201 protein-coding genes and 2 tRNA genes (1 of these 203 cut by a window edge) are annotated in these 227,898 nt (G+C 70.8%); 95 read left to right on the forward strand and 108 right to left on the reverse strand.

Annotated features, from left to right (window positions below; genetic code table 11):
• Window positions 1-456, forward strand: partial view of a thioredoxin family protein gene (locus tag HNR30_RS40155; protein WP_181615421.1) — the 3' portion only. The gene continues 108 nt to the left of window position 1, outside the view; the window shows 456 of its 564 coding nt (coding positions 109-564); its start codon lies off the left edge, out of view; it ends in the stop codon at window positions 454-456.
• Here HNR30_RS40155 and HNR30_RS40160 read toward each other — a convergent pair.
• Window positions 409-750 carry a hypothetical protein gene (locus HNR30_RS40160; protein WP_312894990.1) on the reverse strand — a complete coding sequence of 114 codons (342 nt, stop codon included), beginning with the start codon at window positions 748-750 and terminating at the stop codon, window positions 409-411. The two genes, HNR30_RS40155 and HNR30_RS40160, sit on opposite strands and share 48 nt — an antisense overlap.
• Window positions 751-849: 99 nt before the next feature.
• Between HNR30_RS40160 and HNR30_RS40165 the strand changes: the two genes are divergently transcribed.
• Complete coding sequence (locus HNR30_RS40165) at window positions 850-1,344, forward strand: beta-class carbonic anhydrase (RefSeq protein ID WP_181615422.1); 495 nt, start codon at window positions 850-852, stop codon at window positions 1,342-1,344.
• Here the strand turns inward: HNR30_RS40165 and HNR30_RS40170 are convergent, their stop codons facing one another.
• On the reverse strand, window positions 1,345-2,682 hold the full coding sequence (locus tag HNR30_RS40170; protein WP_181615423.1) for a sensor histidine kinase: 1,338 nt from the start codon (window positions 2,680-2,682) through the stop codon (window positions 1,345-1,347).
• Between the two features lie 96 nt (window positions 2,683-2,778).
• Between HNR30_RS40170 and HNR30_RS40175 the strand changes: the two genes are divergently transcribed.
• From HNR30_RS40175 to HNR30_RS40190, 4 genes are all read left to right on the forward strand, one after another.
• The gene (locus HNR30_RS40175) at window positions 2,779-3,891 is read left to right on the forward strand and encodes a sensor histidine kinase (protein WP_181615424.1); all 1,113 of its coding nucleotides are present in this window, start codon (window positions 2,779-2,781) and stop codon (window positions 3,889-3,891) included.
• Window positions 3,888-4,535 carry a response regulator gene (locus tag HNR30_RS40180; protein ID WP_181615425.1) on the forward strand — a complete coding sequence of 216 codons (648 nt, stop codon included), beginning with the start codon at window positions 3,888-3,890 and terminating at the stop codon, window positions 4,533-4,535. The genes HNR30_RS40175 and HNR30_RS40180 overlap by 4 nt, the downstream gene beginning before the upstream one ends.
• A 75-nt stretch (window positions 4,536-4,610) precedes the next feature.
• A complete protein-coding gene (locus HNR30_RS40185) occupies window positions 4,611-5,300 on the forward strand; it encodes an ATP-binding cassette domain-containing protein (protein ID WP_181615426.1) in 690 nt (229 codons plus the stop codon).
• Window positions 5,301-5,307: 7 nt separating this feature from the next.
• Window positions 5,308-6,099 carry a glycerophosphodiester phosphodiesterase gene (locus tag HNR30_RS40190; RefSeq protein ID WP_220134552.1) on the forward strand — a complete coding sequence of 264 codons (792 nt, stop codon included), beginning with the start codon at window positions 5,308-5,310 and terminating at the stop codon, window positions 6,097-6,099.
• A 7-nt stretch (window positions 6,100-6,106) separates the two neighbouring features.
• Here HNR30_RS40190 and HNR30_RS40195 read toward each other — a convergent pair whose 3' ends face one another.
• Genes HNR30_RS40195 through HNR30_RS40215 form a run of 5 tightly spaced genes read right to left on the reverse strand, consistent with a single transcriptional unit; the run spans window position 6,107 to window position 10,470 of the window.
• Window positions 6,107-6,952 carry a diacylglycerol/lipid kinase family protein gene (locus HNR30_RS40195; RefSeq protein WP_181615427.1) on the reverse strand — a complete coding sequence of 282 codons (846 nt, stop codon included), beginning with the start codon at window positions 6,950-6,952 and terminating at the stop codon, window positions 6,107-6,109.
• A gap of 29 nt (window positions 6,953-6,981) precedes the next feature.
• A complete protein-coding gene (locus tag HNR30_RS40200) occupies window positions 6,982-7,626 on the reverse strand; it encodes a response regulator transcription factor (protein ID WP_181615428.1) in 645 nt (214 codons plus the stop codon).
• Window positions 7,617-8,792, reverse strand: a complete 1,176-nt coding sequence (locus HNR30_RS40205; RefSeq protein WP_312894992.1) for a sensor histidine kinase — start codon at window positions 8,790-8,792, stop codon at window positions 7,617-7,619. Before HNR30_RS40205 ends, HNR30_RS40200 begins: the two co-directional genes overlap by 10 nt.
• 11 nt (window positions 8,793-8,803) lie before the next feature.
• On the reverse strand, window positions 8,804-9,568 hold the full coding sequence (locus HNR30_RS40210; protein WP_181615429.1) for an ABC transporter permease: 765 nt from the start codon (window positions 9,566-9,568) through the stop codon (window positions 8,804-8,806).
• Window positions 9,565-10,470 (reverse strand): ATP-binding cassette domain-containing protein, encoded by a 906-nt coding sequence (locus tag HNR30_RS40215; protein WP_181615430.1) that lies wholly within the window; start codon window positions 10,468-10,470, stop codon window positions 9,565-9,567. Before HNR30_RS40215 ends, HNR30_RS40210 begins: the two co-directional genes overlap by 4 nt.
• A gap of 145 nt (window positions 10,471-10,615) precedes the next feature.
• On the opposite strand from HNR30_RS40215, the gene HNR30_RS40220 reads away from it, so the two are divergent.
• Complete coding sequence (locus tag HNR30_RS40220; protein WP_181615431.1) at window positions 10,616-11,416, forward strand: alpha/beta fold hydrolase; 801 nt, start codon at window positions 10,616-10,618, stop codon at window positions 11,414-11,416.
• 9 nt (window positions 11,417-11,425) lie between these two features.
• A complete protein-coding gene (locus HNR30_RS40225; RefSeq protein ID WP_312894993.1) occupies window positions 11,426-12,289 on the forward strand; it encodes an AraC family transcriptional regulator in 864 nt (287 codons plus the stop codon).
• Window positions 12,290-12,682: 393 nt separating this feature from the next.
• On the opposite strand, the gene HNR30_RS40230 is transcribed toward HNR30_RS40225, so the two are convergent.
• Window positions 12,683-14,737, reverse strand: a complete 2,055-nt coding sequence (locus HNR30_RS40230; protein WP_181615647.1) for a DNA gyrase/topoisomerase IV subunit B — start codon at window positions 14,735-14,737, stop codon at window positions 12,683-12,685.
• Between the two features lie 247 nt (window positions 14,738-14,984).
• Between HNR30_RS40230 and HNR30_RS48690 the strand changes: the two genes are divergently transcribed.
• On the forward strand, window positions 14,985-15,215 hold the full coding sequence (locus tag HNR30_RS48690; protein WP_312894994.1) for a DUF7455 domain-containing protein: 231 nt from the start codon (window positions 14,985-14,987) through the stop codon (window positions 15,213-15,215).
• Between the two features lie 203 nt (window positions 15,216-15,418).
• Here HNR30_RS48690 and HNR30_RS40235 read toward each other — a convergent pair whose 3' ends face one another.
• Window positions 15,419-16,159 carry a GNAT family N-acetyltransferase gene (locus tag HNR30_RS40235; protein ID WP_181615432.1) on the reverse strand — a complete coding sequence of 247 codons (741 nt, stop codon included), beginning with the start codon at window positions 16,157-16,159 and terminating at the stop codon, window positions 15,419-15,421.
• A 26-nt stretch (window positions 16,160-16,185) separates the two neighbouring features.
• Between HNR30_RS40235 and HNR30_RS40240 the strand changes: the two genes are divergently transcribed.
• Window positions 16,186-16,902 carry a YaaA family protein gene (locus HNR30_RS40240; RefSeq protein ID WP_181615433.1) on the forward strand — a complete coding sequence of 239 codons (717 nt, stop codon included), beginning with the start codon at window positions 16,186-16,188 and terminating at the stop codon, window positions 16,900-16,902.
• A 350-nt stretch (window positions 16,903-17,252) separates the two neighbouring features.
• Here HNR30_RS40240 and HNR30_RS40245 read toward each other — a convergent pair whose 3' ends face one another.
• The 3 genes from HNR30_RS40245 to HNR30_RS40255 all read right to left on the reverse strand — a co-directional run bounded on the left by HNR30_RS40245 (window position 17,253) and on the right by HNR30_RS40255 (window position 21,949).
• Window positions 17,253-18,887 carry an RNA polymerase sigma factor gene (locus HNR30_RS40245; protein WP_181615434.1) on the reverse strand — a complete coding sequence of 545 codons (1,635 nt, stop codon included), beginning with the start codon at window positions 18,885-18,887 and terminating at the stop codon, window positions 17,253-17,255.
• A 234-nt stretch (window positions 18,888-19,121) separates the two neighbouring features.
• Window positions 19,122-21,215, reverse strand: a complete 2,094-nt coding sequence (locus HNR30_RS40250; RefSeq protein ID WP_181615435.1) for a SpoIIE family protein phosphatase — start codon at window positions 21,213-21,215, stop codon at window positions 19,122-19,124.
• A 170-nt stretch (window positions 21,216-21,385) separates the two neighbouring features.
• Window positions 21,386-21,949, reverse strand: a complete 564-nt coding sequence (locus tag HNR30_RS40255; RefSeq protein ID WP_181615436.1) for an HhH-GPD-type base excision DNA repair protein — start codon at window positions 21,947-21,949, stop codon at window positions 21,386-21,388.
• Window positions 21,950-22,104: 155 nt separating this feature from the next.
• Here HNR30_RS40255 and HNR30_RS40260 point away from each other — a divergent pair, with 155 nt between their 5' ends.
• From HNR30_RS40260 to HNR30_RS40285, 6 genes are all read left to right on the forward strand, one after another.
• Window positions 22,105-22,329, forward strand: a complete 225-nt coding sequence (locus HNR30_RS40260; protein ID WP_181615437.1) for a hypothetical protein — start codon at window positions 22,105-22,107, stop codon at window positions 22,327-22,329.
• Window positions 22,330-22,416: 87 nt separating this feature from the next.
• A complete protein-coding gene (locus HNR30_RS40265) occupies window positions 22,417-23,871 on the forward strand; it encodes a hypothetical protein (RefSeq protein ID WP_181615648.1) in 1,455 nt (484 codons plus the stop codon).
• Window positions 23,861-24,616 (forward strand): thioesterase family protein, encoded by a 756-nt coding sequence (locus HNR30_RS40270; protein WP_181615438.1) that lies wholly within the window; start codon window positions 23,861-23,863, stop codon window positions 24,614-24,616. Before HNR30_RS40265 ends, HNR30_RS40270 begins: the two co-directional genes overlap by 11 nt.
• A 25-nt stretch (window positions 24,617-24,641) precedes the next feature.
• The gene (locus tag HNR30_RS40275) at window positions 24,642-25,397 is read left to right on the forward strand and encodes a LamB/YcsF family protein (RefSeq protein WP_220134598.1); all 756 of its coding nucleotides are present in this window, start codon (window positions 24,642-24,644) and stop codon (window positions 25,395-25,397) included.
• Window positions 25,394-26,035 carry a 5-oxoprolinase subunit B family protein gene (locus HNR30_RS40280; protein WP_181615440.1) on the forward strand — a complete coding sequence of 214 codons (642 nt, stop codon included), beginning with the start codon at window positions 25,394-25,396 and terminating at the stop codon, window positions 26,033-26,035. Before HNR30_RS40275 ends, HNR30_RS40280 begins: the two co-directional genes overlap by 4 nt.
• A complete protein-coding gene (locus HNR30_RS40285) occupies window positions 26,032-26,856 on the forward strand; it encodes a 5-oxoprolinase subunit C family protein (protein WP_181615441.1) in 825 nt (274 codons plus the stop codon). The genes HNR30_RS40280 and HNR30_RS40285 overlap by 4 nt, the downstream gene beginning before the upstream one ends.
• Here the strand turns inward: HNR30_RS40285 and HNR30_RS40290 are convergent.
• From HNR30_RS40290 to HNR30_RS40300, 3 genes are read right to left on the reverse strand one after another with little or no spacing between them, the layout of a single operon-like run.
• The gene (locus HNR30_RS40290; protein WP_181615442.1) at window positions 26,846-27,661 is read right to left on the reverse strand and encodes a carbohydrate ABC transporter permease; all 816 of its coding nucleotides are present in this window, start codon (window positions 27,659-27,661) and stop codon (window positions 26,846-26,848) included. The two genes, HNR30_RS40285 and HNR30_RS40290, sit on opposite strands and share 11 nt — an antisense overlap.
• The gene (locus HNR30_RS40295; RefSeq protein ID WP_312894997.1) at window positions 27,661-28,500 is read right to left on the reverse strand and encodes a carbohydrate ABC transporter permease; all 840 of its coding nucleotides are present in this window, start codon (window positions 28,498-28,500) and stop codon (window positions 27,661-27,663) included. The genes HNR30_RS40290 and HNR30_RS40295 overlap by 1 nt, the downstream gene beginning before the upstream one ends.
• 29 nt (window positions 28,501-28,529) lie before the next feature.
• Window positions 28,530-29,807, reverse strand: coding sequence for an ABC transporter substrate-binding protein (locus HNR30_RS40300; RefSeq protein WP_181615444.1), 1,278 nt, complete (start codon window positions 29,805-29,807; stop codon window positions 28,530-28,532).
• 78 nt (window positions 29,808-29,885) lie between these two features.
• On the opposite strand from HNR30_RS40300, the gene HNR30_RS40305 reads away from it, so the two are divergent.
• From HNR30_RS40305 to HNR30_RS40325, 5 genes are all read left to right on the forward strand, one after another.
• A complete protein-coding gene (locus tag HNR30_RS40305) occupies window positions 29,886-30,920 on the forward strand; it encodes a LacI family DNA-binding transcriptional regulator (protein ID WP_181615445.1) in 1,035 nt (344 codons plus the stop codon).
• 137 nt (window positions 30,921-31,057) lie between these two features.
• Window positions 31,058-32,257 carry a glycoside hydrolase 5 family protein gene (locus tag HNR30_RS40310; protein ID WP_312894998.1) on the forward strand — a complete coding sequence of 400 codons (1,200 nt, stop codon included), beginning with the start codon at window positions 31,058-31,060 and terminating at the stop codon, window positions 32,255-32,257.
• A complete protein-coding gene (locus tag HNR30_RS40315; protein ID WP_181615446.1) occupies window positions 32,254-34,566 on the forward strand; it encodes an endo-beta-N-acetylglucosaminidase in 2,313 nt (770 codons plus the stop codon). Before HNR30_RS40310 ends, HNR30_RS40315 begins: the two co-directional genes overlap by 4 nt.
• 9 nt (window positions 34,567-34,575) lie before the next feature.
• Window positions 34,576-35,112: a PadR family transcriptional regulator gene (locus tag HNR30_RS40320; RefSeq protein ID WP_181615447.1), complete on the forward strand. Its 537-nt coding sequence runs from the start codon at window positions 34,576-34,578 to the stop codon at window positions 35,110-35,112.
• A gap of 13 nt (window positions 35,113-35,125) precedes the next feature.
• Window positions 35,126-35,854 (forward strand): DUF8817 family protein, encoded by a 729-nt coding sequence (locus tag HNR30_RS40325; protein WP_181615448.1) that lies wholly within the window; start codon window positions 35,126-35,128, stop codon window positions 35,852-35,854.
• 6 nt (window positions 35,855-35,860) lie between these two features.
• Here the strand turns inward: HNR30_RS40325 and HNR30_RS40330 are convergent, their stop codons facing one another.
• From HNR30_RS40330 to HNR30_RS47065, 9 genes are all read right to left on the reverse strand, one after another.
• Complete coding sequence (locus HNR30_RS40330; protein WP_181615449.1) at window positions 35,861-36,718, reverse strand: PhzF family protein; 858 nt, start codon at window positions 36,716-36,718, stop codon at window positions 35,861-35,863.
• A 37-nt stretch (window positions 36,719-36,755) separates the two neighbouring features.
• The gene (locus HNR30_RS40335) at window positions 36,756-37,796 is read right to left on the reverse strand and encodes a winged helix DNA-binding domain-containing protein (RefSeq protein WP_181615450.1); all 1,041 of its coding nucleotides are present in this window, start codon (window positions 37,794-37,796) and stop codon (window positions 36,756-36,758) included.
• 57 nt (window positions 37,797-37,853) lie between these two features.
• A complete protein-coding gene (locus HNR30_RS40340; RefSeq protein WP_312894999.1) occupies window positions 37,854-39,563 on the reverse strand; it encodes an ABC transporter family substrate-binding protein in 1,710 nt (569 codons plus the stop codon).
• On the reverse strand, window positions 39,560-41,620 hold the full coding sequence (locus HNR30_RS40345) for a dipeptide ABC transporter ATP-binding protein (RefSeq protein WP_181615451.1): 2,061 nt from the start codon (window positions 41,618-41,620) through the stop codon (window positions 39,560-39,562). The genes HNR30_RS40340 and HNR30_RS40345 overlap by 4 nt, the downstream gene beginning before the upstream one ends.
• A complete protein-coding gene (locus tag HNR30_RS40350; RefSeq protein ID WP_181615452.1) occupies window positions 41,617-42,516 on the reverse strand; it encodes an ABC transporter permease in 900 nt (299 codons plus the stop codon). The genes HNR30_RS40345 and HNR30_RS40350 overlap by 4 nt, the downstream gene beginning before the upstream one ends.
• Window positions 42,513-43,496 (reverse strand): ABC transporter permease, encoded by a 984-nt coding sequence (locus HNR30_RS40355; protein WP_181615453.1) that lies wholly within the window; start codon window positions 43,494-43,496, stop codon window positions 42,513-42,515. Before HNR30_RS40355 ends, HNR30_RS40350 begins: the two co-directional genes overlap by 4 nt.
• A 76-nt stretch (window positions 43,497-43,572) precedes the next feature.
• Window positions 43,573-45,894: an AAA family ATPase gene (locus tag HNR30_RS40360; protein ID WP_181615454.1), complete on the reverse strand. Its 2,322-nt coding sequence runs from the start codon at window positions 45,892-45,894 to the stop codon at window positions 43,573-43,575.
• A 50-nt stretch (window positions 45,895-45,944) separates the two neighbouring features.
• Window positions 45,945-46,829 (reverse strand): haloalkane dehalogenase, encoded by an 885-nt coding sequence (locus HNR30_RS40365; RefSeq protein ID WP_181615455.1) that lies wholly within the window; start codon window positions 46,827-46,829, stop codon window positions 45,945-45,947.
• 11 nt (window positions 46,830-46,840) lie between these two features.
• Window positions 46,841-49,372: a tetratricopeptide repeat protein gene (locus HNR30_RS47065; RefSeq protein ID WP_220134557.1), complete on the reverse strand. Its 2,532-nt coding sequence runs from the start codon at window positions 49,370-49,372 to the stop codon at window positions 46,841-46,843.
• Window positions 49,373-49,567: 195 nt separating this feature from the next.
• Here HNR30_RS47065 and HNR30_RS40375 point away from each other — a divergent pair, with 195 nt between their 5' ends.
• The 3 genes from HNR30_RS40375 (at window position 49,568) to HNR30_RS40385 (ending at window position 53,203) form a co-directional block, all read left to right on the forward strand.
• Entirely contained in the window at window positions 49,568-51,091 is a 1,524-nt protein-coding gene (locus HNR30_RS40375; protein ID WP_312895000.1) for an MFS transporter, read from the forward strand.
• Window positions 51,092-51,113: 22 nt separating this feature from the next.
• A complete protein-coding gene (locus HNR30_RS40380) occupies window positions 51,114-51,833 on the forward strand; it encodes a DoxX family protein (protein ID WP_181615457.1) in 720 nt (239 codons plus the stop codon).
• 140 nt (window positions 51,834-51,973) lie between these two features.
• Window positions 51,974-53,203: a glycosyltransferase gene (locus HNR30_RS40385; RefSeq protein WP_181615458.1), complete on the forward strand. Its 1,230-nt coding sequence runs from the start codon at window positions 51,974-51,976 to the stop codon at window positions 53,201-53,203.
• Here HNR30_RS40385 and HNR30_RS40390 read toward each other — a convergent pair.
• The 5 genes from HNR30_RS40390 to HNR30_RS40410 all read right to left on the reverse strand — a co-directional run bounded on the left by HNR30_RS40390 (window position 53,193) and on the right by HNR30_RS40410 (window position 57,425).
• On the reverse strand, window positions 53,193-54,119 hold the full coding sequence (locus HNR30_RS40390; RefSeq protein ID WP_220134559.1) for a DMT family transporter: 927 nt from the start codon (window positions 54,117-54,119) through the stop codon (window positions 53,193-53,195). The two genes, HNR30_RS40385 and HNR30_RS40390, sit on opposite strands and share 11 nt — an antisense overlap.
• Before the next feature lie 65 nt (window positions 54,120-54,184).
• Window positions 54,185-55,597, reverse strand: a complete 1,413-nt coding sequence (gene sthA, locus HNR30_RS40395) for a Si-specific NAD(P)(+) transhydrogenase (protein ID WP_181615459.1) — start codon at window positions 55,595-55,597, stop codon at window positions 54,185-54,187.
• 12 nt (window positions 55,598-55,609) lie between these two features.
• A complete protein-coding gene (locus HNR30_RS40400) occupies window positions 55,610-55,861 on the reverse strand; it encodes a metallothionein (RefSeq protein WP_181615460.1) in 252 nt (83 codons plus the stop codon).
• Window positions 55,861-56,976, reverse strand: coding sequence for an MFS transporter (locus HNR30_RS40405; RefSeq protein ID WP_181615461.1), 1,116 nt, complete (start codon window positions 56,974-56,976; stop codon window positions 55,861-55,863). Before HNR30_RS40405 ends, HNR30_RS40400 begins: the two co-directional genes overlap by 1 nt.
• A gap of 8 nt (window positions 56,977-56,984) precedes the next feature.
• The gene (locus HNR30_RS40410) at window positions 56,985-57,425 is read right to left on the reverse strand and encodes a hypothetical protein (protein ID WP_181615462.1); all 441 of its coding nucleotides are present in this window, start codon (window positions 57,423-57,425) and stop codon (window positions 56,985-56,987) included.
• 332 nt (window positions 57,426-57,757) lie between these two features.
• Here HNR30_RS40410 and HNR30_RS40415 point away from each other — a divergent pair, with 332 nt between their 5' ends.
• On the forward strand, window positions 57,758-57,928 hold the full coding sequence (locus HNR30_RS40415; RefSeq protein WP_181615463.1) for a hypothetical protein: 171 nt from the start codon (window positions 57,758-57,760) through the stop codon (window positions 57,926-57,928).
• Window positions 57,929-57,966: 38 nt separating this feature from the next.
• Here HNR30_RS40415 and HNR30_RS40420 read toward each other — a convergent pair whose 3' ends face one another.
• From HNR30_RS40420 to HNR30_RS40430, 3 genes are read right to left on the reverse strand one after another with little or no spacing between them, the layout of a single operon-like run.
• Window positions 57,967-58,590, reverse strand: coding sequence for a pyridoxamine 5'-phosphate oxidase family protein (locus HNR30_RS40420; RefSeq protein WP_181615464.1), 624 nt, complete (start codon window positions 58,588-58,590; stop codon window positions 57,967-57,969).
• 52 nt (window positions 58,591-58,642) lie between these two features.
• A complete protein-coding gene (locus HNR30_RS40425) occupies window positions 58,643-59,737 on the reverse strand; it encodes a PrsW family intramembrane metalloprotease (protein WP_181615465.1) in 1,095 nt (364 codons plus the stop codon).
• An 18-nt stretch (window positions 59,738-59,755) separates the two neighbouring features.
• Entirely contained in the window at window positions 59,756-60,940 is a 1,185-nt protein-coding gene (locus HNR30_RS40430) for an amidohydrolase (RefSeq protein WP_181615466.1), read from the reverse strand.
• A gap of 35 nt (window positions 60,941-60,975) precedes the next feature.
• Between HNR30_RS40430 and HNR30_RS40435 the strand changes: the two genes are divergently transcribed.
• Together HNR30_RS40435 and HNR30_RS40440 are read left to right on the forward strand one after the other, a co-directional pair.
• Complete coding sequence (locus HNR30_RS40435; RefSeq protein WP_181615467.1) at window positions 60,976-61,374, forward strand: ester cyclase; 399 nt, start codon at window positions 60,976-60,978, stop codon at window positions 61,372-61,374.
• Window positions 61,375-61,409: 35 nt separating this feature from the next.
• Entirely contained in the window at window positions 61,410-62,228 is an 819-nt protein-coding gene (locus tag HNR30_RS40440; RefSeq protein WP_181615468.1) for an alpha/beta fold hydrolase, read from the forward strand.
• Here HNR30_RS40440 and HNR30_RS48700 read toward each other — a convergent pair.
• On the reverse strand, window positions 62,212-64,725 hold the full coding sequence (locus HNR30_RS48700; RefSeq protein WP_181615469.1) for a GNAT family N-acetyltransferase: 2,514 nt from the start codon (window positions 64,723-64,725) through the stop codon (window positions 62,212-62,214). The genes HNR30_RS40440 and HNR30_RS48700 overlap by 17 nt on opposite strands.
• Before the next feature lie 93 nt (window positions 64,726-64,818).
• On the opposite strand from HNR30_RS48700, the gene HNR30_RS40450 reads away from it, so the two are divergent.
• The 5 genes from HNR30_RS40450 to HNR30_RS40470 all read left to right on the forward strand — a co-directional run bounded on the left by HNR30_RS40450 (window position 64,819) and on the right by HNR30_RS40470 (window position 70,954).
• Entirely contained in the window at window positions 64,819-66,261 is a 1,443-nt protein-coding gene (locus HNR30_RS40450; RefSeq protein ID WP_181615470.1) for a pyridoxal phosphate-dependent decarboxylase family protein, read from the forward strand.
• On the forward strand, window positions 66,248-67,495 hold the full coding sequence (locus tag HNR30_RS40455) for a lysine N(6)-hydroxylase/L-ornithine N(5)-oxygenase family protein (RefSeq protein ID WP_181615471.1): 1,248 nt from the start codon (window positions 66,248-66,250) through the stop codon (window positions 67,493-67,495). Before HNR30_RS40450 ends, HNR30_RS40455 begins: the two co-directional genes overlap by 14 nt.
• On the forward strand, window positions 67,492-68,046 hold the full coding sequence (locus tag HNR30_RS40460; RefSeq protein WP_181615472.1) for a GNAT family N-acetyltransferase: 555 nt from the start codon (window positions 67,492-67,494) through the stop codon (window positions 68,044-68,046). Before HNR30_RS40455 ends, HNR30_RS40460 begins: the two co-directional genes overlap by 4 nt.
• Window positions 68,039-69,763, forward strand: a complete 1,725-nt coding sequence (locus HNR30_RS40465) for an IucA/IucC family protein (protein ID WP_181615473.1) — start codon at window positions 68,039-68,041, stop codon at window positions 69,761-69,763. The genes HNR30_RS40460 and HNR30_RS40465 overlap by 8 nt, the downstream gene beginning before the upstream one ends.
• Before the next feature lie 423 nt (window positions 69,764-70,186).
• Entirely contained in the window at window positions 70,187-70,954 is a 768-nt protein-coding gene (locus HNR30_RS40470) for a class I SAM-dependent methyltransferase (protein ID WP_181615474.1), read from the forward strand.
• A gap of 688 nt (window positions 70,955-71,642) precedes the next feature.
• Here the strand turns inward: HNR30_RS40470 and HNR30_RS40475 are convergent.
• The 3 genes from HNR30_RS40475 to HNR30_RS40485 form a co-directional block, all read right to left on the reverse strand.
• The gene (locus HNR30_RS40475) at window positions 71,643-74,507 is read right to left on the reverse strand and encodes a vitamin B12-dependent ribonucleotide reductase (RefSeq protein ID WP_181615475.1); all 2,865 of its coding nucleotides are present in this window, start codon (window positions 74,505-74,507) and stop codon (window positions 71,643-71,645) included.
• Complete coding sequence (gene nrdR, locus HNR30_RS40480; RefSeq protein ID WP_181615476.1) at window positions 74,504-74,986, reverse strand: transcriptional regulator NrdR; 483 nt, start codon at window positions 74,984-74,986, stop codon at window positions 74,504-74,506. The genes HNR30_RS40475 and nrdR overlap by 4 nt, the downstream gene beginning before the upstream one ends.
• Window positions 74,987-75,281: 295 nt before the next feature.
• Window positions 75,282-76,082 carry a LysM peptidoglycan-binding domain-containing protein gene (locus HNR30_RS40485; protein WP_181615477.1) on the reverse strand — a complete coding sequence of 267 codons (801 nt, stop codon included), beginning with the start codon at window positions 76,080-76,082 and terminating at the stop codon, window positions 75,282-75,284.
• Between the two features lie 221 nt (window positions 76,083-76,303).
• Here HNR30_RS40485 and lexA point away from each other — a divergent pair, with 221 nt between their 5' ends.
• The gene (lexA, locus tag HNR30_RS40490; RefSeq protein WP_220134560.1) at window positions 76,304-77,011 is read left to right on the forward strand and encodes a transcriptional repressor LexA; all 708 of its coding nucleotides are present in this window, start codon (window positions 76,304-76,306) and stop codon (window positions 77,009-77,011) included.
• Window positions 77,012-77,076: 65 nt separating this feature from the next.
• Here the strand turns inward: lexA and HNR30_RS40495 are convergent, their stop codons facing one another.
• Both HNR30_RS40495 and HNR30_RS40500 read right to left on the reverse strand, forming a co-directional pair.
• Complete coding sequence (locus HNR30_RS40495) at window positions 77,077-78,129, reverse strand: MalY/PatB family protein (RefSeq protein WP_312895001.1); 1,053 nt, start codon at window positions 78,127-78,129, stop codon at window positions 77,077-77,079.
• Window positions 78,130-78,173: 44 nt separating this feature from the next.
• The gene (locus tag HNR30_RS40500; protein WP_181615478.1) at window positions 78,174-78,719 is read right to left on the reverse strand and encodes a TetR/AcrR family transcriptional regulator; all 546 of its coding nucleotides are present in this window, start codon (window positions 78,717-78,719) and stop codon (window positions 78,174-78,176) included.
• A gap of 79 nt (window positions 78,720-78,798) precedes the next feature.
• Here HNR30_RS40500 and HNR30_RS40505 point away from each other — a divergent pair, with 79 nt between their 5' ends.
• The 3 genes from HNR30_RS40505 (at window position 78,799) to HNR30_RS40515 (ending at window position 80,079) form a co-directional block, all read left to right on the forward strand.
• Complete coding sequence (locus tag HNR30_RS40505) at window positions 78,799-79,191, forward strand: nuclear transport factor 2 family protein (protein ID WP_181615479.1); 393 nt, start codon at window positions 78,799-78,801, stop codon at window positions 79,189-79,191.
• Window positions 79,192-79,221: 30 nt separating this feature from the next.
• Window positions 79,222-79,692 carry an SRPBCC domain-containing protein gene (locus HNR30_RS40510; protein ID WP_181615480.1) on the forward strand — a complete coding sequence of 157 codons (471 nt, stop codon included), beginning with the start codon at window positions 79,222-79,224 and terminating at the stop codon, window positions 79,690-79,692.
• Window positions 79,693-79,791: 99 nt separating this feature from the next.
• Complete coding sequence (locus tag HNR30_RS40515; protein WP_181615481.1) at window positions 79,792-80,079, forward strand: excalibur calcium-binding domain-containing protein; 288 nt, start codon at window positions 79,792-79,794, stop codon at window positions 80,077-80,079.
• Window positions 80,080-80,379: 300 nt separating this feature from the next.
• Here the strand turns inward: HNR30_RS40515 and HNR30_RS40520 are convergent, their stop codons facing one another.
• From HNR30_RS40520 to leuS, 3 genes are all read right to left on the reverse strand, one after another.
• Entirely contained in the window at window positions 80,380-83,559 is a 3,180-nt protein-coding gene (locus tag HNR30_RS40520) for a S41 family peptidase (protein WP_181615482.1), read from the reverse strand.
• A gap of 163 nt (window positions 83,560-83,722) precedes the next feature.
• Entirely contained in the window at window positions 83,723-86,821 is a 3,099-nt protein-coding gene (locus tag HNR30_RS40525) for a S41 family peptidase (RefSeq protein WP_181615483.1), read from the reverse strand.
• Between the two features lie 128 nt (window positions 86,822-86,949).
• Entirely contained in the window at window positions 86,950-89,397 is a 2,448-nt protein-coding gene (gene leuS / locus HNR30_RS40530) for a leucine--tRNA ligase (RefSeq protein WP_181615484.1), read from the reverse strand.
• Between the two features lie 535 nt (window positions 89,398-89,932).
• On the opposite strand from leuS, the gene HNR30_RS49720 reads away from it, so the two are divergent.
• Window positions 89,933-91,918: a hypothetical protein gene (locus tag HNR30_RS49720; RefSeq protein ID WP_181615485.1), complete on the forward strand. Its 1,986-nt coding sequence runs from the start codon at window positions 89,933-89,935 to the stop codon at window positions 91,916-91,918.
• A gap of 10 nt (window positions 91,919-91,928) precedes the next feature.
• On the opposite strand, the gene HNR30_RS40540 is transcribed toward HNR30_RS49720, so the two are convergent.
• Window positions 91,929-93,152, reverse strand: a complete 1,224-nt coding sequence (locus HNR30_RS40540; protein ID WP_181615486.1) for a cytochrome P450 — start codon at window positions 93,150-93,152, stop codon at window positions 91,929-91,931.
• 201 nt (window positions 93,153-93,353) lie between these two features.
• On the opposite strand from HNR30_RS40540, the gene HNR30_RS40545 reads away from it, so the two are divergent.
• Window positions 93,354-94,319 carry a methyltransferase domain-containing protein gene (locus HNR30_RS40545; RefSeq protein WP_312895002.1) on the forward strand — a complete coding sequence of 322 codons (966 nt, stop codon included), beginning with the start codon at window positions 93,354-93,356 and terminating at the stop codon, window positions 94,317-94,319.
• Here HNR30_RS40545 and HNR30_RS40550 read toward each other — a convergent pair.
• Window positions 94,265-95,095 (reverse strand): alpha/beta fold hydrolase, encoded by an 831-nt coding sequence (locus HNR30_RS40550; RefSeq protein WP_181615487.1) that lies wholly within the window; start codon window positions 95,093-95,095, stop codon window positions 94,265-94,267. The genes HNR30_RS40545 and HNR30_RS40550 overlap by 55 nt on opposite strands.
• A gap of 82 nt (window positions 95,096-95,177) precedes the next feature.
• On the opposite strand from HNR30_RS40550, the gene HNR30_RS40555 reads away from it, so the two are divergent.
• Window positions 95,178-96,419: an MFS transporter gene (locus tag HNR30_RS40555; RefSeq protein WP_181615488.1), complete on the forward strand. Its 1,242-nt coding sequence runs from the start codon at window positions 95,178-95,180 to the stop codon at window positions 96,417-96,419.
• On the opposite strand, the gene HNR30_RS40560 is transcribed toward HNR30_RS40555, so the two are convergent.
• From HNR30_RS40560 to HNR30_RS40570, 3 genes are read right to left on the reverse strand one after another with little or no spacing between them, the layout of a single operon-like run.
• Window positions 96,391-96,915: a hypothetical protein gene (locus HNR30_RS40560; protein ID WP_181615489.1), complete on the reverse strand. Its 525-nt coding sequence runs from the start codon at window positions 96,913-96,915 to the stop codon at window positions 96,391-96,393. The two genes, HNR30_RS40555 and HNR30_RS40560, sit on opposite strands and share 29 nt — an antisense overlap.
• On the reverse strand, window positions 96,912-98,138 hold the full coding sequence (locus HNR30_RS40565) for a cytochrome P450 (RefSeq protein ID WP_181615490.1): 1,227 nt from the start codon (window positions 98,136-98,138) through the stop codon (window positions 96,912-96,914). Before HNR30_RS40565 ends, HNR30_RS40560 begins: the two co-directional genes overlap by 4 nt.
• Window positions 98,138-99,679 (reverse strand): GMC family oxidoreductase, encoded by a 1,542-nt coding sequence (locus tag HNR30_RS40570; RefSeq protein WP_181615491.1) that lies wholly within the window; start codon window positions 99,677-99,679, stop codon window positions 98,138-98,140. Before HNR30_RS40570 ends, HNR30_RS40565 begins: the two co-directional genes overlap by 1 nt.
• 149 nt (window positions 99,680-99,828) lie before the next feature.
• On the opposite strand from HNR30_RS40570, the gene HNR30_RS40575 reads away from it, so the two are divergent.
• The 3 genes from HNR30_RS40575 to HNR30_RS40585 all read left to right on the forward strand — a co-directional run bounded on the left by HNR30_RS40575 (window position 99,829) and on the right by HNR30_RS40585 (window position 102,900).
• The gene (locus HNR30_RS40575; protein WP_181615492.1) at window positions 99,829-101,364 is read left to right on the forward strand and encodes a long-chain-fatty-acid--CoA ligase; all 1,536 of its coding nucleotides are present in this window, start codon (window positions 99,829-99,831) and stop codon (window positions 101,362-101,364) included.
• A 130-nt stretch (window positions 101,365-101,494) separates the two neighbouring features.
• Window positions 101,495-101,962 (forward strand): RNA polymerase sigma factor, encoded by a 468-nt coding sequence (locus HNR30_RS40580; RefSeq protein WP_181615493.1) that lies wholly within the window; start codon window positions 101,495-101,497, stop codon window positions 101,960-101,962.
• On the forward strand, window positions 101,959-102,900 hold the full coding sequence (locus HNR30_RS40585; RefSeq protein ID WP_181615494.1) for a YbgA family protein: 942 nt from the start codon (window positions 101,959-101,961) through the stop codon (window positions 102,898-102,900). The genes HNR30_RS40580 and HNR30_RS40585 overlap by 4 nt, the downstream gene beginning before the upstream one ends.
• A gap of 22 nt (window positions 102,901-102,922) precedes the next feature.
• Here the strand turns inward: HNR30_RS40585 and HNR30_RS49725 are convergent, their stop codons facing one another.
• Window positions 102,923-103,048, reverse strand: coding sequence for a hypothetical protein (locus HNR30_RS49725; protein WP_281389948.1), 126 nt, complete (start codon window positions 103,046-103,048; stop codon window positions 102,923-102,925).
• Window positions 103,049-103,215: 167 nt separating this feature from the next.
• Between HNR30_RS49725 and HNR30_RS40590 the strand changes: the two genes are divergently transcribed.
• Window positions 103,216-104,895 (forward strand): hypothetical protein, encoded by a 1,680-nt coding sequence (locus tag HNR30_RS40590; protein ID WP_181615495.1) that lies wholly within the window; start codon window positions 103,216-103,218, stop codon window positions 104,893-104,895.
• Here HNR30_RS40590 and HNR30_RS40595 read toward each other — a convergent pair.
• Window positions 104,858-105,775, reverse strand: coding sequence for a MerR family transcriptional regulator (locus tag HNR30_RS40595; protein WP_312895003.1), 918 nt, complete (start codon window positions 105,773-105,775; stop codon window positions 104,858-104,860). The two genes, HNR30_RS40590 and HNR30_RS40595, sit on opposite strands and share 38 nt — an antisense overlap.
• A 62-nt stretch (window positions 105,776-105,837) precedes the next feature.
• Complete coding sequence (locus tag HNR30_RS40600; RefSeq protein ID WP_181615497.1) at window positions 105,838-106,455, reverse strand: NAD(P)-dependent oxidoreductase; 618 nt, start codon at window positions 106,453-106,455, stop codon at window positions 105,838-105,840.
• A 51-nt stretch (window positions 106,456-106,506) separates the two neighbouring features.
• Between HNR30_RS40600 and HNR30_RS50490 the strand changes: the two genes are divergently transcribed.
• Window positions 106,507-107,106, forward strand: a complete 600-nt coding sequence (locus HNR30_RS50490) for a TetR/AcrR family transcriptional regulator (RefSeq protein WP_181615498.1) — start codon at window positions 106,507-106,509, stop codon at window positions 107,104-107,106.
• A 2-nt stretch (window positions 107,107-107,108) separates the two neighbouring features.
• On the opposite strand, the gene HNR30_RS40610 is transcribed toward HNR30_RS50490, so the two are convergent.
• Window positions 107,109-107,984 (reverse strand): RNA polymerase sigma-70 factor, encoded by an 876-nt coding sequence (locus tag HNR30_RS40610; protein WP_246380131.1) that lies wholly within the window; start codon window positions 107,982-107,984, stop codon window positions 107,109-107,111.
• A 117-nt stretch (window positions 107,985-108,101) separates the two neighbouring features.
• On the opposite strand from HNR30_RS40610, the gene HNR30_RS40615 reads away from it, so the two are divergent.
• Complete coding sequence (locus HNR30_RS40615) at window positions 108,102-108,563, forward strand: carboxymuconolactone decarboxylase family protein (RefSeq protein WP_181615500.1); 462 nt, start codon at window positions 108,102-108,104, stop codon at window positions 108,561-108,563.
• 12 nt (window positions 108,564-108,575) lie between these two features.
• Window positions 108,576-109,340 (forward strand): SDR family oxidoreductase, encoded by a 765-nt coding sequence (locus HNR30_RS40620; RefSeq protein WP_181615501.1) that lies wholly within the window; start codon window positions 108,576-108,578, stop codon window positions 109,338-109,340.
• Here the strand turns inward: HNR30_RS40620 and HNR30_RS40625 are convergent.
• On the reverse strand, window positions 109,326-110,936 hold the full coding sequence (locus HNR30_RS40625; protein ID WP_181615502.1) for a DUF885 domain-containing protein: 1,611 nt from the start codon (window positions 110,934-110,936) through the stop codon (window positions 109,326-109,328). The genes HNR30_RS40620 and HNR30_RS40625 overlap by 15 nt on opposite strands.
• A gap of 133 nt (window positions 110,937-111,069) precedes the next feature.
• On the opposite strand from HNR30_RS40625, the gene HNR30_RS40630 reads away from it, so the two are divergent.
• Window positions 111,070-112,491 (forward strand): MFS transporter, encoded by a 1,422-nt coding sequence (locus HNR30_RS40630; RefSeq protein ID WP_181615503.1) that lies wholly within the window; start codon window positions 111,070-111,072, stop codon window positions 112,489-112,491.
• 15 nt (window positions 112,492-112,506) lie between these two features.
• Here HNR30_RS40630 and HNR30_RS40635 read toward each other — a convergent pair whose 3' ends face one another.
• From HNR30_RS40635 to HNR30_RS40645, 3 genes are all read right to left on the reverse strand, one after another.
• Window positions 112,507-113,262 (reverse strand): class I SAM-dependent methyltransferase, encoded by a 756-nt coding sequence (locus HNR30_RS40635; protein ID WP_181615504.1) that lies wholly within the window; start codon window positions 113,260-113,262, stop codon window positions 112,507-112,509.
• The gene (locus HNR30_RS40640) at window positions 113,259-114,212 is read right to left on the reverse strand and encodes a serine hydrolase domain-containing protein (protein WP_181615505.1); all 954 of its coding nucleotides are present in this window, start codon (window positions 114,210-114,212) and stop codon (window positions 113,259-113,261) included. The genes HNR30_RS40635 and HNR30_RS40640 overlap by 4 nt, the downstream gene beginning before the upstream one ends.
• Window positions 114,213-114,327: 115 nt before the next feature.
• Window positions 114,328-114,708, reverse strand: coding sequence for a nuclear transport factor 2 family protein (locus HNR30_RS40645; protein WP_181615506.1), 381 nt, complete (start codon window positions 114,706-114,708; stop codon window positions 114,328-114,330).
• Between HNR30_RS40645 and HNR30_RS40650 the strand changes: the two genes are divergently transcribed.
• The 3 genes from HNR30_RS40650 to HNR30_RS40660 all read left to right on the forward strand — a co-directional run bounded on the left by HNR30_RS40650 (window position 114,701) and on the right by HNR30_RS40660 (window position 116,134).
• A complete protein-coding gene (locus tag HNR30_RS40650; RefSeq protein ID WP_181615507.1) occupies window positions 114,701-115,342 on the forward strand; it encodes a TetR/AcrR family transcriptional regulator in 642 nt (213 codons plus the stop codon). The genes HNR30_RS40645 and HNR30_RS40650 overlap by 8 nt on opposite strands.
• Window positions 115,343-115,409: 67 nt before the next feature.
• Complete coding sequence (locus tag HNR30_RS40655) at window positions 115,410-115,712, forward strand: type II toxin-antitoxin system Phd/YefM family antitoxin (RefSeq protein WP_220134563.1); 303 nt, start codon at window positions 115,410-115,412, stop codon at window positions 115,710-115,712.
• Window positions 115,709-116,134: a type II toxin-antitoxin system VapC family toxin gene (locus HNR30_RS40660; protein WP_181615508.1), complete on the forward strand. Its 426-nt coding sequence runs from the start codon at window positions 115,709-115,711 to the stop codon at window positions 116,132-116,134. The genes HNR30_RS40655 and HNR30_RS40660 overlap by 4 nt, the downstream gene beginning before the upstream one ends.
• 201 nt (window positions 116,135-116,335) lie before the next feature.
• Here HNR30_RS40660 and HNR30_RS40665 read toward each other — a convergent pair whose 3' ends face one another.
• From HNR30_RS40665 to HNR30_RS40680, 4 genes are all read right to left on the reverse strand, one after another.
• Window positions 116,336-117,595, reverse strand: a complete 1,260-nt coding sequence (locus tag HNR30_RS40665) for a class I SAM-dependent methyltransferase (protein ID WP_181615509.1) — start codon at window positions 117,593-117,595, stop codon at window positions 116,336-116,338.
• A 4-nt stretch (window positions 117,596-117,599) separates the two neighbouring features.
• A complete protein-coding gene (locus HNR30_RS40670; RefSeq protein ID WP_181615510.1) occupies window positions 117,600-118,970 on the reverse strand; it encodes an FAD-binding oxidoreductase in 1,371 nt (456 codons plus the stop codon).
• Between the two features lie 94 nt (window positions 118,971-119,064).
• Window positions 119,065-120,003 carry an NAD(P)-dependent oxidoreductase gene (locus tag HNR30_RS40675; RefSeq protein ID WP_181615511.1) on the reverse strand — a complete coding sequence of 313 codons (939 nt, stop codon included), beginning with the start codon at window positions 120,001-120,003 and terminating at the stop codon, window positions 119,065-119,067.
• A 42-nt stretch (window positions 120,004-120,045) separates the two neighbouring features.
• Complete coding sequence (locus HNR30_RS40680; protein WP_181615512.1) at window positions 120,046-120,372, reverse strand: cupin domain-containing protein; 327 nt, start codon at window positions 120,370-120,372, stop codon at window positions 120,046-120,048.
• Window positions 120,373-120,435: 63 nt separating this feature from the next.
• On the opposite strand from HNR30_RS40680, the gene HNR30_RS40685 reads away from it, so the two are divergent.
• Window positions 120,436-121,443 carry a nitronate monooxygenase gene (locus HNR30_RS40685; RefSeq protein ID WP_312895004.1) on the forward strand — a complete coding sequence of 336 codons (1,008 nt, stop codon included), beginning with the start codon at window positions 120,436-120,438 and terminating at the stop codon, window positions 121,441-121,443.
• Here HNR30_RS40685 and HNR30_RS49735 read toward each other — a convergent pair.
• Window positions 121,440-122,915: a serine/threonine-protein kinase gene (locus HNR30_RS49735; RefSeq protein WP_281389949.1), complete on the reverse strand. Its 1,476-nt coding sequence runs from the start codon at window positions 122,913-122,915 to the stop codon at window positions 121,440-121,442. The genes HNR30_RS40685 and HNR30_RS49735 overlap by 4 nt on opposite strands.
• A 163-nt stretch (window positions 122,916-123,078) precedes the next feature.
• Between HNR30_RS49735 and HNR30_RS40695 the strand changes: the two genes are divergently transcribed.
• From HNR30_RS40695 to HNR30_RS40715, 5 genes are read left to right on the forward strand one after another with little or no spacing between them, the layout of a single operon-like run.
• Window positions 123,079-124,200: a CaiB/BaiF CoA transferase family protein gene (locus tag HNR30_RS40695; protein WP_220134564.1), complete on the forward strand. Its 1,122-nt coding sequence runs from the start codon at window positions 123,079-123,081 to the stop codon at window positions 124,198-124,200.
• Between the two features lies 1 nt (window position 124,201).
• A complete protein-coding gene (locus tag HNR30_RS40700) occupies window positions 124,202-124,843 on the forward strand; it encodes a nitroreductase family protein (RefSeq protein WP_181615514.1) in 642 nt (213 codons plus the stop codon).
• Window positions 124,840-125,631, forward strand: a complete 792-nt coding sequence (locus HNR30_RS40705) for an SDR family oxidoreductase (RefSeq protein ID WP_181615515.1) — start codon at window positions 124,840-124,842, stop codon at window positions 125,629-125,631. The genes HNR30_RS40700 and HNR30_RS40705 overlap by 4 nt, the downstream gene beginning before the upstream one ends.
• 56 nt (window positions 125,632-125,687) lie before the next feature.
• Window positions 125,688-126,860, forward strand: a complete 1,173-nt coding sequence (locus HNR30_RS40710) for a cytochrome P450 (protein ID WP_181615516.1) — start codon at window positions 125,688-125,690, stop codon at window positions 126,858-126,860.
• Window positions 126,857-128,332, forward strand: a complete 1,476-nt coding sequence (locus HNR30_RS40715; protein ID WP_181615517.1) for an AMP-binding protein — start codon at window positions 126,857-126,859, stop codon at window positions 128,330-128,332. The genes HNR30_RS40710 and HNR30_RS40715 overlap by 4 nt, the downstream gene beginning before the upstream one ends.
• A 10-nt stretch (window positions 128,333-128,342) precedes the next feature.
• Here the strand turns inward: HNR30_RS40715 and HNR30_RS40720 are convergent, their stop codons facing one another.
• Window positions 128,343-129,530 (reverse strand): FAD-dependent monooxygenase, encoded by a 1,188-nt coding sequence (locus tag HNR30_RS40720; RefSeq protein ID WP_181615518.1) that lies wholly within the window; start codon window positions 129,528-129,530, stop codon window positions 128,343-128,345.
• Between the two features lie 66 nt (window positions 129,531-129,596).
• On the opposite strand from HNR30_RS40720, the gene HNR30_RS40725 reads away from it, so the two are divergent.
• The 4 genes from HNR30_RS40725 (at window position 129,597) to HNR30_RS40740 (ending at window position 132,537) form a co-directional block, all read left to right on the forward strand.
• Complete coding sequence (locus HNR30_RS40725; RefSeq protein ID WP_181615519.1) at window positions 129,597-130,127, forward strand: TetR/AcrR family transcriptional regulator; 531 nt, start codon at window positions 129,597-129,599, stop codon at window positions 130,125-130,127.
• A gap of 32 nt (window positions 130,128-130,159) precedes the next feature.
• On the forward strand, window positions 130,160-131,017 hold the full coding sequence (locus HNR30_RS40730) for a DinB family protein (RefSeq protein WP_181615520.1): 858 nt from the start codon (window positions 130,160-130,162) through the stop codon (window positions 131,015-131,017).
• A gap of 31 nt (window positions 131,018-131,048) precedes the next feature.
• On the forward strand, window positions 131,049-131,888 hold the full coding sequence (locus HNR30_RS50495; RefSeq protein ID WP_220134565.1) for a helix-turn-helix domain-containing protein: 840 nt from the start codon (window positions 131,049-131,051) through the stop codon (window positions 131,886-131,888).
• A gap of 67 nt (window positions 131,889-131,955) precedes the next feature.
• Entirely contained in the window at window positions 131,956-132,537 is a 582-nt protein-coding gene (locus HNR30_RS40740; RefSeq protein ID WP_181615521.1) for a dihydrofolate reductase family protein, read from the forward strand.
• A gap of 67 nt (window positions 132,538-132,604) precedes the next feature.
• Here HNR30_RS40740 and HNR30_RS40745 read toward each other — a convergent pair whose 3' ends face one another.
• Complete coding sequence (locus HNR30_RS40745; RefSeq protein ID WP_181615522.1) at window positions 132,605-133,036, reverse strand: MarR family winged helix-turn-helix transcriptional regulator; 432 nt, start codon at window positions 133,034-133,036, stop codon at window positions 132,605-132,607.
• A gap of 86 nt (window positions 133,037-133,122) precedes the next feature.
• Here HNR30_RS40745 and HNR30_RS40750 point away from each other — a divergent pair, with 86 nt between their 5' ends.
• The 3 genes from HNR30_RS40750 (at window position 133,123) to HNR30_RS40760 (ending at window position 134,511) form a co-directional block, all read left to right on the forward strand.
• A complete protein-coding gene (locus HNR30_RS40750; protein WP_181615523.1) occupies window positions 133,123-133,455 on the forward strand; it encodes a DMT family transporter in 333 nt (110 codons plus the stop codon).
• An 11-nt stretch (window positions 133,456-133,466) separates the two neighbouring features.
• Window positions 133,467-133,787 (forward strand): DMT family transporter, encoded by a 321-nt coding sequence (locus HNR30_RS40755; protein ID WP_181615524.1) that lies wholly within the window; start codon window positions 133,467-133,469, stop codon window positions 133,785-133,787.
• 82 nt (window positions 133,788-133,869) lie between these two features.
• Window positions 133,870-134,511: a DNA alkylation repair protein gene (locus HNR30_RS40760; protein ID WP_220134610.1), complete on the forward strand. Its 642-nt coding sequence runs from the start codon at window positions 133,870-133,872 to the stop codon at window positions 134,509-134,511.
• Window positions 134,512-134,651: 140 nt separating this feature from the next.
• Here HNR30_RS40760 and HNR30_RS40765 read toward each other — a convergent pair whose 3' ends face one another.
• Entirely contained in the window at window positions 134,652-135,068 is a 417-nt protein-coding gene (locus HNR30_RS40765) for a MerR family transcriptional regulator (protein ID WP_181615526.1), read from the reverse strand.
• A gap of 57 nt (window positions 135,069-135,125) precedes the next feature.
• On the opposite strand from HNR30_RS40765, the gene HNR30_RS40770 reads away from it, so the two are divergent.
• A complete protein-coding gene (locus HNR30_RS40770) occupies window positions 135,126-136,082 on the forward strand; it encodes an SDR family NAD(P)-dependent oxidoreductase (RefSeq protein ID WP_181615527.1) in 957 nt (318 codons plus the stop codon).
• A gap of 163 nt (window positions 136,083-136,245) precedes the next feature.
• On the opposite strand, the gene HNR30_RS40775 is transcribed toward HNR30_RS40770, so the two are convergent.
• Window positions 136,246-137,397, reverse strand: coding sequence for a sensor histidine kinase (locus tag HNR30_RS40775; protein WP_181615528.1), 1,152 nt, complete (start codon window positions 137,395-137,397; stop codon window positions 136,246-136,248).
• A complete protein-coding gene (locus HNR30_RS40780) occupies window positions 137,394-138,044 on the reverse strand; it encodes a response regulator transcription factor (protein ID WP_181615529.1) in 651 nt (216 codons plus the stop codon). Before HNR30_RS40780 ends, HNR30_RS40775 begins: the two co-directional genes overlap by 4 nt.
• 79 nt (window positions 138,045-138,123) lie before the next feature.
• On the opposite strand from HNR30_RS40780, the gene HNR30_RS40785 reads away from it, so the two are divergent.
• Window positions 138,124-139,506, forward strand: a complete 1,383-nt coding sequence (locus tag HNR30_RS40785) for a glycosyltransferase family protein (RefSeq protein ID WP_181615530.1) — start codon at window positions 138,124-138,126, stop codon at window positions 139,504-139,506.
• Here HNR30_RS40785 and HNR30_RS40790 read toward each other — a convergent pair.
• From HNR30_RS40790 to HNR30_RS40805, 4 genes are all read right to left on the reverse strand, one after another.
• Window positions 139,398-140,906, reverse strand: a complete 1,509-nt coding sequence (locus tag HNR30_RS40790) for a heparinase II/III domain-containing protein (RefSeq protein ID WP_181615531.1) — start codon at window positions 140,904-140,906, stop codon at window positions 139,398-139,400. The genes HNR30_RS40785 and HNR30_RS40790 overlap by 109 nt on opposite strands.
• Window positions 140,903-141,742, reverse strand: a complete 840-nt coding sequence (locus tag HNR30_RS40795; RefSeq protein ID WP_181615532.1) for a CU044_5270 family protein — start codon at window positions 141,740-141,742, stop codon at window positions 140,903-140,905. Before HNR30_RS40795 ends, HNR30_RS40790 begins: the two co-directional genes overlap by 4 nt.
• Entirely contained in the window at window positions 141,735-142,286 is a 552-nt protein-coding gene (locus HNR30_RS40800) for an RNA polymerase sigma factor (RefSeq protein WP_181615533.1), read from the reverse strand. The genes HNR30_RS40795 and HNR30_RS40800 overlap by 8 nt, the downstream gene beginning before the upstream one ends.
• A 71-nt stretch (window positions 142,287-142,357) precedes the next feature.
• Window positions 142,358-142,810: a GyrI-like domain-containing protein gene (locus HNR30_RS40805; protein WP_181615534.1), complete on the reverse strand. Its 453-nt coding sequence runs from the start codon at window positions 142,808-142,810 to the stop codon at window positions 142,358-142,360.
• Window positions 142,811-142,882: 72 nt separating this feature from the next.
• On the opposite strand from HNR30_RS40805, the gene HNR30_RS40810 reads away from it, so the two are divergent.
• The gene (locus HNR30_RS40810; protein ID WP_181615535.1) at window positions 142,883-144,322 is read left to right on the forward strand and encodes a GuaB1 family IMP dehydrogenase-related protein; all 1,440 of its coding nucleotides are present in this window, start codon (window positions 142,883-142,885) and stop codon (window positions 144,320-144,322) included.
• A gap of 34 nt (window positions 144,323-144,356) precedes the next feature.
• Window positions 144,357-144,731 carry an FKBP-type peptidyl-prolyl cis-trans isomerase gene (locus tag HNR30_RS40815; RefSeq protein ID WP_181615536.1) on the forward strand — a complete coding sequence of 125 codons (375 nt, stop codon included), beginning with the start codon at window positions 144,357-144,359 and terminating at the stop codon, window positions 144,729-144,731.
• Window positions 144,732-144,795: 64 nt separating this feature from the next.
• Here the strand turns inward: HNR30_RS40815 and HNR30_RS40820 are convergent, their stop codons facing one another.
• Both HNR30_RS40820 and HNR30_RS40825 read right to left on the reverse strand, forming a co-directional pair.
• Window positions 144,796-146,229, reverse strand: a complete 1,434-nt coding sequence (locus HNR30_RS40820) for an MFS transporter (protein ID WP_181615537.1) — start codon at window positions 146,227-146,229, stop codon at window positions 144,796-144,798.
• Window positions 146,230-146,241: 12 nt separating this feature from the next.
• A complete protein-coding gene (locus HNR30_RS40825) occupies window positions 146,242-146,451 on the reverse strand; it encodes an NADPH-dependent FMN reductase family protein (RefSeq protein ID WP_181615538.1) in 210 nt (69 codons plus the stop codon).
• A gap of 65 nt (window positions 146,452-146,516) precedes the next feature.
• On the opposite strand from HNR30_RS40825, the gene HNR30_RS40830 reads away from it, so the two are divergent.
• Both HNR30_RS40830 and HNR30_RS40835 read left to right on the forward strand, forming a co-directional pair.
• Complete coding sequence (locus HNR30_RS40830) at window positions 146,517-149,486, forward strand: ATP-binding protein (RefSeq protein ID WP_181615539.1); 2,970 nt, start codon at window positions 146,517-146,519, stop codon at window positions 149,484-149,486.
• A 47-nt stretch (window positions 149,487-149,533) separates the two neighbouring features.
• Window positions 149,534-151,060: an ATP-dependent DNA ligase gene (locus HNR30_RS40835; protein WP_181615540.1), complete on the forward strand. Its 1,527-nt coding sequence runs from the start codon at window positions 149,534-149,536 to the stop codon at window positions 151,058-151,060.
• A 55-nt stretch (window positions 151,061-151,115) separates the two neighbouring features.
• Here the strand turns inward: HNR30_RS40835 and HNR30_RS40840 are convergent, their stop codons facing one another.
• The 3 genes from HNR30_RS40840 to HNR30_RS50500 form a co-directional block, all read right to left on the reverse strand.
• On the reverse strand, window positions 151,116-152,363 hold the full coding sequence (locus tag HNR30_RS40840; protein WP_181615541.1) for a hypothetical protein: 1,248 nt from the start codon (window positions 152,361-152,363) through the stop codon (window positions 151,116-151,118).
• A 287-nt stretch (window positions 152,364-152,650) separates the two neighbouring features.
• A complete protein-coding gene (locus tag HNR30_RS40845) occupies window positions 152,651-153,607 on the reverse strand; it encodes a DUF2332 domain-containing protein (RefSeq protein WP_181615542.1) in 957 nt (318 codons plus the stop codon).
• Window positions 153,608-153,864: 257 nt separating this feature from the next.
• Window positions 153,865-154,335, reverse strand: coding sequence for a hypothetical protein (locus tag HNR30_RS50500; protein WP_181615676.1), 471 nt, complete (start codon window positions 154,333-154,335; stop codon window positions 153,865-153,867).
• On the opposite strand from HNR30_RS50500, the gene HNR30_RS50505 reads away from it, so the two are divergent.
• Window positions 154,322-154,609: a septal ring lytic transglycosylase RlpA family protein gene (locus tag HNR30_RS50505; RefSeq protein WP_181615658.1), complete on the forward strand. Its 288-nt coding sequence runs from the start codon at window positions 154,322-154,324 to the stop codon at window positions 154,607-154,609. The two genes, HNR30_RS50500 and HNR30_RS50505, sit on opposite strands and share 14 nt — an antisense overlap.
• A gap of 519 nt (window positions 154,610-155,128) precedes the next feature.
• Here HNR30_RS50505 and HNR30_RS40860 read toward each other — a convergent pair.
• The 3 genes from HNR30_RS40860 to HNR30_RS40870 all read right to left on the reverse strand — a co-directional run bounded on the left by HNR30_RS40860 (window position 155,129) and on the right by HNR30_RS40870 (window position 156,582).
• Window positions 155,129-155,617 carry an SRPBCC family protein gene (locus HNR30_RS40860; RefSeq protein WP_246380134.1) on the reverse strand — a complete coding sequence of 163 codons (489 nt, stop codon included), beginning with the start codon at window positions 155,615-155,617 and terminating at the stop codon, window positions 155,129-155,131.
• A gap of 111 nt (window positions 155,618-155,728) precedes the next feature.
• On the reverse strand, window positions 155,729-156,133 hold the full coding sequence (locus HNR30_RS40865) for an ArsR/SmtB family transcription factor (protein WP_181615544.1): 405 nt from the start codon (window positions 156,131-156,133) through the stop codon (window positions 155,729-155,731).
• Window positions 156,130-156,582 (reverse strand): SRPBCC family protein, encoded by a 453-nt coding sequence (locus tag HNR30_RS40870; RefSeq protein ID WP_181615545.1) that lies wholly within the window; start codon window positions 156,580-156,582, stop codon window positions 156,130-156,132. Before HNR30_RS40870 ends, HNR30_RS40865 begins: the two co-directional genes overlap by 4 nt.
• A gap of 161 nt (window positions 156,583-156,743) precedes the next feature.
• Here HNR30_RS40870 and HNR30_RS50510 point away from each other — a divergent pair, with 161 nt between their 5' ends.
• Entirely contained in the window at window positions 156,744-157,736 is a 993-nt protein-coding gene (locus HNR30_RS50510) for a nitroreductase/quinone reductase family protein (protein WP_181615546.1), read from the forward strand.
• A gap of 255 nt (window positions 157,737-157,991) precedes the next feature.
• Here the strand turns inward: HNR30_RS50510 and HNR30_RS40880 are convergent, their stop codons facing one another.
• The gene (locus HNR30_RS40880) at window positions 157,992-158,546 is read right to left on the reverse strand and encodes a DUF1707 and DUF4870 domain-containing protein (RefSeq protein WP_312895006.1); all 555 of its coding nucleotides are present in this window, start codon (window positions 158,544-158,546) and stop codon (window positions 157,992-157,994) included.
• 173 nt (window positions 158,547-158,719) lie between these two features.
• On the opposite strand from HNR30_RS40880, the gene HNR30_RS40885 reads away from it, so the two are divergent.
• Window positions 158,720-159,058, forward strand: a complete 339-nt coding sequence (locus HNR30_RS40885) for a hypothetical protein (RefSeq protein WP_181615548.1) — start codon at window positions 158,720-158,722, stop codon at window positions 159,056-159,058.
• A gap of 144 nt (window positions 159,059-159,202) precedes the next feature.
• Here the strand turns inward: HNR30_RS40885 and HNR30_RS40890 are convergent, their stop codons facing one another.
• The 7 genes from HNR30_RS40890 to HNR30_RS40920 all read right to left on the reverse strand — a co-directional run bounded on the left by HNR30_RS40890 (window position 159,203) and on the right by HNR30_RS40920 (window position 167,720).
• Entirely contained in the window at window positions 159,203-160,270 is a 1,068-nt protein-coding gene (locus tag HNR30_RS40890; RefSeq protein WP_181615549.1) for a DUF4192 domain-containing protein, read from the reverse strand.
• Window positions 160,271-160,416: 146 nt separating this feature from the next.
• Entirely contained in the window at window positions 160,417-161,139 is a 723-nt protein-coding gene (locus HNR30_RS40895; protein ID WP_181615550.1) for an EI24 domain-containing protein, read from the reverse strand.
• A gap of 10 nt (window positions 161,140-161,149) precedes the next feature.
• Window positions 161,150-161,731 (reverse strand): Maf family protein, encoded by a 582-nt coding sequence (locus HNR30_RS40900; RefSeq protein WP_181615551.1) that lies wholly within the window; start codon window positions 161,729-161,731, stop codon window positions 161,150-161,152.
• Window positions 161,732-161,934: 203 nt separating this feature from the next.
• Window positions 161,935-162,591 carry a DUF937 domain-containing protein gene (locus HNR30_RS40905; protein ID WP_220134567.1) on the reverse strand — a complete coding sequence of 219 codons (657 nt, stop codon included), beginning with the start codon at window positions 162,589-162,591 and terminating at the stop codon, window positions 161,935-161,937.
• 454 nt (window positions 162,592-163,045) lie between these two features.
• The gene (locus HNR30_RS40910) at window positions 163,046-164,605 is read right to left on the reverse strand and encodes a pectate lyase family protein (RefSeq protein ID WP_181615552.1); all 1,560 of its coding nucleotides are present in this window, start codon (window positions 164,603-164,605) and stop codon (window positions 163,046-163,048) included.
• Between the two features lie 334 nt (window positions 164,606-164,939).
• Complete coding sequence (ftsH, locus tag HNR30_RS40915) at window positions 164,940-166,859, reverse strand: ATP-dependent zinc metalloprotease FtsH (protein WP_181615553.1); 1,920 nt, start codon at window positions 166,857-166,859, stop codon at window positions 164,940-164,942.
• Between the two features lie 24 nt (window positions 166,860-166,883).
• Window positions 166,884-167,720, reverse strand: coding sequence for a hypothetical protein (locus HNR30_RS40920; RefSeq protein ID WP_220134628.1), 837 nt, complete (start codon window positions 167,718-167,720; stop codon window positions 166,884-166,886).
• Window positions 167,721-167,810: 90 nt separating this feature from the next.
• Between HNR30_RS40920 and HNR30_RS40925 the strand changes: the two genes are divergently transcribed.
• Window positions 167,811-168,770, forward strand: coding sequence for a DUF3616 domain-containing protein (locus HNR30_RS40925; protein WP_312895007.1), 960 nt, complete (start codon window positions 167,811-167,813; stop codon window positions 168,768-168,770).
• On the opposite strand, the gene HNR30_RS40930 is transcribed toward HNR30_RS40925, so the two are convergent.
• Together HNR30_RS40930 and HNR30_RS40935 are read right to left on the reverse strand one after the other, a co-directional pair.
• Entirely contained in the window at window positions 168,760-169,386 is a 627-nt protein-coding gene (locus HNR30_RS40930; protein WP_181615660.1) for a peptidyl-tRNA hydrolase, read from the reverse strand. The two genes, HNR30_RS40925 and HNR30_RS40930, sit on opposite strands and share 11 nt — an antisense overlap.
• Entirely contained in the window at window positions 169,328-170,620 is a 1,293-nt protein-coding gene (locus tag HNR30_RS40935) for an MFS transporter (protein WP_181615555.1), read from the reverse strand. The genes HNR30_RS40930 and HNR30_RS40935 overlap by 59 nt, the downstream gene beginning before the upstream one ends.
• Before the next feature lie 71 nt (window positions 170,621-170,691).
• Here HNR30_RS40935 and HNR30_RS40940 point away from each other — a divergent pair, with 71 nt between their 5' ends.
• Both HNR30_RS40940 and HNR30_RS40945 read left to right on the forward strand, forming a co-directional pair.
• Entirely contained in the window at window positions 170,692-171,645 is a 954-nt protein-coding gene (locus tag HNR30_RS40940) for a GlxA family transcriptional regulator (RefSeq protein WP_246380135.1), read from the forward strand.
• Between the two features lie 81 nt (window positions 171,646-171,726).
• Complete coding sequence (locus HNR30_RS40945) at window positions 171,727-174,282, forward strand: glycosyl hydrolase family 18 protein (RefSeq protein WP_181615557.1); 2,556 nt, start codon at window positions 171,727-171,729, stop codon at window positions 174,280-174,282.
• Window positions 174,283-174,323: 41 nt separating this feature from the next.
• Here HNR30_RS40945 and HNR30_RS40950 read toward each other — a convergent pair.
• Window positions 174,324-174,396: transfer RNA gene (locus tag HNR30_RS40950), tRNA-Ala, on the reverse strand.
• An 86-nt stretch (window positions 174,397-174,482) separates the two neighbouring features.
• Between HNR30_RS40950 and HNR30_RS40955 the strand changes: the two genes are divergently transcribed.
• Window positions 174,483-175,166 (forward strand): tRNA-dependent cyclodipeptide synthase, encoded by a 684-nt coding sequence (locus HNR30_RS40955; protein ID WP_181615558.1) that lies wholly within the window; start codon window positions 174,483-174,485, stop codon window positions 175,164-175,166.
• Window positions 175,163-175,684 (forward strand): EF-hand domain-containing protein, encoded by a 522-nt coding sequence (locus HNR30_RS40960; protein WP_220134568.1) that lies wholly within the window; start codon window positions 175,163-175,165, stop codon window positions 175,682-175,684. Before HNR30_RS40955 ends, HNR30_RS40960 begins: the two co-directional genes overlap by 4 nt.
• Here the strand turns inward: HNR30_RS40960 and HNR30_RS40965 are convergent.
• Window positions 175,681-177,180: a vWA domain-containing protein gene (locus HNR30_RS40965; protein WP_181615560.1), complete on the reverse strand. Its 1,500-nt coding sequence runs from the start codon at window positions 177,178-177,180 to the stop codon at window positions 175,681-175,683. The genes HNR30_RS40960 and HNR30_RS40965 overlap by 4 nt on opposite strands.
• Before the next feature lie 107 nt (window positions 177,181-177,287).
• On the opposite strand from HNR30_RS40965, the gene HNR30_RS40970 reads away from it, so the two are divergent.
• Window positions 177,288-179,033, forward strand: coding sequence for an asparagine synthase-related protein (locus HNR30_RS40970; RefSeq protein ID WP_181615561.1), 1,746 nt, complete (start codon window positions 177,288-177,290; stop codon window positions 179,031-179,033).
• A gap of 22 nt (window positions 179,034-179,055) precedes the next feature.
• Here HNR30_RS40970 and HNR30_RS40975 read toward each other — a convergent pair whose 3' ends face one another.
• Window positions 179,056-180,330, reverse strand: coding sequence for an FAD-binding oxidoreductase (locus HNR30_RS40975; RefSeq protein ID WP_181615562.1), 1,275 nt, complete (start codon window positions 180,328-180,330; stop codon window positions 179,056-179,058).
• A 74-nt stretch (window positions 180,331-180,404) separates the two neighbouring features.
• Here HNR30_RS40975 and ftrA point away from each other — a divergent pair, with 74 nt between their 5' ends.
• Window positions 180,405-181,355 carry a transcriptional regulator FtrA gene (gene ftrA / locus HNR30_RS40980; RefSeq protein WP_425569859.1) on the forward strand — a complete coding sequence of 317 codons (951 nt, stop codon included), beginning with the start codon at window positions 180,405-180,407 and terminating at the stop codon, window positions 181,353-181,355.
• Here the strand turns inward: ftrA and HNR30_RS40985 are convergent.
• Entirely contained in the window at window positions 181,352-182,881 is a 1,530-nt protein-coding gene (locus HNR30_RS40985) for an acyl-CoA carboxylase subunit beta (protein ID WP_220134569.1), read from the reverse strand. The two genes, ftrA and HNR30_RS40985, sit on opposite strands and share 4 nt — an antisense overlap.
• A gap of 10 nt (window positions 182,882-182,891) precedes the next feature.
• Window positions 182,892-184,364, reverse strand: coding sequence for an FAD-binding oxidoreductase (locus HNR30_RS40990; protein ID WP_181615564.1), 1,473 nt, complete (start codon window positions 184,362-184,364; stop codon window positions 182,892-182,894).
• Window positions 184,365-184,376: 12 nt separating this feature from the next.
• Here HNR30_RS40990 and HNR30_RS40995 point away from each other — a divergent pair, with 12 nt between their 5' ends.
• Window positions 184,377-185,117, forward strand: a complete 741-nt coding sequence (locus HNR30_RS40995) for an alpha/beta hydrolase (protein ID WP_181615565.1) — start codon at window positions 184,377-184,379, stop codon at window positions 185,115-185,117.
• Window positions 185,118-185,121: 4 nt separating this feature from the next.
• On the opposite strand, the gene HNR30_RS41000 is transcribed toward HNR30_RS40995, so the two are convergent.
• The 3 genes from HNR30_RS41000 to HNR30_RS41010 are packed head-to-tail and all read right to left on the reverse strand — an operon-like array spanning window position 185,122 to window position 187,221.
• Window positions 185,122-185,976 carry an alpha/beta fold hydrolase gene (locus tag HNR30_RS41000; protein WP_181615566.1) on the reverse strand — a complete coding sequence of 285 codons (855 nt, stop codon included), beginning with the start codon at window positions 185,974-185,976 and terminating at the stop codon, window positions 185,122-185,124.
• A gap of 54 nt (window positions 185,977-186,030) precedes the next feature.
• On the reverse strand, window positions 186,031-186,417 hold the full coding sequence (locus HNR30_RS41005) for a DUF3224 domain-containing protein (RefSeq protein ID WP_246380187.1): 387 nt from the start codon (window positions 186,415-186,417) through the stop codon (window positions 186,031-186,033).
• 36 nt (window positions 186,418-186,453) lie between these two features.
• Window positions 186,454-187,221, reverse strand: a complete 768-nt coding sequence (locus tag HNR30_RS41010; RefSeq protein ID WP_181615568.1) for an LLM class flavin-dependent oxidoreductase — start codon at window positions 187,219-187,221, stop codon at window positions 186,454-186,456.
• Between the two features lie 119 nt (window positions 187,222-187,340).
• Between HNR30_RS41010 and HNR30_RS41015 the strand changes: the two genes are divergently transcribed.
• The gene (locus HNR30_RS41015; protein ID WP_181615569.1) at window positions 187,341-187,715 is read left to right on the forward strand and encodes a pyridoxamine 5'-phosphate oxidase family protein; all 375 of its coding nucleotides are present in this window, start codon (window positions 187,341-187,343) and stop codon (window positions 187,713-187,715) included.
• Window positions 187,716-187,773: 58 nt separating this feature from the next.
• Here the strand turns inward: HNR30_RS41015 and HNR30_RS41020 are convergent, their stop codons facing one another.
• From HNR30_RS41020 to HNR30_RS41030, 3 genes are read right to left on the reverse strand one after another with little or no spacing between them, the layout of a single operon-like run.
• Window positions 187,774-188,142, reverse strand: a complete 369-nt coding sequence (locus HNR30_RS41020) for a hypothetical protein (protein ID WP_181615570.1) — start codon at window positions 188,140-188,142, stop codon at window positions 187,774-187,776.
• Window positions 188,139-189,533, reverse strand: a complete 1,395-nt coding sequence (locus tag HNR30_RS41025) for a DUF8832 domain-containing protein (RefSeq protein ID WP_181615571.1) — start codon at window positions 189,531-189,533, stop codon at window positions 188,139-188,141. The genes HNR30_RS41020 and HNR30_RS41025 overlap by 4 nt, the downstream gene beginning before the upstream one ends.
• Window positions 189,530-190,513, reverse strand: a complete 984-nt coding sequence (locus HNR30_RS41030; RefSeq protein ID WP_312895008.1) for a hypothetical protein — start codon at window positions 190,511-190,513, stop codon at window positions 189,530-189,532. The genes HNR30_RS41025 and HNR30_RS41030 overlap by 4 nt, the downstream gene beginning before the upstream one ends.
• Window positions 190,514-190,742: 229 nt before the next feature.
• On the opposite strand from HNR30_RS41030, the gene HNR30_RS41035 reads away from it, so the two are divergent.
• Both HNR30_RS41035 and HNR30_RS41040 read left to right on the forward strand, forming a co-directional pair.
• Entirely contained in the window at window positions 190,743-192,098 is a 1,356-nt protein-coding gene (locus HNR30_RS41035) for a GH39 family glycosyl hydrolase (RefSeq protein ID WP_181615572.1), read from the forward strand.
• A 58-nt stretch (window positions 192,099-192,156) separates the two neighbouring features.
• The gene (locus HNR30_RS41040; protein ID WP_181615573.1) at window positions 192,157-193,581 is read left to right on the forward strand and encodes a hypothetical protein; all 1,425 of its coding nucleotides are present in this window, start codon (window positions 192,157-192,159) and stop codon (window positions 193,579-193,581) included.
• A gap of 132 nt (window positions 193,582-193,713) precedes the next feature.
• Here HNR30_RS41040 and HNR30_RS41045 read toward each other — a convergent pair whose 3' ends face one another.
• Entirely contained in the window at window positions 193,714-196,425 is a 2,712-nt protein-coding gene (locus HNR30_RS41045) for a hypothetical protein (protein WP_181615574.1), read from the reverse strand.
• Between HNR30_RS41045 and HNR30_RS41050 the strand changes: the two genes are divergently transcribed.
• The 3 genes from HNR30_RS41050 to HNR30_RS41060 all read left to right on the forward strand — a co-directional run bounded on the left by HNR30_RS41050 (window position 196,415) and on the right by HNR30_RS41060 (window position 210,986).
• A complete protein-coding gene (locus HNR30_RS41050; RefSeq protein WP_181615575.1) occupies window positions 196,415-196,690 on the forward strand; it encodes a hypothetical protein in 276 nt (91 codons plus the stop codon). The genes HNR30_RS41045 and HNR30_RS41050 overlap by 11 nt on opposite strands.
• Window positions 196,691-196,835: 145 nt before the next feature.
• The gene (locus HNR30_RS41055; RefSeq protein ID WP_181615576.1) at window positions 196,836-209,900 is read left to right on the forward strand and encodes a hemopexin repeat-containing protein; all 13,065 of its coding nucleotides are present in this window, start codon (window positions 196,836-196,838) and stop codon (window positions 209,898-209,900) included.
• Window positions 209,901-210,110: 210 nt separating this feature from the next.
• Window positions 210,111-210,986 carry a class I SAM-dependent methyltransferase gene (locus tag HNR30_RS41060; RefSeq protein WP_220134571.1) on the forward strand — a complete coding sequence of 292 codons (876 nt, stop codon included), beginning with the start codon at window positions 210,111-210,113 and terminating at the stop codon, window positions 210,984-210,986.
• 257 nt (window positions 210,987-211,243) lie between these two features.
• Here the strand turns inward: HNR30_RS41060 and HNR30_RS41065 are convergent.
• Window positions 211,244-211,316, reverse strand: a tRNA-Ala gene (locus HNR30_RS41065).
• Window positions 211,317-211,390: 74 nt separating this feature from the next.
• Between HNR30_RS41065 and sigJ the strand changes: the two genes are divergently transcribed.
• Window positions 211,391-212,242 carry an RNA polymerase sigma factor SigJ gene (gene sigJ / locus HNR30_RS41070; RefSeq protein WP_181615665.1) on the forward strand — a complete coding sequence of 284 codons (852 nt, stop codon included), beginning with the start codon at window positions 211,391-211,393 and terminating at the stop codon, window positions 212,240-212,242.
• Here sigJ and HNR30_RS41075 read toward each other — a convergent pair.
• From HNR30_RS41075 to HNR30_RS41095, 5 genes are all read right to left on the reverse strand, one after another.
• Window positions 212,235-213,059 (reverse strand): alanyl-tRNA editing protein, encoded by an 825-nt coding sequence (locus HNR30_RS41075; RefSeq protein WP_181615577.1) that lies wholly within the window; start codon window positions 213,057-213,059, stop codon window positions 212,235-212,237. The genes sigJ and HNR30_RS41075 overlap by 8 nt on opposite strands.
• Window positions 213,056-214,276, reverse strand: a complete 1,221-nt coding sequence (locus HNR30_RS41080; protein WP_181615578.1) for a CynX/NimT family MFS transporter — start codon at window positions 214,274-214,276, stop codon at window positions 213,056-213,058. Before HNR30_RS41080 ends, HNR30_RS41075 begins: the two co-directional genes overlap by 4 nt.
• 125 nt (window positions 214,277-214,401) lie before the next feature.
• Complete coding sequence (locus tag HNR30_RS41085; RefSeq protein ID WP_181615579.1) at window positions 214,402-215,010, reverse strand: SRPBCC family protein; 609 nt, start codon at window positions 215,008-215,010, stop codon at window positions 214,402-214,404.
• A gap of 29 nt (window positions 215,011-215,039) precedes the next feature.
• Window positions 215,040-215,441, reverse strand: a complete 402-nt coding sequence (locus tag HNR30_RS41090) for a hypothetical protein (protein WP_312895017.1) — start codon at window positions 215,439-215,441, stop codon at window positions 215,040-215,042.
• Window positions 215,441-215,803: a hypothetical protein gene (locus HNR30_RS41095; RefSeq protein WP_181615580.1), complete on the reverse strand. Its 363-nt coding sequence runs from the start codon at window positions 215,801-215,803 to the stop codon at window positions 215,441-215,443. The genes HNR30_RS41090 and HNR30_RS41095 overlap by 1 nt, the downstream gene beginning before the upstream one ends.
• Window positions 215,804-215,867: 64 nt before the next feature.
• On the opposite strand from HNR30_RS41095, the gene HNR30_RS41100 reads away from it, so the two are divergent.
• The 4 genes from HNR30_RS41100 to HNR30_RS41115 all read left to right on the forward strand — a co-directional run bounded on the left by HNR30_RS41100 (window position 215,868) and on the right by HNR30_RS41115 (window position 218,785).
• Entirely contained in the window at window positions 215,868-216,362 is a 495-nt protein-coding gene (locus HNR30_RS41100) for a 2-thiouracil desulfurase family protein (protein ID WP_181615581.1), read from the forward strand.
• 77 nt (window positions 216,363-216,439) lie between these two features.
• Complete coding sequence (locus HNR30_RS41105; protein ID WP_181615582.1) at window positions 216,440-216,979, forward strand: NADPH-dependent FMN reductase; 540 nt, start codon at window positions 216,440-216,442, stop codon at window positions 216,977-216,979.
• The gene (locus HNR30_RS41110; RefSeq protein ID WP_181615583.1) at window positions 216,976-217,920 is read left to right on the forward strand and encodes an ATP-binding cassette domain-containing protein; all 945 of its coding nucleotides are present in this window, start codon (window positions 216,976-216,978) and stop codon (window positions 217,918-217,920) included. Before HNR30_RS41105 ends, HNR30_RS41110 begins: the two co-directional genes overlap by 4 nt.
• A gap of 22 nt (window positions 217,921-217,942) precedes the next feature.
• Window positions 217,943-218,785: an ABC transporter permease gene (locus tag HNR30_RS41115; protein ID WP_181615584.1), complete on the forward strand. Its 843-nt coding sequence runs from the start codon at window positions 217,943-217,945 to the stop codon at window positions 218,783-218,785.
• 3 nt (window positions 218,786-218,788) lie between these two features.
• Here the strand turns inward: HNR30_RS41115 and HNR30_RS41120 are convergent, their stop codons facing one another.
• On the reverse strand, window positions 218,789-221,914 hold the full coding sequence (locus HNR30_RS41120; RefSeq protein ID WP_181615585.1) for an ATP-binding protein: 3,126 nt from the start codon (window positions 221,912-221,914) through the stop codon (window positions 218,789-218,791).
• Window positions 221,915-222,083: 169 nt separating this feature from the next.
• Here HNR30_RS41120 and HNR30_RS41125 point away from each other — a divergent pair, with 169 nt between their 5' ends.
• From HNR30_RS41125 to HNR30_RS41135, 3 genes are read left to right on the forward strand one after another with little or no spacing between them, the layout of a single operon-like run.
• Complete coding sequence (locus HNR30_RS41125; RefSeq protein WP_181615586.1) at window positions 222,084-223,481, forward strand: Dyp-type peroxidase; 1,398 nt, start codon at window positions 222,084-222,086, stop codon at window positions 223,479-223,481.
• Between the two features lie 20 nt (window positions 223,482-223,501).
• Window positions 223,502-223,939, forward strand: a complete 438-nt coding sequence (locus HNR30_RS41130) for a hypothetical protein (protein ID WP_181615587.1) — start codon at window positions 223,502-223,504, stop codon at window positions 223,937-223,939.
• Between the two features lie 30 nt (window positions 223,940-223,969).
• Window positions 223,970-224,212, forward strand: a complete 243-nt coding sequence (locus HNR30_RS41135; protein ID WP_181615588.1) for a hypothetical protein — start codon at window positions 223,970-223,972, stop codon at window positions 224,210-224,212.
• On the opposite strand, the gene HNR30_RS41140 is transcribed toward HNR30_RS41135, so the two are convergent.
• A complete protein-coding gene (locus tag HNR30_RS41140) occupies window positions 224,209-224,661 on the reverse strand; it encodes a hypothetical protein (protein WP_181615589.1) in 453 nt (150 codons plus the stop codon). The genes HNR30_RS41135 and HNR30_RS41140 overlap by 4 nt on opposite strands.
• 44 nt (window positions 224,662-224,705) lie before the next feature.
• Here HNR30_RS41140 and HNR30_RS41145 point away from each other — a divergent pair, with 44 nt between their 5' ends.
• The gene (locus tag HNR30_RS41145) at window positions 224,706-225,680 is read left to right on the forward strand and encodes a helix-turn-helix transcriptional regulator (protein WP_181615590.1); all 975 of its coding nucleotides are present in this window, start codon (window positions 224,706-224,708) and stop codon (window positions 225,678-225,680) included.
• Window positions 225,681-225,704: 24 nt separating this feature from the next.
• Here HNR30_RS41145 and HNR30_RS41150 read toward each other — a convergent pair whose 3' ends face one another.
• Window positions 225,705-226,637: a GNAT family N-acetyltransferase gene (locus HNR30_RS41150; RefSeq protein ID WP_220134572.1), complete on the reverse strand. Its 933-nt coding sequence runs from the start codon at window positions 226,635-226,637 to the stop codon at window positions 225,705-225,707.
• A complete protein-coding gene (locus HNR30_RS41155; protein ID WP_181615591.1) occupies window positions 226,634-227,668 on the reverse strand; it encodes a LacI family DNA-binding transcriptional regulator in 1,035 nt (344 codons plus the stop codon). Before HNR30_RS41155 ends, HNR30_RS41150 begins: the two co-directional genes overlap by 4 nt.
• Window positions 227,669-227,898: the final 230 nt, after the last annotated feature.

Consider the following 227,898-nt stretch of genomic DNA (forward strand, 5'->3'; position numbering starts at 1 on the left):
GCCACTTTGATCATCTTCCTGTCGAACCACTGCCCCTACGTCAAGCGCATCGAGAACGGCCTGGGACAGCTGGCGGCCGACTACGGCTCGCGTGTCTCGGTGGTCGCCATCTGCAGCAACGACCACGTCCGCTACCCGGACGACGACGCCACACACCTGGCGGAGCAGGCCAGGCGTGCCGGATTCGGCTTCCCGTACCTCCTGGACGACACCCAGGAGGTGGCCAAGGCCTACCGGGCGGCGTGCACGCCCGACTTCTTCCTCTACGACGCCGACCTCAGGCTCGCCTATCGCGGCGAGTTCGACGACGCGCGGCCGTCCAACGACGTGCCGGTGACCGGAGCGTCCCTGCGCGCGGCGATCGACGCGCTGCTGGAGGGCCGTCCGGTCGGGGGGCCGCAGAACCCGTCACTCGGTTGCGGCATCAAGTGGAAGCCGGGCAACGAGCCCGCCTGACAACGCCAGGACCAGCTCCGAAGGCTCGGCGCCCTGCCATTCGGCGACCAGCCGTCTGCCCCGCTCGTCCGGTTCGAAGGGATCGCGGCCCAGCGGCCCGAACCTGCCGGCGTCCTCCAGCTGCTGGACGAGCGGGTCGTCCTCGGGCAGCCTCTCGGCGTAGCAGGCCGCGTCCAGCAGGGCCAGCGCGCGGCGCGCGTTGCGGCCCTCGTCGTTCGGCTCGACCCGGTCGAGGCTGCGCCGTGCCTGTCCGCGCAGGTAGTCGGCCAGCAGTTGGGTCCTACTGATACTCACGGCAACATATCTTCACGCAAAGTGACGTGCGATGGCGGCTGGATGGAAAAGATGGAACCCGGAAACCAGCAGGAAACCGGCGTGATGGATGATTTAGCCATGACCGCTTTCGACGACCTGCTGGCCGCCAACGCGGACTACGCGCGCGACTTCCTCGACTCGGGCCTTCCTGGGAAGGCCGCACGGGGCCTGGCCGTGGTCACCTGCATGGACTCCCGCATCGACCCGCTCGGCCTCCTCGGGCTCAAGCCCGGCGACGCCAAGATCCTGCGCAACGCCGGCGCCAGGGTCACCGACGACGTGCTGCGTACGCTCGTCCTGGCCGTCTACCTGCTCGGCGTCGAGCGGGTGCTGGTGATGCCGCACACCGACTGCGGCATGGCCAAGGTCTCCGACTCCGACGTGTACGAGCTGACCCAGAGCCATGGGGTCGACACGCGGAGCCTGGAGTTCCACACCGTGCCCGACCAGCACGCCGCCCTCCTGCACGACCTCACCCGCATCCGCACCAGCCCCTTCCTGCCGAAGGACATGCCGGTCGGCGGCGCGATCTACGACGTGCGCACCGGGAAGCTGCTTCCGGTGGACGTCTGATCACTCGGGCCAGGCCGGGAGCCGCAGCACGAAGCAGGCTCCCGGCCCTTGCTCCGCGACCTCCAGGGTGCCGCCGTGAGCGTGGGCGATGCGGCGGGCGATCGGCAGGCCGAGTCCGGTGCCGTTCCTGTCGCGGCCGCGGGAGGCCGCCAGCCTGACGAAACGCTGGAAGATCCGCTCCCGGTCCTCGGGCGCGATCCCGGCGCCGTCGTCGGAGACGGACAGGACGGCCTGGCCCTGCTCCCGCCCCGCCCTGACGGTGATCACGCTCCGGGCGTGGCGCTCGGCGTTGTCGAGGAGGTTGCTCAGCAGCCGGGCCAGATGCACCTCGTCCCCGTCGACCGTCACCTCGGCCAAGGCGCGGCGCACCTCCACGCGCCGCGTCCTGGCCGCCAGCTCTCGCCGGACCAGGGATGACAGCTCGACGGGTTCGCGGGCTCCGCCGTCCTCCGCCTCGAGCCTGGCCAGGTGCAGCAGGTCGGCGACGATCGCGTGCAGGCGCGTGAGTCCGGCCCGCATGGCCTCGCCCGAGGTCACCCAGTCGACGTCCTCCGGATGGTCCAGGGCGTCCTCGAGTTCGAGTTGCATGGCGGCGATCGGGGCGCGCAGGTCGTGGGAGACGTCGGCGGTGAACCGGCGTTGCCGCTCGACCGCCTCCTCCAGCCGGTCGAGGGTCGCGTTGACCGTCGTGGCCAGCCGCCCGACCTCGTCGCGGCCCGCCTCGGGCACCCGGCGGGACAGATCGGTCACGGTGATCTCGGCCAGGTCGCGGCGGATCGCCTCGACCCCGCGCAGCCGCCGTCCCAGCCACCACCAGACGGTCGAGCCGCTGATCGCGGCGACCAGGGCCGTCCAGAGGGCCAGCGCCGCGACGAGCGCGCCGCTGATGTACGGCGGAGGCACGGGCGAGAAGGTGTAGAGGCTCACCGTCCTCCCCGCGAACGGGATCCGCTGCGCGTCGACCTCCAGGGCAGAGGCGGGATAGAACGCCGAGGGAGCCAGCTCGAAGGTACGGGTGTCGGCCGTGGGCCGCCGGCCGCGGCCGGGAACACCCGAGAAGGCGGCCTTGCCGCGCAGTTCGGGACTGGCGGCGAGCACCTTCCCCGAGTCGTCGACGATCTGGGCGAACGACCGGTAGGCGCGCAGCCGCAGGTCGAGCGTGCGTCCGTGGCTGATCCTCTCGAGCACGGACGTCGAGGCGCGCACGCCGTCACGTACGGCCTCGGCCACCATCTCGTGACGCGCGCCCTGGACGAAGACCGCGCACAGGACCAGGCAGGCGACGGCCATGACCGCCGCCGCCAGGACGGCCGCCTGAGCTCTGATACTTCGTTTCACAGCCGCAGGATGCCCGAGCGAGAAGCCAATTCCAGTCATCCGAATATCTACTTACTGCTACGACTAAAGTCGGATCCCGCTGGAAAAATGATCACTATGGCGACGCGGATACGGTGGTTGCCACGGCCGCTCGATGTGCTGCTGTCTGCCGGATGCGTCATGTTCAGCCTGGTCGAGACCCTCAATCCGAGCGCTGACGCTCTCGTCGGCGGCGGCTGGGGCCTTGTCCTCGTCTCGGCGGCGGCCGTGGTGCTGCTCTTCCGGCGGCGCTGGCCGCTCACCGTCGCCGTGATCTCCAGCGCCGTCTACGCGGTCGCCTACGGACCCCCGATCCTCATCCTCGGCCTGTTCTCCGCCGGGCGCTACACCGGCTCCGTGTCCAGGGTGTCGGCGATCGCGGCGTTCGCGATCGTCCTCGACCTGGCGGTGTGGAGCACCTACCCGTCGATCGTGCCGCTCTCCGCGGAACTGCTGTACACGGTCACCTTCGTGGTGGCCGCCGCGGCCGGGGGGATCGTCTCCTGGCGGTACGTGGCCGCCACCCACGAGCGGGAGGAGGCGCTGCGGGCCGAGCGGGAACGCATGGTCGCCCTCGCCAGAGGAGAGGAGCGCGAGCGCATGGCCGAGGAGGTGCGCGACGTGGTCGCCCACAAGGTGAGCCTCATGGTCGTGGACGCCGGAGCGCTCGAGGTGTCGGCCGCCAGGGGCACCGGGTGGGTCACCCAGATGGCCGGCCGGATCAGGCACACCGGCCAGGACGCGCTGACGGAGCTGCGTCAGTTCGCGGGCACGCTCGGCACGGGACCCGCGCCGCTCTCACCCCAGCTGGGCATCGGTGACATCGAGGCGACGGTGGAGCGGCTGCGCGGGTCAGGGCTGAGCGTCGGCCTCCGCACGGCCGGCGAGGCGCGGACGGTGCCGCCCATGGTCGAGCGCGCCGCCTACCGCGTCGTCGCGGAGGGGTGCTCGAACATCCTGATCCATCAGCCTCACACCCACGTCGAGGTCGTCCTCTCCTACGAGCCGGACCACCTCGTCGTCGCGGTCGTCCACACCAATCCCCGGCCACGGCCCCGGCGGGACGGGGCCTGGCTGGCCGCACTCGCCGAACGGGTGTCTCTCGTCGGCGGCACCTTCCGGACCGTCCGGCGGCCTGACCGCGGTCTCGGCATCGAGGCGACCTTTCCGTACAGGAGGACTCCGTCATGATCCGCTTGCTGCTCGTGGACGACGAGGCGCTGGTCCGTCACGGGCTGCGCACCATCCTGGAGTCCGATCCCGACATCGTGGTCGTGGACGAGGCGACCGACGGGGTGGAGGCCGTCGAGCTGGCCTACCGCCACCGGCCAGACATCGTGCTCACCGACATCCGCATGCCCAGGGCGGACGGCCTGGCCACCACCCGCGAACTGACCCGGCTGCCGAATCCGCCGAAGGTGATCGTGCTGACCACCTTCGGCCTCGACGAATACATCTACGGCGCGCTGAAAGCGGGAGCGGTCGGTTTCCTGCTGAAGGACACGCCGCCCGCCGACCTCATCCAGGGGGTCAAGACCGTCGCCGAGGGCAATGCGATGCTCTCGCCGTGCGTGACGATGCGCGTCATCAACGAATTCGCCGACCAGCCGGCCACCGAGGTGCCGGAGGACATCCTCCGGCGTTTCGACACCCTCACGGAACGGGAGCGCGAGGTGCTGCGGCTCGTCACACGAGGGCTGGCCAACTCCGACATCGCCCAGGAGCTCTTCATGAGCGAGGCGACCGTGAAGACGCACGTCAGCCACGTGCTGAACAAACTCGGCGTGGGCAATCGGGTGCAGGCCGCGATCTGGTCGTACCGCCTCGGCGTGTGACTACGACTTTCGATGGAGGCCGCAATACCCGGTCGGCCGAGCCGTACGGCCGCAGGCGGGTGATTGTCTTGTCCCATGCTCTTCAGAAAGCCCCGCCCATCGACGGGAATCACGGTGACGTACGGCTCGGTCGTCGCGCTCAACGACGTCACCGCCGATGTCCGCGACGGCGAGCTGACCGCGGTCATCGGCAACGGATCGGCGGGCAAGAGCACCTTCCTGCGATGCCTGGCCGGACTCGAGTCCCCTGGCAGCCGGCCCGGCAGGAACACGATCCTGGTGGCGGGGACGCGGCAGCTTGCTCCCGAGCGCACCGTCGCGGAGTGTCTGCCCGGCACGGACGATCCCGCGTGGCGGGAGCGGATCCTGGCGATCGCGGGCCTGGGCGGCAAACTGGACAGGACCGCGGGATCGCTCGGCGAGTTCGACCGGCGGTCCCTGGCGATCGCCCGGGCGCTGTGCACACGCCCCGGCCTGCTGGCCGTGGACCTGCCAGGATCAGCGGCGCTCTTCGCCATGCTGGCGCGCTACGTGCGGGAGCTGGGCTGCACCATCGTCTTCGCCGCCCGCGAGGCGGCCGCGGCGCGGCCCGCCGACCGCGCGATCCTCCTGGATCTGGGCGACCAGGTGGGCGATCTCGCCCGGCCCACCCGCCGCGCGGTCGCCCGGCGCCTGGACCGCGCCTCCCGCACCCCGAGCATCTCCTGGATGAAGGGGGGACATGCCGGGCGGCAGCCCCGAAAACTACTGCCTGTACATATATGATCACTTAGTGCTCGCAGCCCTATTGATCACGCTCGACCTGCTCGTCGTCGCGCACCGCGGCGCGTCCGCCGTGGCTCCCGAGAACACGATGGCCGCCTTCCGGGCGGCGGGTACGGCAGGCGCCGACATGTACGAGCTGGACGTGCGCCAGACCAAGGACGGCCAGCTCGTCGTGGTGCACGACTCCACCCTGGCCCGCACCACCGACGTCGAGCGGCTCTATCCCGACCGCGCACCGTGGCGGGTGAGCGACTTCACGCTCGCGGAGATCAAGCAGCTCGACGCGGGCAGCTGGTTCGGCGCCGGATTCACCGGCCAGCGGGTGCCCACCGTCCGCGAGGCGATCGCGGCCTCCTCCGACGGCCCCGGGCTGGTGCTGGAGGTCAAGAACCCCACCAAGGCCATGGACGCGCCCTTGACCCAGCTGCTGGACGAGCTGCCCTCCGACACCATCGTGCTCAGCTACGACTGGGCGTTCCTGCGGCGGCTGCAGACCCATGCCCAGCGCGCGACCCTCGGTCCGGTGAGCCTGGCCCGACTGCCCTCCGTGGCCGCCTTCGCCGACCTGGTCGTGGTGCGGCACAACTCGATCAGCGTGCCGTTCGTCAGGCGGGCTCACAAGCTCGGGATCAAGGTGATCAGTACGACGGTCGACCGGCCCGCGGTCATGCGCCGCATGCTCGCCTCAGGGGTGGACGGCATGCTCACCAACCGGCCGAGGGTCGCGCGCAACGTGGCGGACATGAAGCCCGAGTTCGACGAGCTGCGCAACGTCATCGGCGACATGCTCGGCCGCTGACCGGCGCTCACGGGCTCAGCAGCCTCCACGCCCCCGGCAGCACCGTCCAGGTGCGGCGGTTGATCTTCCCTTCGAGCTCGCCGTCCGCGTTGACCGGCACCGGCTGGCCGGCGATCGACACCTTCCTGCCGCGCGTCACCTTCACCTCCCCCAGCCGGGTGTGCTCGCCCCTGCGCAGCCGTACGCCGAACGCCAGCCGCTGCAGCGGGCCGACCGCGAACGACACGACCACATCCACCAGCCCGTCGCCCGGTTCGGCGCGCGGGGCAAGCGGCGTGCCGCCGCCGATGGTCCTGCCGTTGCCCAGTCCCACCATCAGCACCCTGCGCGTCCCGTCGGCGACGCACTCGCCGTCGACCGTCACCCGCAGCCGCCACCCGCGCGCCCGCACCCCGGCCACCACCGCGCCCACCCGGTAGGCCAGCCTGGCCAGCACCGGTTTGAGCGCCTGAGCGCGCTGCGACGCCTCCGCTCCCACGCCCACGTGCACGGCGTTGACGACGACGCCGTCGTGGTCGTCGACCAGCAGGTCCATCGGGCGTTCACGTCCTTCGAGCACGGCCTTGACGGCGTTGTCCGGCGTGATGCCCGCGGTGCGCGCCAGGTCGTTGCCGGTGCCCATGGGGATCAGCCCGATCGCACGCGCACCCAGCTCGCCCCGCTCGTGCAGGGTCCGCACCACGTGGTGGAGGCTGCCGTCGCCGCCCATGACGACGGGGATGTGATCGGGGAAACCGCCGACCTCCTCGGCGACCACCACCTCGGCATGCGCGCGCAGCTCCCGCAGGACTTCCTCCCGCGCCTCCTCGTCCACCCCTCCGGCGGCCCGATTGCAGATGACCAGCAGCTTCATGCTCTCTGTGCTGCCCGCACGGGAGGGTTTCAGCCGTCGAGGTAGCGCAAGATCGCCAGCACCCGGCGGCTGTAGCCGGGCTCGCGCGGCAGGTCGAGCTTGTCGGTGATGGCGTTGACGTGCTTCTCCACCGTGCTCAGCGAGATGTGCAGGCGCTCGGCGACGGCCGCGTTGACGAACCCCTGGGCCAGCAGGTCGAGCACCTGGCTCTCACGAGGGCTCAGCGTGGCCAGCGGATCGGTGTTGGTGGTCCTGGCCAGGAGCTGGCGCACCACCTCGGGGTCGACCACGGTGCCGCCCGAGCGCACCCGCTCCAGCGCGCGCAGGAACTCCGCCACCTCCGAGACGCGGTCCTTCAGCAGGTAGCCGACGCCGCCGGGACGGCCTCCGAGCAGGGTGGCGGCATAGGTCTTCTCCACGTACTGCGACAGCAGCAGCACGCCCACCCCGGGATGCCTCTCCCGGATCTCCAGCGCCGCCCGCACACCCTCGTCGCGGTGGGAGGGCGGCATGCGGACGTCGACCACCGCCACGTCGGGCCGCTGCCGCCCGACCTCGGCCAGCAGCGCGGGCGCGTCGCCAACGGCCGCCACGACCTCGTGACCCGCGTCGTGCAGCAGCCTGACCAGGCCCTCGCGGAGCAGGACGGAGTCGTCGGCGAGGATCAGGCGCACGGCAACCTCGCGGTGACCTCGGTCGGACCGCCCTCCGGGCTGCGCACCGCGAACGTGCCGTCGAGGGCCAGCACCCTCCTGGCCAGCCCGGCCAGACCGCCGCCCGCCGGGTCGGCCCCGCCGCGGCCGTTGTCGGAGACGCTCACGCTCACGGTCGCTCCCTCCTGTTCCAGGAGTACCAGGATGTCATCGGCGCCGGAGTGCTTGACCGCGTTGGTGATCGTCTCGCGCACGACGAAGTAGATCGCGGTCTCGACTTCCGAGGGCAGCCTGCCCGTGAGGCCGTGGTGGATCGTCACCGGGACCTGGGAACGTTCGGCGGCGCCCGCGAGCGCCGCTTCGAGGCCGAGCTCGTCGAGGGCGGTCGGATAGACGCGCCAGGCGACGCTGCGCAGCTCGTCCAGGAGACGCCGGGACTCGCCGTAGGCCTCCTCGACCAGCTCTGCCGTACGGCGGAGCGTGCGATCATCGTCGGCGACGAGTTCGTGCCTGGCACGTCCCAGCAACATCGCCAGCGCCACGCCGCGCTGCTGCACCCCGTCGTGCAGGTCCCGCTCGATACGGCGGCGCTCGTCGTCGACCGCCCGCACGATGCCCGCCCGGGTACTGGTCAGCTCGGCGATCCTGCGCCGCATCAGCTCCACCTCGCCGGGCCCGAGGAAACGCCCGGCCAGCCAGCGCTCGGCCGCCCCCACCGCCGTCGCCTCGAGGACGACGAGCGCGATCAGCAGCCCCGCCGCGGTCAGCCCCACCGCCGCGCCGCTGGTGACCACGCGGACGCCCGGCAGCATCACCCGGACGGGCTCCGACGCTCCCCTGACGAGGTCCCACACCGCTCCGGCCAGCAGCAGCCCGGTGAGGAACACCGCCGCCGCGAAGCCGTACCCCGCGACCACGCCCAGCAGCCCGCGCACGGCCAGGTAGCCGTAGCCGCCGCGCCCCTGCCCCGCCTCGTAGTCGAACCACCGGCGCAGCCTCCAGCGCTCGGCGGCCAGCAGCCGGGCCAGCCACCGGCCGGCCAGCCGCTCCACGGCGCCGCCGCGTCCACGACAGCGCGAAAGCAGCGTCGCCGGCCAGGCCACGCAGACGAACGCGAGCTCGGCAAGGCCGAGGAGCAGGCCCGTGACGACCCCACCCACCCGGCGCATGGCGATATTTCCTGACACGGGCGAGCAGTCTAGGCGTCGCGCCGGCGGAGCACGGCCAGCCCGGCGACCAGCGCCACCGCCGCCCACCCCACCAGCCACGCCAGCCCCTCACCCGCCGAGTACGGGATCGGCCCGCCGGTCAGGTTGTCGGCGCTGCCCATGAACGCCAGCCCGGCGAACATCGGCATCCGCAGCGAGATCTCCAGCGCCAGCGGCACCCCGGTCATGACCAGCAGCAGCGGCAGGCCCATGAGCAGCATGAACACCACGGTCAGCGTGCCCGCCGCCCCACGCAGCGCCGCACCCGTCCCGACGGTCATCACGCCCACGAGGGCGAAGAACACCCCGGCGGTGACCAGGTCGTGCACCAGCGCACCCGGCTCCAGCCGTACCAGCCCGCCGAACACCTCGGCGGACAACACGACATAGACGACCGCCGTGGCCACGGCGCCGCTCACCACCCCCGCCACGAACAGCACCGGCGCCACCACCAGCGCCTTGGCCGCCAGCACCCGCCCCCGGATCGGCGTCGCCTGCAGCGTGGAGCGGATCGAACCCGAGGAGTACTCCGAGGTGATCACCAGCATGGCCAGCGCGACCAGCGAGAACTGCACGAACGAGGTCGCCGACACCACCGGGCCGCTGGCGTCCAGCACCTGGCGCTGCTCGGTGACCGCCGAGCCGCCCAGCGTCAGGGCCGTGAGCACCATCAACACCATCGTGGCCGCCAGGCACCACCAGGTGGAGCGCACCGACCACACCTTCACCCACTCCGACGCCACCGTGTTCGTCATCCCCGCACCCCGTACTCCACGCTCGACTCGGTCAGCTCCCGGTAGGCCTGCTCCAGCGACGCCTCCCTGGTGCGCAGCTCGTGCAGCCGCACACCCGCCTCGTGCGCCAGATCGCCCACCCGCTCGACGGCCATGCCGGTCACCTGCAGCTCGCTCTCGCCCGTCCTGGTGACCTCGCCTCCCGCCGCCGCCAGCCGTACGGCCAGCTCACCGGCGTACGGCGTGCGCACCACGACGGCGGTCAGCGAACTGCGCGCGATGACCTCGGGCAGCGGCGCGTCCATGATCAACCGCCCCTTGCCGATCACCACCAGGTGGTCGGCGGTGAGCTGCATCTCGCTCATCAGGTGGCTGGAGACGAAGACGGTCCGCCCCTCGTCCGCGAGCGAGCGCATCAGCTGCCGCACCCAGCGCACCCCGTCGGGGTCGAGCCCGTTGACGGGTTCGTCGAACATCAGCACCTCGGGATCGCCCAGCAGCGCCGCCGCGATGCCCAGCCGCTGGCTCATGCCCAGCGACAGCGCGCCGGCCCGCTTGCCCGCCGCCGGCTCCATGCCGACCATCTCCAGCACCTGCGCGACCCGCCCCACCGCGATGCCGTTGCTGCGCGCCAGCGCGCGCAGGTGCGCCCGCCCGCTGCGTCCCGGATGCATGGCCCGCGCGTCGAGCAACGCGCCGACCGTGCGCAGCGGCTCCTTCAACCGGTGGTACGGCACGCCGCCGACCAGCGCGACGCCGCTCGTGGGCCGGTCGAGGCCGAGGATGAGCCGCATCGTCGTGGACTTGCCCGCCCCGTTCGGCCCGAGGAAGCCGGTCACCGCGCCCGGCTTGATCTCCAGCGTCAGGTCGTCGACGGCGGCATGGTCGCCGTACTTCTTGGTGAGAGCTTTGAGACTGATCACGTACGGCAACGCTAGGAGGCTGCCGGAGCGTCCACCATGGGGTGATGCCGCCGACTCCGATGGCGGAAAACCGTAATCGGCGCACGCCCGCCGGGGCGACATTCGTCCAAGACGGCGCACCTCCCACGCGCGCATGATCGTTCGTATGAGGGAGTACGACGTACGGCAAGCGCATGACCTGCACGTGACCCACGACGGTCCGGGGCACGGGCCGCCCCTGCTGCTCATCCACGGCTCCGGCGCCTCGGGCGCCTTCTGGCAGCCGATGATCCCGGCCCTGGCCGCCCGGCACCACGTCATCCGCGTCGACCTGCCCGGCTGCGGCCACTCCCCTCCCGCCCGTTCGTACGACGTGCCCCATCAGGCGGCCCGCGTGGCGGCGGTGCTCGACGACCTCGGCCTGAGCGGCGTCGCCATCGTCGGGCACTCCAGCGGCGGCTACGTGGCCACCTCACTCGCCGAGCAACGCCAGGACCTGGTGAGCTCGCTCACGCTCATCAGCACAGGGCCCAGCCCCGACGCCCTGCTCCCCCAGCCGCTGCTGCTCAGGCTCCTCCTGACACCGCCGTTCGGGCGGCTCGTCTGGTCGCGGCGCTCCGACACGATGATCCGCGGCGGCATCAAGGTGACCGCCGCGCGGCCGGTCGACCTTCCCGACGACCTCGTCGCCGACGTGCGCGGCATCACCTACCGGGCCTTCCGCGAGGTGCTGGACGGCAACACCGCCTACATCACCGAACGTGACGTCCCCGGGCGGCTGGCCGCCCTCGGCATCCCCACGCTCGTGATCTTCGGCGCCGCCGACCCGCGATGGGAGCCCTCCTCGGCCAGGCAGTACGAGGCGGTGCCCGGAGCCCGCATCGACCTGCTGCCCGGCGTCGGCCACCTGCCGATGATGGAGGAGCCCGGCCTGACCGGCCGACTGCTCCTCGACTTCGTGACATAGAGTAGTCATGTGCTGGAAACCGGCTCGCCGCCCGACTGGGCGCTGGTGGACATCGCCGTCCCCCGCCCCTCGATCAGGCTGCCGGGAATCGCCATGGCGGGCTTCCGCCACCGCGCCACCACCCACATCGACCTGGCCATGGTCGCCCACCCGTCCGTCACGGTGCTCATCGACCTGAGCGAGGGCGAGGGCACCGTGTACGACACGCGGGAACGCCACGAACGCGGCAGCGTCGTCGTCGGCCTCATGCCCGGCGACCTGCGGGCCGGCGGGCAGGGGGCGGGCGAGTGCTTGCAGATCCGCCTGGAGCCGGTCGCCGCCGCGGCGGTGCTCGGAGGCGCGTCGGCCGAGCTCAGCGGCGGACTCGCGCCGCTGGAGCAGCTGTGGGGGCAGGAGGCGCGCCTTGCGGAGGAGCGGCTGCGGGCGGCCTCGTCGTGGGACGAACGCTTCGCCATCGCCGCGGCGCTCCTGGCACGTCGGCTGGCCGCGCGCGACGCCGTCGACCCGGCAGTCGCGCACGTCTGGCGGCGGCTGGCGGGCAGCCGGGGCCGCGCCCGGGTCGAAGGGCTGGCGGACGAGGTCGGGTGGAGCCGCAAGCGCCTGTGGGCGCGCTTCCGCGCGCAGCTCGGGATCGGGCCCAAGCGGGCGGCGCGGCTCGTGCGGTTCGATCACGCCGCCCACCTGCTCGCCTCGGGCCGCCCGGCGGCCGAGGTGGCCGCTCGGAGCGGGTACGCGGACCAGTCGCACCTCAGCCGCGAGGCGCGGGTGTTCGCGGGGCTGACGCCCGCGGGAGTGGCGGTGGCGCCTTGGCTGGCGATCGACGAGGTCGCATGGCCGCGCCTCGGGGGTGCGGCTGGCTCACTGGGCGGGTGAACGCGCCCTACCGCGACGCGCGAGGACGCGGCGTCCTGGACACGACGCGCCGGGACACGACGCGCCGGGACTCAACGCCCTGGACCCAACACCCCGGGCACCACCACCGGCACAACGCCCCGGAACCCGACGCCAGGGTCAGACACCCGGCCACGCAGCACCCGGCCACGCAGCACCCGGCCATCCGGCACGCCGCCGCGCGACACCCCGCCATGTGGCGGCCCGCCACGCGAGACCCGCCACGCGAGACCCGCCACGCGGCGCCCTGCGGCCCGCCCATGGCGGGTGATCGCCCGACACGCCCTGGGCGCGGCGACGGCGGGAGGCGCCAAACCTCCGCCATGCGACGGCCAGGCAGGTCCGGCCAGGTCAGGCCACGTCAGGCAGGTCCGGTCAGGCGTCGATGTGGTCGCGGTCGACCTCGGCCGCGCTGCTCACGATGAACTCACGCCGAGGCGCGACGTCACTCCCCATGAGCAGGTTGAAGATCCGCTCAGCCGACTCCGCGTCCTCGATGCGCACGCGGCGCAGGATGCGGTGCCGCGGATCCATCGTGGTCTCGGCCAGCTGGTCGGCGTCCATCTCGCCCAGGCCCTTGTAGCGCTGGACCGGGTCCTTCCAGCGCTTGCCGCGCCGCTCCAGGTCGCGCAGGACCTTGTGCAGCTCGGCGTCGGAGTAGCAGTAGACGTACTTGTCCTGTCCCCTGCCCGGGTTGGTGAGCTCGATGCGGTGCAGCGGCGGGACGGCGGCGAAGACGCGGCCGGCCTCGACGAGGGGGCGCATGTAGCGGTGGAAGAGGGTGAGCAGCAAGCAGCGGATGTGGGCGCCGTCGACGTCGGCGTCGGCCATCAGGATGATCTTGCCGTAGCGGGCGGCCTCGAGGTCGAACGAGCGGCCGGAGCCGGCGCCGACGACCTGGATGATCGCGGCGCACTCGGTGTTCTTGAGCATGTCGGCGACGGACGCCTTCTGCACGTTGAGGATCTTGCCGCGGATGGGCAGCAGCGCCTGGAACTCCGAGTCGCGCGCCAGCTTGGCGGTGCCGAGGGCGGAGTCTCCCTCGACGATGAACAGCTCGCTGCGGTCGACGTCGTCGCTGCGGCAGTCGACCAGCTTGGCCGGCAGGGCGGAGTTTTCGAGAGCGCTCTTGCGGCGCTGGTTGTCGCGGTGTTCGCGGGCGGCGATGCGGGCCTTGGCGGCGGCGACGATCTTTTCGAGCACGCCGCGCAGCGGCTGCTTGAAGCCGCGCGGCGGGTTGGCGTAGAGCGCCTTGAGCTCGCGCGAGAGCACGTGGGAGACGATGCGGGTGGCCGCGGAGGTGCCGAGCACTTCCTTGGTCTGTCCCTCGAACTGGGGCTCCGGCACGCGGACCGTGACGACGGCGGTGAGGCCCTCGAGGATGTCTTCCTTGGTGACCGGGTCGTCGCCGTTCTTGAGCAGGCGGGTCTCGCGCAGCTGCTCGTTGATCGTCTTGACCAGGCCGCGCTCGAAACCGGTGATGTGGGTGCCGCCCTTGGGGGTGGCGATCACGTTGACGAAGGACCGGACCGTGGTGTCGTAGCCCTTGCCCCAGCGCAGCGCCACGTCGACGGTGAGCTCGCGCTCGACCTCGGTCGGGGTCATGTGGCCCTGGTCGTCGAGGACCGGGACGGTCTCGTGGAAGTGGCCGAGGCCCTGCAGGCGCAGCACGTCGCAGACGGCCTCGTCGCGGGCCAGGAAGTCGGTGAACTCCGAGATGCCGCCGTCGAAACGGAACTCCTCGACCGTCTCGCCCTGGACGAGGACGAGGGTCAGGCCCGGAACCAGGAAGGCGGTCTGGCGCAGCCGTACGTGGATCTCGTCGACCGAGACCTCGGCGTCGGGCAGGAAGATCTGCCGGTCGGCCCAGAAGCGCACGCGCGTGCCGGTGACGCCGCGCTTGGCCCTGCCGCCGTCGTGCAGGCCGGACTTCTTCTTGAACTTGGCCGAGGGCCCTTCGCCGTCGAAGACGCCGGGCACGCCGCGGCGAAAGCTGATGAGGTGGACCTTGCCACCGCGGTCGACCTCGACGTCGAGCCGGGACGACAGGGCGTTGACGACCGAGGCGCCCACGCCGTGGAGACCGCCGGAGGCGGTGTAGGAGCCGGTGCCGAACTTTCCGCCCGCGTGGAGCTTGGTGTAGACGAGCTCGACGCCCGCCAGGCCGCTCTTGGGCTCGACGTCGACCGGGATGCCGCGGCCGTTGTCGCGGACCTCGATCGATCCGTCGTCGTGCAGCTCCACTTCGATGCGCGTGCAGTAGCCCGCCAGCGCTTCGTCGACGCCGTTGTCGACGATCTCCCACAGACAGTGCATGAGGCCACGGCTGTCGGTGGACCCGATGTACATGCCCGGGCGCTTGCGCACCGCCTCGAGCCCTTCGAGCACCGACAGGTGACGAGCTGTGTAACCCGCCTCCACCACCGTCACATCGGCCCCTTCCAACACGGCATCGAACACCTGTGCGTAGCCTACCGTTCTTCCCGCCCGGGCGGATACAAGCTTGCCACGGCGACACGTTTGACATGACAGAGCGCTTGATCATCATTACTTTTGGCCACATTCCGCTCTCGGCGTAGTGGAGGTGCGGTTGGGAACGTACGCATCCGGTTAGATGTTGTCCCAAGTGACTGACGCCAGATCCTCGCTCCGGCGAGGGTGACCCGAAAGGCGATACGTGACTGGAGCACTCGCCCCCGTTAAGCCGCTGACGGCACTCGACCGTTGTGACCGTTGTGGCGCCCAGGCCTACATCCGCGCGACTCTGCCCATAGGCGGGGAGCTTCTGTTCTGCGCCCACCATGGTCGTCAGCACATAGCAGCCCTCCGCGACAAGGGAGCGGAGATCCTCGACGAATCCGCCAAACTCAGCAAGACCTCGGCCACCGCGGCCGAGGGCGAGCGCTGATCGTATAACTCCACATCGCGCCGCAGGCGAGTGACGTCGCCGGCGGCGAGCAACAACCATATGGACACGGCGGTCCCGACCTTCGGGGCCGCCGTGTTCGCACATGACCATGCCTCCGGCCCCCACCGCGGCCCTTTTCGTCGTCGTGCGGCGCCCTACGCGCGATCGACCGCCGGTGGGTGATGTCCGCGCCCGATGGCGCCCTACGCCGGATGTGTCGGCGGGCGAGTGTGCCCCGTAACGGCCCCGTCCGCGCGCACCCGGTAGTGGTATCCGCCCTGCGCCACGAACCCCTCCCCCCGGTACAACGCCTGGGCGGCCGTGTTCCGCTCCACCACCACCAGGTACGCCCTCGGCACCCCCGCGTGCGCCCGAAGCCCCCTGAGCACCGCCCGCGCCAGCCCTCTCCGCCTGGCCCGAGGCAGCGTGGCCATGCCGTACAGGCCCAGTACGTCGCCTCCCTGCACCACCCCGCGCCCCACCGCGAGAGCCACGCCGTCCTCCTCGTAGGCGGCGTAGAGGCTGGGCACGCCGCGAAGGATCTCCGCCACGACGGGCAGTTGCGACGGGTATCGCCCGTCCACCGCCCACCAGCTCTCCATCCACCCGTCCCACGGCTGGTCGGAGATCTTCAAGCTGTACGGCGAAGCCTCCGGCTCCCCCGTCGCCCACATCCCCATCGTCGGCTCCACCAGCGCGTATCCGCGAGCCGCCAGGAAGTCGTCCACCGCCCCGCCCCCGAGCGAGAAGACGCAGGGCAGCCCTCTGGACGCGTAGAAGGCCTCAGCGGCCAGCACAGCACCTTCCAGGTCGTCCGGCATCCCGCGGACGAGCACCGAGTTGGCGCGCTTGGTGACCCCCTGCGATGCCCGGAACGTCCACGGGCCGTGGTCAAGCCTCTCCAATGCGGGCCACGCTTCGTCCACAAGCAGGCTCAGATCCATCCGCGCACCCTACTAAGCTCTGCGACGTGCTCATTCTGCTGCCCCCATCCGAAGGAAAGGCCCAGGCCGGGAACGGTCCCGCGCGTGGCGAGTTGTCGTTCTCCAAGCTGGAGCGCCACCGCAGGCGGGTGATCAGCGCCCTGGTCAAGGCCTCCAAGCGCCGCGACGCGCTGGAGGTGCTGGGGTTGAGCCAGGGGCAGAAGGACGAGTTGGCGAAGAACGTGGTTCTCAAGGAGGCGGCCACGCTGCCCGCCTCCGAGCTGTACACGGGGGTGCTCTACGACAACCTCGGGCTGGGCACGCTGAGCCCCGGGGCGGCACAGCGGGCGGAGGAGCAGGTGCTGATCTTCTCCGGGCTGTGGGGAGTCGTGCGGGTCACCGACCGGATTCCGCCCTATCGGCTGTCCATGGGCGTCAATCTGCCGCCGCTGGGCGGGCTGGCGTCGTTCTGGCGGCCGGCGATCACCGCGGAGCTCGACAGGCTTCCTGGCCTGGTGGTCGACATGCGGTCGAGCACCTATGCGGGGGCGTGGAAGCACCAGGGTGTGGCCGTGCGGGTGTTCAGCGACGGCAAGGTCGTCAGCCACATGGCCAAGGCCACCCGGGGTGAGATCGCCCGCGCGCTGCTCGAGTCGGGCGAGGATCCTGCCACGCCGGAGGCGCTGGTGAAGCTCCTCGGCGAGCTCGGCTATGCCGTACGGCTGGACGCGAGCTCGAAGAAGGTGGACGTGGAAACGGGCTGAGCCCGGCCATCCAAAGACCGGCTGGGCCCCGGCCCAGCCGAATGACCGCCTGAGCCCCGCGCCCTCAAAGACCGCCTGAGCCCCAGCCGACCAAGGACCGCTGAGCGGCGGCCCCCGACCACCCGTCGAGCCCGGACGCCCGAAGTCGCCCGACCCAGGCCACCCAAGCCGGGTCGAGCCCGGCTCACGAAGCCCAGCCCACAAGGCCCAGCTCACAAAGCCCGGCCCACAGCCCGGCCCACAAAGCCCGGCCCACAAAGCCCAGCCGAGCCCGTCTCCGTCAACCCCCGTAAACAGCAAACCGCTGGAGCCCCCCAAGGGGCCCCAGCGGCAGCACGCGCTTCCTGGTCCTAGTCCAGGTAGTCCCGCAGGACCTGGGACCGGGACGGGTGACGAAGCTTGGACATCGTCTTCGACTCGATCTGCCGGATCCGCTCACGGGTGACCCCGTAGACCTTTCCGATCTCGTCGAGCGTCTTGGGCTGTCCGTCGGTGAGCCCGAACCGCATCGACACGACGCCCGCCTCGCGCTCCGACAACGTGTCGAGAACGGAGTGCAACTGCTCCTGCAACAGCGTGAAGGAGACGGCGTCGGCCGGGACGATGGCCTCGGAGTCTTCGATGAGGTCGCCGAACTCCGAGTCGCCTTCCTCACCCAGCGGGGTGTGGAGGGAGATGGGCTCGCGGCCGTACTTCTGGACCTCGACGACCTTCTCGGGCGTCATGTCGAGCTCGCGGGCAAGTTCTTCAGGCGTGGGCTCGCGGCCGAGGTCCTGCAGCATCTGCCGCTGGACGCGGGCCAGCTTGTTGATCACTTCGACCATGTGGACCGGGATGCGGATGGTCCGCGCCTGGTCGGCCATGGCCCGGGTGATCGCCTGGCGGATCCACCACGTGGCGTAGGTGGAGAACTTGTAGCCCTTGGTGTAGTCGAACTTCTCGACGGCGCGGATCAGACCGAGGTTGCCCTCCTGGATCAGGTCCAGGAACAGCATGCCGCGGCCGGTGTAGCGCTTGGCCAGCGAGACCACGAGGCGGAGGTTGGCCTCCAGCAGGTGGTTCTTGGCCCGGCGGCCGTCTTCGGCGATCCACTCGAGCTCGGCACGCACGTCGACCGGCAGATTGTCGGCCTCGCCGCTGCCCAGCTGCTCCTCGGCGAACAGGCCCGCCTCGATGCGCTTGGCCAGCTCGACCTCCTGCTCGGCGTTGAGCAGGGGGACCTTGCCGATCTGCTTGAGGTAGTCCTTCACCGGGTCGGCGGTGGCGCCGGCGGCGGCCACCTGGGCGACCGGGGCGTCATCGTCGTCGTCGGAGAGGATGAGGACCTCGTCGTCGGACTTCTCGTCGGCGGCGACAGGGGCCTCGACCTTGGGCTCGGCCTCTTCCTCCGTCTCCTCCTCGACCTCCTCCTCGACGACGACCTCGTCCTCGACCTCCAGGTCTTCGAGGTCTTCGAGGTCGACCTCGCCCTCGAGGTCGAGATCCTCGTCGTCTTCGTCGGAGTCCTTGCCGGCGGCCTTGGGAGCGGGGGCCGCGTTCTTGTCGGCGGGGACCGTCACGGCCTCCGCCTTGGGCGCCGCAGCCTTCTTGGCAGGCACGGCCTTCTTCGGCTTCTTGGCAGGCTCCGCCACTTCGTCAGCCCTGGCCTCCTCAGGCACGACCGCTGTCACGGTCTCGGGCTGCTGCTCCTTGGCGGCCGCTGCGATCTTGGTCTTGACGGGGGCGGCGGTGCGGCGCTTTGCTGGTCCACGAGACTTCTTCGGCGGCGCCGAGTCAGCGGCGGTCAACCGGACGATGACGCCTTCCTTGCTGAGGGTCCGCAGGACCCCGGCGGCTTGCGACATCGGGATGTCGGCCTCCTCGAAGGCCTTTCTGACATCCTCAGACTCGAGATAACCCTGCGAGCGCCCACGCTCGAGCAGTCGCTGAATGACGGGCTCGTTCAGCTCATTTGGCTTCGAGCGAGTCGAACTTGCAGGCGACACGAACACCTCTCGAACGAACGCGTGGCGACAATGGACCCAAGTGCCCGCTGGGGGGCTTGCCTCTCTACAGAGAACGCCGTGCGGAGTGCGACGGACCAACCAGCATTCTGGCACGGCTCAGCACTCCATACGGCCACCTCCCGGCGGTTGACCTCCACCCTAGGCCGACCGGAACAGTAGTGCGTACGGAAGCGGGTCACTGATACCCGAAAGCAACCGTTATGACTGTTTCATTCAGTCACTCTTCGTCGCAGGAGGGACGTGAATTGCTAGCGCGGTCACATCGTCGTCCTGCTCGTAACCGGACAACATTCGGTCAACCAGAAAATCCAGCAGCATGTGCGGAGATGTCACGACTTCCGGGGGCGCTTCGCTGACAACCGCGCATAGCTCCGCGAGTCCCGCATCCAGCCCACGCTTGCGGTTTTCGACCAGTCCGTCGGAGTAGAGCACCGCCGTGTGACCCGGAGGCACAACGAACCTGAACTGCCGGCGCGAGGTCGCCCACCCGAGCGGTGTGCCCGGCTCGCCCTCGCACAGCACCGCGGTGCCCTGGGGCGAGACCAGGACGGGCGGCGGGTGACCGGCCAGCGCCAGGGTGCCCTCGCCGGTGCCCGGCTCGACCACCATGTACGCCAAAGTCGTGACCTGCTCCTCTTCCTCGGTCGCCTCGAAGACCCGGTCGAGACCGGTCAGCACCGAGGCGGGCGGAGGGTTGGTCAGCGCCAGCGCCCGCATGGCGTTGCGGATGCGGCCCATGCCGGCCGCCGCCTTGACGCCCTTGCCCATGACGTCGCCCACGACCGCCGCGACCCGCCCGTCCTGCAGGACGAACGCGTCGTACCAGTCGCCGCCGACCTGGACGTGGCGCGAACCGCTCCTGAACCGCTGGGCCAGCAGCAGCCCCTTGACGACCGGCAGCCGGTCGGGCAGGAGCGAGCGCTGCAGCGTCTCGGCGGTCTTGTGCTCGCGCTCGAAGAGCGTGGCCCGCTCCACGGCCAGCGCGCACTGCCCGGCCAGGGCCTCCAGGAAGACGCCGTCCTCCTGGGAGATCTTCTGCGGGCGCGTGAAGGAGAACCGCAGGGCTCCCAGCGCCCGGCCCGCGGCCAGCAGCGGCAGGCCCACCCAGGCCCGCTCGTCGCTGTGGGCGAGGTAGTTGGTCAGGACCTCCTCGTCGCCGCCGGCCTCCAGGAGCTGCGCCTTCAGGGACTCCGGCGACTCGGCGAAGACCGGGCGGCGGCTGTTGACCGCCATGGTCATCACGCTGGAGTGCGACAGCGGGATCTCCTCGCCCGGCGCGCCCGGCGACTCGGGGATGCCCTCCTCGTTGACGAGCTTCAGCGAGGCACGCTCCAGGTCGAGCAGCGCCACCGCCGAGCGGTCGGCCGCGAGAGCCGTACGCCCGACGTCGATGATGACCTGGACCACCTGCTCGACCGTCAGCGCCTCGGCGAGCTGGGCCGTGGCGCCCTGCAGGCGTGCCGTACGCAGCGCGGCGGCGCCGAGCTGGTCGGTCAGCCGGCCGCGCATCTCCTCGGCTTCCTTCTGCGGCGTGACGTCGGAGTTGGCGCCGACCCACTCGACCACCCGGCCGTGCCGGATGATCGGCACCGCGCGAACCTCGAAGTAGCGGTAGCCGCTGGCCCGGGTGCGGACCCGGTAGTTCCACTCGAACATGGTCCGGCCGCGCAGCGCCTCACGCCACGCCTCGTCCGTCTGCCGTCGTTCATCTGGATGAACAGCGTCAAGCCAGCCGTGTGCCAGATATTCTTCCAAGCCCTGCCCGGTGATCGCCCGCCACTGCGGGGCGTCCTCGATCACCGCTCCGGTGGGCGAGGTGATCCACACGAGCTGCGACTGAGCCTCGACCAGCGAGCGGTAACGCTCCTCGCTGCGACGCAGCTCCTCCTCGGTCTGGCGGCTCTCGGTGACGTCGGCGCCCACCAGCGCGACCGCCTCGAGCTCGCCCTCGGCGGAGTGCACCGGCGAGAACGACAGCGACCAGTGGCGGGTGTCGCCGTCGGCCGAGCGCACGCGCACGCGCCCCTCGGTCACCGGCGCGTCGGTCTCGATCACGGCCTGGACGGCATGCGTGATGAGCTGGCTGAGGTCGGCGGCCATCAGCTCGGTCGGCCGCTTGCCCAGCAGCCGTTCGGCGGGCACGCCGACGACGTCGGTGAACACGTCGTTCACGCGACACACCTTGCCGTCGGCGTCGAAGAAGGCGAAGGCGAACTCCGCCTCCGACAACAGGCCCTTGAACAGGGCGGAGTCTGAGATGTCCACACCCGACTCCCGGGGACGTGGGACGGAGGTCTCGGCGCTCATGGTCGGCACCTCCGTCGCGTGCCAGGGTCTCCCACGCGGCACATCTCCAAAACCTTGTATCGGTGTAGCGCAGCTCCGGGCGACCGGATTCTGCAGTACATCATCGGTGATAGGCCGCCGCGGACGGAAGCCCCGGCCGAAATCCCGTCAACAGAAGCTGTCAAATCTGCCTACTTCGCGGCTTTCTTGGCAGCTTGCTTGGTCTCCCTGACCCTGACGAGGCTGTCGCCGTCGACCACGTCGGCCACCGAACGGAACGATCCCTGCTCACCGTACGGCCCCGCCGCCTCGCGCCAGCCCTCGGGCTGGACCCCCAGTTGCTTGCCGAGCAGGGCCACGAAGATCTGGGCCTTCTGCTTGCCGTAGCCGGGGAGCGCGAGCAGCCGCTTCAGCAGCTCCTTGCCGTCGCCCACACCCTCCCAGACCGCCTCGGCCCGGCCGTCGTGGTGCTCGACCAGGTAGGCGGCGAGCTCCTGGACGCGCCCCGCCATCGACTTGGGATAGCGGTGCACCGCGGGCTTGTCGGCCATCAGCGCGGCGAACTTCTCCGGGTCGTAGGAGGCGATCTCCTCAGCGGTCAGATCGTGTCCGAGCCTCTGCGAGATGACGTACGGCCCGGCGAAGGCCTGCTCCATGGCGATCTGCTGATCGAGGAGCATGCCGACGAGAAGGGCGAGCGGGCTGCGGCCGAGCAGGTCGTCGGCCTCGGCCCGCTGGGCGAGCTGGATTCGCATGAGGTCAGCTTCCCACGAAAGGCCTGCCGTAGGGCGCCGGTGCAGCGAAGACAGACGTCACAGAGGCTTGACACTCGCCGGATAACCGATGGAATGAGAGCGCAAGTCACCCTCGCGGCGGTTTACTACTAGGTCTGCAGAGGAATCTGACACCTATGCTCGCTCTGGCCACGCGCTTCCTCAGGGAGCCGGTCAGTCTCAGGCTGGCCGAGGAGTTCCTGACCGTACCCGTCGACACCATCGACCGTTGTGTTGCCGACGTGTGCGCCTGTGCGGACCACCTCGGCATCGAGGCGACCGCCGACATCATCGAACGCATCGCACGGGAGCATTTGCTGGCGATTGTGAACTCCGCTCCACCTCCGCGGGCGGGCCGATAGCATCGTCACGGCACGGTTCCGCCTAAATTGCGAGAGAGTGAGGGCGTGCGCCGAAACCGAACCAACCCTGACGAAGTCTTCAAGGAGATGCTGCAGGCGGCGCGCGAACTGCTGGCCGTACGCAGCCCGCTCGACGCCGAGCTCATGGTCTCCGACATGGTCGGCGCCTGGTGGGGCCGCCGGGTCAAGGGCGGAGACGTCGAGCAGGTGCTCGGCGAGGGTCTCGTCGACTACGCGGCCAAGGCGGGCACGCCTGCCTCGCTGACGCTGCTCATCTGCCTGGCCTACCTCGGCACCGCGCGCCAGGGCGCCAAGGCCGAGGGCGCGGCCCTGGCCATGATGGAGTCGGGCGTGGCCCGGCCCGGCTGGGCCGACCGGGTCGGCGCGGTCAAGCCGACCGGCTGCTACGTCTCGCGCGACGCCTACGGCGACCAGGACACGGTGCTGTGCACCTTCGCCTACTCCGGCCAGGACCGCCACGCCCTTGTGCTGGTGGTCGACTACAACATGCGCGGCATGGCCCGCGACGCCTGGGTCTCCTCCGAGGTCGAGAAGCTCCTGGAGCAGGCACGCGCCGAGGCCGAGGCCAACGCGATGCTCACCTTCCACGAGATCGAGCCCCAGCAGGCCAGGGCGCTGCTCGACTCGGCGATGAGGTCCACCCGCGAGTCCAAGCCGCGCCCGCCCGTCAGCGACAGCTACAGCGCCTACCACGCCTTCGCCCGCTCCCGCCTGAAGGCGCTGCCGCCGGGGCGCAAGCGCCCGGCCCCGCTGCACAGCGAGGCGCCCTACAGCCGCGAGCGGCGCGCCATGCTGGCGGCCGAGTTCCTCGCCTCCGACGAGGCCGAGCACCTGTCCGACCGCTCGGCCGCCTCACGCTGCGCCGACCACATCATCGACTACGGCATCAGCCAGGACTTCGGCCGCCCGCTGCGGGTGAGCCCCGCCAAGTGCGAGACGTTCCTGCTCACCTGGCTGCCGGCCAAGGTGATGCTCTCGCCCGAGGAGCAGGAGGCCATGCCGCACGTGCTGTCGGCCTGGTCGCGCTTCGCCGCGCGCAAGAGCGCCCTGCCCGACCGCGGGCTCAAGGCCACCCTCGACGCGATCTGGGAGGCCATGGCGACCTTCCCCGAGGCCTACCGCGATCCGGCCGCGCTGGGGCTCGACCGTGCCCTGCTGGAGCGCCTGCTGCCCGACGGCGACCTGTCGGCGCTGGCCCGCCGCCTGTTCGCCTTCCCGCCCCTGCCGGGCGCCGACGATCTCAACCCGGCCGATCCCGCCGACCGCCGGCGGCTGCTGGCCGTCGATCATGGTGGCGAGCTCGACGAGCAGCATCTGGCCTGGCACGAAGAGATCGCCACCCGGTTGTGGGAGGGCGATCCGCCGGAGATGTGGGAGGCCGCCCAGCGCCTGCTCGACCTCGGCCACGACCGCGAGGAGGTGCTGCACGTGCTGATCGAGATCGTCGAACGCATCGGCGGCGACCCCGAGGAGCTGGCCACCGCTCTCGACGACATCGCGGAGATCCCCGATGAGTTCTGAGGCGTTCTACACGCCCCTCGCCCCCGGACGCTACCTTGCCACCGAGCACGCCCAGGGTCCGTGGGATCCGTCGATGCAGCATCTGGGACCGGTCACCGCGCTGATCGTGCACGAGCTCGGCGACTCCGAGCTGGAGCTCTCCCGGCTCGTCGTGGAGATCTTCGCCCCCGTGCCGGTCGCCGAGCTGGAGGTGGCGACCTCCGTCGTGCGCGACGGCAAGCGGGTGCAGTGCCTGGAGGCCACCGTCTCGTCGGGCGGCCGGCCGTACGTCCGGGCCACCGCCTGGCGCATCAGGACCGAGCAGACCCCGGCCACGCCGGTCGGCGGCCCGCCGCCCATGCCCGAGACCTCCGCGTCGTCGTGGCTGACGACCTCGTTCGGGTACGGCAGGGCGATGGACTGGCGTTTCGTCAGCGGCTCCGCCGTCGAGCCAGGACCCGCCACGGCGTGGGGCAGGGCGCGCATCCCGCTCGTGAAGGGCTTCGAGCCGACCCCGCTGGAGCGCCTGGCCCTGTTCGCCGACAGCGGCAACGGCATCAGCTTCGCCCTCGACTTCGACAGCTACCTGTTCGCCAACATCGATCTGACGATCTCGCTGTTCCGCATGCCGGTGGGCGAGTGGATCTGCATGGACTCCGCCACCGTCATCGGGCCCACGGGCCGCGGCCTGACCCGCACGACGCTCTCCGACTCGCTGGGTGAGGTCGGTACGGCGACGCAGACCCTCTTCGTGGGTCCAAGATAGTCCCATGGCGAGCGACACCTCCGGCTTGATCATCGATCTCAACGCCGACCTCGGCGAGGGTTTCGGCATCTGGCGGCTCGGCGACGACCTGGCCCTGCTCGACGTCGTCACCAGCGCCAACGTGGCGTGCGGCTTCCACGCGGGCGACCCGGTCACGATCCGTCGCACCTGCGCTGCCGCCATCGACCGCGGGGTGACCATCGGCGCCCAGGTGTCCTACCGCGATCTGGCCCACTTCGGCAGGCGCGAGATGGAGGTCGAGCCGGAGGAGCTGTGCGCCGAGGTGCTCTACCAGCTGGCGGCCGTCGACGGCATCGCCCGCGCCATGGGCGGGCGCGTGTCCTACGTCAAGCCGCACGGCGCGCTCTACAACCGCATCGTGCGCGACCCGGTGCAGGCCGCCGCCGTCGTCGACGCGGTCGCCGACTACGACCCGTCGCTGCCGGTGCTGACGCTGCCCGGCTCGGCCGTGCACGCGGTGGCCGCGGCCGAGGGCGTGCCGACCGTGTGCGAGGCGTTCGCCGACCGCGCCTACACGCCGTCGGGCACGCTCGTGCCGCGTCGCGAGGCGGGCTCGGTGATCCACGCCGTCGACGAGGTCGCCGCGCGGGCCGTGCGCATGGCCGTCGCGCGGACGGTGACCTCGGCCGACGGCAGCGACGTGCCGGTGGCGGCGCGCTCGATCTGCGTGCACGGCGACACGCCCGACGCCGTACGGCTGGCCAAGGCCGTACGAGACTCGCTGCTCGACGCCGGTGTGGTCCTGCAGGCTTTCGCATGACCGTTCCCGCTGGAGCGATCCGGTTCGCGGGAGAGCACGGGCTCCTGGTCGAGACCGGATCGCTCGCCCAGTCGCACCGGATCGACGCGCTGCTGCGCTCCGAGCGGCCGCCGGGGGTGGTGGAGATCGTCCCGGGCCCGGAGACGGTGCTCGTGGTCGCGCCGGGCGCCGACATGCCGCGGCTGCGCGGCCATCTCGGCGCCCTGCTCGCCGCGACCACGGCCCCGATCACGGGCGAGCACGACGTCTCGCCGCCCGCCGAGCCGATCGTCATCCCTGTCATCTACGACGGCGAGGACCTGGAGTCGGTGGCCGAGGCGGCGGGCCTGACCCCCGACGAGGTCGTCACCCGCCACACCTCCAGCGACCTGGTCGTGGGCTGGCTCGGCTTCGCGCCCGGTTTCGCCTACCTGACCGGTCTCGACCCCGCGCTGCACCTGCCCCGGCTCACCACGCCGCGCACCAGCGTCCCCGCGGGTTCGGTGGCCGTCGCGGGGCCCTACTCCGCGGTGTACCCCAGCGCCTCCCCCGGCGGATGGCGCCTGCTGGGCCGCACCGGCGAACGGATCTGGGACGTGCGCGCCGATCCCCCCTCGCGCTTCCGGCCCGGCATGCGGGTGAGGTTCGAGCGAGCATGATCGAGATCCTGAGTCCCGGGCCGTACGCCACGGTCCAGGACCTGGGCCGGCCGGGGTTCGCCCACCTGGGCGTGCCGGGTTCCGGCGCCGCCGACGTGCCGAGCCTGCGCCTGGCCAACCGCCTGGTCGGCAACGCCGAGGGCGCGGCCGCGCTGGAGCTGACCTTCGGCGGGGCCCGGCTGCGTTTCACCAGGGGCGCGTGGGTGGCGGTCACGGGGGCCGGTTGCCCGGTCGGCCCGATCGGCGGGATGAACGCCCCGTTCTGGGTGCCGGAGGGCACCGAGGTGCGGTTCGGCACCCCCCGCGAGGGCCTGCGGACCTATGTGGCGGTCCGCGGGGGCGTGGCCGTGGAGCCGACGCTGGGCAGCCGCTCCACCGACTCCCTGTCGGGTCTGGGGCCCGCTCCGCTGTCGGCGGGGACCGTGCTGCCCGTCGGGGTGGCCGCAGGCGAGATCACCGTCGACGTGGCCCCCGTGGCGGCGCTCGGCCGGCGGGTGCTGCGGGTGCTGCCCGGCCCGCGCGACGACTGGTTCGCCAGGCCAGGGGATCTGTTCGCCGAGCCGTACGAGGTGACGCAGGACAGCAACCGGGTCGGCGTCCGCATGCGGGGACGCGAGCTGAAGCGGGTGCGCGAGGGCGAGCTGCCCAGCGAGGGCATGGTGGCGGGAGCGATCCAGGTGCCGCCGAGCGGACAGCCGATCGTCTTCCTCGCCGACCACCCGCCGACGGGCGGCTATCCCGTGGTCGGCGTGGTGCGCCACGCGGACCTGCCCCTGCTCGCCCAGCTCAGGCCGGGCGAGCAGGTGCGTTTCAGCCCTTGATCGCGCCCTCCTCGACGCCGCGGAAGAAGAAACGTTGCAACGTCGCGAACACGATCACGATCGGGATGAAGGCGATCATCGTCCCCGCCGCGATGAGCCTGGGGTTGGCGCTGAAGGTGCCGTTGAGGTAGTTCAGCCCGACCGTGAGCGTGAGGTTCTCGGGGTCGGTCAGCACGATCAGCGGCCACAGGAAGTCGTCCCAGGCGCCGATGAAGGCGAAGATGGTGATCACGCTGAGCATGCCGCGCACGTTGGGCAGCCCGATGCGGGTGAACCTCTGCCAGGCGTTGGCGCCGTCGACGATGGCGGCCTCGTCCATCTCGCGCGGGATGGCCGCGAAGGCGGTGCGCATGAGCAGCACGTTGAGCATGCCGATCGCGCCGGGCAGGGCCACGCCGAGCAGGGTGTCGGCAAGGCCGAGGCTCTGGATGGTGACCAGCTTGGAGATGATCGTGACCTCCTCCGGCAGCACCAGCGTGGCCACGAAGGCGCCGAACACCAGCCGGCCGCCGCGGAAGCGCAGCCGGGCCAGGGCGTATCCGGCCAGGGTGGCGCCGACGGCGTTGCCGACGATGACGATCGCCGCCACCACGAGCGAGTTGGCGGCGTACTTCAGGACCGGCAGGGTCCGCATCACCTGGACGTAGTTGTCCAGCGTCGGCTCCGACGGCAGCAGCCGCGGGGTGGCGGTGTAGATGTCCTCGTTGATCCCTTTCAGCGAGGTCGACAGCTGCAGCAGGAACGGCCCGATCGTGATGGCCAGGACGAACAGCAGCAGCCCGTAGCGCAGCAGCTTCTCCCGCATCACGAGTTCCTTCCGAGCCTGGTGAGCAGCAGCATCGGCCCGATGGTGATGACCAGCAGGATGAGGCTGAGCGCGGAGGCGTAGCCGAGGTGCCCGGTGAAGCCGCGGCTGTAGAGCTGGATGAGCATGACGACCGACATGTCGCGCCCTCCGGGGCCGCCGGTGCCGTTGGACAGCACGTAGAGCTCGGAGAAGACGCGCAGGGCGCTGACCGAGATCAGGACCGAGACCAGCAGCATCGTGCCGCGCACGCCGGGCACGGTGATGTGGAAGAAGCGGCGCACCGGCCCGGCCCCGTCGACCGCCGCCGCCTCGTGCAGCTCCCGCCGCACGTTCCCGAGCGCCGACAGATAGATGATCATGTAGTAACCCAGGCCCTTCCACACCGTGAGGCTGATCGCGCTGAACAGCAGCAGCCAGCGGTCGGTCAGGAAGGGCAGCGGCTCCTGGATCACCTCCAGCTGCCGCATCAGCCCGTTGATCATGCCGTGCTCGCTCAGCAGCCAGCCCCAGATGATCGCCACGACGACCGCGGAGGCGATCACGGGCGTGTAGAACGCGGTGCGGAAGAAGGTGATGCCCGGCAGCCTCTTCTCCACCAGGACGGCGAGCAGCAGCGGCAGGAAGGTGAGCAGCGGCACGCAGACCAGCATGTAGACGACGCTGTTGATCAGCGCGTCGAGCAGCTGGTCGTCGTCGAGGGCGCGCTCGAAGTTCTGCAGCCCGGTGAAGTGCCCTCCGCCCAGCGGCTTGGCGTTGGTGAACGACAGGATCACCGTGTTGATCGCCGGCCACGCGGAGAAGACCACCAGCCAGACCGCCGCGGGCGCGACGAGCACCCACGGCGTGAACCATCGCTGGTGGACCACTACTGGTTCAGCAGGTCGTTGCATTTCGCCACGGCGTCGTCGAGGGCTTGCCGCGAGGTCGCCTCACCGCTGATCGCCAGGGCGAACTGCTGGTTGACGATTTTGTCCATGGCGCCGTTGAACTGCACCGGCTGGAGCATCTTGGCGCTCTCCAGCGACTTGAACGCGATGACCTTGGCCTCGGAGGCGTTGGTGCCGTCGCTCTTGCTGAAGAAGGGGTCGCTCGCGGAGGCCTTGGTGCTGGGGAAGATCGCCACGAGGTGCGCGAAGGCCGCCTGGTTCTCGGCGTTGGTCACCCAGCGGGCCAGCGCCACGGCGGCCGGGGTGTTGGCACTCTTGGCGGACACCGACAGGCCCTGGACGTAGAGCGGCGGGGTGCCCATGGCCTGCGAGGGCACCACCTTGGGCGCCAGCGACGGGTTGTCGGTCTGCAGGCTGGTGATGTGGTTGCCGCCGCCGGTGGTCCAGGCGACCTTGCCCTCGGAGAACAGCTTGGCGTTGCCCTGGAAGGTGTCGGTCAGGATGTCCTTGGGCAGCAGGCCGTCCTTGTAGGCGGCGGCGTACTTGTCGAGCAGCGCGGCGGCCTCGGGGGTGTTGAAGGTGAAGGACCCGCCGTCGTCGGAGACGAGCTTCACGCCCGCGTTGGCCAGGTCCATGAGGCCGGGCTTGCGGCTCATCAGGTAGACCTTGCCGCCCGACTTGTCCTTGATCACCTTGGCCTGCTCGATGAGCTCGTCCAGGGTGGTGGGAGGCTTCTTGGGGTCGAGTCCGTGCTTGGTGAGCAGCTCCGCGTTCCAGTAGTTCACGTCGGTGTTGAGGTACCACGGGTAGCCGAAGGTGCCCTCGGTGCCGGGGAACCGGTAGGCGTCCAGGCCGCCGGTCACGTACTCCTCGGCGGCCTTCTGGTCGGCCTTGGCGATGTCGAGCAGGAGCCCCTGCTTGGCCAGAGGGAGCGCGAAGTCCGGAGGCAGGTTGGTCACGTCGGGCAGGGTGCCGCTCGCGGCCTGGCTGAGCACCTTCTCGGAGTAGCCGTCGCCCGGCTGGTCGAGCCACTCGACCTCGACGCCGGGATACTTCTTCTCGAAGCCGTCGATGACACCTTCGACGTAGGCGGTGAACTTCGGCTTCAGTGCCCAGGTTTGCAGCGATACCTTCCCGGTGATGGAGCCGGAGATGCTCGGTGAGGCCGCCTGCTGCGGTGGCGTCTCTGTGCCGCTGAGACCGCAACCGGTGAGTGCCGCAGCGGTTAATGCAAGCGTTACCCAGTGCTTACGCATGTTCTCTCCTGGACTTGCTAAACCGTTCTAGTTGTCGGGACTATCTACCTAGCAATCTTCTGGTGTCAAGGGGGAAGAGTGGCGCGACCGACCATCGCCGACATCGCCCGGCGGGCCGGGGTCTCGAAGGGGGCGGTCTCCTTCGCGCTCAACGGGAGACCGGGCGTGAGCGAGGCGACCAGGCAACTGATCCTGCAGGTGGCCGAGGAGATGAACTGGCGGCCGCACAGTGCCGCGCGTGCTCTGGTGGGTGCCAAGGCCGAGGCCGTCGGCCTGGTCATCGCCCGGCCCGCGCGCACGATCGGGGTGGAGCCGTTCTTCGCCCAGTTACTGTCAGGGCTGCAGGCCGAGCTGTCGTCACGGGCCGTCGCCCTGCACCTGCTGGTGGTGGAGGACACGGCGGCCGAGATCGAGATCTACCGGCGCTGGGCCTCCGAGCACCGGGTCGACGGCTTCATCCTGGTCGACCTGCAGGTCCGCGACCCGCGCGTCGAGGTCGTGGAGGAGATCGGGCTGCCCGCCGTCGTGCTCGGAGGTCCCGGCAAGCACGGCTCCCTGGCCAGCGTGTGGGCCGACGACCGCGAGGCCATGCTCTCCATCGTCGACTACCTGGCCGCGCTCGGGCACACTCGCATCGCCCACGTGGCCGGCCTGCCGTCCTTCCGCCACACCCAGCGCCGCATCCGCGCGCTGCGCGACTCGGCCAAGCGGCTGCGCCTGGCCGAGGTGATCTCGGTGCCGACCGACTTCAGCGACGCCGAGGGGGCGGCCGCCACCCGCGCGCTCCTGTCGCGTGCCGTACGGCCCAGCGCGATCGTCTACGACAGCGACGTGATGGCGGTCGCCGGGCTCGGCGTGGCCACCGAGATGGGCGTGGCGGTGCCGCGCGAGCTGTCGATCGTGGCCTTCGACGACTCCGTGCTCGCCCGCATCGTGCACCCGCCGCTGACGGCCCTGTCACGCGACACCTTCGCGCTGGGCCGCCAGGTCGCGGCCACCCTGCTGGCGGCGATCGCCGAGCCGGGGGTGCCGCGCGACGTCAAGACGCAGACACCGCGGCTGACCGTGAGGGAGAGTACGGCACCCTTGGCAGAGGGCACTAAATCGGTTTAGGCTCCGCTCGAGATCAACCGGAAGGCCGGGGATCTCGGCCCCCGGCGCCACCACCGCGGGCCCCGCCCGGCCGTCCGGCGTTCCCCCCGGAGGGGCACGAGTCCGCCCTCCGGTCCCGAGCCGGAGGCCTGCCCCCTGTGAATCCCGTTCGTTTCGGCGCCAACTACGTCCCTTCGTCCGGCTGGTTCCACAGCTGGCTCGACTTCTCCGCCGACGCCGCCCGCCGCGACCTCGCCGACCTGGCCGGGCTGGGCCTCGACCACGTGCGGGTCTTCCCGATCTGGCCGTGGATCCAGCCCAACCGCACCCTGATCCGCCGGCGCGGCATCGACGACCTGCTGACCCTCATCGACGTGGCCGCCGAGTTCGACCTGTCCGTCTCGGTGGACCTGCTCCAGGGCCACCTGTCCAGCTTCGACTTCCTGCCCTCCTGGATCCTGACCCACCACGGCCGCAGCCTGTTCGCCGACCCGGGGGTACGGCAGGGCATCGCGGCCTACGCGGCGGCCCTGTCCGCGGCGGTCGCCGAGAAGCCCAACGTCTTCGCCATCACGCTGGGCAACGAGGTCAACAACCTCTGGCCGGCCAACGCCACCACCCCCGAGATCTCCCGGCAGTGGGCGGCCGAGCTCATCGGGACCGTGCGGGAGCACGCCCCGCGCCTGCTGGCCCTGCACTCGCTCTACGACGCCACCTGGTACGACCCCGGCCACCCCTTCCACCCCGCCGACAACACCGACCTGGGCGACCTGACGACCGTGCACTCCTGGGTGTTCAACGGCGTCTCGGCCGTCGACGGCCCGCTCGGGCCCGCGACCGTCACCCATGCCGACTACCTGGTCGAGCTGGCCGCCGCCACCTCCACCGACCCGGCACGCCAGGTCTGGCTGCAGGAGGTGGGCGCGCCCCGGCCCGACATCGGCGCCGACGAGGCCGCGCCCTTCACCAGGGCCCTGCTCGAATCCGTGGGCGCCAATCCCGCGCTCTGGGGCGTGACCTGGTGGTGCTCGCACGACCTGGACCGCTCGCTGGCCGACTTCCCCGACCGGGAGTACGACCTGGGGTTGTTCACCGTCGAGCACGAGGCCAAGCCCGCGGCCAAGGAACTGGCCGCCTACCTCGCCTCCGCCCGCCGTACGGCCGCGCCGGAACCCCGGCCCGCGCTGGTCTGCGACGTCGACCTGCGCACCCAGCCTGAGCGGCGCGGCGAGGTCGCTCCCGGCAGCGACTTCCACAGCGAATGGGTGCGGCTGCGCCAGGCCGGACCTGTGGCGATCGTCGCGGCGGCACGGGCCGCCGACCTCGACCACCTACGAGCCCGAGGAGTCAAATTATGAGAGTGTCAGCCGCGTTATGCCTGATGGCGGCCATGCTGGTGGTCGCCTCCCCCGCCCGCGCCGACACCGGCGCGCAGCCGTACGCCTCCTCCTGGCACCCGGCCACGATCCTGGGCTGGACCGCCTCCGCCGATCCCGACGCGCGCTTCAACCGCTCGCGCGTGCCGCTGCAGCCGCGCCGCAGCGATCCGGCGCTGAAGGCGAACGCCAACGCCCGCGCCGGTGAGGGCCGGATCGCCTCGCTGGTCTCCTTCGCCCCCACCTCGAACAACCCCTCGCAGGGCTCTCTCGACTCCAGCTACTACGCCTTCGGCCACTGGCAGTACATCGACAGCCTGGTCTTCTGGGGCGGCTCGGCGAGCGAGGGGCTGATCCTGGCGCCGAACGCGCCCGTGATCGACGCCGCTCACCGCAACGGCGTCAAGGTCTACGGCACCGTCTTCTTCCCGCCGACCGCGTACGGCGGGCAGTACCAGTGGGTGCGCGACTTCCTGGTCAAGCAGGGCTCGGCCTACCCGGTGGCCGACAAGCTGGCCGAGGTCGCCAAGCACTACGGGTTCGAGGGCTGGTTCATCAACCAGGAGACCGCGGGAGGCAGCGCCGCCGACGCCACCGAGATGCGCAGCCTCATCACCTACCTGCGCGGCAAGGGCGTCGAGGTGATGTGGTACGACGCGATGACCGAGTCGGGGCCGGTGTCGTGGCAGGACCAGCTCAACTCCGCCAACGACGCCTTCTTCGCCGCCTCGAACTCGATGTTCGTCGACTTCGGCTGGACGGCCTCCGGCCTGTCGAGCTCGCGCACCAACGCCCGCGCGCTGGGCCGCAGCGAGTTCGACCTCTACAGCGGCATCGACACCGAGGCCGGCGGCTACAACACCGGGGTGTCGTGGAGCGCGATCTTCCCCGACGGCGCGCCGCACGTCACGTCGCTGGGCCTGTACCGGCCCGAGTGGACGTGGAAGTCCTCCAGCGGCCGCGCCGACTCCTACACGCGCGAGTCGAGGTACTGGGTCGGGGCCAACGGCGACCCGTCGAACACCGCGACCGGTTCGGCCTGGAAGGGCCTGGCGCACTACATCGCCGAGTCGACGCCGATCACCTCCAAGCCGTTCGTGACCTCGTTCAACGCCGGGCACGGCGACTTCCACAACAGCGCGGGCACCCGCACCAGGACGGGCGGCTGGAACAACCTGTCGCTCCAGGACGTGCCGCCCACCTATCGCTGGATCGCCACCGGCGTGACCCCGTCGATCGACTTCGGCGACGCCTACGAGGGCGGCTCGTCGTTGCGGCTGACCGGCTCGGCGGGATCGGTCAGGCTCTACCAGACGCATCTGCCGGTCACCGCGGACACCAAGCTGTCGGCCGTGATCAAGGGCTCCGGGTCGCTCCAGGCCAGGCTCTCCTTCACCGACGGATCCTCGGCCACGATCACCCTGGGCGCGCCGTCGGGCGGCGGCTGGGAGCGCAGGACGATCGACCTGGCCCCGCACGCGGGCAAGACGGTCGCCCAGCTCGGCCTGCAGACGACCGGCACCGTCGACCTGCGGGTCGGCCAGCTCGCCCTCTACGACGGGACGGTCGACGTGCCGGCCGCGCCCACCGCGCTGACCGTGCTCGGCTCCACCGACGTCTCGGCTACGAGCAAGTCGCTGCGCATGGGCTGGAGCGCGGGCGGCGCCGCCCGCCACCACGAGCTCTACCGGCGCAACCCCGACGGCACCCGGACCTTCCTGGGCGCCACCCCGAACGACGCCTTCTTCGTGCCCCGGCTGGACCGCGTCGGCACGGAGACCTCCACGGTGATCGAGGTCGAGGCGGTCTCGGCCGAGTTCGGCCGTTCCAGCGCCGCCACGGCCACGGTGACCTGGGCGGGCGGGCCCTCCGAGAACAATCTCGCGCTCAACCGCCCCGCCACCGCATCCGGCCAGTGCAACACCGGCGAGGGCCCGGCCAAGGCGGTCAACGGCAGCGTGAACGGCGGCAACACCGACAAGTGGTGCACGCTGACCTCGGCCAAGTGGATGGAGGTGGACCTCGGCTCGGCCCGGCCGATCACCCGCTTCGTGGTCAAGCACGCCCAGGCGGGTGGGGAGTCGCCGGCGTGGAACACACGCGACTTCACCATCCAGGTCCGGTCGGCCACGAGCGACGCCTGGAGCACGGCGGTGACGGTCACCGGCAACAGCGCCGCGACCACCACCCATCCGGTGTCCGCCACGGCCCGCTACGTGCGGCTGGCCATCACCTCGCCGGGTTCCGACAGCGCGGCCCGGATCTACGAGCTGGAGGCCTGGGGCCAGTAGGGTTGGCCCGTGTCGGCCATCCGCCTGCTGGTTCTCGGCTCCGTGCGCAACCACCGGCGCGCCCACGGCTACCAGGTCCGCAGCGACCTGGAGAGCTGGGGCGCGCACGAGTGGTCCACCGCCAAACCGGGTTCGATCTATCACGCGCTCAAGCAGCTGGCCAAGCAGGGCATGCTGCACGCCCACGAGGTCGCCCCGAGCGACGCGGGCGGTCCGCCACGCGTGGAGTACGAACTGACCCCGGCCGGCGAGGCCGAGTTCCTGGAGCTGCTGCGCGACGCGCTGTCGCGGCACGACCAGAAGATCGACCTGCTCACGGCCGGGGTCGGCTTCATCGACGCCCTGCCTCGCGCCGAGGTGATCGAGCTGCTGCGCCTGCGGCTGCACGCCCTGGAGGGCTGGCGGGCCGAGGTCGACAAGCACTGGACCGGGCAGCAGGACTGGGGGGCGATCGGCGAGGTGATGCGGTTGTGGGTGCACTTCTCCGACAGCGGGGCCGAATGGACGCGCGGCCTGATCGAGAGACTCCAAGCTAGTCAAGTTTGACTAGTATGGCCGCATGGCCCACGAACGCATGATCCCGATGCTCCCCTGCCGCGACATCGACGAGATCGCCGAGTTCTACCAGGCGCTGGGATTCACCCGCACCTACCGCCAGACCCGGCCCAACCCCTACGTCTCCCTCCGCCGGGAGGACATCGAGCTGCACTTCTTCGGCATGCCGGCCGAGTTCGACCCGGCCGAGTCCTACGGCACCTGCGGGGTCTTCGTGCCGAGCACGTTCGAGCTGCACGCCGCGTTCGCCGCGGGCATGCGCGAGAAGTACGGCAAGCTGCTGATCTCCGGCATCCCCCGGATGACCCGGCCACGCAAGCGCAAGAACGTCAGCTACCAGCCGGGTTTCACCCTGATCGACCCCGGCGGCAACTACGTGCGGTTCTTCCCGCTGAAGGAACTGCCCGAGGGCGAGGCGGCCAAGAGCAAGCTCGCCGTGGCGATGGACAACGCGGTGGTCATGGGCGACTCCCACGGCGATCCGGCGCAGGCGGCCAAGATCCTCGACGGCGCTCTGCGGCGCGCGGAACCGGACACCCCGGCCGCCGACCTGGTGGAGGCGCTGGCCTACCGGGCGGAGCTGGCGGTGACCCAGCAGGACCACGAGAGGGCGCGCGAGCTGCTCGAACAGCTCAGGCAGGTGACGCTCGACGACACCGAGCGGGTCCGGCTGGCCGACGCGCTCACGAACGTCGCCGACCTGGAGTCGATCCTGGGTCAGGCACGATCCTGAGCGGCGCTACAGCTCCACCTCGCCGCTGACGCAGGTGACGACATCGCCGCCGACCCAGATCGTGCCGTCGGTGTCGGCGGTGATCGTCACCCGCCCGTCACGGCCCAAAGCGGTGCCCTGCCGTACGGTGTAGGGCGCGCGGGCCCGGCCCTTGCCCAGCAGCCACTGGGCGACCGAGGCGTTGAGGCTCCCGGTCACCGGGTCCTCGCGCAGCTCCCTGCCCACCGGGAAGAACGCCCGCACCTCGAAGTCGGCCTGCCCGCCCTCGCCGTGGCGGCCCACCACGCCGAGGTCGAGGTGGGGCGCGACGAGGCCGACCTTCTGGTCGACGAAACGCGGCTCCAGGGCGAGCACCTGCTCGGCGTCTCCCAGCTCGACGGCCACCCACCCGGGGCCGTTGTCGGCCCAGGTCATGTCGACGACCTGGCCGGGCTCGACGCCCAGGGCGCGCACGATCTCGGCGGCCAGCTCGGGCTCCACCGGGCCGGAGCGCACCAGCGGCGGGGCGGCGAAGGCGAGCGAGTGCCCGAAACGCCGCACCTGGACCAGCCCGGCGCCGCACTCCTGGACGACCACGTCGGCGTGCTTGGGCATGCCGCCCGCCAGCAGCCAGGCGTGGCAGCTGCCCAGCGTGGGGTGGCCGGCGAACGGCAGCTCACCGGCGGGGGTGAAGATGCGCACCAAATAGTCGGCCTCCGCGTGGCGCGGCGGCAGCAGGAACGTGGTCTCCGACAGGTTCGTCCAGCGGGCGAAGCGCGCCATCTCGTCGTCGCTCAGGCCGGTGCCGTCGAGCACGACGGCCAGGGCGTTGCCGAAGTAGGGCCGGTCGGTGAAGACATCGACTTGCTGGAAGGGGCGCCTCATGCGAGGAGTCTGCCAGAACTGTGTCGCTCTATCCGAATCATCTGATCCGCTTCAGGGCCGCCTCGACTCCCGGCACGTCCTCGAACAGCTCCAGCGAGCCGTCGGGCTCCCACACCCCGGCGACCCTGCCCTGGTAGATCACGACGGGCGAGATCCAGCCGGCGGCCCTGCTGACCTTGGCCTTGACCTCGGCGGGGATGAGCGCCGTGAGGTCGCGGGGCGCGCCGAGGATGTACTGGTCGAAGCCCGGCAGCAGGTGCACGTCGGCCGACGGCCGGGTGGCGGCGAGGTCGTCGAGGGTGGAGGTCAGCGCCAGCAGGCTCTGCCCTTCGACATCGACCTCGGTGAGCTCCGGCCGCAGCGCGGCGAACCAGCCCTTGAGCACGGCCTTGCGTGAGACGCCGCCGAAGAGCCACTTGTCGAAGATCTCGGGCGAGGCCGGGCCGTGGGCGCCGAGGAAGGCGCGGGCCACGCGCACGCCCGCCTCCTCGTAGGAGGGCAGCGCCCAGTCTTTCAGCCAGGTGTGCGGCGAGGTGAAGGTGACCTTGCCGTCGCGCGGCGGCCCGTAGCAGAGCTCGCCCAGCCGGGCCAGCGGCTTGAGCAACGCTCCCCAGCCGGAGGTCAGCGCCTCACGAAGGTGCTGGTCGCCGGTCACCTCGACCACGGCGTCGACGAGTTCGTCGCGGGTGAGCACGCTGTCGCGCAACGCCTGCGGCACCGCCTCGATGATCGCCTCGATCTCCTTGGCGGTCACGCCGTGACCGCGCTGCCAGGCGCCCTTCTCCCACGAGCGCAGGGTCGCCAGGGCCGCGCAGTAGTCGGCCAGTTCGTCGGCGGCCACCAGGTGGAGGGTGCCGCGCATGACCCAGGTCTTGACCAGGGTGCGCCGCTCCCACAGCAGGGGGTCGACATCGGGGTCGGCACCGCGCACGGCGATGGCGAGCCTGGCGGAGGACGCCACCTGGGTCTGCACGCCGCACAACCGGCGGACGACGGCCAGGGCGTCGGGCGCGTCGGCGCCGGCAACGAACTGACGGCGCAACCGCCACGACAGGACTTGGGGCCAGGTGAGCTGCATAGCCCATCAATAGCAGAGCGCCCCGACAGCTCCGCCGGGGCGCCCCACATCAGCCGATCAGCCGGTGAAGCCGATGTCCTGGTACTTCAGGTCGTAGAAGCCGCGTGCCCCGATGTTGGCCAGGGTCTCCTTGACCGCGATGTTCTGCGGGCGCTGGTAGAGGGTGATCACGTTGACCGCCTCCCAGATCAGCTTGTCGGCGTTGTTGGTCGCCGTGCGGGCGGCCGCCACGTCGAGCTCGGCGGTCGCCTTCTTCATGGCCGCGTCGATCTCCGGCGAGCCGATGCGGCCCAGGTTGGCGTTCCACTGCTTGGTGCCGCCGGAGTCGGTCGTGGCGTTGGCGTAGATGCCGTAGCCGGAGGAGACCGGGTACGGCGTGCCGATGTAGGAGAACGCCGTCATGTCGTAGTTGCCGGGAATGATGTACTTCGTGAAGAAGTCGTCGCTGGGCACCGCCTGCAGGGTGACCTTCACCCCGATCTGGCCGAGCATGTTCTGCAGCAGCTCGCCCTCCGACTTGGTCAGCTGCAGGCCCGACGGCATGACGAAGCGCAGGTTGAGTTCCTTGCCGTCCTTCATCCTGGTCTGGCCGTTGAGCTTCCACCCCGCGGTGTCCAGGGCCTGGCCCGCCTTGGCGGCGTCGTAGACGCCCAGCGGCCCGGCGTTGTCCTGGTAGCCCTCCTGGGTGTTCATGAAGAAGTGGTTGTTCAGCAGGGTGATCGGCCAGTCCAGGCCCTGCAGGTCGGACTGGGCGATGGCCTGGCGGTTGATGCCCATCGCGACCGCCTGGCGCACGTTCGGGTCGGAGAGCATGGGCGACTCCCCGTTGATGGTGATGTGGCGGAAGTCGGGGCCGGCCGCCTGCCGTACCAGCGCGCCCTGCGTGCCCTTGGCCCGCGCGTAGTCGGGCGCGGACGGGCCGACGTCGAAGGTGTCGATCTCGCCGTTGGTGAAGGCCCCGACCAGCGAGTCGCTCTCCATCGTCGGGAAGATGATGGTGTCGAGCTTGGCCTTGTCGCCCCACCAGGTGTCGTCACGGGTGATCGTGATCGTCTTGGCGGTCTTGTCGAACGAGCCGAACTTGAACGGTCCGGCGGTGACCGGGATCTTGCTCAGCCACTCGTTGTTGAAGGAGTCCGGCGAGGCGTTGGTCGCCTTCGGGTACAGCGGCGAGAACAACGACTGCCAGTCACCGAAGTTCTGCTTGAAGGTGAGGACGACCTCGAACTGGTCCTTGCCCTGCGCCACGCTCTCGATGTCCTGGTAGCCGGTGGTGCTGGCGACCTTGAAGTCGGCGTTGCTCGCGTTCAGCGCCTTCCACTGGGCCTGGTAGTCCTCCCAGGTGATGGGGTCGCCGTTGGACCACTTGGCCTTCGGGTTCAGGGTGAGCGTGACGACCTGCTTGGGGTCGCTCGCGGTCACCTTCCCGTCGGTCAGGTAGTCGGTGTTGGGCGAGATCGCGGCCTTCTCGTCGGAACGGAAGGGCTGCGGCATCAGGCCGTCGATGACCTTCTTGACCATGGCCAGGTTGCCGTCGACGTGGTTCATGTTCCACTGGGTCGGGAACTCGTTGAGTCCCCAGCGCAGGGTGCCGCCGTCCTTGACCTGGTCGCGGGCGACGGGGTTGATGTCGAAGGCCTTGGTCGCCTCGGCGGATCCGCCGCCGCCCGCGTTCCCCCCGCCGCTGCCTCCACTGCCGCCGCTACCGCCGCCGCAGCCCGCCAGGGCCAGCGACCCGGCCACGGCGAGGACCAGGAGCTTTCTCACAATTCCTCAGCTTTCTCGGCGTAGTGGCATGCCACGCCATGATCGGTGTCGAGCTGCCGGACGCCCGGTTCGTCCTCGACGCACCGCGAGCGCTCGGATTCGGAAAGGGTCTTGAACAGGGGGCAGCGGGTGCGGAAACGGCATCCCGACGGCGGGTTGGCCGGGCTGGGCAGGTCGCCCTCCAGCAGCACCCGCGACCTGGAACGTTCCTTCACGGGGTCGGGCAGCGGGATCGCCGACAGCAGCGCCCTGGTGTACGGGTGCAGCGGCCGGTCGTAGACCTGGTCCACCTGGCCGATCTCGGCGACCCTGCCCAGGTACATGACCGCGACCCGGTCGGCCAGGTGCCGCACCACCGCCAGGTCGTGCGCCACGAACAGGTACGACAGCGACAGCCTGCGCTTGAGCTCGTCGAGCAGGTTGATCACACCCGCCTGGATCGACACGTCGAGGGCCGAGACCGGCTCGTCCAGCAGCACCAGCCTGGGCTCCAGCGTGAGCGCCCGGGCGATGCCGATGCGCTGGCGCTGACCGCCGGAGAAGTCCTGCGGGTAGCGCGCGGCGTAGCTGGTGTCGAGGCCGACCAGGTCGAGCAGCTGGTTGATGCGCGGCCGCACGTCCTTGACCCCGTGCGTGCGCAGCGGCTCGGCCAGGATGTCGTAGACCGTCATGCGCGGATCGAGCGAGGCCAGCGGGTCCTGGAAGACCACCTGCATGTCACGCCGCACGGCGAAGCGGTCCCTGGACGACAGCTTGGCCACCTCGCGGCCCAGCACGTTGACCGAGCCGCCCATGGGCTGCGAGAGCTGAAGGATCTCCATCAGCGCGGTCGTCTTGCCGCAGCCCGACTCGCCCACCAGCCCGAGCGTCTCGCCCTCGCGGATGGTGAAGCTGATGCCGTCGACGGCGAAGACCGTGCCCACCCTCCGCTTGAACACCGCGCCCTTCATCAGCGGGTAGTGCTTCTTGAGGTCGTCGACGGCCAGCACCGGCTGCCGCGTGCGCGGCTCGCCGGGGGCCTGCTCGTCCTCGGCCTGCTTGGCGTGCTTGCCCTGCGAGATCGCGTAGACCTGGGCGGGGGTCAGCTGCTTGGCGGCGATCTCGGAGGCGCGGATGCAGGCGGCCCGGTGGTCGTCGCCGTCGACCGCCTCCAGCGGCGGCTCGACCTCATGGCAGGCGTCGATCACCATCGGGCAGCGCGGCGCGAACGGGCAGCCGGGCGGCAGGTTCGCCGGCGAGGGCGGATTGCCCTCGATCGGCACCAGCGGCTGCTTGTCCCCCATGTCGAGCCTGGGGATGGAGCCCAGCAGGCCCATGGTGTACGGCATGCGCATGCGGTAGTAGATGTCGTCGGTCGACCCCACCTCGACCGGCCGCCCCGCGTACATGACCAGCACCCGGTCGGCCATGCCCGCGACCACGCCCAGGTCGTGGGTGATCATCACGATCGCCGCGCCGGTCTCCTTCTGCGCCTTCTTCAGCACGTCGAGGACCTGCGCCTGGATGGTCACGTCCAGGGCGGTCGTGGGCTCGTCGCAGATGATGACGTCGGGGTCGTTGGCGATCGCCATCGCGATCACCGCGCGCTGGCGCATGCCGCCGGAGAACTCGTGCGGGAACTGCCTGGCCCGCGCGCCCGGATTGGGGATCCCCACCAGGTCGAGCAGCTCGACCGCCCGGACGTCCGCGGACTCCTTGGAGACCTTCTGGTGCAGCCTGACGGCCTCGGCGATCTGGTCGCCGACCCGGTAGACGGGGGTGAGCGCCGACAGCGGGTCCTGGAAGACCATGGAGATGGTCTTGCCGCGGAAGTCGGTGAGGACCTTCTCCTTGGCGCCGAGGATCTCGGTGCCGTGCAGCCTGACGGAGCCCTCGACCGTGGCGTACTGCGGCAGCAGGCCCATGGCCGCCAGGGAGGTGACCGACTTGCCCGAGCCGGACTCCCCCACGATGCCCAGCACCTCGCCCGGCCGTACCTCGTAGGAGACGCCGCGGACCGCGTGCACGTCGCCGAAGCGCACGTTCAGGTCGGTGACCTGCAGAACCGGGTCCGTCATGCACGTCTCCGTGAGGTGGGATCGAAGGCGTCGCGCAGCGAGTCGCCGATGAGGTTGACCGCGAGCACGAGCACCACGAGCACCGCGGCGCCGAACCAGAACGTCCAGGGGGCGTAGGTGGCGGTCTTGGCGCCGTCGGCGATGAGGCTGCCCAGCGAGACGTCGGGCGGCTGGATGCCGAAGCCGAAGTAGGACAGCGTGGTCTCCGACAGGATGGCGGCGCCCACGTTGAGCGTGGCGTCCACGATCAGCAGCGACGACATGTTCGGGATGATGTGCCGGAAGATGATCTTCGAGCTGGACACGCCCATGAACTCGGCCGCGCGGATGAACTCGCGCTCCTTCAGCGAGACGGTCATGCCGCGGATGATCCGCGAGGTGATCATCCACATGAACAGCGCCAGCATGACCACGAACAGCACCCAGGCGCCGTCGGCGAACAGCGGCGACATGATCGCCAGGATCAGGAAGCTCGGCAGCACCAGCAGCAGGCTGACGATCCACATGAGGATCCGGTCGGTCCAGCCCAGGAAGTAGCCGGCGAAGGCGCCGACGACCGCCGCGATGGCCGTGCTGATCACGCCGACGAGCAGGCCGACGATGAGCGACTTCTGCATGCCGCGCAGGGTGATGGCGTAGACGTCGGCGCCGGTCTGGGTGGTGCCCCACCAGTGGGTGCCCGACGGCGGCTGCAGGAAGGCGTTGAAGTCCTTGTCGGTGTAGGACCAGTGGCCCAGCAGCGGGCCGAAGAAGGCCAGCACGAACATCAGGGCCAGCAGCACGAAGCCGATCTGGCCCTGGCGCATGCGGAAGAAGCGCTGAGCCACCACGCGCAGCCGGGAGGGCGCCTTGGGCGACTCGGCCAGTTCGGCCATCTCCTCCTCTGCGATGCTCATGAGACCCTCACTCTCGGGTCCAGGGCCGCGGTCAGCAGATCCGACAGCAGCGAGGCGAACAGCACCGACAGAGCGGTCAGGAAGGCGATGGCGGCGACGGTGTTGACGTCGTTGGTGTTGATGGAGTTGATCAGCTGCTCGCCCAGGCCGTGCCAGCCGAAGATCTTCTCCGTGATCGTCGCGCCGACCAGCAGGGAACCGAAGGTGAAGGCGAAATAGGTGGCCGCGGGGATCAGCGCCGTGCGCAGGGCGTGCTTGGTCAGCGCCGCACGCCTGGTCATGCCCTTGGCGACGGCGGTGCGGATGAAGTCGGCTCCGAGCACGTCGAGCATCATGTTGCGCTGGTAACGGCTGAAGACCGCGATCAGCGGCAGCGCCAGCGACAACGTCGGCAGGATCAGGTGCTGGATCCGGTCGAGCAGGGAGGCGAAGAAGCCGCCCTCGAACCCCGCGGAGTACTCACCGCTGACGTAGACGATCTGGGTGCCGACCACCCCGTTGAACCACACGCCCAGCAGGATCAGCACGTTGGCCAGCACGAACACCGGGATCGACAGGATGAAGAACGACCCCATCGTCGACAGGCGGTCGAACCAGCCGTACTGCTTGACCGCCGCGTAGGCTCCGACGGCGACGCCCAGGAAGCTGCCGAAGAACAGCCCGATGATGATGAGGCGGAAGGTGACGCCGGCCCGGCGCTTGAGGTCCTCGTTGACCGACTCGCCCTGCCAGGTCTTGCCGAAGTCGCCGTGGATCACGCCGCTCGCCCAGGTGACGTAGCGCTCCATCAGCGGCGTCTTGTTGTTCAGGTTGAGCTCGTCGAGCCGGGCGTCGATCACCGCGGGCGGCAGCGGGGGGTTACGGCCCTGGTAGTTGGCGCGCGGATCGAGTGCGCTGGCGGCCAGCATGTACGCCAGACTCGTCGCGACGACAGTCAGCACGAGATAGTTGACCAGCCGACGAATCAGGAACCCCGCCATCACACCTCCGCTCAGTAGTCATAGTGCTACACCATGTAACCACTGGGCTATGACGGAGGTTCAAGGAGGGGTCTGCTTAACGTCCTGATAGTTCGTCGACGGCGGCCCGCACGTCCTGGCTGGTGATAGTGGTCAGCTGCGCCGCGCTCGCGGTGCCGCCGATCGCGGCCAGCCGTACGTCTCGCCTCATCGCGGCGCGCTCGAACAGGGAGCGGGCGAAGCGGCCGTTGCCCAGGCCGTCGATCAGGCCCTCGGCGCAGATCATGCGGAAGACCTCGTCGAGGTCGGCGCGGGCCTCGTCGTCGAAGACGTCGCCCGACTGCTCGGCCAGCCTGACGGCGATGCGCGACAACTCGGCCGGCGCGTAGGACGGGAAGCGCACCCGCTGGTTGAAGCGGCTGGCCAGGCCGGGATTGGTCGACAGGAACGCGTCGGTCTCGCGCTCGTAGCCGGCCAGCACGATCACCAGCCGGTCGCGGTCGTCCTCGGCCCGCTTGAGCAGGGTCTGCACGGCTTCCGCCCCGAACGCGTCACCGCCCGCGTAGCCGGGGTTGACCAGGCTGTAGGCCTCGTCGATGAACAGCACGCCGCCCAGCGCCCGGTCGACGAGCTCGTTGGTCTTGATCGCGGTCGCGCCCAGGTGCTGGCCGACCAGGTCGGCGCGCTGCGCCTCGACCACGTCTGGCCTGGCCAGCAGGCCGAGCGCGGCGAAGATGCGGCCCAGGATGCGGGCGACGGTGGTCTTGCCGGTGCCCGGCGGGCCGACGAACACGAAGTGGCGCATCTGCGTCGGCGCGGGCAGGCCGCGCTCCTGGCGCATGCGGGCCACCTTCAGCTGGGCGGCGATGGCGTGCACCTGGCGCTTGACGGGTTCGAGTCCCGCCATCGAGTCGAGGTCGGCCAGCGCCTCCTCCAGGCTCGGCGTCGCCTGGTAGCCGCGGAAGCGGGCGGTCAGCTCGTTGAAGGCCTTGGTCACGTCGGCGACCGTGGTGGTCACCAGGTCCTCGGTGCTGGGAGTGCCGCCCGCGCCCACCACCCGCACGTCGCGGGCCTGCGCCGCCGCCTCGACCAGGCTGCGGGCGAAGCGCGCGTTGCCGAGCTCGTCGGTCAGCCCGCGGCGCTGCACGTCCTCGAAGAGGCCGAGCAGCGCGGGCCTGGCCTCGGGGGTCAGCCGGTCGCCCCTGCGCCCCTGGAGGAGCTCGGTGATCTCCAGCAGTTCGTGCGGCGCGTAGGAGGGGAACCTCACCCGGGTCGCGAACCGGCTCGACAACCCCGGGTTGGAGCCCAGGAAGCCGGTCATCTCCTGTTCGTACCCGGCCAGGATGATGATGAGCCGCTCGCGGTCGTCCTCGGCACGCTTGAGCAGGGTCTGCACCGCCTCGGAGCCGAACCGGTCGGGCTGGCCGTCGGCGGAGTTGATGAGGGAGTATGCCTCGTCGATGAACAGCACGCCGCCCAGCGCCCGGTCGACGAGCTCGTTGGTCTTGATCGCGGTGGCGCCCAGGAACTCCCCCACCAGGTCGGCGCGCTGCGCCTCGACCACGTAGGGGGTCTCCAGCAGGCCGAAGGCGTAGAAGATCTTGGCGACGGTGCGGGCGACGCTGGTCTTGCCGGTGCCGGGCGGCCCGACGAAGACGAAGTGCCGCATCGGCCGCTCGGCTGTGTATCCGGCCTCGGCCCGCAGCCGGGAGGCCTCGATGGAGGCGGCGATCGAGCGCACCTGCTCCTTGACAGGAGCCAGCCCGATCATCGCGTCGAGCTCGCCGAGGGCTTCCGCCACCGAGATGGGCGACGGCGCGGCGTTGCGGTCGGCGGGGACCTCGGGACGCCCGTCCCTGGCCCGCACGCGCACCTGGTCCTCAGCGGTCATCTCCGCCTTGACCCGCCGGGCCACGACGAAGCGGTAGATCAGGACCGCGATCGCCACGCCGTAGCTGAGCGAGATCGCGGCCATGCCCATGACCGGCATCAGCGCGGCCGCGGCCACCCCGGCGGGCACCAGCGCCATCAGCGTGGTCAGCCACGGGGGCACCCAGCCGATCAGGTGGGCGCCGACGGCCACCAGCACGCCGAGCAGGCTCAGCAGCATCAGCGGCCCCGGCGCCTGGGAGATCAGGACCACCGCGAAACCCCACGGCACCAGCACCAGGACCGTGGCGGCCGCGCGCGGGAAGTTCAGAGTGAGGGCCAGGAAGCCCAGGACGATCGCCGCGGTGACGAACGTGCCCCACAACTCCCAGCCCAGCGCCGCGCCCAGGCCGACCGTGCCCACGAGCACCACGCCGAACAGCACCCTGCGCAGTGCCGGAGGAAGCCTGAAGTAACGCGCTCGCACCTGTTCGAACAGTTCCCGCGCCGTCGCCCGCCCGGCTGCCCGAGTCCTGTCGGAGTCCCGCATCCACGCCTCCCCGGTCCGCCCCCGGTTATACCGTAAGGCGTGCCGGCAACCTAGGAGCGAGCGACGAACGCGGCGACGTGGCGGCCCAGATCGGCGCCGGCGTCCTCCTGGAGGAAATGACCGGCTCCCGCGATGACCGGGTGCTCGACCCCCTGCGCGCCGCGCATCGTGCGCTTCAGGATCGGCGCCATGCCGCCGGTGATGGGATCGCTGTCGGAGAAGGCCACCAGGAAGGGCCGGTCGAGCTCGGTGAGGACCTGCCAGGCCGCGCGGTTGGCGGGCGCGGCGGGGTCGTCGGGCGTGGTGGGCACCAGGCCGGGCATCGCCTTCGGGCCGGCCTTGAAGCTCTCGTCGGGGAACGGCGCGTCGTAGGCGCGCAACACGTCATCGGAGAGCCGGGTCTTGCAGCCCGCCTGGACAAATCTCGCGATATCCAGATTTTTCGCGTTCTGTATGGCACCGCGGAACTGATGCCACGTCTCCGGCATCGGGATGTCTCCGGTCGGCAGGCCGGTGTTGGCCGCCACGATCCTGGCCACCCGCTCCGGATGCTCGGCCGCCACGCGCAGCCCGATCAGCCCGCCCCAGTCCTGCCCCAGCACCGTCATCCCGTCGAGGCCCAGGTGGTCGAGCAGCAGGCTCCTGGTCCACTCCACATGTCCGGCGTAGGTGTGGTCGGCCGGGTCGGCGGGCTTGTCGGAGCGGCCGAACCCGATCAGGTCGGGCACGATCACCCGCAGCCCCTTCAGCTCCGCGATCACGTGCCGGTAGAGGAAGGACCAGCTCGGCTCGCCGTGCAGCAGCACCACCGGCTCCCCTGCGCCCTCGTCGAGGTAGGCCATCCGCAGCCCGTCGCCCACCTCGGCGTAGCGCGGCTCGTAGGCGAAGTCGGGCAGGCCGGAGAATCGCTCGTCCGGAGTGCGGAGGATGCGCATAGAACAAGATTCTAGCGACGCTGGTGCCTCCCGGGGAACTCACTCACCAGCACCTGCTTGGGCGTCACCCGCAGCATGTCGCCCTCGGGAACGGCCACACCCCGCACCTCCACCCAGTAGCGCCTGCGCAGCGTGTCGGCCGCGAACACCGCCACCCTCGGATCCCTCCCGACCGCCTCCCACACCTCCTGGCCGGCGATCAGCCGCAGCTCGCCCAGGGCGCTGATCGAACCGGTGACACCCACCACCCGTGGGCCCTGCGGCTCGCCGTACGCCAGGACCACGCCCCTGGCGTACGCGAACGCCTGCCGTACCTGCGGGCCGAGGGACACCGACGCGCGGGCCTCGCCGTCGAGCCGGTCCTCGCACATCAGCAACGACGGCCGCCACGGGCCGGGCGCGCCACGCCACCACGCCCGCGCCGCGCGGACCACGAAGACCAGCACCACCGCCGCCTTCGCGCCCAGCCCGACACGCCACCCCCACACCCAGGCCGTCAGCCCGCCCGCCGCGCACCCCGCGCCCGCCACCACCAGCAGGCCGTACGCCACCGTCAGCCACCGGTCGCCCTGCGCGCCGTCGCCCTTCCTGACCGTCCTGATCAAGACGTACGGCACAGCGAGCGCCACCACGGCCCCCCGCGGATCCACCGTCACCGCTCCCGCCGTCAGCGCCAGCTGGGCCGACCAGGCCCTTCCCACCAGGATCCAGCGGGTCACCACGGCGTTGCGCCGCGCCATCCGCTCCTGCGGCACCAGGGCGAACTGCTCCAGCGCCCGGCCCGCACGGCCACGCCACGTCTCGGCCAGCAGCCGCAACAACGCCAGCGCGGGCCAGCCCAGCACCACGATTCCCGCCAGCCCCGCCCACAGCGGATCCAGCACCGGGTCCAGGCCCGTCACCGGCAGGACCAGCCAGGCCGCGAACGCCACCACCGACAACACCGCCGAGGCCACCGACGTGCCCAGCCACGGATCCCGCGCCACCATCGCCGGGACGTACGGCCAGACGGCCACCCTCCTGGCCTGCCTGATCGTCACCGGCACCAGCGCCACCAGCACCGCGACCCCGGCCAGCCTGGCCGGCCCGCCACGATCGAACCCCAGCGCCGCCACGGCCACCGCCAGCGTCGTCACCGCCAGGAGCAGCCTGACCTGGCGGCTCCACCCCTCCAGCGCGCGCCGGCTCCGGCCCGTCAGGCGCGGATCGACCGGCCACGCCGGGTCGTGGTGCGCTCTGGAGCGCTCCCATCGCAGGAGCGCCAGGCCCAGGTTGATGCGCGCCTGCACGTGGCCGGCGGTGGGCGGCCGCCCGTCCGGAGCCCCTCGCCGGCTCCGGACACCTCGCCAACCGCCCCACCCGGCACCCCCTGGGGGCCCGGGCGGCCCTTTGGAGCCCCGCCCGGCGCCTCTTGGGGAGTCGGGTGGCCCCTTGGAGCCCCGCCCGGCGCCCCTTGGGGAGTCGGGTGGCCCCTTGGAGGGGGCCGGGGGCACCCCTGAGGCCCCCGGCCCTCCCCTCGGGCCACCTGGCGGCACGCCCACCGGCCCCGCGGGCGCACCACCAGGCTGTCTCGGGGTGCCGGGCGTTTCGGACCGTTCCGACGCGCCGTGAGGCGACCGCCTCCCTGGCCCCCGCACTCGCGGCTCACCACGCGGATGCGGCGGGCGCTGTCCGGGCGGGCGCGGGTCAGGCGGGCGCGGGTCCAGGGGCTCGTAGTCGCCCGGTGCCGGGCGCTGCGCCGGGACACCGGGCCACTGGACGCCCGGTGGATCGTCACTCGGCCAGGCGCGCCGCCCCTGCCCGCCGGCCGCGCCCCCTCGGCCACCCGCCGAACCACCGGACCCCGCCCCTCGGCCTTCGCCACGCGCAGGGCCCCGGCCGCCGGGGGCGCCGCGCCGATCGCGGGTGCCGGTGTCGGGTGGGCCGGTGACTCCGGGCGCGCCCTGAGAGCCGGGCGAGTCTGCTGAGCCAGCCGACCTCGGGGAGCCAGGCGAGCCCGACGACCCCGGCAAGCCCGGGGAGCCCGGGGGGCCGGGCAGGCCGGATCGTCCCAAGGGGCCCGGAAAGCCGCGTGGCCCCGCCCCTCCCCCGTCCCCGGACGCCGCGGCGAGTGCCGCCAGGTAGCCCTCCACCGCCTCCCGGTGTTCCCCACGCACCAGCGCCAGGTCCGCCAGCAGCACCAGTGGGTCCGGTTCCTCCGGGGCGAAGCGGGCGGCCAGGACGGCGTGGGACAGCGCCTCCTCCCAGTGCCCTGGTTCGTGCCGCAGCGCGGAGGCCAGGCGCAGGCGGGCGGGCCAGGAGCCGGGCGCCAGCCGTACGGCTTCGCGGGCGGGGGCGATGGCGTCGGTGCCGCGCCCGAGCCGGGTGAGGGCGAGGCTGACGAGCCGCTGCCCCCATTCGTTGAGCGGGTCCAGGTCGACGGCGGCGGTGGCGGCACGGAGCGCGGCCTCGGGGCGGCCGGTGTTCAGGCTGATGACGGCCAGGTCGCACCAGGCACGCGGGTTGTCGGGCTCGTCGTCCTCCTCGGTCCCGTCAGCGCCCATGAATTCATGATCGCCCCGGGAGGAAACGATGCATAGATCCCGACATATGCCTGTATCTCTCTAGAGAGGTGGATCGCTCGATCCGGCTGTGCCGAGGGGTGGCTATCGCCTAAGCTGCCACGCAAGCCGGGGCCGCCAGGCCCACGACGCCTGGGCCGTCAGGCCGGGCATGACCGCCGAGCAGGAGGAGTGGCCGTGACCCTTGTGGCCGCACCGACGACCCGGCGTCCCCCGGTGGCGCACAGGAGCAGGTGGGCGGTGCTCGTCCTGCTCTGCACGAGCCTGTTGCTGATCACCGTCGACGCGACGGTGCTCCACATCGCCGTCCCCGCGCTGACCGCGGCGCTGCAGCCGTCGGCGGTCCAGCTGCTCTGGATCATCGACGTCTACTCCCTGGTCGTGGCGCCGCTACTGATCATGTTCGGCGCCCTGGGCGACCGCTATGGCAGGAAGCCGCTGGTCCTGGCCGGTCTGGCGGTGTTCGGCGTCGCGTCGGCCGCCGCCGCGGCCGCTCCGAACGCCGCCATGCTGATCCTGGCCAGAGCGCTGCTCGGCGTGGGCGGGGCGATGATCATGCCCGCCACGCTCTCGATCATCCGTCAGGTCTTCACCGACCGGCGCGAGCGCGCGATCGCCCTGGGCGTCTGGAGCGCGGTCGCCGCGGCGGGCGCGGCCGTCGGACCGCTGATCGGCGGCCTGCTGGTGGGCATCTGGTGGGGTGCGGTCTTCCTCATCAACGTGCCGATCCTGCTGGTGCTGCTCCCCGCCGCCGCGCGCCTGCTGCCCGACAGCACCAGGCGGCGCGCGCGGGGCTGGGACTCCCTGAGCGCCGTGCTGTCGGTCGCGGGCATCCTGGCCGTGGCGTTCGGGCTGAAGGAGGCCGGCTCCGGCCACCTGCTGCCGCTCTCCTTCTCCCTGTTCATCGCGGCGCTGGGCGTGGCGCTGCTGGTGTGGTTCGTGCGCCGCCAGCAGACCAGGCCGGAGCCTCTGCTCGACCTGAGCCTGTTCCGCAGCCGGTCCTTCGCCACCGGCGTGGCGGGCGTGCTGCTGGGCGTCTTCGCGCTGGTGGGGCTGCAGCTGATGCTGGCCCAGTACCTCCAGCTCGTTCTCGGCGACAGCCCCTCCCAGGCCGCGGTCCGCATGCTGCCGCTGGTGCTGGCGGCGATCTCGGGCGGCCTCATCGCCGCCCACCTGCTGCCCAGGCTGGGCATGCGCGCCACCATGAGCGGCGGGCTCGGCCTGGTGGCGCTCTCGCTGACCCCGACACTCGGCTGGGGCGTCGAGGGCCACCCGGTGATGCTGGCGTTGTGCTTCATCGGCATCGGCTTCGGCGTGCAGGTCGCCTTGCTGGCCGCCTCCGACACGATCATGTCCTCGGTTCCCGAGCCGAAGGCCGGTGGCGCGGCCGCCATCGAGGAGACCGCCTACGAGCTCGGCGCCGGCATGGGGGTGGCGGTGCTCGGCACGATCACCACGATCTCCTACGCCCCGGCGCTGCACCCCGTCCCCGGCGTGAAGCCCACCGACATGGATCAGGCCAGGCAGTCTCTGGCCAGCGCCAAGGCCGTGGCCGACCAGGTCGGCGGCACGCCGGGCCACGCGTTGATGGAGGCCGCCCGATGGGCGTTCGTCAACGCCCTGCACACCACCGTGGTGGTGAGCGTCGTCCTGTTGGGCGCCACAGCCGTGGCCGTCGCCATGCTGCTCAGGCGTGATTGAACCAGTCATATAAGGGCAAAAGATGACCGTGAAGCAGGCCCTCCACGACATCGCCTCGCTCGTCGCCCGATTAGGGGTCGGCGGGATCTTCTTCGCGAACGGCTGGCTGAAGCTGGAAGAAGGTCTGCGCGCCACCGGGCGGCGTTTCGCCGAACAGGGCGCGCCAGCACCCGACATCTGGGCGACCGTCACGATGATGACGGAGCTGATCGGCGGTGCGTTACTGATCGCAGGACTGGTCGTCTCGGTGACCGGTCTGGTGCTCTTCGTCGAAGCCCTGGCGGTCTTCCTGATCGCCCGTCCGCTCAACCCCGTCGACCTCAACGAGATCATCCTGCTCGGGGTCGCCGCGCTGCTGCTGGCGGTCGTGGGCGCCGGGCGGATCTCGGTCGACCACATGGTGGTGATCCGGCGCAGGGAATCGGCGGCCGAGGCGGAGTTCGCGGCCGACCGCGACGCCGACGCCGTCATCGACTCGCTGCGCGAGCCCGACGATCCGCGCCGGGCCTCCCCGAAGGAGCAGCCTCCTGAGGAGTCGCCGCCGACCGTGGAGTCCCCGCGTCCGCCCAGGCAGCGGCGCACCGGTGAGAGCCGCAAGCCCGACGAGTTCCGCGCGGAGGATCCAGGGCTGGAGGACACCGCCCCGCACCCTCTGCCCGCCGACAAGCCCGCTCCGGGCGACACCCTGGTGGCCGGGCGCAAGAAGCCGTCGACCAGGACGAGGACCAAGACGGACGAGTGAGCGAGGGCAACAAAAAAGGCGGGGAGAAACTCCCTGCCACTTTCAAGCTATAGCGCACCCCGGGGCTTGCGGCAAGCCCCCCGTCGTGTCGCAGGATGGACGGCCGAGGCCACAACCTGCGACAACGGGAGGTTCGCACGGTGCGTGTACTGCTGTCGACATTCGGATCACGCGGGGACGTCGAGCCGCTGGCGGCGCTCGCGGTGCGGTTGAAAGAGGCCGGCGCGCGGGTGCGGATCTTCGCCCCGCCGGACGAGGAGATCGAGCGGCTGCTGGCGGGCGCGGGCGTGCCGCGGACGCCTTTCGGCCCCTCGGTCCGCTCGCTGGTGACCGGGGCCAGGCCGCCGTCGCCCGACACCGCCTACCGGCTCGCACGCGACCTGGTCGCCGAGCGCTTCGCCATGCTCGGCGAGGCGGCCGAGGGCTGCGACGCGGTGGTGGCGACCGGCCTGATGCCGATCGGCGCCCGGTCGGTCGCCGAGAAGCTCGGCGTGCCGTACGTGTGCGCGGCCTTCACGCCCATCGGCCTGCCGTCGCCGCACCATCCGCCGGGCCGCAGGCCGGGCCCTCCGCCGCCGCCCGAGGTGACCGGCACCAAGGAGTTGTGGGAGTTCGACGCGGCACGGGTCGCCGAGATGTACGGCGAGGCGCACAACGAGCAGCGGGCGGCGATCGGGCTGCCGCCGATCGACGACCACCGCGACCACGCTCTCACCGGCAGGCCGTGGCTCGCCGCCGATCCCACCCTGTGCCCGTGGCAGGAGCAGCCCGGCCACGACGTCGTGCAGACCGGCACGTGGATCCTGCGCGACGAGCGTCCCCTCCCGGCCCGGCTGGAGGCCTTCCTGGAGGCGGGGGCGCCACCGGTGTACGTCGGCTTCGGCAGCATGGCCGTGCGCGACGCGGCCGGCGTCGCCCGGGTGGCCGCCGCCGCGGTGCGCGCGCACGGCCGCCGGGTGATCCTCGCCAGCGGCTGGGCCGGGCTGGCGCTCGCCCCTGGCCTGGACCCGGACGAGGAGGGCGACTGCCTGGCCGTGGGCGAGGTCAGCCATCAGGCGCTGTTCCCCAGGGTGGCGGCCGTCGTGCACCACGGCGGCGCGGGCACCACGGCCGCGGCCGCCCTGGCGGGGGCGCCCCAGGTGGTGGTCCCCCAGGTGGCCGACCAGCCGTACTGGGCGGCCCGGGTGGCCGCGCTGGGCATCGGCGCCGCCCATGACGGGCCCGTCCCGACCGTCGAGTCGCTGTCGGCCGCGCTCGGGGTGGCGCTGACGCGGGAGACCGCGGTCCGGGCCAAGGCCGTGGCAGGAGGCTTCCTCACCGACGGCGCGCGGGCGGCGGCGGCGATGTTGCTGGAGGAGATCAGTCGGTGACGGCGGCCAGGTGGCGCCGGGAGCGCGGGCGGATGAGCCCCTGGGTGACGGCGATGGCCCCCAGCACGATCAACGCGCCGACCGGCTGGTTCCACGACAGGCTCTCCCCCAGGAAGACCACCCCGGAGACGGTGGCGAAGACCGGCAGCAGGTAGGTGACGGTGGAGGTCGTGGTCACTCCCGCGCGGGCCTGGACCCAGTAGAGCAGCAGGTAGGCCAGCCCCGTGCCCAGGCCGCCGAGGGCGAGCAGGCTCCACCACACGGGAGCGGGGACGCTGAGGTCGACCAGCGGCACGCCCGCGACAAGCGTGATCACGGCCAGCTGCACGGTGCCGCTGACCAGCTGGCCGGTGGCGAGCACCATGGGCGGTTCCGACCGGCGGCCGGTCAGGAAGCGTCCCATGTAGGCGCCGCCGACGCCGTAGCTGGCCGCGGCGCCGAAGCAGGCGAGGCTGCCTGCCAGCTGCCCGCCCTGGAGCGGCTGCCAGACGCCGAGCACGACCATGACGCCGGCGAAGCCCAGGCCGAGTCCGGTCATCCGGGCGGCGGTGGCCTTCTCGGAGCCGAGCAGCAGGGTGAAGGCGAGTGTGCAGAGCGGGGTCGTGGCATTCCAGATGGCGGCGACCACGGACGACACGTACTGCTCGCCGTACCCGAACAGGGTGAACGGCACGGTCGTGGCCACGACGGAGACGACCTGGAAGTGGCCCCAGAGGCGGGGGTCGCGGGGCAGCGCGAGCCGTCGGGCGAACAGGACGACGAGCAGCACGCTCGCACCGATCAGCATGCGGCCGAAGGAGACCTGGAGGGGGTGGAGGGAGCCGACGGCGATCTTGATGAAGAAGAAGCTGTTGCCCCAGATGGCCGCCAGCACGAGGAACGCCGGCAACCAACGCCCGACATGTGAGATTTGCACGGGTCAGGAGCGTAGCGATCCATGGCTCCTCACTCGTAGGGAGTTCTCCCTATTTCGCCAGACGGTCAGCTCTGGTCCGCCGTGAGACGGGCGATGACCCGCATCTTGTTCATCGCGTCCAGCGCCGCGACCTTGTACGACTCGGCCAGCGTCGGATAGTTGAACACCGCGTTGACCAGGTAGTCGACGGTGCCGCCGCACCCCATCACGGTCTGGCCGATGTGGACGAGCTCGGTGGCGCCGGTGCCGAAGACGTGGACGCCGAGCAGGCGCCGGTCCTCCGAGGAGACCAGGAGCTTGAGCATGCCGTACGAGTCGCCGATGATCTGGCCCCGGGCCAGCTCGCGGTAGCGGGAGATGCCGACCTCGAAGGGGATCTTGTCGCGGGTGAGGTCGTCCTCCGACTTCCCGACGAAGCTGATCTCCGGGATCGTGTAGATCCCGATCGGCGGCAGGTCGCCCAGGCCCTCGACGGGTTCGCCGCAGGCGTGCTGGGCGGCCAGCCTGCCCTGTTCCATGGAGGTGGCGGCCAGCGCGGGGAAGCCGATGACGTCGCCGACGGCGTAGATGTGGGGCACGGCGGTGGCGTAGTTGGCGTCGACCGTGATGCGCCCCCGGGTGTCGGCCTCCAGGCCCGCGGCCTCCAGGCACAGCTCAGCCGTCTTGCCCTGGCGTCCGGCGGAGTACATCACGCAGTCGGCGGGGATCTTCTTGCCGCTCTCCAGGATCGTCAGCGCCACGCTCCCCCGCCGTTCGACGGCGGCCACATTCTCGCCGAAGCGGAAGGTGACGGCCAGGTCGCGCAGGTGGTACTTCAGCGCCTCGACGATCTCCAGGTCGCAGAACTCCAGCATGCGCTCGCGCCGCTCGACGACGGTGACCTTGGTGCCGAGGGCGGCGAACATGGAGGCGTACTCGATGCCGATGACGCCCGCGCCGACGACCACGAGCGTCTCGGGCACACGATCGAGGTGGAGGATGGCGTCGGAGTCGATGATGGTCCTGTCGTCGAAGTCGACGCTGCCCGGCCGGGCGGGCGAGGTGCCGGTCGCGATGATGATCTTCTCGGCGGTGACCTTGCGTTCCTCGTCCTCCTCGGAGGTGATGCCGATGGTGTGGGCGTCGAGGAAACGTCCGGTGCCCTGCAGCACGGTGACGCGGTTGCGGCCGAGCTGGCTGCGGATCACCTGGATCTCGCGGCCGATCACGTGTTGGGTGCGCATGCCCAGGTCGGCGACGGTGATCTCTTCCTTGACCCGGTAGCTGGCGCCGTACAGCTCGCGCTGGTTGAGGCCGGTCAGGTAGAGCACGGCCTCGCGCAGCGTCTTGGAGGGGATCGTGCCGGTGTTGATGCACACGCCGCCGAGCATGTGCCGTTTCTCGACGATGGCGACCCGCCTGCCGAGCTTGGCCGCGGCGATGGCCGCTTTCTGCCCGCCGGGGCCAGAACCGAGGACTAGGACGTCGAAGTCGGTCACATCGTCAGTGTGCTATGCCGATGCCTGGGCGGGAACCCTGTCGACGATCGCGTTCGAGCCCGCCTCGCGCGCGCAGTGGGCGCAGCAGTACCAGGTGCGGTCCACCTCGACCCCGTGCCCGATGACCTTGGCTCCGCAGTGTTCGCAGATCGGCGCCATGGCCTGGATCGCGCACTGGAAGGAGTCGAAGGTGTGCACCACGCCCTGGGCGTGCACCTCGAAGCTCATGTCGTAGTCGTTTCCGCAGGTCTCGCAGGCAGCCATCATGTCCTCCCTTTCGACACCGGCATACCCTCGCGAAACCAGCGAATGCCCAGGGGCAGGGCAAACAATCCCAGCAGGGCCATGGCGTACGGCAGGCCGACGGCGGTGGTGAGACCGGCGACCAGCAGCGGGCTGACGACGAATCCCGCGTAGGAGACGGTCGAGACGGCCGAAACCATGGTTCCGCGATGGTCGCCCTCGGCGGCCTTGCTGAGCAGCGCGGGAACCACCGGCCCGAGCGCCAGCCCGGTCAGGGCGAAGCCGGCGATGGACAGCCACGGCACCGGCGCGAGCGCCGCCAGCACGATGCCGCCGCCCCCGCCCACGAAGGACAGCAGGTACAGGGGGCGCAGGCCGAGCCGGGGCATGGCCTGCACCGCGAGCCGCCCGGCGGTCAGGCAGAGCATGTACGCGGCGGGCGCCGTGCTCGACAGCAGGACGGGCGCGTGGCGGTGGTCCTCGAGCAGGACGACCGACCACTGCTCGACGGAGTTCTCGATGATGAGCGCGCATCCGGCGATGCCTCCGAGCAGGAGGGCGGCCTGCCAGGCCCGGCCGTCGCCCGTCCGCTCCACGGCGGGCACCGGGCCGTCGCGCATCGGCAGCCGGGCGAGGGTGAGCGCCGACAGCAGGACGATGGCCGCGATCACGACGAGGGTCTGCTGGAGGCCGAGGCCCAGCTCGCGGGCGAACCCGGTGGCGGGCGCCGCGGCGATCACCGCCACCGGGAAGGCGGCGTGCACCGGCTGGAACAGGCGCCGGCCGCTCTCCCGCTCGGCACGGCCGATGGTGAGGTTGAGCGCCACGTCGAGCGCGCCGCTGGTGACGCCGATGACCACGAGGACCACGCCCAGCCCGAAGGGGGTCTCGACCGTGCCGATGGCCAGGATGCCCAGGGCGAAGCCCACGGTCGAGATCGCCAGCGCCGTGCGTTCCCTGCCTCTGGCCAGCCGCCCGGTGAGCGCCATCGCGGGGATCGCGCCGAGCGGCACGGCGGTCAGGGCGAGGCCGAGCCCGGCGGTCGTGGTGCCGAGATCCGCCTTCACGAGCGGAAGCAGGGCTGACCACGACCCCCAGAAGACTCCCCAGGCGGCGCAGACCAGGATTAACGGCATGGGGTCGATCATGCCTTACGGGACTGGGCCTGCCCCCGCTTGGTCCAGCCGCCGTCCGGCTTGATGTAGCCCTTGGCGAACCACTTCTTGAACTGCCGCGAGGCGATCAGCGAGTCGTCGGCGTACTCGATCTTGTTCGGGTCGTAGAGCCCCAGCCTCCGGTAGGCGAGCAGCTGGCCGTGGGCGGTGAGCTCGGTCCGCGCCGCCGGCGTGTGGCCGTTGACGAGCCCCAGCCACGCGACGCCCTTGCGGGTCAGCCCGCCGGAGGCGTCGATGATGCCGTAGCGGCAGAAGAACCGGTTCTGCTTGCGCGCGACCGCCGGATCGGAGGGGTACTCGATCCTGTTGTGGTCGAGACGGCAGCCGGATGCCGATGCCGGGGTGGCGAGCACCGTCCCGGCCGTGAGCAGCGTACTTGTGATCGCCGTGAGGGCGAGAGCCTTTCGCATGGGGTCACCGTCGCACCCGCGTCCGGCGATGAGCCCGCAGCCACTCCACGGCTGTGTAACAAAAGACGGTAATCGTAGAAATACGTTGAGCGAGCATCGCAGCCCTGATTAAGTAGCCACCATTCGCCAGCTACACGGCAAGGGGGGGCAAGACCCATGAGGCGCATCAGGATCGTCAAGACGCCCGTCAAACAGCGACCGACCCGCGATACTGCCCTTGACCTGCGCTCGCCGTCAGGTCGACGCCTGCCGTACTAGGGTTAACGCTGACCTTACGGCAACTGGGGTAGATAGACTCTTAGTAACAAAAGCATCACGTCGGGGGGCTGGGCATGGAGAGGCTTGTGGTGGTGCCACCACGTGTCGCGCGACACAAGGTTCGCGACATCCAGGCGGAAGAGCGCACCGCGACCTCCCAGCCCGATCCCAAGGTCGTCGATCTGAGCGCCTACAGCGGGCGCAACGTGATCCCCTTCCCCGACGGGCCGACGCCCGCCGCCTGAGGTCGTCCCTCGGTACGGCAGGCGTACGGCACGCGCGATCATGCCTGGTAGAGCTTCTTGTTGTAGACCTCGGCCGAGTAGTAGTGCTCGAGCGCCTCCAGCGATTCGCCGGTCGGCTGCAGCTCGTTGGTCAGCTTGGCGTGCGTGGGCAGGGTGTCGCCCCACGTCTCCGGCTTCCAGATCGACGAGCGGATCATGGCCTTGCCACAGTGCAGGAAGATCTGCTCGATCTCCACCACCAGCGCCAGATGCGGACGGTGGCCCTTGACGATCAGCTCGTCGAAGAAGAAGGCGTCGCGCACGAGGCGGGCGCGCCCGTTGATGCGCAGCGTCTCGTTGCGCCCGGGGATCATGTAGATGAGCCCGACGTGCGGGTTGGAGAGCACGTTGAGCCAGCCGTCGGCGCGCCTGTTGCCGGGACGGTCGGGGATGGCGATCGTCGTGTCGTCGATCACGTAGGTGAAGCCCGCCGGGTCGCCCTTGGGCGAGACGTCGCAGTTGCCGTCGGCGTCGGACGTGGCGATGAGGCAGAACGGCGCGTTGGCCAGCCACTCGCGGTCACGCGGGTGCAGCTTGACGCGCTCCTTGGCGGCGGCGCGGGGCATGACCTCGCCCAAGAGGTCTCGGAGTTCTTCTGCGGATTCAATCTCCACCCAGGTCATGAAAAATCCTCTTCTGTAGGGGTAGCCCCCATTGTCGAGGAAAGCGGGGCGCTCACCAGCACCGGGTGGCGGCCATCACCGCCAGCAACGCGTCACGCTCGGCCGTGAACACCGTGACGGGCATGCCTTCCCGTTCGGCACGCTCGTGCAGCATGACCAGTTCCGTGGCGGCCTGCTGGTAGTCGGCCATCGCCCTGCCGTACCCCTTGCTCTTGGCCCAGGCGCGCGCCCGGCGGCGGGCGGGCAGCGAGCCGAGCATGGCCTGGTCCTGCGGTGAGACCAGCCCGGTGCCCTGGTAGCCGGGCAGGTAGCGGCCCATGCGCGCGACCAGGGCCCGGCGCTCGCGCACGGTCACCGTGACCAGCCCCACGATGGCCAGCAGGAGCACGCCGTAGACGGCGGCCAGGCCGGGCAGGGAGCCGAGCGTGGCCATGGCGTTCCACGCGCCGTGCAGCAGGATCGCGCCCAGGTAGCCGAGCGGGATCGCCGCCCGCCGCATCGGCGTGCGCCGGGTCGCGGCGTAGGCGACCCCGATGCCGATCATCGAGGTGTAGACCGGATGACCCAGCGGGGCGATGATCCCGCGCACGATGAACAGGCCGACGGCGCCTTCCGCCCCGTTCTCCGTGTAGGCGTTCAGGTAGTAGCCGACGTTCTCCACCGCCGCGAAGCCGAGCCCGGACATCGACGCGTAGATGATGCCGTCGGTCAGCCCGTGCACCTCGCGGCGGCGGCGCAGCATGAGCGGGAGCAGCACCAGGCCCTTGAGCGCCTCCTCGATGACCGGGGCCATCACGATCGCGCTCAGCCCGTCGAGCGCGACCTCGGGGCCCGCCACGTTCTGGATCAGGCCCTCGCTCACGCCGTGCACGAGCAGGGTCAGCACCACCGCCACGCCGCCGCCCCACGCGAAGGCGTAGATCAGGTTGAGCCTTGGTTCCGGCTCCAGCCGGTCGAGGGCGAGCACCGCCGCCAGCAGCACCGGCAGCGGTGCGACGCCGAGCAGGAGCGACAGGCCGAAACCCACCGTGCCGCCGGACAGCAGCAGGCCCGCCAGGACCAGCGCCATGCACAGGCTCGACAGCACCAGCGCGACGATCAGCCCGATGGCCGGGCGGGGAGGCAGGACCGGCGGGCGGTGGATCAACGGCGTGCCTTTCTGCGGCTAACGGGCCTCGCTGTAGAAGGGGTCGGCGACGACGCCGCCATGCTCACCGTAGGTGTAGACCTCGCGCCCGTTCACGAAAACCCGCAACGCGCGGCTGAAGACGTCGAGCGGATCGCCCGACCAGATGACCACGTCGCCGTCGAGGCCCGGCGTGAGCGAGCCCACCCGGTCGTCGAGCCCCATGATCCTGGCCGGGTTGACGGTGATCGAGCGCAGGGCCTCGTCGCGGTCGAGTCCTTCCTTGACCGCGAGCGTGGCCTGGTGGACGAGGAAGTTGATCGGCACCACCGGGTGGTCGGTGGTGATCGCGATGCGCACGCCCGCGCGCGCCAGGATGCCGGGGTTGCGCAGCGAGCGCTGGCGCAGCTCGACCTTGGAGCGCGTGGTGAACAGCGGGCCGATGATGACCGGGATGTCGCGCTCGGCCAGGATGTCGGCCAGCAGGTGGCCCTCGGTGCCGTGGTTGAGGATGAGCTTGTAGCCGAACTCGTCGGCCAGCCGGATCGCGGTGGCGATGTCGTCGGCGCGGTGGGCGTGCTGGCACCAGGGCAGCTCGCCGTCGAGCACCTTGACCAGGATCTCCATCGTGCCGTCCCGCTCCTTGCGGTCGGTGTTGGCCTTGTAGTCCTGGGCCTTGCGCAGCGCGTCGCGGATCACCGTGGCCACGCCCAGGCGGGTGCTCGGCAGCTTCTTCTGGTCGCCGTAGACCCGCTTGGGGTTCTCCCCCAGCGCGCTCTTGACGCTGACCGGCTGGCGGACCAGCATCTCGTCGACGGTGCGGCCCCAGCACTTGACCGCGACCGTCTGGCCGCCGATCGGGTTGCCGGAGCCCGGTTTGATCACGGCGGAGGTCACGCCGCCGGACAGGGCGTCGGCGAAGCCGATCTCCGCGGGGTTGATGCCGTCGAGGGCTCGCAGCCGGGCCCCGACCGGGTCGGTCATCTCGTTGGTGTCCTGACCGGCCCAGCCCTCGGCCTCCTCCCAGACACCCAGGTGGCCGTGGGCCTCGACGAAGCCGGGCAGCACCCACTGTCCGGACGCGTCGACGGTCTCCACGCCGTCGGGGACGGTCACGTCCGCGCCGACGGCGACGATCTTGCCTTCCTGGATGAGGACGGTCCCGTTCTCGATGGGTTCGCCATCGACGGGCACGACATAACCGCCAGTAATCGCCATATTCATAGTGCGAACCTATCGTCACGGGGCAGGGGGATCCCATGGACATCGACGACCTCTACCGTCGCTGGCTGCTGGAACTGTGGGCCGGCGACTTCGCCCTGGCCAAGGAACTGGTCACCGCCGACTTCGTCGGCCACTGGCCGGGCATGGACGTGCACGGCCCCGACGGACTGGCCGAGGCGCTCCGGCAGGGCCACGCGCCCTTCTCCGGCGTCGTGGTCACGCTGGACGTCGGGCCGATCGTCGACCGCGACCTGGTCGCCGCCCGGTGGACCTTCAGCGGCTCCTACCGGGGCGGCCTGCCCGGCACGAGCGCGCCGGCCGGAACCGCGGTCTCCTTCAGCGGCCATGATCTGCTCAGGGTCTCGGGCGACCGTTTCGCGGAGTACTGGGTGGTCTCCGACACCGAAGGCATGTCGCGACAGCTCGGACTTTAAGCGGATGTCAGGCGTGGCGATGTAGAACAGTCCCCATGCCGCGAGTCGATCTGAAGGCCGGTGCCGTCGACTATCTCGACACCGGTGGCGACGGCCCCGTGCTGGTGCTGCTGCACGGCCTGGTCACCGACGCCTCCCTCTGGCGGCACGTGGTCGCCGGCCTGCGGGCCGACTACCGGTGCGTCGTGCCCACGCTGCCGCTCGGCTCCCACCGCCAGGCCATGCGGCACGGCGCCGACCTGACCCTCGGCGGCCAGGCCCGCCTGGTGGCCGAGTTCATGGACACCCTGGGCCTGCGCGGGGCCACCGTGGCGCAGAACGGCGCCGCCGTCGCCGTGGCGCTGGCGACCCTGCGGCCCGATCTGGTCTCCCGCCTGGTGCTCATCGCGTGCGAGGCGTTCGGCCATCACCCGTACGGCAGGGCGCTGGCGAGGATCCCCGGCGGGCTGAACCTCGCCTTCCGGCTGCTGCGGGTGCGGCCGTTACGACGGCTCCCGCCGTTCGGGCTGATGTCGATGCGGGTGCCACACGGGGTCTCCGACGGCTGGCTCCGCCCGCTGTGGCACGACCGGGAGGTACGGCGGGACCTGCGGGCCTACCTCCTGGCGGCGACGAACCGGCAGCTGGCCGAGGCCACCGGACGGCTGCGGTCGTTCACCGGGCCCGCCCTGGTGGTGTGGGCGACCGAGGACCGGCTCATCCCGGCCGGGCACGGCGAGCGGCTGACCGCCCTGCTGCCCGACGCGCGGCTGGTGGAGATCGGCGACAGCTACACGCTCATCCCCGAGGACCAGCCCAGGATCCTGTGCTCGGCGCTGCGGCGCTTCCTGGAGCCGTTCAGGGACGAGGCATGAACAGCAGCCGCGCCCGCTTCCATCCCAGGTCGATCTCCTGGGCGGGCTCGAAGCCCATGCGCACCAGCCGGTCGATCGCCTTCTGGTTGCGCGCGTCGGGTTCGGCGACCAGCCGCGCGCGTCCCGGCTGCGCCCACACGTAGTCGAGGAAGGCCGACAGCAGCACGCCGGTGTATCCGGGCTCGGGCGCGCCGGAGGGCGGGCCGATCATCAGGTGGATGCCGAAGTCGCCGGGCCGTACGTCGTAGCACTCGCCGACCGGGTCGTGCAGGGGCTCGTAGGTCTGGAAGAGCGCCACCGGCCTGCCGTCGCGTTCCACGAGGTAGGCGTGGTGGGTGGGCAGGCCGTCGAGGTGCTCGTAGATCTCCAGCACGTCGTCGCGGGCGTGCTCCAGCATGCCCCAGAACCTGGCGCGCTCCTGGGTGACCCATGCGTGCAGGACGTCGAGGTCGGCGGCGGGATCGACGGGGCGGATCCGGACGGCGCCGAAGCCGTCGACCAGCCGCTCGTACACGCGGGCGGGCTCCAGGACGGGGATGAGGTCGCCGCTCACCCAGAGCGGCAGCTGGTCGCGGTGATGCCGGTCGCCGCCCAGGCCCGAGGCGCCCAGGGGGACGATCCAGCGGCTGTCCTCGCGCCTGGCCAGGTCCCAGACGTAGCGGGCCGAGGGCCCGCGCGAGCACACGTCGGTCAGGCCGGGGACGCTGGTGGTGGCCAGCACGCAGTCGTGGTCGCCCGAGAGGCCCGGCCACGGGTCGCCGCCGGGCAGGGTCTGCCAGGGGGCCAGGCGGTGCAGGTGTCCCCACGCGTGGTCGGGGAGCGGCTCGCCCAGGGCCTCGCGCAGGAGGCCGGGCAGGTCGGCGATGAGGTCGCTGCCGAGGAGCGCGGTGAGGCCGTGGGCGACCCGCACCACCGGGTCCAGCCAGGGCAGGAAGACCTCGGGGTAGGGCATGGGCTCGCGCAAGGGGGCCAGGGCGGGGTGCGCGGCGATCCTCCGGACCACGGCGGAGCGCACGGCGGCGAAGGCCGCCGCGTCGGTGCTGCCCGCGTCCATGCGCCGGTCCCAGGCGAGCAGGCGGTCACGCAGGGCGGCCCGCTCCTCGTCGAGGTCTTCGAGGGCGGCCAGCCGGTCGAGCAGGGGGGCCGCGGCGGCCAGATGGGTGTCCATGTGGATCGCCGCCATCTCCTGCGGCTTCCAGTCGTCGCGATCGCCGAGCAACTCGCGGATGCGGTCGGCGCGGTACGGCGGGGCGAACTCGGCGCCGAGCGGGGCGGCCAGGCCCTTCTCGTTGGCCATCACGGTGATGCCGGTGACCTCGGCGCGCGGAGAGTCGTGCCAGCCCCGCCAGACGTGCTGCTCGTCCCATGCCGGGACGGGCCGCAGGAGGTTGTCGTCGTGGCGGAGCGGGACGGCGCCGGCGACGCGGTGGAGCGTGGCCCCGGTGTCGTCGGCGGCCAGGACGACGTTGACGGGCTCGGCCCAGAGGTCGAAGGCGCGGTCGACGTCGGCGACGGTGGCGGCGCGCAGCAGCCGGGGCAGGGCCGCGAAGCCGAGGTCGTGGCGCACCCGGGCGGGGTAGCGCAGGCTCATCGGCTCCTGGCCCCCGATGACGATCGGTCCCCGGTCGGTCTCGACGATCTTCACCCGCGCCGGCGCCGCGCCCGCCACCTCGACCGTCTCGGTGTGGACGGACGCCGGGCGCCAGCCGTCCGGCCCGAGCGCCTCGATCGTGCCCTGCCGCTCACGCAGCCGCTCCCGATACAAGTCCTGGTAGTCGGCCATCGCATTGGTGATCGCCCAGGCGACCGAGCCCGCGTGCCCGAAGTGGGCGATGCCCGGCACCCCGGGCACCGCCAGACCGACGACGTCGACGCCCGGACACGACAGCCGTATCTGCTGGTAGATGCCCGGGTTCTCGATGTGGCGATGCGGATCGCCCGCGACGATCGCCGCTCCGCTCGCCGTGAGGCGGCCGGGGATCAGCCACCCGTTGCTTCCTGATGAGCCGGGAGCGTCGGCGGCGAAGAGCGGCGCCGCGCCCGGCCCGAGCCGCCGCTCGACCTCGCCGCGCCACAGCTTGCCGGGCAGCCCGGTGAAGAGCAGGTGGTGCGACAACCACACCGCCAGCGGGGTCCACGCCTCCCATCGCCCCGGCGTGATCCCCACCCGCGCGAACTCGGGGGCCTCCTGGGCTTCGAGCCCGGCGTTCACCCCGTCGGCGTAGGCGCCGGTCCACCGCGCGGTGTCCTCGTCGAGCGCCTCGAAGCACCTGCGCGCCGTGTCGGCGATGCGCGCCTGGCGCGCGAAGCGGTCCCACGGCAGGTGATCGGGTCCGAGGAAGGCGGCGCTGGTGCCCTGGGAGCGATGGCGTTCGACCTCCAGCTGCCAGGCACGGTCCCTTGCGGTCACCCAGCCCTGGGCACGCGCCAGCTCGTCGAAGCCGGCCGCCCGGACACTGGGAATGCCCCATTCGTCGCGGAAGATCTCGTCGGTCATCACAGGCAGGGGCTTTCCCGATTCTGTCGTGGGCGACTTGTCCGAATGTAACGGAATCTAAATTGTGAGTCACTCCCACGGCAAAGGGTTCACATGACCTCCCTCTGGCAGGCCAGATCTCACCTGTTCAACGACCGTACGGCCGGCGACTACCACCGCCGCCTGGCCGAGGGTCTGCGACGGGTGAGAGACCGGATCTCCCGGGTGGATCGGCCGTTCACCGGGATAACGCCCACCCAGCTGGCGGCCAGGATCGGCAGGGTCGACCTGGACCGCCCGCTGGGCGGGGCCGCCGCCGCGCTCGACGAGCTGGAGGAGCTCTACCTGCGCGACGCCGTCTACTTCCACCACCCCCGCTACCTGGCCCACCTCAACTGCCCGGTGGCCATCCCCGCGCTCCTCGGCGAGCTGCTGCTGAGCTCGATCAACTCCTCGCTCGACACGTGGGACCAGAGCGCCGGAGCCACCTTCATCGAGCGCCGCCTCATCGCCTGGACCGCGGCCAGGATCGGCTTCGGCCGCGGCGCCGACGGGGTGTTCACCAGCGGCGGCACGCAGTCGAACCTGCAGGCCCTGCTGCTGGCCAGGGAGGAGGCCGCGCACGTCTCCGAGCCGCGTGTCCTGACCGGCGCCGCCGGGCACTTCAGCGTGCAGAAGGCCGCCAAGCTTCTGGGACTCGGACCCGAGTCGGTCGTCGTCGTGGAGACCGGCGGCGACCGGCGCATGCGCACCGACGCGCTCGCCGCCGAACTCGAACGGTACGGCGGCGCGGTCATCGCCGTCGTCGCCACCGCGGGAACCACCGACTTCGGCACCATCGACCCTTTGCCGGAGATCGCCGACCAGTGCGCCCTGTCGGGGGTGCGCCTGCACGTCGACGCCGCCTACGGCTGCGGCCTGCTGGTCTCGCCGACCCGCCGCCACCTCCTCGACGGCATCGAGCGGGCCGACTCGGTCACGGTCGACTACCACAAGTCCTTCTTCCAGCCGGTCAGCTGCAGCGCCCTCATCACCCGCAAGGGCGGCGACCTGCGGCACTCGGCCTTCCACGCCGACTACCTCAACCCCGCCAGGGTCGCCGCGCACCTGCCCGACCAGGTCAACAAGTCGATCCAGACCACCCGCCGCTTCGACGCGCTCAAGCTCTGGCTCACCTTGCGGATCATGGGCGCCGACGCGGTCGGCCTGCTCTTCGACGAGGTGGTCGAGCGCGCGTCGCAGACGTGGGAGCTGCTGGCGGACGACCCCCGGTTCGAGGTGGCCGCCAGGTCGGCTCTGTCGACGGTGGTCTTCCGCTTCCTGCCCGACGAGCCCGAGCTGGCCGACCAGGCCAACCGCTACGCCAGGAAGGCCCTGTCCGCCTCGGGGGCCGCGGTGATCGCCGGGACGCGGGTCGACGGGCGCGAGTTCCTGAAGTTCACCCTGCTCAACCCGGAGACCACGATCGAGGACGTCGCCGACGTCCTGGACCTCATCGCGGAGCACGCCGCCCGCTACGCGGCCCTGATCCTCGAGGAACCGCATGTCCCCGCATGACCTGGTCGGCATCGGGCTCGGGCCGTACAACCTGGGCCTGGCCTGCCTGGCCGAACCGCTGCTCGACGCGGTCTTCCTGGAGAGCCGCCCCGGCTTCGACTGGCATCCGGGCATGATGCTGGAGTCGGCGACGCTGCAGACGCCGTTCATGGCCGACCTCGTCACGCTGGCCGACCCGACCTCGCCCTACTCCTTCCTGAACTACCTCAAGCAGGCGGGCAGGCTCTACCCGTTCTACATCAGGGAGTCGTTCTTCCCGCTGCGCACGGAGTACAACGAGTACTGCCGCTGGGCCGCCGGGCGGCTGGGCAGCGTGCGCTTCGGGCACGAGGTGACCTCGGTCGGCCACGAGGACGGGCTCTACGTGGTCAGGGGCGAGGGGTTCACGCACCGGGGACGCCACCTGGCCGTGGGCGCCGGCGCCCCGCCGTACCTGCCGCCAGCGTGCGTGGACGCGGGCGGCGACCTCGTGCACACCGCCTCCTACCTGCCGGCCAGGGCAGCGCTGCGTTCCAAGCCGAGCATCACGATCGTGGGCAGCGGCCAGAGCGCGGCGGAGGTCTACCTCGACCTGCTGTCGGAGATCGACGTGCACGGCTACCGGCTCACGTGGGTGACACGGTCGCCGCGGTTCTTCCCGCTGGAGTACACCAAGCTCACGCTGGAGATGACCTCGCCGGAGTACGTCGACTACTTCCACGCGCTGCCCGAGGAGACCCGCTACCGGCTGGAGCGCGAGCAGAAGGGGTTGTTCAAGGGCATCAGCTCCGAGCTGGTGAACACGATCTTCGAGACGCTGTACACGAAGAGCGTCAAGGCAGCGGTGCCGACGCGGCTGCTGACCAACACCGAGCTCGTCGGCGTCACCTTCCTCGACGGGACGTACACGCTGGACCTGCGGCACGCGGAGCAGGGGCGCGACTTCTCGCTGTCCACCGAGGGGCTGATCCTGGCCACCGGCTACGAACACCGCGTCCCCGCCTTTCTCGGCCCGATCCGCGACCGGCTGCGGTTCGACTCCCACGGGCGCCTCGACGTGGCGCGCAACTACAGCGTCGACGTCACGGGGCGCGAGGTGTTCCTGCAGAACGGCGGCACGCACACGCACAGCATCACCTCTCCCGACCTCGGCATGGGCGCCTACCGCAACTCGTGCATCCTGCGGGAGATCCTCGGCCGCGAGCCCTACCCGATCGAGAAGACCATCGCGTTCCAGGAGTTCGGGGTGTCATGACCGTGTTCACGCGCGGCACGCCGATCGGGGAGTTCGCGGTGCGGCCGCTGGATCCGGCGGCCGACGCCGTCCTGGTGCACTCGTGGGTGATCCACCCCAAGGCCGCGTTCTGGATGATGGGGGACGCCGACGTGGCACGGGTCCACCAGGTCTACGCGGGCATCGCCGCCCATCCCCACCATGACGCGTTCCTCGGGACCCGCGACGCGGTGCCGTGCTTCCTGGTCGAACGTTACGACCCGCGCCACGTGGAACTCGCCGGACTGTACGGCCACGCGGACGGCGACGTGGGGATGCACTTCCTGTGCGCGCCCGCGCCGAGGCCGGTCCACGGGTTCACGCTGGAGGTGATCACCACGGTGATGGCGTGGTTGTTCGCCGATCCGGCGATCCGCCGTGTGGTCGTCGAGCCCGACATCCGCAACCACGCCGTCCACGCGCTCAACGCGGCCGTCGGGTTCGAGGTGGCGGGGCCCGTCGACAAGCCCGAGAAACGGGCGCTGCTCAGCTTCTGCACCCGCGAGCGCTTCAAGGGAGCCGTCCATGCGTGAGCTCGTCGCCCACCTGTCCCCCGGCCTCTGGAGCGCCGCCAACCGGCTGCTGGTGCGCAAGGCGATCGCCGAGTTCGCCCACGAACGCCTGCTGACACCCGAGCCGCTCACGGACGGCTGGTACGGCCTGGCCGGCTACCGGTTCCGCGCCCGCCTGCTCAGCCTCGACCACTGGGAGATCGACCTCGAGAGCCTGACCTGCCCGGCCGGAACGCCCGACATCCTCGACTTCGTCCTGGAGTTCCGCGACGAACTCGGCCTCACCGACGAGGTGCTCCCCGTCTACCTGGAAGAACTCTCCTCCACCCTGTCCAGCCTGGCCTACAAGCTCGCCAAGCCGTACATCAGCGCCCGCGACCTGGCCCAGGCCGACTTCCAGACCATCGAGACCGCCATGACCGAAGGCCACCCCGGCTTCGTGGCCAACAGCGGCCGCCTCGGCTACGGCCTGCACGACCACCACGCCTTCGCCCCCGAGGCCGCCCAGCCGGTACGGCTCGTGTGGCTGGCCGGCCACCGCTCGTGCACGACCTTCACCCACGGCGCCGGCCTCGACTACGCGCAGCTGATCCGCTCCGAGGGCCTGGAGCCGTACGTCGCCACCCTCACCGAGCTCGGGCTGACGCCCGGCGACTACCTGCTCATCCCCGTCCATCCGTGGCAGTGGTGGAACAAGCTGTCGATCACCTTCGCCGGAGAGATCGCCCGCGGGCGGCTGGTGTTCCTGGGCGAGAGCGACGACGTCTACCTGGCCCAGCAGTCCGTCCGCACGTTCTTCAACATCGCCTCCCCCGCCAGGCACTACGTCAAGACCGCGATCTCTGTGCTCAACATGGGCTTCACGCGCGGGCTGTCCGCGGCCTACATGGAGGCCACCCCGGCGATCAACGACTGGCTGGCCGAGCTGATCGAGAGCGACCGGGTGCTGAAGGGCACGGGGCTGACGATCCTGCGGGAACGGGCGGCCGTCGGATACCGGCACCGGCAGTTCGAGGCCGCCACCGACAGGACCTCGCCGTATCGCAAGATGCTCGCCGCCCTGTGGAGGGAAAGCCCCGTGCCCTCCCTGGCACCCGGGCAACGGCTGGCCACCATGGCCTCCCTGCTGCACGTCGACCGCGACGGCCGGTCACTGGCGGCCGAGCTCATCACCCTGTCCGGGCTGCGGCCCTGCGCGTGGGTGCGCCGCTACCTGGAGGCCTACCTGGTGCCGCTGCTCCACGCCTTCTACGCGCACGAGCTGGCGTTCATGCCGCACGGCGAGAACGTCATCCTGGTGCTGGACGGGCATGCCGTGGAGCGGGTGATCTTCAAGGACATCGCCGAGGAGATCGTGGTGATGGGCCCTGCCGTGGAACTGCCCCCCGCGGTGGAGCGCATCCGGGCACGGATTCCGGAGGAGACGCAGCTGCTGTGCGTGTTCACCGACGTGTTCGACGGGTTCCTGCGGTACCTGAGCGCGCTGCTGGACGGGGCGGGGGTGCTGGCGGAGGGTGAGTTCTGGGGGGTGGTCGCCGCGTGCGTCGCCGGGTACCAGCGGGCGGTGCCGGAGCTGGGGGAGAGGTTCGCGCGGCATGACGTGTTCGTGGAGGAGTTCGCGCTGTCGTGCCTCAATCGGCTGCAGTTGCGGAACAACCGGCAGATGGTCGACCTGAGCGATCCGGCGGCGGCGTTGCAGGTGGCGGGGACGCTGCGCAACCCGATCGCCGGACGGTAGGTCCTCCTCCGTGGAGGTCGTGTCGCGGTCCTCCGCTCCAACATCTCGTCTGGCTCTCCGCGTTTCCGCGCCCCCGGCTCTTCGCGTGTCCGCTTTCGCCTCCGCCGGGCCTCTAGCGTCTCTGCTTCCGCCGGGTCCCTCGCGTCTCCGCTTTCGCCGGGTCCCTCGCGTTGCACCTCCCCCGGCTCCTCGCGTTGCACCTCCCCCGGCTCCTCGCGTTGCACCTCCCCCGGCTCCTCGCGACTCCCGGGGGTTCTCCATCCCTCCGCCTCCCCCCTCGTTCGTCTCCCCCGACTCCCGCTCCCTGCGCCCTCCCCGGTCCGTCCGATGGAGCCTTCGCGCCCCCTCCTCCCCCAAGCCCGACATAAGCCCATACGGCACACTTCCCCCATCATGCGACCAACGAGTGGCTAGGCTGCGACGATGGAACACGTATCCGACGCGCCCAAGGTTCCCGTCAAGGCGGCCGGACCCGACTGGATCACCCCGGCCACCGAGCCGCTCGACCCGTCGATCCCCGTGAACGACTACGACGGCTTCGCCGAGGAGTACTCGGCCGAGAACGAGACCAGCCTCCTCAACGCGTACATCGAGCGCCCCGCGATGGTCGCCCTCGCCGGAGACGTGAACGGCCACCGAATCCTGGACGCCGGCTGCGGCTCAGGCGCCCTGGCCGCCGAACTACGTGAACGCGGCGCCACCGTCACCGGCATCGACGCCAGCGCCGGCATGCTCGCCGTCGCCAGGCGCCGACTCGGCGACGACGTCGAACTGAAGGTGGCCGACCTACGCGACCCGCTGCCGTTCCCCGACGGGGCATTCGACGACGTGATGGCCTCGCTGGTGCTGCACTACCTGGAGGACTGGGGTCCGACCCTGGCCGAGCTGCGGCGGATCCTCAAGCCCGGCGGCCGGCTGATCGCGTCGGTCAACCACCCGTTCGTGGAATGGATCAGCGCGGACCCCCGGCCGGTCTACCGGGAGACGACGAGCTACACGGACTTGTGGACGTTCGGCGGGAAGTCGTTTCCGCTGACGTTCTGGAGGCGGCCGCTGCACGCGATGACGGACGCGTTCAGCGAGGCGGGCTTCCGAATCACCGTGATCAGCGAGCCGAAGACGGCACCCGGGGCACCTGAGCCGTTCTCGGGACTCAGCTTCATGTGTCTCGTGGGCGAGGCTGCGGGGTAGCTCAGCCGCTGACCCCTCGGGGGCTCGCCGCAGTGCACGGCGGGCCCTCGACCACCCGGCCATGCGCAGTCGCTGAGGCCGCCCAAGCGACCACCCGCCGCCGCTGAGGCCGCCCGAGCGACCACCTGCCGCCCGAGCCATTGAAGGGTCGCCCAAGCCGCCTCACTCGTCGCCCGCCGAGTCACCAGAGGCGCTGCGTCACCCGAGGCGCTGCGTCACCACCCGAGGCGCGAGGTCGACCGACTCGCTGAGTCGCGAAAGCGGCCCGGGCCGCCGAGTCACCCCATCCGCAGAGGCATCCGACCAGCAGAGGTCTGCCCGAGTCCAGCTGAAGGTCATCCACGGCTGCCGAGTCACCCGAAGCCTCCGAGATCGCCCCAAGCGGCCACCCAAGCCGCCACTCGACGCCGCCGTCTCAAGCCGCCGTCTCAGGCCGCCCGACCCTGCCAACCGACTCGCCCACAGCCCTGACTCCACCAGGCCCTCAACGGATCCCCGCCTCCGTAGAGGTCACACCCCCATCGCCAACGGCTCTTACCCCTGCCCAGCCCCGCGCGGGTTGCAGATGGCCGAAGGCTATCTGCCCCGGGGGTGTGGGGGTGGGCCGAAGGACCACCCCCACTGGACACAGCCCAAGCCCGACAGCGCCGAAGGCGCCGCCGAGCGAGGACCATGCCGTTGAAGGGGGCTAGCTGCAGCCCGAGGTGGAGCCGCAGCCCTCGCACACGTAGCAGCTGCCCGCGGGCCGCATCTTGGTGCCGCAGGTCATGCAGAGCGGCGCGTCGGCGACGAAACGGGCGTGGCTCTCCAGCGTCAGCTCCTTGGCCGCCGAAGCAGGAGCCGCCGCGGTGGCGCCTCCGGTGGCGCCGGTGGGGGTCTCGCCGGTGGCCTCGGTGATGGCCTTCGGCTTGACCTCGATGGGTGCCGACTGGGCGAGCGCCTGTGTGTCGACCGCCGGGGCGGGGTCTTCGCCGCGCTGCTGGGCGGCGCGCTCGGCGGCGGAGAAGATGCCGAGTGCGGCGCGCTCGTCGAACGGCAGGTGGTCGAGCGCCAGGCGACGGAAGATGTAGTCCATCACCGAGGCGGCCATGCGGACGTCGGGGTCGTCGGTCATGCCGGCGGGCTCGAAGCGCATGTTGACGTACTTGCTCACGTAGGTCTCGAGCGGCACGCCGTACTGCAGGCCGATCGAGATGGCGACGGAGAAGGCGTCCATGATGCCCGCGAGGGTGGAACCCTGCTTGGACATCTTGAGGAAGACCTCGCCGAGGCCGTCGTCGGGGTAGGACGAGGCGGTCATGTAGCCCTTGGCGCCGCCCACGGTGAAGCGGGTGGTGGTGCTGGGGCGGGAGTTGGGTAGGCGGCGGCGCGTCGGGCGGTTGATCTCGACGACCTTGATCTCGGGCTCCGCGACCGTCTCGGTGGCGGCGGTGGCGGGGGCGGCCTCGGTCTTCTTGCCGCCGGCCGACAGCGGCTGGCCGACCTTGCAGTTGTCGCGGTAGACGGCCAGGGCCTTCAGGCCGAGGCGCCAGCCCTCCATGTAGACCTGCTCGATGTCCTCGATGGTGGCGGACTCGGGCAGGTTGACGGTCTTGGAGATGGCGCCCGACAGGAAGGGCTGGGCGGCGGCCATCATGCGGACGTGTCCCATGGGGGCGATGGAGCGCTCGCCCATCGCGCAGTCGAACACCTCGTAGTGCTCCGGCCGCAGGCCGGGGGCGTCGACGACGTGGCCGTGCTCGGCGATGTACTCGACGATGGCCTCGATCTGCTCCTGCTGGTAGCCGAGCTGCTTGAGGGCGCGTGGGATGGTCTGGTTGACGATCTGCATCGAGCCGCCGCCGACGAGCTTCTTGAACTTGACCAGGGCCAGGTCGGGCTCGATGCCGGTGGTGTCGCAGTCCATCATCAGGCCGATGGTGCCGGTGGGGGCGAGCAGCGAGGCCTGGGCGTTGCGGTAGCCGTTCTTCTCGCCGGCCTTGAGGCACTCGGACCACTGCTTGGACGCCTCGGCGTGGATCTTGCCGTCCATGGTGCCGATGGTGCGGAGGTTCTCGTTGGCGGCGGCGTGCTTGCGCATGACGCGCTTGTGGGCGTCGGCGTTGCGGGCGTAGCCGTCGTAGGCGCCCACGACGCCGGCGATCTCGGCGCTGCGGCGGTAGGACACGCCGGTCATGAGCGAGGTGATCGCACCGGCGACGGCGCGGCCGCCGTCGGAGTCGTAGGCGTGGCCGGTGGCCATGAGCAGCGCGCCGAGGTTGGCGTAGCCGATGCCGAGCTGGCGGTAGGCGCGCGTGGTCTCGCCGATCTTCTCGGTCGGGAAGTCGGCGAAGGTGATCGAGATGTCCATCGAGGTGATGATCAGCTCGGTGAGCTTGACGAAGTTGGCGACGTCGAAGCTGTTGTCGTCCTTGAGGAACTTCAGCAGGTTGATCGAGGCCAGGTTGCAGGAGGAGTTGTCGAGGTGGACGTACTCGCTGCAGGGGTTGGAGGCGGTGATGCGGCCGGACTCGGGTGTGGTGTGCCAGTCGTTGATCGTGTCGTCGTACTGCACGCCCGGGTCGGCGCACTCCCAGGCCGCCTTGGCCATCTTGGTGAACAGGTCCTTGGCGTCGATGGTCTCGATGACCTCGCCGGTCAGGCGGGCGCGCAGGCCGAACTTCTCGCCCTTCTCCACCGAGCGCATGAACTCGTCGGAGACGCGGACGGAGTTGTTGGCGTTCTGGTACTGGACGGAGACGATGTCCTTGCCGCCCAGGTCCATGTCGAAGCCGGCGTCGCGCAGCGCGCGGACCTTGTCCTCCTCGCGCGCCTTGGTCTCGATGAACTCCTCGATGTCGGGGTGGTCGACGTCGAGCACGACCATCTTGGCGGCGCGGCGGGTGGCGCCACCGGACTTGATGGTGCCGGCGGACGCGTCGGCGCCGCGCATGAAGGAGACCGGGCCGCTGGCCGTGCCGCCGCTGGAGAGCAGTTCCTTGGAGGAGCGGATGCGCGACAGGTTGACGCCGGAGCCGGAGCCGCCCTTGAAGATCACACCCTCTTCCTTGTACCAGTCGAGGATCGACTCCATGGTGTCGTCGACGGCAAGGATGAAGCAGGCGCTGACCTGCTGCGGCGACTTCGTGCCTACGTTGAACCACACGGGGGAGTTGAACGCGAACACCTGGTGGACCAGGGCGTGCTTCAGTTCGTGGTCGAAGATCTCGGCGTCTTCTTCGGTGGCGAAGTAGCCGTTCTCGACACCGGTCTTGGTGTACATGCCCACGACGCGGTCGACCAGCTGCTTGAGCGACCATTCGCGCTGCGGGGTGCCCACCGCGCCGCGGAAGTATTTGGTCGTCACGATGTTCGCGGCATTGACGGACCAGAAGTCGGGGAACTCCACACCCCGCTGCTCGAAGTTGATCGAGCCGTCGCGCCAGTTCGTCATGACGACGTCGCGGCGCTCCCAGGTGATCTCGTCGTACGGGTGCACGCCGGGCTTGGTGAAGATGCGCTTCATCTTCAGGCCCTTGCCGGCCTTCTTGCGTGCAGGCACCGTCTCCGTCATTGCAAGTCCCCCTTCACGACCCCTTGGGCCGAATCCTTCTCCGCCTTCAACTGTTCGATCTCGGCCTCGAAGTCCGCCAGGCTCTCGAAACCGCGGTAAACCGATGCGAACCGTAGGTACGCCACCTCGTCCAGCTCCCTCAACGGGCCGAGGATCGCCAGCCCCACCTCGTTGGAGGGGATCTCGGCGACGCCCTTGGCCCTGATGGCCTCCTCGACCTGCTGCCCGAGCTGGGCCAGCGAATCCTCGCCGACCGGCCTTCCCTGGCAGGCCCGCCGTACGCCCGCGACGACCTTGTCTCGCGAGAACGGCTCGGTCACGCCACTTCGTTTGCTCACCATCAGCAGGACCGTCTCCTGTGTAGTGAAACGTCGCCCGCACTCAGGACATGTCCTGCGCCGCCTGATCGCTCCGCCGTCGTCGGTGGAGCGGCTGTCGATGACCCTGGTGTCAGGATGGCGACAGAACGGACAGTGCACGCCTCGCCTCCTAGGCACGGGGTCGCGAATCCTTTGCACACAGCCATGCCGTGGTCACGGAAACACAAGTTGTGGTGAACTACATCGGTGTAACTACTAGATGTTGTGGTCCAACCGTAGAACTGCGGGACGGTGATCGCAACTTGCCCGGCCCCTAAGGGCCGAAGTCGCTGATCAGCACGGCGTGTCGCCTCCGGACGGGCGCGCCGCCCTCCTGGAGGACGGAAAACGGCCCACGCGGCGGTCACGGCCGCGGGACCGTCGAAGCGTGATCAGGTACGGCAGAAGCCGGACATCACCGTACGTGAGGCAGATACAGCCGCATTCCCGGCCGGATCAGCGAACTGTCGAGGCCGTTGAGCGACATGATCCGCCCGGCCACCGCATCGGGGTCGGACCCAGGGCCCGCCACGGTGCCGGCGATGGCCCACAGCGTATCGCCCCCCTTGACCTCGACCCAGGCCAGCCCGCCGGTGTCGGGCACCGACGAGCCCTCGGCCGCGAAACCCGCCGCCCTGGTGCCGAGCCAGAACCCGGCGAGCGCGAAGAAGGCGAGCACGAGGACGACTACGACCCTGCCGCGCCTGGTCAGGCGGATCTGGGTCGCCGAGCCCCCGGCCAGGCGGACCCGGCCCGCCCGCGCGCTCGCGGCGACGGGCACCGGCGACAGCCGCCTGGGCCGCGCCCCCTTGCCACGCCTGGGCGCCGACCCCGCGGCCGCCGGGCTCCTCCCCCGCGCTCCTCCACGGCGCGCACCCGGCGTCCCCCCGCCGGAGAGCACGCTCTCCCCCACCTTCACCACGAGCCCACCATCCCCCGAACCCCGGCGGCGCCCCCCGCCTGCCGTCCTGCCTGCCGTACCGTCCGCCGCACCGCCGGACCCCTTCACGACCGACCCGATGCGCACCCCCTCGGCGCCGCCCCCGCTCCCCTCGCGAGGCGGCGGCACCAGTCGTAGCGCCGGGCCTCCGGGACGGCGCCTGGCCGTACGCGGGACCCGCGTGTTCGAATGCCGCTCCTCCCGGGTGGCATCCGCGATCAGAGTGAGGCCGGACGCCTCATCGCCGGTGATGTCCGTCATTGTGGTCGTCCGCATGTCTGGCCTCCCGCCCCTTCACGGCCTGAAAGGCCGAACAAAGATCGGCGAATCGAACACGATGTCGATCGAACTCCCGTACGATGGTCTACCACAGGCGGCCGACATTTTCGAGGAACACTCGAACAATTGTTTGAGGTTGATCTTCGATGGCGATATCGTCGCTGTGTGCGACATCAAAACCACGGACCGGAAGGTCCGCCGGTGAGGAGGAAGAGGGCATGAGCGAGCACGATGATGCCGGCGGGGCCAGCGACCTCGCCCTGCGCAGGCGTGACTCCCTGGGCCTCACGCCCAGGCAACGCAAGATCCTTGAAGTGATCCGCGACTCGGTCCAGCAGCGCGGCTACCCGCCCTCCATGCGCGAGATCGGCGAGGCCGTCCAGCTGACCAGCACCTCCAGCGTGTCGCACCAGCTCACCGCGTTGCAGCGCAAGGGCTACCTGCGGCGCGACCCGCACCGGCCGCGTGCGCTCGAGGTGCGCCTTCCGGGCGAGCCCGTCCTGTGGGTCGACCCCGACGCCGAGCACGACGAGCCCGCGGTGAGCCGCCCGACGGCGGCCTACGTGCCGCTCGTGGGCCGGATCGCCGCCGGTGGCCCGATCCTGGCCGAGGAGAGCGTCGAAGACGTCTTCGCGCTGCCCAAGCAGCTCGTCGGCGAGGGCACGCTCTTCCTGCTCCAGGTCGCGGGTGACTCGATGATCGACGCGGCGATCGCCGACGGCGACTGGGTCGTGGTGCGCCAGCAGCCCGTGGCGGAGAGCGGCGACATCGTGGCGGCGATGATCGACGGCGAGGCCACGGTCAAGACCTTCAAGCGCAAGGACGGGCACGTGTGGCTCGTCCCGCACAACCCCAACTACGACCCCATCCCCGGCGACGAGGCCAGCGTCCTGGGCAAGGTCGTGGCGGTGCTCAGGCGCCTCTAGTCGCACCCGTGGCCGGTCGTCCGCGCGCGGGCGACCGGCTTCGGCATTCCCTCGTACGGCAAGCGCTACGTCAGCCGCCGCAGCATCTCCTCCAGCACCGGCAGCGACGTGGCGAAGTTCAGCCTGGCGTGGTTCTCCCCGCCGGGGCCGAAGTGCTCCCCTCCGCTCAGCAGCACTCCCGCCTCCCGTTCGAGCCGCTCGGCGTTGCCCGGGCGCCCGAAGTCCAGCCACGCCAGATACGTCCCCTCCGGCACCCGGTAGCCGATCGTGGCGGGCAGCCGCTCGGCGACCACGTGCCTGTTGCGGTCCAGGAGCCGCATCACCTCCTCCAGCCACGGGTCGCCGTGCCTCCAGGCGGCCAGGGTCGCCTCCACCCCGAAGACGTTGGCGTCGCCGTACAGGAAGCCTGGCATCGCCCACACCGCCTTCCGGGTCGCCTCGTGCCCGAAATGGGCGACGGCGCACCGCACTCCGCCCAGGTTGAAGGCCTTGGAGGCCGAGGTGAGGGTGATCGTGCGTTCCGGCAGGAGCGTGGCGAAGGGGATGTGCCGGTGCGGCGCGTAGGTCAGGTCGGCGTGGATCTCGTCGGAGATCACGATCAGGTCGTGCCGCTCGGCCGCTTCGGCCAGCTCGGTGAGCTCGGCGTGCGTGAAGACACGCCCGGTCGGGTTGTGCGGGTTGAGCAGCAGCACCACCGTGCAGGTGGAAAGGTCGGGCAGCTCGAACCTCCAGCTCGAGCCGTACGGCACGGCGGGCACGGGCAGGATCTCCCGCTGCATGCCCGTCACTGTCGCGACGAAGGCGTTGTAGGCGGGGGTGTGCAGCGCCACCCGGTCGCCGGGCTCGGTGACGTGGTGGAGGACCACCTGCAGCGCCTGGTTGAGGTCGGTGAAGGCACGCGCGTGCCCGGGTGAGGGCTGCCAGCCGTATCTGCTGTGCATGCGCTCGGCGAAGGCTTCCAGCAGCACTTCAGGGGCGACGTGCGACTCCCAGCTCGGGTAGCCGAGGTCGGTGGCGGCACGGCGTTCCAGCGCCTCGCGGATGGGCGGCGCGACGGGGAAGTCCATGTCGGCGACCCATGCGGGGATGACGCCCGGTCCAGCTTTGGACCATTTCACACCATCTCGAACTGCTTTTAGATCTTCTGCCCGAAAGGTGTCATTCACCGGTTCAGTCTAGGACTGCCCGCCTTCAGGCCGTCGAGGATGAGATCCACAGCTCTGGGCGCATGCTTGGCGGCGTGTCCCGCCGCGATCATCAGGGCGGTCAGCTCCTGCACCCCCACATCGGGCCGGACCGTCCCCGCGGCCTGGGCGCGAGCCAGCAGCGTGGCGAGGAGCTCTGGCAGCTCGGCGCGGCCTTCCGCGACCGCCTCGTCCACGGAGATGCCCGCCGCGGCCAGGGCGCCCGCGTGGGCGTGCTTGGCGGAGGAGAGCTTCGCCGATCGCCGCAGCAGCGTGAAGAGCGCCTCACGGGGATCCGGCAGGTCGAGCAGCGCCCTCCCCTCGTCGACGAACGCGGCCATGCTGGCCTTGAAAACCTCGCTGACCAGGGCTTCCTTGGTGGGGAAGTGCCGGAACACCGTGCCGATGCCGACTCCCGCCGCCTTGGCGATCTCCTCGGTGGAGACGCCGACACCGGACTGCGCGATCAGCCGCTGGGCTGCCGCGAGCACTTTGGCCCGGTTCTGGGCGGCGTCGCTGCGCATGGCTTCTCCCTTGACAAACGGAGCCGTCACTCCGGATTATCGGAGTGTCCACTCCGTTTCTTGCTTGAGGAGTCTACCCGTGAATGCTCGCTCCGTCCTGATCACCTATCTCGTCGCCGGCGCCGCCTTCGACCGCGACGCCCAGATCGCCCTGCTGCACGACGACGCCGTCCTGCGCCTGCCGTACGCACCGCAAGGCGTTCCCACCGCGTTCGAAGGGAAGGCGGCCGTCGCCGACTTCCTGTACCGGCTCCAGGAACTGGTCACCGCCTCCGGCATCGTCTTCGACCGGGACCAGGCGCGACTCGTCATCCACGAGACCGGCGACCCGGAAGTGGTGATCGCCGAGATCGCGGCGCCCGGGCTGGAGAACCTGCAGATCTTCCGGGTGCGGGACGGGCTGGTCATGGAGATCAAGGAGTACTTCCAGCCCACGTCGGGCGCCTTCGTCGCCAGGGCTCTGGCCGCATAGTTGTCGGTGGCGTCGGCTACCTTCGGCGGCATGTACTCCACACGGGTCTCACAGCTGGTGAACGCCCCACGGGCCGCCGTCTTCCGCGCCCTGATCGACGCCGACGCCATCGCCGCCTGGCGGGTGCCCGAGGGGATGAGGGGGACGGTGCACCGGTTCGAGCCCAGGGAGGGGGGCACGTTCCGCGTGTCGCTCACCTACGAGGTGGAGGGTGCCGCCGGGAAGTCGGGGGCGCACACCGACACCTACCACGGGCATTTCGCCGAGCTCGTCCCCGATGAGCGGGTGGTGGAGGTGCTCGAGTTCGAGACCGACGATCCGGGGATGCGGGGGAAGATGACGATGACGACGCTGCTCAGCGACTCGGGGGGCGCGACGGAGGTGGTCATCGTGCACGAGGGCATCCCGGACGCGGTGCCGGCGGCGGACAATGAGCTGGGGACCCGCATGGCACTGGCCAACCTGGCGGCACTGGTGGAGGGGCGGGCCGAGGAGGGGTGACGGGTGCGGCGACCGGCCGCGGCCAGGTCAATCTTCAGGGGTCAACTCTTTGCCCTTTGCGCCGGTAACGGAGCCGATGGCTGATGCCTAGCGTTGTCTATGGACACCATTTATCTGTTTTCGATCTCGTTGACCGCCTCCGCCGCTATTGCGGGACTTCCGCCGACCAGCGTTGCCACCCAGATCGACCCCGACTGTCGCGACTTCGGCACGCAACAGGAAGCGCAACGCGTGCTCGAAATTGACCCCAGCGACCCCTTTGACCTCGATCGGGACGACGATGGAATCGCCTGCGAATGCAACGAGAACGACGGCACGGGGCCGTGGACGTGGTGTCAGCAGAACGACGGCATCCCGGTGCTGATTCGCCCGCCATTCCGGTCCTGAGCACTTTCGTTCTCAGGACCCGGCCAGACTGCGGCTCTGGTTGCGTTGGAGAAGTCCCTCGCACGGGCCGTCCGCACTCTCGCCTGCGCGCCCATCTGCCGCCACTCGCCCAACGCCATCGCGTCAAGGCCCCTACGCCACCCCGCCCCGCACGGGTTGCAGATGGCCGGAGGCTATCTGCCCCGGGGGTGTGGGGGTGGGCCGGAGGACCACCCCCACACTGGGCACAGCCCGAGCACGACAGCGCCGAAGGCGCCCCCGCGAGGCCCGAGCGGTGAGGGGCGACTGCGGTCGAGAGGGTTACGGCACCGGCGGAAGGTCGGGTGCCGCCACGGCGGGCTTCTCCTGCAGCGCCGCCAGGGCCAGCTCCACCGCCTTCTCCAGCTGCGGGTCGCGCCCCGCGGCCCGATCCTGCGGCGTCATGATCACCTCGATGTCGGGATCGACACCGTAGTTCTCCACCCCCCAGTCGTGCCCCTCGAGCCAGAACGAGTACCGCGGCTGCGTGACGACGGTCCCGTCGACGAGCGCGTACCGCGAGTCGATGCCGATCACCCCGCCCCACGTGCGGGTCCCGATGAGCGGCCCGAGTTTGCGCGCCTTGATGCCCGCGCTGACGATGTCGCCGTCGGAGCCGGCGAACTCGTCGGCGATGGCGACGATGGGCCCGCGGGGCGAGTCGTCCGGGTAGGCCCTGGGCGCGTAGCCGCGGGCGTGCACCCAGCCGGTGACCCGGCGCGACAGCTTCTCCAGCACCAGCTCGGAGGTGTGTCCGCCGCCGTTCTCGCGCAGGTCGACGATGAGCCCTTCCTGGGCCATCTCGGTGTGCAGGTCGCGGTGGAACTGCGCCCAGCCGGGTGAGGCCATGTCGGGCACGTGCAGGTAGCCGAGGCGTCCGCCTGAAAGCTCGTGGACGGCGGCGCGGCGGCCGTCGACCCAGGCGTGGTAGCGCAGCGGCGTCTCGTCCTCGATGGGGGTGACGACGACGCGGCGCACGTCGCCGCCGGAGGCGGGGCGCACGGACAGTTCGACGGGCCGCCCCGCCGTTCCCGGAAGGGAGGCCAGGGGGCCGCGCACGACGTCGACCGGGCGGCCGTTGACGGCGACGATCTCGTCGCCCTCGCGTACGGCGACGCCGGGTTCGAGGAGCGGCGAGCGGGCGTCGTGGTCGGACGATTCGCCGGGCAGGATGCGCGTGATGCGCCAGGCGTCGCCGTCGCGTTCGAGGTCGGCGCCGAGCAGGCCCTGGCGGCGCCTGGGGTCGGCTCCCGAGCCGTTGGGCCGGGCGTAGGCGTGGGAGGTGCCGAGCTCGCCCTGGACCTCCCAGAGCAGGTCGATGAGCTCGCTGTAGGTGCCGATGCGCTCGACGAGGGGCGCGTAGCGGTCGAGCTTGCCCTGCCAGTCGACGCCGTTCATGTCGGCGCGCCAGAAGTGGTCGCGCATGAGGCGGCCGGCCTCGTGGTAGGACTGCCGCCATTCGGCGACGGGGTCGATGGTCACCCCTGCGCGGTCGAGGTCGATGGTGACGGCCTCGTCGCCGTCGCCGGCGGGGCGGGTCTGCAGGCTGCCGTTCTTGCCTCGGTAGACGATGCGGCTGCCGTCGCCGCTGACCTCGAAGGCGTACACCTCCTTGGCCGGTTCGCTCTTGGTGCGCTTGACCAGGTCGTAGCGCTCCAGGACCGGTTCTGGGCGGTCGGTGCCGTCGCCGAGCATGCCGGGCAGCGGGTGGCGCAGCCACAGGAGGGCGTCCTTGGCGGCTCGCAGGTTGCTGTAGGTGCCGGCGGGCACGGGGACCGGGACGATGCGGGCGGCGATGCCGTCGGCGTCGACCTCGGTGGCGGGAGGAGCATCCGACTTCTCGGATTCGCCGGACTTGTCGGAGGGGGCGGAGTCCTCGCCGTTGAAGCCGCGTCCTGCCAGCGAGGGCGAGAACGGTGAGGGCGTGGTGGCCTTCAGCGGCACCAGGAAGGGCTTGGTGCTCTGCGGGAACGACAGGTCGAAGACGTGCGAGTCGTAGACGGGGTCGAAGACCCGCTCCGACAGGAAGACCAGGTGCTTGCCGTCCAGCGTGAACGACGGGCTGGTGTCGGCGAAGCGGCGCGGGGTGACCTCGATGGTCGAGCTGCCGTCGACGCGGCCGAGCTTGATCTGGCGCAGGAAGTACCCGAAGTGCGGGTAGGTCCAGGTCAGCCAGGCGGAGTCGGGCGAGAAGGCGGGCTCGCGGATGTCGCCGTCGGTGGCTCTGTCGATCTCGCGGAGGTCGCCGGTCTCCAGGTCGGCCACGAGCAGGCGGCCGTCGTGCGTGGTGAGCGCGACGCGCTTGCCGTCGGGCGCGACCCGCAGGTCGAGTACGCGGCCGAGCTCGCCGGCGGCCAGGGTGCGGATCTCGCCGCCCGGGGTGCCGATCTCCAGGGCGTCCTCGCCGGTGGCGTCGGAGATCCACACGGCCTTGCCCTCGGCGTCGAGCGGGCGCGGGAGCCGTACGCGGACCCCGTGCTCGGCCCGCAGCACGCCGGCGGGTCCGTCGCGGTGGGTGACCCAGTGGGCGGTGCCGCGGATCTCCACGACGCTCGCGCGGCCGCTCTTGTCGGGCGCGAAGTCGGCGACGCGCGAGGGGGCGGGGCGCTGGGCGCGGGCCGGGCGCGGGCCGCTGAGCCTGATGTCGAGCTTGTACGGCTCGGCGTCGAGGCCGGTGGCCAGCCACAGGTCCCCGCCGTGGCTGTAGATCACCCGCTGCCCGTCGGTGGAGGCGTGGCGCGCGTAGAAGTCGTCGTGCGTGGTGTGCTGCCGCAGGTCGGAGCCGTCGGGCAGGGAGGAGTAGAGGTTGCCGGTGCCGTCGGTGTCGGACAGGAAGGCCAGGCGCCCGCCGACCCACATGACGGCCCAGTGCTGGGCGAGGTTGTCGGCGAACAGCCGGGTGAACTCGCCGTCGCCGGTGTCGTCGACCCAGATCTTGGTGGCGGTGCCGCCGCGGTACCTCTTCCACATGGAGGGTTCGCGCCACACGGCCGAGACGGTGGCGACCTTCGGGCCGCCGCCGGAACCCGTGCCGGAGCGGTCGACCTCCGCCTCGCTGACCCAGCCGTACGGCAGGCGGCTGGAGGGCCCGGCGTCGAGCGGCACGGCGTGTGCCCAGAGCCTGCTGCGGTTGGCCTCGCCGCCGGAGGTCACCGCGATGATGCGGCCGTCGGGGTGCCACCCGCGTACGGCGGTCAGTCCGTTGCCCCAGAACGACAGGCGCTCTCCCGTGCCGCCGTCGAGTTCCGCAGTGAAGACCTCGGGGGCGCCTTCGCGGGTGCTGGTCCAAGCGATCTTGGTGCCGTCCGGGGAGAATCGAGGGTTGTTCACCGCGACCCTGTCCGCGGTGAATCGCCAGGCCCGGCCGCCGTCCAGCGGGGCCACCCAGACGTCGTCGTCGGCCACGAAAGTGACCAGATCTCCGTGCAGATGCGGATATCTCAGGTAAGCGCCATTTGTCACACTCGCACCCTAGTGCGACAAAGGCCGCTCTGGGCTGGGGATTTTCGGCCGCCGGGCACGGATCGGCCGGTGACGACGCACGTCGGGACCGGGCTGCGCTGCGAGCGAACACCGGCCCCGCCCGTCCCACGACGAGCGGGGCCGTACGCGCCGCGAGGAGCGGTCAGGACGAGCGTGGCGCGGGCAGCTCGGGCGGGACGGCCGCGGGCCGTTCGGCCAGGGCCGCGAGAGCCAGCTCCACCGCCTTCTCCAGTTGCGGGTCACGCCCGGCCACCCGGTCCTGCGGGGTGATCACCACCTCCACGTCCGGCTCCACGCCGTAGTTCTCCACCTCCCACCCGTGGTCCTTCAGCCACAGGCCGTAGCGCGGCTGGGTGACCATGAGGCCGTCGACCAGCGCGTACCTCATGTCGATGCCGACGACCCCGCCCCACGTCCTGGTGCCGACGAGCGGCCCGATGGCGCGGTTCTTGATCCCGGCGCTGACGATGTCGCCGTCGGAGGCGGCGTACTCGTCGGTCACCGCCACGACGGGCCCGCGCGGCGAGTGCTCCGGCTCGCGGATCGCCGTATACCCGCGCGAGTGCGCCCATCCGGTGATGGGCCGCGCGATCTTCTCCAGCACGAGGGTCGACAGGTGCCCGCCCCGGTTCTCCCGCACGTCGACGATCAGGCCCTCCAGCCGCATCTCCACGTGGATGTCGCGATGGAAGTTCGCCCACCCGTTGGCCATCATGTCGGGGACGTGCAGGTAGCCCAGCCGCCCGCCGGACAGCTCCCTGACCAGGGCGCGCCGGTTCCTGACCCAGTCGTGGTAGCGCAGCGGCCGGTCGTCGCCGAGCGGCGTCACCACCACCCTGCGGGCCTCGCCCCCTGCCGCCGGGCGCACGGTGAGCTCGACCGCCCGCCCCGCCGTACCGGACAGTGACGCGGCGGGCCCGCGCACGGGGTCGACCGTGCGGCCGTTGACCGCGACGATCTCGTCTCCTTCGCGCACGGCGACGCCGGGCGCGAGCAGCGGCGAGCGGGCCGAGTGGTCGGACGACTCGCCCGGCAGGATGCGGGCGATCCGCCAGGCGTCGCCGTCGCGGACCAGATCGGCGCCGAGCTTGCCCTGACGTCCCGTGGCCTGCGGTTCGATCACGTAGGCGTGCGAGGTGGCCAGCTCCCCCTGCACCTCCCACAGCAGGTCCATCAGCTCGGAGCGGCACCCGATCCGCTCCACCAGCGGCGCGTAGCGTTCCACGGCGGCCTGCCAGTCGACGCCGTCCATGTCGTCGCGCCAGAAGTGGTCGCGCATCAGCCGGGCGGCCTCGTGGTACATCTGCCGCCACTCGGCGACGGGGTCCACGACGATCGTGATCCGGTCGAGCTCGACCGTGACCACGTCGTCGCCCTCGCCCGCCGGCCTGACCTGCAGGCCGTTCCTGCCGCGCATGACGACGCGGTCGCCGCCGACCTCGAAGGAGGTGACCTCCTTGGCCAGCTCGCTCTTGGAGCGTTTGGCCAGGTCGTAGCGCTCCAGCGCCGGCCGCTCCTGGTCGGTGCCGTTGCCGAGCTCGCCGTTGAGCGGCAGCCGCAGCCACAGCAGGGCGTCCTTGGCGGCCCGCAGGTTGCCGTAGCGCCCCGCGGGCACCGGCAGGGCGACCACCCGCTGGTCCAGCCCCTCGGCGTCGACCTCGACCCGCACGGGCTCGTCGCCGCTCTCCTCGGGCTCCCAGCCGCGTCCGAGCAGCGACGGGTCCAGGGGCGAGGGCGTGGTGGCCCTCAGCGGCACCAGGTACGGCTTGCAGCTGTTGGCGAAGCTCACGTCGAAGACCTGCGAGTCGTAGACCGGGTCGAACGTGCGCTCCGACAGGAAGGCCAGGTACCTGCCGTCCAGCGTGAAGGCGGGGCTGTGGTCGTTGAAGCGCACCGGCGTGACGTCGATCGGGTCGCCGCCCTCGACGCGGGCCATCCTGATCTGTTTGAGCCAGTCGTCGTGCGGGTGCACCCAGGCCAGCCAGGCCGAATCGGGCGAGAAGGTCAGACCGGAGACGTCGCCGTAGGCGGTGCGGTCGACCTCGCGGATCTCCCCGGTGTCGACGGTGACGAGCAGCAGCCGTCCGTCGTGGGCGGCCAGCGCGACATGCTTGCCGTCGGGCGCGGCCCTGAGCGCCAGGACCCGGCCGAAATCGCCGCCGATCGTGCGCCGCGGGCCGCCGGGGGCGCCGATCTCCAGCGTGTCCTCGCCGCTCGCGTCGGAGACCCAGACGGCCTTCGCCTCGCCGTCGAGCGGCTGCGGCAGCCGTACACGCACACCCGGCTCGGCACGCAACGCACCGGCCGGGCCGTCGCGGTGGGTGAGCCAGTGGGCGGTGCCCCGGATCTCGACCGTGCTCGCGCGGCCCGCGGAGTCGGGCGCGAACGACTCGATCGTGTTGGGCACGGGCGCGGGCGCCCGCCCGGGACGCGGCCCGGCGAGCGTGATGTCCAGCTTGCGAGGTTCGCCGCCGAGCTCGGTGAGCCAGAGGTCGCCCGCGTGGCTGTAGACGACCCGCCGGCCGTCGGTGGTCGCGTGACGGGCGTAGAACTGCTCGTGGAAGGTGTGCTTGCGCAGGTCGGAGCCGTCGGGCAGGACCGAGTAGAGGTTGCCGACGCCCTCGCGGTCGGCCAGGAAGGCCAGCCGCTCCCCCACCCAGCGGGCGGACCAGTGCTGCGCGGTGCTGTCGGCGAACAGCCGCGTGAACACGCCGTCGCCGCTCGCGTCGACCCACAGCTTGTGCGCCCGGCCGCCGCGATAACGCTTCCAGTGCGACGCCTCGGTGTTGATCGCCGAGACGACCGCGGTCCTGGCGCCGCTGACCGACACGTCGCCGACCCAGCCGTACGGCAGGCGCTCGGCCGCTCCGCCGTCGAGCGGCACGGCATGAGCCCAGGTGCGGTTGCGCGCCGACTGCCCGGTGGAGCTGATGGCGATGACCCTGCCGTCCTCGGTCCAGCCGCGCACGCCGGTGACCTCGTCGCCCCAGTGGGTCAGCCGTTCCCCCGCGCCTGCGTCGAGGTCGGCGACGAAGACCTCGGGAGCACCCTCACGGGTACTGGTCCAGGCGATCCTGCTGCCGTCGGACGAGAAGAACGGGTGCGAGACGGGCACCCGGTCGGCGGTGAAGCGCCATGCCCTGCCGCCCTCCAGCGGCGCCACCCAGACGTCGTCGTCGGCCACGAAGGTGACCAGCTCGCCGTGCAGATGCGGATATCTCAGATATGCACCATTCGTCACAGACGCACACTAATGCGGATCTCCTCCCAAGAGGGTGGCGCTACGTCACGTGGCGCAAGCCGACCGACCGCCAGAGATGACGACGGCGGCCCGGTGACCCGGACCGCCGTGCCGTACCTCGGAGAACCTCAGGGCACGATGTTGACCAGCTTCGGCGCGCGCACGATGACCTTGCGCGGCTCGCCGTTCAGGAACGGCTTGACCCGCTCGGAGTCCATCGCCAGCGCCAGCAGGTCGCCCTCGGAGATCTCGGGCGAGACCTCCAGCCGGTCGCGGACCTTGCCAGCGACCTGGACCACGCAGGTCACCGAGTCCTGCACCAGCAGCGCGGGGTCGGCGACGGGCCAGTTGCCGATCGCGACGGAGCCGGTACGGCCCAGCCGCTCCCAGCCCTCCTCGGCGGTGTACGGCGCCGCCAGCGACAGCATGATCGCCAGCGTCTCGGCGGCCTCGCGGACGGCCGGGTCGGCACTCTTGCCCGCGTCGATGGCCTTACGGGCGGCGCTGGTCAGCTCCATCATGCGGGCCACGGCGACGTTGAACTTGTGCGACTCGACCAGCTTGGTGACCTCGTCGATCGTGCGGTGCGTGACGCGCCGCAGCTCCAGGTCACCCTCGTCGAAGGAGACGCCGGGCTCGCTGGTGACGTCGGTGAAGACGCGGAAGGCGCGGGCCAGGTACTTCTGCGAGGCGTGCGGCGAGACGTCGGCCCAGTCGATGTCGTCCTCGGGCGGGCCGGCGAACACCATGGTCAGGCGGACGGCGTCGACGCCGAAGGCGTCGATCTGCTGGCCCAGGTCGACGCCGTTGCCCAGCGACTTCGACATGGCCTTGCCCTGGTTGATGACCTGGCCCTGGTTCATCAGCCGCACGAACGGCTCGACGAAGTCGACCATGCCCATGTCGTGCAGGACCTTGGTGAAGAACCGGGAGTACATCAGGTGCAGCACGGCGTGCTCGACGCCGCCGACGTACTGGTCGATCGGGCCCCACTTGCGGACCTGCTCGACGTCGAAGGGACCGTCGTTGTAGCCGGGCGAGCAGTAGCGCAGGAAGTACCACGAGGAGTCGACGAAGGTGTCCATCGTGTCGGTGTCGCGCTGGGCGGCTCCGCCGCACTTCGGGCACTCGACGTTGACCCAGTCGGTCGCGCTGGCCAGCGGGGAGACGCCCTTCGGCGCCAGTGCCTCGCCGCGCAGGTCGGGCAGGGTGACGGGCAGCTGCTCGTCGGGGACCGGGACCTCGCCGCAGTCGGGGCAGTGGATGATCGGGATCGGGGTGCCCCAGAACCGCTGGCGCGACAGCAGCCAGTCGCGCAGGCGGAAGTTGACGGTGCCGGTGCCGCGGCCGTCGGCCTCCAGGATCTCGATGATCCTGCCGATGGCCTCGGTCTTGGTCAGGCCGTCGAGGGGGCCGGAGTTGACCAGCTGGCCCTCGCCGGGGGTGGCGACGCCGGTCTCGCCCGGGTCGGCCAGGCCGGTGTGCACCACGGTCTTCACGGGCAGGCCGAACTTCAGGGCGAAGTCCAGGTCACGCTGGTCGTGGGCGGGCACCGCCATGATCGCACCGTGGCCGTAGTCGGCCAGCACGTAGTCGGCGGCCCAGACCGGGATACGCTCGCCGTTGACCGGGTTGATCGCGTAGCGGCCCAGGAAGACGCCCGTCTTCTCCTTGTCGGTCGCCAGGCGCTCGATGTCGCTCAGCTTGGCGGCCTCACGCTTGTAGGCCTCCAGGGCCTCGCGCTGGGAGGGGTCGCAGATCTCGTCGGCCAGGGCGGCGTCGACGGCGACCACGAAGAAGGTCGCGCCGAACAACGTGTCGGGACGGGTGGTGTAGACCGTCACCGGCTCGTCGCGGCCGTCGATGACGAACTGCACGTCGGCGCCCTCGGAGCGGCCGATCCAGTTGCGCTGCATCGTCAGGACGCGCTCTGGCCAGCCGCCCTCCAGCTGCGCCATGTCGTCCAGCAGGCGCTGGGCGTAGTCAGTGATCTTGAAGTACCACTGGGTCAGCTCGCGGCGCACGACGTCGGCGCCGCACCGCTCGCACCTGCCCGCGACGACCTGCTCGTTGGCCAGCACCGTCTGGTCGTTGGGGCACCAGTTGACCAGGCCGCCCTTGCGGTAGGCCAGTCCGCGCTCGAAGAAGCGGTTGAACAGCCACTGGTTCCACTTGAAGTAGTCGGCGTCGCTGGTGTGCAGGCGGCGCGACCAGTCGAAGGAGACGGCGTAGCGCTTGAAGGAGTTGGCCTGCGTCTCGATGTTGGCGTAGGTCCACTCGCCCGGGTGGGCGTTGCGCTTGATCGCGGCGTTCTCGGCGGGCAGGCCGAAGGAGTCCCACCCGATCGGGTGCAGGACGTTGTAGCCCTTCTGGAACCAGTAGCGGGCGACCACGTCTCCCAGCGCGAAGACCTCGCCGTGACCCATGTGGAGGTCGCCCGACGGGTAGGGGAACATGTCCAGCATGTAGCGGCGCTCGCGCGGGTCGGACTCGCCCTCCTCGGCACGGAAGGGGTCCTTCTGCTCCCAGATGGGCAGCCACTTGTCCTGCAGTGCCTGCGGGTCGTACTCACTCACGGCGGTCTATTCCTTCGGTTGACTGGTGCCCTGGGTGTCCCCACAAGAAAACCCCCCGTTGGAGCAACGAGGGGCAGCCGCGACGGCGGAGGACTTCCTAAGGCCGTCGCGGCCCACTAAGAAGCAGGGTCGCGGTGCGCATACGTCAAGCCTAGCGCACCTCTTCAAGTGAATACCGGAACTCGATCGAGGCCGCCCGGCACAATGGGGTCATCGGGTCCCGTGAGACCTGATGGTGATGTATCCGTTGTGACCTCTTCTGTCCCTTTAGATTACTCTCGTCGCCGTGACCCAGCCGTATGACCCCGGAGCGTCGGAGGCCGACCTGCCCTTGCAGGATCCGCCAACCGACCCCTCTGGCCTGCGGGTTCACGATATTTTCCCCCGTTTTGCCGCGGATGCCGGGGTTTCGCATGAGATCATGACCAACGCGGCATTGCCGGACGATCACTCGGGAGGTACGGCAGCGATGGCGGTGGACAAATCCGACGGGGGCCACCTCCCACCGGCCTGGCCGGAACTCCCCCCTCAGGACGTGCCCCTTTCGTGGCCCGAGGTGCCCTCACGCGCCTCAGGCCCGCGAGGCGGCCGGCAGGAGCCCGACCCGGCCGGCGGCCAGGAGTCGTGGGCGGAGATGACCATGCAGCAGGACGCGGTGCCGCTGTCGTGGCCCGAGGTCTCGCGCCAGGACCCGGCCGCGTGGTCGTCGGGCCCGGGGGCGGGCGAGCAGCCGGGAGGGTCGTGGACGACGACCCCGGCGGTCGACCAGCCCGCCCCGTGGACCCCCGCCGCCGACGGCGCCGCGGCCTGGGCCTCGACTCCGGGGCCTGACGCCGGCGCACCCTGGGCTTCCGCTGCGGGGGTCTCGGGTCTGGGAGGCTCGCAGCCCGCGGGCGGCGCCCAGCCGACGCCGTGGGCCTCCGCTCCGGCCGATCAGGCCGCCCCCTGGGCCTCCGGTGCGGCCTCCGCCTCGCCGACGTCGACGCCGTCGCCGTCGCCGTCGCCGTCGCCCTCGGCCGACCCGGGTGCGCCGTGGGCCTCCGCCCCCTCGGCGTCCGGCTCGTGGCCGCCCGCCGAGGCGCCCAAGCAGGACCCCGTTCCCGCCTGGGCCGAGCCGCCCAGGCCCGCCGACAACGCCGAGGCCGCGTGGGCGAACCTGTCCACCCCGGCGCCGTGGCCGCGCAAGGACGCTCCGTCAACGCCGTGGCCGCCCCAGAACGACGCCCAGTCGCCTTGGCCTCCCCAGGGCGACATCCCCCCGTCCCCGCCCTGGCAGAGCGACGCCCCCCAGGCGGCCCGCCTCCCCCAGAACGACGCCCCGTCCGCCCCGTGGCCGCCCCAGAACGACGCCCCGTGGCCGCCCCAGGCCCCGAACCCGTCGACCCCCTGGACCCCCCAGCACGACGCCGCCCCGCTCCACCACGACCCGGAGCGCACGGTCGCCGCCTCCTCCCTCGACCAGCACGGCGTCGCGGCTCCGCCGTACCACCAGAACCCTCCCCAGGGCGACCCGCTGGAGCGCACGATCACCCAGAGCGGCCCCCTGGGCCAGCCCCAGGCCCCGGCCGGCGGCCCCATGGAGCAGACCGTGACCCACGGCCACCTCCCGACGCCGGTGCCCGACCACGGGCGGCCGGGCGCCGACCTGGGCCGTGACCCGTCCGACCCCGACAAGCCGTTCGTCACGGCGGGCCAGATCAGCGGCTCCCGAACCCCGCCCCCCGAGCGGCAGCAGGAGCTGTGGGACGCCGTCTTCGCCGGCGGCGAGGACTACCACGAGTCCCTCGACGACGAACCCGGCAAGCCGATCTGGATCTACGCCCTGTCGGGCTCGGTCGCCGTCGGCCTGGTCGCCGCCCTGCTGTGGGCCTTCCTCGCCGGCCCGCTGGCCAGCGAGACGCCGTCCGCGGCGGTGGCCGCCAACACGCCCGCGCCGTCGAAGAGCACCCCTGCGGCGGGCAAGGGCAACACCACCACGCCGCGCCTGCCGACGTACCCGGGGGCCAAGTCCCCGGTGCTCGGCGTCGTGACCGACACCGCCGCCGGCCTGACCGTGCCGCATCTGGGCGGCAAGTGGCTGCTCGACCAGCGCGCCGTCGTGCCCTCGACGTACGGCTACACGACGAGGCAGTACGTCCAGACGGGCAACGACGCGACAGGCAAGCCGGTCTTCGCCCAGATCCTGACCGGTCTGCTGCCCGCCAAGCTCTCGGCCGCCTACACCGCTCCCGACAACCTGGAGCCGGTGATCAAGCGGGTCGTGCTCGACGCCCGCAAGCGGTTCTTCCCGCAGCCGAACACGGTGCGCACCATCGCCAGGCAGAAGCTGAGGGTGGGCGGCCAGCTCATCGCCTACGAGCTCACCTCGGGCGAGTTCAAGGCGACGATCGTCGCCGCGGCCATCCCGGCCGGCGGCGACCTGCCCTCGATCGTCTACATGGCCGTGCCGGGCGACGCCGAGACGCTGATGCCCGACATCAACCGGATCTACAACGGCATCAAGCTCACGGCGGCCGGCTGACCGTAGCCGGTCAGAACGTGCACTCCATGTGCTTGATGCCGTTGATGAAGCTCGAATGCAGCCGGTCCGGCCTGCCGCCCTCGATCTGCGGCAGCCGGGTCAGCAGCTCGCGGAACATGACGGTGATCTCCCTGCGGGCCAGGTGGGCTCCCAGGCAGAAGTGCGGTCCCGGACCTCCGAAGCCGACGTGGGGGTTCGGGTCGCGGGTGATGTCGAACGCCAGGGAGTCGGCGAAGACGGTCTCGTCGCGGTTGGCCGACCAGTAGAAGAGCACCACCTTCTCCCCCGCCCGGTACTGGTTGCCGTTCATCTCGCAGTCGCGGGTGACCTTGCGGCGCATGTAGTTGACCGGGGCGGCCAGGCGGACGATCTCCTCGACGGCGCCCGGCAGGTGGCGGTCGAGGTCCGACAGGAGCAGGGCGCGCTGTTCGGGGTTGCGGGTGAGCAGGCGCAGGCCGTACGAGATGGCGTTGCGGGTGGTCTCGTTGCCGGCGACCACGAGCAGGATGAAGAACGACCCGAGCTCCTGCGGGGTGAGCTGCTCGCCGTCGATGTTGGCGCTGGTGAGCGAGGCGATGAGGCCGGGCGGCGGGTCGGCGGCGAGCTCCTGGACTAGCTGCTGGAGTTCGAGGCCGGCGTTGAGCAGGTTGGCCGCGACGTTGTCGAGGTCGGTGTACTCCGGGTCGAAGCCGCCGAGGATGATGTTGGAGCGCTCGAAGATGAAGCCGTAGTGCTGCTCGGGGATGCCCATCATGTCGCAGATGATCTTCAGGGGCAGCCGGGCGGCGACCTGGGTGACGAAGTCGACCCCGGGTCCCGCGGCGATCAGGTCGTCGACGATGCGGGTGGCGGCCAGGGCCACGTCGTCCTCGAACTGCTTGATCATGCGCGGGGTGAAGGCCCGGGAGACGATGCGGCGCAGCCGGGCGTGGCGGGGGTCGTCCATGTTGATCATGGAGCCGAAGTACTCGGTGAACTCCGCCGGCATGTCGGGGATGTTGGTCGCGCCGCCGTCGCCCGAGCAGAACAGCTCGGGGTGGCGGCTGGCTTCCAGGATGTCCGCGTGCCGTACCAGCGCGTGGTAGCCGGGCCCGCGCGGGGCGAAGGAGATCTCCATCTCCTCGAAGAATGCGGGTTTGTCCAGCTCGCGCAGGCGGCGGAAGGCCTCTTCCCTGTCGTTCATGGGCAGCGCCCAGAACTCCGCGGCGGAGAGATCGAAGTCGATCACGCTCATACGAACAGGATTCTAGAACGGCCCCCGTAAGTCCAGACTTACGAAACGGGCAAGCGAAAACCGGTGGACGGCATCGTTACCGTGGACCCATGACGTTCTTCTTCCGACGCTAGGCGACCGCCGGCGAGCCGAGGCACAGCCCGCTGCCGGTGATGCGGGAGGGCTACCTGCCCTCCCGGGTCGCAGCGTGGGAGAAAACACGTGTTCCTACTGGCCCGGACCATCCGGGGGCTGGAAGATCTGGCGTGCGCGGAGATCGGCTCCCCGGTCGCCAGGGTGCGTCACAGGGAGGTCTGGTTCGAGGCGGCCAGGCCGCCCGGGCTGCGGATCGCCGACGACCTGTTCGAGATCATGGCGGTCGTGCGCGACGTCGGACCGCACAGGACGGCGCTCACCAGGCTCGGCGAGGCCGCGGCTCCGTTGAGGAGCGGCGAGGCCGTCGATGTCACCGCCTCCTTCCTGGGCAGGCGCACCTACAACCGTTACGACGTCGAGGACGCCGTCGGCACGCGGCTCTCGCCCGCCTACCACTCCAGACGGTCAGGGCACCGGCCGCCGCCGGGGACCACGTCGTGGCGGGTGACGATCGAGGGAGACGAGGCCGTCATCGCACGCAGGCTCGGCGAGCGCCCGTTGCACCGCCGGCCGTACAAGACCGGGTCCGTGCCCGGCTCGCTCCACCCGCCGGTCGCGGCGGCGATGGCGCGGCTGGCCGGGCCGCGCGGCGTCGTGCTCGACCCGTGCTGCGGGGCCGGCACGCTACTCATCGAAGCGCACGCCCTCCGGCCCGGGGCCCGCTACCTCGGCCTGGACCTGCGCAAGGAGTCGATCGCGGCCGCCAGGTCCAACGCGCCGTCGCTCGCCTGGCTGGCCTCCGACGCCGGGCGGCTGCCGGTCGCCACGGGCGGCGTCGACCGGGTGCTGGTCAACCCGCCGTGGAACCGGCAGGTGCCGGGCGAAGGCCTGATCGCCGGGCTGTGGCGCGAGCTGGCCAGGGTGCTCGCGCCAGGCGGCAGGATCGTGGCGCTGCTGCACGAGCCGTTCCGCGAAAGGTACGGCCTGCGTGCCGTCAGGGCGCTGCCGCTCAGCCTGGCCGGCAGTCACCCGACGATCTACGAGATCCAGCCGAGGACGAGCTCGTTGACCTCGCGGGGCCGTTCGAGGTGAAGGAAGTGACCCGCGTCGGGCAGCAGCTCGACGCGGGAACCCTCCGGCAGGCTCATGTCCTTCGTCAGCTCGGCGCCCATGCAGCCGTCGCGCTCACCGTGCAGGTAGAGCAGCGGCGCCGTGGGACCCGCGTCGGCGGCCGCCTGCTCGGCGGTGAAACGCCCCGTGGGCGGCTCGGCGCCGAGCCTGGCGCGGTAGTACTCCAGCGCGGCCTTGAGGTTGGCGGGCTCGCCCAGGCTGCGCCTGACGAACTCCAGGTCGGCCGTGGCGTCGTAGCCGGGCGACCAGTCGGCCCAGATGCCCGGCAGGAAGTCGGGCTGGCTCGCGGCGATCTCGGCGAGCCCGGTCTGGAAGAGGAAGACGTAGAAGGAACGCTTCAGCTGCGCGTAGCTGAAGAATCCAGGCACCAGGGCGGCGGGCGGAGGCGCGGCCATGGCCACCGAGCGCCTGAAGCGGTCCGCCGCGCCGTACACGGCCAGCGCGCCCCAGTCGTGCCCGATCAGGACCGCGTCGGAGTCGCCCCCGAGCTCCTCGTGCAGCGCGTGCACGTCGGCCACCAGCGCGCCCACCTCGAAACCGACGGGCACCTCGGTCGGCGCGTAGCCCCGCATGAACGGCGCCACCGCGCGATATCCCCGCGCGGCCAGCTCTGGCATGAGATGCCGCCAGGTGTGCGCGGTGTCCGGAAAGCCGTGCAAGCAGAGCGCGAGCGGGCCGTCGCCTAACGAGAGGTAGGCGAACTCCACTCCGTTCGCGTGCACTGTCCTGATCTCCATAGCGCCGAAACCTAGCATCAGGCGTCTCCAACGCCTACAAATGAGGCTTATGCGACGGGGATGGGTTCTCGCTCTATCCTGCTTGACCATCGTCCTGGTGGTCGTGGACCTCACGGCGGTGACCATCGCACTGCCTGACATCCGGCGTGATCTCGACGCCAGCCTGGAACAGATCCAATGGGTCGTCGACGCCTACGCCCTCACGCTCGCGGTCGCACTGCTGCCCGCGGGCATCCTGGCCGACAGGTACGGCAGGCGCAGGCTCCTGGCCGCCGGCGTGACGGTGTTCACCCTGGCCTCGCTCGGCTGCGCGCTGTCGAGCTCCGCGCTCATGCTCGACCTCTTCCGCGGCCTGCAGGGCCTGGGGGCCTCCGCGCTGTACGGCACGACGACTCCGCTCATCGGCGCCGTCTACCCCGACGGGCCGGAACGCGGCAGGGCCCTGGGGATCTTCAGCGCCGTCTCCGGCCTGGCCATGACACTCGGGCCGGTGGTGGGCGGGGTGCTGACCACACTGTTCGACTGGCGCGCGATCTTCCTGATCAACCTGCCCATCGGCGTCTTCGTGCTCATCATGCTGCGCGCCAGGGTGCCGGAGTCGCTCGGCTCCGGACGCATCAACCCGCTGGGCACGCTCCTGCTCGCCGCCGGGCTCTTCGCGATCGTGCCCGCCCTCATCCACGGCCTGTGGTGGCTGCTGGCCATCGGAGTGGTGGCGCTGGCCGGATTCGCCTGGCTCGACCGCGACACCGTACGGCTGTTCTCCGCCCGCACCTTCGCCGTGGGTACGGCCAGCACGTTCCTCATCATGGCCGCCCTCCTCGGCGCGGCCACCTACCTCGCCCTCTACGTCCAGGGCCCGCTGCACGCCAGCGCCATGGAGGCGGGGTTGCGGTTCCTGGCCTTCAGCGCGGCCGCCGTCATCGGGCCCATCGCGATCGGGCGGGTGCTGCACCGGTGGCCGATGTGGCTGCTGATCGCCACAGGCCCGGCCCTCATCGCGGTCGCGCTGCTGGTCATGGCCATCCCGGCGGGCTGGACGTCGATCATGCCAGGCCTGTTCCTGTCGGGGCTCGGGCTCGGCGCGGGGAACGTGGTGGCCAACCAGGTCGGCCTGCTCGCACCGCCGGACCGGCTGGGGCTGGCCACGGGGGTGGTCAACACGGCCAAGCAGGTGGGGACGGCGTTCGGGGTGGCGCTGCTGGCGCTGCCGTACGGCACGTCGATCACGCTCGCCCTGGTCGTGGCAGCAGGCCTGTCGTTCACCGGCGCCCTGCTGCCGGTCGCCCTGCGGGTCAGCCGAGCGCCGCAGCCCCAAGGGTGATCGGGCGGATGTGCAGGAAGTAGCCCTCCTGGTCGGTCCGGGGCCGCTGGCGCCCGTAGACCCGCAGGGCGTAGCGGCCCGCACCTTGGAAGGTGAGGTTCAGTTCGAACTCGGCGCCCAGCGGCCGCATGATGCCCGTGGTGGTGACGAACTCGAGCTCCTCGCTCTCCGGCCAGGCACTGCGGCGCAGCTGCCATGGGTCCTGCTGCCAGTCGGCCCACAGGTTGACGGGGCCCGTGGCGCGCAGGGTGCGGATGACGACGCAGTCCGGGACGGCGGCGGCCAGGCCCGGGGGCATCGCTGGTGTCGAGGCTGGTTCCTGGAACGGGTTGGTGATGCGGACGAGGTGGTCACGAGCGAAGCCCACACCGTGCCAGGCCGGAGGGAGCTCGGCCATCCGCTCGTCGAGAGGGGGGCCGGGACGTCCCGGCTCCCTAGCGGGGTCGATGTTCCGGAGCGCCCATTCCTGGATTTCGCGGGATTTGTCCGAGGTCACCACTCATACCGTAGGTGCTTCACCCCGTTGATGAAGTTCGACAGCAGGAAATCCGGCTCCCCCACCGACCTGATGTCCGGCATGCGGGTGAGCAGTTCGCGGAACATCACCGTCATCTCCCGGCGGGCCAGGTGCGCGCCCAGGCAGTAGTGCGGTCCCGGCCCGCCGAATCCCACGTGGGGGTTGGGGTCGCGGGTGATGTCGAAGACGTCGGGGTCCTTGAAGACGCTCTCGTCCCGGTTGGCCGAGTTGTAGAACAGCAGGACCTTGTCGCCCTTCTTGTAGATGCCGTGGTCCCGGGTGAGCGTGCGCCGGAACTGGATCACCGGGGTGGCGTAGCGCACGATCTCCTCGCACGCCCGCCCGATGTGCTTGTCGAAGTCGTCGGCGAGCAGTTGCCGCTGCTCGGGGTGGTCGGTGAGCAGTTTGAGCCCGTAGGCGATGGCGTTGCGGGTGGTCTCGCTCCCGGCCACGACGAGCAGGATGAAGAACGAGCCGAGCTCCTGCGGCGTGAGCGACTCCTCGCCGTTGACGAGGAGGGAGACCAGGTCTCCCGTGGGCTGCCTGCGGCGCTGGGCGCCGAGCCTGGCCGCCATGCGGTTGAGCGAGTGGCCCGCGTGCAGCAGCTTCACCAGGCCCCTGCCGACGTTGAGGCGGCTGAAGTCGGGGTCGATCCCGGTGTACTCCTTGTCGGCGTTGCCGAGGATGACGTTCGTACGGCGCAGCACGGTGTCGTGATGTCTGGCGGGGATGCCCATCATGTCGCAGATCACCCGCACCGGCAGCCGGGCGGCGACCTGCCGCACGAAGTCGCCTGGTCCGGCGCGCAGCGCCTCGTCGACGATCTCGGAGGCGGCGAGCGCCAGGTCCTCCTCCATCTTCGACAGGACGCGGGGGGTGAAGGCGCGCGAGACGATGCGCCGCAGCCTGGCGTGCCGCGGATCGTCCATGTTGATCATCGAGCCGAAGTAGACGGCCAGCCATCTGGGCATGTCGGGGATGCTGTTGGAGCACGGCTCGCTGCTGAAGATCCCGGCGTTGCGGCTGGCCTCGGTGACGTCGGCGTGCCGTACGAGCGCGTAGTAGCCCGGCCCGCCCCCGATGAAGGGCACGTGGTTCTCCCGCACGAACACGGGCCGCTCCAGCTGGCGCATCTCGCGGAAGGCGGCCATGCGCTCGTGCTGGGGCAGCCCCCAGAACGGGATCTCGGAGATGTCGGGCATCACGTTCCCTTCACCAGGTCCGCGCCCTTCTCGCCGATCATGATGGCGGGCGCGTGGGTGTGCCCGCGGTTGAGGGTCGGCATGATCGAGGCGTCGATGACCCGCAGCCCCTCCAGCCCGCGCACCTTCAGCTCGGGGTCGACGACGGCTTCGGGGTCGGTGCCCATGCGGCAGGTGCCGACCGGGTGGTAGAGGGTCTCGCCCTTCTCCCGCACCCACTGCGCGAGTTCGGCGTCGCTCTCCGGACCCCAGTAGGGCTCGTACGGCTCGCCGGCGTAGGGCTGCATGGCCGTGGTGGCCATCACCTGCTTGGCGACCTTGAGCCCGGCGACGAGCCGCTGCACGTCGGCGGGGCTGCTCAGGTAGGCGGGGTCGATCGTCGCCTCGCGCCCGGCCAGCGAGACGCGGCCGCGGCTCTCGGGCTGGAGCAGGATCACGCCGACGGTCATGCCGTGGGAGTGCGGCTTGTCCAGGCCGTGGTTGACGAACGGGCCCGGCGCGAAGATCAGCTCGATGTCGGGCGCGGGCTCGGCGGGCGTGGTGCGGATGAAGGCGACGGCCTCGCCGACGTTGGTCGTGAAGGGCCCGGTGCGCATGACGATGTAGCGCAGCAGGTTGACGAGGGAGTCGGCGAAGGCGATCGAGACCGGCGCCGGGGTGGTGAGCGTGACGCCGCTGGCCAGGTGGTCTTGCAGGTTGCGTCCGACCTCCGGGCGGTCGAGGAGCACCTCGACGCCTTCCTCGCGCAGTTCGTCGGCGGCGCCGACGCCGCTGCGCAGCAGCAGATGCGGCGAGCCGATGGCTCCCGCCGCCAGCAGCACCTCGCGCCTGGCCCTGATCTGGGCGCCTCCGCCGTGCTCGATGCCGACGGCCCTGGTGCCTTCGAAGACGACGCGTTCGACCGTGGTGTCGGTGATGACCGTCAGGTTGGGCCGCTTGAGCGCGGGACGCAGGTAGGCGTCGGCGGCGCTCCACCGCCTGCCGCGGTTCTGGGTAACGGGTGTCTGGCAGTAGCCCTCGTTGGAGGGTTCGTTCAGCTCGGCCAGGCGCTTGAAGCCCATCTCCTCGCAGGCGCGCAGGAACGCCCCGGTCATGACGTTGGGGCTGCGCTGCTCGGAGATGTAGAGGGGGCCCGCCTCGCCGTACACCCCGCCGTGGTTGCTGCCGACGCGGCGCTCGGCCTTCTGGAAGTACGGCAGGACCTCGTCGTAGCCCCAGCCGGGGATGTCCCACTGGTCGTAGTCGAGGCGGTGGCCGCGCACCCACATCTGGGCGTTCAGGGAGGAGGAGCCGCCCAGGGTGCGCCCGCGGGGCCAGTACAGCTCGCGCCCCTCCATCTCGGCCTGCTTGGCGGTGGTGAAGTTCCAGTCGTAGGGGGTCTTGAAGAGCTTGGGGAAGCCCGCCGGGATGCGTATCTCCAGCTTGTCGTCCTGACCGCCGGCTTCGACCAGCGCCACCGAGACATCCGGATCGGCGGTTAGCCTGTTGGCCAGGACGCACCCCGCCGAGCCCGCTCCGACGATCACGTAGTCGTACTCCATGACTTCCTCCCGGAGGCGGTAACTAGCTACTTGCATACGCCCAGACAGGCAAGACGTCCATACGCTTTCGTGACCTTTGTTACCTACCGGTCAGTATGGCTGGCTGCGAAAATGTGCTCCGAAGCACTACCAGCGGAAAGGCTCCCTCCATGCTCAACCTGTCGATCGTCCTGGAAGACAGCGCACGCAACGCCCCTGACCGCGCCGCGCTGGTCTTCGGCGACATGCGCCTGCCGTACTCGATGGTCAACACCGTTGCCAACCAGGTCGCCAACCTGCTGGTGTCGCGCGGTGTGGGCAAGGGCGACAAGGTCGCGGTGATGAGCCCGAACGTGCCCTACTTCCCCTTCGTCTACTTCGGCGCGCTGAAGGTGGGCGCGACCGTGGTGCCGCTGAACGTGCTCCTGCAGCCGCGCGAGATCGCCTACCACCTGACCGACAGCGACGCCAAGGTGCTGTTCGCCTTCGAGGGCACTCCCGAGCTGCCGCTGGGCGAGCGCGGCAAGGCCGGGTTCGAGGAGGTGCCGGGCTGCGAGCACTTCATCGTGCTGCCCGCCACCCCGCTGGCCACCGAGTCGGCGCTGGGCGAGACGTTCTGGGCGGCCCTGGGCGGCATGTCGGGCGAGTTCGAGACGGTGCAGACCTCCCCCGACGACACCGCGGTGATCATCTACACCTCGGGCACCACCGGCCAGCCCAAGGGCGCCGAGCTGACCCACCAGAACCTCCTGATCAACGCCATGGTCAGCGACGAGATGTTCCCGCGCACCGAGGGCGGCGACGTCTACCTGACCGTGCTGCCGCTCTTCCACATCTTCGGCCTGACCGTCATGCTCAACGCCGGTTTCCGCCGCCGCGCCTCCCTGGTGCTGATGCCGCGCTTCGAGCCCGGCGAGGCGCTCGGGCTCATGCACAAGGAGGGCGTCACGCTCTTCGCGGGCGTGCCGACGATGTACTGGGGCCTGCTCACCAAGATCCACGCTGAGGGCGTCGAGGCTCCCAAGGAGCTGCGCGTGGCCGTCGCGGGCGGCGCCGCCTCCCCCGTCGAGGTGCTCAAGGACTGGGAGAAGACCTTCGGCTTCGGCATCCTGGAGGGCTACGGCCTGTCGGAGACCTCGCCGGTGGCCAGCTTCAACCAGCTCGAGCGGCCCACCAAGCCCGGTTCGATCGGCTTCCCGATCTGGGGTGTGGAGATGAAGCTCGTCGACGCCGACTGGCAGACCGTCGAGGGCGAGGGACCCGGCGAGATCGCCATCCGCGGCCACAACATCATGAAGGGCTACTACAAGCGGCCCGAGGCCACCGCCGAGGTGATGAACGACGGCTGGTTCCGCACCGGTGACATCGCCACCCGCGACGACGAGGGCTACTACTACATCATCGACCGCGCCAAGGACATGATCATCCGGGGTGGCTTCAACGTCTACCCGCGCGAGCTCGAAGAGGTGCTCATGACGCACCCGGCGGTTTCGCTGGCCGCCGTCGTGGGCGTGCCGCACGACTCGCACGGCGAGGAGATCAAGGCCTACGTCATCCCGGCCGCGGGCGTCTCGGTCTCCGAGGAGGAGCTCATCGCCTGGGCCAGGGAGAACATGGCGGCCTACAAGTACCCGCGCCAGGTGGAGTTCCGCGAGTCGTTCCCGATGACCGCCAGCGGCAAGATCCTCAAGCGCGAGCTGCGCTGACCTGATTCCCGGAGGAAGGGGCCGCTTCGGCGGTCCCTTCCTTTTTGCTTTCCGCCCTCTTGGTTGCGAGCTCACTCATCTCAGGGTTGAATAAGTTTTGAAGAGGTTATCTCATGAGGGGGCGATCCCGATGGAACAGCTCGCCGAGTGCTACCGCACGCACGCCGCGCTGGTCCGGTCGTATCTGCGCAGGCTGGTGCCGCCGCAGGACATCGACGACGTGACGCAGGTGGTCTTCACCGAGGCATGGCGCTCGCGCGAGCGGTACGACGCCGCCCGCAGCCTGGAGGCCTGGCTGCTGGGCATCGCGCACAAGCGCGCCGTCGACTTCCTGCGCGCGCGCCGCCCGGCCACCGTCTCCCTGGAGGCCGTGCCCGATCCGGCCGTCAGCGACGGCGACGGGGTGGCCGACCGCGACGAGCTGAGCCGCGCGCTGGCCGAGCTGCCCGACGCGCAGCGGCAGGCCATCGAGCTGGCCTACTTCGCCGACCTCAGCCAGCGCGAGATCGCCGAGCGCCTGAAGGTGCCCCTGGGCACCGTCAAGGCCCGTACGGCACGCGGCCTGCACCGGCTGCACACCCTCCTGGCGGCGGCATGACCAGGCCCAGGATCGCCGTCTCCAGCTGCCTGCTGGGCGAGCCGGTCAGGTTCAACGGCGGCCACAGCCGCGACCGGTTCCTGTCGGGCGCGCTCGGCGACCACGTCGACTGGGTGCCGATCTGCCCGGAGATGGAGGCCGGGCTGGGCACGCCGCGCGAGACGCTGCGTCTGGAGACCACCGGCGACGACACCCGGCTGATGACACGCAAGACTCGCACCGACCTGACCGGGCCGATGACCGAGCTCGCCGAGCGCCGCGCGGCCGGACTCGACGTCGACGGCTACGTGTTCAAGGCCAAGAGCCCCAGCTGCGGCGTGCACGGCATCCCGCGCTACCGGCCGGAGGGCCCCGCGATCGACCGGCGCAACACCGGAGTGTTCTCGGGTGTGATCATGCGCTCGCATCCGCTGCTGCCGGTCGAGGACGAAGGACGGCTCAACGACGCGGTCCTGCGCGAGTCGTTCGTCGAGCGGGTCTTCGCCCACGCTCGGCTGCGCGAGCTGCTGGCCGGGCCATGGCGTCCCCGCGACCTGGTCGCCTTCCACGCCCGGCACAAGATGCAGATCCTCGCGCACGACCCGGCGTTGTACCGGGAGGCGGGCCGCGTCGTGGCCGAGGCGGGCGTTCGCCCGCGCGCTGAGCTATCCGCGGAGTACGCGGATCTGTTCCGCCGGGCGCTGGCGCGCCGCGCCACCGCCGGGCGCAACGTCAACGTGCTGCAGCACTGCCTCGGCATGCTGGACCTCGATCCGGTACGGCGGGCGGACCTGCTCGCGGTCATCGGCTCCTACCGGTCGGGCCAGGTGCCGCTCAGCGTGCCGGTGACGCTGCTGCGCCACCACGCGCACGGCGACGCGGCCGTCTACGTCGAGGAGCAGACCTACTTCGACCCCTACCCCGGTGAGCTGCGTCTGCGCAACCACGTGCCCGCCTGACGCAGCCCCCCTCCCCCCTGGGTCAGCGGACGCGCATCCGCAGCTCGCCCTCCCTGAGCTGGGTGCGAACGATCTTCACGAGGCTGACGGACATCCCGGTGACGATCAGGGTTCCGATGGCCAGCAGGACGATGAACCAGATTCCCATGATCTCTCCCCTTTCTTCCTGCCTGTTCCTTCGCGCCGGCCAGGGAAAGGGGTCCCCTCGAAAAGGGACTAATCTCCTTTTCTCTCGTATCAGCCCTACGACCGTCATGCCTGCCGTACCGTCATGGTCACAAAATGCGATCAAACGGCTACACAAAGCGAGGCATGATGCGCCGGTCGATTAGGGGCAACCGGATCCTGGCCCAGCCGTACCGCGAGCTGGTCTGGCTCGGCTACCTGACCCTGCCGCCGGAGGCGGGCGAGGACCGGCGGCTGGTGTGGGCGCATCGGCTGGCCGCGGCCGTGTTGTCACGAGTGGGACCGCAGGACGAGCTCGAGCTGCGCCGCGTGTTCCTGCGCCGGGCCCTGCGCGTCAGGCTCATGCCGTGGACGGGACGGCTCAGCCCGGTCGAGGCGATGCCCGCCGTGATCAGCGCGGCCGACCTGGAGTTCACCAGGGAGCTGAACACCCTGTCGGCCCCCGGACGTGCCGCCTACGCGTTGACGATGCTGGAGAACCGCCCCTCTGGGCAGGCGGTCGAGATCCTGGCGGGCGCGGGCGTCACCGACCCGGTCGCCGCCGTCCGCGAGGTGCGCGAGCTGGAGAAGCGGCTCACCCTGGAAGGCCGAGCCATGCGGCGACCCGCGGTCGACCCGACGCTGGCGCGCATCTACGGCCGCCCGCTGTACCGCCTGCGGCTCCTGGGCATCGCCGCCCTGACCGCGTGCACGGCGGTCGTGGTGGTGCAGCAGCTCGACGTCGACCGCCCGGTGGTCGCCAACGTGCCCGCCCAGGACACCGTGGCGCGCGCACGCGCCGGGTCCTGGCGGGCGGGCACCGAGCTGGACCTGACCACGTGGGCGCCGCGCGGATCGCTGGTCGGCGACGAGGACCTCATCCGGCGGGCGCAGCGGGCCTGGGGTCCCGGCCGGGTCCAGCTGGTCTTCGCCGGGCAGATCGACCAGGCCCGGGTGGTGCTGCTGGCCCGCCCCGGCCAGGTGGCACGCTTCACCTCGGCCGAGGGGGCCGACAAGCTGGAGGTCTTCGCCGCCCCGCGCACCAAGCCCGACGGCACCAGCCCGCTGAAGCTCAGCGACGACCGTTATCTGCTGCCGCCGTGGGTGCGCGAGGCCTCCGTCGCCTCCCTGTCCGGCGCTGCGCCGCGATGGCGGGCGCTGAAGATCAGGGACGGGGTGACCGAGCGGGTGGCCGCGGCGGGGAGCGGGAGGTGCTGGCAGGGGCCGGTCCTGCGGCTGCGGGCGCCGGAGATCGCGCACGGCATGCCGTACACGATGATCGACTTCGGCCGCCTGACGCTCGCCAACGCCTACTACCAGCCGCCTCCCCCCGCCGAGATCAACAGGTACGGCCCGCACGAGCTCGACTCCCTGCCCCAGGGCTTCAGCGCCTGGAAGGCGCTGGGCTGCGCGGTCAAGCGGCCCGCGGGGGAGATCGAGTCGGCCATGGCGTGGGAGTTCTGGGCCGGCGCGCTGCCCGAGGGCGTCGACGGGCGCTGGATCTGCCTGCGGCTGGCCGACACCGGCGGCGGCAGTTCGGTGCAGGGAGTCCTGCTCGGCACCCGCAAGGGCCGGGTCACCTCCACCGTCACCGCCTCGCGCCCCGGCGGCTGGGACTGCAGCAGGCTGCGCCGCGACGTGGTCGCCGGGGTGAGCTGGAAGGCCCCCTCGGGCAAGAGGTACTTCGTGGCAGGGGGCAGCAGGCGCGTGGTGGAGATCTCGCTCGACGGCCGGGAGTCGGACGGCCGGCTGGTCACCAGGACCACCGGGCGCACGCCCAGGCTCGCGGGGGTCAACGAGCTGGGTGAGAAGGTGCCCGTGTTGCGCTGAGTGCCTGGATGACGGCGGCGACCGCCTCGCCGAGCGAGGCGACCCGGCGCTGCTCCGGCCACCAGCCGGGTCCGCCGGCGATGATCGTGCACGGCGGCCGGAGCGAAGGCAGCGCCGCCAGCGGGGCGGGGTCGCCGGTCGCCTCCAGCTGCGACCAGACGAACAGCACCGGCGGCCGGACCGCGCGCATCGCGTCGGCCAGGGCGGAGTACGGGGTCCGGGCGCCGAGCACACGGGTGTCGACGCCCGACTCGCTGGCGAGCACGGCCGCCAGCGCGTAGAGCGGCAGGCTGTGCTGCTCGTCCTCGGCGCAGGCCAGCAGGACCGGGCGGGAGTCGCCGCGCCTCTCGATCAGGGGGTGGAGGGCTGCCACCACCCGGTCGGAGAACAGGTGCTCGATCTCGACGCCCGTGCCGGTCTGGACCTGCCTGGAGACGATCGCGGCGAAGACGGGGCGCACCAGGTGTTCCCAGGTCCACGCCACCCCGTGCCTGGTGAACGCCGCGTCGAGGGCGGGGTCGAGGGCGCGGCTGTCAAGGCGCGCCGCGGCCCTGGCGAGCATCGCGACGGTCGGCACGGGTGACGAAGGAGCGACGTCGGCGATCGGTTCCGATGGCGGCTTCTGCGGTTGCTTCGGTGGCGGCGGGAGGGTGCGCAGCTCCAGCGCCGCACGCGCCGCCTCCGCCGCCGGCAGCCCGGCGTTGATCAGCCGGTTCATCTCGGCCAGGCGCCTCAGGTCGTTCTGGTCGTAGCGACGGTGCCCGCCCTCGCTGCGCCTGCTCGGCCCGATGCCGTAGCGCAGGTTCCAGGTGCGCAGGGTCGCCGCCGGCACGCCGAGCAGCCGGGAAACGGCGCCGATGCCGTATCCGGGTTCGTCCACCGCACTCCCCTCCACTAGTTCATTCTTTCGGATGTGGAGGCCTGGAGGTTGCATCTGGGCTGTCAGTACGCCACGTCGACGACACGCCGGTGGGTGGCCGGGTCGGGCAGCACGCGCAGCACGGCGTCGGCCAGATCCTCGCGCCCGATGCTGAACCCGTTGCGCACCCCGTCGCCCATCGCCGTGCGGTAGCCCCGTGCGGGCTGGTCGAGCAGCCGGGGCGGGCGCACCAGCGTCCACGCCTCGGGCGAGCGTGACAGCAGCGCCGTCAGCCGGGTGCTCTCCTGGAACGGCTGGCGCAGGAACGTGCGCTGGAGCAGGAACTTGACGGCATGCTGCCGGAGGCTGTCGTTCTTGCAGTACTCCGTCGCGGTGCTCACCGCCACGAGGCGGTCGACGCCCGCGTCGGCCATGGCCCGGAGCACGTTCGGCACGCCGCGAGAGTAGACCAGGTGCGGCCCGGAGCCCGTCGGCCCGGCCAGGAAGACCACGGCGTCGGTGTCGCGCTCGATCTTCAGCGGTTCGAAGACGTCTCCCTTGACGACCGTCAGTCCCGGATGGTCCTCGGTGACGGCCTCCGGCCGGCGGACCACGGCCGTGACCACGTGACCTTCGGCGAGAGCGCGGCGGACGAACAGCTTGCCGGTCTGTCCCGTCGCTCCGAAGACGGTGAGTCTCATCGTTGCCCTCCCGTGGGTTAGTAAGTGCTCACTCACCACTATAGTGAGTAAGTGACCACCACGCGTCAAGCCGGCACCCGCGCCCGCATCCTCACCGCGGCCGTCGAGGTGATCGCCGCGCACGGCGTCTCCGGCGCCACCACCAAGCGCATCGCCGCCTCGGCGGGCTGCTCGGAGGCGCTGATCTACAAACACTTCACCGGCAAGGAGGAGCTCTTCCTCGCGGTGATCCTCGAAGTCATGCCCGGCCTGGCCCACGCACTCGACCGGCTGCGCTCCGACCTCGACGAGCGCCCGCTGGCCGAGGCCCTCACCGCCTTCGCAGAATCCGCCGTGGAGTTCTACCGGCAGGCAGCCCCGATCGCCTCCGGGCTGCTGACCGATCCCGCGCTGCTCGGCGCCTTCCGCGCCATGCTGGCCGTACGGCAGGCGGGCCCGCACATCCCGATCGCGGTGCTGGCCGGGATCCTGCGCGCCCAGCAGGCGGCGGGCCGCATCCGCGCCGACGCCGACTGCGACGGAGCCGCGGCGCTGCTGATGGGCGCGTGCTACCAGCGGGCCGACCACAGCCTGCTCGTGGAGCTGCCGACGGAGCCCGCGAGCTTCGCCGGATCGGCGGTGTCGGCGCTGCTGACCGGACTGAGTGCCTGAGCTCAGCGGGTCACGGCGGTCTCCCGCTCCACGCGCGACAACTTCTCGGGATTGCGCACGTGATAGGCCCCGGTGACCAGGCCGTTCTCCACACGCACCGCGACCACGCCGTCGATCTCGCCGTCGACCCGCACGAGCAGCCCGGGACCGCCGTTGATCTGGACCGGCTCGACCGACCTGCGGGCTTCGTGCCGCCACCACCCGACGGCCAGCAGGCGCGCCACGTTCTCGACCCCCACCACGGGCCGCAGCAGGGCGTGCCTGACCCCGCCGCCGTCGCTCAATGCGACCACGTCGGGTGCGAGGACGTCGAGCAGCCCCTGCACGTCCCCGGTCTCGACCGCGCGCTGGAAGGCCCGGAGCGCGGCCCGATGTTCGGCGGGCGAGCCCGCTGCGCGCGGGCGGCGCGCGGAGACGTGTGAGCGTGCCCGGTGGGCGATCTGGCGCACCGCGGCCGCGCTCTTGCCGACGGCCCCGGCGATCTCCTCGTAGTCCAGGGCGAACACCTCGCGCAGCACGAACACCGCCCGCTCCGTGGGGCCGAGCGTCTCCATGACCAGCAACATGGCCATCGAGACGTTGTCGGCCAGCTCGACGTCGTCGGCCACGTCCGGCGCGGTCAGCAGCGGCTCGGGCAGCCACGGCCCGACGTACGACTCCTTGCGGCGGCCCAGCGTACGCAGCCGCTTCAGCGCCTGCCTGGTGGTGATCCTCATCAGGTACGCGCGCTGGTCCAGCACCAGGCCCAGGTCGACGCCCGCCCATCGCAGCCAGGTCTCCTGCAGCACGTCCTCGGCGTCGGCAGCCGAGCCGAGCATCTCGTAGGCGAGGGTGAACAGCAGGTTGCGGTGCGCGACGAACGCCTCGGTATGGCTCATGTCCATACGATCCCGGTCGTCGGCGCTCTGTGACGCATCCGGGCGGTGGTCCATGTCACACCGTCCCCGCTGTCACAACGAGCGGACCGCCGGGATCTCCTGGTCATGAAATCGCGCATGCCCAATCCCCTCCCCTTCCTCCCCGAACTGGCCGAGGTCGCCGGAGCGATGCACCGGACCATCACGGACGGCCCGATCCCTCCGGCGACCGTCCACCTGCTGCAACTGCGTGCCGGTCAGCTCCTCGGCAGCACCTACTTCACCGTCCGCGAGACCGGCAACCTGCGCACCGCCGGGGAGCCGGAGGAACGTATCACCGCCGTGGCCACCTGGCACGACGCCACCTGCTTCACCCCTGGGGAACGGATCGCCTTCGAACTCGTGGAGGCGGTCCTCACCCCGAACCCGTCCGGAGAGCGGGTCGGCGACGATCTGTACGCCAGGGCGAGCGCGCACTACGACGACCGGGCGATGTGGGCCCTCGTCATGGCCATCGCCCACATCGGTTTCTTCACCCCCGCCGCGCTGATCGCCAAACCGATCCCCGGCATGCCGCCCGGCCAGAACTACACCGACTAGGAAGGCACCCGCATGAGCAAGATCGCAGTGGCCGGAGCGACCGGCCGCCTCGGCCGCCACGTCGTCGATGTCCTGACCGAGCGGGGACACGTGGTCGTACGGATGTCCCGCGCCACCGGCGTGGACATCATCACCGGCGAGGGCCTGGCCGAGGCCCTCACCGGGGCGGAGATCGTCATCGACGTCGCCTCCTGGCACTCCTCCGACGAGGAGGCCGCCACGGCGTTCTTCCGCACCTCGGCCCGCACCCTGCACGCGGCGGGACAGGAGGCGGGGGTCACCCTGATCGCCATGGCGTCCATCATCGGCGCCGACAAGGCCACCGCCGGGTTCCTCGCCGCCAAGAAGGTGCACGAGGAGGTCCTCCTGGCCGGTCCGCTTCCCGTCAGAATCCTGCGGGCGGCGCAGTTCCACGAGTTCGTCGGCAGCCTCCTGGACTGGCAGCAGGGCCAGGTGGCCTACCTGCCGGCGCTTCCCAGCCAGCTCGTGGCCTGCCGTACGGTGGCCGAGGCCCTGGTCGACCTGGCCCTCGACCCCGTCGGCCCGGCCCACGGAGCGCCCGTCCCCGAGATCGCCGGACCCCGCACGGAGCTCCTGTCCGAGGCGGGCCGGCTTCTCGGGGCACGCCGAGGCGTCGAGGTCGTCGCCGTCGACGGCTCCGGCATGCCCGATGCCGCACTCGCCGCCGACGGCGCGTTCCTGCCCGGTCCGCACGCCACGCTCGCGGGACCGGGCTTCCGCGAATGGCTGGACGGCCAGGACTCAGAGGCGCGCTAGTGCCTGCTTGAGGGTGCCGAGGCCGAGGGGCCCCAGGTCGAGCGCGGCGGTGTGCCACGCCTTGAGGTCGAAGCCCGGCTTGGCCTGCGCCTCGGCGCGGGCCTCCAGCCAGGCCCGCTCGCCCAGCTTGTAGGTGATGGCCTGGGCGGGCCAGCCGAAGTACCTCAGCACCTCGGCGTGCACGGTGTGCGCCTCGGCCCTGCCGCGCTCGCGCAGCACGGCGCAGGCCTTCTCGAAGGTCCAGCGGGAGCCGTCGGGCAGCGGCAGGTCCAGGTGCACACCGATGTCGATGACGACGCGCGCCGCGCGCAACGCCTGGGCGGCCAGCATGCCGAGCCGGGTACCGGGGGCGCTGAACCAGCCCAGCTCGTCGCCCAGCCGTTCTGCGTACAGCGCCCAGCCCTCGCCGTGGCCGCTGATCCAGGAGAAGCGCGAGAAGCGCGAGAGCTTCTCCCCCGCCACGGCGACCGCGCCGAGCTGCAGGTGGTGGCCTGGCACGCCCTCGTGGAAGACGGTGGTCAGGTCGCTCCAGGTGGCGAACTTCTCCCGACCGCCCAGCGGCCACCAGGTACGGCCGGGGCGCGACAGGTCCTCGCTGGGCGAGGTGTAGTACGGCGAGCCGGCGGTCGAGCCGGGGTTCAGCACGACGTCCACGGTCCGCAACTGCTCGGGGATGTCGAACAGCACCCCGTCGAGCTGCTCGATGGCACGGTCGTGCTGCTCGCGCAGCCAGGCCAGGTAGGCCTCGGGACCGGCCACGAACTGGGTGGCGTCGAGGTGGGCGGAGACCTCGTCGAGGCTCGCGCCCGGCAGGATCGCCGCCGACTCCACGGCCATCTCGCCCTCGATGCGCTCCAGCTCGGCCCAGCCCCAGGCGTAGGCGTCGTGGGGGTCGACGTCGTCGCCGAGCATGTCGCGCATGGCGACGGCGTACCGCTCGGGCCCGACGCCGTCGGCCTCGGCGGCCCGCGGCGCGTACTGCTCGCGCAGGTAGCGGGCGGTCTCGGCGTAGGCCTGGTGGGCGGCGGCAGCGGCCCGCCCGAGCTCCTGCGCCACCGGGCCGTCCCCGTAGCCGGCGACGAGCTCGTCGTGCGTGCCCACGTACTTGTCGGCCTGGTCGGCGACGCCGAGCGCCTGCCTGCGGGCGACGGGCAGGCCCCTGTCCAGCCCGGCGGAGAGCGTCGTGCGCCAGCCGGCGAGCTGCTCGGGCAGGGCCGCCAGGTGGGCGGCGACCTTGCGCCAGGCGTCGTCGCCGCTCCGCGGGAGCAGGTCGATGCTGTCACGCAGGCTCGCGATCAGGCCGAAGGGGGCGCTCAGCTCGCGGTACGGCTCGCCGATGGCGTAGTAGGCGGCCTGCGCCTCGAGCCGTTCGCGCAGGTGGTCGGCGGCGGCCCGGTCGGCCTCCGAGGTGGGTTCGAGCGTGGCGAGCTCGGCGAGCGTGGAGCGGGTGAGCTCCTCGCGGGCGGCATGGCCGTCGGGGCTGTAGTCCGTGGCCACGCCGAAGTCGCCGGAGAGGCCCTGGTAAACGGCGCTGACCGGGTCGAGCGCGGCCGACCTGGTGATGTAGTCGTCGCACAGACGGAAGATAGGCGTCACGCAGGCACCCTAGCCGGGGTGACTTGGGGACAAAACACGATATTGTGCCGCACATGTCCAAGCTCCCGGATTAATCGGCATCTCAGACGTTCTGTCGTGAGATTTCCCGGTTTTTCACCTTTGGAGCTTCGTCATGTCTTCAACGGGCTATCGCGCTGTCCTGCGCACGCCCGGCGTCCCGTACGCCTTCCTCTTCTCCGCCCTCGGCCGCCTCTCCTACGCCACCATCGGGCTCGGCCTGCTCTTCACCACCCAGCGGGCCACCGGCTCGTTCGCCGCCGCCGGGCTCGCGCTCGGCGCCTTCGGCGGCGTGACCGTCACCGCGCCCTTCAAGTCGCGCCTCGTGGACCGGCTCGGGCGCCGCCGTACCCTGCCCGTCCTCGCGGTCGTCTACGCGCTCGCCCTGCTCACGGCCGGGCTGTCCGACTCCCGTACGGCAGGCCTCTACATCGGCGCCGCGGCGGTGGCGGGACTGACCGCGCCGCCGCTGGGCGCCACCATGCGGGCGATCTGGGCGGCGCTCTTCCCCGATCCGGTGATCCGTCAGCGCGTGTACGGGCTGGATTCGGCCACCGAGGAGGTGCTGCACACGGTCGGGCCGCTCCTGGTGGGGGCGCTGCTGCTGTGGGCCGACGCGGGGGCGGCGCTGGTGCTTTCTGCGACGCTCGCGGTCGTGGGGACGGTGGGGCTCGTCAGCTCGCGCGCCTGCCGCTTCGCCGAACGGCGGCCGCGCCTCCAGGGAGCCTCTGCCCTGGCCTCGGACGGCTCCGCCGCAGCCGTACAGGCGTCTGGCCTGGCCTTGGACGACTCCGCCGCAGCCGTACAGGCGTCTGGCCTGGCCTTGGACGACTCCGCCGCAGCCGTACAGGCGTCTGCCCTCGACGCGCAGGCACCCCTTCGCCCTGCCGCTCCGACGCCGCCCGGCACGAGCCGCCCTTCGGCCGGTGGCGCGAGGAAGGCGGTCGGCGCGGGAGCGTGGTGGCGGCGGCTGGCCGGGCCGCTGCACCGACCGGGCTTCTCCGTGCTGGTCCTGCTCTGCTTCGGCCTGGGCCTGGGCGCCGGTCCCCTCGACGTCGCCATCGCCGCCAGGGCCGACCAGGCGGGCCAGCCGGCCGCGGCCGGATACCTGCTGGCCGCGATGGCCCTGGGAAGCGCCGCCGGCGGCCTGCTCTGGGGCCACCGCACCCGCACCGCCCGCACCTCCCGGGCCATGGCCGCGCTGCTGGGCGGCATCGCGATCGCGACGGCCCTCGCGGGCCTGGTCACCTCGCTTCCCCTGCTCGCACCGGTCCTGCTGCTGCTCGGCGCGGGTTCGTCGCCGCTGTTCGTGGTGGCCTGGCTGGCGACGGACACGCTCGTCCCCGACGAGGAACGCACCGAGGCGAGCACCTGGCTCGACACCGCAAGCAATCTCGGCCTGACCGCGGGCGCGGCGGTGGCCGGGGTCCTGGCCGAGCGCTCCGAACCAGGGCTGGCCCTGGTGGCCGGGGCGGGCGTCCTGGCGGTGACCGCGTTCATCGCCAGGTTGTCGGGCCGCGCGGTGGACCGGAACTGAGCCTGGCGGCGTCACTCAGGGCCGGGTGGCCTCGATCAGAAACCGCGTGGTGGTGGCGACGAAGGGACCCTCGGCACGGATCCGGTCATCGAGCTCCCGCAGCCGGTCCAGGTACTGCTCCACGGTGAAGCCGGGGACCATCCAGATGACCTTGCGCAGGAAGTAGATCACCGCGCCGATGTCGAAGAACTCCGTGCGCAGTTCCTCGTAACGCAGATCGACCACGGCCAGCCCGGCCAGCTCCGCATCGCGCACCGCGTCGTCGGGATGCCTGCTGCGGCGCGACTCCTCGGGCCGCGGGCCGAGGAAGAACTCCACGAGCTCGAAGACGCTGGCCGGGCCGACCTGCTGCGACAGGTAGGTGCCGCCCGGACGCAGCACGCGGGCGATCTCCTGCCACCACACGGTCACCGGGTGGCGGCTGACGACCAGGTCGAAGGCGCCGTCGCCGAACGGCAGCGGCGGCTCGTCCTCGTCGACCACGACGACGGCGCCCAGCGGGTGCAGCAACCGCGTGGCCTTGGCCACGTTGGGCGGCCACGACTCGGTGGCGACCATGACCGGCGGCAGTTTCCGCGCGCCCGCCAGCACCTCGCCGCCGCCGGTCTGGATGTCGAGCGCCGCCGAGGCACGGGCCAGCCGCTCGCTCATCTGCCGCTGGTACCCCCACGAGGGGCGCTGCTCGGTGGCGCGCCCGTCGAGCCAGGAAAAGTCCCACCCGGCCACCGAGACGCTCTCCGCCTCGGCGACCAGTTCCTCGAACGATCTCATGCGTCGATGTTGTCCAAGGTCAACGCGCGGAGCAACTTCATTCCGATCGGATCGGCGCTGCGCGTGGAGTTGGCCAGCACGATCACCCCCACGCGCCGCTCCGGCACGATCGCCATGAACGACCGGAACCCGCCGGTGCCCCCGTTGTGCCACAGGAGCGTCTGCTTCCCGCTGGGGGCGGTCATGCGCAACCAGGCCAGGCCCATGGACAGCCTCGGGTTGACCGTGACGTGCTCCCGGTGGGTGAGCTCCACGGCCGCGCCGCCGTCGAGCTGGTGGCGTACGAACGTGGCCAGGTCGGCCGCCGTCGAGCGCAGCCCGCCCGCGCCCGCGAGGGCCGCCAGGTTCCAGTACGGCCTGCGCCTGCCCCATCGGTTGTGGCCGGGGACCGTACGGCGGGCCTGTTCGGGAGTCGGGGTGACGACGGTGTCGCCCATGCCCAGCGGTCCCGTGACGCGCTTCCTGATCAGCCCCTCGAAGTCGGTCCCCGCGTGCTCGGCCAGCGCCAGCCCGAGCAGCCCGGTGCCCAGGTTGGAGTACTTCCAGCCCCGGCTCTCCTTCGGCCGCGGCAGGTCGGCCAGGAGCACGTCACGGGTGAACCGCGCGTAGGGGTCGTCCATCGGCAGGAACGCTCGCGGCATGAGCCCCTTGGGCAGGCGAGGCAGGCCCGAGGTGTGGGTGGCAAGCTGCCCGAGCGTGACACCGTCGAGCCGCGCCCCGGGGAGCAGGTCGTTCAGAGGGGTGTCGACGGTGAGCTCACCCCTGGTGACGGCCGTGGCGAGGGCCAGAGAGGTGAAGACCTTGGTCAGGGAGCCGATCTCGAACAGCGCCGTCTCGTCGGCGGCCTGGCCGGTGGCACGGTGGTCGGCGCCGGAGTCGGTCACCACCGTGACGACGGCGCCCGGGGAGCGCTTGGCCAGGGAGGAGGCGGCCTGGTCGATGGGGGTCACGGGTCCAGCCTAGGCAGGCGCGAGGGGGGTGACCTCCCACTGGAGGAGGAGGGCGGTCTCGGGCCAGAGTCGGACAGACCTGCCGCCGGGACCCCGGCCTGGATCCATGACCGTGTCAGCGCGTCCTCATGCCGCCACCATCGACGTGGTCTGGGCCAGCGCGATCCGCCAGCGCCCCTCCTCCTTCACCCACGAACGTCAGCGCCCCCTTGCGTCCGTCGTTGACGTGCTTGACGAGGCTGGCCAGCGCCACGTCCGGGCGCGGGAACGTGACGCCGAGCAACTCGTTCGTGGTCAGCACGTCCTTCAACGGGGTGCGCACGGCCCTGGCCATGACCTCCTTGACCTGGGCACGTCCACGCAGGCGGATGCCGGTGAAGTTCACCAGCGACACCTCGTCGGTCAGCAGTCCGGTGAACCCGTCGACGTCGTTCTGCGACCAGACGATGCCGGAGCGAATCGCTCCGCAAGTGGTTGGGCCAGCGACGATGACCACACGCAAGGACACCGCCGAGCGCAACGACCGCGCCCTGCTCCAGGCCGCCCGCGACGTGCTCGCCGAAGACGGCGCCCACGCCTCCGTCGCCGCCATCGCCCACCGGGCCGGAGTCGGCATCGGGAGCCTGTACCGGCGCTACAAGACCAAGGAGGAGCTGTTCCAGCGGCTCAGCCTGATGTCGCTGGAACACTGGAACCAGGCCGCCGAACAGGGCCTGGCCGACCCCGACCCGTGGGCGGGGCTGGCGGGGTTCGTGCGCGGATGCGTCGAGTTCGGGCAGGGCTCGCTGGCGCCCGTGGCGGGGATCATCGAGGTGACGGAGCAGATGCGGGCCCGGTCGCGGCGAGGGGACGAGCTGCTGGAGGAGCTCGTACGGCGGGCGCAGGGGGCGGGGGTGTTGCGGGTGGACGTGACGGCGGTGGACATCGCGCTGCTGATCGAGCAGCTGGGGAGGTCACCTGTGGTGGACCAGCTTCGCAAGCAGGGGCGGGAGGATCTGCTACCGGCGGCCACCCGGGCTCGGCGGAGGTTGATCGCGATTGCACTGGACGGGTTGCGGCCGGGACACGCCCCGCTGCCGGAAGCGGCGCCCGGGGAGGAGTTGTGCAGCGGGCGCTGGTCGCGGGAGTAGCTACACGTTCCTGGCGGGTCGTAGCATCTGCGTAGTACATGCGTAGCCCTTGGCGTATTCTCGAATCGTGACCGCTTCCGGAGAGCTCCCCGAGATACCGCAACGGGAACTGCGCAACCACGCCAGCAAGGTGCTTCGCGAGGTGCGCCAAGGATCCTCTTTCGTGATCACGGTCGATGGTGTGGCCGTCGCCGATCTGATCCCCCACCGCCACCGCAACCGCCGCGTCGCCGTCCCTAGAGAAGAGGTGGTGGAAGCCTTCCGCGGACTCACCCCCACCTCTGTCGAGAGCGAGCACAGGGTCGACGACTCCCTCTACGACCCCTACGACCGCGCATGGCGGCGCGGCGAGTTCACGGGTGAAGAGTGACTCCGGTCGAGGTCGCCCCGGCTCGCGGGGTGGTCGACACAAACGTGATCATCCTCATGGAGCACATCGACGCGACACAACTGCCTGAGGAGATCGTTCTGACAACGATCACCATGGCCGAACTCGCGGCCGGACCGCACTACACCGACGACCCGGTGGAGCGCGCAGCCAGGATCGAGCGCATCCATGTCGCGGAGGCGCTCTTCGAGACGTTGCCCTTCGACGGCAGGGCCGCTCGCCGCTACGGGCAGATCACCGCAGCAGTCCTGGGCGCTGGGCGCAATCCTCGGCCGCGGAGGGTCGACCTGCTCATCGCGGCCATCGCCTCGGTCAACCGGCTCCCGCTCTACACGGTCAACCCGAAGGACTTCACGGGCCTGGAGGCGCTTGTGAGCGTCTTCCCCGTCACCCATCCCGGGTGACAGGGACAGCGTTCCGCGCTGCACCGCTCGAACACAAGCTCGTAGCCGCGCTGCGCACCACCCCGAACCACGGCGACGACCCGGGGGTCCGGGGGCCGGCAGGCCCCCGGATGGGGGGGTCTTGGGGGGCTGGGCTCTCCGATGAGGGGAGCCCGAAGGCGCCTGGCGCGCAGCGCCCCGCCCCCGCAGGCCCGTGCTCTGTCAGGGCCAGGAGGTGGAGGGCCTGAGCGGCACCCCGGAGCGCCCTCCGGCGTCGAGCTTGACCGCCAGCACCTGGTGGAGCTGGATCTTGTTGCGCTCGAACCCCACGATGCATCCCGCCATGTACAGCCGCCACACCCGGGCGATGCCGTGGCCGACTTCCTGGAGGGCGTCCTCCCAGTTGGCGTCGAGGTTGTCGCACCAGGCCTTCAGCGTCTTGGCGTAGTGCTCCCGCAGGTTCTCCTCGTGGCGGATCTCGAAGCCGAGGTCCTCCATCTGCCGGATGAGCCAGCCGACGGATTCCAGTTCGCCGTCGGGGAAGACGTAGCGGTTGATGAAGCCGCCCTTGTTGAAGGTCTTCTCCGAGCCGGTGGGCCGGGTGATGCAGTGGTTGAGCAGCCGCCCGCCCGGCTTGAGCTTGCCGTACAGGAACGAGAAGTAGGACGGCACGTTGGCTTTGCCGATGTGCTCGGTGAGGCCGATGGAGCTGACGGCGTCGAAGTCGGTCTCGACGACGTCGCGGTAGTCCATGTGCCGGACTTCCGCGAGGTGCTCCAGTCCGGCTTCCTTGATGGCGGCCTGGGCCCATTCGGCCTGTTGTTTGGACAACGTCACGCCGAGCGCCTTGACGCCGTATTCGCGGGCGGCGTGGATGACCATGCCGCCCCAGCCGCAGCCGACGTCGAGCAGGCGCATGCCGGGCTGGAGGCCGAGCTTGCGCGCCACGAGGTCGAACTTGGCGTACTGGGCCTCTTCGAGGGTGGCGTCCTCGGTGGGGTAGCAGGCGCAGGTGTAGGCCATGGAGGGGCCGAGCACCCACCGGTAGAACGTGTTGGACACGTCGTAGTGGTGGTGGATCGCCTCGGCGTCACGCTGCTTGGCGTGGCGGGAGCCGAGCCTGGCCAGCGTGCTGTGCCGTACCTCTTGCGGAGGCGGCGGGACGCGCATCATCAGCGGCTTGACGCCGAGGGCGCGCACCGCTTCGATCTTCTCGCTGACGGTGAGGTCGTTCGTGGTGATGTTCCACATTTTGTCGAGCAGCGCGTACATGTCGCCGTGCACGTCGAGGTGCCCGGAGACGTAGGCCCGCGCGAGGCCCAGTTCCCCCGGTGCCTGCGCGAGGTAGGCGACCGCGATCGGGGACTTCACCTCGATGCGGACGTCCGCGCTGTCCGGTCCGGCCTTGCTGCCGTCGTAGGCCATGAAAGCCACGCCGGAGTCTCGGCCGACGATTTTCTCGAAGATGGACGCCAATGCCATCTGTTCACCTTCCCCCAACACACTTTTCATAGAGATCCAGCAGGCGACCGCCAGGGTCGTAGGCCTGCTTGACCGGCCAGTAGGCGTCCCCGTTGTAGAGCTGCCAGAACTGGTCCCGGCGATAGAAAGAGGTCGAGTAGAGCGATTTATGCCCGTCCAGTTCGTGGACGGCGTTCTCGATGAGCCGGTTGTAGTAGCCGTCGAACTGCCCTCTCGGCAGCGGGACCATGCCCCAGAAGCCGAAGTTGACGTAGAGCTTGCCCGTCTCCAGGGGGTACAGCGGCCAGGACGAACCCGATTTCAGCGGGCACATCCAGACCGGCGTCATGCCGACCTTGTCCTGGAAGAAGGAGAGGAATTCCGCGCCGTGCTCGATGGGCACCTCGACGTCCTGGATGACCGATTCGCTCACCGGCTGGTTGCGCCAGCGGTCGACGCGCGCGGTCACGCCGTGCTTGCGGTCGAGGGCCACGAGCTTGCGGTAGACGTCGGAGCGCAGCCAGCGCCGCGGCACGAGTGAGCGCACGACGGGCTGCTGCACGCCGAAGGCGCGCGAGCACCAGAACCAGTCGGTGTCCCAGCGCCACAGGTAGTCGCGGATGGTCAGCCAGTCGCGCTTGCGCTTCTGGATGGACTGGTAGTAAATGCGCATCCCGGTGTAGTCCGAGACGTACGGCGCGCGGTCGGAGAAGCGGCCGAGCGTGATGTAGAGCTCGTCGGGCGAGAAGTAGACGCCGTCGATGAAGTCGACGTCCTCGCCGTCGTGGTGCATGCTCTCGCAGATCTCCTGCATGGCCAGCATGCATTTGCCCGCGTCGGTGAACTTCAGGTGGGTGAGGTGCACGTACGGCTGGACGGGCTTGAGCTTGATGCGCAGGCGCAGCGCGTAGCCGAGCGTGCCGTAGGAGTTGGGGAAGGCCCGGAACAGCTCGCGGTGCTCGTTGTCGTCGCGTGCGACGACGATGCGCCCGTCGCCGGTGAGGATCTCCATCTCCTCGACCGACTCGTGCGGCAGCCCGTCGCGGAAGCTGGTGGACTCGATGCCGAGCCCGGTCACGGCGCCGCCGAGCGTGATGGTCTTCAGCTGCGGGACCACGTACGGCATGAGCCCGTGCGGCAGCGTCGCGTCCACCAGATGCTCGTACGTCGTCATCCCCTGGACCTCGGCGGTCATGGTGACCGGGTCGACGGAGATGACTTCGTCGAGATCGCGGGCCGAGAGCTGTGCCGATCTTTGGGCGGCCTTGCCCCCGTCCCTGAACCTGAAGAGGTTCGAGGTCGCCTTGGCCAGCCTCGGCTTCGCACCTTCCGGAAGGTCGGTGTAGGTCTGCCTGATCTGCTCAACGGCCCTGTGGTGTGTCGACATTTTGGTCATGAAGCCTCCACCCCCAAGAGATCGTCCGTCTGACCGTATCTCTCCGAACCACCATGGAACAGACCGGGGTCGTTAAACCGGCGAAAACATCGCGTCAGCGGCGTTCGACCTGCGGTGAGGCACCATTGACCACATGGGACACCGGGCGTCCCTCCAGTGCCGCGGCCAGGTTGTCGAGGACGGTGGCGAACAGCCGCATGGTCGCCTGCGGGGTGACGCCCGCGACGTGCGGCGAGAGCAGGGTGTTGGGCAGCAGGGTGAGCGGGTGGCCGGCGGGCAGCGGCTCGGTCTCGAAGACGTCCATGGCGGCTCCGCCGAGGTGTTCCATGCCGCTCTCCTTGACGACGCCGCCGCGGGCGACGTTGACGAGGATCGCGCCCGGCTTCATCGCGGCGGGGTCGACGAGTCCGCGGGTCTGGTCGGACAGGGCGATGGCCGCGATGACGACGTCGCTGGTGGCGATCAGTTCGCCGAGTGGCCGGAAGTGGTCGCGCGGGGTGCGGCTCCAGTAGGAGACGGTGCAGCCGAAGGCCTCGAAGAGCCTGCCCGCCTCGCGGGCGATCGGGCCGTAGCCGACGATGCCCACCGCGGAGCCGGACAGCTCGCGCGGCTGGAGGGTGAGCTGGGGCCACTCCCCGTTCCTGACGGCCGCGTCGGCCTGGACGAGCTTGCGGGTGAGCGCCAGGGTGGCGGCCAGGGCCCATTCGGCGACCGAGACGGCGCTCACCCCGGCGGTGTTGGCGAGCGGTACGCCCGCCTCGCGCAGCGCGTCGAGGTCGTGGCCGTCGACGCCGACACTGGGCTGCTGCACGAAGGCGAGTTTCGGCGCGGCCTTGACGGCCTCGGCGTCCAGGACGAGCTCGCCGGAGTAGTCGCCGAGGACGATCTCGGCCTCGGCGAGCGCCTGCAGCAGTCCTGCCTTGTCGCGGGCGGGCGGGGCGGTGATCGTGATCCGGCCGGCCAGCGGGGCCGTCACGTTCCGCAGCATCTCCAGCGGCAGGGCGGGCAGGGCGAGCACATTCCACGGCTTCATCCGGCCATAGTGCCAGGGGCCGCGGATCAGGTGAAATGCCGGTTATTTGGCGACGGTCAGCAGCACGGCCGAGTCTTCCAGGGCCTCCAGGCCGTGCAGCTCGTCCGGCACCACGAGGAAGTCGCCGTCGCGGCCTTCCCAGGCGTCGGCGCCCGTGGTGAGCCTGACCCTGCCGCGCAGGACGAACACGGTCGCCTCGCCGGGGTTGGCGTGTTCCGAGAGGGCCTGGCCCGCCATGAGGGCGATGACGGTCTGCCTCAGCCGGTGCTCGTGCCCGCCGTACACCGTGGTGCTCGCCCGGCCCGCGGCGCTGCCGGCCGCGGCGGTCAACTGCTCGCGCGCGGTCGCTTCAAGTGAGATCTTCTGCACACTTCGTAGTCTCTCAAGCGGCCGGGTGCGTCGTGACGGCGCCTGCCCGTCTACATTGGTGCGGTGCCGACCTTCGCTCCCGATGTGCCGATCGTGCAGGCGCCCATGGCGGGCGGGGCGTCCACGCCCGAGCTCGCGGCGGCCGTGTGCGAGGCGGGCGCGCTGGGCTTCCTGGCCGCCGGGTACAAGAGCACCGCCCAGATGCGCCAGGAGATCGAGCGTACGCGCGCGCTGACCTCGCGCCCGTTCGGGATGAACCTGTTCGTGCCCACGGCCGACACGCCGGATCAGGCCGAGCTCGGCGCCTACGCGGAGGCCGTCGGCGCCGAGGCGCGTCGGCTGGGCGTCAGCCTGGGCCGGCCCGAGGGCGGCGACGACGACTTCGACGCCAAGGTCGCCGACCTTCTGGCCGATCCGCCCGCGGTGGTGAGCTTCACGTTCGGATTCCCCGACGCCGGGCTGATCCGGGCCTTGCGCGACCAGGGGGTCACCGTGGTGGCCACGGTGACGTCGGCGCAGGAGGCGCGGCAGGCGTCGGCGGCCGACGTGTTGTGCGTGCAGGGGCAGGAGGCGGGTGGCCACCGGGGGTCCTTCACCAATGCCGACGCCGGCGATGTCGGTCTCGACGAGCTGGTGGCGCGGGTGCGCGCGGTGTCGCGGCTGCCGGTGATCGCCGCGGGCGGCCTGGCCACGGCGGCCGACGTGGCCAGGGTACTGGCGGCAGGGGCGGTCGCGGCGGTGGCGGGCACCGCGTTCCTGCTGGCGCGCGAGGCGGGCACGTCCGCGACGCACCGGGCCGCGCTGTCTGATCCCCGGTTCACGGAGACGGCGGTGACGAGGGCGTTCACGGGACGGCCCGCGCGCGGGCTGGTCAACACGTTCATGTCGCGCTACTCGGCGCAGGCGCCCGCGGCCTACCCGCACGTGCACCACCTGACCGCTCCGCTACGGCGGGCCGCCGCGGCGAGCGGCGACGCCGAGACGCTGCACCTGTGGGCCGGGGCCTCGTGGCGCCTGGCACGCGAGGCCCCGGCCGCCGAGATCGTCGCCGAGCTGGCCCGGAGAATTTAGCCGCCGGGCGGCGTGAAGCTCGACAGGACCTGGCGCCCCAGCGACAGGTGCTTCGACCAGACGTCCTCGGGCGCCGTCCACGACAGGACGTACAGGGTGTCGCCGCTGACCACGGCCCGGCTGAGCTGACGGTAGGTCTCCCCCGAGCGCGCCCAGGCGGCGGTCTCCAGCGGGGCCTTCCAGCGCGACTCCCACTCGACGCCGCCGCCGGGGAGCCTGCGGCTGCGCAGGATCCCGTCGGGCATGACGGTCTCGGCGTCCTGGAGCACCTGGTTGACGTTGAGCGTGGAGTACTGCTCCTGGACGCTGAAGTGTCCGGTCCTGTCCTGCTTCAGCCATTCGGTATAGGCCATCTTGCGAGTGCCGTCCCAGCCCACGGGACGCTCGACGGACCAGCCTTCCGGTGAGGTCCAGGCACGCAGCGGCGAGCGGGTACGCGTGGGTGTGGGGGTCGGGGTGGGCGTGGCCGACGGGGTGGGCGCCGGGGTGTCGGCCAGCACGGGCAGCGGGGAGACGGAGGCCCGCTGGGCGACCGCGGTGCCGGTGCCGGGCGCGGGCTGGAGCAGCACGAAGGCGAGGGTGGCGACCACGGCCGTCATGAGGGCTCCGGCGATCACAAGGGTGGTACGGCCCAGCCCCCGGCTCGACGGCCTGGGCGGCGCGGAGGTGCCGATGGCGGCCAGCAGGCGGTCGGCCTCGGCGCCGGTGAGACGGGTCTGCGGGTCCTTGACCAGTAACCCTTGGAGCACGGGGTGCATCGCCGGCGGGATGCGACGGTAGTCGGGCTCCTCCGAGAGCAGGGCGGTGATGGTCGCCATGGGCTCGCCCCGCTCGAACGGCGAGCGCCCCAGCAGCGAGGCGTAGAGGGTGGCGCCGAGCGACCACAGGTCGGAGGCGGGCCCCGCCTCGGCGGCGCGCACCCGCTCGGGTGCCAGGAAGGCGGGCGAGCCGGTGACCATGCCGGTGGAGGTGAGGGAGGCGTCGCCTTCGGCGGTGGCGATGCCGAAGTCGGTCAGGACCGCCCGGCCCTCCGAGGTGAGCAGGATGTTGCTGGGCTTGACGTCGCGGTGCAGGATGCCGAGGGCGTGGGCGGCGCGCAGGGCGGCGAGCACCTGGCGGCCCACGTCGGCCGCCTGCCGTACGGGAAGGGCCCCGGTGGTGGCGACGACCTCCTCGATGGAGCGGCCCTGGACACGCTCCATGATGATCCAGGGGCGGCCGTCCTCCTCGACGACGTCGAAGATCGCCACGACGGCGGAGTGGTTGAGCTTGGCGGCGTTGCGCGCCTCGCGGGCCGTACGCAGCAGCTGGCGCTCGCGGTCGAGGTCGGACGACCCTGCGGGCAGGAGCACCTCCTTGACGGCGATGGAACGGTTGAGGAGCGTGTCGTGGCCTTCCCACACCACGCCCATACCGCCTCTGCCGAGCTCGTCACCCAGTTGGTAACGCCCGGCGACAAGCCGTCCACCCATCTCGAACCTCCGCGACAACAGGGAAAAGTTTCCCACACGCTCAGCGGGGCTGGACTCGATTCCGGGTTGAGTGGTGCTTTCCTCCCTTCATCGACGCGAATATTGTTCTGGTAAGGATCCACTTGCTTTTCACCAAGCGCTTGCTTGTGATACCCGTAGGGAGATGCCGATGACACGTCAGGGGCCGCTGGCCGGGGTGAAGGTGCTGGAGCTGGCGGGACTGGCGCCGGGACCGTTCGCCGGCATGATGCTGGCCGACCACGGCGCCGAGGTGCTGCGGATCGACCGCGTGCGTGCAGTGGGCGACAAGCCGCGCCGCGACGTGATGGACAGGGGCAAACACTCCATCGGCCTCGACCTGAAGTCGCCCGAGGGCGTGGAGGCCTTCAAGAAGCTGGCCGCGACGGCCGACGTGGTGATCGAGGTCTTCCGCCCGGGCGTCGCGGAACGGCTCGGCATCGGGCCCGACGACCTGCACGCGGTCAACCCGGGACTCATCTACGGGCGCATGACCGGCTGGGGCCAGGAAGGACCCCTCGCACCCGCCGCCGGGCACGACATCGACTACATCGCGATCTCCGGTGTCCTGTCGATGCTCGGTCGCGAGGGCGACAAGCCCACGCCGCCGATCAACATCCTGGGCGACTTCGCCGGAGGCGGCCTCATGCTCGCCTACGGCGTGCTGCTGGCGCTGATCGAGCGGCAGCGCACCGGGCGTGGCCGGGTCATCGACGCGGCGATGGTCGACGGCGCCGCGATCCTGTTCGCGATGTTCTACCACGGCGTGCAGAGCGGATTCTGGGGCGAGCGCGGCACGAACCTGCTCGACACCGGCGCCCCGCAGTACGACACCTACGAGACCGCCGACGGCGGCCACGTGGCGGTCGGCTCGCTGGAGCCACAGTTCTGGGACGAGATGGTCCGCCTCATGGAGCTCGCAGACCTGCCCGACCGCAACGACAAGGCCCAGTGGCCCGCGCTGCGCGAGCGACTGGCGGCGGAGTTCAGGAAGCGCACCCGCGACGAGTGGGAGGACCTGTTCGCCGGGAGCGACGCCTGCGTCTCGCCGGTCCTGTCGATGGGCGAGGCCGTCGGCCACCCGCACAACGTGGCCCGCCAGTCGTTCGTGGAGGTCGACGGCATCCACCACCCCAGGCCCGCGCCCCGCCTGGTCGGCGAGCCGGTCCAGGACCTGTCCCCGGCCACCCGGCTGGCCGACCTGAGCGAGTGGGGCCTGAGCACCGAAGAGGCCGACAAGCTGCGCGCCCAGGGGGTGCTCGCCTGACATGGACGTCTTCGAGGCCCTCTACACCACACGAGCCATGCGCAGGGTCAAGCCCGACCCCGTCCCCGAGGAGGTCCAGCGGAGCCTGCTCGACGCCGCCGTCAGGGCCCCCAGCGGGGGCAACGCGCAGAACTGGCGATTCCTGCTGGTCGACTCCCCCGAGATCAAGGCGAAGCTCGGCCCGCTCTACCGCGACGGCCTCCAGCAGCTGTGGGACGGCCACTACAAGGACCTGCGCGACTCGTCCGACCCCCAGGCGCGCAAGGTGCGGGCCTCCGCCCAGCACCTGGCCGACCACTTCGAGTCGTACCCCCTGATGCTCTTCGCGTTCGCCAAGGACGACCCGACGGGCGGCTCGATCTTCCCGGCGGTCTGGAGCGCGCAGCTCGCCGCCCGCGCCCACGGCGTCGGCAGCGCGCTGACCAGCATCCTGTCGATCTTCTACCCGAAACAGACCCTCGGGGTGCTCGGCGTGCCGTCCGGCCAGGGCTGGCGACTGGCCTGCACGGTCACCTTCGGCTACCCGCTCGGCCGGTGGGACGTCGCTCCCCGGCGGCCCGCGCACGAGGTCAGCTACCGCAACCGGTGGGACGAACCCGTCGGATTCGAGATCGACCAACCTTTGTGGAGGCCATCGCCATGAGCGTGCTGGTGACCGGCGGCGGTAGCGGCATCGGACTGGCCATCGCCCAGCGGCTGTCGGCCGGGGGCACGCCGGTCACCATCTGCGGCAGGAACAAGGAACGCCTGGCCAAGACCGGGCTGCACCACGTCGTGGCGGACGTGGGCGACGAGCGGGCCGTGGCTCATGCCGTACGGCGGGCGGCCGAGCACGGCGGCGGCCGCCTCGACGGCGTGGTGGCCTCGGCGGGCGGCTCCGGCTGGCTGGGCCCGATCACCCAGCTCCCCGCCGTGCAGTGGGAGCAGGTGATCCACACCAACCTCACCGGCACGATGCTCACCCTGAAGCACGCGGCGGCGCTGATGGCGGGGCAGGGCGGCGGCTCGTTCGTGGCCATCTCGTCGATCGCCTCGTCGAACACCCACCGCTGGTTCGGCCCGTACGGCGTGGCCAAGGCGGGCGTCGACCACCTGTGCAGGCTGGCCGCCGACGAGCTGGGGCCGAGCGGGATCAGGGTCAACGCCATCAGACCCGGCCTGATCAGGACCGAGATGGTGTCGGTCATCACCGACTCCGACAACCCGGTGCTCGACGACTACCTGCGCTGCACGCCCCTGGCCCGGGTGGGCACCGTGGACGACGTGGCGGCGCTGGCGGCCTTCCTGCTGGGCCCCGACTCCTCGTGGATCACCGGCCAGGTGATCAACGTGGACGGCGGGCACTCGCTGAGGCGCGGCCCCGACTTCTCCCCCTGGCTGGAGGGCGCCTACGGCGCCGACGGGCTGCGGGGGGTGATCGGCACCCCCTGACCTCTTCAGATCGTCGGCGCGAACGATCTTCCGGCTTCGTCGTGAGGAGTTCCGCCATGCACGATCATCTCGACCTGCTCGACCTGCTCGACGGCGAGCTGTACGCCGGTGACCCGGGACCGGCCTACGCCTGGCTGCGCGAGCACTCCCCGGTGCACTTCGACACCGCCAACGGCCTGTGGGGCATCTCGCGCCACGCCGACATCTCCGCCATCGAACGCGACCCCAGGCTCTGGACCAACACCGGCGGCTACCGCCCTCAGCTGCCCAGCGACCCGTCCATGATCGGCATGGACGATCCCGAGCACGCCGAGCGCCGCCGCCTGGTCTACCGTCGCTTCACCCCTCGCTACGTGCACGACCGCTACGCCGAGCGCATCCGCGCGGTCGTGGTCGAGCAGATCACCCAGGCGCTGGAGCAGGGCACCGTGGACGCCGTGCCCGCGCTGGCCGCTCCCCTGCCCGCTCGGATGATCGGCTGGCTGCTCGGCTTCCCCGACTCCGAGTGGCCGCGGCTCATGCACTGGTCGGAGACGACCATCCCGGCAGGAGGCGGGCTGCGCTACGTCACCCACGAGGCGGCGGTCGCGGCCGGGGAGTACGGCCTGGCCGTCCTGGAACTGGCCGCGGAGCGGCGCAAGTGCCCGCACGACGACCTGCTCTCGCTCTGGGCGGGCCGCCCGGACTACGACGACGAACACCTGGCCAACGAGGCGCTCCTGCTGCTCGACGGCGGCGCGGAGACGACCCGTACGGTGATCGCGACCGCCATCGACGCGCTCATCAGGCATCCGGATCAGTGGCGGCTGCTGCGCGAGGACCCTTCGCTGATCGAGAACGCCGTGGAGGAGTTCATCCGCTGGACCACGCCGATCCTCAACATGTGCCGCGCGGCCACCCGCGACACCGTGCTGCACGGCCAGGAGATCAGGCAGGGCCAGCAGGTGCTGCTCATGTACGGCTCGGCCAACCGCGACCCATCGGTCTTCACCGATCCCGACGTCTTCGACCTCACCCGCAAGCCGGGCGGGCACATCGCCTTCGGCCTGGGCACCCACTTCTGCCTGGGCGCCGCGCTGGCCCGGCTGGAGCTGCGGATCTTCTTCGAGGAGTGGGTCGCGCGCGTCGCCTCCGCCTCGTGGGCCGACTCCGCGGGGCCGCGCATCCTGCCCAACGCCTTCGTGCGGGGCGTCACCTCGTTCCCGATCACCCTGGAGGCGGCTCGATGATCAACCCGGCGGACCTCTTCGAGCACGTCGCCGACGCCGTGCCCGACCGGCTCGCGCTGGTGGCGGGAGAGGTCAGGCTCACCTACCGGGCGCTCGACGAGCGGGCCAACCGGGTCGCGCACTGGCTGCTGTCGCAGGGCGTACGGCGGGGCACGAACGTGGGCATCCTGTCGTGGAACCGGGCCGAGTGGCTGGAGTGCATGATCGGCTGCTTCAAGATCGGCGCTGCTCCGGTGAACCTGAACTACCGCTACACCGCGCGGGAGCTGGCGCACCTGCTGTCCGACTCCGGTTGCGCGCTCGTGCTGGGCGAGGCCGACCTGCTCGGCGCGGTCGAGGGGCCGCGCGCACCGGCCTTCGGCGAGCCGTACGAGAAGGCCCTGGCCCTCGCCTCGCCCGAGCGTGACTTCGGGCCGCGCTCGGGTGACGACCCCTACCTGCTCTACACCGGAGGCACCACCGGCCTGCCGAAGGGCGTCATGTGGCGGCAGGAGGACATCTTCCTGGCGGCGATGTCCGTCTACTCGGGGCCCATCGGCTCGGTGGCGGAGCTGGCCGTCGGCGCCGAGGCGCTGAGATTCCAGGTGCACGCGCCTCTGATGCACGGCAACGGTCAGTGGAGCACCTGGATCTGCTTCTCGGCGGGCGGCACGGTCATCCTGTGGACCGAGCGGCACTTCGACGCCGTGCGGGTGCTGGAGCTGGCGGTGCGCGAACGTTCCCAGGTGCTCTCCTTCGCCGGCGACGGCATGGCCCATCCCGTCGCCGACGAGCTGGTGCGCAGGCCCTACCCGCTGGAGGTCTTCTCCATCGGCTCCGGCGGCTCGCCCCTGTCGGCGTCGGTCCAGGACAAGATCCGTACGGCGCTGCCCGGGGTGATGATCGTCGACACCTTCGGAGGGTCGGAGACCGGGGCGCTCGGCGCGGCGGTCGAGGGACAGCGCTTCCGGCTGGCACCGGGGTTCGCCGTGCTCGGGCCGTCGTTCCTGCCGGTCGGGCCGGGCGAGAGCGGGGTCCTGGCCAGGTCGGGACACATCCCGATCGGGTACCTCAACGATCCCGAGAAGAGCGCGGCCACCTTCGTCACCGGGCCCGACGGAGTGCGGTGGGCCCTGCAGGGCGACCATGCCGCGGCCGGTGACGACGGGACCGCCGAGGTGCTGGGGCGCGGGTCGATGGTGATCAACACGGGGGCGGAGAAGGTCTTTCCCGAGGAGGTCGAGACGGTCGTCAGGGCGCACCCGGACGTCTACGACGCGCTCGTGATCGGCGCTCCGGACCCCCGCTTCGGGCAGCGGGTCACCGCCGTCGTCGCAGCGACGCGGACCCTGACGCTGGAGGAGCTGGGGACGCACTGCCGGGCTTCGCTGGCCGGGTACAAGGTGCCGCGCGAGCTGATCCTGGTGCCGGAGATCAGGCGCACGCCCGTGGGCAAACTGGACTACGCCTGGGCACGGACGCTGCTGGAGTAGGGCTTACGCGCTACGTCCCGGCGCGGACGCTGCTCGAATAGTCCTTGACCGTCATCGAGTCGTGCACGCGCAGGTTCCTGGTGGCCAGAGCCCTGCTCAGCGCCGGGGGAAGCACGCTCACCAGGCGCGCACCGCCCACCAGGACCGCGACACCGAGGCGGGAACCGGGGACCAGTGCCTTCGCCGCGCCCATGGCGAAGGCGCGGCTCCGCCGTACCAGCTCCCGGATCTCGTCGGCGTAGGCGGCGAAGGCCCGCTCGTGGTCGCCGGGCGTGCGGGCCAGCTCCCCCGCCAGCACGTACGCGCTGTAGACAGCCAGGCTGGTGCTGCCGCCGATCGCCGGACCAGGGCAGTAGCCGGCGTCGCCGACCAGCGCCACCCTGCCCTTCGACCAGGTGTCCAGCCTGAGCTGCGTGATGGCGTCGAAGTAGAAGGCCGGGGTGGCGCCGAGCTCGTCGAGCCAGCCGTCCACCTGCGGGTGGAGTCCGGCGAACCGCTCGAGCAACACGCGCTTGTGGCTCGCGGTGTCGCGGTGGTGGATCTCGAGCGGCTCGGAGTGGAAGAAGAAGCCGGCCCTGGCCTCCCGGCCGCTGCGGTAGGCGACGGCGACCCTGCCGGGGTCGAGGTGGGCGTAGGAGGTCGCGGGCTCCAGGGTGTCGGGCGAGACCGTGAAGACGGCCAGGCAGGCGCCGGTGAAGTGCTCCTCGACCTGGCCGAAGAGCAGGCGCCTGGTGTTCGAGTGCAGCCCGTCGGCGCCGATGACCAGGTCGAACTCCCGGGAGGCCCCGCTCTCGAAGGTGACCGTGCGGTCGTCGATCGAGCTGATGGAGTCGCCGAAGAGGTATTCCACGTCGTCCATGGCGGCCTCGTAGAAGATCTCGCTGAGGTCGTCGCGCATAATCTCGACGTGGCGGGAGGAGGTGGCGCGGTAGATCTTGCCGAGGCCGACCGTCACGGGCCGCCTTCCGCGGCGGTGGGCGATCATCGTGGTGATGCCGGTGCGCCTGGCCTCGATCGCCTCCGCGACGCCCATGCGCTCGGCGATCTCCAGGGCCGGGCGGAACAGGTCCACCGCGTGGCCGCCCGTCTTGCGCAGCGTCGGTGCGCGCTCCACCACCGTCACCTCGAACCCGTGACGGGCCAGCCAGTACGCCGCGACCGGCCCCGCGATGCTCGCGCCGGAGATCAGCACTCTCATGTCCGTGTCCTTACTTAACGTTAGGTAAGTTGCTGACTTAACGGATGGTAAGGGAGTCTTGGAGGCGTGACAAGCCCCACCAAGCAGCGCATCCAGGACGCCGCCCGCGAGCTGTTCGCGGCCAAGGGCGTACAGCGCACCACGCTCCAGGAGATCGCCGACGTGCTCGGCATCACCAAGCCGGCGCTCTACTACCACTTCGCCTCGCGCGAGGACCTGGTACGGAGCATCGTCCAGCCCATCGTCGACGGGGGCGAGGACTTCCTGGACCGCATGGAGGCCCTGGAGGGCATCGAACGGGGCGAGTTGCTCGGCGCCTTCTTCGACTTCCACTACGCCTACCGGCGCGACATCCTGCTGCTGCTCACCGAGCTGTCGACGCTCAGCGACCTGGGGCTCATCGAACTGGTGGTCCGGTGGCGGGAACGACTGACCGTGCTGCTGCTGGGGCCCGAGCCGACACTCGCCCAGCGGGCCAGGGCCGTCATGGCGCTGGGCGGGATGCAGGACATCTCGACGCAGTTCGCCGACGTGCCGGCCGAGGAACTGCGGCCGATCGCCGTGGAGGCGGCGCTGGACGTGCTGCGGACCGGTTGATCCGCGGCGTGCGGCGGGAGCAGAATGGCGCGATGGCCGATGCTTCCGCCGATGCCGGAGCCCATCCCGGCGGGGCTCGTTCCGACAGGGCTCGCTTTGATGGGGCCGATCTTTCCCGGGCCCGCTTCACCGACACCGACATCACCGGCGCCCGCTTCACCCGTGCCGACCTCTCAGGGAGCAGCCTGCACGACTGCGACCTGCGCAAGGTCAGGATCTCCTCCTCCTGGCTCTCCGACGTCAGCCTGTCCGGGGTCATCGACAACCTCGTCGTCAACGACGTCGACGTGACCGCCTACGTCTCCGAGGAGCTCGACCGCCGCCACCCGGAGCGTGTCCACGTCCGCCAGGCCCACAGCGCCGACGAGCACCGGGCGGCGTGGCTCATGATCGAGCGCCTCTGGGCAGAGACCGTCGCCCGCGCCGAGGGGCTGCCGGACCTCGTGCACACCCGCGTCGACGACGAGTGGTCCTTCGCCGAGACGCTGCGCCATCTCGTCTTCGCGACCGACCTGTGGGCCGGGCACATGATCCTCGGCCTGCCCAGGCCGTTCCACCCCACCGGCCTGCCGCCCACCGACCATCCGCGCGACGAGACGGCGGCACTGGGCGTCGACCTCGACGCCCGGCCGTCCTTCGCCGAGACCCTCGCGGTCAGGGCCGAACGGCACGCGCTCGTGCGTGACTACATCGACGAGCTCACCGACGAGATGCTGGAGCACACGACGTCCCGGCTGTTGCCCTGGTCGTGGGCGAAGTCCGAGCCCACGGTCCGCACCTGCCTCGGTGTGATCATGAACGAGGAGGTCGAGCACCGCCGCTTCGCGGAGCGCGACCTCACCCGCCTGGAAGCCGGCCGCCCGAGCCCGTCCTGCCCTTCCGCGGACTGACCGCCGCGCCGCCCTGGGCGATACTGAGGGCGTGGAGTACGTGTCCAGAGTGCCGCGACCGCCACTGGACGGGCTGATCGACGACCTCTACTACCTGGAGGGCGCGCCGCCGTACGCCCGGCTGATGTTGCCGCCGATGCCGTCGGCGCTGCTCATCGTCAACCTCGGGCCGCCGTTCCGCATGCGCGCCGGCACCGACGTCGAGACGGCCGACTACGCCGACGGCTGCGTCATCACCATGCCCACCCGCGCCTTCGAGTTCGGCTACCCGCCGGGAACCCGATCCGTCGGCGCGCACGTCAAGCCGTGGGGGCTGGCGCCGTTCCTGCCGATGCCCGCGGCCGAGCTGTGCGACCGGCCGGTGACGCTGGAGCAGGTCTGGGGCCGCTCCGCCATCGCGGAGCTGCGAGACCGGCTGGCCACGGCGGCAGGTCCTCACGAGATGCTGACGCTGCTCGAACAGGAACTGATGCGACGGCTGGGCGAGAGCGCCGGCCTGGGGCTCGTCCGCCACACGAGCGGCGTCATCGCGGCGGCCGGCGGGGCGGTGCCGATCGGCGAGCTGAGCGTGGCGGCCGGTGTCAGCAGCACCCATCTGACCCAGCGGTTCAAGGAGCTCATCGGGGTCACACCGAAGCGGCTGGCCCGCGCCCACCGCTTCACCGCCGCCGTGTTCGCGATCGACCCCGCCGGACCGGTCGACTGGGGCGAGCTCGCCAACACCGCGGGCTACTTCGACCAGGCCCACTTCGGGCACGAGTTCCGCGCCTTCACCGGGCTCACGCCGACCCAGTACGTCGAGGTCAGGCGGCGGTTCCAGCGCGAACACCCCGGCCACGTGCTCGACGGCTGGCCGCTGCCGGCCGATTGATTTCTTACAAGAGCGCCGGCTCACGAGACGTTAATTTGGGGGGCACCCTGAAGCAGAGGAGAGCGCCGTGGGCAAGGTCGTCATGTACAGCTCGGTGTCGGTGGACGGATTCATCGCCGACGGCAATGACCAGCCGGGACCGCTGTTCGACTGGTTGACCAGCGGCGACGTGCCGTTCGACGAGAGTGGTGTGCTGAAGGTGTCGCGGGCGTCCTACGACTACACCCGGGCGTACTGGGACCAGATCGGAGTCACGATCGCCGGACGCCGCGTCTTCGACCTGACGGACGGCTGGGACGGCAAGCCGCCGAGCGGCATCGACCACGTGGTCGTCGTATCGCACCGGCCGATGCCCGAGGGCTGGGACCCGGAGGCGCCGTTCCACTTCGTCGACGGCATCGAGCCGGCCGTCGCCAAGGCGCGGGAGCTCGCGGGTGACCGCATCGTGGAGGTCGCCGCCGGCGACGTCGGCGGCCAGGTGCTCGCCGCGGGCCTCGTCGACGAGGTGCGCATGGACGTCGTACCCGTCGTGCTCGGGTCCGGCAGGCGCTACTTCGGGTCGGTCGACGCGCAGCACCTGCTGGACGATCCTGACGTGGTGATCCAGGGCGAGCGGGTGCTTCACCTGCGCTACCAGGTGCGCCGCTGACCGATCCGGGTCAGCGGCCTCACCACCCGCCCTGATCGCCCCGCCCTGACCGCCCTCGCCGCGGGCGTCACAGAGCGGCCGCGGGCCGTACCGCCCTCAGCGCCGTGACCACGGGCGCCAGCCCCTCGGCCTGCGCCCGGTCGAGCGCGTGCGTCAGCGCGGCCTCGTAGGTGTCGCTCGCCCCTGCCTTCCTGGCCCGGCCCTCCTCGGTGATCACCGAGTAGACCCCGCGCCGGTCGTCGGCGCACAGGTCCCGCCGCGTCAGGCCCGCCTGCTCCAGCCTGCTCACGAGCCGGGTCACCGAGCTCTGGTTCAGTCCGAGCAACTCGGCCAGCTCCTGCATCCGCAGCTCGCCCTTGCCGGCCTGCGACAGGTGGCACAACGCCCGATACTCCGACAACCCCAGGCCGTGCCGCTGCAGCGCGGTGGCCAGCGCGTGCTCGACCCTGGCGTGCAGCCGTACCACGCCCACCCACATGTCGTCGTCGAACGTCGTCATCGTTCCTCCCGGATTGACATCCACTCTACATGCATGTACAGAATATGCATGTACAAACAACTATCAACCTCTTGGAGCTCTTCCCCATGGCCTGGATCCATCTCCTCATAGCCGCGGTCTTCGAGGTCGTCTTCGCCCTGGCCACCAACGCCAGCGAAGGCTTCACCCAGCTCGGCCCCTCGCTCCTGACCGTCGGCGCCGCCGCGGGAGGCATCTTCTTCCTCAGCCTCGCCCTCAGGACCCTCGACGTCGGCGTCGGCTACACCGTCTGGACCGGCATCGGCTCCGTCGGCACCGTCGTCTTCGGCACCCTGCTCTTCCAGGAACACGTCAACACCTGGAAAGTGCTCGCCTTCCTCCTGATCATCGGCGGCGTCCTGGGCCTCAAGCTCTCCGACCGCCCCGCCGCCGCAGCCTAAGGAACCCCACCATGGCCTGGATCTACCTCTCCATCGCGATCGTCTTCGAAATCGGCTTCGCCCTCGGCACCAACGCCACCAAGGGCTTCACCCGCCTGTGGCCCTCGATCTTCACCCTGCTGTCGGCCGCCGGCGGCATCTTCACCCTCAGCCTCGCCCTCAAGACCCTCGACGTGGGCGTCGGCTACACGATCTGGACCGGCATCGGCTCCATCGGCACCGTCATCCTGGGAGCGCTCATCTACAAGGAGAAGATCACCCCGGCCAAGCTCGTGTCCTTCGCCGCGATCATCGGCGGCGTCGTGCTCCTCAAGCTCGCCGCGGGCCTCTGAAACGCTCGCCGCACCTCGTACCCTGGACCTCTCACGCGACGCAGAGGAGGCAGGGGTGACCGGGACGACCGTGGACGAGGTGATGGCCGAACTGGCCGCACTCGACGACCCGAGGGCGCGCAAGGTGAACGAGAGACACGGCGACGACCACGGCGTGAACCTCAGCAAGCTCCGCGCCCTCGCCAAGAGCCTCAAGACGCAGCAGGACCTCGCCCGGCAGCTGTGGGCCACCGACGACACCGCGGCCAAACTGCTGGCGCTCCTCATCTGCCGCCCGAAGGCCTTCCAACGCGACGAACTCGACACCATGCTCCGCCAGTCGCGCACCCCCAAGGTGCACGACTGGCTCGTGAACTACGTGGTCAAGAAGAACCCCCACGTGGAAGAACTGCGCGTCGCCTGGTTCGCCGACCCCGACCCGGTGGTCGGCAGCGCCGGATGGGCGCTGACCACCGACCGGGTCACCAACCGCCCGGACGGCCTCGACCTGGCCGGGCTGCTCGACACCATCGAGGCGGAGATGAAGGGAGCGCCGGAGCGGCTGCAGTGGGCGATGAACCACTGCCTGGCGCAGATCGGCATCGACCACCCGCAGCACCGCGAGCGGGCCATCGGCATCGGGGAGCGGCTGGAGGTGCTGAAGGACTACCCGACGTCCCCGGGCTGCACGTCGCCGTTCGCACCGACCTGGATCAACGAGATGGTGCGGCGCCAGGACGTGTGACCCCGGACGGATGGTGTCGGTAGGCCTTCGCCGTGGCGCGTGGACATCTCACCGATGAGGAGTGGTCCTTGATCGAGCCTCACTCGCTGCTGGGTGAGCGCGGCCGCGGACAGCGGATACGGGAGGGGTAGTGCTCGCGGTTACGCCGAGGATGCCGGCGACCAGAGTCCGGCCGCGGTTCCCTCTTCGACGTGCTGACGATAAATCACGACCTTGCCATGGATGATCTCCAGGCTGGCCGTCAATTCGGCGACTTTGTCCCGAACGGCTCTTTCGTGCTCCTCCAAGAGTGCGAGCCGCTCCGCCTCATTGCCGGGACCAGATCGGACAAGCGCAGCGAACCTCTTCAGGGTGGCGATGGGCATTCCGGACTCCCGCAGCCGGTTGCACAACAGAAGCCACTCCACGTCCGCCGGTTCGTAGACTCGCTGCCCTCCGGCCGTGCGCGGAATCGGACGGAGAAAGAGCTCCTCCCGTTCGAAGAACCGCAACGCGTGCACTCCCAGGCCGGTCACCTTCGCGACGTCTCCGATGGAAAGGCGGTCCGTGTCCGTCATCGTCCTGCACCGCCATAGCTTGACCTAGATTGCACTCTAGATTTTAACCTCCAGCGCATGGCAATCACGCACCATAAGATCGGCTCGGGATTCGACGCGCACAGCACGGCAGACGAGGTCCTGGCCGGCATCGATCTATCCGGCAAGACCGTCCTGATCACCGGCGGCTACTCAGGTCTTGGACTAGCGGCCACGAGCGCGCTGGCCCGCGCCGGGGCACACGTCATCGTGCCCGCCCGCCGTCCTTCCGTGGCGACGGAGGCGCTGCGCGGCATTCCGCGGACGGAGGTGCGGGAACTCGACCTGGCGGACCCCGACAGTATCCGGAGGTTCAGCGACCGGTTCCTGGAGACCGGCCAGCCCCTCGACATCGTCATCGCCAACGCGGGTGTCATGGCCTACCCGGCCACGCTCATCGGTCCGGGTTGGGAAGCGCATCTCGCCATCAACCATCTCGGACACTACGCCCTGGTCAACCGCCTGCGCCCGGCCCTGGTCCCCACCGGGGCGCGAGTGGTATCCGTTGCTTCGGCAGGGCACTTCCTGTCGGACATCCGCTGGGACGACCCGCACTTCCACCACGGCTACGACCACTGGCTCGCCTACGGGCAGTCCAAGACGGCCAACGCCCTGTTCGCCGTCCATCTCGACGCCCTCGGTGCGGCCAGTGGCGTGCATGGCTTCGCGGTGCACCCGGGCAGCATCCTCACTCCGCTGCAACGGCGCATCCCCCGCGAGCAGCAGATCGCCCAAGGCTGGATCACGCCGGATGGCAGCCAGGCCGACGGCTTCAAAACCCCGGAGCAGGGTGCGGCCACGGCCGTATGGGCGGCCACGTCACCTCTGCTCGACGATCACGGCGGCGCCTACTGCCAGGACTGCGACGTCGCCGAATCCGCGGTCTCCGACGACATGCTCGTGGGCGGTGTCAAGCCATGGGCGATCGATCCCGACTCCGCATCCCGGCTCTGGGCCCTCTCCGGTGAACTCACGGGGCTGGACGCCTTCTCCTGATTCGGGGTGAGGTCACGCGCCGCAACTCGGGTACTTGGACTGAAGAGCATCGCGCGGGGCGAGCCGCTGACCGCGGTGGGAGGCCGCACCCAGGACGGGGGCCTGCTGCCAGAGGTCGCCCGCGCCCCCAGGACCACGGGTGGGCGGGCGAGTGGAGAGGGAGTCAACCGGCAGGAAGCGCCGCAGGCAGTTCGACGGTGACGGTGAGGCCGCCCTCGTCCCGGGGCCGGACCGACACGTGGCCCCCGTGCGCCTCCACCACCGTCTTGACGATCGACATCCCCAGCCCCGTCCCCCGGTCCGAGTTGAGCCGGTCCCCGTGCAGCCGCCTGAACGGCTGGAAGATGCTCTCGACCTCGTGCGGATGCACGAGCAGCCCGGTGTTGGCCACGACGAGCTCCACCCGGTCCGACCGTTGCCGGGTGGTGACCCACACGCCGCCGCCGGGTTCGTTGTGCCGCATGCCGTTCTCGACGAGGTTCTGGACGAGCCGTTCGATCAGCACGGGGTCGCCCGCGACGGGTGCGGAGTCGAGCAGCCGGTGGATGGCGATCTTGCGTGAGGCGGCCTCCTCGGCGGCCAGGTCGAGGGCGTGTTCGACCACGTCCGACAGGTCGAAGGCTCGCCGGTCGAGCACGATCTGTTCGCCTTCCGCGAGGGCGAGGAGGCCGGCGATGAGGCGTTCGTGGCGCTCGTTGACGACGAGGAGGGATTCGCCGAGCCTGCGCAGGTCGTCGGAGGCGTCGGGGCGGCGCACGGCGACGTCGACGAGGGTGCGGTTGATGGCCAGCGGCGTGCGTAGTTCGTGCGAGGCGTTGGCGACGAAGCGGCGCTGGCCGTCGAAGGCTCGCGAGAGCCGGTCGAGCATGGTGTCGAAGGTGTCGGCGAGTTCCTTGATCTCGTCGTCGGCGCGGTAGTCGAGCCGTTCGCGCAGGTCGTGGCTCTGGGCGACGCGGCGGGCGGTGAGGGTGGCCTGTTCGAGCGGCCGGTGGACGACGCGGGCCAGGCGCCAGCCGAGGAAGGCGGCCAGGGCGGTGCCGAGCGGCAGGACGAGGAGCCCGACGTTGCGGACGGAGTCGAGGGTTCCGGCCTGGTAGAGGCGGCGGATCTGGATGCCGCGCTGGTTGGCGACCTCCCATCCGGCCTGTCCCGGGTAGAACTCGTATCCGGCGACGCGGATCACGTCGGGGTTGCGCCAGCCGGGGACGGGTTCGAGCTGGGCTCTGACGAGCAGGTAGAGGCCGATGAGCAGCAGGCCGGCCAGCACGAAGAAGATGGCGCCGCTGACGACGGCGAAGCGTACGCGCAGGGTCATGGGATGCGGTACCCCGATCCTGCGACGGTCTCGATGACCGGCGGTTCGCCGAGCTTGCGTCGCAGCTTGACCATGGTGGTGCGCACGGTGTTGGTGAAGGGGTCGATGTGCTCGTCCCAGACCTTCTCGAGCAGGTCCTCGGCGGAGACGATGGAGCCGCGGGCGCGCATCAGCTCGTAGAGCACGCCGAACTCCTTGCGGGCCAGCGGCACGTAGCGTCCGTCGCGGAAGACCTGGCGCTGGCCGCGGTCGACGGTGATGCCGGCGTGTTCGAGCACGGGCGGGTCGGCGGGTCTGGCGCGGCGCCCGAGGGCGTGGACGCGGGCGAGGAGTTCCTCGAAGTCGAACGGTTTGGGCAGGTAGTCGTCGGCGCCGAGGGACAGGCCCGCGACCCGTGCCCGCACGTCGCCGGAGGCGGTGAGCATGAGGATGCGCAGCAGCCCGCCGCTGACCTGCCTGCAGACCTCGTCGCCGTGGACCTTGGGCAGGTCGCGGTCGAGGATGAGCACGTCGTAGTCGTGGACGGCCAGGCGTTCGAGCGCCGCCTCGCCGTCGTAGGCGATGTCCACCGCCAGCGCTTCGGCCCGCAGGCCTTCCCCCAGGGAGTCAGCGAGCATCCGCTCGTCCTCCGCAATCAGAATCCGCAACACATCCCCCGAATCCTGGCGTTTCTGACCTAACGCGAGCGTAACCAGTTTTGGTAACGGCCGGGTTATCGATCGGCCGGTGAACTTGCTGGTCATGCTGCTGAAGAGATCCGACCGGGTGTTCGCCGGCGTCCTGGCCGTCGCGGTGGTGCTGCGCGTGGCGGTGATGCTGGGCTACAACACCGCCCAGCTGTTCTGGTACGACTCCTTCACCTATCTGGACACCGCGCTGCACCCGAAGCCCTCTGGAGCGTTCCATCCGGTGGGCTATTCGCTGTTCCTGGCGTTGTTCCGCAGCGTGGAGCTGGTCGTGGCGGTGCAGCACGTGATGGGCCTGGGCATCGGGGTGATGATCTACGCCCTGCTCCGCCGTACCGGAGTGCCGGGGTGGGGAGCGGCGCTGGCGACGGTCCCCGTGCTGCTCAACCCGGCTTTCCTGCGCATCGAGCACGCGATCCTGTCGGAGACCCTGCTGATCCTGCTGATCGTCGGCGCGCTCACCGCGATGGCGGCCAGGCGGCCGGTCCTGGCCGGGCTGCTGATCGCGTCCGCCGGGCTGGTGCGCACGGCGGCGGTGCCCCTGCTGGCCGTCTTCGTGCTCTACCTGATCGTCAAGCGCGGCGGCCGACGCCCACTGGCCGCTTTGGTCGTGGCGGGCGCGCTGCCGCTGCTGGGTTATGCGGCCTGGTTCCAGCAGCACCACGGCAGGTTCGCGCTGAGCAACGCCGACGGGGTGTCGCTGTGGGCCCGCACGATGACCTTCGCCGACTGCGCGAAGATCAAGCCGAGCCCGGACGTGGCCAGGCTCTGCCCGAACGGCACGGTGGTCGACGCGGCCTCGGAGTACGTCTGGGCCCCGGATGCCGCGCTCGCCCGGCTCGGCGGTGACCGGTTCGGCCACAACCAGCTCGCCAGGAGGTTCGCGGTGCAGGCGATCACGAGCCAGCCGCTCGACTACGTGGCCGACGTCGCGAGGGACGCCACGCTCCCCTGGTCGCTGAGGCCGGTCGCGCATCCGCGGCGGGTGCCGCACCTGACCGACCTGCCGGTCGGCTCCTGGGGGCTGCCCACAGAACACGGCCTGATCGGCAAGGTCAGGAAGGAGTACGACTCGAGCATCACGGGCCTGGCCAGCGTCGCGCCGTACGACAAGGTCTTCGAGGTCTGGAAGTACCCCTATCTCCTGCACGGGCCGCTCTTCCTGATCATGCTGCTCGTCTCGCTGCTCAGGCCCTCGCTCCCGGCCGCCGTGGCGTTCCTCCTCTATCTCGGCCCGATCGCCGCGATGGACTTCGACCACCGCTACATGCTGCCCGCGGTGCCGTTCGCCTGCCTGGCGGGGGCGATCGCCCTTCACCACCTGGCCGGGCACGTCACGCGGCTCCGGGCCGGCGCGACGACCGTCAGTACGGCACGCGCCGCGGGCGAGACCAGGGTCGTCGAGGACGCCTTGCGCAGGTAGCCCACGGAGATCTCCTCGGTGCGCGCCGCCGGCTCCAGCGGCCGGCATCCCGGCATCCCGAACATCCGCACCGTCACCGACGAACCGGGCGCCAGGTGCCACAACGAGCGCACCGACGACCCGGCGGGCACCTCGTCGAGGACGGTCATGACCTCCCCTTCGACCATGACCTTCCTGGTACGGCTGACGCCGTACGCGTCGTCGGTGAGCTCGTAGACCTGCCGGGTGCGCCCGATGGACGAGCTCACCAGCCGCGTGGCCGTACCGGGCCGGAACCGCGCGCCCTCGACGACGGGCACGTTGTGCGCGGTGGGCCCGACGGTCCAGGCCTGGTAGGCGGTCCGCTCGTAGGAGTGGAAACCCGCCTCGACGAGCTGGTCGCGCCCGCCGATCTGGAAGGTCACGCCCATGTGGTCCTCGTGGCCGTGCAACTGCCGCCCCGGCCCGAAGCGGATGGAGTAGAAGCTCGCCGACGGGTCCCATGAGCTGCGCCCGAACACGTAGCCGCCGTCGAAGACCTTGATGCGCTCCCGCGGCCGGGGGAAGCCGCGCGGGCGCAGGTCGGCGGGTCCGTCGCCGATCGCGACCAGCCGCCCGTCGGGCTGGGTGGCGTGGCCGACGTACCCCTCCAGCGCGGTGCGGCGGGCGGCCAGCTCGGGCGGCGGGCGCAGCCCGCACTCGCGCATGGCCTCGAAGGCGACGCCGAGCCGCTGGTGGACGTAGACGCCGTAGCGGGGCGCCTGCTCGCGCAGCACTCCCTGGTCGTCGACGGCCTGGCGGGCCGAGGAGGTCATGCGGGAGAGCGCCAGGTCGCGCCACTGGCCGACCTCCAGCCGGCAGCCCAGCCCGAGCAGGGCGATGTCCTGGTCGAGCCCGTGGTTGTGGCCGGCCCGGTAGAGGTCGGGGTCGCCCAGGACCTCGGCGTGCTCGACCAGGCTCGCCGACAGCCAGTCGGCGCGCACGTAGGCGCTCAGGCAGACCAGGGTCGGCGCGCGCAGCGCCACCGCGTGCTCGGCCCACGCCCATTCGCTCACGCCGAACCCGGAGCGCGGGTTGTCGCGCACCCAGTCGCGGGTGATCTCCTCGGCCCGCTTCAGGTAGGCGTCGTCGCCCGTCTTCTCGTACTCGACGACGAGCCGCCCCATCCATCGCAGCGCGTGCAGGCTGAGCATCCACGACCGGTTGCGGTGGGGGTCCATGCGCCAGTCGACGTCGGGCCCGAGCCGTACGGCGGGCAGTCCGTGGAAGGAGACCGGCTCCTTGAGCGCGTCGGAGACGGCGAACTGGTCGCGGTCGCAGATGGGCCGCCCCTTGCTCGCCGCCAGCGAGGGCCCGCCCGGTTCGGCGAGCGAGATCAGCCCGGTGACGAGCACGAGAACGAGCAGCAGCCGCCTCCTCACGGGCGCGGCTCACGATCGGTCCAGCCGGCCTCCAGGACGAGCTCGGAGCCGCCGTCGGTGACCGAGGCGAGCACCTGGCCGTCGTCGGGGTCGATGATCAGTTCCCGGTGTGAGGCACGCGGCCAGCGCAGGTCGTAGGCGAAGCCCACGCCGGGCCTGCCCAGCGAGTCGACGGTCCTGCCGAGGTAGCGCACGTTGCCGAGGCCGGCCAGCGCCCGGTAGGCGGCGGCGCGCACGCCTGGAGGCGCGGGCTTGCTCCACAGCAGGCCGCTCAGCGCGTCGGCCATCACCCCGTCGCGCGTGCCCTCGGGCAGCGCGGGCAGCAGCGCGGTCACCGCGCTGAGCAGGCGCTCCGGGTCGTCGGGCAGCGCCTGGATCTCGGCCAGGCTCATGGACCGTCCCGCCAGGCTGAACGGCCGGTCGGTGCGGCTCAGCGCGCCGCCGGCCCCGCTCCAGGCACGGCCGTCGCGTGCGGCCCACAGCTCGGTGACGCGTCCCGCGCTCTGCCGTTTGACGTGCCAGAAGGCGCCGCCGGCCGTACCCGACTCGGCGCGTGTGGCGGCGGCCAGCAGGATCGACTCGCCGGAGACCGTCACCGCCTGCCCTGGCCGGCTGTCCGGTTCCGAGGTCAGCGCCGGGTAGGCGACGGCCAGCGCGGCGCCGGCTCCGGCCAGCAGAAGACCGCCGACGAGCCGCCGGCGAGCCGGATGAGGCGGGCGCGCCCGATGCGCGGCCGCGGGCCGAACCCTCTCCTGCTCCAGCCGCGCCCGCACCCGCTCGCGCGCGCCAGGATCGGCCGCGGGCTCGCCGTACAGGTCACGAATCAGCTCATCCACGCGAGTCCTCCACCGGGTTGACGCCGCCCAGGGCGTCGCGCAGCTTGCGACGGGCCCGGCTGAGCCGGGAGCCGACCGTTCCGTACGGGATGCCGAGCGCCACGGCGATCTCCTCGTGGGAGAGCCCGGCCAGGGCGACGAGCAGCAGCACGTCTCGATCGCCCCGGTTGAGCCCGGCGATGGCCTTGGCCAGGTCGGGGCGCAGGGCCTGGGCGCTGACTCGGGCGGCGGCCTGCTCGTCGAAGTGACCGGAAAGATCGCCGTCCGCCACGCGCAGAGCCTTCAAAGCGCGGATCTCACTGCGCCGGTGCTTGCCGATCAGCTTGGTCGCGATGCCATACAACCAGGTGCGCACCGAGGCCCGCGACGGGTCGTAGACGTCACGCCTGCGATAGGCGGCCAGGAAGGTCTCGGCGACCACGTCCTCGGCGTCGTCGGGCCCCAGCCGCTGCGCCACGTACCGATGGATCTCCCCGAAATACGCGTCGAACACCGCCTCGAAGGAGGCGGTCAGGTCATGCACCGCCGATGCGGTCCCCGTCATCACGTGCCTTCCGAAAACAGAAGCGGTCGATCGGTATCACCCGTTCGACCGCTTCGCTTTCACGGAAGTTGCTAGACGGACAGATAGATCTCCGCGCCGTCGCCGTGGTGCACCTCGAGGTCGGTGCGGAAGGAGCGCGGCGGCTGCGCGCCCGCCTCGGTGTGCTTCCAGATCTGCTGCCAGGTCTCGATCAGCGCGCCGGGCATCGGCCCGCGCACCTCGATCTTGACCGAGGGACCCGCGGGAACGCGCACGGCGACCATGCCCTCGGGCAGCTTCGGCACCGCCCGTACGGCGACGCCGACGACCTGGGTGTAGGCGCCGTGGTGGTCGCTCTCGTAGTCGGTCAGGACCGCGTAGAGGTTCTCGTCGAGCCGCCCGGGGACGTGCGCGAAGGCGCCGGGCGCCGACGCCCGCTGCCACAACCGGGCCAACCGGGCCCGCGCCGGATCGGCCTCCTCGGCGTTGGTGGTCCGTACGGCAAGGCCGACGACAGTGAGCTCGCCCCGCTCGATCACGTCCATGCGATCGATCATAAGCCCAGATGAAAGGGGGAAAGCTCCTTCATATCGCAGCACCGCATAAGGTGGACTAACGTGAAGTTTCTCAACGGGCTCGAACCGTCGTACGACCTGACGTACAGCGACGTCTTCATGGTGCCCTCCCGTTCGGCCATCGGCTCCCGCCTCGCCGTGGACCTGTCGACCACCGACGGCACCGGCACCACCATCCCGATCGTGGTCGCCAACATGACCGCCGTGGCCGGCCGCAGGATGGCCGAGACCATCGCCCGGCGCGGCGGCATCACCGTCATCCCCCAGGACATCCCCATCGACGTCGTCACCGACGTCGTCGACTGGGTCAAGAAGCGTGACCTGGTGCACGACACCCCGCTCACGCTCACCCCGCACGCCACCGTCGGCGAGGCGCTCGCCCTGCTGCCCAAGCGGGCGCACGGCGCGGTCATCGTGGTCGACTGGGACAACCGCCCCATCGGCGTCGTGACCGAGGCCGACTGCTCGGGCGTCGACATGTTCACCCAGCTCGAGCAGGTCATGTCGACGGGGCTGCTGACGCTGCCGGCCGGGCTCGACCCGCGCGCCGCCTTCGACCGGCTGCACGAGGGCCGCCACCGGCTGGCGCCGATCGTCGACGACGAGGGCAGGCTCATCGGCATCCTGACCCGCACCGGCGCGCTGCGCGCCACGCTCTACCAGCCCGCGCTCGACGCCGACGGCAGGCTGCGCATCGCCGCCGCGGTGGGCGTCAACGGCGACGTGGCGGCCAAGGCCAAGGAACTGCTGGAGGCCGGGGTCGACTGCCTGGTGGTGGACACCGCGCACGGTCACCAGGAGAAGATGATCGCCGCGCTGCGTGCCGTACGTGCCCTCGACCCCGGTGTGCCGGTGGCGGCGGGCAACGTGGTGACGGCCGAGGGCGTGAAGGACCTGGTCGACGCGGGCGCCGACATCCTCAAGGTCGGCGTCGGACCGGGCGCCATGTGCACCACGCGCATGATGACCGGTGTGGGCAGGCCGCAGTTCTCCGCCGTGCTGGAGTGCTCGACCGAGGCGCGCCGCCTGGGCCGTCACGTGTGGGCCGACGGCGGCGTGCGCCACCCGCGCGACGTGGCGCTCGCGCTGGCCGCGGGAGCGGCGAACGTGATGATCGGCTCCTGGTTCGCCGGCACGTACGAGTCCCCCGGCGACGCTCGCACCGACGCCGACGGCCGTAAGTACAAGGAGAACTTCGGCATGGCCTCGGCCAGGGCCGTCCGGCTGCGCACCGCCGACGACACGCCGTTCGAGCGGGCTCGCAAGGCACTGTTCGAGGAGGGCATCTCCACCTCCCGCATGTACCTGGACCCGCACCGGCCCAGCGTCGAGGACCAGATCGACGCCATCGTGGCCGGGCTCCGCTCCTCGTGCACCTACGCGGGGGCGACCACGCTGGAGGAGTTCCACGAGCGGGCCATCGTCGGCATCCAGAGCTCCTCCGGCTACAGCGAAGGCATGCCGCTGCACCAGAGTTGGTAGCTTGGAGGCTTCGCTCATTTCTTAGGAGAAACACGTGGCACTCGAGAAGCCGGAGATCGACTTCCCGGAGGGCAACCCGCCCGCTGACCTGGAGACCGTCGACATCTGGGAAGGCGACGGCGAGGAGGCCAAGCCGGGTCACAACGTCAGCGTCCACTACGTGGGCGTGGCGTTCTCGTCGGGTGAGGAGTTCGACGCCTCCTGGAACCGCAACCAGGCCTTCGAGTTCCCGCTCGGTGGCGGCCGCGTCATCCAGGGCTGGGACCGTGGCGTGGCCGGCATGAAGGTCGGCGGCCGGCGCAAGCTGGTCATCCCGCCGCACCTGGGCTACGGCAACCGCGGCGCGGGCGCCGCCATCAAGCCGGGCGAGACGCTCATCTTCGTCGTCGACCTGCTCGGCGTTCGCTAGACATGTGAGTACGGCACCGCGGGGGCTCCTCTTCCTCACCGCGGTGCCGTACACGCTTGTTGTGTTAAGCGTTCACCAGCGCCTCCTTGTGCCTCTTGGCCCTGAGCAGCGTGAGCGACAGTGCCGCCGCTCCCAGGGCCAGCACCGCCGCCGCTCCCGACGCGACGTTCAGCCCGTCGGTGAAGGCGTCACGTGCCCGGGCGATCAGCGCCTCGTCGCCGCTGGTCAGGGCGTCGGTGAAGCTGGTCGACACCTGCGAGCCGTAGACCGCGGCGCCCACGCTGCCCAGGATCGCCACGCCGAGCGAGACGCCCAGGTCGCTGGCGGTCGTGTTGACCGCCGAGGCCGCGCCGGCCTTCTCGGGAGGCGCGGAGCCGATGACCAGGTTCGTGGTCAGCGCCATGGTCGGGGCGATGCCCGGGTAGAGGATGTAGAAGCCGGTGATCAGCATCGGCAGCCCGGCGACGCTGCCGACCTGGGTCATCACCAGGTATCCGATCGCCGAGACCAGCAGGCCGCCGGCCACGACGTAGGCGGGCTGCACGCGCCGCGCCCAGATCGGCGACAGCGTCGAGACCGCCACCAGCGCCAGCGCCGCGGGCAGGATCCACAGGCCCGACTCCAGCGGCGACAGGCCGGCCACGAGCTGCAGATACTGCGTGAACAGCAGGTAGACGCCGCCGAGCGCGATCGCGCCGAGCAGGAAGACGGCCAGCGCGCCGCTGAAGACCTTGTTGGCGAACAACCGCACGTCCAGCAGCGGCTGCTCCAGGCGCAGCTGCCTGCGCACGAACGCCACCCCGAAGGCCAGGCCGGCCAGGATCGTCACCACCGCGGTGGGGGTGACGCCCGCCTTGGCCAGCTCCTTGACGCCGTAGACGATCGGCAGCAGCGCGGCCATCGACATCAGCACGCTGGCCACGTCGGGCCTGCCCGCCTCGGCGTTGCGGTACTCCGGCACCGCGAACGGCGCGGCGACCACCACCAGGGCCATCACCGGCACGCCGATCAGCAGCGCGGCGCCCCACCAGAAGGACTCCAGCACCAGCCCGCCGACCAGCGGGCCGATGGCCACGCCCACCGAGATGGAGGCGGCCCAGACGCCGATCGCGGTGGCCCGCTCACGGGCGTCGGTGAACATGTTGCTGATCAGGCTCAGCGTCGACGGCATCACCGCGGCGGCGCCGATGCCCATCACCGCGCGGGCCGCGATCAGCGCCGACGCGCTCTCGGTGAAGGCGGCGAACGCCGAGGCCACACCGAAGGCCACCGCGCCGAACATGAGCACCTTGCGGCGCCCGATCCTGTCACCGACGGTGCCCATGGCCACCAGGAGTCCGGCCATCATGAAGCCGTAGATGTCGTTGATCCACAACAGCTGGCCGTCGGTGGGTCTCAGGTCGGCCGCGATGTGCGGGGTCGCCAGGAACAACACGGTCATGGCCAGGAACAGCAGGATGGTGGGCAGTGACAGGACTGCCAGACCGAACCATTTCATTTCACGTCTCCCTTAGATCTGGATGATCGGCTTGCCCGGCGGCAGCGCGCAGGGCGTCACCACGACGAGGACATCGGCGTCCTCCAGCCAGGGCTCCAGGTCGGCCGCCTGGGCCAGGTCGATGAGGTCGACCTCGTACCCCTCTTCGCAGGCCCGCTCGGCCAGCCAGTCGGCCAGCAACCGGTCGGGTCCGGTGCGGTCGACGATGATCGCCACTCGCATGAAGGTCACCTTGCTGGGGAGGGCTTCGGAAATCCTTCGGACGGCCTTCGGCTACCGTGGTCCGCATGCGTTTCGGGGTGCTTGGTCCGCTTGCCGTGTGGACGGATTCCGGCGAAGAGGTCAAGATCCCCGAGGTCAAGGTCCGTGCCCTCCTGGCCGAGCTGGTCGTCAACGCGGGCCGCGTGGTGCCCTCCGACCGGCTGATCGACCACCTGTGGCCCACGCGGCTGCCCGCCAACCCGGCAGGAGCACTCCAGACGCGCGTCTCGCAGCTGCGCCGCGCGATCGGCACGCCGCTCGTGCTCTCGCGTGCCCCCGGCTACGTGCTCGACGTGCAGGCCGACGCCGTCGACTCGCTGCGCTTCCAGTCGCTCGTGGTAGCCGCCCGCTCCGCCCCGGCCGCCCGCGAGCGGGTCGAGCTGCTGACGCGGGCCCTGGAGTCGTGGCGCGGCGAGGCCCTGGCCGACTTCGCCGACCACGAGTTCGCCTCCGCCGAAGCCGTACGGCTCGGCGAGCTGCGGCTGACCGCCCAGGAGGAGCTCTTCGAGGCCCGGCTGGAACTCGGCGAACACACCGCGCTGGCCGACTCCCTGGCCGTCGTGGTCGCCCAGCACCCGCTGCGCGAGCGGCTGCGTGCCGTCCACCTGCGGGCCCTGTATCGCGCCGGACGGCAGAGCGAGGCGCTGGAGGCCTACCAGGAGCTGCGCGAACGGCTCGCCGACGAACTCGGGCTCGACCCCTCCCCCGCGCTGGTGGCGCTGCAGCAGGCGATGCTCGCCCAGGACCCCTCGCTCGACTCCGCGCCGTCCAACCTGCCCGCCCCGCTGACCGGGCTCGTCGGCCGCTCGGCCGCCGTCGCCGCCGTCACCGGGCGGCTGACCTCCTCGCGCCTGGTCACCCTCGTCGGGCCGGGCGGGGTCGGCAAGACGCGCCTGGCGCTGGAGAGCGCACGGAAACTGACCGGCACCCACCCCGACGGGGTGTGGCTGGTGGAGCTGGGATCCCTGACCGACCCCGCCGCACTGGCCGAGCACGTGTCGGCGACCCTCGGCGTGCGCGACGACGCCTCCGGCGGCGACCACCTCGTCGAGTTCCTGCGCGGCAGGCGGCTGCTGCTCGTACTCGACAACTGCGAGCACCTGACCGAAGGCGTGGCCGTCCTGGCCTCACGGCTGCTGGCCCAGGCGCCAGGCCTCCGCGTCCTGGCCACCAGCCAGCGTCCCCTCGGACTGGGCGGCGAGCAGCTGTGGCCGGTGGCGCCCCTGGAGGAGGCGAGCGCGGTCGAGCTGTTCCTGCAGCGGGCCGAGGCCGCCGGGCTCTTCCTCGACGACTCCGCCCTCGCCGCGGTCACCGCCGTCTGCCGCAGGCTCGACGGCATCCCCCTCGCGCTCGAACTGGCCGCCACGCGCGTGCGGGCCCTCGGCGTGCACACGCTGGCCGAACGCCTCGAAGATCGCTTCAAGGTGCTCACCGCCGGGCACACCGACGCCCCTGCCCGCCAGCGCACGCTGCGGGCGATGATCGAGTGGAGCTGGTCGCTGCTGACACCGCAGGAGGCCGTCCTGCTGCGGCGCCTGGCTGTGCACGCCGACGGCAGCACCCTCGAGGCCGCCGAGCGGGTGTCGGGCCTGGACGACGTGCTCGACCTGCTGGCCGAGCTCGTCGACCGGTCGCTGGTCACCGTGTCGGGCACGCCGCCGCGCTACCGGCTGCTGGAGTCGGTGGCGGCGTACGGGGTGGAGCGGCTGCGGGAGGCCGGGGAGTACGACGAGCTGCGGGGCAGGCACCTGGAGTACTACGCCGCGCTGGCAGCCTCCGCCGGGCCGTACCTGCGAGGGCCGTCGCAGCTGGAGTGGCTGGGCAGGCTCGACGCCGAGACGGGCAACCTGCGGGCGGCCTTCGAGACGGCCTTGGGTGCGGGGGGCGGGGTGGAGCTGGCCAACTCGCTGGCCTGGTACTGGGTGCTGCGGGGGCGGCTCGGAGAGGGACGCCGCTGGTTCACCCGCGCGCTGGAGGCGGGCACCGGGCCCTCATCCTCGGGCGCCTCGTCGGCGGAGTCGTGGCGGGCCGGGTTCGCCATGCGTCAGGGCGAAGCCACCATGCCCGGCACATCCGGCGACCCCCTCGCCGCCTGGTACCTCCTCAACGCCCGCCTCGGCGTCGGCGACCTGCCCACCGCCGAAGAGCACGCCGCCCGCATCCTGGCCACCTTCGGGGCCGCAGGCGACGACTGGGGCACCGCGGCCGTCCTGGCCACCATGGCCCGCCACGCCCTCCTGCGCAGCGACCTGACCCTGGCCGAGCAGTACGGCAAGCGCAGCCACGCCCTGTTCACCCGCCTGGGCGACCGCTGGGGCCAGCTGCACGCCACCTTCGCCCTCGGCGGCCACGCGGAGATCATGGGCGACTACCCCGCCGCCGCCCGCTTCCACCGCGAGGGCCTGCGCATGGCCGAAGAGCTGGGCCTCGGCACCGAAGTGCCCGACAAGCTCGCCTTCCTGGGCCGCATCGCCCTGCTGTCGGGCGACTTCGCCCAGGCCGACGAGCTGCACGAGCGAGCCCGCCGCCGCTCCGCCGAGCAGGGCTACACGCTCGGTGAGGAGTTCGCCGAGCTGGGCCTGGCCCTGAGCGCCCGCCGCCAGGGCGACCTGGACCGCGCGGAACGCCACCTGCTGAACTGGCTCGACTGGGACCGCCGTTTGGAGTCGGCCAGCGCCCTGTCGCTGATCCTGGCCGAGCTCGGGTTCGTCGCCGAGCAGCGCGGCGACGCCGTACAAGCTCGGTCCCTGCACCTGGACGGCCTCGACGCCGCGCGCGCCAGCGGCGACCCCCGGGCCGTCGCCCTGGCCATGGAGGGTCTGGCCGGAGCCGCCAGCCTCGAAGGCGACCTCGCCGAGGCCGCCCGCCTCCTGGAGACCGCGGCCGGGCTCCGCGCCTCCGTCGGCGCACCCCTGCCCTCGGGCGAACGCGGCGACGTCGACCGGATCACCGCCCGCCTGAAGGAGGCCGGCGCGCAAAGCCCCAGGTCGATCTGAGAACCCCGGAAGGGACAACTGTCGGTCGGATGAGGCACGATGGCCATGTGCTTCTCATCGACGTCGTACGCGTGTCGCAGGCGGTCGCCCAGACCTCCGCGCGGCTGGGCAAGGTCGGCCACCTGGCCGAGCTGCTCGGCAGGGTCGGCCCCGAGGAGGCGGAGATCGCCATCGCCTACCTTTCCGGAGAGCTGCCCCAACGCCAGATCGGCGTGGGCTATCGCTCACTCCAGGAACTTCCCGCACCCAAACTGGTGGCCACGGCGACCCTCACCGACGTCGACGCCCTGTTCACCCGCATCAAGGCCGTCTCCGGCCAGGGTTCCCAGGCCGCCCGCAAGGCCCTGGTCCACGAGCTGTTCTCCGCCGTCACCAGCCAGGAACAGTCCTTCCTCACCCGCCTGCTCAGCGGCGAGCTCCGCCAGGGAGCACTCGACGGTGTCATGATCGAGGCGATCGCCAAGGCCTCCGGCGCGCCCTCCGCCGACGTGCGCCGCGCCCTGACGCTGCGCGGCTGGCTGCCCGCGGTCGGCGCCGCGGCGCTGTCGGGCGGCGTCGAGGAGCTCCACGCGTTCAAGCTCGAGGTCGGCCGCGCCGTCGCCCCCATGCTCGCGGGCAGCGCCCCCAACGTCGCCGCCGCGCTCGAGAAGATCGGCGGCCCCGCCTCCCTCGAATGGAAGCTCGACGGCATCCGCGTCCAGACCCACCGCCTCGGCGAGGTGGTCAGGGTCTTCACCCGCACCCTCGACGACATCACCGACCAGGTGCCCGAGCTGGTCGAGGCCGTGCTCGGGCTGCCGTCGCAGGATCTGGTGCTCGACGGCGAGGTCATCGCGCTGCGCCCCGACGGCCGCCCGCACCCGTTCCAGGTCACCGCGTCCCGCGTCTCCACCAAGATCGACGTCGCCCGGCTGCGCGAGAGCACCCCGCTCAGCGTCTACTTCTTCGACCTGCTGCGCATCGACGGCCAGGACATGCTCGACCTGCCCTATTCCGACCGTCAGAAGGAGCTGGCGCGTGCCGTGCCCTCCTCGCTGATCACCCCGCGCCTGGTGACCGACGACGTCGCCCAGGCCGAGGCGTGGTTCACCGAGGTCGTGAAGGCCGGCCACGAGGGCCTGGTCGTCAAGGCGCCCTCGTCCGTCTACGCCGCCGGCCGCCGCGGCGCCGGCTGGATCAAGGTCAAGCCCCGCCACACGCTCGACCTCGTCGTGCTGGCCGTCGAGTGGGGCCACGGGCGGCGCGAGGGCAAGCTGTCGAACCTGCACCTCGGCGCCCGCGACCCCGAGACGGGCGGGTTCGTCATGCTCGGCAAGACCTTCAAGGGGCTCACGGACGAGCTGCTCGCCTGGCAGACGGGGCGCTTCCTCGAGATCGCCGACGGGCCGACCGACGAGTGGACCGTCAACGTACGGCCCGAGCTCGTGGTCGAGATCGCCTTCGACGGGGTGCAGCGGTCGACGCGGTATCCCGGCGGGATGGCGTTGCGGTTCGCCCGCGTGCTGCGCTACCGGCCCGACAAACGCGCCGAGGAGGCCGACACCGTCGAGACCGTCAGATCGTTGATGCTCTGATCACCGAGACCGCGGAGAGGCGAGCGTCCGCGCCGCGTCGGCGGCAGCGACCGGTTCAGTCGCGTGCGCAGGCGCGGGCGGTGCCGACACCGGTACGGCAGGCACGACGCTTCTTCTTCCCGGTGACCCCGTTCGGGGGAGAGCCGCCCGAGGAAGCCGCCATGACGACCCGCGTCGTGGCGCCGGCCCTCACGCCCGTCGGCTGGTCGGGCCGATAACCCTCGGCCAGCAGCTCGGCCTTGACGACCAGCTTTCCCCATACGCCGTCGGAGACCTTCAGGCGCACAGCCGCCGTCGTGCCGTCCCCCGGTGCCAGCTCCACCGGACGTGACGACATCAACACGCGCGGCGTCGTGCCCGCCTGCCGCAGCGGCACGGAGCCGCCCAGCGAGCCGTTCGTCGTGCGCGTCAGTGACAACGGCCGGCCGTTCCAGCTCAGGCGCAGGTTGCCGGGAGTGATGCCGTACCCGGTGACGCTCAGCCGCACGGAGGCATCGCGATAGTGCGGCCCTCCGGCGGGATTGGTGAGCCGGAGCGTGCCCTTGGCCGCGGGGCCGCCCAGGTCGGTGCGGCGCGGGAGCTTGAGGTCGATGCGCGCGCTCCGGCCGGTGGTGAAGTCGTACGTGGTGCCGAGCAGGGTGAGATTGTCGACATAGGTGTCGAGCGTGGCGGTGGCGTCGCCCAGCCGGCCGATGTTGGCGATCACGCCGATCGCCCCGTCGTCGGTCCCCGTGCAGGCGTTGACGAAGGTGTCGAAGGTGGCGTCGCCTCCGGCCGCCACGCCCGCGATGGCCCGGGAGGTACGCCACATGGAGGAGCCCGTCGAAGTGAAGTGCTGCCATTCGTCCGGCTTCACCCCGCCGGCCAGCTGGGGCTGGAAGCTGAGCGTGGTGAACTGGCCGCCGCAGAACATCGGCAGCTGCAGGCTGGGGGCGACCCCGGTGGCGGTGGACGCGGCGCTGTTCACGTACGTGTCGTAGGACACGGGCGACGCGGCGATCCGGGCGAGCGGGATGTGCTGAATCTGACCGCCCTGCACGAAGTAGCGGGCGGCCTGCGCCTGTTCGCCGCCACCGAGGCGGAGATGCAGGCTGCCGTTGAAGCGGACCGGATCGGTGAAGGCGGCCACCTCGTGCACGCCCGGCGGCCGGCCGGCGTTGTTGGGGTCGTCCTGCAGCCTGAGCCATGGGCCTCCGGGGCCCAGATCGCCGGCGTGGACCTCTTCGACGGTGGCCGCGAACGAGGGGGCTGGAAGCCCGGCTATCACCAGCATTCCGGAAATGGCCGCGATTGTCTTAATCATGCGCGCACGGTAATGCCTCGCGTGCTCATGGTGATGGCAGCAGATCACGACATGTCAGAACAGCACAGACTGATGATCACCCCTTGACGGACCCACCCACGGACACCGACCCGACCCGAGCCCCTTATCGAGCCATCGCCGCCAACTCGCGAGCTTGGCCCGCCCTCCCCGAACCCCGAGCCCTCCCCCATCCATCGTCGCCCAACTCCCGAACGTGGCCCGCCCTCGAACACCTCAGGCCTACACCGCCCCGCCTCCAACCTGGAGTCACTCCCCCCGCGTCTCACTCAACCAAGCCAGTGCAGCCACTGCCCATGAGGCCCTGCCACCGCCAGCGGGCGCCCGTCCAGCGAGGGCAGGAACCCCGCCCGATCCTGCGGCAGGGCGCCTCCGGCCCGCTCCAGGAGCTCGGGCAGCCGGGCAGTGCCCTCGTTGGAGATCCACCGCACCGGCAGCTCACGCACAGTCCCGGTGAACCGCTCCCGCTCCTCCAAGGACAGGTACGGCATGACAGCACTGTGGAACACCACCACCGTCGCCCCCTCGGGCGCCTGCGCCACCAGCGCACGAAGGCCGTCGTTGAGATCGGCGGCGACGATGCGCGGCGGCTCCGCGGCCACCACCCGCACGGCAGCCCGCAACCGCCGCAGCCGGTGCTCCTGCTCAGGCCAGACGAGGCACTCCAGCCACCGCATCTCCTCGGCGTCGCGCACGTCGAGCGGATTGATGTCGAGCCCCGCCCGCCAGACCACCTCGAGCGGCCCACCAGGCAACGGCACCGGCCCAGTCGTGCGGCACTCCAGCACCACCGGGCTGTCCTGCGGCCCGAGCGCCTCACCCTGGTCGTAGCTGTAGCGGTAACGATCAGGAAAGAGGCACAACCCCGCCGACGCCCCCACCTCGATCAGCGCCAGCGGCCCAGGGATCGAGGCGAGGATCGGATAAAGCGTGGCACACCGCCCGACCTCGTTCGTCTGCGTACGGCGAGCCAGCATGATCGCGCGTACCCGGCGCCAGTGTTCGACGATCCACTCGACGACGTCCCGGTCCTCGACGGTCCCGCCCGCATAGCGCACAGCCCCGAACAGCAGGTTCGGCTGACGCTTCATCTCAGGCAACTCATCAAGCAGTTTCAGCAGCTCAGCGTGGTGGGCGACCTCGCAGGCCAGCTGCTCGTACCGCGGCGAATGCCCCCGCACCTCCTCCGCCGCAAAGCGCCTATACCACTGGGCAGTCGTCTCCATCCGACCGTCCTCCTCATCGGCACGAACCCAACCGAAGTAAGCGGTTAGCCAGAAATCACAAGATCCCCCCTCTAGTGTCGAGTACTCGCGACGACCACTCAGGCAAAGTGGCATATGTCACCTTACGTACCTTTAATTTGCCTTTGTCGGCTATTCGTCGCATAGGTTCAACCAGTCGCGGGCCCCGCTTTGCCCGCCCTTGGGACTGGCCGACGCGCACCCCTCTCCGGCCTCGGTCCCGTGACCCTGTCTCCGACCTAGGACCCGTGGTTCCCCTTGGGCCAGCATTCCGCCAAGCCTTCTCGCACGCCTTCCCGCAAGAGCCTGCCCTCCCGCAAGAGCTTGCTCGCTCCCGGCAAGCGCCGCTGGACAGCCGTCGCCGCGGGCACCGCCGCCCTCGCCATCGCATCAACGGCCGCCTGGGCCTCGCTGAGCACCACATCGTCGACGAACACCATGGCCACCGCAGGGTCCCGCGTCGCCGTCTCCCCCACCCCCGCACAGCCGTCCACCTCCAAGCCAACAGCTTCGACGTCGACGCCGGCCAACTCCTCGGGCTCATCGCCTTCACCAGCGTCGCCGGACTCATCGGACTCATCGGACTCGTCCAAGTCCTCAAGCGCCTCCAGCAAGCCCAAGCCGAGCACATCCCCCAAGCCCAAGACCTCAGAGGCCACCAAGAGCAAGAAGTCCGAGGCATCAGGTCCGCGAGTCATCTCCACCGGCACCTGCGGCGCCTCCTTCTACGGCGACCCCCAGATGACGGCCAGCGGCGAACAGTTCGACCCCACGGCCATGACCGCCGCCCACAAGTCCCTCCCCCTGGGCAGCAAGGTCCGCGTCACCAACCCCAACAACGGCGAGTCGGTCACCGTACGCATCAACGACCGCGGTCCTTACGTGGGCGGTCGCTGCCTCGACCTGTCCGAGGCCGCCTTCGACGCGATCGGCGACACGGGCGCGGGCGTGATGACCGTCAAGTACGAGGTCCTCGCCTCGTAACGAAGCCGAGCGTGCGGCCTCCCTTCCCCCACAGCCCCGCACGCCACCGCCTCCGACGTTTCTCCGGGGTACGCTCGCACCTGATGGACCAGGCTCGCGAGTTCAGGGCCCATGGCACCTCCTGGCATGGCCCCTGGCGCACCGGGGTCGCCTCAGGACGCACCGGGGTCGCCTCAGGACGCCACCTCGATACGCAGCCACTCCCCGCACATCACCACTCCAGCACACGCTGCCCCACAGCACGCAGCAGCTACCTTCGGCCACCCGCCGCCATGAACACTCGCCACCGCGGACACCCGCCACGGACAACATCCGCCACCCACAACCCACCCCGCCCTCGGTTGGCGCTTCCCTCGCTTGGCGCTTCTTTCGTTTGGCAGTGCCCTCGCTTGGCAGTGCCCCGACACCCCCACCCCGACACAACCCCATGCCACGACCGCCCAAGCCAGTCCGCCTCCGCCAGCAGGGCCAGCGGAGGCGAGAAGGCCAGCAGAGGCGGGAGCGCATGGCTCTCAGACATCAGTTCCAGTTGTCGATCTTGACATCCCGAGGATCAGGAGCCCCCTCCCCCGTCTCGACGAGCGACTTCAGGCTCATCAAGAAGAGCGCCCACTTGGTGCTGCAGTGGTGCATGAACTCCACCGGCTCCTTCCACCCCGCATGCTTGAACAGCACGACGGTGTAGTCATCGGCCTGGCTGAGCTCCCAGCGCACCTGCGTCCCGACCCACTCCGCGGGCCCGTCGACCACTTCCCACAGCACACGCGCCCCTGGCTGAAGCTCCAGCACCTTCATGTCGAAGCCGCCGGCCTCGAACCGGAACCGCAGCACACCCCCGAGGTCGCCGCCTTCTCCCTGTGTGTCGGTCGCCCACCATTTGGCCAGCCCTTCGGCGGTGGTTAACGCGTCGTAGACCTCGGTCGTGGACGACTTGATTCCGACCCTGTGCAGGATGTCCACCATCTCGTTCTCTCTTCCAGTGTCTGTTTCGGCTGAATCGCGCGACATCAGTCGCTGCCTTTACGGATCGCGCACGCAGCCGGGATGCGCATCATGCGGGTCTTCACTGCGCGACCCTCCGCTCGCGCACCCCAGATGTCGCACCCCGGCTACGAGTCCTCACCTCGGGCCCTCCGCGCCACGCACCTCCGCGCCACGCACCTCCGCGTCCCGCGAACCCGCACCACGCGAATCCACGCGCCGCTGGATCGCCTCCGCGAGCCGCTTGATGCGCCGGAGCCTGGCGTCCCAAGCCGCTCCCACCGACGCCAGCTGCGCCACGGCGCGAGCGAGCTGCACCTCGTCCACCCGGTACCGGCGCTCACGCCCGGCGGCTGAGCCGTGCACCAGTCCGACCCGGTCGAGCACGCCGAGATGCTTGGCCACCGCCTGGCGTGTCACGGGCAACCGCTCGCTGAGACTCGTAGCGGTGCCCCCGCCCTCGGCCAGCAGCAGATCGAGCATGCGCCGACGTGTCGGATCCCCGACTGCCGTCCAGAGATCGTCGTCGACAACGACGCTCATCGACTCGCCACCAGCCCCTCCGCGTACTCCCCGAGCCGGGGCACGAAGGTGTCCCACCCCACGACGTGCTCGTGGTACTGCTCCTCCAGCTTGGCGACCTCCCACCCCATCTCGCGGAACCCGGTCTCGGTGAGCCGCACCAACGTGCCTCCACCAGAGGGGGTCAGCTCGAAGGTGACCAGCAGGGACTCGACGGAGTCGTCGACCTTCCCATCGGGATAGCACCAGCGGAACGAGAACAACCGCGGCGGATCGACGTCCACGACGGTCATCGGCAGAACGTTGACCCTGTCGCCCCAGACGAACTCGCCCACGGCGCCCGGCGTCGGATCCACGTCGGCGTCGTCGGTCCACCACTGCGAGATGTGTTCCGGCCGGCTGACGACCTCGAAGACCACCTCGGGCGATGCGTCGATATGAATCTGTCGCTCGATGCTGCCGAACTCCATGACGCTTCCCGCTTCCGTGATACGCAACCTTTGGTTGCGTGTGACGCTATCGCACACACGCTCGAATACGCAACCATTGGTTGCACATCAGCGCCTCTCCTTTGCAGCTGAATAGTTATGTGCATAATGTTATTCGCATAACTAATCAAACGGGAGAGATCATGGACTTCGCCCAGGCCGACGCTCTCAACCAGGCCATCCGCCTCCTCAGCCTGCGCCACCGCGCCCGAGCCGCAACCCTGCTCGCCCCTCTAGGCCTGCACACCGGCCAGGAAGCGCTCCTGCTCGAACTCGCCCGAACCGGCCCCATGATCCAGGCCCAGCTGAGCGACGCCCTCGGCTGCGAACCTCCCAGCGTCACCCTCATGACCCGCAAGCTCGAAGCCACCGGCCATATCCGTCGAGTTCCCACCCCTGCGGACAAGCGCGCCACCGTCGTCGAGCTCACGGAGAGCGGCAGGGCTCTGACCGAGCAGATCAAGGACCTGTGGCTGGCCCTGGCAGAGGAGACCGTCGTCGGCCTGCCGCCCGAGACCGTCTCAGCCCTCCCCGAGCTCCTCAACACCCTCACCGCCAACGTGGACAGCCGACGTCCGCGTGCCGTACAGAACCGCGCTCCCCTCGAGACCGAGCCGACCTCTCACCCGGACGCCGCCAACCGGGTGAGCGCTCTCGCGGGCACCTACGAGCCGAGCGCGTCCGCCTGGGTGCGCGAGCATGTTGAGCAGATCATGCGCACCGGCACCACCGACGGCGTCACCATCAAGGGCCTGCCGACCGTCCTGGTGACCTACCGTGGCGCCAAGACCGGCAGCATCCGCAAGACGCCGCTGATGCGGGTCGAGCACGAGGGGCACTACGCCGCCGTCGCCTCCCAAGGAGGCGCGCCAAGGAATCCGCAGTGGTACTCCAGCCTGGTCGCCGAACCGTTGGTCGAAGTGCAGGACGGTACGGCCAGCCGGGGCTATCGGGCGCGGGAGGTGTTCGGGCAGGAGAAGGAACTGTGGTGGCGCCGGGCGGTCGACGCCTATCCGGACTATGCGGACTACCAGCTCAGGACTGAGCGCCAGATCCCGGTCTTCGTCCTGGAACCGATCGATGGGGAATTGGTTGCGGGTGCATCGGCTGACAACGAGGGGGCTGATCTGGGATAGCGGCTGCGAGCTGCTGGGGGCGAAGAATGGGCTGGGAGCGGGGCCCGCGTCGGTTGATCGGTGCCGAGATGGGAGGGACCGGTAGGGGATGCCGAGCATCGGCACTGGTCCCCCGCTCGGCACTGGTCCCGCGCTCGGCACTGGTCCCGCGCTCGGCACTGGTCCCGCTCGGCGCTGGGCCCCAGACCGGTCCCGCTCGGCCGGGCTGGTGCTCCAGCGGCCCGAGGGGGCTGGCCTTGGCAGGTCGGGTCTGTGCTACTTCACCAGGCGAAGCGTCATGGGGTAGCGGAACGAGCCCTCCGTCAGGGCCGAGACGGCGCCTGCGATCGACAGGACGAACGCGGCCACCCAGATCACCGGCAGCAGGACGACGCCCACCACCGTGATGGGGAGCAGGATCGACGCGCCGATCACCGTCAGGTGGAAGTTGAGAGCCTCCAGGGCGTGCTGGCGGATGTACGGCGACGTCTTGCCGCCGGTGAGCAGGAAGATCAGGGGGCCGACGATGGGGAAGCCGATGGCGGCCAGGCCGTGGGCTGCCGAGGCTGCCAGGCGTTCGGGGCTCTCGGTGGGACCCGTGTGCATGCGGGCAGGGGTCGCGCGTGGCGGGACAGGCCTGGGCATGGGGACGCCGCGCGGGCCGTACAGCTCGGACATGATGGGCATCAGGTCGCCGTGGGTGCGCGCGGTCATCGCGCGCTCCAGACGGTCCTCGAACTCCAGCTCGTCGAAACGGCCCTCGGCATAGGCGGCTTTGACGTGCTCCACCACGTGCTCGCGGTCCTGGTTCGTGACGCGAAGCTGCTCCACGGGTGCTTGCCCGGTCCTCATAGGTGTGCCCGCCATGACGCCTTCCCCTTCGGATGGAGTGATCTGACTTCATCCTGCAATCTCCTCGGGATGTGCGGCATCGGGGCGAACCCGGAGCTGACCCGGAGAACAGCCCCGACGCGACGGGCGGCTGAACGGTATAAAAAGGAGTCATGAGATGGCGAGACCGTTACGGCCTGCGTCGGCTGCGCGGGCCCAAGGTCGCCAAGTTCGACCGCGAAGCGACGGACGCCGACATCGAGGCGCTTATCGCCTTCGCCAAGTCGAGGCGTGGCGTTGAGTTCTATGTCGAGCCTGAGACCTTCGCGACCGACACGACAGCCGTTGCAGTGGCCGACGACGGTGAGTGGACCCGGCGTCGGGTGGGAGCCCCTGCTGTCATCCGCAAGGTGGCGCACAACCTCGGGCTGCCTGTTTATGACGTGAATCTGACCGGGTATCCGGCGAGGATGCGTGCGTACAAGCGGCCGGAGAGTGGCGACGGGAGCTGAGGAGGAGGGCTGCGCTTCGCACCTTTGGGCTGGTTGGCGGCTTTGGGCTGGTTGGCGGCTTTGGGCTGATTGGCGGCTTTGGGCTGGTTGGTGCCTTGTTGGTGTCTCGTTGCTCCCGGTCCGTCGTTTTGGTCTTGCGTGTGATCATGGAGGGTCGTCCGAGGGCTGGTCGTCGAGTAGGCCCAGCAGGGGGATGAGCCAGGTTTGCTTGGGCGATCCCATGGCCGCGTCGAGGTCGGATGAGGTGGGCAGGCGGTCGGTGAGGAGCTTGGGTGGCAGGAGTTGCTCCAGGGCGTGACGGAGCAGGTGGGCCATCGAGTACGTGGGGTCGATGCGCAGGGCGCGTTCGAGAGCGATGGCGGCCAGGACGCAGTCTCCTGATCTCCAGGCTGCCATGGCGAGCAGTGAAGCCGCTGGGGGGACGAATCTGGGTTCCAGGCGGCGGGTGAGGTCTCGCCACAGCGGGAGGTGGGCGTCTTGCATGCACGTCCACGCCTCGTCGCGGACTCGGATGATGGCCAGGTCGAAGCCCAGTTCGGCGACTTGGCGGTCGGTCAGGCGTTCGGGTGAGGTCATGGCGGCGCGCACGCGGGTCAGGGCTTCGGTGACGTATTCGTCGGCGAAGCGGTCGGGGTTGCGGCAGTCGACCAGGCGGGACACCAAGATTGCGGCGGTGTCGGATGTCGCGCGGCGCATGCCCAGGCGGATGGGGCCGGTGGCGGGCGAGAGGGTCGCTTCCAGCATGGCGCGGTCGGGGAGCGCCACCAGGCCCTGGACTGTTGCTTCTGCGGCTACCTGGGTGGTGGTGATGTCGAAGGGGGTGCCCTCGATCGGGCAGCAGGCGGGGACGTCGCAGAGGTAGGACCAGAAGCGGGTTTCCTCCACGCGCAGGGCCTCGGCCACGGGGACGCCGGCCTTGGCCGCCAGTTCGCGCATGGTGTCGACCGCGGGGGTGACCAGGGAGCCTGGGCCGTAGCCGACGATGATCAGCTCGGTGATGCGCTCGCGGGCGAGCATGGCGGGAAAAGGGGCGAGGGAGTGCGGGGACAGGGGGAGGTCCCAGCGGGCCGCGATCTGCACCTGGCGGCGGGACAGGCCGAGGGCTATGAGGCTTTGGGTGGGGTGGTAGCCCAGGAGGTACGGCACCGCGGCGAGGATGTCGGGGGGTGCGGTGAGGTTGAGCAGGGTCTCTGCGGTGTTGGCGGAGGACATGGACGGGAGCATGCCGGGGGTTGGGGTGGGAGGAATCGGGCGAGGGGGTGGGCTGTGGAAAACTCGTGGCTTCGCCGTACGGCAATGGTGGAGTGTGGGCGAGGGACGGGGCGGGCTGTTGAGTGGGGCTGGCCGTACGCGAGATGTCAGCGGGGAGCTAGGCGGCCGCGGACCATCAGGGCGGCGCCCGCGACGGCGGCGGGCATGGCGATCACGGCCACCAGCGGTACCAGGAAGAGCAGGAAGATGGGCACCCCGAACCCGAGCGTGAGCGGCAGGTTCTTGCGCAGCAGTGCCATGCGGGCCTTGCGGGGCAGGTCGCGGCGCTCCAGGGCCAGCGTGGTGAGCTCGACGCTCAGGAAGAAGCCCGACACCATGGCGCCGATCACCGGCACCACGGTCTGGCCGATGACCGGGATGAAGCCGAGGACGAAGAGCGGGATCGTGAAGGCCAGGACGTAGAGCAGCGTGACGAGGCTGTCGCGGATCGAACGCGGCAGGGTGCGCCACCACGGCTTCTCCTCGTGGTCGGGCAGAGGGTCGGCCTCGCCGGAGAGGCGCTCGTAGAAGGGTTCGCCGATGGCGAGCGTCAGGGCCGCATAGGTGATCACTGCCAGGGCGAGGCCGCCGATGAAGATGATCACGCCCATGATGGTGCGGAAAGTGTCGCGCCAGCTCCAGGAGTCGGCGAAGGGGGTGAGAAAGTCCGCGATCTCGAAGGCGTACTGGCCGAGGAAGATCAGCGCCACGACGTACACGACGAAGGCGATCACGGCGGGGATCAGCCCGAACAGCCACCACCGGCCGTGCTTGGCCACCCAGCCGATGCCCTGGAAGAAGAAGCCCACACCGCTGAAGAAGTCGCGCATGCGGAGAAACCTAGCGCCAGAAGTCGGTCACCGCGTAGCCGAGTTCGTCGAGCAGGGTGCGCACCCTGGGCAGGGAGATCCCCAGGACGTTTCCATGGTCACCGTCGATGCTCTCGACGAACCAGCCGCCGAAGCCGTCGAGAGTGAAACCGCCGGCGACGGCGAGGGGTTCGCCGGTGGCCACATAGGCCGCGATCTCGTCGTCGGTGGGGGTGGCGAAGCGCACGACCGTGGACTCCGCCGCCGAGACCTCGCGGCCGGTCGCGGTGTCGATCAGACAGTGGCCGGTGACCAGGCGGCCGGTGCGTCCGCGCATGAGGCGCCAGCGTTCGGCGGCGACCTCGGGGGTGCCCGGCTTGCCGTACGGCCGGCCGTCGAGTTCGAGGATGGAGTCGCAGCCGATGACGACGGCGCCCGAGAGGTCGGCGGCGACCTTGCGGGCCTTCTCCTGGGCGAGGCGGAGGGCCAGTTGGGCGGGGGTGGGGGCTGACAGGGCTTCCTCGTCGACGCCGCTGACGATCACCTTCGGGTCGATTCCTGCGCTGCGCAGGAGAGCGAGACGGGCGGGTGATGCGGAGGCGAGGACGATCATTTGGCCAGTTTACCGGGATGGAGGCACAGACCGAGGTGGGAAGGGAGGAGGCGCTGGTGCGAAGGGAGGGCCTGCGGCGCGTGGTGCGGGAGCGCGTGGGTGCGGGAGCGCGTGGGTGCGGGAGCGCGTGGGTGCGGCGGGGGCCTGGGCGGGTTGTGTGGGTGTGAGTGGTTCAGGTGGCCCGCCCTGGCCTCGCGTCGCCGTCACCAGTCTGGGTTGGAGCCGCCCCCGCCCTGCGCCGACTGCGGCTGGCGCTGCTCGGTCGCCGGGGCCGCTGACTGCTGCGGTGCGGACTGCTGCTGCGAGCCGCCGCCGAGGAGGCCGCCGAGCAGGTCCCCGAGGCCGCCGCCTCCGCTGCCGCCGAGGATGGCGCCCAGGAGGTCGCCCAGGCCGCCGCTCGACATGTCGGTGGTTTCCTTGTTCAGGTCCTGTGCGACCGCGCCTGCGTCCATGTTCTGCTTGCTCGCGCGGTTGGCGAGCAGGGACATCACCATCGGTGCCAGGAGAGGCAGCAGCTTGGCGATGGTGCCCATGTTGATCCCGGCGAACTGGGAGATGCCGGCCGCGGCCTGCTGAGTGCCCTGTTCGCCGAGGACGTGCTCCAGGATGCCCTGGCCGTCGCGGGTCACCGAGGACACGTCCGAGTTGAACGGGTCGCTGGTGACGTGGTCGTCCAGGGCCGAGCGCAGCGCTTCGGCGCCTTCCGGGCGGTCGGCGTTGACCGCCATGCCGCCGACGATGGTGCCCGCGGCGGCTTCGACTGCTTGCTTGGCTGTGGAGACGTCCGTGCCGAGCAGGCCTGCGATCTGCTCAAGGCCGGAGTTGCCCAATTGCTGAAGAAGTTCATCGTTGAGGCTCACGAGGGGGAGCTTCCCGGCGGTAAATCGGGATAAATGCCGTTTAGGGCAAAGATTCCGCAGGCACCAGGCATCCGGCACCAGGCATCCGGCACCAGGCGGATGTGGGGCCGTCGGGATCGACGGCCCACGGGCTAAAGCGGCTTCACGGGGTGAAGTGGCCTGACGGGGTGGAGCGGCCGTGCGGGGTGGAGCGGCCGTGCGGGGTGGAGTGGCCGTGCGGGGTGAAGTGGCCGTGCGGGGTGAAGTGGCCTGACGGAGGCGGAGCGGACCCACGGAGGGGAGCGGCTGTGCGCAGCGAGAGGAGCCAGGCGGGCCTCGGGCCGACAGCAGCCGTGTCGCTATGCGTGGCTGCGGACCGAGCTGCGCGGAGGTCGCGGAACCGTGGCCGGAGAAGCGGACCACGGGCGGACCCGGCTACGTGCCAGCCCGGGCCACCCGCGCACCACCACCCCAGCTACGCGTAGGTCTCGAACTCGGCGACCTTCGGCGTCCCGTTCGCGCTCACGATCTTGAACGTGATCTTCGCCAGCGACGTCGAAGCGAAGGTGATCGCCCCCGCCCCCGTCCCCGACTTCAGCACCGCGCCCGTGTCGGCATTGATGACCTGCCACGACCCGATGACACCCGCCGCTCCCGACGCCTCACGGATGACGATCCCGGAGATCGACTTGGCCGAGCTCCACTTGATCGACACCGACCCGGTCGATCCGACCGGCGACCAGTACGTGGCCAGGTTGCCGTCGCGCACGTTGCCGTAGCTGGTGCCGTCGGCCTTGCTGGAGCCGTCCGAGCCCGCGCCGATGCTCAGGTTGGTGCCCCCAGGGGGCGCGGTCGGCGTGGAAGTGGGCGTCGCGGTGGGAGTCGCGGTGGGCGTCGACGACGAGGTCGGCGTGGGTGACGGTGTCGTGGGCGAGCAGCTGCCGTCCGACACTCGCAGGCCCGTGTTGGCGCCCGCGGTCTGGCGCACGATGTTCGGCACGCAGGAGGCCCCGTCGAGACGGTAGGAGTACGGCACGCTGACGGTGGTGTTCGACTGCGGGTTGGGCCCGGCGGGCTTGAAGTCGGTGCCCGGACTGGACCAGGTCACGTTGTCGAAGACGTTGCCGGCCACCTGCCAGTAACCCGCCTCGGAGGTGTAGAAGGTGCCCAGGACGTCCTTGGAGTCCTTGAAGTAGTTGTTCTCCACCTTGGCCCGCCCGCCGGCACGCGAGTTGATGCCGGACTCGTTCAGGCTGACGTAGGAGTTGTTGAAGATGTGCGAGATGCCTCCGCGCAGCAGGGGCGTGCGCGAGTCGATGTTCTCGTACAGGTTGTGGTGGAAGGTGACGTAGCCGTTGCTGCGGTCGCTCTCGCTGGAGCCGATGAGCCCGCCGCGGCCGGAGTTGCGCAGGATGCTGTAGGACAGGGTCACGTACTGCGTGTTGTCCTTCATGTCGAACAGCCCGTCGAAGCCCTCGGACTCGCCGCCCGAGGCAAGCAGGGTGGCGTGGTCGACCCAGACGTTGCGGACGTCGCTCTCCATGGAGATGGCGTCGCCGCCGTTGGAGGTGGGCGAGCCCGACTTCTTGACGTTCCTGACGGTGACGTTCTGGATGATGATGTTGCTGGCTTCGCGGATGTGGATGCCGACCTGGTCGAAGACGGCCCCGGCGCCGACACCGACGATGGTGACGTTGCTGATCTGCTTGAGCTCGATCACGCCCGCGGCGGTGTTGCAGCTCTCACCGGAGACCTTGGCGGTGTTGCCGTGGTTGATGGTGCCCTCGACCTGGATGGTGATCGGGGTGCTGCTGCTGGCGCGGCCGCAGAGGGCGGCGTGGATCTGGGTTCCGGTGGTGGCCTTGACCGTCTGGCCGCCTGCGCCGCCGGTGGTTCCGCCGTTGCTCGACGCGTAGCCGGTGGCGGTCCCGACGGCCGCCGTGGCCTGGAGCGCCGGGAGGGCCACGGCTGCCACGCCGGTGACGGCGGCTGTGGCCAGCGCTGCCGTGAGCCGTAAAGCCGCTGCTCGTTTCATCTGGTCTCGCCTTCCTGACCGTAAGAGGATGCCGCGGGGGCGGCGGCATCAGGGCTCGCCGGAGGCGCTGCGGGCCAGGCAGCTCTCGCTCGGCGACAAGGATGGAAAGCGCTTTCCGCAACCTTTAATCGACCCTAAAGGCGTCCGTCAAAAGGTGTCAACGGCGCGAGCAAAAGCTGCAACAATCCTGCACACACGGCTGTGAGAATTGCAGCAACCCGCCGCACCCCAGCGCCCCGGCGTACGAAGCGCCCCCCAGCCCCGCCGCACCGCAGGGTCCCGGCCTACAAAGCACCCCAGGGCCCCGGCCTACAAAGCACCCCAGGGCCCCGGCCTACGAAGCGCGCCCCAGCCCCGCCGCCCGGTAGGCCGCCGCCTCGTCGAGCGTCTCGTGCTCCAGCAGCGCCACCACGATGGCCTCGAGCTTGTCGCGGTTGTCCATCAGCAACCGCACGGCCTGCTCGTAGCACTCGTCCACGATCCGGCGCACCTCGTCGTCGACCGCCGCCAGGGTGGCGGGAGCGGCCTGCGGAGGGCCCTCCGACGGGATGATCGTCAGTGGCCCGATCTTCTCTGACATGCCCCAGCGCCCGACCATCCCGCGAGCGATCATGGTGACCTGCTCCAGGTCGTTCTCGGCGCCGGTGGTGATGACGTCGTAGATGACCTTCTCGGCCGCCATGCCGCCCAGCGCGCCGATGATGCGCCCGCGCAGGTAGTTGTAGTCGTAGGCGTACCGGTCGGTGTCGGGCGTGGACAGGGTGACGCCCAGCGCCCGGCCGCGCGGGATGATCGAGATCTTGCGCACCGGGTCGGCGCCGGGCTGGAGCATGCCGAGCAGCGCGTGGCCCGCCTCGTGGTAGGCGGTCCTGGTGCGCTCCTCCTCCGGCATCACGATGCTGCGTGCCGTACCCAGCTGGAGCTTCTCCAGGGCGTCGGCGAAGTCGGCCATGGAGACCTTCTCCTTGCCGCGCTTGGCGGCCAGGAGGGCGGCCTCGTTGACGAGGTTGGCCAGGTCGGCGCCTGTCATGCCGGGCGAGGTCTTGGCGAGCTGGTCCAGCGAGACGTCTCCGTCGAGCGGGACGCCACGGGTGTGCACCTCGAGGATGGCCACGCGGCCCTTGGCGTCGGGCGGGGCGACCATGACGGTGCGGTCGAAGCGGCCGGGGCGCAGCAGGGCCGGATCGAGCACCTCGGGACGGTTGGTGGCGCCGATGACGATGACGCCCTCGCCGCCGGAGAAGCCGTCCATCTCGGTGAGGATCTGGTTGAGCGTCTGCTCGCGCTCGTCGTGGCCGCCGATGCCGGAGTTGCCGCCGCGGGCACGGCCGATGGCGTCGATCTCGTCGATGAAGATGATCGAGGGGGCGACCTTGCGCGCCTCCTCGAACAGGTCGCGCACGCGGGAGGCGCCGACGCCGACGATCATCTCGATGAACTCGGAGGCGCTGGCCGAGAAGAACGGCACGTTGGCCTCGCCGGCGACGGCGCGCGCCAGCAGGGTCTTGCCGGTGCCGGGAGGACCGGCGAGCAGCACGCCCTTGGGCAGCTTGGCCCCGAGACGGCGGTACTTGCCGGGGTCCTTGAGGTAGTCGACGATCTCGACGAGCTCGTTCTCGACCTCGTCGATGCCGGCGACGTCCTCGAAGTTGACGCGCACCTTGGCGGCTTCGACCGGTTTGGATGACTTCGACTTGCCCAGGCCGCCCAGGCCTCCGCCGCCGCCCATCATCGAGGCGCCGCGCCGCATGATCCAGACCCAGAGCCCGACCAGGAGCAGGAGCGGCAGCAGGGACAGGATCAGGTTCCAGAAGACGCCGCGGTTGGTGCTGATCGGCTCGGAGGTGATCTCCACGCCCGAGTTGGTCAGCTGCTGCATGAGCTGGGTGTCGTCGACGAAGACCGGGATCTCGGTGACGAAGTTCGTGTAGGACTTGTTGTCGCTGTCGGGGTCCTGCGCGGCGGTCTTGAGCACGCCGGTCACGGAGTAGCCCTGCGCCGAGATGTCCTTGACGTTCTTGGCGTTGACCTGGTTGATGAACTGTGAGTACGAGATCGTCTCGGGCGGATCGCCGTCGAAGAAGGACGAGATCAGGAAGAACGCCGCGTAGACGACCAGCAGGGTCAGCGCGAAGCGCCACCAGTTGATCTTCGGACGCCCGCCGCCGGGCGTGCCCGGCAGACCTTCGGCCCGCCATGGCGGCTTCGGCTTGTCCTTGTCCCCATCCTGCGCCGGCTGTCCCGAACGTTCCACGGCGATCACCCCCTAGATCAAGATCTAGCCTAGTCCACGCACCCCCGCGGCTATGCGGGCGACCTGTCCCCATTGCGCCTTGCGCGTGTCAGGCACGGTGACGAAGGCCAGTCCGGGCTTGTAGGAGCCTCCGTCCATGACGACGACGGCGTCGAGGGCCGTGCGCTTGCCGTACTTCACCTGGTAGACGAGCATCCAGCCCTTGGGCATCGGCTTGGAGGCGATCCACCGCGTGATCGCCGCGCCGCGGGGGTGGCGGCTGAGCGTCCAGCGGGCGGCGAGCAGGGCGGTGTCGCGCATCTCCTTCTGCACCTGGATCGGCACGGGGGCGGTGACGAGCATGGCCGCGGTGGTGCCGCGGATGACCTGCCTGGAGGTGTAGGGGCCGGAGCCGTACTTCTTCCACGGCTTGGCCAGGGCGGGGACGACCAGGCCAGACTCGCGGTCCTTGAGCGTGGCCTTGTACGGGCGCACGGCCTTCATCGACAGCCGGGACGGCAGCTTGGCGATTCGGCTGTCGGCGTAGAAGGCCTCCATCGCGGTGTAGCCGGGGGCGAGGGAGGCGCCGGGCGTGGGGGTCGGACGCGGCGCGGGCGAGGGCGGCGGCGAGGGCGCCGGCGACGTCGCGGGTACGGCTACCGCGCCCCCCGCCGCGGTCGCGGACGAGGTGGGCATCGCCGATGGCGCGGCGACCGGCGCAGCCTTGTCCTCGTCCGGACCGGACGGGAGCACCAAGAACACCGCGACGGCCAGCACTACGGCCGCCGCGAGCCCCCGGTAGATCAGCCTCATCGGCAGATCTCCGATGAGCGACCGCTTGGGAGGGGAGGGACGGCGCGGCGAAACGACAGAGGAACGCACGGTCCCACCTTCCCCATCAAGCACGATCGGGAGCGTACGGCATATCACCGCAAGCCGCCCAGCCTGTATCCGAAGTGTCATCATGACGAGGTGACCCAGGTGGAACTCCGCTTCGATCAGGCTTCTCGCGACAGCCGCACGCACACGAACCTGTCGGCGATCCGGCGCGACAAGACGGGCCTGTGGGTGGCGGGTGACGAGACCGCCACGATCGAGCATCTGACCTGGACGGGCGATCATTTCGGCGCTCAGCGTGGTTTCCGGCTGGCCGATTTCGTCGACCTCCCGGCGGATCCTGACGCCGAGGCGGACATCGAGGGGCTGGCCCGACACGACGGGCATCTGTGGGCGATCGGCTCGCACAGCCTCAAGCGCCGCAGGGTCAAAACCACCAGAAACCCGGACAAGGGGATCCGGAGGCTGGCAACCGTCCTGCGCGAAGAGAACCGGTTCGTCCTCGTACGGCTCCCGCTCGACGCGGCGACGAACTCCCCCGCCAAGGGCGCGATCATGTCGGGCCGCACCGAGAACCTGGCCTACCACCTGCGCGACGACCCCCACCTGGCGCCCTTCCTGGCCCTGCCGGGCAAGGACAACGGCCTCGACATCGAGGGCATCGCCGTCACCCGCCACGGCGTGCACCTGGGCCTGCGCGGTCCCGTGCTGCGGGGCTGGGCGGTGGTGCTGGAGATCCATCCCGAGGTCGACGGCGCCCGCATGCGCCTGCGCCGCCCCTACCGCAAGCACTTCCTGGACCTGGGCGGCCTGGGTGTGCGCGACATGTGCCCGTTCGGCGACGACCTGCTCCTGCTCACCGGCCCCAGCATGGATCTCGACGGCCCGGTCAGGCTGGTGCGCTGGAACCCTCGCACGCAGCGCGATCTCGTCGACGACCTTCAGGTTCTCGCCGAGCTGCCCTACGGCGAAGGCTGTGATCACCCGGAGGGGCTGACGTTGTTGCCCGACGGCCGTGTCATGGTCGTCTACGACAGCCCGTCACCGGCCAGGATGACCGAACACGGCGTCTACGCCGACATCGTCACGATCTGAGCCACGGCGCGTCCGCCACGAACGTGGCCGATCCCGGCGCGATCTCCGTGAACCCGGCGTCACGCACCACCGGCAGCCCGGAGTCGGCGAGCTTGCCGAAGTCAGGGCTGGGCCGTACGGCCACGGCCAGACCGCCGGCCTGCCACGCCCGGCGGTCACGCTCGGAGGTGGCCCACCACGCCAGCTGGGCGCTGTGTCCCGCCTGGGCCATGGCCTTGCCCGCCGACATCTCCAGCGCCGGGTTCTCCCACAACACCGGCACGCCGGCGGGCTCGCCGTACTCGGCGGTGTCGTCGAGTTGGGTGCCCGACACCTGGAGCCTGGCCAGGTCGCGCGGCCAGTCGTCGAGCGGGACCGGCGGGTGCACCCGCACCTCGGCGCTGCGGTGCACGATCGTACGGCCGGGCAGGGCGATTGCCCGCTCCCACTCGGCGCCGCGTGCCCTGCGCACCACCTTGCGGATCCTGCCGGTCGACTCCCAGACCTCGACCTCGCCCGCCCACTCCCCCGGATCGGCCAGCAGCCCGAGCACGGCCATCGCCGCCGCCTCCAGCGCGTCAGTGCGCTGCGGCGGACTCGTTCGCTCGATCCGGACGACCAGCGGCAGAACCATCATCACGGGGCTTTCCAACGGTCTTGATGGCCAGGGACATTCCCGCCGCCAGCAGGCACAACCCGCCCGCGACGAACCAGGCCACATCGTAGGCGCCCAGGTGGTCACGGGTCAGCCCGGCTCCGACGGCCGCGATGGCGGCGCCGACCTGGTGGGAGCCGAAGACCCAGCCGAAGACGACCGCGCCGTCCGCGCCGTAGATCCTGCGGCACAGCGCGACCGTCGGCGGCACGGTGGCCACCCAGTCCAGGCCGTAGAAGACGATGAAGACGAGCATGCTCGGCTCGGCCGTCGCGGAGAACAGCGAGGGCAGGACCATTAGGCTGAGCCCGCGCAGGCCGTAGTAGACGCCGAGCAGGATCCGGGGGTCGACGCGGTCGCTCAGCCATCCGGAGGCGATGGTGCCGGCGATGTCGAAGACGCCGATGAGGGCGAGCAGCCCGGCGGCGACCGGCTGGGTCATGCCGTGGTCGTGGGCGGCGGGGATGAAGTGGGTGCCGACGAGCCCGTTGGTGCTCATGCCGCAGATCGCGAAGCCGCCGACGAGGTACCAGAAGGGCCGGGTCCTGGCCGCCTTGGCCAGCACCGACAGGGCGCGGACCGCGGCGTTCACGGTGGGTGCGGGTGCGGGTGTCACGGGACCACCGCCCAGGGCGGTGGTGCCCACGTCCTCGGGCCGGTCGCGCAGCAGCAGCCAGACGAGGGGAACCACAGCCAGCGCCGCCCCCGCGACCGCGATCGAGGCCACCCGCCAGCCGGGCCCGTCGGCCAGGTGGGCGAGGACCGGCAGGAAGATCAGCTGCCCGGTCGCTCCCCCGGCGGTCAGCACCCCGGTGACGAGCCCGCGGTGCCGTACGAACCAGCGGTCGGTCACGGTGGCGACGAACACCAGCGCCATCGACCCGGTGCCGAGCCCCACGAACACGCCCCAGAACAGCAGCAGCTGCCACGAGGCGGTCATCCACACGGTGAGCCCGCTGCCCAGCGCGACCAGCAGCAGCGCGAGGCTGACGACGCGGCGCATGCCGAAGCGGTCCATGAGCGCGGCGGCGAAGGGGGCGGTCAGCCCGTAGAGGACCAGGTTGATCGAGACCGCGAGCGAGATCGTCCCCTTGGACCAGCCGAACTCGGCCTGCAACGGGTTGATCATCACGCCGGGGGTGGCACGGAAGCCCGCGGCGCCGAGGATCGCCACGAAGGCGACGGCGGCCACGAACCACGCTCGATGGATGCGCATGCGGACATCTTGGAGGAGCGGGCCGGGAAGCCACGAGTGGCCAGAAAGCCAACATGTGTAAGAATCGGGCCATGGCGCACCGCATCGCCGTCGTCGCCCTCAACGACGTCGCCACGCTCGACCTCGGCACTCCCGGCCAGATCTTCTGGGCCGCGCGAGACGCCGCGGGAGAGCATCTCTACGAGGTGGTCACCTGCTCGATCGGCGGCGCGCCCGTGCGCACGGGCGGCGGCTACAGCATCCTGCCCGACCACGGCCTGGAGGTGCTGGCCACGGCCGACACGGTCCTGGTGCCAGGGGTGCACAGCGGCGGCGTGCTGGAGCGAGGCGTCATCCCCGCGCAGTTGCGCGAGGCGCTGCAGGGACACCGGCGGATCATGTCGATCTGCACCGGCGCCTACGTCCTGGCCGCCGCGGGACTGCTCGACGGCCGCCCGGCGACGACCCACTGGCGTGACGCCGACCGGTTCAGGGCCCTGTTCCCTCGGGTGCGGCTCGATCCCGACGTGTTGTTCGTCGACGACGGCGACGTGCTGACCTCGGCGGGAGTGGCGGCCGGGCTCGATCTGTGCCTGCACGTCGTGCGCCGCGACCACGGCGTCGAGGTGGCCAACCGCACCGCGCGCCGCTGCGTGATGGCGCCGTGGCGCGAGGGTGGCCAGGCGCAGTTCATCGAGCGGCCGCTGCCGCCCGCGACGGGCCCGAGCACCGCCGCGACCCGCGCCTGGATGCTGGAGCACCTCGACGAGCCGCTCGACCTGGCCGCGCTGGCCAGGCATTCGCGGATGAGCGTGCGCACCTTCACGCGCCGTTTCCGTCAGGAGACCGCGCTGAGTCCCGCCCAGTGGCTGATCCAGCAGCGGGTCGAGCACGCGCGCCACCTGCTGGAGAGCTCCGACCTGCCGGTCGACCAGGTCGCCAGGCGCGCGGGCTTCGGCACGGCCGTCTCGCTGCGCCAGCACCTGCACGCCGCCGTCGGCGTCTCGCCGCTGGCCTATCGGCAGACCTTTCGCGGATCCGTCTAATTGGGCCTTGTCGGCCACGGCGAGCGAGCCTACGATCCAGACAAATATTTAGGAAACTTTCTTAAAAGAAAGGCTTCCACGGTGCGCCGAACAGCCGCTTTACTCGCTGCCGTCCTCCTCGTCCTCCTCCTGTCACCCCCTGCCCAGGCAGCCGCCCGGCTGACAGCCGTCTTCAGCCTGTCAGGCTCCACGGGCAAGTTCGTCGTGACGAATCCCGGCACCACCGCCGTCTCGGGATGGTCGATCGTCTTCGACCTGCCCAGCGGGGTGACCGCGAGCAGTCCCGTGCACGCCACGATCGTGCAGAACGGGACACGGGTAAAACTCACACCCGCGTACTACATCGACACCCTCCAGGCGGGCCGTACGACCGAGCCCTTCAGCCCCACGGTCAACCTGAGCTCCGCCGTCCAGCCGACCGCGTGCACCATCAACGGCGCCAACTGCGACGGCAGCGGCGAGGACCCGCCGCCGCCCGCGCCGGTGGCCGCGGAGTACTCGGTGGCCGGCAACGCCGCCAAGTTCATCGTCAAGAACAACACCACCACCGCGCTCAACGGCTGGTCCATCGTGTTCGACCTGCCCGCGGGCGTCACCGCGAGCAACGCCGAGCACGCCTCACTCACCCAGACGGGCCGCACGGTCACCCTGACCCCCGCCCACTACAACACCACCGTCGCGGCGGGCCGCACGACCGAGCCCTACAGCCCGTCGTTCCGGGTCAGTACGGCAGGCGCCCAGCCCACGAGCTGCCGCGTCAACGACGTCAACTGCGACGGCTCCCCCGACGCCCCGCCCGGCGCGCCCGGCAACCTGCGCTCACCGGTCAAGACGACCAAGACCGTCTCGCTGGCCTGGGACGCCTCGGCCGCGGGCAGCCTGCCGATCGTCGGCTACGAGGTCTACAACGGCTCCACCCTGGCCACCACCGTCACCGGGACGACCGCCACGGTGACCGGGCTGACGCCGAACACGAACTACTCCTTCACCGTCAAGGCCAAGGACCGCAAGGGCACCCTCTCGGCGGCGAGCAACTCGCTGGCCGTACGGACCAACAACCCGTCGGACGACACGCAGGCGCCGAGCGTGCCGGGCAACCTGCGCAGCACCGCCACCACCTCCTCGACCGTGACGCTGGCCTGGAACGCCTCCACCGACAACAGCGGCGTCGCGGGCTACGACGTCTACCAGGGCACGAACGTCGTCGCCTCGGTCGCCGGCCCGACCGCCACGATCAGCGGCCTGTCGCCCTCCACCTCCTACAGCTTCACCGTCAGGGCGCGCGACCTGTACGACAACCTGTCCGCGGCCACCGCGCCGGTGTCGGTGACCACGTCCGACATCGTCGACGGCTACGCGCGGGTCGGCTACTTCGTGCAGTGGGGCATCTACGGCCGCCAGTACTTCGTGCGCAACCTCGACACCAGCGGGGCCGCGGCGAAGCTGACCCACATCAACTACGCCTTCGGCAACATCGACCCCGTCAACCTGACGTGCCTTCAGGGCGTGACCAAGGGCACGACGCAGAACCCGCAGGACCCCAACCAGGGCGACGGCGCCGGTGACGCCGAGGCCGACTACGGCAGGCCCTTCAGCGCCGCCCAGTCGGTCGACGGCGTGGCCGACACCGGCTGGGAGAAGCTGCGCGGCAACTTCAACCAGCTCAAGAAGCTGAAGGCCAAGCACCCGCATCTCAAGGTGCTCATCTCGCTCGGCGGGTGGACCTACTCCAAGTACTTCTCCGACGTGGCCGCCACCGACGCCGCGCGCAAGAAGTTCGTCTCCTCCTGCATCGACATCTACATCAAGGGCAACCTGCCGGTGTACAACGCCGCGGGCGGCCCCGGCACGGGAGCGGGCATCTTCGACGGCATCGACCTCGACTGGGAGTGGCCGGGCGCCGAGGGGCACCCGGGCAACCACGTCAGCCCGGCCGACAAGGTCAACAACACGCTGCTGATCGCGGAGTTCCGCCGCCAGCTCGACGCGCTGTCGGTCACGACCGGCAAGCGCTACCAGCTGACCGCCTTCACCCCCGCCGACCCGGCCAAGATCGAGGCGGGCTGGGAGCTGGCCGAGGTCGCCAAGCACATGGACATCTTCAACGTCCAGGGCTACGACTTCCACGGCGCGGGCAGCGACAACTCCTGGGAGCCCAACCGCACCGGCCACCAGGGCAACCTGTACGCCGACACCGACGACCCGTACACCTTCCACTTCAGCGTCGAGAACGCGATCAACGTCTATCTCGCCGCCGGGGTGCATCCGCGCAAGCTGACCATCGGCCTGGCCTACTACGGCCGCGGCTGGCAGGGCGTCAGCGACGGCGGCAAGTACGGCGAGTGGCAGTCGGCCACGGGCGCGGCGCCCGGCCAGTTCCAGGAGGAGGCCGGCACCCGCGGCTACTCCAACCTGCTGGCCTCGGTGCCGGGCTGCACGATCCGCCATGACGAGCAAGCGGTCGCGACCTCCTGCTACACCGGCAACGGCGGGCAGTGGTGGACCTTCGACGACGCCTGGTCCATCCAGAAGAAGGTGGCCTGGCTGAAGAGCAAGAACCTGCTCGGGGCGATGATCTGGGAGATGTCGGGAGACCCGGGCATCCTCACCAACACGCTCGACACGGCTCTGAGGTAGACGAAAAGGGCCGCCCTGATGGGCGGCCCTTTTCCGTGAGGTGGAGCTATGGGGATTCGAACCCCAGACCTCTTCCATGCCATGGAAGCGCGCTACCAACTGCGCCATAGCCCCGCTGTTGTTGCGTGAAAAGCATATCGGACTTTCGGAGGTGCCCAGACACGTCAACCCAGAGCTACAGACTTGCTACCTTCCGTTACATGACGACGACGATGGTGGAGGCCCACCCCCTGACCGCCCGCTGCGCGGAGATCTTCGCCGCCCGCGAGCACATCCTGCTCGGGGTCAGCGCACTGAACGGATACTTCACCGTCCCGACCCTGACGACGTTGCTCGGCTGGGCGAGGGCCACCTTCGCCCGGGTGGACGTGCTGGTGCCGGGGATGGAGCTCGCGGGCACCTTGATGGCCAAGGGCTACGAGCGTCCGAGGGCGCGCAAGAAGGCGCGCGAGGAGATCAACAACACCCGCAACCGGGTGAGCAGGGCGCTGGAGGCGGCGGGCGCGACAGGAGTGGGCGTTTTCAGCTGGACCGATCTGTACGGCGAGGTCGCCTACGAGAAGACCCGTCAGGAGATCGGGCTGCTTTACGAGAGCGACGGCGAATTCCGCGAGCATTGCCACACCGCCCTGGCGGAGGTGCTGGGAGCGGCGGAGGGGTCCGGCAGCGCTCTGCCGTTCCTGCTGGCAGAGCTGCCGTTCATGGTGAACACGCCGGAGATCCTGGGCACGCGGACCTCGCTGTTCTGCTATCCGAAACTGCTCCCCATGGGAGAGTGGCTTTTCTCCGGAAATATCCCGAGTTCGAATCAGGGAATTCTCACAACACGATTGACAGGCGTTGTCGCGGATAAGGACGATTATCCAGGGGTGGCACGCACATGAATATGCAGCGCGAAAACGCCGGCCACGCATTCGACACCAGCGACATGGACGGCGACGGTTTCCTCGATCAGCGCGACATGATCGTGGTGGCCGAATCCGTCTGCGACCGGCTCGGTCTCGACGAGGCCCGGCGCGACGCCGTGATCACCGCGTACGACTACGCGTGGCGCAACGCCGTCGACCTCATCGGCACCGACAAGGACGGCAAGATCAGCAGGGAGGCCTACGTCAGGTACGCCACCTCCCCCGATCTCGACCGGGTCGTTTTCACCGCCCACATCGTCTGGCCGATCGGCGACGCCCTGTGGGACGCCCTCGACACCGACGGCGACGAGCAGCTGACCAGAGGCGAGTACCTCCGCCTCTGGGGCGCCTACGACGTGGCCGGCTGGTCGGCCAGGGAAGCCTTCGAGCGCCTCGACACCAACCTCGACGGCAGGCTGTCGAAGGACGAGTTCGCCCAGGCGATCTACGACTTCTACTACGGATCCGACGTGCCGATCTTCGGACGCCACTAGCCGAGTTTCCTGGCCTGCTCCACCAGCTGGGCCAGTTCGGCGAGCTGCGGGTCCTCGGCCTCGGCCGCCAGCCTGGCCGCCTGCTCCGACAACGAACCCAGGTCCATGCCGAAGGCCTGCCTGTCGCGCATGTAGAGGGCGAAGGCGGCCACGACCGCGTCCACCTGCAGCCGCAGCGGGGCCTTGGCCCACAGCGACTCGTGCAGGTCGGCGGCCTCCAGCGCCTTGCTCGACTCGGCGGGGGTGCGGGTGTCGGGGTCCTGCCAGCGCACGGTGGCCGCGGCCAGCTGCCCGGACGCGCCCGGCACCAGCTTGACCGCGTACAGCGCGGTCACCGCGTGGCCGGGACCGACCTCGCCGCCGTCCTTGGAGTCGTCGCGGAACTCCTCGGTGGCCAGCTGCCGGTTCTCGTAGCCGATCAGCTCGTACGACTCCACGACCGACTGGTTGAAGACGACCTGGGCCTTGGCGTCGCGGGCGCGCAGCTCGATGGTGGCGGGCAGGTTCTTGACGAAGGCCTGCTCGGCCTCCTCCACGGTGCTGACGTAGATGGCGTGGCCGTCGCCGTTGTCGGCCAGCTGCTCCATCAGCTCGTCGCCGTACTCCCTGCCCACGCCCACGGTGAGCAGCGTGATCTGCCGGCCCGCGTGCTCGGAGACCCGGTCGAGGATGCCCTGCCAGGTGGTGTCGCCCGCGTTGGCCAGGCCGTCGGAGAGCAGGATGACGCGGTTGGTGGCCGCGGGCCGGAAGCCGCGCGCGGCGATCTCGTAGCCCTTGGTCAGCCCGGCGGCCACGTTCGTGCCGCCGGAGATCGCCAGGGCGTCGACCGCCGCGAGCAACGCGTCGCGCGAGACCAGCGGCGTCATGTCCGCCACGACCTGCGCGTCGGTGCTGAAGGAGACGATGGCGACCTGGTCTCCCGCACCGAGCTGGCCCAGCAGGGTGCGCAGCGCCGACTGCACCAGGTCCAGCCGCCCGGTCTCGGCCATCGAGCCGGAGACGTCGACGACGAACGTCAGGTTCGCGGGCCGCCTGGCCGCCGCGTCGGAACGCCGGGTCTGCAGGCCCACCCTGACCAGGCCCTCGTTCGTGCGTCCAGGAATCATGGCGCCGTCGACGTGCACGGTGAAGCCGTTGTCGCGCGGTTCCGCGTAGTCCTGGCGGAAGGCGTTGACGAACTCCTCCGGCCGGATCTGGTCGGGAGCGGGCCACGTTCCGGCGCCGAGGGTACGGCGGGCGTAGTCGTAGGAGGCGGTGTCCACGTCGAGGGCGAAGGTGGAGATCTGGGAGACCTCGGTGTCCTGTTCCTGGCTCTTCTTCTCGGGTGCCGCCGCGGTGGGCCTGGCCTGGGCCTCGGACTCCTGCTGCGGCGCGCGTGCCGCGGCGTCCGACTGGCTGCCTTCCGGTCCGTGGCTCGTGGCGCCGCCCCCGCAGGCGGCAGACAGGCCAAGGAGTGCGACTAATCCGACAACGGCGACTACCCGGCGACTTTTCATACCTGCTCTGACGGACGGCTTGCGCGATTGGCCGGGCCCGTTATGCAAAAGTGCACAAAAGCCAGACGACTTGTGATGAACCGGCACAATCCGATATTGCTATCGGCATGCGCGTCTATTTGGGCCTAGCCGCAAAGCGCGGCGTGATCGCGGCCCGCTCGCTCGACCGAGCCCGCTCGATCATCGAAGAGGCCTTCCCCGTGCCCGCCGAGGTGATCAGGCGCGACGAGTGGCACGGGACCGGCGTCTCGCTGCTGGGCTGGACCAACGAGCCCGCCGGCGCCCGCGACCCGGACCTGCTCCGCCGCCTGCCCGACCGGGTCGTCGGCGTCAACGGCCACCTGGCCGACCCGAAGGACGTCGTCCGGCTGCCCGACGACGACGTCGCCGGATGCCTGTCGGCCTGGGTCGCCCGCGACGGCGAGCTGACCGCGGCCACCGCCATCAACCGGGTCTGCCCGGTCTTCCACACCGAGACCGACGAGCTGCACATCATCGGCAGCCGCGCACTGCTGGTGCACCTGATGGCCCGCGAGCGGATCGGCTACGACCTGCTCGCTCTGCAGTCGATGGCCCGCCAGGGCTTCTTCCTGTCGGACGAGACCCCCTACCAGGACGTCACGGCGCTGCGGCCCAGCTCGCGCATCACCGTCCGCGACGGCCGCCGCACGATCACCGAGACCCCGCTGCCCGAGGCGGCGCCGCCCGCGAACAAGAAGGCCGCGATCGCCGAGCTGGCCGACGCGCTCGTGGCGACCGTCGAGCCGCTGAGGACCACGGCCGAGCCCGTCAACCTGGCGCTCACGGGCGGGCGCGACACCCGGATCCTGGCCGCGCTGCTGCACGCCGCCAAGGTGCCGTTCCGGGTGACCACCAACGGGCTCGACAGCCACCCCGACGTGATCCTGGCCCGGCGGATCGCCGCCAAGCTGAAGGTCGAGCACACGGTCATCGCGCCGCCGCAGACCGAGGCCAAGGACGCCGTCCACGTCGAGCACCCCCTGATGCGCGCCTACGAGACGCTGCGCACCTGCGAGGGCATGACCTCGGCCTACGAGTCGATCGTGAGCTACCTGCCCTACAGCGACAAGCCGACCATGTCAGGACAGAGCGGCGAGACGCTCCGGGCGGGCTCGCTCAACCTCCTGCAGACCGACCTGAGCGACAAGGCACTGCTGCGGCGCATCACCACCACGTTCTGCAAGGACGGCAAGCTCTTCAGCGCCCGGGCCAACGAGCACGCCAAGGAACTGGCCAGGCCGTGGGAGCAGCGCGGGAACAAGCTGGAGGCGCTCGACCACCTCTACATCTGGTACAAGGTCGGGCGCTGGCAGGCCAGCGCCCGAGCGGGCTCCCTGCGCCGGGGCGACCCGGTCCGCCCCTTCCTCGACAACCGGGTCGCTCGCGTCGCCCTCGCGCTCGACCAGGACTGGCGCCTGTCGGAAGAGGTCATCTACCGCCTCATCCTGAAGTTCGCCCCCCAGCTGCGTGACGTGCCCATCGAGGGCAAGGCGTGGCGCTTCGCCGCCGGGCTGACCAGGCGCTGGCCGTGGCAGCACGTGCCGCCGGAGCCGATGCCCACCGTCAAGACGGGCGGGGGCTGGTCGTGGCGCACCAGCCCGGGACCGGCGTTGTCGGCGATCCTGCGCGAGCAGGTGCTGGGCACGCTGGAGGCGCTGGAGCCGATCGTCGACCCCGACGAGGTGCGCGCCCTGTTCGCCGGACCGGTGGTTTCCAGGCCCGCGCAGGCCTGGCACCTGTACACCGTCAGCACCATGATCACCGGCCTGTACCCGGGCAAGGCCCCGGAGCACCTGGAGCCGGTGACCGTGCACAAGCCCCAGCCGAGCTGAACCCGCGACCGAGCTCCGGCCGCTAGCCGAGCACCGGGTAGTTGGCGCGGAAGACCCCCTGCGGGTCGCGCGCCCGCTTCAGCTCGCGCAACCGCTCCAGGTCCGCCCTCGTGAAGGCCTGGGCGGCGCTGTCGCCGGGCGCCAGGAACGTGTACGGCCTGCGCCCGCTGACCGAGTCGCCGAGCTCCTCGGTCAGCCGCGCCAGCCTGCCCCTGACCGCCTCGGTGAGCTCGGGCCCGATCCCGGCGCCGAAGGCGTAGAGCAGGTACGGCTCGGCGAGCGATCCCGACGGCAGGTCCGACGGACGAGCCAGCGCCCCGCCGAGGTGACGCAGCTGGAAGCCGATGAGCGGCGCGAGCTCGCCCAGGACCAGCTCCACCACCCGCTCGTCGAGCACCGGGACCAGCTCGCCGCGCCCCAGGCCCGGGCTCGGGTCGGTCGGGTCGTTCGTGATCGTGCCCAGCTCCGACAGCGCGAGCGTGCCACGGGTGTCGAGCATCGCGCCGCCGAGCTCGTCGATCCTGCCGAGCACCTCCTTGGCCTCGGAGTCGGAGCCGTAGAAGGTCAGGTCGAGTCCCGCCATGGCGGGCGCGCCCGGCGGCTGCACGTGGTTGAACCAGACGGTGAGCTCCTCGGGCGCGTCGAAGGTGAGCGCGCGGAACAGCTCCAGCACCTCGGCGGCCCGCTGCCCCGGCCACATGACACGCCCGCCGTACACCGTGTCGATGGCCTGCAGCCCGATCGCCAGCGCGGTCACGATCGCGATGTCGCCACCGCCGCCGCGCAGCGCCCAGAACAGCTCGGGGTCGGAGTCGGCGCTGACGCGGCGCTGCTCGCCGTCGGCGTCGACCACCTCGAAGGCCAGCACGCTGCCGGCGGCGAAGCCGAACTTCCTGCTGAACCAGCTCAGGCCGCCGCCCAGCAGGTATCCGGTCACGCCGACGCCCGGCGCGCTGCCCGGCAGGCCGGTCAGGCCGTGGCGGGCCGCCTCGGCCTGAACCTGGCCCCACTTGGCGCCCGCGCCCACGCGGGCGACGCGGCGCCCGGGGTCGACCTCGACGGTGTCGAGCCCTCCCGTGCGCAGCAGGATGGCACCGCCCGCGTTGCCGGAGGCGCCGTGGCCGTTGGGCTGGACGGCGATCGCCGCACCGGTACGGCGCGCGTGCCGTACCAGCTCGGCCACCTCGGCGGCCTCGGTCACCTCCGCCACCGACGTCACGGGCTGCTGCACGGTCAGGTTCCAGGGCCGGGACGCGGCCTCGAAGCCGTCGTCCCCGGGGAAAAGATTCTTGGTCATACCCCTATGACGGATCCGGCGGGAAAAGTGTGACTGGCTACCATGACGACATGCTCGTTCCCCTCCCCGCCAAGCTGCCGACCGTCGCCGTCCTGGCCTTCGACGGCATGGCCCCGTTCGAGCTCGGCTGCGTGGTGGAGGTCTTCGGGCTGCCCAGGCCCGAGCTCCAGGTGCCCTGGTACGACCTGAAGGTGTGCGCGGAGAGCCCCGAGCCGCTCAACGCGGTCGGCGGATTCACCCTGCGGGCCGCGCACGGGCTCGACGTGCTGGCCTCGTCCGACACCGTGATCGTCCCCGGCGTCTCGGACGTGCGCGGCCAGGTCTCCGAGGAGCTGGTCGCGGCGCTCCGGCAGGCGCACGAGCGCGGCTCCCGCCTGGTCTCCATCTGCTCGGGGGCCTTCGCGCTGGCCGCGGCGGGACTGCTCGACGGCCGCGAGGTGACCACCCACTGGCGCTACGCCGACCTGCTGCAGCGCCGTTTCCCCGCCGTCCGCGTCAACCCCGACGTGTTGTACGTGGACCACGGCGACGTGCTCACCAGCGCGGGCAGCGCCGCCGGGATCGACCTGCTCATCCACCTGGTCCGCAAGGACCACGGCGCCACGGTCGCCAACGACGTCGCGCGCCGGCTGGTCGTGCCTCCGCACCGCGAGGGCGGCCAGGCCCAGTTCATCCAGGCCGCGGTCACGCCGGTCGACGAGCACGACGGCGTCGCCCACGCGATGGCCTGGGCGCTCGGAAACCTGGCCAGGCCGATCACCGTCGCCCAGCTGGCCGCCGTCGCGTGCATGTCGGAGCGCACCTTCATCCGCCGCTTCAAGCAGCAGACGGGGACCTCGCCGCTGCGCTGGGTCATCTCCCAGCGGGTGGCGGCCACGCTGCCGCTGCTGGAGTCGAGCGACGCGCCGGTGGAGGAGATCGGCGCGGCGGTCGGCTTCGAGAGCCCGGTGACCTTCCGCCACCACTTCTCCCGCACCATGCGCACCTCGCCGTCGGCCTACCGCCGGGCCTTCGCGCTCTCCTAGGGCCTGGTGAGGGGCCTGGGCCCGGGTTCGAGCACCTCGTAGGCGTCGCGTACCCAGTCGGCCAGCAGCGGCCTGGTCATGGCCGGGTCGACGATGTCCTCCACCAGGAAGGCCTCGGCGGTGCGGAAGGGCGAGCGCACCGCCTCCAGCCGGGCGGCGATCTCGGCCTTCAGCGCGGCCGCCTCCTCTCCCGCCTCGGCGAGCATGCGTTTGAAGGCCACCTCCAGGCCGCCCTCGACGGGCAGCGAACCCCAGTCGCCCGACGGCCAGGCGATGCGCAGGCCGTACCTGGAATGGGGCCTGTGAGCGGCGCCGGCGACGCCGAACACGCGCCTGACCAGCACCGAGGCCCACGGCACCGTCGACTGGTAGACGGCGGCAAGAGCGCGGGCGCCGTGCCGGATGGTGCCCGCGCGTTCCGCCGCGCTGCCGATCACGAAGCCCGGCTGGTCCACCAGGTGCACGACGGGCAGGCTGAAGGTCTGCGCCAGGTCGACGAAGCGGGCGGTCTTGTCGGCGCCGTCGGCGGTCATGCCGCCGCCGTAGATGTTCGGATCGCCGGCGAGCACGGCGACCGGGTGCCCGTCGAGGCGGGCCAGCGCGGTGATGGTCGACGGGGCGAAGCGGCCGCCGAGCTCAAGGACGTCGTCGAAGACCGTCCGCATGATCACGCGCATGTCGTAGGGCCTGCGGCGGTCGCGCGGCACGATGTCGCGCAGCACCGACTGGTCGAGCGCCTGCCTGCCCGCCCTGACGGGCGGCCTCGTCCAGGCGTTCTGCGGCAGGTAGGACAGCACGGACCTGGTCAGCTCGAAGGCCTTTTGCTCGGAGGAGGCGACCAGGTCGACGGTTCCCGCCGCCGAGACCGGCCGCCAGCCGCCCAGTTCCTCCTTGCCGACGCTCTCGCCCATGCCCGCCTCGACCACGGCGGGCCCGGCGACGAACACCTGCGACAACTCCCTGACCATGATCGAGACGTGGGAGGTGACCAGCCGGGCCGCGCCGAGCCCGGCGACCGGCCCCAGGGCCAGCGCCACGACCGGGACCCTGCCGAGGTTGGCCACGACCTGGTCCCAGCCGGGGTTGTGCGGCACATAGGTGCGCCCGAACTCCTCCAGCTGCTTGACGCTCCCGCCGCCGCCGGTGCCGTCGACGAGCCGGACGAGCGGCTGGCGCATCTCCCCCGCCATGCGTTCCGCCAGCACCTGCTTCTCGTGGATGGCCGCGTCGGCGGCGCCGCCGCGCACGGTGAAGTCGTCGCCGACCAGCACCGCCTTGCGCCCGGCGACGACCGCCCTGCCGACGATCGTGTTCGACGGGGTGAAGTCCTTCAGCTCCCCCGCCTCGTCGTAGACGGCCCGGCCGGTCAGGGCGCCGACCTCGGTCCAGGAGTCGGCGAGCGCGTCGAAACGCTCGCGCACGGTCAGGCGGCCGGTGGCGTGCTGGCGCGCGACCCGCTCGGGGCCGCCCATGCGGGCGGCCAGTTCCTTGCGGCGCTCCAGCTCGGCCAGTTCGTGATCCCACACGGCGACGACGCTAGACGAGGACGCCCGGATTGAGAATCCCGTTCGGGTCCAGCGCGGTCTTGGCCGCGCGCAGCGCCAGCGCGAACGGCTCTGGCCGCTGGCGGTCGTACCAGGGCCGATGGTCGCGCCCGACCGCGTGGTGGTGGGTGATGGTGCCGCCGTGCAGCATGATCGTCTCGGAGACCCTGCTCTTGATCGAGTCCCAGTCGTCGCCCGAGGCGGTGATCGTGTAGTACGGCGCGGGCCCGTCGGGGTAGACGAACGCCAGCCGGCAGGTGATCTCCCCCAGCCCCATCACCTCGTCGTGCAGCTTGGCGAACCGGTCCCAGGTCACCGCCGTCTCGACCGTCTCGACGAGCACGTCGAGGCCCGGATAGGCGTTCCTGAGGTACGGCATGCGGGTGAAGGAGCCCTTCCACTCCCTGTCCTGCCTGATCTGCTGGGGCTCGCCCCGGTGGGAGCGCACGATGCGCAGCGCCGCCTCCAGCAACGAGTCGACGGGCCCGGACTCGAAGCCCAGGATGAGCACGCAGTGACGGCCGTCGCCGCCCGCCGCCAGGGCCGCCTCGCGGGCGTCGAGCAGCCGGCAGTTCGACGGGTTGAGCCCCGACTGGGCCAGGTCGTGCACCGCCGCCACACCTGCGATCCACTCGTCGAACAACACCGGCACCGACACCTTGGCCGTGGGACGCAGCTGCAGGCGCACCCACGCCTGGGTGATCACTCCGAGCGCGCCCTCCGAGCCCAGCAGCCACCGGTCGGGCGAGGGTCCCGCCCCGCTGCCCGGCAGCCGCCGCGACTCCCAGGCCCCGGCGGGGGTCAGCGCGCGCACCGACTCGATCAGGTCGTCGATGTGGGTGTTGCCCGTCGCGTAGTGGCCGCCCGCCCGGGTGGCGATCCATCCGCCGAGCGTCGAGAACTCGTAGGACTGCGGGTAGAAGCGCAGCTGCAGCCCGTCGGGCAGCTGGGAGTTGATCACCGGTCCCGTGGCGCCCGCCTGGATCAGCGCCGCCCTGGACAGCGGGTCGACCTCCAGGACCCGGTCCATGCGTCCCAGGTCGAGGCTGAGCGCGGGACCGTCGAAGCGTGCCTCGACGCCGCCGACCACGCTCGTGCCGCCGCCGTACGGGATGACCGCGACGCCGGTCGTGGCCGCCCACTCCAGGACCCGCTCGATCTCGTCCTCGGTGCGCGGCCTGGCCACCAGGTCGGGGGCGTTGGCGAAGTCGCCCCGGTAGGCGCGGGTCAGGTCGCGGAAGGCCTTGCCGTACGTGTGACGTGCTCTTTCGTACGGCTCCGCGGTGGCGAAGCCGGACAACAACTCGGGCACGGGCAGCCTGGGCGGCGCCATCCTCACCCGCTCGAAAGGTACCGGCGGCCGCCATGCCGACGGGTCTCCCAGGCCGATCACCTCAGAGATCAGCCGGGCGGTCTGCTCCAATTCGTGGTGGTCCGGCTCGGGACCCCATGCCCAGTGGCTCATAACCTCTTATACGTGCTCCGGGCCGCTCTTGTGATCCTCACCGTGGTCGTCGTGCTGTTCGCCCTGCTCTGGGCGTTCCAGCGCAGTCTCATCTACCTGCCTGACAGCCGGCCGGTTCCCGCCGCCCGCGACGTCACGCTGACCACCGCCGACGGGCTGGAGCTGAAGGCGTGGCACTGGCCGGGAGGCGAGGTGACGGTGCTGGTCGCGGGCGGAAACGCGGGCAACAGGAGCTACCGCCTGCCGCTGGCCGAGGCGCTGGCCGCACGCGGGTTCTCGGTGCTGCTGATGGACTACCGCGGGTACGGCGGCAACCCCGGCACCCCCACCGAGGAGGGGCTGCTGATGGACGCCAGGGCGGCGCGCGCATTCGTCAAGGGCCGCGTGGTGTACTTCGGCGAGAGCCTGGGCGCGGCCGTGGTCACCGCACTGGCCCTCACCCACCCGCCCGAGGCTCTGGTGCTGCGCTCGCCGTTCACCTCGCTGGCCGACGCCGGGCAGCACAACTACCCGTTCCTGCCGGTGCGCCTGCTCCTGCGCGACCGCTTCCCCCTGGCGCAGCAGGTACGCGAGGTCCGGGCGCCGGTCACGGTCGTCTACGGCACGCACGACACGATCGTCCCGCCCGAGCTGAGCCTGGAGGTGGCCAGGGCGGCCGGAGCCAGGGTGGTCGCCGTCGACGGGGCCGGCCACAACGACCGGGTGTTGCTGGACGGCCCCCAGGTGATCGAGGCGGTGACTGACGCCCGCTGACGGCTCAGGCCCCGTCGAGGACCTCTCGCAGCTTGGCGGCGAAGGCCTCCGGCTCGCCCGGATAGCCGAACTCGCCACCCATGAAGCCGCCGTGGTGGCTGGGGAAGACCACGGCCTCGACACCGAGCCGCTCGGCCACGCCCTCGCCGCCGCGAGCGGCCATGGTGCCCGCGCCCTCCACGCTGACGGCCGGGACGACGCGGGTCGAGGCCGCGCGCAGGGCGTCGAAGTCGTGCTCGTAGTGCGTGCACGTGATGAGGTTCTGCGCGAACAGCACGTCGTCACGGGTGCCGTCGTCGTCGGTCGGCATGCCCATGGCCGCCGGGTCGCCCACGGGCAGCTCGCCGATGTCCTCGGGAAGCTCACCCACGTGGCTGGTGATCGCCATGAACTGCGCCATCGCCGGGCCGAAGCCCTCCTTCTCGTAGGTCTGGCGCATCTGCTGGATGAGCCTCTCGGCGTTGGCCCGGTCGGGCAGCACGGGCGCGGCCGGCGGCTCGTGCGCGACCAGCGTCGAGACCAGCTCCGGGTGCTTGGCCACCAGTGCCAGCGCGTTCACGGCGCCGCCGCTGCTGGCGAACACCTCGACGGGCCCGCCGACCGCCTCGATGACGCGGCGCAGGTCGTCGGCGTGGATGTCGGGCGTGGACTCGCCCGCGCCCGGCTCCCGCTGACTGCGGCCGGCCCCGCGCGGGTCGTAGGTGACCACCGTGCGGTCGGTGAAGAAGGTGCTCAGGGTGGCGAAACCGGTGGCGTCCATGGGTGAGCCGATGAGCATCAGCGTCGGCTTGCTGCTGCCCTGGACCTCGCGCACGTCGTAGGCGATGACGGCGCCGGGCGCCTCGATGGTGTGGCTCATGTTCTCTCGCTCCTTCTTGGGTGTCATGAGGTAGACCAGCAGGAGCGGAGAAACTCATCGGTCGAACGTGTAGGAGTGACTCCCGTCCGGCGCGATGTGAATCCGCATCTCGCCGCGCAGCCCGGTCAGCTCCCCGGTGCCGGAATCGGGCACCACCGAGACACGCAGCGACTGTTCCCCCTCGTCACTGATCCCCGTGTGTTGAAGGAGGAAACTACCTTTTCGGCCATCCAGCTCGCCAGTCACGTGCTCGATGGCCACATAGGTCCGTGATTCCTCCACCGGAGTGGTGCCCATGGTCATGTAGACGACGCTGGTGCCGGTCAGGTCGCCGTGGAAGGTCTTGCGAAGGGTGACCTGGGTGATGGCGATCCCGTCCTGGTCGGCCACGGGCGGCTGGGGCTCCCAGCTGTCGATCTCGAACGTGCCTGTTGCGCTCATGCCGTCCAAGCTATGCGTCGTACCTGTCAGCTCGTGTCAGGTACCTGCCAGGCGTTCCACCACGGGCGCGAGCTGCTCCAGGTACTGCCCGTTGACCGACACGTAGGAGATGCCCAGCTTGTCGCGGCGCCGCTCCAGGGTGTCGACCATCTGCTCGACCGAACCGCTCAGGACGCCGATGCCCGCCGTCGACGGGTCCATCCACGCCGGCACGCCGTTCACGCCCGCCAGGTTGACCATCAGCTCCAGCTTGCCGAACCGGTCGCCGGCGATCTCGTAGAGCTCGTCCAGCTTGGCCGACAGCCGCTCCTCCGTGGCGTCCGCGGCCAGGGCGAGCGCCACCGTGTCGGCCCGCTCCGCGGCCAGGCGCAGCGCCGCCGGGCTCGAGGCCGCCATGAGGATCGGCACCTCGCGCACCAGGTCGAGGGTCTCGGCGACCCTGGCCAGGCGCCACTGCGCCGAGCCGAACTCCACGCCGAGCTTCTCCGCGTCCACCCTGCCCATCGGGCGGCCGGCGCCCAGGCCCAGCTCGAAGCGGCCGTCGCTGAGCCGGTGCAGGGTGCTCGCCTCCCACGCGACGGTCGCGGGCGTGCGGATCGGCGAGGCGGCGACGTAGGTGCCGACGTGCAACCGCGTCGTGACGGCGGCGGCCGCCGCCGTCGCCGCGAACGGCGAGAAGGTGTTGAGCGTGTCGGGGACCAGCAGCGTGCTGTAACCGAGCTCCTCGGTACGGCGGGCGAACGCGGTCCAGGCCTGGCCCGTCGGGGCGAAGCCGCCGACGGCGCCGAATCGGAAAGGTCTCATGCCCTCCACGATCGCCCGCGCGCCGCCCCAGGACATCGGCCCACGGGCGGCCTCGTCACTACCCCAGCCGATGTAGCCGGACATCGAATCTGTCGGTGACGGGCGTCACACTGGGGGCCATGGAACCTCGGATCGGCCCGATCACCCTGCCCCAGGCGTACGGCACGCCGACGCGCACCATGGAGTGGAGCACCGTCCTCGACCGGCTGCGCGCCACCCACCGCTTCTGGCTGGCCACCACCCGCCCCGACGGGCGGCCCCACTCGGTGCCGATCGACGGGGTGTGGGTGGGCGAGGCGTTCTACTTCGGCGGCTCCCCCGAGACCGTGCACCAGCGCAACATGGCCGCCAACCAGGAGGTCGTCGTCCACATCGAGGACACCAAGGCCGCGATCATCGTCGAGGGCCGCGCGGTGCTCGTGCCGATCACCGACGAGGTGCGGCGCGTCACCAAGGAGAAGTACGGCTGGGCTCCCCCCGCCACCCACGAGTAGATGCTCGAACCCCGCCGCGTCCTCGCCTGGGACGACCTTTCCGCCAACGCCACCCGCTTCACCTGGCGGCGCTGACCGGCGCCTGCACCGTCAGCGTCTCCTCCCCCGCCGGTCCCGTGAGCCGGATCGACAACTGCCACAGCCCGGCCATCGACAACATCTCGCCCCCTGCCACGAACCGGCCCGCCCCCGCGAGCCGCGCGCTCACCTCGGGGGCCGCGTGACCCATCGACGGCATCGAGGCGGCGATGGTGACCGTGTCGGCCCGGCCCGAGGTCACCCGCACCTCCACCTCGCCGCCGATCTCCACCCGCACCGCGTAGGAGGCGCCGGTGACGGCCACGCTCACCGGGTCGTCGCCGCGGCCCAGCACGAACACGGCGACCGCCACGGCCACCAGCGCGAGCACCCCCAGCAGACGCTTCACCTCGGCACCTCCACCACGAACGGCACGGTCACGATGCGCTCCCCTGTGGCGTACTGCGCCCAGGCCAGATACCGGCCCGGGGCCGGGAAGCCGAAGGTGAAGCGCAACGTCGGGCCGCCCGTGCCCATCTCGTGCACGTGGCCGAGGAACGCCCCGTCGGCGCTGCGCACGATCAGGTGCCCTGCCATGCCCAGCCAGGGCCTGGCCGCCGCCACCGTGTCGACCTCGACGGTCGTGGGCCGCCCCGCCACCGGCACGGCGGGCACCATTCGCGGCGCGGCGCCCACGGGGCCAGTCGTCGTCTCACCTGGGCCTGGTTCTTCTCGGGGTGGCTCGTCTCGGGGTGGCTCGTCCCGGTCCGCGACCGTGAACTCTCCCGTGAGCAGTTGCCCGCCCGACTCCTGCCGTTCCAGCTCGACATGGACCAGGTGCCGCCCGGGCCGCTCGGCGCGCAGCCTGACCTCCAGCCGTCCCGGCGCCGTGCGCAGCGGATGGCTGTGGCTGAACGAGACGCCGTCCTGGCTGGTCACCACCAGGTGGGCGAGCGCCTCGTGATGCACGGCCAGGTCGTCGACCGGCACCCCCGTCGCGCCGTCGACCAGGTCGAGCCGCAACGTGTAGTCCTGGCCGGCCACCGGCTCGGCGGGAACGGTGGTCACCAGCGCGCGGGCGAAGGGCCGCGGACCCGCCGTCGGCTGCGCGCCGTCGGGGTCGGCGACGGGCAGGTACGGCTCCAGCACGACGAAGGTCGCCGCGATCGCGACGAAGGCGGCGATGCCCGCCGACACCAGCATGCCCGCGCGCCTGCGCGCCACCGCCCCGGTCAGCAGGCCACCCACCGCCAGCAGCGCCGCCGCCAGGAGGGCGCCGTAGATCACCAGCTCCCAGCTCGCGCCGCGCTCCACCAGCACGCGGAAGGGCAGCACGGCGCTCTCGCCTGCGGCGCTCAGCCTCAGCTCGTACGGCCCGGCCTGCTCGGCCCGCAGCTCCGCCACGTCGCCCAGCCCTGCATCACCCGCCACCACGCCGCTCGGCCGTACGTCACTCGCCACCGCACTGCTCGGCCGTACTTCACCCGCCACCATGCCGCTTGGCCGTACGTCACCCGCCACCATGCCGCTTGGCCGTACTGCGCCCGTCGCCGTGCGGCCGTCGGTCACCGAGCGCAGTTCCAGGGCCAGCCGCTCAGGCGCGCCCCCGTGGTAGGCCTCGACGCGGACGCGCAGCGGCGCGGGCACGCGGCGCACGCCCTCGACCACCACCGTCAGCTCGGACCCCCCGATGGTCAGGGCGACACGCAGGTCCGCCCCAGCGGAGACGACATGCGCCGCCGCAGGGGCAGACCCGGCCAGAACCAGAAAGACGACCAGCAGGCAGCAAACCCGCCTCATGGACGGCGGGCGTCGGGCAGCATCAGCACCCCGAGCACGAGCCCGAGCAGCCCCGCCACGATCGGCGCACCGGTCCACAGCTCAGGCACCAGCGGCAACGCCCCGGCGGCGGCCGATGCCACCCCGATGTAGATCGACCACGTCAGGAACGACCAGACCCCCGCGAACGCCCAGAACGCGCCCCGCCTCGACTCCGAGGGCCGCAGCCGCAGCACCAGCAGGTCGCCGACGAGCCCCGCCACGACGACCCCCAGCAGGATCGGCCAGTTGGAGAACATGGTCTGCGCGCCCGACATCAGGATGAAGACCGTCGTGAACAGCGTCAGCGCCCCGAACGGCAGGTTCCACCTGCGCACCAGGAACAACACCGCCGAGGTGAGCACCATATTGCTGATCACCATCGCGGTGGCCAGCTGGTCGGGGCCTCCTCGGAAGTCGGCGCCGGAGAACGCGCCCACGATCCCCCGCGGGCCCCACTGGAGCGCGTCGCCGTACGACAGGAACAACGAGACCAGCGTGCTCGCGAACGCCAGCCCGAGCACCGCGGGCACCAGCCGGCCCAGCGACGGCCGCTCGCCCACGTCGGGGGCCTTCCACGCCGAGCGCAGCGGGGTGGTGACGATCAGCGCCATCGTCGAGACCAGGCCCAGGTGCGACGGGCTGAACAGGATGTCGATGTTGGTCTCGATGCCGAGCACGGTGTGCCAGATCATGTCGGCCAGGCCGAACGTGGCGAAGGCGGGAATGGCGAGCAATCCGGCCAGATACCCGTGCGGCACCGCCGCCAGCCCCTGCCTGCCGGTGCGGACGTTGCGCCACACCTGCCACACGATCCACGCCGAGACCGCGGCGAAGCCCGAATAGAACACCGCGTGCCACGGGGTGAAGAAGGTCTCCAGCCCGACCAGCTCAGGGTTGGAGTGTGCCCACGCGTCGATCATCAGTCCGACCCCGAACCAGACGCCCAGCAGGGCCGTCACGAGATCGGTCGCTGGCGAGACCCACACCCTCGCCTCTCCGGAATCAGCCCATAACCGCCGGGTCTGCGCCCCCGTCATCGCCATGCCGCCACGCCCTTTCGATAGCTGTCCACAACGAGCCTAGTCGCCCGCGGCGTTCATTAAAGTTGGCTGAGAAATCCGCCCTTCACCTGGCCTTTATCCGGGAACGCATGTCACTCTCCTGGTGGTGGGGAAGCGGAGAGTCGAAGTGAAACTCAACATGGGATGGGGCGCCAGGCTGGCGGCGGCGATCACGGTCGTGGCGCTCGCGACCGGGTGCTCGGCGGCGCGGTCCGCTTCTCCCGGGCAGGGCACCACGGAGCCCAAGGTCACCGAGACGGCGCAGCCACGCGCGCGCACCGAACCGCCCCCGGTGGCGGCCAACTGGCCACGCTGGGGACTGACCCACACCCAGACCAGCGGCAACAACGGCGACGACCGGCTGCTGCGCGGCGCCTCGGAAACCCTGTCGCGGGTCCCGATGTTGCAGAACCAGCACATCATGGGCTTCGGCGTGGGCAACCCGGAGGAGAACCCCGGCGAGTTCAACTTCGAGGACCTCGACAGCCGCATGCGCCTCATGGACCAGTCAGGCGGGCTGCCGCTCATCACGCTGTGCTGCGCGCCCGACTGGATGAAGGGCGGGCCCGCCGGCCAGACCTCCTGGGAGAAGGAACACCTGGAGGCCGCCCCCGAGGCCAAGCACTTCGACGACTTCGCCAAGCTGGCCGCCACCGTCGCGCAACGCTACGACCACGTGCAGTACTTCATGGTGTGGAACGAGCTCAAGGGCTTCTGGCCCGACCACTCCCGGCCGCCGGACATCGAGGGCTACACCGAGATGTACAACAAGGTCTACGACGCGGTGAAGGCGGTGCGCCCCGACGCCAAGATCGGCGGGCCGTACATGGGCTTCCACAGCGTACGCAGCGACGGCGGCAACGCCTCCTCGCTGGCGGGCCCGTGGGGCGCGGTCGACCAGCTCGTCCTCGACGCCTTCGACTACTGGAACAAGAACAAGAAGGGCGCCGACTTCATCGTCGTCGACGGCGCCTCACCCACCGACGATCACCAGCTCAAGCCGGACGCCTTCGGCGCCACCCAGAAGTTCGCCGACGTGACCCGGTGGCTGCGCGACAAGACCGGCAACCTGCCGGTGTGGTGGTCGGAGTTCTACTTCATGCCCGAGGACGGCTCCACCGACTGGCCCGAGCAGATGCGCGTGGCCGTCCAGGCGGTGTCCATGATGGAGTTCGCGCGAGGCGGCGCCGCCACCGCCCTGTACTGGAACCCGCAGACCAAGTCGGGCGCGTGCAAGGGGTGCATGTGGAACCCCTCCGACGGGGGCGCGCGCGGCGCCGGCGACCTGATCAGCAACTTCGTCAAGTGGTTCCCCGCCGGGGCGGAGCTGGAGGAGGTCGCCGCCTCCGACGAGCGCGTCAGGGTGCTGGCGCAGGCTCAGCAGCTGGTGATGGTGAACACCGCCGACGAGGAGGTCAGCGCGACGGTGGACGGCAAGGACGTCACGCTCAAGCCGTACGAGACCAGATGGGCGGACCGCTGACGGGAGACGGTCGGCCCAGCAGCAGCCGTAGCCGACACATGTCCGACAACATGTCCTCATGTCCCCCGTAGCCGCCAACCCCGCCCTGCCTCCCGACCTCGTCGACAGGCTGATCACCTCCGCCGACGAGTGGACGGCCGCGGACCTGGCCGACCATGCGGAGCTCACCCCCTCCCAGGCCCACGCGCTCGCCACCCGCGCAGGATCAGTGATTCCCGCCCTGATCAAACGCGGGCTCCTCCCCCTCGACGCCGCCGACCCCGCCACCCGCCCGGACGCCGCCCTCCTCCTGCTGGCCGACGGCGCCGGCCTGCCCGCCTGGCCCGGCGTCCTGGCGGCCGACCCCACCCGCCGGGAAGCGCTGGCCGCATGCCCCGGACTGCCTCCCGACGTCCAGGAGCTCCTCGCCGACGACCAGGACATCCGGGTCGTCGCCGAGCTCGCCCTGTGGGCCGGCCCCGAACTGGCCACCCGGCTGTCGGCCCACCCTCACGCCGAAGTCCGCAGCGCCGTGGCGGCCAACGTGTCAGCGCCACCTGAGGTGCTGGCCGCCCTCGTCACCGGCGACACCCTGCCTCCGCCGCTCGGCTGCCTGGTCTGCGACCGCGAGGCCACGCCGTACGTCCACGCCCCCGAGTGTCCGAGGCTCGACTGCGACCTGCGCCCCGGCGCGTCGTGCGACGGCACCCACGAGTCGACGACGGAAGAGCTGCGGCTCAGGGCGATCGCCAACCCGTCTACTCCGCCCGCGGTCCTGCTCCGCTTCGCCGTCGATCCGTCGACGCTGATCCGCCTGCGCCTGGCCGAGCGCCCCGACCTCCCGCAGGAGACCTACGAACAGCTGGCCGCAGGCCCGGAACCCGGCGTCCGTGGCGCTCTGGCCGCCAACCCCGGCATCGACGACGCCCTGATCCGCCGCCTGGCCGAAGACCCCGATCCCCTCGTCAGGCGCGACCTGGCCGCCCATCCGAGGATCCCGCCGTCCGTCCTCGACGACCTCTCACGGACCACCAGGATCGGCGCCACCCTCCTGCCCCGGATCGCGGCGGCCTCGACCTCCGAGATCGAGGAACTCGCGGCCTCGGCGAACCCGGTCATGCGGATGCTCGTCGCTGCGCGCCGCGATCTGCCGCCCGCCGTGCGCGACGCCCTGGCCGCCGATTCCGACGCCAAGGTCGTCAAGGCCGTGGCGGGCCACCCCGGTCTCTCCGACGCCCAGCTCAGGGCGGTGGTCAGCCGCCACGGCGCCATGGTCGCCGCCGCCGTCGCCACCAACCCGGACGCCTCACCCACCCTCCTGGAGGAGCTGACCCGCCATCGCCCGCCGGTGCGCAAGGTGCTCCGCGAGGTCGCCCGGCATCCCGGCGCCACAGCTGCCGCACTGCTGACCTGCCTCGACGACCCCAAGGCCAGGGCCCTGGCGGCCACCCACCCCAACCTTCCGCGCGAGGCCATGGAGACCCTGCTCGCGGCGGGCGAATGAAGGGCGGACGAAACCCCGGCCGGCTGTCTCGCCCCGTCGCTCTCCCGGTTCGCCATCATGGACGTCGCCGCGCCGCCGTACGGGCCGGTCCTGGTGGGACGGTGGCCGTGACGGCGCGGCGAGTTCGCCGGGTCAGACGGCTCGCTTGGCGCGGTCGACGATCTCGCGCAGCAGCTGGGCCTCCTTCGAGTCTCCCGCCTTGGCGAGGTTGAACTTGACGGCGAACGCCTTGAGTTCCGAGGCGGGGAGGACGAGCGCCGCGTTGCACAACCCCGCGAGCATCTCGGTATCGGCCGGGGCCGGCCTGGTCTGGTAGAACGTGAACAGCTCGCGGGCGAGGTAGCGCTGGGTCTCGATCGAGACCCCGTCGGCGGAGTGCGCGAAGAACTTGAGGGTCTCGGTGACCATGCCCAGCTTGGGCGTGGCGTTCTGCAGGCCGAACGCGCAGTACGAGGCGATGATGTTGTTCTGGTACTGCTTGACCATGGGGTCGGTCAGCGCGGCGACCGGCACCTGCCGCAGGTGCTTGGCCACCACTGACGTCGCGAGCATGCCGAGGTCGACCGTGTCGCCGCTCTTGGCCGTCGCGCCGGGAAGCAGGTTGCTCGACAGGTGGCCGAAGGCGTAGAAGTTCTCGACCATCGTCTCCTTCGGCTCGTGGCCGGTGTTGATGCGGACGTACATGTTCTCGGTGGTCGGTTCCGGCCACGGTCCCGGGATTCCGGCGACGTAGGAGGTGCGCAGGAACGAGAAGCTGTCACGCAGGTCGACCTGGACGAGGTGCTCGAACAGGGAGCCGACCCTGCCGGTGGGCGTGGAGCGCAGGAGCAGCGGGATGCCGTCGACGTACTTGGAGCCCTGGGCGTAGTCCGCTTCGATCGGCCAGCAGAACGCGTCGACGAACTTGGCGTTCTCGGCCGCGTGGGTGATCAGCGACAGCTCGTCGCGGTGCCCGTGGCGGAGCATGTGGATCACGAGCTGCGCCTCGTCGTGCGAGGCGAGGTCGAGGTCGATCTCCGTCAGCAGCGCCTCGGCCCGCGAGAACGCCGAGTCGAGGTTGCCCTTCTTGGACAACATCGTCAGGTCGGCGGCGGAGACCTTGCCGGTGCCGAACGAGGCGTACTTCTGGAAGCTCTTGCACAGGAAGACCTCGAGGCTGCCGTTGGCGATCTGCTCCTTGAGGCCGCCGAGCACCTCGTCGAGCTGGGTCGGGTCCTTGGGCGGCTTGCCTGGCAGCTGGATGGTGGTGTCGAGGATCAGCGCGAACGGCGGGTCCCCCTTCTTGCGCTGGGAGACGGCGTGCTGGACATCCTTCACGAGCTTGCCCGCGTCCGCAGGGATGAAGGGTGTGCTCGGGTTGAGCGCCGCGACCAGGACATCGCTGGCCGGTGCCACCGTCTCGCCTTTCTTGAGCCGCTCCAGCAGCATGCCCGTCTCGAAGTAGTCGACCTTGTCGGTCGGGCGGGCGACCTTGTCGTGGCCGCGCGCGCTCAGGGCGATGTGCAACGCGGTGCTGAGGGAGTCCATGCCGCTGGAGACGAGGCGGTTGTCGAGCTGGATCGTCTCCTTGGTGACCAGCGGCTCGATGCTGGGCGCCCGCTCCAGCGTGATGGCTCTCATGGTGTCGCGGTAGTCGACGATGTTGTAGTTCTTGGCCGCCGCGACCACCAGGCCGATCTCGTCCATCATGAGGTCGACGGCGCGCATCGACACCGCCGGGTTGTGCTCGTTGGCCACGACGATGTCGAGGAGCTGGGCCATCGACTTCATGGCGTTGGCGGTGAGCGTGTCGAACCGGTCCGGTCCGAGCTCGTCGGTCAGGCCCAGCACGAGGTTCTCGACCATGGCGCACACCGGCGCCAGCTGGCGTGAGCTCCTGGCGATCTCCTGCAGTTGGGAGAAGGCGCTGGAGGTCATCAGCTGGATGAGGTCGGCCCTGGTGTCGACCTTGAAGTTGGTCGGCGGCGCCTTCTTGCTGACGTCCATGAGCTCGTAGAGCTGGTACGCCGAAGGGGCGGAGCCCAGTTCGTGCAGGACGGAGGGCCAGAGGATGTCCTTGATCGCCTGGGTGCCCTTGAGCACGCTGACGCCCGCCCTGCCCTGGAGCGGCTCGACCGTGAGCTTCTTGGCCACCTCCGCGCCCAGCAGCATCTCGATCTTGCGGAGCACCCGGGGGCTGTTGACCAGGAAGTCGCCTTCCTCGATCTTGACCTTCGTCTGCAGCCCGCTCACGAAGGCCGGCACGGCCTTCTCGAAGGTGGAGCGCCAGTAGGTGGTCACCATGTCGTTCTGGGTCGACAGGCTGGTCACGTCGTCGCGCTGGGTGGGCGCCTTCCTGAACCCCATCTGGCCGGCCAGGTGCGCCTGCTTGGTGCCCACCAGCTCCGGGGCGAGCTCTTCACGCCTCTTCGCCGAGTAGGCCTTGTGCCCGCTGTTGAGGTCGGCGACGAATTTCGCCGCCTGCTTCAGGTGGCCCATGGACGAGGCGTCGGCCACGTTGTCGGTGCGCTGCTCCAGGGCGGCCAGCTTCACCATGCGGTCGTCCGCGGTGTACAGGTCCAGGGCGTCGAGCAGCTGCGCGTCCTTGATCTTCGAGGACTTCGGGAGCGTGGCCGCCTTCTTGAGGTTCTTCGGCGGCACGAGGTCGAGGTAGTGGGCCGGGTTGTCGTGCTGGGCCGTGGGTGGTTTCTGGATCTCGACGACCGGGTGCTTGAGGCGGGTGGCCGCCGTCACCTTCAGGAAGTCGCGGGCCTGGTCGGTCATGAGCTCGGCCATGACGAGCCGCGACATCGTGCTGCGGTCCTTCGGCGAGAGCTCGGCCAGCTGGTCGGCGATGAGCTTCATGACCGGTTTCGCGGCCGCGGGCCGCATGCTCTGCAGTTCGGACGCGACCGTCCTGGCGGTCGTGATGTTGGGTTTGGCCGCGAACGCCTGCCAGGACTTCGGTAACGAGGCCGAGGCGACGGACACGTCGTGCTTGGTCACCGACATCGGTGTCGTGCTCGACGCGAACTTCGTGCGTCGTGGGGTGGTGGTCGTCGTCTTACGTCTGGGCTTGCCGCTGCTGCCGCTGGTGTGCTTTTTCATCTTCCCCCCAGGCAATCGCTGACGACCGATCGTCCTGCTTCGGACACAGTGTGCACAGGTGTCTCTTCCGCCATATTCATAGCGCCGTTTCTGAGCTTGTATCTCTGGGGGTGGACCGTTCCCTGGAACGGTCCACCCTTCAACAGGCTTCCTTGAGGGGGGAACGCATGGCGGGCAACGACGCACTGCCGAGCTACGAAGAACTCTTCGACGACACCGAACTCGATCGCCGCCAGGAGGACGAGGCCAGGACGGTCTACTCGCCCGGCGCCTATCTCGCCGAGCTGCTGGCGCTCATCGACAACGTCTTCCAGCAGCCGTCGCTGCTCGGTGACGACCGGCGCGCCGACCTGAAGAAGATCGTCCTGGACGCGGAGAACACCTTCGCCGAATCGCCCTACCTCGACGTCGTCGTCGAGCTGCTGGAGAAGCTGGCCGGCGGCCCGCCGTACGAGCTGATGCGGCGTCTGGAGCATCCGTTCGGCATGCCGTTCTCGCTCGACGAGGAGCGGTTCAAGGCCTACCTGCGCCGCCTGCGGACGGGGCCGGACGAGCTGTACCGGATCTTCGCCCCGGTGGCCGACGCCGACACGGTGGCGCGGTTGTTCCTGGGGTTGTCGGCCGACGCCGTGAGGCACCTGACGTCTCCGGCCGACGAGGCCAGGATCAAGGCGTTCTACGGGCTCACGCCGCAGGACCAGCTGACGCCGCTGGCGCAGGTGGAGACGTTCAAGCAGCTGACGGGCCTGTCGGCGCCGGAGTTACGTGAGCTGCTGGGCGAGCCGGAGGACACCGGGCGCCCGGCCAAGGAGTCGTACGCCAACCGGGGCACGGGACCGGTCACCGTCTCGGAGGACGGTACGGAACTGCTGGGCACCAGTTTCGGCTGGTACGACCGGGTCAGCAGGCTCGTCCGGCTGGCCCGGTGGACCGGGCTGGCGCTGGGCGATCTCGACCGCGTGCTGACCACCTGCTGCGGCGGCGAGATCAACGCCGCGGCGCTGCGGACCACGGCGGTCGTGGTGCACCTGCGACGCGGCTACGACCTCACCGTCGACGGCGTGTGCGGGCTGGTGGCGGCGGTCGAGCCGGTCCCCGACGACCTGCCCGTCACCTCGGGCGACATCCTCGGCCCGCACAACAAGGAGTACCGCCGCAAGCTGGCCATCGCGATCGAGACCGCCGAGAGCGACCTCGTCGAGACCGTGCGGCGCTACCGCGACAGGTACGGGGCCATGGAGCCGAGCCCCTTCGACCGCGGACCGGCCGGCCCGGCGCAGATCGCGCTGCTGCGGAGGGTGGGCAGGCTCACCGCGGCGCTCGGCATGCCGGCCTCCGAGCTGTTCGACCTGCTGGGCGTGCTGGAGAGCGACCCGTCGTTGTGGCGCTACTCGACCTTCTCCGTGCTGGGCGGCGTCGAGCCGACGTCGCAGGACTGCTACCGCATCCTGGAGGGCGGCGACCCGGCTTCCGGCCTGTGGCTGGCCCAGACGCTGCTGGCGGTCAGCCGGTGGATGCAGGACAGCGGCTTCGGCGCCCAGGAGCTGGCCGACATCCTGGGCAGCGCGCCCGGCGGGGGCGACGACAGGCTCACCGTCCTCGACGGCCTCGACCAGCGGTTCCAGGAAGTCTCCATGGACCCGTCCGCCTTCGCGAGCGAACGGTTCGGGCAGCGTGCCGCGCAGGTCGTCCACGACGTGCTGGCCCAGCGCCCCGAGGGCGTGGTGTCGAAGCGTGACGCCCGGCTGCTGAACCTCGATCCCGCCGCCGTCACCGCGGCGGCCTACGAGGCCGTCACCTCCCTGGGCATGATCGTGGAGGAGGACCTGGCCGGGCTGGGCCTAGGCGAGCGGCTGGCCGGCAAGATCCACGCCCAGCTGGTGTTCGGCGGGCGCCTGCGCACCGACAACACGCTCGTCATCGAGCACATGCCGGAGACCGACTACGCGCTGGTGCTGGAGCGGGACTTCGGCTCCTTCACCGAGTCGTTGTTCAAGCTGATCAACAGCGTCGGCAACGGCACCTCGACCTTCTACCCCTCCGACCTGGCCACGGTCGGCAGCCTGACGCAGGCGCAGCTCGACGAGCTGTACGACAACCTGATCCACCACGGCTACATCGACGACCAGGGCAACGTCCAGGACCCGGTGTTCTTCACCGACGAGGCCAACCTGGAGGACTTCCGCGTCAACGCCGAGCTGTCCGACGCCTCTGCCGAGGTGCTCGCCCTCCTGCGCGGGCGCATCGCCGACTTCCGCGCCGAGCCGCTCCCCCTCGACCCCGGCCTGTTCGCCTCGCTCCGGCTGAGCGAGGCGCGCCTGGCCAGGCTGCTCGACGGGCTGCGCTTCAACGGCTACATCGACGACGACGGCCACTACCTCGACAAGCAGGCCATCGCCGCCCTCCAGCTCGCCGACCTCGCCCTGCCGCCGGAGTTCCACCCGCACAGGCTCACCGTCCTGGACGTGATGAAGCGGCAGGTCGCCGAACTGGAGACCGGCCTGCTCACGTTCGCTCCTGAGGACTTCGCCGAGGTCGCCGACGCGGTGATGGCGCAGCGGGCGATCGCCGCGATGGAAGGGGCGGCGCTCGACGACGGCTGGCTGGTGTCGGAGGTGGACACGCTCGGCGCGGGGTTCACCGCCGCCGAGACCGACATCGTGGCCCGCCGGGTCGCCGAGTGCGCCGAGGACGAGCGGCCCTACCGGATCCACCCGGACGCGCTGGCCGAGCTCGGCTTCGACCAGGACCAGCAGGACACGCTCGCCGAGCAGCTGATCGCGGCGCAGGCGCTCACCGACACGATGTCCGTCCCCGCCGAGGCCATCCCGTTCTTCGCCAACCCCACCAACGTCATCCGCTTCTCGCTGCCCGGGCTGGAGGACTTCGAGCGCGAGGTGTTCTTCCTGCTGCACGCGGTCGCCGTCGAGCTGTCCGAGGCGGTCGACGAGGTGACCGCGGCCCTGGAGGGCCTGGCAGGCCGCCAGCAGGCCGCGCTCACCTCCGTGCTGGCCGACGCCTTCGGCGTTCCCCCTGAGACGGTCGCGGCGATCTGCGAGGGCGTCACGGGCGGGCTCCCCGAGGCGATCGAGATCCTCGTCCCGCCGGTCATCGCCGTCCCCCGCCGGCTGGGCGAGCCGCACTTCGCCGCCGCCTACGAGCGCGTCCGCCGCTTCGCCCTGCTGGCCTCCAAGCTCGGCATGAGCGCGGCCGAGGTCGCCGTCGCCTTCCACGACCAGGACCTGACCGGCAAGTACCCCGAGCCGCTGGCCCTGCCGCCGGGCGTCACGGCCGTCGACGCGGTGCTGCGCAGCTCCGACGGCCGCATCTACGTCTTCGCCGGTGACGCCTACTGGGGCTACGCCGCCGACACCTACACCCTGCTCGACTCCAAGCGCAGGCCGCTGACCGACCTGTCGCCGTGGTTCACGGGGCTGACCTCGATCGACGCGGCCTTCGCCTTCCCGGACCGCACGGAGTGGATCATCGGCCGCGCGGGCGGGGAGGGGGAGTCCTCCCGCCTGTTCGTCAAGGAGCCGGGAAGCATTCGCTGGGCGCCGCGCGACCAGCTGTGGGGCAAGGTCAGGAACACCTTCGACGCCCCGCGCAGGATCGACAGCGCCTACGTCGACGAGAACGGCAGGACCTACCTGTTCAGCGGCGACCAGTACATCCGCTACTCCAGCCCCGACTTCGCGACGGTCGACGAGGGCTACCCGCGCGTCGTCGCCGAGTGGTGGCAGGCGGAGGGTCACGACGCCGCCCTGCCCGAGGCGTTCACCGGGGCCCTCGACGCCGCCTTCCACGACGCCGACGGGCGTGTGCACCTGTTCGCGGGCGGGCGCTCCTACGAGATCGGCGGGTCCGAGCAGCCGATCTCGGCCAGGTGGGGCCGCATCCGCAACACGTTCGACGGCGCCGGCGGCGTCGGCGCCGCGTTCACGGGGCCGGACGGCAGGGCCTACCTGTTCCAGGGCGACCAGGTGATCCGCTACACCGACAGCGTCGAGAGCGACGGCGTCCGGGTCGACGACGGCTATCCGCGCCGCATCGAGTCGGAGTTCCCCGGCCTGCCGGGCGAGTTCCGCACCGGCGTCGAGGCGGCCTTCACCGAGCCGGGCTCGGGGATCGTGCACCTGTTCAAGGAGGGCAGGACGGTCTCCTTCTTCTCCTCGGGCGTCGGCATGCCGCAGGCCACCGCCGACCGCTGGGGCAGGCTCTCCGATGTGCTGACCGGCGGCTCCGTCGATGCCGCGTTCGTCGGCATGGACGGCAAGACGTACCTGTTCAGCGGCGAGAGGTACATCCGCTACTCCGGCGCCGACTACGCGGTCGTCGACCTCGGGTATCCGCGGGGCATCGCCGGCGACTGGGGCGGGCTGCGCTCGGTCGGCGCCGCCTTCGTGACGGACGGCAGGACCTACCTGTTCGGCCGGGGCGGCCGGCTGTTCGACGTGCCGCTCGTGCAGGAGTCCGAGCTGAACGCGGGCCGCCTGTCGCCGGCGCTGCGCCGCCGTTTCGCCGAGCACGGCCTGACCCTGGCCGAGGCCGCCGCGGTCACGGCCGAGGGCACGGAGGAACACCGGGTCTGGCACGTCGCCACCGAGCAGGGCATCGCGCTCACGCTGCGCCGCAACCCACTGCACATCCAGGTGCACGCCGACGACGGCCTCTTCCACGTCCGCTACTCCACCAGGGATTACGGCAGCGCCGACGCGGGCTATCCCAAGCCGGTCTCCGACAACTGGTGGAACCTTCCCGCCTCGCTGGCCGCCGACCCCCGTTTCGCGGTCATCGACGCGATCCTCACCGACGGCGCCGGCCGTACGTATCTGTTCGCCGGCGACCGGTTCGTGGTGTCCGACGCCCGGCACCGCTGGTGGTCGGAGCCGCGCACCATCGCCGGGCACTGGGACAGCCTGCTGCCCTTCACCAAGGTGGACGCCGCGTTCGTCGGCAAGGACGGCAGGACCTACGTCTTCTCGGGTGCCAGCTATATGCGCTTCTCGACCGGCGACTACACCAGGGCCGACGACCGTTACCCGGCGTCCGTCCCCGCCTACTGGGGCAACGTGGTCAACCGGATCGCCAGGACGGGCCGGGTCGACGCCGCACTGGTCAGGACCGTGACCGAGCAGATCGACGGCAGGCCGGTCGACAACACTTACACCTACCTGTTCTCCGGCGACCAGTACGTGCGCTACCTGGGCACGCGGCTCGACCACGTGCAGGACGGCTACCCGGCCGCCCTGTCGGAGCTGTCGCGCGAGCCGGGCATGGCGGCGCTCGACGTCACGCTCGACGGCGTCGACGCGGCCTTCGCCGACCGCCGCACCGCCTACCTCGTGCGCGACTCCCACTGCCACGTCGTCTCCGACGGCCTCTACCGCCGCTACGACGACAGCTCGCTGGCGGGGGTGAGCTGCGCGTTCGTCGAGGACGGCGCGCTGCTGGCCGAGGACTCCGGCGGCTGGCGCCACCACGCGGCCGTGGAGGCGGCCAGGAGCACCGGGTCCGCGCCGCAGGAGGTCACGCCACGGCTGCTGCGTGCCGTACCGCAGGACTTCCGCGGCGGGCTCGACGCGGTCCTGCACGGCGCGGACGGCACGGCCTACCTGTTCAAGGGGCCCAGGTGCCTCAACGCCCGGCTCAACAAGGCCTACCCGCTGGCCGAGGAGTGGGGCAGGCCGCGCAACACGATCTACCAGGACAACACGGTCGACGCGGCGTTCGTCGGCAGGGACGGCAGGACGTACCTGTTCAGCGGCGACCAGTTCGTCAGCTACGCCGCCGACGGCCCCGGCCTGACCATCGACGGCGAGCCGCGGCCGATCTCCGAGCACTGGGGCGGCCTGCACGACGTCGCGCTCGCCTACGTGCGCGGCGGCAAGACGTACGTCTTCGAGTCGCCCGGCGACGACGGCCGCATGCGGTACGTCGTCTACTCGGGCGCGGCCTACACCGCGCCCGACGACGCGCCCGGCATCGCCGGCGAGGACTTCTGGCAGGTGCCCGAGCAGTACCGCGTGCCCGGCCACCCCGTCCCGAGCGCGGTCCTGTTCGAGGGCGCCACCATGCTCCTGCTGTACGGCGAGCAGTGCCTGCAGCACGACGACAGGACCGGCACCTGGTCCTACCCGCGCCCGATCGAGCGCCTGTGGCCCGGCTTCGAGCACACCCTGGCCGCCAGCAGGGAGGACGGCGACGCGCTGCGCACGGCGTTCACCGCGCCAGACGGCTCGACCTACTTCTTCCTGTCCGAGCAGTACTCCCGCCACGACGGGCACGGCTTCGCCCCGCTCGCCGTCATCCGCGACCGGTGGGGCAGGTCGCCCAACCCGTTCGTGGCCGACGACGAGAGCGCCGCGATCGACGCCGCGTGCGTCTTCGGCGACGGCACGACGTTCCTGTTCGCCGGCGACCGGTACGTGCGCTACACCGGCCCCGAGTACCGCTACGTCGACCCGGGGTACCCGCGGAAGATCGTCGGCAACCTGCGCAAGGAGGCGGCGTTCTCCGGCCTGCCCGAGGCGTTCGACGACGCGGTGACCGGCCGCACGATCGACGCCGCCATCGCCACCGGCCGCACCGCCTGCCTGCTCGTCGGCGGCTCCGTCCACGTCGTCTCCCGCGAGGCGTCCGCCGTCCGCCACGTCAGCACCTTCGGCAAGGTACGGAACACCATCGCCGACAGGGAGAAGGTCGACGCGACGATCGTCTCCGGCGCCCACACCTACCTGTTCTCCGGCGACCAGTACGTGCGCTACACCGGCACCGAATACGTGTACGCCGACGACGGCTACCCGCGCACCATCGACCCCCACCTGGCGCTCGACCTGCGCCTGCGGGGAGAGCTGCCCGCGGAGTTCGCCGATGGCCTCGACGCGGCCTTCCGCGGCCCCGACGGCACCGTCCACCTCATCAAGGGCGAGCTGTGCCTGCGGGTCGGCAGGCCGGGGCCGGAAGCTGTCACCAGCCTGTTCGGCAAGGTGCGCAACGCCTTCGCCGACGCCGGACACCAGCTGGTCGACGCCGCCTTCGCCTCCTCCACCGGCGAGCTGTACGCCTTCAAGGACGGGCAGTACGTGCGGTACCGTCCCGGCCGGTTCGACGTCGTCGAAGAGGGCTACCCGCGCACGGTCCGCGACGACTGGGGCGACGTGCCCGACCGCTTCGAGTCCGGCATCGACGGCGCCTTCGTCTTCGAGGAGCGCACCTACCTGTGCAAGAACGACGAGTACGTCCGCTACTCCGACGGCTTCCACGAGGTCGACCGCACCTACCCGCAGCGTTTCCGTCACCGCTGGGGCGGCACGGCCGACTACCGGCTGAGCGACGTGCACACGATCACCCGCTTCATCGAGCTGGCCAGGCGCGTGCCCGACGGCCTGCTCGCGGCGTCGGAGGACCCGTACGCGCACCTCAGCGGCCTGTTCGGCTGGGACGCCGACGAGATCAGGTGGGCCAAGCGCAACGCCGCCCTGCTGACCGCCGAGGCCCAGGCGATCGCCGCCTCGGCGCACCGCGCCCCGCCGGTGCGCAAGGAGGAGGACCGCTTCGAGATCGAGTTCATGCTCCGGCTGGTCGAGCTCTTCGAGCTCACCGACCGGATCGGTGAGTCCCCCTCCGCGCTCCACGGCGGCGTCTGGCGCCACGCCTTCGCCACCACGCCCGACCTCGCGACGGCCAACACCGCCCTCTACGGGATCATGGAACGGCTGTTCACCGGGGAGTGGCCCGCCCTGTCGGCCGCCGTCCACGACGAGCTCAACGTCGTCAAGCGCGACGCCCTCGTCTCGACCGCCCAGGGCACGGCCCGCGAGCTGTACAACCGGCTGCTGGTCGACGTCGAGATGGGCGGGCAGGGCCGCACCTCACGCGTGCGCGAGGCCATCGCCGCCGCCCAGCTCTACGTGCACCGCTACCTGCTCGACCTGGAGAAGGGTCCCGAGCAGCGCAGGCAGGAGATCAAGTCCTGGTGGAGCTGGCTGAAGAACTACCGCACCTGGGAGGCCAACAGGAAGGTCTTCCTCTACCCGGAGAACTACCTGCGCCCAGAGCTGCGCGGCTCCAAGACGCCCGCCTTCCGCGACCTGGAGGACGACCTGCTCCAGGGTGAGATCACCCAGGAGAAGGTCGAACGCGCCTACAAGCGTTACCTCGACGAGTACACCGAGGTGTCCAGGCTCTCGATCACCGGCGGCTACGTCTACACCGCCGACGGCGCCGAGGAAGGCACCCGGCGGCTGGTGCTCTTCGGCCGGACCAGGACGGAACCGAGGCGCCACTACTGCCGCGAGGCGGAGTTCAGGGACGGCGAGCGCCTGTCGGCGACATGGGCGCCGTGGATGAAGGTCGACGCCCAGATCGAGGCCGAGAAGGTCTACCCGGTGCACGCCTTCGGCCGCATCTTCGTCTTCTGGCCCACGATCGAGCCCGTCGCGCCCGAGCCGGGAGCCCAGACCTCCCTCACCGACAAGCAGAGCGGCGACACCCGGACGATCACCCCGCCGCCGCCCAAACAGCGCGTGCGCGTCAACTACTCCTTCCGCAACCTCAACGGCGAATGGGTGCCCGCGCAGGTCCTGCCGCTGGAGGACGTCCAGAACGCGCCCGTCTGGAACCCCACCCTGTACGTCCAGGCGTCGGCCACGGTACCGGGGCCGAGCGGCGACATCCACGACACCATCCTGATCACCTGCTCCTACACGGTGTGGACCCCCTTCGGCCCGAAACGGGTCAGCCCGGCGTTCGCGCTCACCCCCGAGCTGTACGCCTTCCGCGCCCAGGGCGTGCCGGAGCCGGTGCGCGAGACCCGGCTCGACCGGATCTTCGCCGAGCCTGTCGACCCGGCCAAGGTCGTCAGGTTCGCCATGCCGGCCGAGGCCGAGAGCGGCGCGTGGGTGAGCCTCGACCACAAGGGCGGCAGCTTCCTGTGCCGGCCCATCACCCCGCCGAAGGCGGCCGAGGAGACCCCGCGCAACCTGAGCGGCAACGGCGACAAGCTGCCGTCGTGGTCGCCGATCCACGCCGCCGTCGTCCTGCCCGGAGGGCTGCGCTACTTCTTCAACAACACCGGCGAGAACGGCTCCGGCCCCTACTACGTGGAGGTCCCCGCCGACCGGCCCAGCGCCCTACGGCTCAGCAAGCCGGCGACCGCCGAACGCTGGGGACACGTCGCGACCCCCCTGTACGACGACAAGGCCGAGGTCGACGCGGCCATCGTCAGGAACGGCCGCCTCTACCTGTTCTCCGGCGAGAACTACTACCGCTACTCCGGCGCCCCCTTCGGCAGGATCGACCCCGGCTACCCGAAGAAGATCGCCGACAACGAGGAGGGCTTCCCGCAGTGGAGCTCCGTCTCCGCCGCGGCCGTCGCCGCCGACGGGGCCGAGTACTACCACTCGCCCGACCGCCAGTGGGTGCGCAGGACCCGGCCGGGCCACGCCCTGGAGCCCTTCCAGCCGCAGTGGGCGCTCGGCCTCACCAAGGTCGACGCGCTCCTCTTCCAGGGTGACACCGTCCTGGTCGTCACCGGCGAGACCTACCGGCGCTGGGACGGGCGCGCGGAAGGACCCATCCAGCTGAAGGACAACCACGACGGGCTGCCGCGCTCCGCCCCGGTCAGCGCGCCCTTCCGCCACGGCGACAACGTCTACTTCTTCGACAACGACGCCCACACCTACCTGTCCATCACGCCCAAGCCGAGACGGGGCAACAGTCCCCGTGAGTACGTGCAGAGCGACCCGTCGCCCATCAAGGCGCTCGGCGTGGCCAGGACCGCGATCACCGACGAGGGCGTCGACGCCGCCTACGTCGCCGACGACGTGCTCTACCTGGCCAGGAACCAGGAGTACGTCGCCTACACGCTCACCGGCGGCCTGCCCGGCGCCCTGGCCGACCCCACCTACCCGCGGGCCATGGACCGCAGGATCCGGGCCGTCTTCCAGCGCTCCGGCCTGCGCTACGTCATCAGCGGCACCGACTACGCCGTGCTCGAAGCCGGCCAGAACCTGGGCTCGACGCTCGACTACTCCCCCGTCGCCGGCAACTGGGGCGGCCTGCCCGCCGGCTGGGAGACGGGCATGGACGGCGTACTCGACGCCGGCGACCTCTACCTGTTCACGGGCGCCAAGTACGTCACCTACACCGCCGGGACATTCCAGCGGCCCTACGAGATCGCCGCGCTGCCGCACGAGGTCATCAGGCTCACCTCCAGCACCGCCTACAAGCTGAACAAGACGCTGCTGGAAGGAGGGGTGCCCGCGCTGCTCTCGCCGTCCATCCAGGAACTCGACGAGCTGCCGGCCTTCAGCACGAGCGACTCCGACCCCACCACGATCAAGGTCACCGCCTCGGCCGCGGAACAGGGCGTGCCGACCAGCTCGCACCTCGACTTCAACAGCGGCAACGGCATCTACTACTGGGAGGTCTTCTTCCACGCGCCCACGCTCATCGCCCAGGCGCTCAACACCGCCCAGCGGTTCGACGACGCCAGGACCTGGTACGAATACGTCTTCGACCCCACCCAGCCGCGATACTGGCGTTTCCTGCCCTTCCTCGCCGTCGACGTCGAGGCGCTGATCCAGTCGTGCCGCGACGACCTGGCGGCGCTCGGCACCTCGATCGACGGGCTCGGCGAGATCCTGGCCAAGGTGGAGCCGATGGCTCCGGCCTTCCAGCACCACCGCGAGCTCACCGAAGCCGAGAAGACCTACCTGGCCTCGCTTCCCCCCAAGATCGACAGGCTGGCCGTTCCGGCCGAGGCGCAGGCGGGGCTGGGCGAACGGCTCGCGATGCTCGGCCGACTGCGATACCAGTACTCCCTCATGGGCGACCGGGGTGCGCTGCTCAAGGCCTACGCGGACGATCCCTTCGACCCGCACACCATCGCCGAACTGCGCCCCGGCGCCTACCGGCGCGCCGTCGTCATGGCCTACGTCGACAACCTGCTCGACTGGGGCGACCTGCTCTTCCGGCAGTACACCGCCGAGAGCGTCGACGAGGCCAGGATGTTGTACGTCTTCGCCTACGACCTGCTCGGCGAGCGCCCGCCCGAGGACCTCGGCACCCGTCCGGCCACGGAGGCGCTCACCTACGAGCAGATCCGCGCCCTGCCCCCGGCCAAGGGGCTGCCGCCCGAGCTGGTGAAGGGCACCGGCCAGGTGCACGCCAGCGTCGCCGGGCCGTACTTCCACGTGCCCGCCAACGGCGTGTTCCTGGAGTACTGGGACCGGGTCGAGGACCGGCTGCGCAAGATCAGGGCGACGCTCGACATCATGGGCGTCAGCCGTCCGCTGCCGCTGTTCGAGCCGCCCATCGACGTGATGGCGCTCGTGCGCGGCGTGGCGGGCGGAGCCTCGCTCGACCAGATCGCCGCCGCGGCGGCCGTACCGGTGCCGCACCACCGCTTCTCCTTCACCTTCCGCAAGGCGCAGGAGCTGGTCGACAAGCTGCGGCAGTTCGGCGGCGACCTGCTCAGCGTGCTGGAGCGGCGCGACTCCGAGGAGCTGACGCTGCTCAACCAGCGGCACGAGGGCACGATCCTGGCCCTCACCCGCGCCGTGCGCGAGGCGGAGGTGGAGATCGCCGCGTCGAACCTGCGCGAGACGCGCGTCAGCGAGCAGGGCGCCCTGGAGCGGGTCAGCCACTACGAGCACCTCATCGACGAGGGGCTGCTGCCGCTGGAGGAGGCGCAGCTCGCCATGATGTCGACGGCGGTCGTCGCGCACGCCGTCGCCACCGCCTTCCAGACCGGCGCGGCCATCTCCTCCGGCCTGCCCGACATCATGGTCGGCCTGTTCATCACCGGCACCAAGATGGGCGGCCAGCAGGTGGGCGAGGCCCTCGGCCACGGCGGCGAGGCCTCCTCCACGCTCGCAGAAGGGCTCAACGTCATCGGCGAACTACTCGGCATCCGCGCCGGCCAGGAGCGCATGGCCCAGGACTGGACCTTCCAGCTCGCCCAGGCCCGCAACGACGTGCAGCAGATCGGCCACCAGATCAGGGCATCCGAGCTACGGCTGAAGGTCGCCCAGCGCGAGCTGGAGATCCTCGACCAGCAGATCGCCAACCTCGAAGCGGTCGGCGCCTTCATGACCGGCAAGTTCACCAACCTCCAGCTCTACCAGTGGATGGCAGGACGGCTGTCCGGGCTCTACTTCCAGGCCTACTCCATGGCCTACGAGATGGCCCGCTCCGCCGAGCGTGCCTACCAGTACGAGCGCGGCACCACCGACGGCCACATCCAGCCGCTCTACTGGGAGAGCCGGCGCAACGGCCTGCTCGCCGCCGACAGTCTCGGACTCGACCTCGAACGGCTCGGCAAGGCCTGGCTGGAGACCGACCGCCGCGGCCTGGAGATCACCAGGAAGGTGTCGCTGCTGGCCCTCGACCCGCTCGCCGCACTCAACCTGCGCACCGGCGGGCGCTGCGAGTTCGCCCTCACCGAATCCCTCTTCGACCGCGACTTCCCCGGCCACTACCGGCGCCGCATCAAGACCGTCTCCGTCGACTTCACCGGACCGGACGGCAAGCTCGGCCTCAACGCCGTGCTGACCCAGCTCGACAGCAAAACCGTGCTCGAGGCCGACCCCAAGGCCGTCAAGTACCTGCTCGATCCCAAGGGCCCCATGCCCGCCACCCTGCGCGCCGACTGGCGCGGCGGCCAGCAGATCACCCTGTCGCACCTGGAGGAGTACAAGGAGAACAACGGGCTGTTCGACCTGCGCTACGACGACGACCGCTACCTGCCCTTCGAGGGCACCGGCGCCGTCTCCCGCTGGCGCCTCGAACTGCCCTCCGGCGGCGCCGCCCAGCTGACGGACGTCACCGTCACCGTCAAGTACACCGCCGAGCAGGGCGGCGACCTGTTCGCCGGCGCGGTCAAGGGCATGCTCAAGCCGTACGCCACGGCCCGCTACTGCGATGTCGCGGCCGAGTTCCCCGAGGAGTGGACGGCGTTCGCCGAGAGCGAGGACGGCATCCTGACGCTGCCCCTCACAGCCGACCTGTTCCCGGGCATCGTCGGGCGGGCGGTCACCGGGGTGTACGCGCTCTACACGGGAGGCTCCGGACGCTTCCTCCTGCACGGAGAGGCCCGCCTGGCCCTCGCCGAGGGCAAACTCCTGCCCACGCCGGGGCTGGCGGCGGGCACGTGGGACCTGGTCTACGAAGGGGACAGGTCGACGCTTGAGGGGGTGAAGCTCATCCTGTCGTACCGGGCCCGCTGAGGCTTGGCACGAACGGGGAGGCCGGGCGTACGGCAAGCCCGGCCTTCCCGTTCGCCTGGGGATCTAACGAGATCGGTGTGTGACGCCTGAGGCGCAGGTCGAGCACGACCGAGCGTGCCAGGTCCACTCGCCGGCCTGGCGTTCCAGCATGATCACTCCTGGCGGTGGCCGTCGGGGCGCTTCAGGCGCATTCTGTGAAGTACGCAGCGTATGGGAGTTCCGGTCGGCGAGGAGGAAGGCATGGAGAGCGCGCCGAGCAGGACGGCGATGTTCGCGGCCGTGTCCCGTGGTCTGTTCCGCCTGGAGACGGCCTCGCCGTGGGTCCTGGACGATGCGCTGGCCCTGGTGCTTGTCGGCCCGGTGTGGCGGGAGCTGCGAGACCGGTTCGATCCGCTGTTCCCCGGCCCGGTCCGTCGTGAGTCGCGCACGGCTGTCTGCACCCGCGGCCGGTACGCCGAGGACCGGCTGGCCGCCGGCGCCTTCACGCAGTACGTGATTCTTGGCGCCGGGCTCGACTCCTTCGCGTGGCGGCGGCCGGATCTGCTCGGCTCGCTGACGGTGTTCGAGGTCGATCATCCCGCTTCCCAGGCCTGGAAGCTGGAGCGGGTCGGGGAGCTGGGCCTGCCGCTCGGCGGCTCGCAGGTGTTCGTGCCGGTCGATTTCGAGGTGGAACCGGTTCGGGATGTCCTGGACGCGGCCGGGTTCGACTGGGCGCGGCCGGCGATGTTCTGCTGGACGGGCGTCGCTCCCTATCTGACGGCGCAGGCGATCGAGTCGACGTTGCGCACGATCGCGGCGGCTGCTCCCGGCTCGGAGGTGGTCTTCTCCTACCGGGCAGAGGACCGGGTGCTGGACGAGGTGGGGGCGGAGTTCGCCCGGATCTACACGCCGATCGCGGCTGCCGCCGGCGAGCCTCTTCAGCCCGGCTGGCCAGTGATCGAGATCGAGAGGCTGATCAGCCGGTGCGGGCTGAAGGTCGTGGACCATCCCACACGTGCGGACCTCGAGCAGCGGTACTTCGCCGGCCGTACGGACGGTCTGCGGCCCTACACCTTCGAGACCCTGGTGGCCGCGCGGGTCACCTGAGCGATAGCGGCGCCACAGCCTCCGCAAAGCGCCTCCTGGCACTGTCCACTCGTGTCGGACCGGAGAGGAGGAGATCATGAATCGCGACTTCGACTGGAGCGCCCCCGAGCACGAGTGGCTGTGACCTGAAAGCGGCGGCACCGCAGGGTGCCGCCGCACGCCTGCGAGCGCTTCGCCCCACCGCCAGCGTCGGCCGAAACGACGAACGCCCGGCCCCGAGCGAGCTCGGACCGGGCGTTTCGCGTGGTCAGACGATGTGGAGCTAAGGAGATTCGAACTCCTGACCCCCTCCATGCCATGGAGGTGCGCTACCAGCTGCGCTATAGCCCCTTGCCTTCGCCGATAGTCTAGCGGATGTGGCGCCCTCTACGACCGAGATCTTCTCAGCACATCGCAGCATCCTCATGGCGGTGGCCTACCGCATCCTCGGGAGCGTCGCCGACGCCGAGGACGTCACGCAGGAGGCCTGGCTGCGCTGGGCCGATGTCGATCACGACGAGGTCGAGGATCCGAAGGCGTACCTGATCCGCATCGTCTCCCGCCTGGCCATCGACAAGCTTCGCTGGGCCAAGACGCGCCGCGAGTCGTACGTGGGCCCGTGGTTGCCCGAGCCGATCAGTATCGAGCCCGACGCGGCCGAGCATGCCGAGCTCAAGGACTCGGTCGAGCTGGCGCTGCTGGTGGTGCTGGAGAAGTTGTCGCCGCTGGAGCGCGCGGTGTTCGTGCTCAGGGAGGCGTTCGAGCTGCCGTTCGCGGAGATCGCGGAGGTGATCGGGCGCAGCGAGGCGGCGACGAGGCAGCTGGGCAAGCGGGCGCGCGAGCACGTGCAGGAGGGCCGGGCGCGTTTCGACGTCGACCGGGAGCGGCGGCGCGAGATCACGCAGAGTTTCCTGACCGCCTCGGTGCAGGGCGATCTGAGCGGCCTGCTCAGCCTGCTGTCGGCCGACATCACGCTGGTCAGCGACGGTGGCGGCAAGGCGCGTTCGCCGCTGCGGGTGCTGGTCGGCGCGGCGAGTGTGGGGCGTTTCCTCACGAGCACCACCACGCCGGAAGGCATCGACAAGTTCATGGCCTCGATCGGCGTGGAGGACTACCGCGACCTGTCGTACGGCGTCGCGGAGGTCAACGGCGCGCCGGCGATCGTGGGCCGCGCGGGCGGGCGGGTGATCACGGTGATCTCGCTGGTCGTGGTCGACGGCCGGGTGGAGACGGTCTACCTGATCGCCAATCCCGAGAAGCTGGCGGCGCTCAGCTGAGGCGGCTGCCCGAGGTCATCTTCAGGTAGTCGTCGCCCAGTTCGAGGGTGACGGCCAGCGGGCCGAGGGCGGAGGTGCGGGTGACGTGGGTGCCGCCGCACGGGATCCAGGCCTCGCCGTCGGGCAGGGCGCAGTGCCAGGTACGGCGGGCGGTCAGTTCGGGGCCCGGCACGTCGATCCAGACCGGGGCGTCGGCGGCGACCCAGCGCGCGAGGATGGCGTTGACCTCTTGTTCGGCGGCGGCCACGTCAAGCCCTTCGGCGGTGAAGCCTTTCTTGCGCAGTGACTTGCCCAGCCGGTAGACGTCGACGGCGCCGTGTTCGACGATCGACGACGAGGTGATCGCCTGCTGGTCGAAGTCGGGGTGGCCGAGCGCGTCGTGGGCGGTCTCCTTGCGCCATTGCGGGGCCAGCGCCATGTTGAGCGCGAGGGCGGCGAGGTGGCAGCCGGTGTGCCCGGCGGACAGGGCGGCGCGGTAGGCGCCGTCGACCTCGAGCTCGACTTCGCGGCCTTCCTCGATGGGCGCGTCGATGACGTGGACGACGAGCCACTCCCATCCGTCGCTGCCTCGCCGTACCGGGATGTCGGATCCGAGGAGGATCTCGCCGTCCGACTGCGCCCCCGTGACGCAGTCGGAGAGCGCGCGGCCGTCGAGGGTGCCGCGGTCGGCGGGCTGGTCGGCCCAGGTGTGGTCGAGCGGGTGGAAGGGCGTCTCGGCGACCACGACCCCGAAGGCCTGCCCGACGGGGACGGTTCCGACGACTTGTGAGCGGCCGGTCAACGCCCCGTCGGGGAAGGTGACAGATGTGGACTTCATACGGAAATCTTCGCAGGCTCGTCCTCGAGGAACCGGTTACGACCCGCGTAGAGGCCGGTCACCAGCTGGATCGCGAGGACAGCGAAGATCATCAGGTAGGGCACCGTCCAGCCGCCGGTGGCCTTGTAGATGAGGCCGACGACGAGCGGACCGAAGCCGGCGATGAGGTAGCCGGCGCTCTGGCCGAAGGCCGACAGGGCGGCGGTGTGCTCGGCGGTGCGGGTCCGCAGGGCGAGCATGGTCAGCGCCAGCGGGAAGGATCCCATGCCGACGCCGATGAAGATCGTCCAGATCCACGACGGCGCGATCCAGAGCCCGGCGAAGCCGATCACGTAGAAGGCGACCAGGCCGACGATGACGGGCCGCTGGTCGGTGAAGCGGGTGGCCAGCGCGGGGATCACCAGCGAGATCGGGATGCTGAGGGCGGTGAAGACGCCCAGCACCAGGCCGGCCTGCGAGGTGGTGTATCCGGCGTCGGTGAGGATGGTGGGCAGCCAGCCGAACATGATGTAGGCGATCATCGACTGGGTGCCGAAGTAGACCGCGACCGACCAGGCGAGCTTGCTGCCGAGCAGGGAGCGCAGCCCGCCGCTGACGGCGCTGGGCGCGGCGACCTCGGCGCGGGGGCGGCGGACCAGGGCGAGCCACGGGATGGCGGCGATCACGGCCAGCACGGCCCACACGCCCAGGGCGATGTGCCAGTCGCCTCCCGCGGCCCGCTCGATGGGCACGGTCGCGGCGGCGGCGAGCATGGTGCCGACGGCCAGCGCGGTGGTGTAGACGGTGGTCATGACACCGGCACGGCCGGGGAAGTGGCGCTTGATCAGCGTGGGGATGAGCACGTTGCCGATCGCGCCGCCGGAGAGCGCCACGGCGCTGCTGAGCAGGAAGACCGGGGCGTTGCCCACCATCGCGCGCACCAGCAGGCCCGCGCCCAGCAGCACGAGGGCGGACAGCAGCAGGCGGTGCTCGCCGAATCGGCGCGCGAGCGACGGCGTGGCCGCACCCACGAAGGCGAAGGCCAGGACGGGCAGGGTGGTCAGCAGCCCGGTGCCGACACTCGACATGCCGAGGCCGGCGGCCAGCTGGTCCAGCAGGGGGCCGACGCTGGTGACGGCGGTGCGCAGGTTCAGGGCTGCCAGGATGATCCCCAGCACGAGCAGCCAGGCCAGCGATCCGGAACCGCTTCTCACCCTGGTTTCGGTGGCGACGCTCATGCCGAAAAGACCTCCATTCATCCCATGATTCGATGAATAGAGTAACAGGACCGAAATAGGGGTTTATTCCTGGCTAACGTAACGAAGCCCCCTCCCGGATGGCGGAAGGGGGCTTCGGCGTCCCGTCAGATCGGACGGGTGGGCGGGGGGAAGTCGTCCCGCCCGACCGGGCCCGGGCCCGGAGGAGGCAGATCGGGCGAAGGCGGCAGGTTGTCGCCACCGATGGTGCCAGGAGGCATCGGCTCGTCGCCCGTGCCGTACGTGGACCCCGGCTGGTGGTGCTTGCCCGGCACGTCACCGCGCCAGGCTCCCGTCTCGCTGCCACGGGACTCGATGAAGCGCTGGAAGCGCTCCATGTCGTTGCGGACGCGCATCCGCACGAGCTGCAGCCAGTCGCCGGCGGTCTCGACGAACCCCTCGGGGTCGTACTCCATCTGGAGCGTGACGCGCGTGGAGTTGTCGTCGAGCCGGTGGAAGGTGACGACGCCCGCCTGGTGGGGCCGGTCCGTCGTGCGCCACGCGACGCGCTCATCGGGGTGCTGCTCGGTGATCTCGGCCTCGAACTCGCGGCGGACGCCCGCGATCTCCGCAACCCATTGGGTGCGCGTGTCGGTGAGCTGCTTGACCGACTCCACGCCCTCCATGAACTCGGGGAAGCTCTCGAACTGCGTCCACTGGTTGTAGGCCGTCCGCACCGGGACGTTTACATCTACGGAGTGTTCGATGGTGCTCATGGCCGCCTCCTGCCCTGGAGGGCGAGGACTTAACGCCGGCGTAGCAACCAGTACAGACCCACCAGCGGAAGGATCAAGGGGATGAACAGGTATCCCTTCCCATAAACCGACCAAACGGTTTCATCGGGGAAGGCCGCGGCATCGATGACGCTGGCCGTACCGATCACCAGCACCCCGGCCAGCTCGATGCCCAGCGCCCACAGCGCCAGCGTCCGCCTGCCCATCGCCAGCGCGACGGTCAGCAGCACGTAGACGGCGGCGGCGAAGGCCGACAGGGAGTACGCCAGCGGCGCCTCGTCGAACCTGGTGAGGATCTGCACCGTCGCCCGCGCGCCCGCGGCCAGCGCGAACAGCCCGTAGACGGCGACGAGCGCGCGGCCCGCGCCCGTGCCGATGACGCGCTCACCCTTGGTGTCGTCGCTCTGATCGATCACGCGTGACCCGCCCAGATCTGCAGGAGCCTGCCGGTCATCACCGCGACCGCGAAGCCCGCGACGACGAGGATGGCGGAACCCCATCGGGTGCGCTCGGCGAGCGCCAGGAAGACGCCGGCGGGCGGGATGACCGCAGTGCCGGCCAGGTAGCCGTAGAGGGTCGCCTTCTCCGCCGGGCCCTCGCCGCCGACGGCGGCGGCGATCGTGATGCCCGCCTGCACCAGCAGGGCCACTTCCAGGATGGCGAAGCCGACCAGCAGGACCATGCCCATCGCCCGGTTGCGGATGGCGACGATCAGGCTCGCCAGCGCCAGCAGCAGGGCGGCCACGATCACACCGGTCGCGAGGGGTTGGAGCATGCCAGAAGGCTACCGCCCGCCACCCTCGCCCAGCGCTCCGAGTCCTGCCCGTAGCCTGGGAGTCATGGAGCGGATCCTGGTGAGTGCGTGCCTGATGGGGCGGCGTGTCCGCTTTGACGGCGGCGCCAAGACCAGCACGTCCTCCGTGCTGGCGACCTGGCGCGAGGAAGGACGGCTGGTGCCGTTCTGTCCCGAGGTTGAGGGCGGGCTGGCGATCCCCCGCCCCGCCGCCGAGATCGTCGGAGGCGACGGCTCCGCCGTCCTGGCCGGTGAGGCGCGCGTCATGACCGCCGGGGGCGGCGACGTGACCGCCGCCTTCCTGTCAGGGGCGCGGCAGGCGCTGGAGCTCGCCAGGTCGCAGGGCATCCGCATGGCGATCCTGAAAGAGGGCAGCCCGTCGTGCGGTTCCCTCGCCGTCCACTCCGGTGACTTCACCGGCACCAAGGTGCCCGGCCACGGCGTGACGACCGCGCTGCTGGAGTCGCACGGCATCCGCGTCTTCGCGGAGGACGCCCTCGACGCCGCGCTCGAACACCTCCACACGCTGGAAGCCCGCTAGAGACGCCGCGCTCGCCCACCTCCACACGCTGGAAGCCCGCTAGAGCCGATCTAGCGCCCGTCTCGCGCCTTCCAGATGTGAAGAGCCTGCGAACGGCCGTGATCATCGGCAGCACCCGGGAGGGCCGCGCCGGGGAAGGCGTGGCCACCTGGTGCGCCGCGCACGCCACCGCGCGCTCCACGCTCGACGTCGACCTGGTCGACCTGGCCGCCTACAACTTCCCCGAACGGCACCCCCGTTCGCCGACGCGCGCGATGACGGCCCTCACCGGCCGCCTCGCCGAGGCGGAGGCGTTCGTCGTGGTCACGCCCGAATACAACCGGAGCTTCCCCGCGGCGCTCAAGCAGGCGATCGACTTCGCCTACGACGAGTGGCACGCCAAACCGGTCGGTTTCGTGTCGTACGGCTGCGCCTCGACCGGCCTGTACGCCGTCGAGCAGCTCAGAGGCGTCTTCGCCGGGCTGCACACGGTGACCATGCGCGACGCCGTCGGCATCGACCTGCTGAGAGGCGGCCCCGGCGACGCCGACCTGATCGCCCTCGACACCCTGCTCGACCACCTCACCTGGTGGGGCCTCGCGCTGCGCGACGCCCGAGAACTGAGAGGAACACCATGACGACCTTGGCCATTGAGACATCCGGCCTGGTGAAGACCTTCGGCGGCAACCGTGCCGTGGACGACCTGGACCTGGCCGTCCCGGCCGGCACCGTCTACGGCGTGCTGGGCCCGAACGGCGCGGGCAAGACCACGGCCGTCCGCATGCTCGCCACCCTGCTGCGCCCCGACGGCGGCCAGGCCCGCGTGTTCGGCCACGACGTGGTCCGCGAGGCCGACGCGGTGCGCGGCAGGGTGAGCCTGACCGGGCAGTACGCCTCGGTCGACGAGGACATGACGGGCGTGGAGAACCTCATCCTGCTCGGCCGCCTGCTCGGCCACGGCAAGGCGGCCGCCCGTGCGCGCGCCGAGCAGCTGCTCGACGCCTTCGGCCTGACCGAGGCGGCGGGACGGCAGGTCAAGCACTACTCGGGCGGCATGCGCCGCCGCGTCGACATCGCGGCCTCGATCCTCAACACCCCCGACCTGCTCTTCCTCGACGAGCCCACCACCGGCCTCGACCCGCGTGCCCGCTCCCAGGTCTGGGACATCGTGCGCATCGTGGTCGCCCACGGCACCACCGTCCTGCTGACCACGCAGTATCTGGACGAGGCCGACCACCTCGCGAGCCGCATCGCCGTCATCGACCACGGCAAGGTCATCGCCGAGGGCACGCCCGGCCAGCTCAAGAGCTCCATCGGCTCGGGTTCCGTCCATGTACGGCTGCGCGAGGCCCACCAGCGCGAGCAGGCCGAGCAGGTGATCGCCTCCGCTCTGGCGACCACGGTCGTGCTGGAGGCCGACCCCGTGGCGCTCACCGCCCGCCTCACCGCCGGCCAGGACGCCGTCGCCGCCGAGCAGGCCGCCCGCGCCCTGTCCGAGCTGGCGGCCGCGGGGATCGTCGTCGACGAGTTCTCCCTCGGCCAGCCCAGTCTCGACGAAGTCTTCCTCGCCCTCACCTGATCCGGACCTCTTGGAGCACACCATGACCACCACCACGCCCGCCCCTGAGACCTACAGCCCCGTCGCCGAGACCCTGGGCGCCGTCCTGTCACGCGAGTCCCGCCCGCCGCGGCCCGGAGCCCTGTCGGCGTCGATGGCCTTCGGCTGGCGCGCCATGCTCAAGATCAAGCATGTACCCGAGCAGCTCTTCGACGTCACCGCCTTCCCGATCATGATGACGCTGATGTTCACGTTCCTGTTCGGCGGCGCCCTGGCCGGCTCCCCCGGCGACTATCTGCAGTTCTTCCTGCCGGGCATCATGGTCAGCAGCGTCGTCATGATCACGATGTACACCGGCATCGAGGTGAACAAGGACATCGAGCGCGGCATCTTCGACAGGTTCCGCACCCTGCCCATCTGGCGTCCCGCCCCGATGGTGGGCTACCTGCTCGGCGACGCCGTACGCTACACCCTCGCCTCGATCGTCATCCTGCTCGTCGGGCTGGTGCTCGGCTTCCGCCCCGCCGGCGGATTCGTCGGCGTTGTCGCCGCCATCGCCGTGCTGGTCGCCTTCTCCTTCGCCTTCTCGTGGGTCTGGACCATGTTCGGGCTCATGCTCCGCAGCGAGAAGTCGGTCATGGGGGTGAGCATGATGGTGATCTTCCCGCTGACCTTCCTCAGCAACGTCTACGTCGACCCCGCGACCATGCCGAGCCTGCTTCGGGCCTTCGTCGAGATCAACCCGATCAGCCACGTCGTCTCGGCGGTGCGCGCCCTCATGGCGGGCACGCCGGCCGCGTCGGAGCTGATGTGGGTGCTGGTGGCGGGGGTGGCGCTCATGGTGGTCTTCGGCACTTTGACGATGCGGCTCTACAACCGTAAGTAAGGCTCACAAGGTCCAGCTCACCGGCTCCGCCGGCTGGTAGCGGCAGGTGGAGCCGGTCGAGACGGTCTCGCGCAGGTGCGCGGCCAGCTCGGGATGGGCGGCGTCGAGCTTCCTGAGCACGTCGCGGATCCGCGCGGTGACGGTCTTCCTGGCCCGCTCCGCCTCGTCGCCCAGGCGCCTGCTCCTGCCGTCGAGGCCCGCCGCCGAGCGCAGCTGTTCGAGCAGGGCCTGCCGTTCGCGGTCGAGGGTGGCGGCGCGGTCGTCGTCGCCGAGGCCGGCGGCCCGGTCGATCTCGTCGTCGAGGCGCTCCAGGTGACGGCGGTAGCGGGTTCTGGCCTCGTCGTCGAGCAGGTCGTCGCCGCCGAGGCTCCTGGCCGCCACGACCAGGTCGCCGCCCTCGGGGGCCAGGAGGGCGACGGCAGGCAGGTCGCGGCCGGGGGCGGCGAGCAGCAGGTGGAGGTCGCGCAGGCCCTTGGCGTCGGGCAGGTGCGCCACCCGCCCGCCGTACGCCAGCCGCCAGACCGTGCCCTGGCGGGTGAACTCCACCGGGACGCCATCGGCGGACACGATGGAGGCCCTGCGGGCCACCACGGGTTCCTCCCGCTCCAGCGCCGCCCGCGCGCGCAGTGCCACCTGCTCCATCCCCAGTGCTGCCGCCTCGCGCTCCACCGAGCCCAGCACCTCGGCCGCCCCCGCCGCGCCCGAGGCGAGCAGCGCCTCTCCCAGCCCCGCCCCCGCCAGCACCGCCCAGGGCCGCGCGCCGAGCCGCACGGCGCTCTCACGGGCCGCGGTGAATCCCGCGACCGCCTCCTCCCACCGCGACTCGGCCGCGTCGACGAGCGCCGCCCAGTAGTCGAAGGGGCCGCTGACGTCCCACCCGAACAGCGAGACCGCCCACCGCCCCCGGTGCGGCGCGATCCACGAGCGGGCCTTGGCGCACAGCTCGGGATCGCCCGTGATCGCGGCGAGCTCGGCCTGGAACCTGATCCACAACGGCTCCGCCGACCGCACCCGCCGCTCGCCGCGCGTGGTGGCCTCGGCGAGCAGCCGCAGCGCGGCGTCGACGTCGCCCAGGCGCAGCGCCGTGAGCGCCTCGACCAGCACCGGGCAGGGATGCGTGGAGTCGCGCATGCGCCGATGCAGGTCGCCGACCTCGCCAGGACGGCCCTGGAGCAGGAGCGCCGCCCACTCGAGATGCCCGATCATGTGCCCGCAGTGGTCGTTGCGCACCGCCTCCTGCGACTCGTGCAGCTCGCGCACGAGCGCCACGCACGCCTCGAAGCGGCCCATGAGGCAGTCGATGATGGCCTGGTCGAGCTGGGTGCTGAAGGTCACGAGGGGATGGCCGCTGCGGGAGCCGGCGGTGACGTAGTCGCCGAAGCGCTCGAGGAAGACGGATTCGCCCAGCTCCAGGTGGGCCACCCAGCGCAGGGCCGCGGCGAAGTGTTCGCCCTCGGCGTTGCCGGTGCGGCGGAACAGCCGCAGCAGCTCGTCGGTCAGGTCGATGCGTTCCTTCGCGGTGCCCGGCGCCCAGATGCTGTCGTGCAGGCTCCACAATCCGGCGACGAGCGCCTCGTCGTCGTCGCTCTCGCGGGCCCTGAGCGCCAGCTGGATGGCCAGGTCCTGGGCCAGCCCCTCGGTCGAGGCCGGTCCGTCGGTCGAGGCGGGTGCGCGGCCCACCAGCCTGACGTAGGCCTCGCGCATCAGCTCCTGCCCGCTCTCGCCGCTGTAGAGGCCGCGGCGCCCGGCCAGCGCCACCTTGGCCAGCGGGACGGGGTCGTCGATGTCGCGGGCGATCGCCAGGGCGCGGGTGTAGAGCACCGTCGCGCCGTCGTGGTCGCGGGTGTGCCACAGCTGGCCGGCCAGGTCGAGGGCGATCTGGGCCTGGCGGGCCGGAGGGAGCGAGGTGGCCGCTTCGAGCGCCCGCCGGTGGTGGCTGATGGACTCGTCGACGGCGAGCCGCAGGTCGGCGTGGCCGGCGGCTTCGAGCAGGAGCTCGACGGCGCGCTCCGGGTCGACGCGGTCGCCGGCGAGGTGGGCGTGGCCGGCCAGGTCGGAGATCTGCAGGTGGCCGGCGAGCTCGGGCTGCCGCTCGACGGCCGCGACGACCGCCGCGTGGAGTTCGCGGGCGCTCGCCGCCAGGCCGGCGTAGAGCGTCTCGCGCACCAGGTCGTGGACGAAGGAGAACAGCCCGTCGCCCAGCGCCACCACGAGCCGCGCCGACACGGCCTGGTCGAGCAGCCGGTCGACGTGGGCCACCGGCTCCTCGGCGAGCGCGGCGAGAACCTGTCGGTGGAACTGCCGCCCGAGCACGCAGGCGCGGCTCAGCAGGGCGGAGACCGGGGCGGGCAGCAGGTCGATGCGGCGGAGTACGGCGTCGCGGATGCCGGGGGCGCTGGCCGAGACGGAACCGCCGCCCTGCCAGAGCCTGGCGATCTGCTCGACGAAGAAGGGATTGCCGCCGGTGCGGGTGTGAACCTCGGCGACGAGGGGCTCGGGAGGCCGGCGGCCGGCGACGCGGGCCATCAGCTCGCCCACGGATGCGGCGCCGAGCCCCGTGAGCGGGATGACCGAGGCCTTGGCGAGCAGGGGCTGGAGCGGGGGCGCGCCGGGCTCGACCTCGGCGTCGCGGTAGGTGCCGACGAGCAGCAGCCGCTCGAACCAGGTGTGCTGGGCGGCGAACTCGAGCAGCCTGACGGAGGCGGGGTCGGCCCAGTGCAGGTCGTCGAGGACGACGATGACGGGACGGGTCTGCGAGGCCGAGACCAGCGCGGTGGTCACCGAGTCGTAGAGCTGGAAATCGTCGGAGGACGGGTCGCCCAGCAGGCCCGCCAGCCTGCTGCCCGTCGCCTGTTCGGCCTGCGACCACTCGGGGCTGCGCCGCAGGGCGCGCATGACCTGCACCCACGGCCAGTAACCGGGCGCGGAGTCGGAGTGCCAGCACGAGCCGCTGAGCACCAGGGCGCCCCGGGCTCTGGCCAGGCCCGCCGCGTGGGTGACCAGGGTGGTCTTGCCGATGCCCGCCTCGCCGGCGACCAGCACGAGCCCGCCGTGGCTGGACATCGACCGGGAGATCTCGGTGTGAAGCAGGGCCGACGGGTGGTCCCTGCCGATGAGTGCGGCATTCATGACGATGAAGAAGCTACCCGCGAGCACTGACAACTTTTGGCCGCGCGCCGAAGTCTCATCCTGAAACACGCGCTTTTGTCACATATATCGGCGTAGCATCACAGCCGCGAAAGACAAAACGGGTGGGGGCCCGAAAAATCGCGAAATTTACGGGGAAAGGACGAGGCGTATGCCTGTCAACCTGTCCAACCCCAGGCCGCTGGCCTGGGACTCGGCGAGCCTGGACGCCGACACCAGGGCGATGCTCGACAACCTGCAGCCCAACATCCTGCGCGCCCATGTCCGCGAGCACCTGGCGGTCCTGATCCTGCGCTTCAACGACGCCGCCGAGGGCAGGCGCTATCTTCGCGAGATCGCCCTCACCCATGTGAAGTCGGCCCGCAAGCACCTGGAGGAGGTCAGGGAGTTCGGCAGGACCGGGCGCAACGGCACGCCGTACGTGGGCATCGGCCTCAGCCGCGCGGGCTACCGCGACCTGGGCCACTCGGTCGCCGACATCCGTAAATTCGGCGACGCCGCCTTCAAGGACGGCATGAAGCGCCGCATCGCCGAGGTGAGCGACCCGCCGGTGGAGCAGTGGGAGCGCGCCTACCAGCGGGAGATCCACGCGATCATCCTGATCGGCGACGCCGACCCCGAGCCCGTGGAGCGGCTGCGCCAGCGGTTCGTGCGCGACCTGCCCGAGTCCGCCCGCGTGCTGGGCGAGGAGAGCGGCACCGGCATGCGCAACCCCGCGGGTGACGGCATCGAGCACTTCGGTTACGTCGACGGCCGCAGCCAGCCGTTGTTCCTGGCCGACGAGGTGGAGCGCGAGCCGCGCACGAACTGGGACCCCTTCTTCCCGCTCGGCAACGTGCTGGTGGCCGACCCGCTCGCGCCCAACCCGAGCCGCCACTTCGGCAGCTACTTCGTCTTCCGCAAGCTGGAGCAGAACGTCCGCGCCTTCCGCCAGATCGAGGAGGACCTCGCCGACGACCTGGGGCTGCGGGGCGAGGAGCGGGCCAGGGCGGGCGCGCTGCTGGTCGGGCGCTTCCGCGACGGCACCCCGATCACCGGCAAGGAGAAGGCGGGAGGCGGCCCGGTCGCCAACGACTTCACCTACGACGGCGACGACAACGGGGACCGGTGCCCGTTCAGCGGGCACATCCGCAAGACCAATCCCCGCTCGTTCGGCCGCGAGGTCGTCATGGCCAGGCGCGGCCAGACGTACGGCGAGCGGACCGACGTGCCGTGGGACGACGCCGAGCCGCACACCCGTCCCAGTGCCGGGGTGGGCCTGCTGTTCATGGCCTTCAACGCCCGCGTCGCCGACACCGCCGACGGCCGGTTCGGCCAGTTCGAGTTCATGCAGCGCAGCTGGGCCAACGAGCCGAACTTCCAGGTGGAGGGCACCGGTCACGATCCGGTGATCGGCCAGGGAGAGCGTGAGATCAAGGTCGTCTTCCCGAAGACGTGGAACAGGCCCGACCGTACTCCTGCCATGCGTCAAGTTACGCAGACAGTGACAATGATGGGCGGAGAGTATTTCTTCATGCCATCACTCGCATATCTCCGCGGCCTCGCATAAATGCCGTAAGGTTTCGGCCCATGAGTTTCGCGACAATGGGTGTCAACGCGATCCTGTGGGTGCTTCAGGTCATCATCCTCATCGTGGGAGTGGTCCTGACGGCCATGGCCCGCCGCAACCATGGCCGGGCCGCTCTCGTGGGCATGTTCGGCTGCCTGGTGTTCCTGCTCGACGTGATCGTCAGCGTCGTGCAGGCGATCATCCTGCCCGAGCTCGCGCGCGACATCGGCAGCGTGATGACGGCAGTGATGATCATCTCCGTGGTTCACATGCTGCTCTGGATGACCGGGATCGGGCTGCTGGTGGCCGCCGTCGTCATGCGGCGACCCGCGGCACCCCAGCAGCCCCACCCGGGCCAGCCCCAGCCGAACCAGCCGTACCCGAACCAGCCGTCCTATCCGCCCCAGCAGCCCTATTACCAGCAGCAGCCTCCACCGCCCGGCTACCCCGGCCACTGAGCCGGTTAGCGCTATATATTGGTAAAAGTCATGAGCGAAGAGCACGATCAGACGATCAGGTACCGCAGGCCGACCCCCGGGCAGCCCGCGCAGCCTCCCGAGCCGCCTCAGACGGTGCGCCTGCCGTACACCCCCGACCTGTTCCCCGACGTGGCCCACGTCGAGGCCAAGCCGCCGCGCTCGGCCTGGTGGTGGGTGGTCGTGGCCAGCGTGCTGCTGGCCGTCGTGGCCGCCGCGGCCATCGCCATCGTGCTCTGGTCCACCGGAGGCTAGACCCGGGTGAACTCCATCACCCAGTTGGTCTCCCAGGTCTGCTCGCCGTCGGTCGAGAAGGCCTGCTCCCAGCGGGCGTGCGTGTCGTCGATCCGCGTCCAGACGAAACGGCAGCGGATCGGCGTGCCCTCCCAGACCTCGTCGGAGTAGAACGTGCCGACGTCGCCCTCCCAGCGTCCGACGACCGGGACCGGGTCGAGCGAGCCGTTGCGGCTCGAGGCCCAGTAGATCGACCACAGCCCGGTCTCCGGGTCGCGGAAGCGCACGGTCAGTCCGTTGTAGCCGCGGGTCGGGAAGTGCACCTCGTCGAAGCTGGCGTTGCCGTCGAAGTGCCTGCTGGCCACCGTGCGCCCGGGGAACTCCTCCCAGTCGTCGCAGCCGGCCAGGCGCTTGAGCAGATAGCGGTTGTGCACGTCCCACGTGCCGGCGAGGAAGTCGAAATCACTCATGGCAGGACCGTAGGCCCGGGTCACTGCCATCTATTGTCAGTGATATGCGCGCTTCCCGACTGCTGTCGATCCTGCTCCTGCTGCAGACCCGCGGCCGCATGACCGCCAGGGAGCTGGCCGACCGGCTGGAGGTCTCGGTCCGCACCATCTACCGCGACGTGGAGTCGCTGCACGCCGCCGGGGTCCCGCTGTACGGCGACGCCGGGCCGTCGGGCGGCTACCAGCTCCTGGAGGGCTACCGCACCAGGCTGACCGGGCTGACGGCCGACGAGGCGGAGTCGATGTTCCTCGCCGGGCTGCCGGGACCCGCCGCCGAGCTGGGCCTGGGCAGCGTGGTCGCCGCCGCCCAGCTCAAGCTCAAGGCGGCGCTGCCCCTGGAGCTGCGCGACCGCGCCGAGCGCATCCAGGAACGTTTCCACCTCGACGCGCCCGGCTGGTATCGCGAGCGTGACGAGCTGCCGTTCCTGCCTGCCGTGGCCGAGGCGGTGTGGAACCAGCGGGCGATCGAGGTGCGCTATCGCCGCTGGGCGCCGCCCCACCTGGTCAACCGGCGGCTGGAGCCGTACGGGCTGGTCGTCAAGGCGGGCCGCTGGTACGTCGTCGCCCGCAGCGGCGAGCAGGTGCGCACCTACCGGGTCTGGCAGATCCAGGAGCTGCACCCGCTCGACGAGGGTTTCGAGCGGCCCGCCGGCTTCGTGCTGGCCGATTACTGGCTCGGCTACCTCAGGGAGTTCGAGGAGCGCCTGCGCCAGGGGCAGGCCACGGTACGGCTGTCGCCGCGCGGGCTGGAGCGGCTGGGCGACATGATGACGCCGGGTGTGGTCGCGGCGGCGCGGGAGAGCGCCTCGGCGCCCGACGCCGACGGCTGGGTGACCGCGACGCTGCCGATCGAGGGCGCCGAGCACGCCTGCAGCGAGTTCCTTCGGCTGGGCATGGACGTCGAGGTCCTGGAGCCCGCCGGGTTGCGCGACCTGATGCGGCGGCACGCCGCGGTGCTGGCCCGCCTCTACGGGGAGTGAACCGGCTTGTCGCGCGGAGGCGAGTCAGGGTCTGGAGTGGTGGCGCAGACGCATGACGTCGAACGTGCGGGTGACGTGAAAGCCCGCCTTGAGGTAGAGGTGGTAGGCGGGCGTGTCCTGCCCGGTCCACAGGAACCAGGCGGTGTGCAGGCCTTCCGCGCGCATCCTGGCCAGGGTCCGGTGCAGGAGGATCTTGCCGAGCCCGGCGCCGCGTTCCTCCGGGTCCACGCCGAAGGGGCCGAACCGCTCGGCCGGCCCCTCGTAGGCGCCGTAGGCGGTGAAACCGACGATGCGGTCGTTCCTCGCGATGAGCAGACGCGCGTTATCCCGGAATTTTCTGATCGCCTCGCCCCAGTCGGGATTGAACCCCGCCGCGAACCGCACCAGCTCCGGCAGCTCCCCGTCCACCGGCTCGCGCACCTCGTACCCGGACGGCAGGCCCGTAGGGGGCGGCGCGTAGGCGGCCAGGCCGCGGTCCATCGCCACCGCCGTCGTCACCTTCTCGAATCCCCGCCCCCGCAGCAGCGCGCCCGCCGCCGGATAGAGCTCGGGGTCGACGCCCGGCAGCAGGTAATGGGGCGTGTAACAGGCGAAGTCGACCCGCCGCCGATCGCGGAGGAACTCCAGCGCCGCCTCGAGCAGCCGTGCGCCCAGCCCGCTCCCCCGGTGCTCGGGCGTCACGAAGAGGAACGGGATCCACCCGGTCTCCGGCTCCAGGTCCAGTCCCGGCGCGAGGGGCGTCAGCCGCCTGATCGCGTAGGCGCAGCCCGCCACCCGGCCCGCGTCGTCGGCCACGATCAGCCCGCCGGGGTCGAAGTTGGGGTCGAGCAGCACCTTGTCGCGCCACCACCGAGAGGTGACGGGGTCGGCGGGCATGCTCAGGTTCCATGCCTCGACCAGGGCCTGCTCGTCACCGGGGAGAAAGGTCCGCACCCGGCGGTGACCGGGAGAGCTCACTCGGACTCCGCCTGCCTGTTGTTCCGTGCACGGAACGGCGCCGTGCTGCCCCGGATCACCAGCTCGGTGCCGAGCTCGACCCGCCTCTGCATGAGCGGTTCGTCCTCGGCGAGGGCGACGAGCATGGTGGCCGCCGTCGCGCCCATCTCCACCAGGGGCTGGCGCACGGTGGTGAGCGGCGGGATGGCCCACCGCCATGCGGGCATGTCGTCGAAGCCGACCACGCTGAGATCCGTGGGGATGCGCAGCCCCAGCTCGTGGGCGGCGTGGTAGACGCCGATGGCCTGCCCGTCGTTGGCCGCGAAGATCGCGCTCGGCGGATCGCGCAGCTCCATCAGCCGGCGGGTGTGAAAGATCCCGTCGGTGATCTGAAACGTCCCCTGGCGGATCAGGTCCGGGTCGACCGGCACCCCTGCCGCGTCGAGCGCGGCCCGGTACCCGTCGAGGCGTGCCCTGCTGGAGAGCGCCCACTCGGCTCCGGTGATCGTGGCGATCCGGCGATGGCCCAGTTCGAGCAGGTGACGCGTGGCGTCCAGCCCTCCGCTCCAGTTCGTGGCCCCGACCGACGGCACCCCTCGCCCCGGATCGCCGGCGGGGTCGAGCACGACCAGGGGGATCTCACGGGTGTCCAGCCGGATCCGCTGCTCCTCGGTCGGGCCGGAGAACACGGTGATGACTCCCGCGGGGCGGCGGCTCAGCACGCCCTCGATCCACTGGTGCCCCGGGACGTGCCGGCCGCCAAGCTCGGAGATCACCACGCTCAGCCCATGGCGTCCGGCGACCGACTGGACGCCTTTGACGACCTCTATCGGATAGTCGCCGGCCAGCTCGTGGAAGACGACCTCGATGAGGCCCGCCGGCCTGATGCGACGCCGTTGCCGTCGGAATCCGTGTTCCTGGATGAGGCCCTCGACCAGGGCCCTCGTCTCGGATCCCACCTCCGACCTGCCGTTGACCACCTTCGAGACGGTCGCCACGGAGACCCCCGCCAGCGCGGCCAGCTGGGCGAGGGTCAGCGCTTCGGAGGTCACAGCGGGAGTCTACCCTTCTGTGATCGTTCGGGAAGTTAGCAAGATTCGGCCCGAAATCTACGGTTGCCAACAGGTAACTTCTGTGAAATTTTCACAGTCACGGGCAGCGTGGCACGATCTTCCCCGGCGCGAACAGCCTGGCCGGGGAGCGTGAGGCGAGCGAGGCCCGGGTCGGCGAGACGACGTCTCGTTGACGACGGCACAAGCGTCAGATGTACTCCGCGACAACG

Origin of the sequence: Nonomuraea soli (genome assembly GCF_013761175.1) — a bacterium.
In the GTDB taxonomy this organism is placed as follows: Bacteria; Actinomycetota; Actinomycetes; order Streptosporangiales; family Streptosporangiaceae; genus Nonomuraea; species Nonomuraea soli.

What these genes read in the sequence shown, in the direction of transcription:
- HNR30_RS40165 (WP_181615422.1), top strand. Translation starts at nt 850, where the DNA reads ATGACCGCTTTCGACGACCTGCTGGCCGCCAACGCGGACTACGCGCGC.
- HNR30_RS40175 (WP_181615424.1), top strand. Translation starts at nt 2,779, where the DNA reads ATGGCGACGCGGATACGGTGGTTGCCACGGCCGCTCGATGTGCTGCTG.
- HNR30_RS40180 (WP_181615425.1), top strand. Translation starts at nt 3,888, where the DNA reads ATGATCCGCTTGCTGCTCGTGGACGACGAGGCGCTGGTCCGTCACGGG.
- HNR30_RS40185 (WP_181615426.1), top strand. Translation starts at nt 4,611, where the DNA reads ATGCTCTTCAGAAAGCCCCGCCCATCGACGGGAATCACGGTGACGTAC.
- HNR30_RS40195 (WP_181615427.1), bottom strand. Translation starts at nt 6,952, where the DNA reads ATGAAGCTGCTGGTCATCTGCAATCGGGCCGCCGGAGGGGTGGACGAG.
- HNR30_RS40210 (WP_181615429.1), bottom strand. Translation starts at nt 9,568, where the DNA reads ATGACGAACACGGTGGCGTCGGAGTGGGTGAAGGTGTGGTCGGTGCGC.
- HNR30_RS40220 (WP_181615431.1), top strand. Translation starts at nt 10,616, where the DNA reads ATGAGGGAGTACGACGTACGGCAAGCGCATGACCTGCACGTGACCCAC.
- HNR30_RS40235 (WP_181615432.1), bottom strand. Translation starts at nt 16,159, where the DNA reads ATGGATCTGAGCCTGCTTGTGGACGAAGCGTGGCCCGCATTGGAGAGG.
- HNR30_RS40250 (WP_181615435.1), bottom strand. Translation starts at nt 21,215, where the DNA reads ATGAGCGCCGAGACCTCCGTCCCACGTCCCCGGGAGTCGGGTGTGGAC.
- HNR30_RS40255 (WP_181615436.1), bottom strand. Translation starts at nt 21,949, where the DNA reads ATGCGAATCCAGCTCGCCCAGCGGGCCGAGGCCGACGACCTGCTCGGC.
- HNR30_RS40260 (WP_181615437.1), top strand. Translation starts at nt 22,105, where the DNA reads ATGCTCGCTCTGGCCACGCGCTTCCTCAGGGAGCCGGTCAGTCTCAGG.
- HNR30_RS40265 (WP_181615648.1), top strand. Translation starts at nt 22,417, where the DNA reads ATGCTGCAGGCGGCGCGCGAACTGCTGGCCGTACGCAGCCCGCTCGAC.
- HNR30_RS40270 (WP_181615438.1), top strand. Translation starts at nt 23,861, where the DNA reads ATGAGTTCTGAGGCGTTCTACACGCCCCTCGCCCCCGGACGCTACCTT.
- HNR30_RS40280 (WP_181615440.1), top strand. Translation starts at nt 25,394, where the DNA reads ATGACCGTTCCCGCTGGAGCGATCCGGTTCGCGGGAGAGCACGGGCTC.
- HNR30_RS40285 (WP_181615441.1), top strand. Translation starts at nt 26,032, where the DNA reads ATGATCGAGATCCTGAGTCCCGGGCCGTACGCCACGGTCCAGGACCTG.
- HNR30_RS40290 (WP_181615442.1), bottom strand. Translation starts at nt 27,661, where the DNA reads ATGCGGGAGAAGCTGCTGCGCTACGGGCTGCTGCTGTTCGTCCTGGCC.
- HNR30_RS40300 (WP_181615444.1), bottom strand. Translation starts at nt 29,807, where the DNA reads ATGCGTAAGCACTGGGTAACGCTTGCATTAACCGCTGCGGCACTCACC.
- HNR30_RS40315 (WP_181615446.1), top strand. Translation starts at nt 32,254, where the DNA reads ATGAGAGTGTCAGCCGCGTTATGCCTGATGGCGGCCATGCTGGTGGTC.
- HNR30_RS40325 (WP_181615448.1), top strand. Translation starts at nt 35,126, where the DNA reads ATGGCCCACGAACGCATGATCCCGATGCTCCCCTGCCGCGACATCGAC.
- HNR30_RS40330 (WP_181615449.1), bottom strand. Translation starts at nt 36,718, where the DNA reads ATGAGGCGCCCCTTCCAGCAAGTCGATGTCTTCACCGACCGGCCCTAC.
- HNR30_RS40335 (WP_181615450.1), bottom strand. Translation starts at nt 37,796, where the DNA reads ATGCAGCTCACCTGGCCCCAAGTCCTGTCGTGGCGGTTGCGCCGTCAG.
- HNR30_RS40345 (WP_181615451.1), bottom strand. Translation starts at nt 41,620, where the DNA reads ATGACGGACCCGGTTCTGCAGGTCACCGACCTGAACGTGCGCTTCGGC.
- HNR30_RS40350 (WP_181615452.1), bottom strand. Translation starts at nt 42,516, where the DNA reads ATGAGCATCGCAGAGGAGGAGATGGCCGAACTGGCCGAGTCGCCCAAG.
- HNR30_RS40355 (WP_181615453.1), bottom strand. Translation starts at nt 43,496, where the DNA reads ATGGCGGGGTTCCTGATTCGTCGGCTGGTCAACTATCTCGTGCTGACT.
- HNR30_RS40360 (WP_181615454.1), bottom strand. Translation starts at nt 45,894, where the DNA reads ATGCGGGACTCCGACAGGACTCGGGCAGCCGGGCGGGCGACGGCGCGG.
- HNR30_RS40365 (WP_181615455.1), bottom strand. Translation starts at nt 46,829, where the DNA reads ATGCGCATCCTCCGCACTCCGGACGAGCGATTCTCCGGCCTGCCCGAC.
- HNR30_RS47065 (WP_220134557.1), bottom strand. Translation starts at nt 49,372, where the DNA reads ATGGGCGCTGACGGGACCGAGGAGGACGACGAGCCCGACAACCCGCGT.
- HNR30_RS40380 (WP_181615457.1), top strand. Translation starts at nt 51,114, where the DNA reads ATGACCGTGAAGCAGGCCCTCCACGACATCGCCTCGCTCGTCGCCCGA.
- HNR30_RS40400 (WP_181615460.1), bottom strand. Translation starts at nt 55,861, where the DNA reads ATGGCTGCCTGCGAGACCTGCGGAAACGACTACGACATGAGCTTCGAG.
- HNR30_RS40405 (WP_181615461.1), bottom strand. Translation starts at nt 56,976, where the DNA reads ATGCCGTTAATCCTGGTCTGCGCCGCCTGGGGAGTCTTCTGGGGGTCG.
- HNR30_RS40410 (WP_181615462.1), bottom strand. Translation starts at nt 57,425, where the DNA reads ATGCGAAAGGCTCTCGCCCTCACGGCGATCACAAGTACGCTGCTCACG.
- HNR30_RS40415 (WP_181615463.1), top strand. Translation starts at nt 57,758, where the DNA reads ATGGAGAGGCTTGTGGTGGTGCCACCACGTGTCGCGCGACACAAGGTT.
- HNR30_RS40420 (WP_181615464.1), bottom strand. Translation starts at nt 58,590, where the DNA reads ATGACCTGGGTGGAGATTGAATCCGCAGAAGAACTCCGAGACCTCTTG.
- HNR30_RS40430 (WP_181615466.1), bottom strand. Translation starts at nt 60,940, where the DNA reads ATGAATATGGCGATTACTGGCGGTTATGTCGTGCCCGTCGATGGCGAA.
- HNR30_RS40435 (WP_181615467.1), top strand. Translation starts at nt 60,976, where the DNA reads ATGGACATCGACGACCTCTACCGTCGCTGGCTGCTGGAACTGTGGGCC.
- HNR30_RS40440 (WP_181615468.1), top strand. Translation starts at nt 61,410, where the DNA reads ATGCCGCGAGTCGATCTGAAGGCCGGTGCCGTCGACTATCTCGACACC.
- HNR30_RS48700 (WP_181615469.1), bottom strand. Translation starts at nt 64,725, where the DNA reads ATGACCGACGAGATCTTCCGCGACGAATGGGGCATTCCCAGTGTCCGG.
- HNR30_RS40450 (WP_181615470.1), top strand. Translation starts at nt 64,819, where the DNA reads ATGACCTCCCTCTGGCAGGCCAGATCTCACCTGTTCAACGACCGTACG.
- HNR30_RS40455 (WP_181615471.1), top strand. Translation starts at nt 66,248, where the DNA reads ATGTCCCCGCATGACCTGGTCGGCATCGGGCTCGGGCCGTACAACCTG.
- HNR30_RS40460 (WP_181615472.1), top strand. Translation starts at nt 67,492, where the DNA reads ATGACCGTGTTCACGCGCGGCACGCCGATCGGGGAGTTCGCGGTGCGG.
- HNR30_RS40465 (WP_181615473.1), top strand. Translation starts at nt 68,039, where the DNA reads ATGCGTGAGCTCGTCGCCCACCTGTCCCCCGGCCTCTGGAGCGCCGCC.
- HNR30_RS40470 (WP_181615474.1), top strand. Translation starts at nt 70,187, where the DNA reads ATGGAACACGTATCCGACGCGCCCAAGGTTCCCGTCAAGGCGGCCGGA.
- HNR30_RS40475 (WP_181615475.1), bottom strand. Translation starts at nt 74,507, where the DNA reads ATGACGGAGACGGTGCCTGCACGCAAGAAGGCCGGCAAGGGCCTGAAG.
- HNR30_RS40485 (WP_181615477.1), bottom strand. Translation starts at nt 76,082, where the DNA reads ATGCGGACGACCACAATGACGGACATCACCGGCGATGAGGCGTCCGGC.
- lexA (WP_220134560.1), top strand. Translation starts at nt 76,304, where the DNA reads ATGAGCGAGCACGATGATGCCGGCGGGGCCAGCGACCTCGCCCTGCGC.
- HNR30_RS40500 (WP_181615478.1), bottom strand. Translation starts at nt 78,719, where the DNA reads ATGCGCAGCGACGCCGCCCAGAACCGGGCCAAAGTGCTCGCGGCAGCC.
- HNR30_RS40510 (WP_181615480.1), top strand. Translation starts at nt 79,222, where the DNA reads ATGTACTCCACACGGGTCTCACAGCTGGTGAACGCCCCACGGGCCGCC.
- HNR30_RS40515 (WP_181615481.1), top strand. Translation starts at nt 79,792, where the DNA reads ATGGACACCATTTATCTGTTTTCGATCTCGTTGACCGCCTCCGCCGCT.
- HNR30_RS40540 (WP_181615486.1), bottom strand. Translation starts at nt 93,152, where the DNA reads ATGAGCGTGATCGACTTCGATCTCTCCGCCGCGGAGTTCTGGGCGCTG.
- HNR30_RS40550 (WP_181615487.1), bottom strand. Translation starts at nt 95,095, where the DNA reads ATGGAGATCAGGACAGTGCACGCGAACGGAGTGGAGTTCGCCTACCTC.
- HNR30_RS40565 (WP_181615490.1), bottom strand. Translation starts at nt 98,138, where the DNA reads ATGCCCGACATCTCCGAGATCCCGTTCTGGGGGCTGCCCCAGCACGAG.
- HNR30_RS40570 (WP_181615491.1), bottom strand. Translation starts at nt 99,679, where the DNA reads ATGGAGTACGACTACGTGATCGTCGGAGCGGGCTCGGCGGGGTGCGTC.
- HNR30_RS40575 (WP_181615492.1), top strand. Translation starts at nt 99,829, where the DNA reads ATGCTCAACCTGTCGATCGTCCTGGAAGACAGCGCACGCAACGCCCCT.
- HNR30_RS40580 (WP_181615493.1), top strand. Translation starts at nt 101,495, where the DNA reads ATGGAACAGCTCGCCGAGTGCTACCGCACGCACGCCGCGCTGGTCCGG.
- HNR30_RS40585 (WP_181615494.1), top strand. Translation starts at nt 101,959, where the DNA reads ATGACCAGGCCCAGGATCGCCGTCTCCAGCTGCCTGCTGGGCGAGCCG.
- HNR30_RS49725 (WP_281389948.1), bottom strand. Translation starts at nt 103,048, where the DNA reads ATGGGAATCTGGTTCATCGTCCTGCTGGCCATCGGAACCCTGATCGTC.
- HNR30_RS40590 (WP_181615495.1), top strand. Translation starts at nt 103,216, where the DNA reads ATGCGCCGGTCGATTAGGGGCAACCGGATCCTGGCCCAGCCGTACCGC.
- HNR30_RS40600 (WP_181615497.1), bottom strand. Translation starts at nt 106,455, where the DNA reads ATGAGACTCACCGTCTTCGGAGCGACGGGACAGACCGGCAAGCTGTTC.
- HNR30_RS40610 (WP_246380131.1), bottom strand. Translation starts at nt 107,984, where the DNA reads ATGAGCCATACCGAGGCGTTCGTCGCGCACCGCAACCTGCTGTTCACC.
- HNR30_RS40615 (WP_181615500.1), top strand. Translation starts at nt 108,102, where the DNA reads ATGCCCAATCCCCTCCCCTTCCTCCCCGAACTGGCCGAGGTCGCCGGA.
- HNR30_RS40620 (WP_181615501.1), top strand. Translation starts at nt 108,576, where the DNA reads ATGAGCAAGATCGCAGTGGCCGGAGCGACCGGCCGCCTCGGCCGCCAC.
- HNR30_RS40630 (WP_181615503.1), top strand. Translation starts at nt 111,070, where the DNA reads ATGTCTTCAACGGGCTATCGCGCTGTCCTGCGCACGCCCGGCGTCCCG.
- HNR30_RS40635 (WP_181615504.1), bottom strand. Translation starts at nt 113,262, where the DNA reads ATGAGATCGTTCGAGGAACTGGTCGCCGAGGCGGAGAGCGTCTCGGTG.
- HNR30_RS40650 (WP_181615507.1), top strand. Translation starts at nt 114,701, where the DNA reads ATGACCACACGCAAGGACACCGCCGAGCGCAACGACCGCGCCCTGCTC.
- HNR30_RS40665 (WP_181615509.1), bottom strand. Translation starts at nt 117,595, where the DNA reads ATGGCATTGGCGTCCATCTTCGAGAAAATCGTCGGCCGAGACTCCGGC.
- HNR30_RS40670 (WP_181615510.1), bottom strand. Translation starts at nt 118,970, where the DNA reads ATGACCAAAATGTCGACACACCACAGGGCCGTTGAGCAGATCAGGCAG.
- HNR30_RS40675 (WP_181615511.1), bottom strand. Translation starts at nt 120,003, where the DNA reads ATGAAGCCGTGGAATGTGCTCGCCCTGCCCGCCCTGCCGCTGGAGATG.
- HNR30_RS49735 (WP_281389949.1), bottom strand. Translation starts at nt 122,915, where the DNA reads ATGGGTGGACGGCTTGTCGCCGGGCGTTACCAACTGGGTGACGAGCTC.
- HNR30_RS40695 (WP_220134564.1), top strand. Translation starts at nt 123,079, where the DNA reads ATGCCGATGACACGTCAGGGGCCGCTGGCCGGGGTGAAGGTGCTGGAG.
- HNR30_RS40700 (WP_181615514.1), top strand. Translation starts at nt 124,202, where the DNA reads ATGGACGTCTTCGAGGCCCTCTACACCACACGAGCCATGCGCAGGGTC.
- HNR30_RS40705 (WP_181615515.1), top strand. Translation starts at nt 124,840, where the DNA reads ATGAGCGTGCTGGTGACCGGCGGCGGTAGCGGCATCGGACTGGCCATC.
- HNR30_RS40710 (WP_181615516.1), top strand. Translation starts at nt 125,688, where the DNA reads ATGCACGATCATCTCGACCTGCTCGACCTGCTCGACGGCGAGCTGTAC.
- HNR30_RS40715 (WP_181615517.1), top strand. Translation starts at nt 126,857, where the DNA reads ATGATCAACCCGGCGGACCTCTTCGAGCACGTCGCCGACGCCGTGCCC.
- HNR30_RS40720 (WP_181615518.1), bottom strand. Translation starts at nt 129,530, where the DNA reads ATGAGAGTGCTGATCTCCGGCGCGAGCATCGCGGGGCCGGTCGCGGCG.
- HNR30_RS40730 (WP_181615520.1), top strand. Translation starts at nt 130,160, where the DNA reads ATGGCCGATGCTTCCGCCGATGCCGGAGCCCATCCCGGCGGGGCTCGT.
- HNR30_RS40745 (WP_181615522.1), bottom strand. Translation starts at nt 133,036, where the DNA reads ATGACGACGTTCGACGACGACATGTGGGTGGGCGTGGTACGGCTGCAC.
- HNR30_RS40750 (WP_181615523.1), top strand. Translation starts at nt 133,123, where the DNA reads ATGGCCTGGATCCATCTCCTCATAGCCGCGGTCTTCGAGGTCGTCTTC.
- HNR30_RS40755 (WP_181615524.1), top strand. Translation starts at nt 133,467, where the DNA reads ATGGCCTGGATCTACCTCTCCATCGCGATCGTCTTCGAAATCGGCTTC.
- HNR30_RS40760 (WP_220134610.1), top strand. Translation starts at nt 133,870, where the DNA reads ATGGCCGAACTGGCCGCACTCGACGACCCGAGGGCGCGCAAGGTGAAC.
- HNR30_RS40765 (WP_181615526.1), bottom strand. Translation starts at nt 135,068, where the DNA reads ATGACGGACACGGACCGCCTTTCCATCGGAGACGTCGCGAAGGTGACC.
- HNR30_RS40770 (WP_181615527.1), top strand. Translation starts at nt 135,126, where the DNA reads ATGGCAATCACGCACCATAAGATCGGCTCGGGATTCGACGCGCACAGC.
- HNR30_RS40775 (WP_181615528.1), bottom strand. Translation starts at nt 137,397, where the DNA reads ATGACCCTGCGCGTACGCTTCGCCGTCGTCAGCGGCGCCATCTTCTTC.
- HNR30_RS40800 (WP_181615533.1), bottom strand. Translation starts at nt 142,286, where the DNA reads ATGACGGGGACCGCATCGGCGGTGCATGACCTGACCGCCTCCTTCGAG.
- HNR30_RS40805 (WP_181615534.1), bottom strand. Translation starts at nt 142,810, where the DNA reads ATGGACGTGATCGAGCGGGGCGAGCTCACTGTCGTCGGCCTTGCCGTA.
- HNR30_RS40820 (WP_181615537.1), bottom strand. Translation starts at nt 146,229, where the DNA reads ATGAAATGGTTCGGTCTGGCAGTCCTGTCACTGCCCACCATCCTGCTG.
- HNR30_RS40825 (WP_181615538.1), bottom strand. Translation starts at nt 146,451, where the DNA reads ATGCGAGTGGCGATCATCGTCGACCGCACCGGACCCGACCGGTTGCTG.
- HNR30_RS40830 (WP_181615539.1), top strand. Translation starts at nt 146,517, where the DNA reads ATGCGTTTCGGGGTGCTTGGTCCGCTTGCCGTGTGGACGGATTCCGGC.
- HNR30_RS40840 (WP_181615541.1), bottom strand. Translation starts at nt 152,363, where the DNA reads ATGATTAAGACAATCGCGGCCATTTCCGGAATGCTGGTGATAGCCGGG.
- HNR30_RS40845 (WP_181615542.1), bottom strand. Translation starts at nt 153,607, where the DNA reads ATGGAGACGACTGCCCAGTGGTATAGGCGCTTTGCGGCGGAGGAGGTG.
- HNR30_RS40860 (WP_246380134.1), bottom strand. Translation starts at nt 155,617, where the DNA reads ATGTCGCGCGATTCAGCCGAAACAGACACTGGAAGAGAGAACGAGATG.
- HNR30_RS40865 (WP_181615544.1), bottom strand. Translation starts at nt 156,133, where the DNA reads ATGAGCGTCGTTGTCGACGACGATCTCTGGACGGCAGTCGGGGATCCG.
- HNR30_RS40870 (WP_181615545.1), bottom strand. Translation starts at nt 156,582, where the DNA reads ATGGAGTTCGGCAGCATCGAGCGACAGATTCATATCGACGCATCGCCC.
- HNR30_RS50510 (WP_181615546.1), top strand. Translation starts at nt 156,744, where the DNA reads ATGGACTTCGCCCAGGCCGACGCTCTCAACCAGGCCATCCGCCTCCTC.
- HNR30_RS40885 (WP_181615548.1), top strand. Translation starts at nt 158,720, where the DNA reads ATGAGATGGCGAGACCGTTACGGCCTGCGTCGGCTGCGCGGGCCCAAG.
- HNR30_RS40890 (WP_181615549.1), bottom strand. Translation starts at nt 160,270, where the DNA reads ATGTCCTCCGCCAACACCGCAGAGACCCTGCTCAACCTCACCGCACCC.
- HNR30_RS40895 (WP_181615550.1), bottom strand. Translation starts at nt 161,139, where the DNA reads ATGCGCGACTTCTTCAGCGGTGTGGGCTTCTTCTTCCAGGGCATCGGC.
- HNR30_RS40900 (WP_181615551.1), bottom strand. Translation starts at nt 161,731, where the DNA reads ATGATCGTCCTCGCCTCCGCATCACCCGCCCGTCTCGCTCTCCTGCGC.
- HNR30_RS40910 (WP_181615552.1), bottom strand. Translation starts at nt 164,605, where the DNA reads ATGAAACGAGCAGCGGCTTTACGGCTCACGGCAGCGCTGGCCACAGCC.
- HNR30_RS40930 (WP_181615660.1), bottom strand. Translation starts at nt 169,386, where the DNA reads ATGATGGTTCTGCCGCTGGTCGTCCGGATCGAGCGAACGAGTCCGCCG.
- HNR30_RS40935 (WP_181615555.1), bottom strand. Translation starts at nt 170,620, where the DNA reads ATGCGCATCCATCGAGCGTGGTTCGTGGCCGCCGTCGCCTTCGTGGCG.
- HNR30_RS40940 (WP_246380135.1), top strand. Translation starts at nt 170,692, where the DNA reads ATGGCGCACCGCATCGCCGTCGTCGCCCTCAACGACGTCGCCACGCTC.
- HNR30_RS40955 (WP_181615558.1), top strand. Translation starts at nt 174,483, where the DNA reads ATGACGACGACGATGGTGGAGGCCCACCCCCTGACCGCCCGCTGCGCG.
- HNR30_RS40960 (WP_220134568.1), top strand. Translation starts at nt 175,163, where the DNA reads ATGAATATGCAGCGCGAAAACGCCGGCCACGCATTCGACACCAGCGAC.
- HNR30_RS40965 (WP_181615560.1), bottom strand. Translation starts at nt 177,180, where the DNA reads ATGAAAAGTCGCCGGGTAGTCGCCGTTGTCGGATTAGTCGCACTCCTT.
- HNR30_RS40970 (WP_181615561.1), top strand. Translation starts at nt 177,288, where the DNA reads ATGCGCGTCTATTTGGGCCTAGCCGCAAAGCGCGGCGTGATCGCGGCC.
- HNR30_RS40975 (WP_181615562.1), bottom strand. Translation starts at nt 180,330, where the DNA reads ATGACCAAGAATCTTTTCCCCGGGGACGACGGCTTCGAGGCCGCGTCC.
- HNR30_RS40990 (WP_181615564.1), bottom strand. Translation starts at nt 184,364, where the DNA reads ATGAGCCACTGGGCATGGGGTCCCGAGCCGGACCACCACGAATTGGAG.
- HNR30_RS41000 (WP_181615566.1), bottom strand. Translation starts at nt 185,976, where the DNA reads ATGAGCCACACCATCGAGGCGCCCGGCGCCGTCATCGCCTACGACGTG.
- HNR30_RS41005 (WP_246380187.1), bottom strand. Translation starts at nt 186,417, where the DNA reads ATGAGCGCAACAGGCACGTTCGAGATCGACAGCTGGGAGCCCCAGCCG.
- HNR30_RS41010 (WP_181615568.1), bottom strand. Translation starts at nt 187,221, where the DNA reads ATGAGACCTTTCCGATTCGGCGCCGTCGGCGGCTTCGCCCCGACGGGC.
- HNR30_RS41015 (WP_181615569.1), top strand. Translation starts at nt 187,341, where the DNA reads ATGGAACCTCGGATCGGCCCGATCACCCTGCCCCAGGCGTACGGCACG.
- HNR30_RS41025 (WP_181615571.1), bottom strand. Translation starts at nt 189,533, where the DNA reads ATGAGGCGGGTTTGCTGCCTGCTGGTCGTCTTTCTGGTTCTGGCCGGG.
- HNR30_RS41040 (WP_181615573.1), top strand. Translation starts at nt 192,157, where the DNA reads ATGTCCCCCGTAGCCGCCAACCCCGCCCTGCCTCCCGACCTCGTCGAC.
- HNR30_RS41050 (WP_181615575.1), top strand. Translation starts at nt 196,415, where the DNA reads ATGAGCTTCATGACCGGTTTCGCGGCCGCGGGCCGCATGCTCTGCAGT.
- HNR30_RS41045 (WP_181615574.1), bottom strand. Translation starts at nt 196,425, where the DNA reads ATGAAGCTCATCGCCGACCAGCTGGCCGAGCTCTCGCCGAAGGACCGC.
- HNR30_RS41055 (WP_181615576.1), top strand. Translation starts at nt 196,836, where the DNA reads ATGGCGGGCAACGACGCACTGCCGAGCTACGAAGAACTCTTCGACGAC.
- HNR30_RS41060 (WP_220134571.1), top strand. Translation starts at nt 210,111, where the DNA reads ATGGGAGTTCCGGTCGGCGAGGAGGAAGGCATGGAGAGCGCGCCGAGC.
- sigJ (WP_181615665.1), top strand. Translation starts at nt 211,391, where the DNA reads ATGGCGGTGGCCTACCGCATCCTCGGGAGCGTCGCCGACGCCGAGGAC.
- HNR30_RS41075 (WP_181615577.1), bottom strand. Translation starts at nt 213,059, where the DNA reads ATGAAGTCCACATCTGTCACCTTCCCCGACGGGGCGTTGACCGGCCGC.
- HNR30_RS41080 (WP_181615578.1), bottom strand. Translation starts at nt 214,276, where the DNA reads ATGAGCGTCGCCACCGAAACCAGGGTGAGAAGCGGTTCCGGATCGCTG.
- HNR30_RS41085 (WP_181615579.1), bottom strand. Translation starts at nt 215,010, where the DNA reads ATGAGCACCATCGAACACTCCGTAGATGTAAACGTCCCGGTGCGGACG.
- HNR30_RS41095 (WP_181615580.1), bottom strand. Translation starts at nt 215,803, where the DNA reads ATGCTCCAACCCCTCGCGACCGGTGTGATCGTGGCCGCCCTGCTGCTG.
- HNR30_RS41100 (WP_181615581.1), top strand. Translation starts at nt 215,868, where the DNA reads ATGGAGCGGATCCTGGTGAGTGCGTGCCTGATGGGGCGGCGTGTCCGC.
- HNR30_RS41110 (WP_181615583.1), top strand. Translation starts at nt 216,976, where the DNA reads ATGACGACCTTGGCCATTGAGACATCCGGCCTGGTGAAGACCTTCGGC.
- HNR30_RS41115 (WP_181615584.1), top strand. Translation starts at nt 217,943, where the DNA reads ATGACCACCACCACGCCCGCCCCTGAGACCTACAGCCCCGTCGCCGAG.
- HNR30_RS41120 (WP_181615585.1), bottom strand. Translation starts at nt 221,914, where the DNA reads ATGAATGCCGCACTCATCGGCAGGGACCACCCGTCGGCCCTGCTTCAC.
- HNR30_RS41125 (WP_181615586.1), top strand. Translation starts at nt 222,084, where the DNA reads ATGCCTGTCAACCTGTCCAACCCCAGGCCGCTGGCCTGGGACTCGGCG.
- HNR30_RS41130 (WP_181615587.1), top strand. Translation starts at nt 223,502, where the DNA reads ATGAGTTTCGCGACAATGGGTGTCAACGCGATCCTGTGGGTGCTTCAG.
- HNR30_RS41135 (WP_181615588.1), top strand. Translation starts at nt 223,970, where the DNA reads ATGAGCGAAGAGCACGATCAGACGATCAGGTACCGCAGGCCGACCCCC.
- HNR30_RS41140 (WP_181615589.1), bottom strand. Translation starts at nt 224,661, where the DNA reads ATGAGTGATTTCGACTTCCTCGCCGGCACGTGGGACGTGCACAACCGC.
- HNR30_RS41145 (WP_181615590.1), top strand. Translation starts at nt 224,706, where the DNA reads ATGCGCGCTTCCCGACTGCTGTCGATCCTGCTCCTGCTGCAGACCCGC.